The sequence below is a fragment of the Bordetella genomosp. 9 genome, from assembly GCF_002119725.1.
Taxonomy (GTDB): Bacteria; Pseudomonadota; Gammaproteobacteria; order Burkholderiales; family Burkholderiaceae_B; genus Bordetella_C.
Window position 1 is genome coordinate 2,661,082 of the sequence record NZ_CP021109.1, and the last position, 230,686, is coordinate 2,891,767.

At 66.4% G+C, this 230,686-nt stretch carries 195 protein-coding genes, 1 tRNA gene and 3 pseudogenes (2 of these 199 running past the window's edge); 87 read left to right on the forward strand and 112 right to left on the reverse strand.

From position 1 onward, the window contains the following. On the reverse strand, positions 1-1,859 hold the 5' portion of the coding sequence (gene ppsA / locus CAL13_RS12245) for a phosphoenolpyruvate synthase (RefSeq protein WP_086057637.1). 505 nt of this gene lie to the left of the window's left edge; 1,859 of the gene's 2,364 nt are visible here — the first part of the coding sequence; its start codon is at positions 1,857-1,859; its stop codon lies off the left edge, out of view. Between the two features lie 158 nt (positions 1,860-2,017). Between ppsA and ppsR the strand changes: the two genes are divergently transcribed. Next, complete coding sequence (gene ppsR / locus CAL13_RS12250) at positions 2,018-2,851, forward strand: posphoenolpyruvate synthetase regulatory kinase/phosphorylase PpsR (RefSeq protein WP_086057638.1); 834 nt, start codon at positions 2,018-2,020, stop codon at positions 2,849-2,851. Between the two features lie 41 nt (positions 2,852-2,892). On the opposite strand, the gene CAL13_RS12255 is transcribed toward ppsR, so the two are convergent. Further along, on the reverse strand, positions 2,893-3,282 hold the full coding sequence (locus CAL13_RS12255; RefSeq protein WP_086057639.1) for an ArsR/SmtB family transcription factor: 390 nt from the start codon (positions 3,280-3,282) through the stop codon (positions 2,893-2,895). A 144-nt stretch (positions 3,283-3,426) separates the two neighbouring features. On the opposite strand from CAL13_RS12255, the gene CAL13_RS12260 reads away from it, so the two are divergent. The 3 genes and pseudogenes from CAL13_RS12260 to CAL13_RS21660 form a co-directional block, all read left to right on the forward strand. Further along, positions 3,427-3,831 carry an NAD(P)H-dependent oxidoreductase gene (locus CAL13_RS12260; RefSeq protein WP_086072545.1) on the forward strand — a complete coding sequence of 135 codons (405 nt, stop codon included), beginning with the start codon at positions 3,427-3,429 and terminating at the stop codon, positions 3,829-3,831. Then, positions 3,828-5,000: an MFS transporter gene (locus tag CAL13_RS12265; RefSeq protein ID WP_086072546.1), complete on the forward strand. Its 1,173-nt coding sequence runs from the start codon at positions 3,828-3,830 to the stop codon at positions 4,998-5,000. Before CAL13_RS12260 ends, CAL13_RS12265 begins: the two co-directional genes overlap by 4 nt. Further along, positions 4,997-5,137 (forward strand): annotated as a pseudogene (locus tag CAL13_RS21660) (LysR family transcriptional regulator); the annotation flags it as partial. The gene CAL13_RS12265 and the pseudogene CAL13_RS21660, both read left to right, overlap by 4 nt. A gap of 26 nt (positions 5,138-5,163) precedes the next feature. On the opposite strand, the gene CAL13_RS12270 reads toward CAL13_RS21660, so the two are convergent. The 16 genes from CAL13_RS12270 to rpsB form a co-directional block, all read right to left on the reverse strand. Further along, complete coding sequence (locus tag CAL13_RS12270; protein WP_086057642.1) at positions 5,164-5,955, reverse strand: TrmH family RNA methyltransferase; 792 nt, start codon at positions 5,953-5,955, stop codon at positions 5,164-5,166. Continuing rightward, entirely contained in the window at positions 5,952-6,563 is a 612-nt protein-coding gene (rnhB, locus tag CAL13_RS12275) for a ribonuclease HII (RefSeq protein ID WP_086057643.1), read from the reverse strand. The genes CAL13_RS12270 and rnhB overlap by 4 nt, the downstream gene beginning before the upstream one ends. Continuing rightward, the gene (gene lpxB / locus CAL13_RS12280; RefSeq protein ID WP_086057644.1) at positions 6,550-7,746 is read right to left on the reverse strand and encodes a lipid-A-disaccharide synthase; all 1,197 of its coding nucleotides are present in this window, start codon (positions 7,744-7,746) and stop codon (positions 6,550-6,552) included. Before lpxB ends, rnhB begins: the two co-directional genes overlap by 14 nt. Then, positions 7,743-8,537, reverse strand: a complete 795-nt coding sequence (gene lpxA, locus CAL13_RS12285) for an acyl-ACP--UDP-N-acetylglucosamine O-acyltransferase (RefSeq protein WP_086057645.1) — start codon at positions 8,535-8,537, stop codon at positions 7,743-7,745. Before lpxA ends, lpxB begins: the two co-directional genes overlap by 4 nt. Continuing rightward, entirely contained in the window at positions 8,538-8,996 is a 459-nt protein-coding gene (gene fabZ / locus CAL13_RS12290) for a 3-hydroxyacyl-ACP dehydratase FabZ (protein WP_086057646.1), read from the reverse strand. It abuts the gene before it with no gap. Positions 8,997-9,056: 60 nt separating this feature from the next. Further along, positions 9,057-10,151, reverse strand: a complete 1,095-nt coding sequence (gene lpxD / locus CAL13_RS12295; protein WP_086057647.1) for a UDP-3-O-(3-hydroxymyristoyl)glucosamine N-acyltransferase — start codon at positions 10,149-10,151, stop codon at positions 9,057-9,059. Positions 10,152-10,158: 7 nt separating this feature from the next. Next, positions 10,159-10,716: an OmpH family outer membrane protein gene (locus CAL13_RS12300; protein WP_086057648.1), complete on the reverse strand. Its 558-nt coding sequence runs from the start codon at positions 10,714-10,716 to the stop codon at positions 10,159-10,161. Between the two features lie 101 nt (positions 10,717-10,817). Further along, positions 10,818-13,151 carry an outer membrane protein assembly factor BamA gene (gene bamA / locus CAL13_RS12305; RefSeq protein ID WP_086057649.1) on the reverse strand — a complete coding sequence of 778 codons (2,334 nt, stop codon included), beginning with the start codon at positions 13,149-13,151 and terminating at the stop codon, positions 10,818-10,820. Between the two features lie 134 nt (positions 13,152-13,285). Next, positions 13,286-14,620 (reverse strand): RIP metalloprotease RseP, encoded by a 1,335-nt coding sequence (gene rseP / locus CAL13_RS12310; RefSeq protein WP_086072547.1) that lies wholly within the window; start codon positions 14,618-14,620, stop codon positions 13,286-13,288. Between the two features lie 79 nt (positions 14,621-14,699). Then, complete coding sequence (locus tag CAL13_RS12315; protein WP_086057651.1) at positions 14,700-15,908, reverse strand: 1-deoxy-D-xylulose-5-phosphate reductoisomerase; 1,209 nt, start codon at positions 15,906-15,908, stop codon at positions 14,700-14,702. Continuing rightward, positions 15,905-16,768 (reverse strand): phosphatidate cytidylyltransferase, encoded by an 864-nt coding sequence (locus tag CAL13_RS12320; RefSeq protein WP_086072548.1) that lies wholly within the window; start codon positions 16,766-16,768, stop codon positions 15,905-15,907. The genes CAL13_RS12315 and CAL13_RS12320 overlap by 4 nt, the downstream gene beginning before the upstream one ends. Before the next feature lie 199 nt (positions 16,769-16,967). Next, on the reverse strand, positions 16,968-17,723 hold the full coding sequence (gene uppS, locus CAL13_RS12325) for a polyprenyl diphosphate synthase (protein WP_086057653.1): 756 nt from the start codon (positions 17,721-17,723) through the stop codon (positions 16,968-16,970). A 45-nt stretch (positions 17,724-17,768) separates the two neighbouring features. After that, positions 17,769-18,329: a ribosome recycling factor gene (frr, locus tag CAL13_RS12330; RefSeq protein WP_086057654.1), complete on the reverse strand. Its 561-nt coding sequence runs from the start codon at positions 18,327-18,329 to the stop codon at positions 17,769-17,771. A 15-nt stretch (positions 18,330-18,344) separates the two neighbouring features. After that, entirely contained in the window at positions 18,345-19,061 is a 717-nt protein-coding gene (gene pyrH / locus CAL13_RS12335; RefSeq protein WP_086057655.1) for a UMP kinase, read from the reverse strand. A gap of 107 nt (positions 19,062-19,168) precedes the next feature. Further along, positions 19,169-20,047 carry a translation elongation factor Ts gene (tsf, locus tag CAL13_RS12340; RefSeq protein ID WP_086057656.1) on the reverse strand — a complete coding sequence of 293 codons (879 nt, stop codon included), beginning with the start codon at positions 20,045-20,047 and terminating at the stop codon, positions 19,169-19,171. 123 nt (positions 20,048-20,170) lie between these two features. Then, a complete protein-coding gene (rpsB, locus tag CAL13_RS12345) occupies positions 20,171-20,920 on the reverse strand; it encodes a 30S ribosomal protein S2 (protein ID WP_086057657.1) in 750 nt (249 codons plus the stop codon). A 377-nt stretch (positions 20,921-21,297) separates the two neighbouring features. Here rpsB and map point away from each other — a divergent pair, with 377 nt between their 5' ends. The 5 genes from map (at position 21,298) to CAL13_RS21240 (ending at position 26,936) form a co-directional block, all read left to right on the forward strand. Next, complete coding sequence (gene map / locus CAL13_RS12350) at positions 21,298-22,119, forward strand: type I methionyl aminopeptidase (RefSeq protein ID WP_086057658.1); 822 nt, start codon at positions 21,298-21,300, stop codon at positions 22,117-22,119. Positions 22,120-22,195: 76 nt separating this feature from the next. Continuing rightward, positions 22,196-24,802, forward strand: coding sequence for a [protein-PII] uridylyltransferase (locus CAL13_RS12355; RefSeq protein ID WP_086072549.1), 2,607 nt, complete (start codon positions 22,196-22,198; stop codon positions 24,800-24,802). A gap of 121 nt (positions 24,803-24,923) precedes the next feature. After that, positions 24,924-25,640 (forward strand): MarC family protein, encoded by a 717-nt coding sequence (locus tag CAL13_RS12360; protein ID WP_086073632.1) that lies wholly within the window; start codon positions 24,924-24,926, stop codon positions 25,638-25,640. Positions 25,641-25,657: 17 nt separating this feature from the next. Beyond that, entirely contained in the window at positions 25,658-26,131 is a 474-nt protein-coding gene (locus CAL13_RS12365; protein WP_086072550.1) for a disulfide bond formation protein B, read from the forward strand. 598 nt (positions 26,132-26,729) lie between these two features. Continuing rightward, the gene (locus tag CAL13_RS21240; protein ID WP_157664863.1) at positions 26,730-26,936 is read left to right on the forward strand and encodes a hypothetical protein; all 207 of its coding nucleotides are present in this window, start codon (positions 26,730-26,732) and stop codon (positions 26,934-26,936) included. A 456-nt stretch (positions 26,937-27,392) separates the two neighbouring features. Here the strand turns inward: CAL13_RS21240 and purF are convergent, their stop codons facing one another. The 4 genes from purF to folC form a co-directional block, all read right to left on the reverse strand. Beyond that, entirely contained in the window at positions 27,393-28,910 is a 1,518-nt protein-coding gene (gene purF, locus CAL13_RS12370; RefSeq protein WP_086059432.1) for an amidophosphoribosyltransferase, read from the reverse strand. A gap of 67 nt (positions 28,911-28,977) precedes the next feature. After that, positions 28,978-29,466 (reverse strand): CvpA family protein, encoded by a 489-nt coding sequence (locus CAL13_RS12375; protein ID WP_086057661.1) that lies wholly within the window; start codon positions 29,464-29,466, stop codon positions 28,978-28,980. Beyond that, a complete protein-coding gene (locus CAL13_RS12380) occupies positions 29,463-30,380 on the reverse strand; it encodes an SPOR domain-containing protein (protein ID WP_086072551.1) in 918 nt (305 codons plus the stop codon). Before CAL13_RS12380 ends, CAL13_RS12375 begins: the two co-directional genes overlap by 4 nt. 174 nt (positions 30,381-30,554) lie before the next feature. Next, positions 30,555-31,868 carry a bifunctional tetrahydrofolate synthase/dihydrofolate synthase gene (gene folC / locus CAL13_RS12385; RefSeq protein ID WP_086072552.1) on the reverse strand — a complete coding sequence of 438 codons (1,314 nt, stop codon included), beginning with the start codon at positions 31,866-31,868 and terminating at the stop codon, positions 30,555-30,557. Positions 31,869-32,041: 173 nt separating this feature from the next. Between folC and CAL13_RS12390 the strand changes: the two genes are divergently transcribed. From CAL13_RS12390 to CAL13_RS12420, 7 genes are all read left to right on the forward strand, one after another. After that, positions 32,042-32,437 (forward strand): flagellar protein FlaG, encoded by a 396-nt coding sequence (locus CAL13_RS12390; protein WP_086057664.1) that lies wholly within the window; start codon positions 32,042-32,044, stop codon positions 32,435-32,437. A gap of 113 nt (positions 32,438-32,550) precedes the next feature. Continuing rightward, positions 32,551-33,966 carry a flagellar filament capping protein FliD gene (fliD, locus tag CAL13_RS12395; protein WP_232462376.1) on the forward strand — a complete coding sequence of 472 codons (1,416 nt, stop codon included), beginning with the start codon at positions 32,551-32,553 and terminating at the stop codon, positions 33,964-33,966. Next, on the forward strand, positions 33,966-34,397 hold the full coding sequence (gene fliS / locus CAL13_RS12400; protein ID WP_086057665.1) for a flagellar export chaperone FliS: 432 nt from the start codon (positions 33,966-33,968) through the stop codon (positions 34,395-34,397). The genes fliD and fliS overlap by 1 nt, the downstream gene beginning before the upstream one ends. 45 nt (positions 34,398-34,442) lie before the next feature. Further along, positions 34,443-34,790, forward strand: a complete 348-nt coding sequence (locus CAL13_RS12405) for a flagellar protein FliT (protein ID WP_232462377.1) — start codon at positions 34,443-34,445, stop codon at positions 34,788-34,790. Positions 34,791-34,914: 124 nt separating this feature from the next. Next, complete coding sequence (gene fliK, locus CAL13_RS12410) at positions 34,915-36,348, forward strand: flagellar hook-length control protein FliK (protein WP_086072553.1); 1,434 nt, start codon at positions 34,915-34,917, stop codon at positions 36,346-36,348. Further along, entirely contained in the window at positions 36,345-36,668 is a 324-nt protein-coding gene (locus tag CAL13_RS12415; protein WP_086057667.1) for an EscU/YscU/HrcU family type III secretion system export apparatus switch protein, read from the forward strand. Before fliK ends, CAL13_RS12415 begins: the two co-directional genes overlap by 4 nt. A gap of 29 nt (positions 36,669-36,697) precedes the next feature. Next, entirely contained in the window at positions 36,698-37,543 is an 846-nt protein-coding gene (locus tag CAL13_RS12420) for a flagellar brake protein (protein WP_086072554.1), read from the forward strand. A gap of 34 nt (positions 37,544-37,577) precedes the next feature. On the opposite strand, the gene CAL13_RS12425 is transcribed toward CAL13_RS12420, so the two are convergent. After that, a complete protein-coding gene (locus CAL13_RS12425; RefSeq protein ID WP_086072555.1) occupies positions 37,578-38,744 on the reverse strand; it encodes a putative bifunctional diguanylate cyclase/phosphodiesterase in 1,167 nt (388 codons plus the stop codon). Positions 38,745-38,823: 79 nt separating this feature from the next. Next, positions 38,824-39,159 (reverse strand): flagellar hook-basal body complex protein FliE, encoded by a 336-nt coding sequence (fliE, locus tag CAL13_RS12430; RefSeq protein WP_086072556.1) that lies wholly within the window; start codon positions 39,157-39,159, stop codon positions 38,824-38,826. A gap of 401 nt (positions 39,160-39,560) precedes the next feature. Here fliE and fliF point away from each other — a divergent pair, with 401 nt between their 5' ends. The 14 genes from fliF (at position 39,561) to CAL13_RS12500 (ending at position 54,946) form a co-directional block, all read left to right on the forward strand. Continuing rightward, positions 39,561-41,243, forward strand: coding sequence for a flagellar basal-body MS-ring/collar protein FliF (gene fliF, locus CAL13_RS12435; RefSeq protein WP_086072557.1), 1,683 nt, complete (start codon positions 39,561-39,563; stop codon positions 41,241-41,243). Next, positions 41,233-42,240, forward strand: a complete 1,008-nt coding sequence (gene fliG / locus CAL13_RS12440; protein ID WP_086057672.1) for a flagellar motor switch protein FliG — start codon at positions 41,233-41,235, stop codon at positions 42,238-42,240. The genes fliF and fliG overlap by 11 nt, the downstream gene beginning before the upstream one ends. Beyond that, positions 42,233-42,970, forward strand: a complete 738-nt coding sequence (gene fliH / locus CAL13_RS12445; protein ID WP_086072558.1) for a flagellar assembly protein FliH — start codon at positions 42,233-42,235, stop codon at positions 42,968-42,970. Before fliG ends, fliH begins: the two co-directional genes overlap by 8 nt. Beyond that, positions 42,967-44,460 (forward strand): flagellar protein export ATPase FliI, encoded by a 1,494-nt coding sequence (fliI, locus tag CAL13_RS12450; RefSeq protein WP_086072559.1) that lies wholly within the window; start codon positions 42,967-42,969, stop codon positions 44,458-44,460. The genes fliH and fliI overlap by 4 nt, the downstream gene beginning before the upstream one ends. Continuing rightward, the gene (gene fliJ, locus CAL13_RS12455; protein ID WP_086057675.1) at positions 44,453-44,902 is read left to right on the forward strand and encodes a flagellar export protein FliJ; all 450 of its coding nucleotides are present in this window, start codon (positions 44,453-44,455) and stop codon (positions 44,900-44,902) included. The genes fliI and fliJ overlap by 8 nt, the downstream gene beginning before the upstream one ends. 14 nt (positions 44,903-44,916) lie before the next feature. Beyond that, positions 44,917-46,329: a flagellar hook-length control protein FliK gene (locus CAL13_RS21520; protein WP_086072560.1), complete on the forward strand. Its 1,413-nt coding sequence runs from the start codon at positions 44,917-44,919 to the stop codon at positions 46,327-46,329. A gap of 172 nt (positions 46,330-46,501) precedes the next feature. Beyond that, positions 46,502-47,098 (forward strand): flagellar basal body-associated FliL family protein, encoded by a 597-nt coding sequence (locus CAL13_RS12465; RefSeq protein WP_086057676.1) that lies wholly within the window; start codon positions 46,502-46,504, stop codon positions 47,096-47,098. Positions 47,099-47,100: 2 nt separating this feature from the next. Continuing rightward, positions 47,101-48,108 carry a flagellar motor switch protein FliM gene (gene fliM, locus CAL13_RS12470; protein ID WP_086057677.1) on the forward strand — a complete coding sequence of 336 codons (1,008 nt, stop codon included), beginning with the start codon at positions 47,101-47,103 and terminating at the stop codon, positions 48,106-48,108. Then, a complete protein-coding gene (fliN, locus tag CAL13_RS12475) occupies positions 48,101-48,640 on the forward strand; it encodes a flagellar motor switch protein FliN (protein WP_086057678.1) in 540 nt (179 codons plus the stop codon). Before fliM ends, fliN begins: the two co-directional genes overlap by 8 nt. Before the next feature lie 4 nt (positions 48,641-48,644). Next, positions 48,645-48,974 carry a flagellar biosynthetic protein FliO gene (gene fliO, locus CAL13_RS12480; RefSeq protein WP_086057679.1) on the forward strand — a complete coding sequence of 110 codons (330 nt, stop codon included), beginning with the start codon at positions 48,645-48,647 and terminating at the stop codon, positions 48,972-48,974. Positions 48,975-49,038: 64 nt separating this feature from the next. Further along, a complete protein-coding gene (fliP, locus tag CAL13_RS12485) occupies positions 49,039-49,794 on the forward strand; it encodes a flagellar type III secretion system pore protein FliP (protein ID WP_086072561.1) in 756 nt (251 codons plus the stop codon). 13 nt (positions 49,795-49,807) lie between these two features. Continuing rightward, the gene (gene fliQ / locus CAL13_RS12490; RefSeq protein WP_086057681.1) at positions 49,808-50,077 is read left to right on the forward strand and encodes a flagellar biosynthesis protein FliQ; all 270 of its coding nucleotides are present in this window, start codon (positions 49,808-49,810) and stop codon (positions 50,075-50,077) included. Between the two features lie 50 nt (positions 50,078-50,127). Beyond that, on the forward strand, positions 50,128-50,916 hold the full coding sequence (fliR, locus tag CAL13_RS12495; protein WP_086057682.1) for a flagellar biosynthetic protein FliR: 789 nt from the start codon (positions 50,128-50,130) through the stop codon (positions 50,914-50,916). Between the two features lie 166 nt (positions 50,917-51,082). Next, complete coding sequence (locus CAL13_RS12500; RefSeq protein WP_157664864.1) at positions 51,083-54,946, forward strand: hypothetical protein; 3,864 nt, start codon at positions 51,083-51,085, stop codon at positions 54,944-54,946. 45 nt (positions 54,947-54,991) lie between these two features. On the opposite strand, the gene CAL13_RS12505 is transcribed toward CAL13_RS12500, so the two are convergent. From CAL13_RS12505 to flgB, 15 genes are all read right to left on the reverse strand, one after another. Further along, entirely contained in the window at positions 54,992-56,626 is a 1,635-nt protein-coding gene (locus tag CAL13_RS12505) for a sulfatase-like hydrolase/transferase (protein ID WP_086072563.1), read from the reverse strand. A 121-nt stretch (positions 56,627-56,747) separates the two neighbouring features. Beyond that, the gene (locus tag CAL13_RS12515; RefSeq protein ID WP_442857347.1) at positions 56,748-58,715 is read right to left on the reverse strand and encodes a methyl-accepting chemotaxis protein; all 1,968 of its coding nucleotides are present in this window, start codon (positions 58,713-58,715) and stop codon (positions 56,748-56,750) included. An 84-nt stretch (positions 58,716-58,799) separates the two neighbouring features. Continuing rightward, the gene (locus CAL13_RS12520; protein WP_086072564.1) at positions 58,800-59,288 is read right to left on the reverse strand and encodes a hypothetical protein; all 489 of its coding nucleotides are present in this window, start codon (positions 59,286-59,288) and stop codon (positions 58,800-58,802) included. Positions 59,289-59,295: 7 nt separating this feature from the next. Continuing rightward, positions 59,296-61,176 carry a methyl-accepting chemotaxis protein gene (locus CAL13_RS12525; RefSeq protein WP_086072565.1) on the reverse strand — a complete coding sequence of 627 codons (1,881 nt, stop codon included), beginning with the start codon at positions 61,174-61,176 and terminating at the stop codon, positions 59,296-59,298. A gap of 54 nt (positions 61,177-61,230) precedes the next feature. After that, the gene (gene flgL / locus CAL13_RS12530) at positions 61,231-62,466 is read right to left on the reverse strand and encodes a flagellar hook-associated protein FlgL (protein WP_232462379.1); all 1,236 of its coding nucleotides are present in this window, start codon (positions 62,464-62,466) and stop codon (positions 61,231-61,233) included. Between the two features lie 404 nt (positions 62,467-62,870). Beyond that, positions 62,871-64,550, reverse strand: a complete 1,680-nt coding sequence (flgK, locus tag CAL13_RS12535) for a flagellar hook-associated protein FlgK (protein WP_086072566.1) — start codon at positions 64,548-64,550, stop codon at positions 62,871-62,873. 107 nt (positions 64,551-64,657) lie between these two features. Then, positions 64,658-65,794 carry a flagellar assembly peptidoglycan hydrolase FlgJ gene (gene flgJ, locus CAL13_RS12540; RefSeq protein WP_086072567.1) on the reverse strand — a complete coding sequence of 379 codons (1,137 nt, stop codon included), beginning with the start codon at positions 65,792-65,794 and terminating at the stop codon, positions 64,658-64,660. 12 nt (positions 65,795-65,806) lie between these two features. Beyond that, a complete protein-coding gene (locus CAL13_RS12545) occupies positions 65,807-66,874 on the reverse strand; it encodes a flagellar basal body P-ring protein FlgI (RefSeq protein WP_086059437.1) in 1,068 nt (355 codons plus the stop codon). A gap of 280 nt (positions 66,875-67,154) precedes the next feature. Continuing rightward, positions 67,155-67,838, reverse strand: coding sequence for a flagellar basal body L-ring protein FlgH (locus tag CAL13_RS12550; protein ID WP_232467654.1), 684 nt, complete (start codon positions 67,836-67,838; stop codon positions 67,155-67,157). 11 nt (positions 67,839-67,849) lie between these two features. Beyond that, positions 67,850-68,635 carry a flagellar basal-body rod protein FlgG gene (gene flgG / locus CAL13_RS12555; RefSeq protein WP_086057692.1) on the reverse strand — a complete coding sequence of 262 codons (786 nt, stop codon included), beginning with the start codon at positions 68,633-68,635 and terminating at the stop codon, positions 67,850-67,852. Positions 68,636-68,683: 48 nt separating this feature from the next. Next, positions 68,684-69,445, reverse strand: a complete 762-nt coding sequence (locus CAL13_RS12560; protein ID WP_086057693.1) for a flagellar basal body rod protein FlgF — start codon at positions 69,443-69,445, stop codon at positions 68,684-68,686. Positions 69,446-69,477: 32 nt separating this feature from the next. Further along, positions 69,478-70,686, reverse strand: coding sequence for a flagellar hook protein FlgE (gene flgE / locus CAL13_RS12565; RefSeq protein ID WP_086072568.1), 1,209 nt, complete (start codon positions 70,684-70,686; stop codon positions 69,478-69,480). A gap of 84 nt (positions 70,687-70,770) precedes the next feature. After that, positions 70,771-71,466 (reverse strand): flagellar hook capping FlgD N-terminal domain-containing protein, encoded by a 696-nt coding sequence (locus CAL13_RS12570; RefSeq protein WP_086057695.1) that lies wholly within the window; start codon positions 71,464-71,466, stop codon positions 70,771-70,773. A gap of 40 nt (positions 71,467-71,506) precedes the next feature. Beyond that, positions 71,507-71,923, reverse strand: coding sequence for a flagellar basal body rod protein FlgC (gene flgC / locus CAL13_RS12575; protein ID WP_086057696.1), 417 nt, complete (start codon positions 71,921-71,923; stop codon positions 71,507-71,509). A gap of 19 nt (positions 71,924-71,942) precedes the next feature. Next, positions 71,943-72,350 carry a flagellar basal body rod protein FlgB gene (flgB, locus tag CAL13_RS12580; protein WP_086059438.1) on the reverse strand — a complete coding sequence of 136 codons (408 nt, stop codon included), beginning with the start codon at positions 72,348-72,350 and terminating at the stop codon, positions 71,943-71,945. A 184-nt stretch (positions 72,351-72,534) separates the two neighbouring features. On the opposite strand from flgB, the gene flgA reads away from it, so the two are divergent. From flgA to CAL13_RS12595, 3 genes are all read left to right on the forward strand, one after another. Then, positions 72,535-73,245, forward strand: coding sequence for a flagellar basal body P-ring formation chaperone FlgA (gene flgA / locus CAL13_RS12585; protein WP_420042449.1), 711 nt, complete (start codon positions 72,535-72,537; stop codon positions 73,243-73,245). A 559-nt stretch (positions 73,246-73,804) separates the two neighbouring features. Then, the gene (gene flgM / locus CAL13_RS12590) at positions 73,805-74,095 is read left to right on the forward strand and encodes a flagellar biosynthesis anti-sigma factor FlgM (RefSeq protein ID WP_086057698.1); all 291 of its coding nucleotides are present in this window, start codon (positions 73,805-73,807) and stop codon (positions 74,093-74,095) included. Between the two features lie 58 nt (positions 74,096-74,153). Beyond that, on the forward strand, positions 74,154-74,624 hold the full coding sequence (locus tag CAL13_RS12595; protein ID WP_086057699.1) for a flagella synthesis protein FlgN: 471 nt from the start codon (positions 74,154-74,156) through the stop codon (positions 74,622-74,624). A 305-nt stretch (positions 74,625-74,929) separates the two neighbouring features. Here CAL13_RS12595 and flhF read toward each other — a convergent pair whose 3' ends face one another. From flhF to flhD, 15 genes are all read right to left on the reverse strand, one after another. Then, positions 74,930-77,488 carry a flagellar biosynthesis protein FlhF gene (gene flhF / locus CAL13_RS12600; RefSeq protein ID WP_420042450.1) on the reverse strand — a complete coding sequence of 853 codons (2,559 nt, stop codon included), beginning with the start codon at positions 77,486-77,488 and terminating at the stop codon, positions 74,930-74,932. Positions 77,489-77,526: 38 nt separating this feature from the next. Beyond that, the gene (flhA, locus tag CAL13_RS12605) at positions 77,527-79,641 is read right to left on the reverse strand and encodes a flagellar biosynthesis protein FlhA (protein WP_086057701.1); all 2,115 of its coding nucleotides are present in this window, start codon (positions 79,639-79,641) and stop codon (positions 77,527-77,529) included. 3 nt (positions 79,642-79,644) lie between these two features. Beyond that, on the reverse strand, positions 79,645-80,817 hold the full coding sequence (gene flhB, locus CAL13_RS12610; protein ID WP_086072571.1) for a flagellar biosynthesis protein FlhB: 1,173 nt from the start codon (positions 80,815-80,817) through the stop codon (positions 79,645-79,647). Between the two features lie 323 nt (positions 80,818-81,140). Beyond that, positions 81,141-81,770: a protein phosphatase CheZ gene (cheZ, locus tag CAL13_RS12615; RefSeq protein WP_086057703.1), complete on the reverse strand. Its 630-nt coding sequence runs from the start codon at positions 81,768-81,770 to the stop codon at positions 81,141-81,143. Between the two features lie 10 nt (positions 81,771-81,780). Beyond that, on the reverse strand, positions 81,781-82,170 hold the full coding sequence (cheY, locus tag CAL13_RS12620; RefSeq protein ID WP_066348945.1) for a chemotaxis response regulator CheY: 390 nt from the start codon (positions 82,168-82,170) through the stop codon (positions 81,781-81,783). 110 nt (positions 82,171-82,280) lie between these two features. Further along, positions 82,281-83,333, reverse strand: coding sequence for a protein-glutamate methylesterase/protein-glutamine glutaminase (locus CAL13_RS12625; RefSeq protein WP_086057704.1), 1,053 nt, complete (start codon positions 83,331-83,333; stop codon positions 82,281-82,283). 24 nt (positions 83,334-83,357) lie between these two features. Beyond that, positions 83,358-84,128, reverse strand: coding sequence for a CheR family methyltransferase (locus CAL13_RS12630; RefSeq protein WP_232462617.1), 771 nt, complete (start codon positions 84,126-84,128; stop codon positions 83,358-83,360). Positions 84,129-84,230: 102 nt separating this feature from the next. Next, complete coding sequence (locus CAL13_RS12635; RefSeq protein ID WP_086073634.1) at positions 84,231-85,928, reverse strand: methyl-accepting chemotaxis protein; 1,698 nt, start codon at positions 85,926-85,928, stop codon at positions 84,231-84,233. A 58-nt stretch (positions 85,929-85,986) separates the two neighbouring features. Then, positions 85,987-86,487 (reverse strand): chemotaxis protein CheW, encoded by a 501-nt coding sequence (cheW, locus tag CAL13_RS12640; protein ID WP_086057706.1) that lies wholly within the window; start codon positions 86,485-86,487, stop codon positions 85,987-85,989. A 12-nt stretch (positions 86,488-86,499) separates the two neighbouring features. After that, positions 86,500-88,662: a chemotaxis protein CheA gene (gene cheA, locus CAL13_RS12645; RefSeq protein ID WP_086072572.1), complete on the reverse strand. Its 2,163-nt coding sequence runs from the start codon at positions 88,660-88,662 to the stop codon at positions 86,500-86,502. Between the two features lie 16 nt (positions 88,663-88,678). Further along, on the reverse strand, positions 88,679-89,071 hold the full coding sequence (locus CAL13_RS12650; RefSeq protein WP_086057708.1) for a response regulator: 393 nt from the start codon (positions 89,069-89,071) through the stop codon (positions 88,679-88,681). A 14-nt stretch (positions 89,072-89,085) separates the two neighbouring features. Further along, positions 89,086-90,081 (reverse strand): flagellar motor protein MotB, encoded by a 996-nt coding sequence (motB, locus tag CAL13_RS12655; RefSeq protein WP_086057709.1) that lies wholly within the window; start codon positions 90,079-90,081, stop codon positions 89,086-89,088. Positions 90,082-90,096: 15 nt separating this feature from the next. After that, the gene (gene motA / locus CAL13_RS12660) at positions 90,097-90,969 is read right to left on the reverse strand and encodes a flagellar motor stator protein MotA (protein ID WP_086057710.1); all 873 of its coding nucleotides are present in this window, start codon (positions 90,967-90,969) and stop codon (positions 90,097-90,099) included. Between the two features lie 120 nt (positions 90,970-91,089). After that, entirely contained in the window at positions 91,090-91,734 is a 645-nt protein-coding gene (gene flhC / locus CAL13_RS12665; RefSeq protein ID WP_086072573.1) for a flagellar transcriptional regulator FlhC, read from the reverse strand. Between the two features lie 21 nt (positions 91,735-91,755). After that, positions 91,756-92,079, reverse strand: a complete 324-nt coding sequence (gene flhD / locus CAL13_RS12670; RefSeq protein ID WP_086057712.1) for a flagellar transcriptional regulator FlhD — start codon at positions 92,077-92,079, stop codon at positions 91,756-91,758. A 414-nt stretch (positions 92,080-92,493) separates the two neighbouring features. On the opposite strand from flhD, the gene CAL13_RS12675 reads away from it, so the two are divergent. From CAL13_RS12675 to CAL13_RS12690, 4 genes are all read left to right on the forward strand, one after another. Further along, entirely contained in the window at positions 92,494-93,249 is a 756-nt protein-coding gene (locus CAL13_RS12675) for an RNA polymerase sigma factor FliA (protein WP_086057713.1), read from the forward strand. Positions 93,250-93,459: 210 nt separating this feature from the next. Continuing rightward, on the forward strand, positions 93,460-95,145 hold the full coding sequence (locus tag CAL13_RS12680) for a FliC/FljB family flagellin (RefSeq protein WP_086072574.1): 1,686 nt from the start codon (positions 93,460-93,462) through the stop codon (positions 95,143-95,145). Positions 95,146-95,307: 162 nt separating this feature from the next. Continuing rightward, on the forward strand, positions 95,308-96,480 hold the full coding sequence (locus CAL13_RS12685) for a hypothetical protein (protein WP_157664865.1): 1,173 nt from the start codon (positions 95,308-95,310) through the stop codon (positions 96,478-96,480). Then, positions 96,477-97,244 (forward strand): hypothetical protein, encoded by a 768-nt coding sequence (locus CAL13_RS12690; RefSeq protein WP_086072576.1) that lies wholly within the window; start codon positions 96,477-96,479, stop codon positions 97,242-97,244. The genes CAL13_RS12685 and CAL13_RS12690 overlap by 4 nt, the downstream gene beginning before the upstream one ends. Positions 97,245-97,294: 50 nt before the next feature. Here CAL13_RS12690 and CAL13_RS12695 read toward each other — a convergent pair whose 3' ends face one another. The 5 genes from CAL13_RS12695 to aceE form a co-directional block, all read right to left on the reverse strand. Beyond that, positions 97,295-98,446, reverse strand: a complete 1,152-nt coding sequence (locus CAL13_RS12695; protein WP_086072577.1) for a DegT/DnrJ/EryC1/StrS family aminotransferase — start codon at positions 98,444-98,446, stop codon at positions 97,295-97,297. Beyond that, on the reverse strand, positions 98,439-101,927 hold the full coding sequence (locus CAL13_RS12700) for an O-linked N-acetylglucosamine transferase family protein (protein ID WP_198297844.1): 3,489 nt from the start codon (positions 101,925-101,927) through the stop codon (positions 98,439-98,441). The genes CAL13_RS12695 and CAL13_RS12700 overlap by 8 nt, the downstream gene beginning before the upstream one ends. Positions 101,928-102,184: 257 nt before the next feature. Then, a complete protein-coding gene (lpdA, locus tag CAL13_RS12705) occupies positions 102,185-104,002 on the reverse strand; it encodes a dihydrolipoyl dehydrogenase (RefSeq protein WP_086072579.1) in 1,818 nt (605 codons plus the stop codon). 12 nt (positions 104,003-104,014) lie between these two features. Next, a complete protein-coding gene (gene aceF, locus CAL13_RS12710; RefSeq protein ID WP_086072580.1) occupies positions 104,015-105,658 on the reverse strand; it encodes a dihydrolipoyllysine-residue acetyltransferase in 1,644 nt (547 codons plus the stop codon). 15 nt (positions 105,659-105,673) lie between these two features. Then, entirely contained in the window at positions 105,674-108,382 is a 2,709-nt protein-coding gene (aceE, locus tag CAL13_RS12715) for a pyruvate dehydrogenase (acetyl-transferring), homodimeric type (protein ID WP_086059440.1), read from the reverse strand. A 256-nt stretch (positions 108,383-108,638) separates the two neighbouring features. Here aceE and CAL13_RS12720 point away from each other — a divergent pair, with 256 nt between their 5' ends. The 6 genes from CAL13_RS12720 (at position 108,639) to CAL13_RS12745 (ending at position 115,455) form a co-directional block, all read left to right on the forward strand. Next, entirely contained in the window at positions 108,639-110,393 is a 1,755-nt protein-coding gene (locus CAL13_RS12720) for a PAS domain-containing sensor histidine kinase (RefSeq protein ID WP_086057718.1), read from the forward strand. After that, positions 110,390-111,016, forward strand: a complete 627-nt coding sequence (locus CAL13_RS12725) for a response regulator transcription factor (RefSeq protein WP_086057719.1) — start codon at positions 110,390-110,392, stop codon at positions 111,014-111,016. The genes CAL13_RS12720 and CAL13_RS12725 overlap by 4 nt, the downstream gene beginning before the upstream one ends. Then, positions 111,013-111,861: a bifunctional methylenetetrahydrofolate dehydrogenase/methenyltetrahydrofolate cyclohydrolase FolD gene (folD, locus tag CAL13_RS12730; RefSeq protein WP_086057720.1), complete on the forward strand. Its 849-nt coding sequence runs from the start codon at positions 111,013-111,015 to the stop codon at positions 111,859-111,861. Before CAL13_RS12725 ends, folD begins: the two co-directional genes overlap by 4 nt. Positions 111,862-112,336: 475 nt before the next feature. Continuing rightward, a complete protein-coding gene (locus CAL13_RS12735; protein ID WP_086057721.1) occupies positions 112,337-114,406 on the forward strand; it encodes a M3 family metallopeptidase in 2,070 nt (689 codons plus the stop codon). Positions 114,407-114,410: 4 nt separating this feature from the next. After that, complete coding sequence (locus CAL13_RS12740; protein WP_086072581.1) at positions 114,411-115,088, forward strand: SCO family protein; 678 nt, start codon at positions 114,411-114,413, stop codon at positions 115,086-115,088. Positions 115,089-115,200: 112 nt separating this feature from the next. After that, positions 115,201-115,455, forward strand: a complete 255-nt coding sequence (locus CAL13_RS12745) for a GlsB/YeaQ/YmgE family stress response membrane protein (protein WP_086072582.1) — start codon at positions 115,201-115,203, stop codon at positions 115,453-115,455. A gap of 101 nt (positions 115,456-115,556) precedes the next feature. Here CAL13_RS12745 and CAL13_RS12750 read toward each other — a convergent pair whose 3' ends face one another. The 3 genes from CAL13_RS12750 to CAL13_RS12760 form a co-directional block, all read right to left on the reverse strand. Then, the gene (locus tag CAL13_RS12750) at positions 115,557-116,975 is read right to left on the reverse strand and encodes a dihydrolipoyl dehydrogenase (protein WP_086072583.1); all 1,419 of its coding nucleotides are present in this window, start codon (positions 116,973-116,975) and stop codon (positions 115,557-115,559) included. 96 nt (positions 116,976-117,071) lie between these two features. Continuing rightward, positions 117,072-117,800 carry a glutathione peroxidase gene (locus CAL13_RS12755; protein WP_086057725.1) on the reverse strand — a complete coding sequence of 243 codons (729 nt, stop codon included), beginning with the start codon at positions 117,798-117,800 and terminating at the stop codon, positions 117,072-117,074. A 252-nt stretch (positions 117,801-118,052) separates the two neighbouring features. Further along, a complete protein-coding gene (locus CAL13_RS12760; RefSeq protein WP_086059441.1) occupies positions 118,053-118,247 on the reverse strand; it encodes a heavy-metal-associated domain-containing protein in 195 nt (64 codons plus the stop codon). Positions 118,248-118,468: 221 nt separating this feature from the next. On the opposite strand from CAL13_RS12760, the gene CAL13_RS12765 reads away from it, so the two are divergent. Continuing rightward, positions 118,469-120,769, forward strand: a complete 2,301-nt coding sequence (locus CAL13_RS12765) for a heavy metal translocating P-type ATPase (RefSeq protein WP_086073635.1) — start codon at positions 118,469-118,471, stop codon at positions 120,767-120,769. Next, on the forward strand, positions 120,766-121,176 hold the full coding sequence (gene cueR, locus CAL13_RS12770; RefSeq protein ID WP_086072584.1) for a Cu(I)-responsive transcriptional regulator: 411 nt from the start codon (positions 120,766-120,768) through the stop codon (positions 121,174-121,176). Before CAL13_RS12765 ends, cueR begins: the two co-directional genes overlap by 4 nt. A gap of 2 nt (positions 121,177-121,178) precedes the next feature. Here the strand turns inward: cueR and CAL13_RS12775 are convergent, their stop codons facing one another. Further along, positions 121,179-121,775 carry a nitroreductase family protein gene (locus tag CAL13_RS12775; protein WP_086057727.1) on the reverse strand — a complete coding sequence of 199 codons (597 nt, stop codon included), beginning with the start codon at positions 121,773-121,775 and terminating at the stop codon, positions 121,179-121,181. A gap of 52 nt (positions 121,776-121,827) precedes the next feature. Continuing rightward, on the reverse strand, positions 121,828-122,262 hold the full coding sequence (cadR, locus tag CAL13_RS12780) for a Cd(II)/Pb(II)-responsive transcriptional regulator (RefSeq protein WP_086057728.1): 435 nt from the start codon (positions 122,260-122,262) through the stop codon (positions 121,828-121,830). Between the two features lie 63 nt (positions 122,263-122,325). Between cadR and CAL13_RS12785 the strand changes: the two genes are divergently transcribed. From CAL13_RS12785 to bla, 3 genes are all read left to right on the forward strand, one after another. Beyond that, positions 122,326-124,779 (forward strand): heavy metal translocating P-type ATPase, encoded by a 2,454-nt coding sequence (locus CAL13_RS12785; RefSeq protein WP_086072585.1) that lies wholly within the window; start codon positions 122,326-122,328, stop codon positions 124,777-124,779. A gap of 491 nt (positions 124,780-125,270) precedes the next feature. Beyond that, positions 125,271-127,160 carry a hypothetical protein gene (locus CAL13_RS12790; RefSeq protein WP_157664866.1) on the forward strand — a complete coding sequence of 630 codons (1,890 nt, stop codon included), beginning with the start codon at positions 125,271-125,273 and terminating at the stop codon, positions 127,158-127,160. A gap of 130 nt (positions 127,161-127,290) precedes the next feature. After that, the gene (gene bla, locus CAL13_RS12795; protein ID WP_086073636.1) at positions 127,291-128,148 is read left to right on the forward strand and encodes a class A beta-lactamase; all 858 of its coding nucleotides are present in this window, start codon (positions 127,291-127,293) and stop codon (positions 128,146-128,148) included. A 19-nt stretch (positions 128,149-128,167) separates the two neighbouring features. Here bla and CAL13_RS12800 read toward each other — a convergent pair whose 3' ends face one another. The 9 genes from CAL13_RS12800 to CAL13_RS12840 form a co-directional block, all read right to left on the reverse strand. Further along, positions 128,168-128,434: a hypothetical protein gene (locus tag CAL13_RS12800; protein ID WP_086057732.1), complete on the reverse strand. Its 267-nt coding sequence runs from the start codon at positions 128,432-128,434 to the stop codon at positions 128,168-128,170. A gap of 173 nt (positions 128,435-128,607) precedes the next feature. After that, positions 128,608-130,644, reverse strand: a complete 2,037-nt coding sequence (locus tag CAL13_RS12805; RefSeq protein WP_086072587.1) for a bifunctional diguanylate cyclase/phosphodiesterase — start codon at positions 130,642-130,644, stop codon at positions 128,608-128,610. A 17-nt stretch (positions 130,645-130,661) separates the two neighbouring features. Further along, the gene (locus tag CAL13_RS12810; protein ID WP_086072588.1) at positions 130,662-131,333 is read right to left on the reverse strand and encodes a transglutaminase-like cysteine peptidase; all 672 of its coding nucleotides are present in this window, start codon (positions 131,331-131,333) and stop codon (positions 130,662-130,664) included. Positions 131,334-131,421: 88 nt separating this feature from the next. Continuing rightward, positions 131,422-139,524 carry a retention module-containing protein gene (locus CAL13_RS12815; RefSeq protein WP_086072589.1) on the reverse strand — a complete coding sequence of 2,701 codons (8,103 nt, stop codon included), beginning with the start codon at positions 139,522-139,524 and terminating at the stop codon, positions 131,422-131,424. A 129-nt stretch (positions 139,525-139,653) separates the two neighbouring features. After that, positions 139,654-140,280 carry a response regulator transcription factor gene (locus CAL13_RS12820; RefSeq protein WP_086072590.1) on the reverse strand — a complete coding sequence of 209 codons (627 nt, stop codon included), beginning with the start codon at positions 140,278-140,280 and terminating at the stop codon, positions 139,654-139,656. A 106-nt stretch (positions 140,281-140,386) separates the two neighbouring features. Further along, positions 140,387-141,808: an HlyD family type I secretion periplasmic adaptor subunit gene (locus CAL13_RS12825; RefSeq protein WP_086057737.1), complete on the reverse strand. Its 1,422-nt coding sequence runs from the start codon at positions 141,806-141,808 to the stop codon at positions 140,387-140,389. A 2-nt stretch (positions 141,809-141,810) separates the two neighbouring features. Then, the gene (locus CAL13_RS12830; protein ID WP_086072591.1) at positions 141,811-143,982 is read right to left on the reverse strand and encodes a type I secretion system permease/ATPase; all 2,172 of its coding nucleotides are present in this window, start codon (positions 143,980-143,982) and stop codon (positions 141,811-141,813) included. Continuing rightward, positions 143,960-144,187: a hypothetical protein gene (locus tag CAL13_RS12835; protein ID WP_086057739.1), complete on the reverse strand. Its 228-nt coding sequence runs from the start codon at positions 144,185-144,187 to the stop codon at positions 143,960-143,962. The genes CAL13_RS12830 and CAL13_RS12835 overlap by 23 nt, the downstream gene beginning before the upstream one ends. Positions 144,188-144,193: 6 nt before the next feature. Beyond that, on the reverse strand, positions 144,194-145,765 hold the full coding sequence (locus tag CAL13_RS12840) for a TolC family outer membrane protein (protein ID WP_086072592.1): 1,572 nt from the start codon (positions 145,763-145,765) through the stop codon (positions 144,194-144,196). 536 nt (positions 145,766-146,301) lie between these two features. Here CAL13_RS12840 and CAL13_RS12845 point away from each other — a divergent pair. Then, positions 146,302-146,377 (forward strand) — tRNA-Ala (locus CAL13_RS12845). 72 nt (positions 146,378-146,449) lie between these two features. Here CAL13_RS12845 and ppc read toward each other — a convergent pair. The 3 genes from ppc to CAL13_RS12860 form a co-directional block, all read right to left on the reverse strand. Beyond that, on the reverse strand, positions 146,450-149,278 hold the full coding sequence (gene ppc / locus CAL13_RS12850) for a phosphoenolpyruvate carboxylase (protein WP_086072593.1): 2,829 nt from the start codon (positions 149,276-149,278) through the stop codon (positions 146,450-146,452). 363 nt (positions 149,279-149,641) lie between these two features. Beyond that, a complete protein-coding gene (locus CAL13_RS12855) occupies positions 149,642-150,604 on the reverse strand; it encodes a Bug family tripartite tricarboxylate transporter substrate binding protein (protein WP_086057745.1) in 963 nt (320 codons plus the stop codon). A gap of 268 nt (positions 150,605-150,872) precedes the next feature. Then, on the reverse strand, positions 150,873-151,589 hold the full coding sequence (locus CAL13_RS12860; RefSeq protein WP_157664867.1) for a lipopolysaccharide kinase InaA family protein: 717 nt from the start codon (positions 151,587-151,589) through the stop codon (positions 150,873-150,875). A gap of 609 nt (positions 151,590-152,198) precedes the next feature. Between CAL13_RS12860 and oxlT the strand changes: the two genes are divergently transcribed. Together oxlT and CAL13_RS12870 are read left to right on the forward strand one after the other, a co-directional pair. Then, positions 152,199-153,464, forward strand: coding sequence for an oxalate/formate MFS antiporter (oxlT, locus tag CAL13_RS12865; protein WP_086073637.1), 1,266 nt, complete (start codon positions 152,199-152,201; stop codon positions 153,462-153,464). 153 nt (positions 153,465-153,617) lie between these two features. After that, the gene (locus tag CAL13_RS12870) at positions 153,618-153,935 is read left to right on the forward strand and encodes a DUF2513 domain-containing protein (protein ID WP_086057747.1); all 318 of its coding nucleotides are present in this window, start codon (positions 153,618-153,620) and stop codon (positions 153,933-153,935) included. Between the two features lie 105 nt (positions 153,936-154,040). Here the strand turns inward: CAL13_RS12870 and CAL13_RS12875 are convergent, their stop codons facing one another. Beyond that, complete coding sequence (locus CAL13_RS12875; protein ID WP_086057748.1) at positions 154,041-155,897, reverse strand: phosphoenolpyruvate carboxykinase (GTP); 1,857 nt, start codon at positions 155,895-155,897, stop codon at positions 154,041-154,043. Between the two features lie 436 nt (positions 155,898-156,333). On the opposite strand from CAL13_RS12875, the gene CAL13_RS12880 reads away from it, so the two are divergent. The 6 genes from CAL13_RS12880 (at position 156,334) to CAL13_RS12905 (ending at position 162,018) form a co-directional block, all read left to right on the forward strand. Further along, complete coding sequence (locus CAL13_RS12880) at positions 156,334-157,122, forward strand: DeoR/GlpR family DNA-binding transcription regulator (RefSeq protein WP_086057749.1); 789 nt, start codon at positions 156,334-156,336, stop codon at positions 157,120-157,122. Continuing rightward, positions 157,119-158,720 carry a glycerol-3-phosphate dehydrogenase/oxidase gene (locus CAL13_RS12885; RefSeq protein ID WP_086072595.1) on the forward strand — a complete coding sequence of 534 codons (1,602 nt, stop codon included), beginning with the start codon at positions 157,119-157,121 and terminating at the stop codon, positions 158,718-158,720. Before CAL13_RS12880 ends, CAL13_RS12885 begins: the two co-directional genes overlap by 4 nt. Positions 158,721-158,896: 176 nt before the next feature. Then, on the forward strand, positions 158,897-159,895 hold the full coding sequence (locus CAL13_RS12890) for an aldo/keto reductase (protein ID WP_086072596.1): 999 nt from the start codon (positions 158,897-158,899) through the stop codon (positions 159,893-159,895). Between the two features lie 120 nt (positions 159,896-160,015). Beyond that, entirely contained in the window at positions 160,016-160,576 is a 561-nt protein-coding gene (locus CAL13_RS12895) for a YbaK/prolyl-tRNA synthetase associated domain-containing protein (RefSeq protein ID WP_420042451.1), read from the forward strand. 15 nt (positions 160,577-160,591) lie between these two features. Beyond that, entirely contained in the window at positions 160,592-161,398 is an 807-nt protein-coding gene (locus CAL13_RS12900) for an NRDE family protein (RefSeq protein WP_086072597.1), read from the forward strand. Between the two features lie 188 nt (positions 161,399-161,586). Then, positions 161,587-162,018, forward strand: coding sequence for a carboxypeptidase-like regulatory domain-containing protein (locus CAL13_RS12905; protein ID WP_232462382.1), 432 nt, complete (start codon positions 161,587-161,589; stop codon positions 162,016-162,018). A gap of 111 nt (positions 162,019-162,129) precedes the next feature. Here the strand turns inward: CAL13_RS12905 and arfB are convergent, their stop codons facing one another. Continuing rightward, a complete protein-coding gene (gene arfB, locus CAL13_RS12910) occupies positions 162,130-162,549 on the reverse strand; it encodes an alternative ribosome rescue aminoacyl-tRNA hydrolase ArfB (protein WP_086072598.1) in 420 nt (139 codons plus the stop codon). 127 nt (positions 162,550-162,676) lie between these two features. On the opposite strand from arfB, the gene CAL13_RS12915 reads away from it, so the two are divergent. Next, positions 162,677-163,714: an LLM class flavin-dependent oxidoreductase gene (locus CAL13_RS12915; protein WP_086072599.1), complete on the forward strand. Its 1,038-nt coding sequence runs from the start codon at positions 162,677-162,679 to the stop codon at positions 163,712-163,714. A 123-nt stretch (positions 163,715-163,837) separates the two neighbouring features. Beyond that, on the forward strand, positions 163,838-164,227 hold the full coding sequence (gene trxA, locus CAL13_RS12920; RefSeq protein WP_086057755.1) for a thioredoxin: 390 nt from the start codon (positions 163,838-163,840) through the stop codon (positions 164,225-164,227). A 16-nt stretch (positions 164,228-164,243) separates the two neighbouring features. Here trxA and CAL13_RS12925 read toward each other — a convergent pair whose 3' ends face one another. Next, on the reverse strand, positions 164,244-164,828 hold the full coding sequence (locus CAL13_RS12925) for an IMPACT family protein (RefSeq protein ID WP_086072600.1): 585 nt from the start codon (positions 164,826-164,828) through the stop codon (positions 164,244-164,246). Between the two features lie 75 nt (positions 164,829-164,903). Next, positions 164,904-166,508: an ABC-F family ATPase gene (locus CAL13_RS12930; RefSeq protein ID WP_157664475.1), complete on the reverse strand. Its 1,605-nt coding sequence runs from the start codon at positions 166,506-166,508 to the stop codon at positions 164,904-164,906. A 231-nt stretch (positions 166,509-166,739) separates the two neighbouring features. Here CAL13_RS12930 and CAL13_RS12935 point away from each other — a divergent pair, with 231 nt between their 5' ends. Then, positions 166,740-167,489: an enoyl-CoA hydratase-related protein gene (locus CAL13_RS12935; RefSeq protein ID WP_157664868.1), complete on the forward strand. Its 750-nt coding sequence runs from the start codon at positions 166,740-166,742 to the stop codon at positions 167,487-167,489. 90 nt (positions 167,490-167,579) lie between these two features. Here the strand turns inward: CAL13_RS12935 and CAL13_RS12940 are convergent, their stop codons facing one another. The 9 genes and pseudogenes from CAL13_RS12940 to mdtD form a co-directional block, all read right to left on the reverse strand. Next, positions 167,580-168,812 carry a cation:proton antiporter domain-containing protein gene (locus tag CAL13_RS12940; RefSeq protein ID WP_086072602.1) on the reverse strand — a complete coding sequence of 411 codons (1,233 nt, stop codon included), beginning with the start codon at positions 168,810-168,812 and terminating at the stop codon, positions 167,580-167,582. Between the two features lie 183 nt (positions 168,813-168,995). Continuing rightward, the gene (locus tag CAL13_RS12945; protein ID WP_086072603.1) at positions 168,996-169,931 is read right to left on the reverse strand and encodes an LD-carboxypeptidase; all 936 of its coding nucleotides are present in this window, start codon (positions 169,929-169,931) and stop codon (positions 168,996-168,998) included. Further along, positions 169,928-170,425 (reverse strand): tRNA adenosine(34) deaminase TadA, encoded by a 498-nt coding sequence (gene tadA / locus CAL13_RS12950; RefSeq protein WP_086073639.1) that lies wholly within the window; start codon positions 170,423-170,425, stop codon positions 169,928-169,930. The genes CAL13_RS12945 and tadA overlap by 4 nt, the downstream gene beginning before the upstream one ends. 31 nt (positions 170,426-170,456) lie before the next feature. Continuing rightward, positions 170,457-171,305, reverse strand: coding sequence for an HAD family hydrolase (locus tag CAL13_RS12955; RefSeq protein ID WP_086072604.1), 849 nt, complete (start codon positions 171,303-171,305; stop codon positions 170,457-170,459). Positions 171,306-171,345: 40 nt separating this feature from the next. Beyond that, entirely contained in the window at positions 171,346-172,590 is a 1,245-nt protein-coding gene (locus CAL13_RS12960) for an extracellular catalytic domain type 1 short-chain-length polyhydroxyalkanoate depolymerase (protein ID WP_157664869.1), read from the reverse strand. A gap of 177 nt (positions 172,591-172,767) precedes the next feature. Next, positions 172,768-173,010, reverse strand: a pseudogene (locus CAL13_RS12965) (DeoR family transcriptional regulator); the annotation flags it as partial. Between the two features lie 330 nt (positions 173,011-173,340). Then, complete coding sequence (locus CAL13_RS12970) at positions 173,341-173,883, reverse strand: hypothetical protein (protein WP_086072606.1); 543 nt, start codon at positions 173,881-173,883, stop codon at positions 173,341-173,343. Between the two features lie 145 nt (positions 173,884-174,028). Further along, positions 174,029-174,793 carry an SDR family NAD(P)-dependent oxidoreductase gene (locus CAL13_RS12975; protein WP_086059447.1) on the reverse strand — a complete coding sequence of 255 codons (765 nt, stop codon included), beginning with the start codon at positions 174,791-174,793 and terminating at the stop codon, positions 174,029-174,031. Between the two features lie 92 nt (positions 174,794-174,885). After that, positions 174,886-176,256: a multidrug transporter subunit MdtD gene (gene mdtD, locus CAL13_RS12980; protein WP_086072607.1), complete on the reverse strand. Its 1,371-nt coding sequence runs from the start codon at positions 176,254-176,256 to the stop codon at positions 174,886-174,888. Positions 176,257-176,500: 244 nt separating this feature from the next. Between mdtD and CAL13_RS12985 the strand changes: the two genes are divergently transcribed. Beyond that, complete coding sequence (locus CAL13_RS12985; protein WP_086073640.1) at positions 176,501-177,607, forward strand: hypothetical protein; 1,107 nt, start codon at positions 176,501-176,503, stop codon at positions 177,605-177,607. Here the strand turns inward: CAL13_RS12985 and CAL13_RS12990 are convergent. The 4 genes from CAL13_RS12990 to CAL13_RS13005 form a co-directional block, all read right to left on the reverse strand. Further along, a complete protein-coding gene (locus tag CAL13_RS12990) occupies positions 177,585-178,934 on the reverse strand; it encodes a lytic murein transglycosylase (protein ID WP_086057767.1) in 1,350 nt (449 codons plus the stop codon). The two genes, CAL13_RS12985 and CAL13_RS12990, sit on opposite strands and share 23 nt — an antisense overlap. Positions 178,935-178,986: 52 nt before the next feature. Further along, positions 178,987-179,706, reverse strand: coding sequence for a GNAT family N-acetyltransferase (locus CAL13_RS12995; protein ID WP_086072608.1), 720 nt, complete (start codon positions 179,704-179,706; stop codon positions 178,987-178,989). A 96-nt stretch (positions 179,707-179,802) separates the two neighbouring features. Next, positions 179,803-180,609 (reverse strand): DUF72 domain-containing protein, encoded by an 807-nt coding sequence (locus CAL13_RS13000; protein WP_086072609.1) that lies wholly within the window; start codon positions 180,607-180,609, stop codon positions 179,803-179,805. A 71-nt stretch (positions 180,610-180,680) separates the two neighbouring features. Next, positions 180,681-180,974, reverse strand: a complete 294-nt coding sequence (locus tag CAL13_RS13005; RefSeq protein ID WP_086057770.1) for a hypothetical protein — start codon at positions 180,972-180,974, stop codon at positions 180,681-180,683. Positions 180,975-181,140: 166 nt separating this feature from the next. On the opposite strand from CAL13_RS13005, the gene CAL13_RS13010 reads away from it, so the two are divergent. Beyond that, a complete protein-coding gene (locus tag CAL13_RS13010; protein WP_086072610.1) occupies positions 181,141-181,476 on the forward strand; it encodes a thioredoxin family protein in 336 nt (111 codons plus the stop codon). Positions 181,477-181,558: 82 nt separating this feature from the next. Here CAL13_RS13010 and CAL13_RS13015 read toward each other — a convergent pair whose 3' ends face one another. The 3 genes from CAL13_RS13015 to CAL13_RS21245 form a co-directional block, all read right to left on the reverse strand. Next, the gene (locus tag CAL13_RS13015) at positions 181,559-182,539 is read right to left on the reverse strand and encodes a tripartite tricarboxylate transporter substrate binding protein (RefSeq protein WP_157664870.1); all 981 of its coding nucleotides are present in this window, start codon (positions 182,537-182,539) and stop codon (positions 181,559-181,561) included. Positions 182,540-182,605: 66 nt separating this feature from the next. Further along, entirely contained in the window at positions 182,606-183,568 is a 963-nt protein-coding gene (locus CAL13_RS13020; RefSeq protein WP_086072612.1) for an alpha/beta hydrolase, read from the reverse strand. 111 nt (positions 183,569-183,679) lie between these two features. Further along, positions 183,680-184,594 carry a LysR family transcriptional regulator gene (locus tag CAL13_RS21245; protein WP_198297845.1) on the reverse strand — a complete coding sequence of 305 codons (915 nt, stop codon included), beginning with the start codon at positions 184,592-184,594 and terminating at the stop codon, positions 183,680-183,682. 100 nt (positions 184,595-184,694) lie between these two features. Here CAL13_RS21245 and CAL13_RS13035 point away from each other — a divergent pair, with 100 nt between their 5' ends. From CAL13_RS13035 to CAL13_RS13045, 3 genes are all read left to right on the forward strand, one after another. Continuing rightward, on the forward strand, positions 184,695-186,155 hold the full coding sequence (locus tag CAL13_RS13035) for an MFS transporter (protein WP_086057774.1): 1,461 nt from the start codon (positions 184,695-184,697) through the stop codon (positions 186,153-186,155). Positions 186,156-186,218: 63 nt separating this feature from the next. Continuing rightward, positions 186,219-186,593 (forward strand): I78 family peptidase inhibitor, encoded by a 375-nt coding sequence (locus tag CAL13_RS13040; protein WP_086072613.1) that lies wholly within the window; start codon positions 186,219-186,221, stop codon positions 186,591-186,593. Between the two features lie 105 nt (positions 186,594-186,698). Beyond that, positions 186,699-187,541 (forward strand): aldo/keto reductase, encoded by an 843-nt coding sequence (locus CAL13_RS13045; RefSeq protein WP_086072614.1) that lies wholly within the window; start codon positions 186,699-186,701, stop codon positions 187,539-187,541. A 99-nt stretch (positions 187,542-187,640) separates the two neighbouring features. Here the strand turns inward: CAL13_RS13045 and yddG are convergent, their stop codons facing one another. From yddG to CAL13_RS13080, 7 genes are all read right to left on the reverse strand, one after another. Continuing rightward, the gene (gene yddG, locus CAL13_RS13050; protein ID WP_086072615.1) at positions 187,641-188,540 is read right to left on the reverse strand and encodes an aromatic amino acid exporter YddG; all 900 of its coding nucleotides are present in this window, start codon (positions 188,538-188,540) and stop codon (positions 187,641-187,643) included. A 155-nt stretch (positions 188,541-188,695) separates the two neighbouring features. Then, a complete protein-coding gene (locus CAL13_RS13055; RefSeq protein ID WP_086072616.1) occupies positions 188,696-189,427 on the reverse strand; it encodes a helix-turn-helix domain-containing protein in 732 nt (243 codons plus the stop codon). 74 nt (positions 189,428-189,501) lie between these two features. Then, complete coding sequence (locus CAL13_RS13060; RefSeq protein WP_086072617.1) at positions 189,502-192,501, reverse strand: autotransporter domain-containing protein; 3,000 nt, start codon at positions 192,499-192,501, stop codon at positions 189,502-189,504. A gap of 141 nt (positions 192,502-192,642) precedes the next feature. Further along, positions 192,643-193,443 carry a transporter substrate-binding domain-containing protein gene (locus CAL13_RS13065; protein ID WP_086072618.1) on the reverse strand — a complete coding sequence of 267 codons (801 nt, stop codon included), beginning with the start codon at positions 193,441-193,443 and terminating at the stop codon, positions 192,643-192,645. A 79-nt stretch (positions 193,444-193,522) separates the two neighbouring features. Continuing rightward, a complete protein-coding gene (locus CAL13_RS13070) occupies positions 193,523-194,251 on the reverse strand; it encodes an amino acid ABC transporter ATP-binding protein (RefSeq protein ID WP_086072619.1) in 729 nt (242 codons plus the stop codon). After that, positions 194,235-194,888 carry an amino acid ABC transporter permease gene (locus CAL13_RS13075; RefSeq protein WP_086057782.1) on the reverse strand — a complete coding sequence of 218 codons (654 nt, stop codon included), beginning with the start codon at positions 194,886-194,888 and terminating at the stop codon, positions 194,235-194,237. Before CAL13_RS13075 ends, CAL13_RS13070 begins: the two co-directional genes overlap by 17 nt. Then, positions 194,885-195,634, reverse strand: a complete 750-nt coding sequence (locus CAL13_RS13080) for an amino acid ABC transporter permease (RefSeq protein ID WP_086057783.1) — start codon at positions 195,632-195,634, stop codon at positions 194,885-194,887. The genes CAL13_RS13075 and CAL13_RS13080 overlap by 4 nt, the downstream gene beginning before the upstream one ends. Before the next feature lie 185 nt (positions 195,635-195,819). Here CAL13_RS13080 and CAL13_RS13085 point away from each other — a divergent pair, with 185 nt between their 5' ends. From CAL13_RS13085 to CAL13_RS13095, 3 genes are all read left to right on the forward strand, one after another. Then, entirely contained in the window at positions 195,820-196,200 is a 381-nt protein-coding gene (locus CAL13_RS13085) for a nuclear transport factor 2 family protein (RefSeq protein ID WP_086072620.1), read from the forward strand. A 131-nt stretch (positions 196,201-196,331) separates the two neighbouring features. Beyond that, positions 196,332-197,057 (forward strand): 2OG-Fe(II) oxygenase, encoded by a 726-nt coding sequence (locus CAL13_RS13090; RefSeq protein WP_086072621.1) that lies wholly within the window; start codon positions 196,332-196,334, stop codon positions 197,055-197,057. A gap of 349 nt (positions 197,058-197,406) precedes the next feature. After that, positions 197,407-197,769, forward strand: a complete 363-nt coding sequence (locus CAL13_RS13095) for a lysozyme inhibitor LprI family protein (protein WP_157664872.1) — start codon at positions 197,407-197,409, stop codon at positions 197,767-197,769. A 15-nt stretch (positions 197,770-197,784) separates the two neighbouring features. Here the strand turns inward: CAL13_RS13095 and CAL13_RS13100 are convergent, their stop codons facing one another. Continuing rightward, positions 197,785-198,681, reverse strand: a complete 897-nt coding sequence (locus CAL13_RS13100) for a LysR family transcriptional regulator (protein ID WP_086059450.1) — start codon at positions 198,679-198,681, stop codon at positions 197,785-197,787. 198 nt (positions 198,682-198,879) lie between these two features. Between CAL13_RS13100 and CAL13_RS13105 the strand changes: the two genes are divergently transcribed. The 6 genes and pseudogenes from CAL13_RS13105 to CAL13_RS13130 form a co-directional block, all read left to right on the forward strand. Continuing rightward, positions 198,880-199,494, forward strand: a complete 615-nt coding sequence (locus CAL13_RS13105; RefSeq protein WP_086057787.1) for a LysE family translocator — start codon at positions 198,880-198,882, stop codon at positions 199,492-199,494. A gap of 165 nt (positions 199,495-199,659) precedes the next feature. Continuing rightward, positions 199,660-204,192: a DEAD/DEAH box helicase gene (locus tag CAL13_RS13110; protein ID WP_086072623.1), complete on the forward strand. Its 4,533-nt coding sequence runs from the start codon at positions 199,660-199,662 to the stop codon at positions 204,190-204,192. Positions 204,193-204,278: 86 nt separating this feature from the next. After that, positions 204,279-205,541: an ABC transporter substrate-binding protein gene (locus tag CAL13_RS13115; protein WP_086072624.1), complete on the forward strand. Its 1,263-nt coding sequence runs from the start codon at positions 204,279-204,281 to the stop codon at positions 205,539-205,541. Between the two features lie 58 nt (positions 205,542-205,599). Next, positions 205,600-207,513 (forward strand): ABC transporter permease, encoded by a 1,914-nt coding sequence (locus CAL13_RS13120; protein WP_086072625.1) that lies wholly within the window; start codon positions 205,600-205,602, stop codon positions 207,511-207,513. Next, on the forward strand, positions 207,510-208,274 hold the full coding sequence (locus tag CAL13_RS13125; protein ID WP_086072626.1) for an ABC transporter ATP-binding protein: 765 nt from the start codon (positions 207,510-207,512) through the stop codon (positions 208,272-208,274). Before CAL13_RS13120 ends, CAL13_RS13125 begins: the two co-directional genes overlap by 4 nt. Further along, a pseudogene (locus CAL13_RS13130) lies at positions 208,271-208,948 on the forward strand (ABC transporter ATP-binding protein); the annotation flags it as partial. The gene CAL13_RS13125 and the pseudogene CAL13_RS13130, both read left to right, overlap by 4 nt. 109 nt (positions 208,949-209,057) lie before the next feature. Here the strand turns inward: CAL13_RS13130 and CAL13_RS13135 are convergent. The 4 genes from CAL13_RS13135 to CAL13_RS13150 all read right to left on the reverse strand — a co-directional run bounded on the left by CAL13_RS13135 (position 209,058) and on the right by CAL13_RS13150 (position 213,318). Further along, the gene (locus CAL13_RS13135; RefSeq protein ID WP_086057793.1) at positions 209,058-209,306 is read right to left on the reverse strand and encodes a CsbD family protein; all 249 of its coding nucleotides are present in this window, start codon (positions 209,304-209,306) and stop codon (positions 209,058-209,060) included. 121 nt (positions 209,307-209,427) lie between these two features. Continuing rightward, positions 209,428-211,557, reverse strand: a complete 2,130-nt coding sequence (locus CAL13_RS13140) for a TonB-dependent siderophore receptor (protein WP_420042452.1) — start codon at positions 211,555-211,557, stop codon at positions 209,428-209,430. 224 nt (positions 211,558-211,781) lie between these two features. Further along, positions 211,782-212,597: a siderophore-interacting protein gene (locus tag CAL13_RS13145; protein ID WP_086072628.1), complete on the reverse strand. Its 816-nt coding sequence runs from the start codon at positions 212,595-212,597 to the stop codon at positions 211,782-211,784. Between the two features lie 19 nt (positions 212,598-212,616). Beyond that, a complete protein-coding gene (locus CAL13_RS13150) occupies positions 212,617-213,318 on the reverse strand; it encodes a PadR family transcriptional regulator (RefSeq protein WP_086072629.1) in 702 nt (233 codons plus the stop codon). Positions 213,319-213,546: 228 nt separating this feature from the next. On the opposite strand from CAL13_RS13150, the gene imuA reads away from it, so the two are divergent. From imuA to CAL13_RS13165, 3 genes are read left to right on the forward strand one after another with little or no spacing between them, the layout of a single operon-like run. Then, positions 213,547-214,353 (forward strand): translesion DNA synthesis-associated protein ImuA, encoded by an 807-nt coding sequence (gene imuA, locus CAL13_RS13155; protein WP_086072630.1) that lies wholly within the window; start codon positions 213,547-213,549, stop codon positions 214,351-214,353. Then, on the forward strand, positions 214,283-215,743 hold the full coding sequence (locus CAL13_RS13160; RefSeq protein ID WP_086072631.1) for a Y-family DNA polymerase: 1,461 nt from the start codon (positions 214,283-214,285) through the stop codon (positions 215,741-215,743). Before imuA ends, CAL13_RS13160 begins: the two co-directional genes overlap by 71 nt. A gap of 44 nt (positions 215,744-215,787) precedes the next feature. After that, positions 215,788-218,967, forward strand: coding sequence for an error-prone DNA polymerase (locus CAL13_RS13165; RefSeq protein ID WP_086073643.1), 3,180 nt, complete (start codon positions 215,788-215,790; stop codon positions 218,965-218,967). Positions 218,968-219,031: 64 nt separating this feature from the next. On the opposite strand, the gene CAL13_RS13170 is transcribed toward CAL13_RS13165, so the two are convergent. The 3 genes from CAL13_RS13170 to CAL13_RS13180 all read right to left on the reverse strand — a co-directional run bounded on the left by CAL13_RS13170 (position 219,032) and on the right by CAL13_RS13180 (position 222,463). Continuing rightward, positions 219,032-220,354: a tetratricopeptide repeat protein gene (locus tag CAL13_RS13170; RefSeq protein ID WP_086072632.1), complete on the reverse strand. Its 1,323-nt coding sequence runs from the start codon at positions 220,352-220,354 to the stop codon at positions 219,032-219,034. A gap of 242 nt (positions 220,355-220,596) precedes the next feature. Further along, positions 220,597-221,106, reverse strand: a complete 510-nt coding sequence (locus CAL13_RS21250) for a hypothetical protein (protein WP_157664873.1) — start codon at positions 221,104-221,106, stop codon at positions 220,597-220,599. Positions 221,107-221,215: 109 nt separating this feature from the next. Beyond that, positions 221,216-222,463: a D-amino acid dehydrogenase gene (locus CAL13_RS13180; protein ID WP_086057801.1), complete on the reverse strand. Its 1,248-nt coding sequence runs from the start codon at positions 222,461-222,463 to the stop codon at positions 221,216-221,218. A 197-nt stretch (positions 222,464-222,660) separates the two neighbouring features. Between CAL13_RS13180 and CAL13_RS13185 the strand changes: the two genes are divergently transcribed. After that, entirely contained in the window at positions 222,661-223,551 is an 891-nt protein-coding gene (locus tag CAL13_RS13185; protein WP_086057802.1) for a LysR family transcriptional regulator, read from the forward strand. A gap of 20 nt (positions 223,552-223,571) precedes the next feature. Here the strand turns inward: CAL13_RS13185 and CAL13_RS13190 are convergent, their stop codons facing one another. Then, a complete protein-coding gene (locus CAL13_RS13190; protein ID WP_198297847.1) occupies positions 223,572-224,354 on the reverse strand; it encodes a 4'-phosphopantetheinyl transferase family protein in 783 nt (260 codons plus the stop codon). Positions 224,355-224,487: 133 nt separating this feature from the next. Between CAL13_RS13190 and CAL13_RS13195 the strand changes: the two genes are divergently transcribed. The 9 genes in view from CAL13_RS13195 to CAL13_RS13235 are tightly spaced (at most 18 nt apart) and all read left to right on the forward strand, a layout consistent with a single transcriptional unit that may run on beyond the window. Then, positions 224,488-225,210, forward strand: a complete 723-nt coding sequence (locus CAL13_RS13195; protein ID WP_086072633.1) for a beta-ketoacyl synthase chain length factor — start codon at positions 224,488-224,490, stop codon at positions 225,208-225,210. A gap of 10 nt (positions 225,211-225,220) precedes the next feature. Then, on the forward strand, positions 225,221-226,030 hold the full coding sequence (locus CAL13_RS13200; RefSeq protein ID WP_086072634.1) for a lysophospholipid acyltransferase family protein: 810 nt from the start codon (positions 225,221-225,223) through the stop codon (positions 226,028-226,030). Continuing rightward, positions 226,011-226,271 (forward strand): phosphopantetheine-binding protein, encoded by a 261-nt coding sequence (locus CAL13_RS13205; RefSeq protein ID WP_086057805.1) that lies wholly within the window; start codon positions 226,011-226,013, stop codon positions 226,269-226,271. The genes CAL13_RS13200 and CAL13_RS13205 overlap by 20 nt, the downstream gene beginning before the upstream one ends. Positions 226,272-226,289: 18 nt before the next feature. Further along, positions 226,290-226,562 (forward strand): acyl carrier protein, encoded by a 273-nt coding sequence (locus tag CAL13_RS13210; protein ID WP_086072635.1) that lies wholly within the window; start codon positions 226,290-226,292, stop codon positions 226,560-226,562. After that, positions 226,559-227,119: a hypothetical protein gene (locus CAL13_RS13215; protein ID WP_086057807.1), complete on the forward strand. Its 561-nt coding sequence runs from the start codon at positions 226,559-226,561 to the stop codon at positions 227,117-227,119. The genes CAL13_RS13210 and CAL13_RS13215 overlap by 4 nt, the downstream gene beginning before the upstream one ends. Further along, entirely contained in the window at positions 227,116-228,879 is a 1,764-nt protein-coding gene (locus CAL13_RS13220) for an AMP-binding protein (RefSeq protein ID WP_086072636.1), read from the forward strand. Before CAL13_RS13215 ends, CAL13_RS13220 begins: the two co-directional genes overlap by 4 nt. Then, complete coding sequence (locus CAL13_RS13225) at positions 228,876-229,625, forward strand: glycosyltransferase family 2 protein (RefSeq protein WP_086072637.1); 750 nt, start codon at positions 228,876-228,878, stop codon at positions 229,623-229,625. Before CAL13_RS13220 ends, CAL13_RS13225 begins: the two co-directional genes overlap by 4 nt. Next, positions 229,622-230,551 (forward strand): LpxL/LpxP family acyltransferase, encoded by a 930-nt coding sequence (locus CAL13_RS13230; RefSeq protein ID WP_086072638.1) that lies wholly within the window; start codon positions 229,622-229,624, stop codon positions 230,549-230,551. Before CAL13_RS13225 ends, CAL13_RS13230 begins: the two co-directional genes overlap by 4 nt. Further along, positions 230,544-230,686: the beginning of an acyl-CoA thioesterase gene (locus CAL13_RS13235; RefSeq protein WP_086072639.1), read on the forward strand. 283 nt of this gene lie beyond the right edge of the window; 143 of the gene's 426 nt are visible here — the first part of the coding sequence; it begins with the start codon at positions 230,544-230,546; its stop codon lies beyond the right edge, outside the window. Before CAL13_RS13230 ends, CAL13_RS13235 begins: the two co-directional genes overlap by 8 nt.

Genomic DNA, 230,686 nt, shown 5'->3' on the forward strand with positions numbered 1-230,686 from the left:
ATACGGAAGCACTCGGCGAACTCCTCGGCGATATAGCGCGACGCGCCACGGAAGCCGAGCATGGGGTTCTCTTCCTCGGGCTCATAGCGCGAACCGCCCACCAGCTTGCGGTATTCGTTGGACTTGAAGTCCGACAGGCGCACGATGACCGGCTTCGGCCAGAAGGCCGCCGCGATCGTGCCGATGCCTTCGGCCAGCTTTTCCACGAAGAAGGCCCGGGGGCTGGCGTAGCCGCGCGCCGCGGATTCCACGGCCTTTTTCAGCTCGGGATCCACATTGGGATAGTCGAGCACGGCCTTCGGATGGATGCCGATGTTGTTGTTGATGATGAACTCGAGCCGCGCCAGGCCCACGCCTTCGTTCGGGATCTGCGCGAAGTCGAAGGCCAGCTGCGGATTGCCGACGTTCATCATGATCTTCACGTCGATGGGCGGCATCTCGCCACGGCGCACTTCCTCGACCTCGGTTTCGATCAGGCCGTCGTAAATGCGGCCCTCGTCGCCCTCGGCGCACGACACCGTCACCTTCTGGCCTTCCTTCAGGTCGTCCGTGGCGGTGGCGCAACCCACGACCGCGGGAATGCCCAGCTCGCGCGCGATGATGGCCGCGTGGCAGGTACGTCCGCCGCGGTTGGTCACGATGGCCGAAGCGCGCTTCATCACCGGCTCCCAATTGGGATCCGTCATGTCCGTCACGAGCACGTCGCCCGGCTGCACCTTGTCCATCTCGGACACGTCGGCCACGATGCGCACGGGGCCGGAACCAATCTTCTGACCGATGGCGCGGCCCGTCACCAGCACCTTGCCGGTGGCTTTCAGGCGATAGCGCTGCTGCACGTCGTTGGCGCTTTGCTGCGACTTCACGGTCTCGGGGCGCGCCTGCAGAATGTAAAGCTTGCCGTCCACGCCGTCGCGGCCCCACTCGATATCCATGGGGCGGCCATAGTGCTTCTCGATGATGACCGCATAGCGCGCCAGTTCGGTCACTTCGTCATCGGTCAGCGAATAGCGATTGCGCTCGGAAACCGGCACGTCGACGGTGCGCACGGCGCGGCCCTGCGGACGCTCGGGGTCGAACTCCATCTTGATCAGCTTGGAGCCGATGCGGCGGCCGACGATGGGATACAGGCCCTTCTCCAGCGTGGGCTTGAAGACATAGAACTCGTCCGGGTTGACGGCGCCCTGGACGACGGTCTCGCCCAGGCCGTACGAGGACGTAATGAACACCACGTCCTTGAAGCCGGATTCGGTGTCGATGGTGAACATCACGCCCGCGCTGCCTTTGTCCGAGCGCACCATGCGCTGCACGCCCGCGGACAGCGCCACGTCCGCGTGGGCGTAGCCCTTGTGCACGCGGTAGGAAATGGCGCGGTCGTTGTACAGCGAGGCGAAAACGTGACGGATCTTGTCGAGCACGTCGTCGATGCCGACGACGTTCAGAAAGGTTTCCTGCTGACCCGCGAAGGATGCATCCGGCAGATCTTCAGCGGTCGCGGAAGAACGCACGGCGAACGAGCCCTTTCCGTCCGCGTCCAGCGCGGCGAAGGCGGTACGGATCTCCTTTTCGAATTCGGGCGAGAAAGGCGCGTCGATGATCCACTGGCGGATTTCCGCGCCGGCGGTCGCCAGTTCACGCACATCTTCGGGATTGAGGGAGGCGAGACGATCGGCAATGCGCTTGTCCAGCCCGGACGATCTGAGAAAATCGCGGAATGCCTGGGCCGTGGTCGCGAAACCGCCGGGCACGCGCACACCGGCGCCCGACAGCTGGCTGATCATTTCACCTAACGATGCGTTCTTGCCTCCTACCGAGTCCACATCCGCCATGCGGAGCTGCTCGAACGAAACGACGTACGACATTGAAGTCACCTTTTACAATGGAATGAAAGCGAGTTTGGTCAAGGCGCGAAAGCGCGCTGGCCAAACTGGCCTTGGGACCGCATTGGGGTGACTTATCGGGGGCTGATTGTACCCGGTCGGGTCCGCCTTCCCTCCTGCCTCGTTGGAATTTTTTACATATGACCACCCCCCCTATCGAACGCACCGTCTATATCGTGTCGGACAGCACCGGCATCACGGCCGAGACGTTCAGCCACTCGGTATTGGCGCAGTTCGAGAACGTCAATTTCCGCCAGATCCGCCTGCCTTTTGTCGACACTTTGCAAAAGGCCGAGGAAGCCGCCCTGCGCATCGACCGCAACGCGGCCGAGACCGGCATGCAACCCATCGTCTTCAGTACCTTGGTGCATCCGGAAATCATGGCGCGTGTCCGACAGGCAAATGGTATCTTCCTGGATCTATTTGGAACCTTTGTCAGCCATATCGAGCAGGAACTCGGGCTGAAGTCCAGCCATTCGATCGGCCGCTCTCATATGGCGGCCAACAGCGAGAAATACCGCAACCGCATCGACGCCATCAATTTCAGTCTGTCGCACGACGACGGACAGTTCGTTACAAACCTCGGACAGGCGGATGTGATCCTGGTCGGGGTATCGCGATGCGGCAAAACCCCCACCAGCCTCTACCTGGCCATGCAATATGCGGTGAAAGCCGCGAACTTCCCCCTGGTGCCGGACGATTTCGAACGGGGCGCCCTTCCCTCCACCCTGGTGCCTTACCGCGACAAGCTGTTCGGCCTTTCGATCCAGCCCGAGCGCCTGGCCGAGGTCCGCAACGAACGCCGCCCGAACAGCAAGTATGCGTCGCTGGAACAGTGCCGCTACGAGGTCGCCGAAGCCGAGCGGCTGATGCGGCGCGAAGGCATCGAGTGGCTGTCCACCACCACCAAATCCATCGAGGAAATCTCCACGACCGTGCTTCAGGAAGTGGGTCTGGATCGCGGGACCTATTGAGGCCACAGCTTGCCCGCCTTCCGAAGGCGCGCAGCGAGGTGCTACCGCTGATTCTTGCCAGGCGGCGGTTGCCAGTTGGCCACCAGTGCGAGCAGTCCGGGAAAGCGCGCTTCGAGGTCTTCGCTGCGCAGCCGGCTGCGCCGCTCCAGCCCATATTGCCGCTGGCGAATGACCCCCGCCTCGCGCAGCGCCTTGAAGTGGTGAGTCAGCGACGACTTGGGTCGGTCGAATCCGAACCAGCCGCATGGATGGTCGTACGCTTGCGCCTCCAGCATCAGCTTGCGCACGATGGTCAGGCGCAGGGGATCGGCCAGCGCCCCGAGGATGGTCTCGAGCCGCAGGTCCGCGATAGCGGGTTCCGGCAGCGGATCGGGCAAGTCGGCGGGTTCGCCACCTGCTTCGACCGATTCGATTTTTCTGGGAGTGCGCATGGACCGATTGTAGCAACTGTACGAGATTTATCGAACAGGTTTGTTCCGCAGCCGGTCAGTGAACCCGTGTGCGCGCAAGCCTTGTCCTGTACGAGTTTTATCGAACTGCGCTATAGTACGAAAAAACTCGTATAGGAGCCTGTCGTGTCCGACCCGTTGGTCATCGTTGCCCACCCAGACCTATCCCAGTCGCGCATCAATACTGCGTGGATTGCCGCCTTGCAGCAGGCGCCGGCCATCGCCGTGCATGATCTGTACGGTCGCTACCGGGACGAGGCGATTGACGTGCAGGCCGAACAGCAACTGCTGCTGGCCCATGACCGTATCGTTCTGCAATTCCCCTTCCATTGGTACAACTGCCCGCCGCTGTTGAAGAAATGGCTGGATGTCGTCCTTGAACATGGCTGGGCCTGTGGCCCCGGCGCGGATGCGCTCAAAGGCAGGCAACTGGGTATCGCCGTGTCCACCTGGTCGAAGCCGGAGGACTACCGAAAGCACGGGCGCTACGGGCGTACCCATGTGCAGCACGGTGGGAGGGCTTTCCGATGAAAGCCGCGCCAGCCGCAACTTCGCTGTGGAGCGCAGCCTGGGTCGTGACGGCCGTCTTCATGCTGTCCAACTCGCCCACGCCGCTGTATGTGCACTGGCAACAGCAGCTCGGTTTCTCGTCGGGCACACTCACCGTCATCTTCGCGCTCTATATCGCGGGCCTGCTCGGGACGCTGCTGATCGCCGGTCAGCTTTCCGACCGTCATGGACGCAAGCTGGTCCTCATTCCGGGACTGCTGGCGGCCTTGGCGGCCTGCCTGCTGTTCGCAGGCGCGGCCTCAGTCATGATGCTGACCGTCGGCAGGCTGTTGGCCGGTATCGCGGTCGGCGTGATCGTCTCGGCGGGCATGGCCGCAGTGGTCGATGTCGGCGGCGTTGACCACAAGCGGCAGGCGGCCCTGTTGGCATCGGTGGCGATGGTCCTTGGAGCGGGACTTGGGCCGCTGCTGGCCGGCGGGCTGGCGCAGGCACTGGCGCAGCCGGTGATCCCGATCTTTGGCATCGAGGCGCTGGTGTTGCTCAGCGCGCTGGCCATCGTCTGGCGGCTGCCGTTGCAGCGCCCAATCGCGTCCGAGCCCAAGCGGCTGCGCCTGCCTACGGTGCCACAGGCCAATCGGCGCCAGGTCGCGTGCGGCATCGCCACCTTCGGTCCTGGCATCACCGCCACGTCTTTCGTATTGGCGTTGGGGCCTTCGCTGTTGTCGAACCTGCTCGACGTGCGCAGTCCGCTGCTGGCCGGCGGCATGGCGTGCATCATGTTCCTGACAGCCACCAGCGTGCAGTTCGCGGTGCGGCGTTGGCCGATACGCCGCATCTTCGCCGCCAGCGCGGCGGCCACGGTTCTGTCGATGGCGGGATTGGCACTGGCAATCCACGCTTCCCTTGTGCTCGCGTTGATCGTGTCCGCGCTGCTTGCCGGTGCGGGCCAGGGGTTGGGCCAACTGGGGGGATTGACCCTCATCGGCCTGCACGTCCCGGACAGTCATCGCGCCCAGGCCAATGCGGTGCTCAACATCGGCGGCTACATTCCGGCGGGCATTCTGCCGGTGGCAACTGGATATCTGGTGGATGCCGTGGGCTTGGCGGCCGGCGCGACATCGTTTGCGGTGGTGCTGACTCTCGCTGCGCTGGCCGGGGGTATTTGGGCTGCGCGACAGGCAAACGGCTGAACCATCGCGAAGGGCAGGCGCATGGAGCTTGCCATCTTCGTCGCTGCTTTCTGGCCGTCTCTGAGGAACTGCATTTCGCTCGCGTGGCGGAGAAACTGCATATCGAACAGCCGCCATTGGCACGCGCCACCAAGGAGCCCATCAGGGCGACACGGGTCTGGGGCTACTCGCCGCCGGCCACGCCGGGGAACCGCCGGCGCTGTTCGAACAGGCAGATGGCGGCAGCGGCGGCGACGTTCAGCGATTCCACCGCCGAAGTATCGTGCGGGATGCGCACGCGCAGGGAGGCCGCGCGCAGCAGTGCCGGCGCGATGCCCTGCCCTTCATGGCCGAATACCCAGGCGCACACCGGCGGCAGGTTGGCGTCGTAGAGCGAAATCGATTCCTGCAGCGCCGTGGCGACCACCGGAACGGCCAGCCGCGGCAAGGCCTGCTCCAACGCCACCTTTTCATGCAAGGCCACGGCAAAGTGCGCCCCTTGCGCGCTGCGCAGCACCTTGGGCGACCAGGCTGAAGCGCAGCCTTCGGACAACAGCACGCGCCGTATGCCGGCGGCCGCGCAGGTGCGTATCAGCGTCCCGACATTGCCGGGATCCTGCACGCGGTCGAGCAATAGACACGATTCTTCGATGCGTTCCGGCAGCGGCGGCTGTGGCGGGTGCACCAGAAAAGCCACGCCCTGGCCGCTTTCCACGCTGGCCAGACCCTGCAGCAGCCGCGATTCCAGGCTGACGCATACGTTGTCGGGCAGCGCCGCGGCCAGGTCCGCCAGCTCGGGGCGATCCAGGCGCGCCGCGTCGAACAATGCCCTGGCCGGCGGGCCGTAATGCCTGAGCCACGCCTGGCACAGATGCACGCCATCGAGCAGAACCTGCGACTCGCGCCGGCCCGACGCGGATGCCACGCGGTAGAGCGATTTGACCAGCGGGTTCTCGCGCGAGGCGATGTGTTTCATAGGCGGATCAGCAAGTCCTTGACCGGCGAGAAGCTGCGCCGATGCTCGGGACATGGTCCGTGCTCGCGCAAGCGCTCCAGATGCATGACGGTACCGTATCCCTTGTGCTGGTCGAAGCCGTAATGGGGATAGAGTCCGTGCAGGCGCACCAGGTCCGCATCGCGGGCAGTCTTGGCAAGAATGGAGGCGGCCGAAATCGACGGCACCAGAGCATCGCCCTGGATCACGGTCTTCACGCCGCATCCCGGCAGGCGCGGCGCCTGGTTGCCGTCCACCAGGGCCAGGCCGGGTTTCATGCCCAGCCCGCTTACCGCGCGCTGCATTGCAAGCATGGTGGCGCGCAGGATATTCAAGCTGTCGATTTCCTGAACGCTGGCGCTGGCGACGCACCAGGCCAGCGCGCATTCGCGAATTTCCAGGGCAAGTTCCTCGCGCCTGGCGGCCGGCAGCACCTTGGAGTCGGCGAGTCCGTCGATCGGCCGGCCCGGATCGAGAATGACTGCGGCGGCGTACACGGCGCCCGCCAGAGGCCCGCGCCCGGCCTCATCGACGCCCGCGACCACGACGTCGATCAGCCCCTCGTCGCCAAACATGTCAGCTTGATCCACGGCCTACCTCGCTGATGACCTGCGCGGCCAGCGCCGGCGTGTCGCGCAGCAGATCCGCATGCAGGGCCGTGAAGCGCTCGCGCACGCGCGCTGCATGCGCGGCGTCGGTCAACGCTTGCCACGTGGCCTCGGCCAGCTTCTCCGGCGTGGCGTCGTCCTGCAGCAGTTCGGGAACGGCGAAGTCGCGCAGCAGCACGTTGGGCAGCCCCACCCATGGCAGGTACGGTCGCTCCTGCCCCGACTTCCACGCCATGATACGCCGCATCCACGGAGACAAAACATAGGAAATAACCATGGGCCGCTTGTACAGGGCGGCCTCCAGGGTGGCGGTACCGCTGGCGACGAGCACCGCGTCGGCGGCTTCCATTACCGACCAGGCCACCGGGGTCCCGCTTGGGGCGCCGTCGTGGATTACGTCGGCCGCGGTTACGACCCGCAGGTTATCGACGGGATACTGCCTGAGGAAGCTCTCGAACTCCGCCCGCCGGGTCGCATTGACCATCGGTACGACGCACAGGACGCCGCGGTCGCGCGCCTGGATGCGTTGCACCGCCTGCAGGAAACGCGGAGCAAGGATGCGGATCTCCGACGACCGGCTGCCCGGCAGCATCGCCAGCACGCGCGCCCCCGGGTCGATACCCAGCCGCGCCCGCGCGGCAGCCCGGTCGGGCTCCATGGGAATCGCGCCCGCAAGCGGATGGCCGACGTAGGTCACCGGGATGCCTTCCTTGCGATAGATATCCACCTCGAAAGGAAACAGCACGAGCATGTGGGAGACCGCCTGCCGGATCCTGTGAATGCGGTCGTAGCGCCATGCCCAGATGGAAGGTCCGACGAAATGCACGGTGGGAATACCGGCCTGCCGCAGCTGCAATTCCAGCTTCAGGTTGAAATCCGGCGCATCGATGCCCACGAATACCGAGGGCGGCCGCGCCAGCATGCGCTGCTTGACGTCCCGGTAGATCGCCAGCAGCCCCGGAATGCGCTTGAGGGCGTCGACGTAGCCGAACACCGTCAGGGCGTGCATGGGATGCCAGCTATCGAAACCGCGCGCCTGCATCTGGGGGCCGCCGATGCCTTCGCAAATGACGGACGACTGCCGTTGCCGCAGTCCATCGATAATGCGGCCGGCCAGCAGATCCCCGGAGGGTTCGCCGGCCACCATGCCGATACGCGTGTTCACGGCCGGATGATGCCGCGGCGCGATTTGTCCAGGAAGTCCAGCATCACTTGCAGGACCTCGTGCGTCTCCGGCTCGGTGCGCTGGCGTTCGCGCAGCTCGGCGCGCGCTTCGTCCAGCGTCAGGCCGCGCCGGTAGATCGCCTTGTACGCATCGCGCAGCGCCGAAATGACGGCCGCAGAAAAGCCGCGGCGGCGCAGGCCTTCCACGTTGATGCCCACCGGCCGGCAGGGATTGCCCGCCGCCAGCACATAGGGCGGCGTATCCTGCATCAGCGAACTGTTGCCGCCAGTCATGCTGTGCGCGCCGATGGTGCTGAATTGATGCACCCCCGTCAGGCCGCCCAGAATGGCCCAGTCTCCCACCGAGACATGGCCGCCCAGCTGCACGCCGTTGGCCAGGATCGTGTTGCTGCCGACATGGCAATCGTGCGCGATATGCACATAGGCCATGATCCAGTTATCGCTGCCGATGGTGGTCACCCCAGCGTCCTGCACGGTGCCGGTATTGAAGGTGGTGAACTCGCGCACGGTATTGCGATCGCCGATCTCCAGCCGCGTCGGCTCGCCGGCGTACTTCTTGTCCTGCGGCATGCCGCCGATGGAACAATACCGGTAGAAGCGGTTATCCCGGCCGATGGTAGTGATGCCGTCGATGACGCAATGCGGTCCAATCTCGGTCCCCGCGCCGATGCGGACCTGCGGTCCGATGATGCTGTACGGGCCGATGACGACGGAACTGTCGATCTCTGCGGCCGGATCGACCACGGCGGTGGGATGGATGTGACCGGTCATTTATGCTTCCAGGCTGCGGATGGCACACATGAGTTTCGCCTCGGCGACCAGTTGGCCGTCCACGAGGGCACGTCCCGAGTACTTGCAGATGCTGCGGCTGAGCCGCTCGGCATCCACTTCGATGCGAAGCTGGTCGCCAGGAACGACGGGGCGGCGGAAACGCGCGCCATCGATGCCGACGAAGTAATACACCGTCGATGCCGCGGCATCGTCGTTCTTCAGCGCGGCCTCGTCCGAGAACGAGAACAAGGCGGCGGCTTGGGCCATGGCTTCCAGAATCAGCACGCCCGGCATGACGGGATGGTGCGGGAAATGCCCCGTGAAGAAAGGTTCGTTGATCGAGACGTTTTTCAGGGCGACGATGGACTTGCCCGGCTGGATATCGATCACTCGGTCGATCAGCAGCATCGGATAGCGATGCGGCAAGCGATCCAGGATCCCCTTAATGTCGAGTTCCATGAGTATGTTCCTGCATTGCGAAACTTCTTGGCGCGCGCCGGGCCTGCCCGGCACGTCATCTTATCCTTGTTCCAGCGCCCTTACACGGCGGCGCAGCTGCCCCAATTGCTGGATGACAGCCGCGTTACGCTGCCAGTCGCCATGCTCGGCGTACGGATACACGCCCGAGTAACGGCCCGGCTTGGAGATGTTCGAGGTGATCGCGGTGCCGCCCGAGATATGGACGTCATCGGCCAGCGTCAGATGGCCGGACAGCATGGCCGCGCCGCCGATGGTGCACCGCTGCCCGATCGTGGTGGATCCCGCGATCCCCACGCAGGCTGCGACGGCGGTGTGCGCGCCGATGCGCACGTTGTGCGCCACCATGATCTGGTTGTCGAGCTTCACGCCGTCACCAATCTGGGTGTCTTCCAGCGCGCCCCGGTCGATGGTCGTATTGGCGCCGATTTCCACATCGTCCCCGACGCTTACGCCGCCGAACTGCGGAATCTTGCCCCATGCGCCCCTGCCCCGGGCCGGGTCCGGCGCGAACCCGAAACCATCCGCCCCGAGCACAGCGCCCGAATGAATGATGACGCGCGCTCCGACCGTTACGCCCGCATACAAGGTAACGCGGGCGTGCAACAAGCCGTCGGCCCCGATCGATGACCCTGCACCCACGATACATCCCGGCCCCAACACCGTATTTGGCCCAATGCGCACGCCGGATTCCACCACGCAGTGCGGCCCGACGCGCACGCCCGGTTCAAGGACGGCATCATCGGCCACCACAGCGGTAGGGTGGACACCCGCCGGCAACGACGGCCGCCGCGCCCTGTCGAACCATTGCGCGATGCGGGCGTACAGCAGATAAGGATTGGAGGCAACGACGCGGACGAAGCCAGGCGCGGGCGTCGAGGCGGCCAGCGCCTGCTCCACGTCGGGCGACACGATGACAGCGCCCGCTCCCGTGGACTGCAACTGGCCTTGGTAGCGAGGGTTGGACAGGAAGCTGATTTCGGTGGGACCAGACGTGGCGAGTGTGCCAAGCCCTTGTATCCGGGGCAGCGTCCCGCTTGGCGGGACGCTGATCTGCCACGTCAAACCCTGGGTGTCGGTGTCCGCTAAGAGCTCGTCCAGCAACGGCGCGCGGGCGGAATCCAGCAGAACCGGCATGGGCGACTTACTTGCCCAGGGCCTGGATCACTTTGTCAGTGATATCCACGCGCGGGCTGACGGTCACCGCATCCTGAACGATCAGATCGTAGTTCTCTTTTTCGGCGATATTCTTGATGGCCGCGTTGGCCTTCTGCACGATGGCCGAGAACTCTTCGTTGCGGCGACGGTTGAAGTCTTCCTGGAATTCACGGCGCTTGCGCTGCAGGTCCGTGTCCATATTGCTCAGCTCGCGCTGACGCTTGGCGCGGTCCGACTCGGACAGCACAGGGGCGTCCTTGTCGAACTTTTCGGCTTGGGCGCGCAGGTTGGTCGCCATGCGCTGCAGCTCGGCATCGCGCGATTTGAATTCGGATTCGATCTTGGACTGGGCGGCTCGCGCCGGCCCCGATTCGCGCAGGATGCGTTCCGTATTGACGAAGCCGATTTTCGTCCCTTGCGCGGCCGCCGGCGCCGCGTACGACGCGCCCAGCAGCAGCGCGCCCGCCAGCGCCAGCACGCTCGTCAGCTTGACGGAGGCCTTGCGCGATGAACGGGACAGATTGCGTACGAAAATAGACATCATGAAAATTTCACCTTCCGATAAGGTCAAGCAAATCGCTATTGTGCCACTAAACCAGCGGCCCAAAAGGCGGCCGGAAACATCCCGCCACCTTTGGCTTGCGTTTAGAAACCGGTGCCGATCTGGAACTGGAAGCTTTGCGTGTCGTCACCCGACTTCGCATTGAGCGGACGTCCGTAGGACAACTGCAGCGGCCCCAGCGGCGACTGCCAGGACAGGCCGATACCGGCCGAATAGCGCCATCCGCAAGGATCATCGACCTCGTCGTTGTTCTTGCCGGCCGTGCAGGTCAGGCCGTTGCCGGGCTGCACGCGGCCGGCGTCCGCGAACAGGAACCAGCGCAGCGTCTTATCCTTGCTGGCGCCAGGGAACGGCAGATACAGCTGCGCGTTGGCCACGATACGGCGGGCGCCGCCCAGGTAGTCGCCCGTAACGGCATCGCGCGGACCCAGCGACGCGCCGGAGTAGCCACGCACCGAACCGATGCCGCCGGCGTACACGTCCTTGATCACCGGGAAGTCCTTGCCGCCATAGCTCTGGCCCCAGTCCATCATGCCGTTCAGCGCCAGCGTATAGCTGCGGCCCAGCGGCAGGTAGTACTGCTGCTGCGCAGACAGCATGGTGTACTTCAGATCCATCGTCGAGACGTTGGCCTGCAGCTTGGTGAAGTAGCCCTTGGTCGGCGCCAGCGCGCTGTCGCGGGTGTCCTTGTTCCAGCCGGCGGTGAAGATGAACGCGTTGGTGCCGTCGCCATACTCGCTTACGTAATCCTTGTAGGCTTGCGGCGAACTGTTGTCCAAGTCCACCACGTTGCGCTCGAAGGCGCCGCCCAGGATGATCCGGTCGTACTCCGAGATGGGCACGCCGAAGTTCATCCCCAGACCCATCGTCTTGACCTTGTACTCGCCATCGTTGTCGATGAACGGTTCGGTCTGGCGGTAGTACAGGGACGTGGTGCGGCTGATGCCGTCCTTGGTCCAATACGGATCGGTGTGCGAGAGAACCGCCGCGCGGTTGCGCTTGCTGGTATTCAGCTGCAGGGTCAGGTTGGTGCCGCTGCCGAACACGTTGTCTTCGCTGATGCCGGCGCTGAGGATCGCGCGGTCGGTGGACCCGTAGCCTACGCCCAGGTTCAGCATGCCGGTGGGCTTTTCCTTGACGTCCACGTTGACATCGACCTGGTCGGGCGAACCCGGCACCGGATCGGTCTTCACGTTCACGTCATTGAAGTAGCCCAGACGGTCGACACGGTCGCGCGACATCTTGATGTCACCGGCGTCGTACCACGCGGCTTCCTGCTGGCGCATTTCGCGCCGGATGACTTCGTCGCGGGTGCGCGTATTGCCGCCGATCTGGATGCGGCGAACGTAAACGCGCCGGCTCGGATCGATGTAGAACGTCAGGTCGGCTTCGTGCTTGGCGCGATCCAGCTGGGGATTGGGATTGACGTTGGCGAACGCATACCCCAGTTCGCCCAGGTAGTCCGTGATCGCCTTGGCGCTATCGTTGGTCTTGGCCGCGGAGAACGTTTCGCCGGCCTTGATCTGCACCATCGATTCGATCTGCTTGTCCAGGCCCAGCAGGTTCCCGGCCAGCTTGACGCTGCGCACCTTATAGGGCTCGCCTTCGTGCAGCGTGAAGGTGATGTAGATATTCTTGCGATCCGGCGAAATCGTGACCTGCGGCGGCTCGATCACCGCCTCGAGGTAGCCGCGATCCAGGTAGAAGGAACGGATGCGCTCGACGTCGCCTTCCAGCTTCTCGCGGGAATACTTGTCCGTGTCGGTGTACCACGTGAGCCAGCCCGGCGTGGTCGATTGGATCTGGTCCAGCAGCTCGCTTTCCGAGAAGGCCTTGTTGCCCACGAAATGGATTTCGCGAATGCGGGCAACCTCGCCTTCGAAAATATCGAAGCTGATGCCGACCCGGTTGCGCGGCAGCGGCGTGACGGTGGAAGTGACTTCCACGCCGTACTTGCCCTTGGACATGTACTGCTGCTTGAGTTCGAGCTCCGCGCGTTCCAGCATGGAACGGTCGAAGATGCGGCCTTCGGCGAAACCGACATTGCGCAGCGAATCCAGGATCGCCTTGCTGTCGAACTCCCTCATGCCATTGAAGGTGATGGAGGCAATGGTGGCGCGCTCCTGCACCACGACGACCACGACGTCGTTATTGGTCTCGATGCGCACGTCGCTGAAGAAGCCGCTGCCGTACAGCCGCCGCACGGCATCGGTGGCGGTTTCGTCGGTGAACGTGTCGCCCACCTTGAAGGGCAGATAACCGAAAACCGTGCCGGCATCGATGCGCTGGATGCCTTCTACGCGAATGTCCTTGACGACGAAGGGATCGAAGGCATGAGCCAGCGCCGGCAACAACAGCATGGCGATAAGGCCCGCCCACATACCCTTCTTGGGCTTAAACATCCAGCGAAAAAACATCCTGGGCGATCCTTGGTGGTCCAAATGGCGGAGTTGATGGTGCAAATGGCGGTGGATTTTAAGGCAGAACCCGCCTAAGGGAAAGGCGACCCGGCACGGGCCGCCGCCAGCGCGGATATGGCGCCGGCGGGGAGTCAGGTGAACAGGCGGGCGAAATCGTTGAAAAGCGCGAGCCCCATCAGGCCCGCAAGCAGTCCCAGGCCGGCGCGCTGGCCGATGTCCAGCCACCGGGACGGCGGCGGGCTGCCACGCACGATTTCGATCAGGTAGTACAGCAGATGGCCGCCATCGAGCATCGGAATGGGCAGCAGGTTCAGCACGCCCAGGCTGATGCTGATAAGCGCGAGATACGCGATATAGGCCGCCAGCCCGACCCGGGCCGTCTGTCCCGCGTAATCGGCGATGGTGACCGGCCCGCTGATATTGCGCCACGAAACCGCGCCGGTGATCATGCGGCCCATCATCCGCAGCGAGAACCAGGCCGTGTCGGCGGTGCGCGTGACGCCGCGCCAGAGGCTTTCCCCCAGCCCATAGCGCACCGTGGCCATGGGCACTTCGCCGCCCAGCTGCACACCGATGCGGCCGACCGTTTCGCCGGTGGCGATGCGCTCGGCGCGAGGCACCACGCCCAGCGTAACCTGCGCGCCCTCGCGGCTGACCTCCACGGGCAGACGCTGCCCCGCATGCTGCTGCACGATGCGCACCACGCCGCTGACATCGGCCACGGGCTGTCCGGCTACGGACAGGATGACGTCGCCCGCGCGCAGGCCCGCCTCTTCGCCCGCGCTGCCCGGCACGACGCCGCGCACGACGGGCTTGGGTTCCTGCAGGCGCAGGCCGGCCGCCGCCAGCGGGTCGCCCTGCGACGGGTCGAGCGTGCTCTGGCCCAGCGTCAACACGCGTTCATGGGGCTGGCCCTGAGCCGACTGGACGTCGATGTTGACGCGTCCGCCGCTGGATATGTGGTCCATGAGCAGCCAGCGCGCGTCGTTCCAGGACGATACGGGCTCGCCGTCGATCGCAACGATGCGGTCGCCGCCCTGGAAGCCGGCCTGCGCCGCCGCCGTGGCCGGGGCGGGTTGCGCGACCAGGGCGACCGGTTCTTCCACGCCGGCCAGATTCAGGCAGGCATACAGGAAAACCGCCAGGATGAGGTTGAACACCGGCCCGGCCGCCACGATGAGAATGCGTTTGCCCACCGGCTGCGGATGGAAGGCTTCCGCGGCTTGCGCAGGCGTGGCGCCGGCAGGCGGATCGTCGAGCATCTTCACATAGCCGCCCAGCGGGATCGCGGAAACGGCCCACTCCGTGCCGTGGCGATCGACGCGGCGCAGCAGCACCTTGCCGAACCCTACGGAAAAACGCAGCACCCGCACGCCGCACAGACGCGCCGCCCAGTAATGGCCGAGCTCGTGGAAGGTGATCAGAATGCCCAGCGCGACGGCGAAGGCCAGCAGGGTAAAAAGCATGGAACGAATACCGTATTGGATGAGGCGTGCCGTGTCGCCTTGCGGCAGGCGTCCTGACGGACGGGAGAGAGCCGGCCGCTCAAGACGCGACGGCGGGGACGGAACCGGCGGCGTGCGCGCGGGCCGCGGCGTCCTCCGCCAGGACGTCGTCGAGGTGGTTCAGGGTAACAGATGGCCGACCGGCGTGCCACTCCAGCGTCTCGGCAATGACCTGCGGGATCCGCGTATAGGGCAAACGGTCGTGAAGGAATGCGTCGACCGCGATTTCGTTCGCGGCATTCAGGGCGATGCAGGCGCCCTGCCCGGCCGATAGCGCATCGAAGGCAAGCCCCAGACAGGGAAACCGGCGCAGATCGGGCTTTTCGAAGTCCAGACGCCCCCAGCGCGCCAGATCCAACAGCCCCACCCCGCTTGCGAGCCGCTCCGGGAACCCCAGTCCGTAGGCGATCGGTGTGCGCATGTCGGGTTGTCCCAATTGCGCCAGGACGGAACCGTCCTCGTACTCGACCATGGAATGGACCACGCTCTGCGGATGGATCAAGACTTCGATGCGCTCCCGCGGCATGGCGAACAGCCAATGGGCCTCGATGACTTCCAGGCCCTTGTTCGCCATGGTGGCGGAGTCCACGGAAATCTTGCGGCCCATGCTCCAGTTCGGATGGGCGCAGGCCTGCGCCGGCGTAATGCCATGAAGCTCTGCGGGATCGCGATCCCGGAACGGGCCGCCGGAAGCGGTCAGTATCAGCCGGCGCACGCCGGCTGCCGGCCGCGTCGGCGCGGCAGCGCGGTCGCCGTGCGGCAGGCACTGGAAGATGGCGTTGTGTTCGCTGTCGATGGGAAGCAGTTCGGCGCCATGGTCGCGTACGGCCGCCATGAACAGCGAGCCCGCGGCCACCAGGGCTTCCTTGTTGGCGAGCAGGACGCGCTTGCCGGCGCGTGCGGCAGCCAGGGCGGAAGGCAGCCCGGCCGCGCCCACGATGGCGGCCATTACGGTATCGCAGTCCGGATCGGCGGCGGTGTCGGCCAGGGCGCTGGCGCCGACCCGCACTTCGGGCAGCGGTGTCCGGTCCGGCCAGGCCTGGAAGAATCGTTGCCGTGCCGCGTCATCGGGCACGACGACGACGCGGGCGCCGCTGGCCCGCGCCTGCTGCGCGAGCTTTTCCATCCTGCTGTGGGCCGACAGCGCGTACACCGCCAGCCGGTCCGGATGGCGCGCAATCACGTCGAGCGTACTCTCCCCGATGGAGCCCGTGGAGCCGAGGACCGCGATACGCTGAAACCCGCTCAAAACAGTACTCCGCTCAAAATCAATGCCACCGGCGCTACCGGCAGAATGGCGTCGATACGATCGTAAACCCCGCCGTGCCCGGGCAGCAGCTGGCTGGAATCCTTGCGTCCTGCGCGGCGCTTGAGCAACGATTCGAACAGGTCTCCGACGATGGACAGCGCGGCCAGAAGCGCCGCTATGGGCAAGGCGCCCCAGATCGTCCAGCGCTGCGCCAGCGCGTGACCAAACGTACCTTCCCACATGCTGCTCACGCCGATCCATGCCACGGCGGCCGCGACGCCGCTGATGGCGCCTTCCACCGTTTTCCCGGGACTGACCCGCGGCGCCAGCTTGCGCCGGCCGAAAGCGCGCCCGCCAAAATAGGCCGCGATATCCGCGGCCCACACCAAGGCAAGCAGGGACAGCACGAAAATGGGTCCGCGCGCCATGAACAGTACCGCCAGCACCGCCCATGCCGCCAACAACGCCGGAATGGCGAAAATCGTCAGCGCCGGGCTGACCGGCGCCGCATCGGCGCGGCCGCGCACCACCGCGGCCGTGGCGCCGACAATCCACAACACCGCGGACAGCGGCATCACCACCTTGAACATGATCTCGCGCGACAAGGCCGCCAAGCCCGGATCGCCCAGGCCGAGCCACCACGCGGTCAGCAACAGCGAAACGCCCGCCAGCACGATTCCAATGACAGCCGCCCCCGACGCGCCACTGCCGGCGGGCAACGTCAAGCGCGTCCATTCCCAGCCGGCACACCCGATGGCAACGGCCATCAGGATCATGAAAGGCCAGGCGCCAGGCGCCGCCATCGCGGCGGCCAGCACGGCGAGAAGGACAACGGCGGTGACGATACGCTGTCGGAGCATAAACCCTCTTCTCAGTTATTCATGACGGCAAACCCAAGCTTCCCAAAGAACGCTGTCACGCCCACTCACATCTGCCCCGACCCGGGACGCCGCGGATCCGGCTCCGCCGGTCCGCCAGCGTCGCCCCCTTGAGGGGGAAGCGCGACAGCGCTTCGGGGGTGGGTCATCGGGGGTGGGTCATCGGGCGTGGGTCATCCCCTCATCCTTTTCCCAACTGCGCGCTCGTGCGGCCGAAGCGCCGTTCCCGGGTCCGATACCATTCGAAGGCGGCTTCCAGTTCGGGGGCGCCGAAATCAGGCCAATAGCGGTCGGTGAAGTACAGCTCGGTATACGCGAGCTGCCAGATCAGGTAATTGGAAATGCGCTGTTCCCCGCCGGTGCGGATGAACAGGTCCGGCTCCGGCGCCCAGGCCATGGAAAGATATCGGCTGAGCGTGGGCTCGTCGATGCGCTCCGGCGTCTGGGCCAGCGCCGGATTCTCGGCCAGCATCCTGCGTGTCGCCTGGAGAATGTCCCAGCGGCCGCCGTAGTTGGCGCAAACCGACAGATGCAGCCGGTCGTTATGCGCGGTACGCGCCTGGGCCTGCTCTATCAGTTCCCGCAGCCGTGGCTCGAAAGGCGTCAGGTCGCCCACCACCCGCAGGCGCACGCCCTGGCCTTGCAGCTTGTCGACCTCGCGCTCCAGCGCCTGCACGAACAGCCGCATGAGCAGAGATACCTCTTCCGCCGGACGACGCCAGTTTTCGGAACTGAAAGCGAACAAGGTCAGATAGCGGACGCCGCGGCGCCCGCAGGCCTCCACGACCCGCCGCACCGCCTGTACGCCCTTGGCGTGACCGGCGGTGCGAGGCAGATGCCGCTGCGTGGCCCAGCGGCCGTTCCCATCCATGATGATGGCAACGTGCTGGGGGATTTCAGACGTTTGCGGTATCGCCTGGGTAGAACTGATAGTCATGAGTTGGCTTGGATGACCAGCGCTGCCGCGCATGGCCGGTTCGCTCTAGACGGTCATGATTTCCGCTTCTTTCTGGGCGATCATCTTGTCGATCTCGCCCACGCAGCGGTCGGTCAGCTTCTGCACTTCGTCCTGCGCGCGGCGTTCCTCGTCTTCGGAAATCGACTTGTCCTTGACCAGCTTCTTCAGGCCTTCATTGGCCTCCCGGCGAAGATTGCGCACCGCGATCTTCGCTTCCTCGCCCTCGTTCTTCACGACCTTGGTCAGATCGCGGCGCCGCTCTTCGGTCAGGGCCGGCATCGGCACGCGTATGGTTTCGCCCATGGACACCGGGTTCAGACCCAGGTCCGACTCGCGGATGGCCTTTTCGACCGGTCCCGCCATGCTCTTCTCATAGGGCTGGACGCTGATGGTGCGCGCGTCCACGAGGTTGACGTTGGCGACCTGGCTGATCGGCACCGGCGAACCGTAGTACTCGACGTGCACATGGTCCAGGATGCCGGTATGCGCCCGCCCGGTACGGATCTTGGACAGGTTGACCTTGAGCGTTTCGATGGACTTGGCCATCCGGGACTCGGCCGATTTCTTGATGTCTGCGACGCTCATTGCGACTCCTTCGATTCAAACGTGTACCAGGGTGCCTTCATCTTCACCGGTGACCGCACGCTTCAGGGCACCCGACTTATTGATGGAAAAGACCTTGATGGGCAGTTTCTGGTCCCGGCACAACGCAAAAGCGGTGGCATCCATGACTTCGAGTCGGCGCACGATGACTTCGTCGAAGCTGATGCGCGCATAACGCGTCGCGTCCGGATCCTTGTTGGGATCGGCGCTGTAGATGCCGTCCACCTTGGTCGCCTTCAACACGATCTCCGCGCCGATTTCGGCGCCGCGCAAGGCGGCTGCCGTGTCGGTAGTGAAAAACGGGTTGCCCGTGCCGGCGGCAAAAATCACGACTTTGCCTTCCTCGAGGTAGCGCAGGGCCTTGGGCCGTATATAGGGTTCGACAACCTGCTCGATATTCAGGGCGGATTGCACCCGCGCGTCCACGCTGCGATGCTTGAGCGCATCCTGCAGGGCCAGGGCGTTCATGACGGTGGCCATCATGCCCATGTAGTCGGCGGTGGCCCGGTCCATGCCCTGGGCCCCCGGCGCGACGCCGCGGAAGATGTTGCCCCCGCCGATGACGATGGCCAACTCGACGCCCAGGTTGACGATCTCGGCGATTTCCTCGGTCATCCGGGCAATAGTGCCGCGGTTGATGCCGAAGGCATCGTCGCCCATCAGGGCTTCGCCGGACAGTTTGAGAAGAACCCGCTTATACGATCTGCTGGCCATAGGCGATATCCCCGAGAAACGATCCGACGGAAGTGTAAGACAAGAAATAGGCCGGTCACGCGCCGGCCTGTAATAAAAAAACGGTAATGCGGACGGACGACTTGCGCTCAGGCGCGGCCGGCGGCGGCAGCGGCGACTTCAGCCGCGAAGTCCGTGGTCTTCTTTTCGATGCCTTCGCCGACGATGAACAGGGCGAAGCGCGCGATGGAAGCGCCCTCTGCCTTGAGCATCTGCTCGACCGATTGCTTGTCATTCTTGACGAAGGGCTGCGACAGCAGCGTGACTTCCTTCAAGAATTTCTGCACCGAGCCTTCGACCATCTTGGCGACGATTTCGGCGGGCTTGCCGGATTCGGCGGCCTTCTGCTCGGCAACCGAGCGCTCGGCGGCGATGTCCGCGGCCGACACGCCTTCGGCATTCAGGGCCTTGGGCTTGGTCGCGGCGATGTGCATTGCCAGGTCCTTGCCGACGGTGTCGGCGCCGCTGAAGTCAACCAGCACGCCGATCTTGCCGCCGTGAACATAGCTGGCCAGTTTGTTGGCGGTTTCCATGCGCTGGAAACGGCGCACCGAAATGTTTTCGCCAATCTTGCCGACCAGGGCAGTACGCGTGGTTTCCACGGTGCCGCCATCCAGCGGCAGCTCGGACAGCGCCGCGACATCGGCCGGATTCTGAACGGCGACCAGTTCGGCCAGCTTGTTCACGAAGGCGACGAAGTCGTCGTTCTTCGCGACGAAGTCGGTTTCGCAATTGACTTCGATCACGGCGCCCTGCTTGGCGTCGGCGGAGATGTAAAGGCCGATCAGGCCTTCGGCCGTGACGCGGGCAGCAGCCTTGCTGGCCTTGTTGCCCAGCTTCACGCGCAGGATTTCCTCGGCGCGAGCCAGGTCGCCCTGGGCTTCGGTCAGCGCCTTCTTGCACTCCATCATGGGCGCGTCGGTCTTCTCGCGCAATTCCTTGACCATCGAGGCGGTAATTTCAGCCATGTTCGCTCCATTTCTTGCTAAAGCACGCCCCGGCGAGCCGGGGCATGTCGTTTCGATACGGGAAAGCGCGCGCGGCCCGGCGGGCCGCGGCGGTCGGGCGACTGTCCGCCCGGGCGCAGCCGATCAGGCCTGGCCGTCCTGCACTTCCACGAATTCTTCCTGGCCTTCGCCGCCTTCCTCGACCAGACCGTTCAGGTTCTGCTCGCGGCCTTCGACCACGGCGTCGGCGATGCCCTTGGCGTACAGCGCGATGGCCTTGGCCGAGTCATCGTTGCCGGGAATGACGTAATCGATGCCGTCGGGGGAGTGGTTGGTGTCGACCACGGCCACGACCGGGATACCCAGCTTGCGGGCTTCGGCGATGGCAATCTTGTGATAGCCGACGTCGATGACGAACAGCGCGTCGGGCAGGCCGTTCATGTCCTTGATACCGCCCATGGACTTGTTCAGCTTTTCCAGTTCGCGCTGGAACAGCAGACCTTCCTTCTTGATCATGCGCTCGGCCCCGCCTTCGGCGACCACCGCTTCCATGTCCTTCAGGCGCTTGATGGAGGTCTTGACCGTCTTGAAGTTGGTCAGCATGCCGCCGAGCCAGCGGGCGTCGACGTAAGGCATGCCGGCACGGGAGGCTTCGGCGGCGATCAGTTCGCGCGCGGCGCGCTTGGTGCCGACGAACAGGATGGTGCCTCCGCGGGCGGCCAGCTGTTTCACGAACTTGGTGGCCTCGAGATACTTGGCAACGGTCTGCTCGAGGTTGACGATGTGGATCTTGTTACGCTGGCCGAAGATGAAGGGCGCCATCTTCGGATTCCAGTAACGGGTCTGGTGGCCGAAATGGACGCCGGCTTCCAGCATTTCACGCATGAGGGACATAATGATCTCCAAGGGTTGGGACTTGCGCCAGGCCCGTATCGACGACGCTTCGCCTGCTAAAGTAGAAGTACAGCAGCGTTGCGGCGTCCACACCCTGGTTGGCTTGGCGCGCGATTTGAAAGCGTTGATTCGAGGGCGGTGTCCTGTGCGGCCTATGCGGTCCTGGGCCTATACGGTCCTATGCGGTCCTATACGACCCTATACAGCTCGCTTCCGCGAGCGGGGCCGATCCGGCCTCTCCCGCACAAGACAGTTCGGTACAAGACAGTTCCGTACAACACAGCTCCGTACAAGCCGAACACCGCGCCTGCGCACCCCCGCTTTCGGGGAAAGCCTATAATTCTACTATTTTTCCAAGACAATCCTCAAGCTGATACATGGGCATAGTCACCGACCCCGCCGATCTGGACAAGATGCGCCTGGCCTGCCAGGACGCCGCACGCGTGCTGGACTACCTGGCGCCTTTCGTCAAACCCGGCGTCACGACCGGCGAGCTCGACCGCCTGGCCCTGACCTATCTGACCGAAGAGCTGAAGGTCAAATCCGCCACCGTCGGATATGCGCCTCCCGGCTATCCGCCCTTCCCCGGCGCCATCTGCACCTCGGTGAACCATCAGGTGTGCCATGGCATTCCGGGCGACAAGGTGCTGAAAAACGGGGACGTGCTGAATATCGACGTCACGATCATCAAGGACGGCTGGTTCGGCGATACCAGCCGGATGTTCTATGTCGGCGAGCCGTCCATCCTGGCCCGGCGCCTGACGGACGTCACCTATGAATGCATGTGGCTCGGCATCCGCCAGGTGCGCGCCGGCGCCACGCTGGGCGACATCGGGCATGCCATCCAGAAGCACGCCGAGGGCGCCGGATTCTCCGTCGTGCGCGAATTCTGCGGCCACGGCGTCGGCCGCCGTTTCCACGAAGACCCGCAGGTGCTGCACTATGGCAAGCCGGGCAGCGGCGTCAGGCTGGTGCCGGGCATGATTTTCACCATCGAGCCGATGATCAACGCCGGCCGGCGCGAAATCCGCCAGCTTTCGGACGGCTGGACAGTGGTCACGCGCGACCACAGCCTGTCTGCGCAATGGGAGCATACGGTGCTCGTGACGGAAACCGGTTATGAAGTGCTGACGGTTTCTCCCGGCATGCCCGCCCCGCCCGCCTTCGTGACCGAGCACATCGCCGTCCCGGCCGGGTAGCCACGGCCACCCGAACGGGGGCCGGCGGCATCGCCCGGACGCCAAGTCCCTATCGACACGGAAAGAAGCCAACGCCATGACCGCCATGGACCTGCCGTCGCTGCGCGCCCGCATGCGCGAGAAACGCGAGGCCGCCATCGCCGCCTTTCGCGAGCACGAGCGTCCGGACCCGCTGCTGCACGAATTGCGGCGCATCACCGACCAGACCCTGCGCGATCTGGTCAAGCAGTGCCCCCTGCCGCCCGGCGCCGTCCTGGCCGCCGTGGGCGGCTACGGGCGCGGCGAGCTGTACCCGCATTCCGACGTCGATCTGCTGATCCTGCTTCCCCACGCGCCCTCGCCCGATGAAGAAGGCGCCATCGAACGCCTGGTCGCCGCGCTGTGGGACCTGGGCCTGGAGCCCGGCCATAGCGTCCGCACGATCGCCGACTGCGAACGCGAGGCCGACGCCGACATCACGGTGGAAACCGCCTTGCTGGAATCGCGCTGGCTGGCGGGCAATCGCGCGTTGATGAAGTCCTTCGACGCGGCGATGCGCGCAAGGCTGGACCCCGCCCTGTTCTTCCGCGCCAAGCGCGTTGAAATGCAGCAGCGGCACGCGCGCCATCAGGACACGCCTTACGCGCTCGAACCGAACTGCAAGGAATCGCCCGGCGGACTGCGGGATCTGCAGGTCATCATGTGGATGGCGCGCGCCGCGGGCTTTGGCGAAAGCTGGCGCGAGATCGCCCGCGCCGGCCTGCTGACGGCATCGGAAGCGCGCGGCCTGCGGCGCGCGGAACAGGCATTCAAGCGGCTGCGCATCGAGCTGCACCTGATGGCCAAGCGGCGGGAAGACCGCGTGCTGTTCGACCTGCAGCCCGCGCTGGCGGAGGTCTACGGCATCAAGGCGACCGCCACGCGGCGCGCCAGCGAACTGATGATGCAGCGCTATTACTGGGCCGCGCGGCTGGTCACGCAGCTGAACGCCATCCTGGTGCAGAACATCGAGGAACGGCTGTTTCCCCGCCCCGCCTGCGACGCGCGCGAGATCGACGACGACTTCCGCAGTCTGCACGATCGCCTGGACATCATCCGGGACGACGCCTTCGAGCGCAATCCCACCTTGCTGCTGCGCGCCTTCCTGACCATGCAGCAGCACCCGCATCTGAGCGGCATGTCGGCGCGCACCCTGCGCGCCATGTGGCATGCCCGCCATCGTATCGACGCGCAGTTCCGCCGCAACCCGGTGAACCGCCATCTGTTCCTGCAGATACTGCAGCAGCCGGCCGGTATCGTGCACGCATTGCGCCGTATGACCATGCTGAACATCCTGCCCCGCTACCTGCCGGTGTTTCGCCGCATCGTGGGCCAGATGCAGCACGACCTGTTCCACGTATACACGGTGGATCAGCACACGCTCACGGTCATCCGCAACCTGCGGCGTTTCACCATGCCCGAGCACGCGCAGGAGTATCCGCTGGCCAGCCAGCTGATCTCTGAATTCGACCGCCATTGGCTGCTTTACGTGGCCGCGCTTTTTCACGACATCGCCAAGGGCCGAGGCGGCGACCACTCGGAGCTGGGCGCGCGCGACGTGCGCAAGTTCGCGCAGGACCACAACATGGCGCCGGAAGACGCTGAACTGGTCGAGTTCCTGGTGCGCCAGCACCTGCTCATGTCCACCGTTGCGCAGAAGCGTGACCTGTCCGATCCCGACGTCGTGCGCGACTTCGCCGCTGCGGTCAAGGACGAACGTCATCTGACCGCGCTGTACCTGCTGACGGTGGCAGACATCCGCGGCACCAGTCCCAAGGTCTGGAACGCCTGGAAAGGCAAGCTGCTGGAAGACTTGTACCGCCTTACCCTGGCGGCGCTGGGCGGCGCGCACCATGATGCCGACACCGTGCTCAATCACCGGCGGGCCGAAGCCGCCCGCTTGACGCGTCTGGCTGGCCTGCGCGACGACGCGCGCGAGGCGTTCTGGCGCCAGCTCGATGTGGCGTACTTCCTCCGTCACGACGCCTCGGACATCGCCTGGCACACGCGCCACCTTTACCACCGGCCGGCGCCCGAGCAGCCTGTGGTAAAGGCGCGGCCCACGGAACAAAGCGAAGGGCTGCAGGTGATGGTCTACACGCGCGACGTGCCGGACCTGTTCGCCGCCATATGCGGCTACTTCGACGCCAAGTCCCTGAGCATCCAGGACGCGCGCATTCATACGACCCGGCACGGGTGGGCGCTGGACAGCTTCATCGTCCTGCTGCCCGACGGCGCCAGCGACCTGCGCGCCCAGGCCGCGCTGGTCGAGCACGAACTGGCCGAGCGCCTGAAGGATCCCGCCACGTTCTCGCACGCGGCTGCCGCGGGCGCCGCACCCTATGGCCGCAACCGCCAGTCGCGCATGTCGCGCGTGTTCCCTGTGCCGCCCCAGGCCGAATTGCAGCCCGACGAACGCAGCCAGTCCTGGCGCCTGTCGGTCACAGCCACCGACCGCCCCGGGCTGTTGCACGCGCTCGCGCGCGTGTTCGCCAGCCATGGCGTCAATCTGCAGATGGCGAAGGTGATGACGCTGGGCGACCGCGTCGAGGACGTCTTCATCATCGAAGGCGCGGCACTGGAGCGGCCGCGCAGCCAGATGCAATTCGAAGAGGCCATCCTGGACGCATTGGCCGGCGACGGCGCACGGCGCGCGGCGGCCTGACCGCATCTTGCAAGCACGCGCGGGATCGGATCTGGCGCGATTTGGGAAAACGGTCCACGGCGCGCACGGCGGGCCGCTTACAATCGGCTTTTTTCATCAGCCGGCCAGGCCGCATCCGTCCATGCCCTTGCACGACTACCTGCTGGTTTTCGGTCGCAGTTTTCTTTTTGCGCTCGCCACGCTTTTGCCGATTCTCAATCCACCCGCGGTGGCGCCGATTTTCTGGACGCTGACAGAGGGCGCGTCGTCCAGCACGCGTCTGGCCCTGGCAAAACGGGTCACCATCAACGTCGGCCTGATGCTGACTGTGGCCATGGTGGCCGGCAACGTACTGCTCGCATTCTTCGGTCTGTCGCTGGCCATCGTGCGTATCGGCGGTGGCCTGCTGGTCATCGGCAGCGCCTGGCGTTTGGTGAATTCGCCGGATGCCGGCGTGGAGCGGGCGGCGCGCATGGCGGATTCGTTCACGCCCGAGATGGCAAAGGCCCGGGCGTTCTATCCGCTGACCTTCCCGATCAGTTGCGGACCCGGTTCGATCGCCGCGGCGATCACCGTGGGCGCATCGCTGCGCGAGCCCGATCATATCGTCAGCCTCGTCAAGTTGGCCGGTTCGCTGCCGGGCATTCTGGTTACGTCGCTGACGCTTTATGTCTGCCTGCGCTTCGCGGCGCAATTCCTCTACCGGCTTGGCGAAAGCGGCACGTCGGTGTTCATGCGTTTGTCCGCCTTCGTGCTGCTTTGCCTGGGCGTACAGATTGTGTGGGACGGCGTGCACGAACTTCTGCTTGGGGTGATGATCGAAGCGGGCGCCCATATCGCAACGCCGCCTGCGCAATGAAGGAAAACACCACTGTCATGACGTCAACGACGCAACGCATCCTGATATTCACAGCCATCCTGTCGTTCGGCGCCGTGGCGGCCGCGCTGATTTCCCAGTACGCCTTCGGCATGCAGCCTTGCGCGTGGTGCGTGCTGCAGCGCCTGATCTATATCGCGATCGGCGTCGTATGCCTGGCCACGGCATGGTTGCCGGCTGCGATACGTAAGGCCGGCGCGCTGCTGACGTTCATTCTGGCGTTGTGCGGAATAGCCGCCGCCTGGTACCAGATCACGGTGGCGTCGCAATTGCTGTCGTGCGCGCAGACCTTTGCCGATAAGTTCATCGCGGGAAGCGGGCTGGATGCCGCGCTGCCGTCGGTGTTCGGGATTTACGCGACCTGCATGGATGCGATGGTGAAGGTGTTCGGCGTCGAGTATGCGGTGTGGAGTCTGGGGCTGTTCGTGATCGTGGCGCTGTTGGGCTTGCTGGGATTGCGTCGGCGCGTGTGAAGGGTCGAGTTGGTACGGTTGGGGGGCAATCGCGGGTGAATGCTTGGTCCGTCCGGCGGGGTTGTCGTTTGCCGCGTCCGGCCCGATCGACCGGTCCGGCGCCCTGCGCGCCGGACACCACTTCGCTCACCTCGTCCGGCGGCCGCTGGGCGGTTGGGTCTGTCTGGATACCCGTGCGGCTCGCCTCCCTACGGTATCCGCTCGTTCGGTCTCAACGTGCCGGGCGCGGCAAACGCCAACCCCGCCGGACTCCGGGATGTCCTAACCACTGGCGTCTGGGACGAGCTGGGTTCTTGAACTTCGTGGGGCGGCCTGCCGGTGGTGGAAGAGTGTCCAGTGCCCGACTGATTCGGCCGCCCAGCGCGGCCGAATCAGTCATACGCCTCGTGCCTGGTGTAGGGCCGTTGGTCCTTGATTCTCTGCCCAGGAGGGCGTCAGAAGTCCTGTGCGCGGGCCGTTGCCCTGAAGAGGGTGTCGGAAATTCTGTGCGTGGGCCGTTACCCTGGAGAGGGTGTCGGAAATTTCGTGTGTGGGCCGTTACCTTGATAGCCCCGGACAAACTGCGGGAGTGTCCTGAATCTTGTGTTCAAGGCTCAACATGGCTGCTCAAGAGGAGCACATCAGGGCTACCAAGCAGAAGGCGCCTCCAAGGGAATTGCCATTGATTCCAGCAAATTCGATGGATGAGGCGGTCAAAGGTCCGATGACACCAAAGCCGGTGCAGAATCTATCGATGGCGTTCAAGAAAGCCCTGATCGAGCGGGCCAACGCCGATCACCGCCCTCTGCAAACCTCCGCGGCGTAAGCCCATTGCGCCCGCGCTGGGCGGGCGCAATGGGCGGGCACTCCACTCTCTTCCCGCCTCGGCAGGCCCCCACGAAGCGCAAGAACCCCACCCGTCCCAGACGCCGGTCGTTGAGACATCCCGGAGTCCGCCGCGGTTGGCCGTTGCCTCCGCCGGCCCGTTGAGCCCGAACGAGCGGACACCGTAGGGAGGCGAGCCGCACGGGTCTCCAGACAAACCCAACCGCCGAGCGGCCGCCGGACGAGGTGAGCGAAGTGGTGTCCGGCGCGCAGGGCGCCGGACCGGGCGATCGGGCCGGCGGGGGCAACGGCCAACCGCGGCGGACGGCCTTATGCAACGCCCCCCTTATGCACCCCCCCCCAGGCACAGCCCGACCCAAAAAACGAACGCCGGTCAGCCCTACGGCCTCCGGCGTCCGCGATACCCCAACGGCAATCGATCCGAGACAAACGCCCGTCAGGCGTCGTTCGCCGCGTACCCCATGTTGAACATCAACCCACCCCGCGACTCCTCGTCCGTCTGGCCCCGGCTCTTGTCCAGCCGCTCCAGATACTCGGGCGTGATATCGCCGGTGACGTAGTTGCCATCGAAGCACGATGCCTCGAACCGCGACATCGTCGGATTCAAATCCCGCACCGCCTGCTGCATGTCGCTCAGGTCCTGGTACACCAGAGCATCGGCCCCGATCGTCCGGGCGATCTCGGCGTCCGAACGCCCCGTGGCGATAAGCTCGCGCTGGGTCGGCATATCGATGCCGTACACGTTGGGGAAGCGTACCGGAGGCGCCGCCGAGGCGAAGAACACCTTGTTGGCGCCGGCCGCTCGCGCCATGTCGACGATCTCGCGGCTGGTCGTGCCGCGCACGATGGAGTCGTCCACCAGCAGCACGTTCTTGCCTTTGAATTCGCGGCCGATGGCGTTCAGCTTCTGGCGCACCGACTTCTTGCGCACCGCCTGGCCGGGCATGATGAAGGTGCGGCCCACGTAGCGATTCTTGATCAAACCTTCCCGGTAATCCAGGTTCAGCCGCGCCGCCAGCTGCATGGCCGCGGGACGGGAAGAATCGGGAATCGGCATGACGACATCGATGTCGCCCAGGCGCAGGCTGCGCGCCACCTTGTCGGCCAGGTATTCACCCATGCGCAGCCGCGCGTCGTAGACCGATACGCCGTCCATCAGCGAATCGGGACGCGCGAAATACACGTATTCGAAGATGCAGGGCACCAGCTGCGCGTTGTCCGCGCACTGGCGGCTGACCAGGCGGCCATCCAGATCGACAAAGATCGCCTCGCCCGGCGCGACGTCGCGCACGAAATCGAAGCCGCTGCCTTCCAGGGCCACGGATTCCGACGCCACCATCCATTCCACGCCCTGCTCGGTCTCCTGCCGCCCGATGCACAGCGGCCGGATGCCGTACGGGTCGCGGAAGGCCAGCAAGCCGTAGCCGGCGATTTGCGCAACCACGGCGTACGCGCCCTTGACGCGGCGGTGCACTGCCGCGACCGCGCGGAAAATCGCCTCGTCGTCCAGCGACACGCCGTTGGCGGCGGACTGCAGCTCGTGCGCCAGCACATTGAGCAGGACTTCCGAGTCGGAGTTCGTATTGATGTGACGGCGGTCGACGCGGAACAAGGATTCGCGCAGTTCGCGCCAATTGGTCAGGTTGCCGTTGTGCGCCATCATGATGCCGAACGGCGCGTTGACGTAGAACGGCTGGGCTTCTTCCTCGCTGGCGCTGGACCCCGCCGTGGGGTAACGCACCTGCGCGACGCCGCTGGTGCCCGGCAGCGCGCGCATGTTGCGCGTGCGGAAGACGTCCCGCACCAGGCCGTGGGCCTTGTACAGGTTGAACTGGCTGCCCTGCGCGGTGGCGATACCGGCCGCATCCTGGCCCCGATGCTGCAGCAGCAGCAGACTGTCATAGAGCAGCTGGTTGACCGGCCCGCGCCCCACGACCCCTACGATTCCACACATGGCAATTTCCTGTTGATCCGACAGATTCGAGCCGGATGCCTTCAATATGGCGGCACCGGCTTCACATTCAATATGGCAGCATCGACGCCAGCGACGGCGGCAGCCACACCTTGGTATGTTTCACGGCCTCCGTTGCCGTATGGGAGAACATGGCATCGCGCCACCAGGTTTCCTGGGGCAGCGGCGTGTAGCCGGCAATGGTCACCAGCACCAGGACGATGAGCGTGCCGCGCACCAGGCCGAACAGGCCGCCCAGGCCATGGTCGGCGGGCGAAAGACCCGTGGTACGGATGAGCGCCGACAGCGTCATGTTGACCAGCCCCACGCCCAACAGCACCGCCAGGAATACGGCCGCATAGGACACGCCCATGCGCAGCACCGGGGTTTCGATCCAGGACGCCAGCCAGCCATGGACCGTCGGACCCCACCAGATCGCCGCGACGAAGGCCAGCACATAGGCGAGCAGCGAAAGCACTTCCTTCAACAAGCCGCGCACCAGGCCGAGCAGGCCGGAGACGGCGATGATCGCCAGCACGACGAAATCGAACCCAGTCACTGCGCGGCGATGAAACCGTTGTCATAGCCCAGCGTGCGCAAGCGCGCCTGGGCCGCCTGGGCCGCTTCGCGTGATGGGAACGGGCCCACGCGCAGCCGGTACTGTTGCTTGCCGCCCACACTGGCCTCCTGCACGAATGCGTTGGTGACCCCGGCGGCATGGAGCTTGTCGCGCCGCGCCTGCGCGTCGGCCTGGGTGGTATAGGCGGCGATCTGCAAAACGAAATTGCCCTTGGCGTCGGCGCGCGATTCGCCCGCCGGTTTGCCGGACGACGCGGCGGCGCCGCGGCCTTCGAGCAGCGCCAGGGCGCGGCTGCCGTCGTCCGTACGGGACGCCGGCTCCGGCCGCTGGGCGGGCTTGGCGTCCGCGCGGCTTTCCGGCTTGGACGTTTCGGCGCGAGCGGCTTCGGGCCGGGACTCCGGACGCGTCTCGGGGCGGCTTTCCGGCCGGGCGCCGGCAGCCGGAGCGCGGCCGGCGTCGGCATGCGCCGGGTCGGTGCCGGGCCGGGCGGCATCGGTCTTGCCCGGAGCCGGCTTGCCGGCATCGGCCACGGCGGACTGGCCGGCATCCGGGGCGGGCGGAGACGCCGGCGCCGGGGCTGCCACGCCGGCGGTGGCGGGCGCGGCGGAGGAAGCGGCGTCGGCGGGCGCCGACTGCGGTTCCGACACTTGCGGCTGATAAGGCGAATTGCGGTCCGGAATACGGATGGGAATGTCGTCGCTGACGTGCGCCGGTTCGGAATCCAGAACCATGGGCAGGATGATCACCGCCGCGAGCACCAGGGCGACGGCGCCTGCCAGCCGGCGCCTGGCCCGCGCACGCAGTTCGGCCGCCTGGGCCTCGCTGGATACGGATGGACGGGGCCGGCCCGTCGGCGTATCGGAGCCGGAATCTTTCCGATTAAACAAACCCATGAAGCACGAATTCCTTGCAGCCGGCGCACCGATGCGCCTTTGAAATCAAGGTGAACTGCCAGCACAGCATTGCGACCGACCGGCTCGCCGCGTACGCGATGGCCTTGGTCATCGCGCGCATACGCATACGGGTGAGACGGGATCCGGCCGCGGTCACGATCGAGCCCCCCGGTGTCACGACCCGGAGCGGCCCAATGACTGCAGCACCGCGGCGACGGTGAGGAACGAGCCGAACACGACGATTCTATCACCCTCACCTGCCCGGGCGCGCGCCGCGGCATACGCCTGGACCGGGTCGTCGAATGCCTCGATGACCGGCGCTTCGTCCCCGGCCGATGGCGGCGGCAAGGCGTTTCCGACCTGTTCGGCCAGCGCCTGGCCCGGGCCGCCCCTGGGCCCCGGCAGACCGGCGCAATACCAGCGGTCGATCCGTTTCCCCAGCTTGGCCACCACGCCGGCGACGTCCTTGTCGGTGAGCATGCCGAACACCGCGAACGTGTAGGGATGAAAACCCATGTTGTCCAGGTTCTGCGCCAGGACCGCGGCGGCGTGCGGGTTGTGTCCGACGTCCAGAATGACGGTCGGCTGGCCGGGCAGAATCTGGAAACGCCCGGGCAAGGTGGCCTGCAGCAAGCCTTGCCGCACCGCCTGTTGCGGCACCGGCAGGCGGTCCCGCAGGGCCTCCAGCGCGGCCAGCGCGGCCGAGGCGTTCAGCAGCTGGTTGGCGCCGCGCAGGGCCGGATAGGCCAGTGCCCCGCGCCGTTGCGAGCGGCCGCCATAGGCCCATTGTTGGCGGTCGCCCGAATAGTTGTAATCGCGGCCGAACAGCCACAGGTCGGCGCCGATGGCCGTTGCGTGGTCGATCAGCGTCTGCGGCGGCACGGGGTCGGCGCAAATGGCGGGCTTGCCGGCCCGGTAAATGTGCGCTTTTTCGTAGCCGATCTTTTCCCGGGTATCCCCCAGCCATTCCATGTGGTCCAGGTCGACGCTGGTCACGATGGCGCAATCCGCATCGACGATATTCACCGCGTCCAGCCGTCCGCCCAGCCCCACTTCCAGCACCACGGCGTCCAGGCGCGACTGCGAGAACAGCCGCAGCGCGGCCAGGGTGGTGAACTCGAAATACGTCAGGGACGTGTCGCCGCGGGCCGCTTCCACGGCCTGGAACTGGGCCGTCAGATCGGCGTCCGAGGCCAGCTCGCCATTGACGCGCACACGTTCGTTGAAGTGGATGAGATGGGGCGACGTATACAGGCCGGTGCGAAAACCCGCGGCCAGCAGCATGGCTTCGAGCATCGCGCAGGTGGAGCCTTTGCCGTTGGTGCCGCCCACGACGATTTTTACGCAGTCCAGATCGATGTCCAGGCGCCCGGCAACCTGGCGGACGCGGTCCAGGCCCAGATCGATGGTTTTCGGATGCAGGGATTCCAGGTACGCCAGCCATTGGGCAAGCGTGGCGCCGGCGTCCGGCGGGGTAATGAGAGACATGGCAGGCGGCGAAACTGAAGCAAACGCAATTTTAACAGCGGGGCCCGGCCCGCCCAGGCAATTGCCCTGCCCATCCGATGGGGTTACCGCCCCTAAAGTTTCGCCGGCGGATGCCGTTACGAGGTTGTCAACCCAGGAACCTGCGTCGCCGACGCACTGAAAGTGGAGTCCATATGGCTGTCAGCCCTATCGCCCCCGCGGCCCTTCCGGTCCAGCCGCCTGAAGTCCAGCCGGTGCCGGTGCCAGACGCCGCCGTTCAGGTTACGCCCGCCGCGGATTCCCAGAAGGGCGCCGGCACGGGCGGCGCGACAGCGGACGGCGGCGGTTCCGACCAGCCGTCCAGCCAGGACCTGCCGCTGGATCGGGCGCTGAAAAAAATCAATGAACAGATGGAGGCGTGGTCGACCCAGGTCCAGTTCGATATCGACCCGGATACGAAGCGGGTGGTGATTTCCATCAAGGACGCCAGGACCGGCGACGTCATCAAGAAGATTCCCAGCGAAACCGTCCTCAACATTGCCAAGATGATCACCCGGCTCCAGGGCGGCGGCGTGGAAACCAGCGCCTGAGCGCTCGCGCGCCGCGCAATGGAAAGCCGAGAACAAACCCGCCTTATGCCGCTTGCCCGACGGATCGGGCGCACGGCATGTTTGACAGAATACCTGCCATAAGGAACAGCACGATGGCCACCTCTTCCCTGCCCCCCGTTACCTCGCTCGGCTCCGGATCGAACCTGGACCTGCAGGGCATTCTGGACAGTCTCCAGGCCAATCAGGAACAGCAGCTCACCCTGATCAAGAATCAGCAGACCAGGGTTTCGACGCAGATCTCCGCGTACGGCACGCTGCAGCAGGCCGTGGAAACGCTGCAGACAGCGGCGCAGAAACTGGCCGATGCTTCGACCTACAGCGTGACGAAGGCGAGCATCGGGGGCGGCAGCACCGCCTTCACCGCGAAGACCTCCGCAGGCGCCACGCCGGCCACCTACAACATCAAGGTGAAGACGCTGGCGGTGGCCGAACAGCTGAAGTCCGGCGCGATCGCGGACCGCACCACGGCGCTGGGCAGCGGCGGCAGCATCACGGTGACGCTGGCCGACGGCACCAGCAAGACGGTGGACATCAGCAAGGACACGTCGCTGAACGGCATCGCCAAGGCGATCAACGCCGACGACGGCATCGGGGTCACGGCCACCATCCTGAACGACGGCAGCGGCAAGAGCTATCTGCTCCTGACGTCCAAGGAAACCGGCGAAGAAGCGGCCGTCACCAAGGTGACCTCCACCAACGCCACGGTGCAACGCGTGTTCGGCTACGACAGCGCCGCGCCGTCCGCGACCGAAGGCATGCAGCAGATGCAGGCCGCCGCGGACGCCACGCTGGAGATCAACGGCATCGCGGTGACCAGCGGCTCGAACACCGTGGACGACATCATCGACGGCGTCACGCTGACGCTGAATACGGTGACCACCGACCCGGTCACCATGACGATTTCCAGCGATACCTCGGGCGTCGTCACCGCGACACAGAGCTTCGTCACGGCGTACAACACGCTGAAGAACGTCATTGCATCGATGACCAAGTACGATGCAAGCACGGAGACCGCGTCGGTCCTGACGGGGGACAGCACGACCCGCACCATCTCGTCCAGCATCGCGGGCGCGCTGCGCGTACTGAGCGCCAGCGGCGATACGCTGCGGACGATCCAGGACCTGGGCATCACGACCGACCCGACCGATGGCACCCTGGACCTGAACCTGGATACGCTGGACAGCACGCACCTGCACTCGCTGAACGACTCGCTGGCGAAGAATCCCAAGGACGTCGCGACGATTCTGCAGGCGCTGGGCACCAACATGAGCAAGGCCGTGGATGGCATCCTCGGCGACGACGGCCTGATCGCCACCCGCACGGAAGGATTGAGCGAGACGCTCGATACGCTGCAGGACACGTATGACCGTACGTCCGCCCGTATCGATGCCGATATCGCCAACATCCGCGCGCAGTTCGTCCAGCTGGATGCCTTCGTGGCGCAGATGAACAGCACCAGTTCCTATCTGACGCAGCAATTCGCCGCGCTCTCGAACCAGAACAAATAATGGCTGCCTACGCATCACGCCGTCCGGACAACGCTTATTCCGTGCGTTCCTACGCCGACGTGGGCGTGGAAACGCAGGTCATGAGCGCCAGCGCGGAACGGCTCATCACCCTGCTCTATACGGCCGCCCGCGCGGCCATCGGCCAGGCGCGCATTCATATCGAACAGGGCAACGTCGCCAAGCGCGGCGCGGCCATCGCCAAGGCGGCCCGCCTGATCGACGAAGGCCTGAAGAGCGCGCTGGATCTGGAAGCCGGCGGCGAAGTGGCCGCCAACCTGAACAACCTGTACGACTACATACTGCGCACCCTCGTCAACGCCAATCTGAAATCGGATGCCGCGCTGCTGGAAACGGCGGACGCACTGCTGGCCCAGCTGCAGGAAGCATGGCAGACATCCGTGGACCGGCCGGGCGAGGCCGCCAGGAACTAGTATCGCGGACCTATCAACACTTATCGCCGCCGCCAAGGCTTCTCTATGCCGTCCCAGTCCTCGCAAATCATCCTCGAGCTTTACCGCGAAATCGTCGCGGTCACCGCGGCCATGCTCAATTGCGCCCGCGCCCAGGACTGGTCGGGGGTGCTGCAGTTCGGACAAACCTATTGCGAGATCGTCGAGCGGCTTCGAACGATAGGCGTGACAGAACCGCTGGACGACGCCGAACGGCGCGAGAAGCACGACATGCTGGTCCAGATTCTGGAAAACGACGCCAATACCCGCGATCTGGCGATTCCCGAACTGGCGCGCATGAGCGAATTGCTCGGCCGCATGAAGCGCCAGCAGGCCCTGGTCAACGCCTATGGATTCAAGGCGCCGGCGATATGAGCCTGGTTTCCCGCTCGTCGCCGGCGCGCGCCCGCTCCAGCGCCGTCCCGGCGGCGAAACGCCGGCAGGCCGCCCGCGCGGCAACTGCCGGCGGCGTCACTGCGCATAGCCACCGGAGCGTGCGGTGAGCGTCGGCCCTACCGCGCTCAGTTCGCTGCTGGTGCAGCGGCTGGATGCCGTGCTCGGCACCCAGCTGGCGCAACAAGGCCCTCAGACCGCCACGCGGCAGGATGCCGTCATTCCGCCGGGCGGGGCCGATGCCCTGCGCCGGGATCCGCAAGGCCGCGGGGGCGACCAGCTTGAGGGCCTGAGCGGACGCGAACGCGCCGCCCTGCGCGAAGCGGCCGAACAGGCCGAACTGGCGGCTGCCCTGCGCAGCCGCTTCGTCAGCACAAGCACCACCCCGTCGGCGCCCACGACGCTGGGCCAGACCGCGCGCGTCATCCTTACCCTGTTGGCGCAATATCCGCAGACCGCCCCTGCCCTCGCCGGCAAGGCGCCGCTGTGGCAAGGCGCCACGGACGGCGATACCGCGGGCGGCGCACAAGCGGCGATGCCTCGTGCGACCCACGGCGGCACGCCGCCCGGCCAGGCCGGCGCGCCCGCAGGCCACGGCGCCGGCGATGACGCGGCGCAGGATGCCGCGGGCCGGCAAGGCGCCGCCGGCACAGCGGCCGGAGCGGGACGCGGCGCCGGTGCTGGCGCGCCAGCACCCTCCACGGCGCCGGGCGGCGCTGCCGCCGAAGCCCCCGACACCGCGCGCACGGGCGCGCCGGCGGCGGGCGACGGCGGCATGCAGGGCGCCCGGCATGCCGAGGCCGCCCGCGTCACGGCGCTTGGTACACCGGGCCCGCAGCCCGGTCCGCTGGCGCAGGCGCTTCGGCAGGCCATCGAAACGAGCGGCGTCTTCTATGAATCGCACCTGGGCGACGTGGCGTTCGGCAAGCGCGCCGCCGACCAGGTCCGTGGCGAACCGCAGGCCGCGCTCGATGCCGAGCAGGCTCCGCCCATCAGCACGCCGGTGCCGAAGCAATCCATTCTGGCCGAGAACGCGCGCTTCAATCTGCCCACGCATGCCGCTCCGACAATGCCGCAGGCCGACGGCATGCCGTCCACCGGCACCGCGCCGACATGGTCGGCATCGACGCCGGCACATCCGCCCGCGCCCCCTCCAGGCATCCATCCGGATGCCGCGTTGCTGGTCCGCCAGCAACTGGAAGTGCTGGCGAACCAGACGCTGGCCTGGGAAGGCACGGCATGGCCGGGCACCGAAATGTGGTGGGAAATCCGCCGCGACGCGGGCGACGAGCAGCCGACGGCGGCTGAGCAGGCGGCCTGGGCAACCCGGCTCGTCCTGACCATGCCGCGCCTGGGGACCGTGGAAGCGCGCATTTCCCTCTCGGGCCAGCGCCTGGGACTGCACATCGTCGCGCCCGAAAGCGATGGCGAAATCGCGGCCGCCGGCCACGCGCTTCGCAAGCGCCTGGAGTCCGCGGGGCTCGAGCTCGCCCAGATGACCGTCAGCGCGCACGCCCCCGCGCCGGAGCCGCTGCCATGATGCCGCCTTCTCCCGCGAACGAACGCGACGCCGCGCGCCCCGCGGCCGTCGCGCTGTCGTACCAGGAAGGCGAAACCGCCCCCCGGGTGGTGGCCAAGGGTTACGGCACGCTGGCGGACACCATCATCCGTACCGCGCGCGAGAACGGCTTGTATGTGCATCAGTCGCCCGAACTGGTCGGCCTGCTGATGCAGGTCGATCTGGATGCCCATATCCCGCCCCAGCTGTACCTGGCCGTGGCCGAGCTATTGGCGTGGCTGTACCGGCTGGAATCGCGTCCGGAACCGGCTCCCGTCCCGGCAGCCGCCGACAACCCCTGACCCTTGCTGCATCCACTGCTGGAATCGCCATGCCGTTGATAGAGCCCGATTCGGACTTCCTGCTCACGCGGCCGGAGGAAATCCGTTCCGCCATTTTCGAACTGACGCATCAGGAGTCGCACGTCCTCGTACGCGACGCGGGAGACCGGGAGACAGCGGTGCTGGTGCTCGGCATCGACCGGCAGACGGGTCATTTCTTCTGGCGCCCGCGCGACTACGCCGGCTCGGATTTCGCGTCGAACGACAGCCGCGGCTTGCGCGTTGGCACGGTGCTGCAATTCCATGGCAACGGCTACGGCGGCGTGCAGATTCATTTCCGCGTACCCCGCCCCGAGCTGGTGCGCTTCGACGATGGCAGCGCGGCGTTCGTCTCGCCGCTGCCCGAACGGGTGTCGCGGATCCAGCGGCGCAAACTGTTCCGCGCTTCCATCGTCGGCACTTCCATGCGCTGCGCGGCCCAATGGCGTCCCACCCCGGCGCTGAAACCCATCCTGTTCACTATTCGCGATATCTCGGTGGAAGGCATCGGGTTGCGCGCCGAACGGCCGGTCGCGGAACTGCCGGAGCGCGGCTCCATCATGGAAGACGTGTACCTGGACTTCGGCGATTTCGGGAACATCACGACCGACCTGGAAGTGCGCAATGTGATTCCCCTGGGCGGACAAGCGCCGGCGGACGGGGCGGCGGGCCCGCATGAGGGGACGCCTGCCGACGCTGCCGGCCCAGCCGCCCCACCCGCGCAGCCGCGCCGCATCCTGGGCGCCGACAAGCCCTTGTCCCACATCGGGGCGGTTTTCGTGGCGCTGAGCGGACGCCAGGAGGCGTGGCTGCAGCAGGTGGTGTGGCGGCTGGAGAAGGCCCGCACTGCGGGGTAAACGCACCGCTGACGGTGTTGCGCGGTCGCGCCGGTCAGGGCGCTTCGGCTGCCGTGCCCATCCAGGCGATTTCGCGGGGCTTGGCTTCGGCCTTGGCCGATGGGAAATAATGGACGGCGATCTCCTCGGGCGGCATGGGCTTGCCAAGCAGCCACCCTTGCACCCGATGGCATTGCAGCGCGTTCAGGATGGCGTACTGGCCTTCCGTTTCCACGCCCTCGGCCACGATTTCGCGATTCAGCCGGCGTGACAGTTCGACGATGGTGCCGACGATGGCCTGGGCGCTCGAGTCGCTTTCCAGATTGCGGACGAAGGACCGGTCGATCTTGATGGTGTCGAACGGCAGCTGGCGCAGATAGCCCAGGCTGGAATAGCCGGTTCCGAAATCGTCGATGGCGATGCGCACGCCGGCGCGCCGCAATTCCGCCAGGCGCGATATTTCCCCGCCCTCGGCCGCCACCAGCACGCCTTCGGTGATTTCCAGTTCCAGGCGTTCGGCCGCCAGGCCGGTGCGTTCCAGCACCGCGCGCACATCCCGCACCAGCTGGATCTTTTCGAGCTGGACCGGCGACAGGTTGACCGACAGATACCAGGGCTCGGGCCACGTGGCGGCCTCGGCGCAGGCGGTTTCCAGAACCCACGCGCCCAGCGGCACGATCAGTTCGGTCTGTTCGGCCAGCGGGATGAATTGCATCGGCGCGACCAGCCCGCGGTGCGGATGGTTCCAGCGCAGCAAGGCTTCGAAGCCGACGAGCGTACGGGTGCCGGCGCTGTAGATCGGCTGGTAGTGCACATAGAGCTGGCCATTTTCCTGCATCGCCTGGCGCAGGTCTTCTTCCAAAGCCTCGGAATCGGCCACCTGCGACAGGCCCAGGACGCTCTGGCCGCTGCGCGTGATCCGGACGGCGCGCAGGATGGCTTCCGAGCGCACCAGGTGCAAGGCAAGAAACAGCAATAGCGCGCTGGGCACCGCCACCAGCAACGCGAGCAGGATCCAATGGAATCCCGCGATGCGGGCGATTCCAGCGTCCCATAGATACCAAACGGGCAATAGCCCCATCGCCGCGACCAGTGCCGTGGCTCCGCCGCCGCCCAGCGCACCGCGGGCGCGCCGGGAGATGAACCACGTTGTCAGCAGCACGACGCCGATGACCTCAAACTGGATTACGGCTACGACAAGCAATGTAAGAGTGTCAAGCATCGCACACCGTCGACGGCGATAACGGAATTAGTCCGAAGCGTGCCGCACGGGCAGGATTCTTGCACAAAACCGGCAAGTCTCACACCGAAAGGGACGAGATTTCCCTGTAAGCCGCAACCAGGCGATTGCGCACCTGTACCGCCGTTTGGAAAGCGACGCTCGCTTTCTGCATATCGACGATCACATTGTTGAGCGAAACGTCGGGCACGCCGAGCTCGAAGGCCTTGGCCTGCGCCGTTGCGGCATTCTGGGCGCCGGACACCCTTTTGAGCGAGCGCTGCAGCTCCGCCGCGAACCCTTCGCCGGCCGCCGCCGGCGCCCCCACGTCCTCCGGCCCGCTGCCTTGCGCGGTGCGCACCACGGCGCGCATCTGCTCCAGCATGTTTTCGATACCAGCCAGTCCGGCTATTGCCATAGCAAGTCGTTCCTTTTTTGCCGCCGACCCTGCCAGGCCGCCACGCCGCATGCGGATACCGCAAGCCGGGCTTCCCGTCGGGGTCCATATTCTGAATCGCGATTTTTCGCTTGCGAGAGACTACCGCCATGCCGACGGCCCCATACGGGATAAATAGCGGCAAAAAACCCGACATTTCGTCTGCTTGCCGGACATCGCGCCTGCCCGGGCGCGCAAGAAGGCGGAGCCTCGCATACATAAAAGGCAAATGACGCCAAAAACCCGGGTTTTTCGTCGCTTGGGATGGCGTCCCCCCCGTCCATAATCCACGCTCCGCTACCTGAAGCACGTTGCATGTGTAACTTGCCTATCCCGACCGTATATCCCCGGCACTCGCGCCGTCCGGCGAGCGGGGGCCGCCGATGAATCAGCAGGCCACCCTGACGTCCACCCTGCTGGCCCGGTTTCCCGTGCTGGAGAAGCTGCGCACCGTTCCGAAGCCGCTGTTGATCGGCGCGGCCGCGGCGGTCGTCGCGCTCGTCGTGGCGGCCGTCATGTGGGGACGCGATCCCGACTACAAGGTGCTGTTTTCCAATCTGGATGATCGGGATGGCGGCGCCATCGTGGCCGCCCTGAACCAGATGAACGTGCCGTACCGCTTCAACAATACCGGTACGGCCATCCTGGTGCCGGCGGAGAAGGTCTATGACGCCCGCCTGCAGCTGGCCGGCCAGGGGCTGCCGCGCGGCGGCTCGGTAGGCTTCGAACTGCTGGACAACACCCGCTTCGGCGCGAGCCAGTTCACCGAGCAGATCAACTACCAGCGTGGCCTGGAAGGCGAATTGGCCCGCTCGATCGAATCCATGAATTCCGTCCAGCATGCGCGCGTGCATCTGGCGCTGCCGCGCCAGACCCTGTTCGTGCGCGACCGCCGTCCGCCCACGGCGTCGGTGGTCCTGACGCTGTATCCCGGCCGCAGCATCGGCGATTCGCAAGTGGCGGCGATCTCCTGGCTGGTCGCCTCCAGCGTCCCGGACCTGACGGTGAGCAACGTATCCATCGTCGACCAGAACGGCCGCCTGCTGTCCTCGCCCACCGGCGAAGGACGCGGCATGGACGCCGACCAGATGCGCTTCGTGCGGGAAACCGAACAACGCACCGTCGAGCGCATCCTGGCCATCCTGAATCCGCTGGTCGGACCCGGCAATGTCCACGCGCAGGCCAGTGCAGACGTGGACTTTTCGCGCCGCGAAGAAACGTCGGAAGTCTACCGGCCCAATCAGGAGCCCGGTCAGGCCGCGATCCGCAGCCAGCAGACCAACGATTCCCAGCAGATCGGCGTCAATCCCGCGCAGGGCGTGCCGGGGGCATTGAGCAACCAGCCGCCCGCGGCCGCGCAGGCGCCCATCGTCAATCCGCCCGCGCAGCAGCCGGGTGCGCAAGGCGCCGCGCAGGCCGCCGGCCAGCCCGGGCAGCAAGGCCAGCAGACGACCGGCACGGCGCCCGCCCAGCCGCAGGGCCCGGCCACGACGCGCCGCGAAGCCACGACCAATTACGAAGTCGACCGGACGATCAGCCACGTCAAGCAGCCGGTGGGCACGGTCAAGCGCCTGTCCGTCGCCGTGGTGGTCAATTACCTGCCCGACAAGGATGGCGAGCCGAAGGCCCTGCCCGAGGAACAGCTCAACAAGCTGACCACCCTGGTCAAGGAAGCGATGGGCTATTCCGAGACGCGCGGCGATTCGCTGAACGTGGTCAACAGCCAGTTCAACGACGTCGAGCCGGAAACGCCGTGGTGGAAGGATCCCGAGAACATCGCGCTGGCCAAGTCCGCGCTGGGTTGGATCGTCCTGGCACTGCTGGCCGTGTGGGTGTGGCGCGCCCTGGTGCGTCCGATCTACGAACGCTACATGAACCCGCCGGTGGATCCGGAGCTGGAAGAACTGGAACGCCAGGAGGCCTTGCGCGAGGCACAGGAACAGGCCCGCGCCAAGGAAATGGACCGGTTCGACGACAACATGAAGCGTGCCCGCGATATGGCCACCAAGGACCCGCGCGCGGTCGCCATGGTGCTGCGTACCTGGATGAACAAAGATGGCAAGTGATAAATCCATCGATGGCATGACCCGCGCGGCCATCCTGATGATGTCCCTGGGCGAGGACGCGGCGGCCGAGGTCTTCAAGTACCTGTCCGCCCGCGAAGTGCAGCAGGTCGGCGCCGCGATGGCGCAGCTGAAGCAGGTTACCCGCGAGGACGTGGCCGAAGTGCTGGAGGAATTCCGCCAGGAATCCGACCAGTTCATCGCCGTCACGCTGGGCTCGGACGACTACATCCGCAGCGTGCTGACCAAGGCGCTGGGCAGCGATCGCGCGGCCGGCCTGATCGAGGACATCCTGGAAGCCGGCGACAGCGGCAGCGGCATCGACGCGCTGAACTGGCTGGATCCGCATATCGTGGCGGAGCTGATCGGCGACGAGCATCCCCAGATCATCGCCACCATCCTGGTGCACCTGGAGCGCGACCGCGCGGCGGCGGTGCTGACGCGGCTCACCGAGCGGCTGCGTAACGACGTAATGCTGCGCATCGCGACGTTCGGCGGCGTCCAGCCCGCGGCCCTGTCGGAGCTGACCGAAACGCTGAATGCGGTGCTCGCGGGCCAGGGCGCCAAGCGCAGCAAGATGGGCGGCGTGCGCACGGCCGCCGAGATCCTGAACATGATGAACTCGGCCGACGAAGAGAACGTCGTGGCGAGCCTGCGCGAACGCGATGCGGATCTGGCGCAGAAGATCGTGGACGAGATGTTCGTGTTCGAGAACCTGCTCGACGTGGAAGACCGCGGCATCCAGCTCATACTCAAGGAAGTGGACAACGACACCCTCATGGTCGCGCTCAAGGGGGCGCCCGAGGAATTGCGCGACAAGTTTCTGCGCAACATGTCCAGCCGCGCCGCCGAGATGCTGCGCGAGGACCTGGAGGCCCAGGGCCCGATCCGCATGTCGAAGGTCGAAGCCGAGCAGAAGAAGATTCTGCTGGTCGCGCGCCGCCTGGCCGAAAGCGGCCAGATCGTCCTGGGCGGCCAGGGGGACGACGCCTATGTCTGATCGCCACGCCGTGCCAGCCTCGTTCGCCAATGCCGCGGCATGGCGCCGCTGGCGCATGGCGTCGTTCGAGGAGCAGGACGCGGCGCTGGTGCAGGAAGCGCCCCCCGAACCCGGACCGGACCCGCGCGAGGCGCTGGAAGAGGCGCGCCGCGCCGGCCATGCGCAGGGCCTGGCCGAAGGCCGCGCAGAAGGCTACGACCTGGGCGTGGCCGAAGGCCGGGCACGCGGCTATGAAGAAGGGCTGGAACAGGGCCGGCAGGCCGGCCATGCGGAAGGCCTGGCGCTGGCGCGCCAGCAAGGCGCCGAAGAGGCCGCCCGCCTGCGCGCCCTGGCCGACGCCACGGCCGCCTCGCTCACCCAGCTGGAAGAAAAGACCGGCCAGGCGCTGCTGACCCTGGCGCTGGACATCGCACGCCAGGTGGTGAGGACCGCCATCGCGACGCAGCCCGACAGCCTGATCACCGCCGTGCGCGAAGTGCTGCATATGAATCCGGGCGCCGGCGCGCCGCTGCGCCTGTGGCTGCACCCGCTGGATATCGAGATCGTGCGCCTGCATCTGGCGGACGAACTCAAAAGCGGCGCCTGGCGTGTACTGGCCGACGAATCGATAGCCCGTGGCGGTTGCCGCGCGGAAACCTCGTTCGGCGAAATCGACGCCACGCTGCAGACGCGCTGGCGCCGCGTGGCCGCGTCGCTGGGACGCGATATGCCGCTGGAGGACCCGCAATGAGCGAGCCGGGCGTGGCGATCGAGGCCGGCGCACCGCCGGCGCCCGCCGCCCCGGCGGTGCCCGTCGTCGACCGCTGGGTCACGCAGCTGCAGATCGGCTCCATCCGCGCCAGTTCGACCGATCCCTGGCTCGCTACGGGCCGCATCACGCGCGCGACCGGCCTGGTGCTGCATGCCACCGGGCTGCGGCTGCCCGTCGGCGCCGTCTGCCGCATCGAAATCGCCCCCGGTCACGATCACTGGGCCGACGCCGAAGTGGTCGGCTTCGACGGCCATACGCTTTACCTGATGCCGCAGTCCGATATCTCGGGTCTGCCGCCCGGCGCGCGCGTGGTGCCCGGCGAGCCGCCGCTGCAACGCCAGATTCCCCTGCCCCGCAAGGCCATCCTGAACGGCAACGCCAAGCCCGCCCTGGGCCGCCACCTGCCGGTCGGCAATGCCTTGCTGGGCCGCGTGCTGGATGGCGGCGGAAGACCCCTGGACGACCTGGGTCCTCTGGAAGGCGCGGACCAGGCGCCGCTGTCGGCCTTGCCCATCAACCCTCTCTCGCGCGCGCCGATCGACACGGTGCTGGACGTGGGCGTGCGGGCCATCAACGGCCTGCTGACGGTGGGCCGCGGCCAGCGCATGGGTCTGTTCGCCGGATCGGGCGTCGGCAAGAGCGTGCTGCTCGGCATGATGGCCCGCTATACGAAAGCGGATGTCATCGTGGTGGGCCTGATCGGCGAACGAGGCCGCGAAGTCAAGGAATTCATCGAACACAACCTGGGGCCGGAAGGGCTGGCACGGTCGGTGGTGGTCGCAGCCCCGGCCGACGTCTCGCCCCTGCTGCGCCTGCAGGGTGCGGCGTATGCGACGCGGATCGCCGAACATTTCCGCGATCAGGGGCTGGACGTGCTGCTGATCATGGATTCGCTCACGCGCTACGCCATGGCGCAGCGCGAAATCGCCCTGGCGATCGGCGAACCGCCCGCCACCAAGGGATATCCGCCCTCGGTCTTCGCGAAGCTGCCGGCGCTGGTCGAACGGGCCGGCAACGGCGCGCCGGGGCTGAACGGCAAGGCCGGGTCGATCACCGGGTTCTACACGGTGCTGGCCGAAGGCGACGACCAGCAGGATCCCATCGCCGATTCCGCCCGCGCCATTTTGGACGGCCACGTCGTGCTGTCGCGGCAGCTGGCCGAAGCCGGCCACTACCCCGCCATCGATATCGAAGCGTCGATTTCGCGCGCCATGACGTCGCTGATCTCGCCGGAGCAGTTCGCCGTGGTGCGCCGCTTCAAGCAGGTGGTGTCGCGCTACCAGCGCAACCGCGATCTGATCGCCGTCGGCGCATATGCGCCCGGCCATGATCTCGCCCTGGACGATGCCATCGCACGCTATCCGCGGCTTGAAGCATTCCTGCAACAGAACATCGGCGAAAAGGTGGACTACGCCACCGCCGTCGCGCAATTGCAAGCCACGCTCCAGACAGGTGAAAAGCATGCCTAGCCAACTGCCCCTGGATACGCTGATCGGGCTGGCGAAAGACCAGACCGACGAAGCCGCGCGCCGCCTGGGCGGCCTGCACACCGCGCGCGCGAACGCGGAACGCCAGCTCAGCATGCTGCACGATTACCGCGCCGATTACCTGCAGCGCATGCAGCAGGCCATGATGAGCGGGATGTCGGCGGCGGATTGCCACAACTACCAGCGCTTCATCGCCACCCTGGACGACGCCATCGAGCAGCAGCGCGCCGTGCTGCAGCAGGCGGACACCCATCTCGAGGAAGGCAAGCTGCGCTGGCGCGAGGAGCGCCGCAAGCTGAACTCCTTCGACGCCCTGGCGCAGCGCCAGCAGCGCATCGAGGCGCGCGAGGACGCCCGCCGCGAGCAGCGATTGAATGACGAATATGCCGCGCGCCTGGGCCGCGGCGGCCCGGGACTGCATTGAATAGGAAGCCGATCATGAACTCGCCTCTGGCCATGCTGGCCGTCGCATCGCCCTCGCCCTCTGCTCCGGCCTCCGCCCCGGAAGGCCGCGGCGCGCGCGATGCCGATCCCGCCACCCGCTTCTCCGACATCATGTCGCGCCAGCGTGCGGAACAGGATGCCGCGCCGCAAACCACCCCGGCGGGACAGGCCGCCGGCCGCGGCCAGGCGGCGGGGCCCGGCGCGGCGGCCGGCAGCCAAGCCGCGCAGGCGGCTGACGGCGCCACGGGACAGGCTGGACAAAAGGATGATGGCAAGACGGCGCAAAAGGACACGGACGACGCCGCTGCGCCGGCACTGGTGCAGCAAGCCCTGGCGATCGCCGTGATGTCTGCGGAGATCCAGGGCCAGCCGTCGGCGGCCGGCAGCGGCACGCAGGCCGCGCCGCAGACCGCCGCCCAGGGGCTGCTGGCCGGAACGGCGGGCGCCGCCACTGCCAACGGCGCTTCCGCGGACGCCTTGCCTGCGACGAACGACACCGCGCTTGCCGCCGCGACGGCAAGCGCCTCGGGCGTACCGCTGGGCGGCACCGAGGCCGCCCGCGGCGCGTCGCCGTCGGCCGGCGCCACGCCCGCCGGCGAGGCGCCGGCCCATGGCACCCATGACGCCCCTGACGCCCAATCCCCCGCGCATGCCGCGCCAAGCGCGGTGGCCGGGGCGGACGATCGGGCGGCCGACCGCCGCGCCAGCCAGACGGCCTTCACGCACGCCAACCCAACGCAAGCGAGCCATGCCGCGGCGGGCGTCCCTGCCGATCGCGCGGACATCGCGCCCGCGGGCGCCGCACGCACGCACGCCGGCAAGGACTTCGCCGATGCCGCGCCTGCCTCGCGCGACGCCGCACCGGGATTCCACACCGACATGACGCAGGCGCTTGCCGCCGCGTGGCAGGCGCCGGTCGCGGCCGGCGGCGCCGATGGCGGCTCGCCCACCCTGCGCACGCCGGTCGGCCAGCCGCAGTGGGGCGAAGAGCTTGGCAGCCAGGTGCTGGTGCTGACGCGCCGCGCGGGCGAGGACGCCCACACGGCTGAGTTGCGCCTGGACCCGCCCGATTTGGGACCGCTGCGCGTCACGATCAAGGTGTCCGACGGCGTTGCGCAGGCCAGCTTCGTGTCCGCGCACGCCTCGGTGCGGCAGGCGGTGGAATCTGCCCTGCCGCAGCTGCAGCAAACGCTTGCGCAGGCCGGCATCTCGCTGGGCCAGACCAACGTCAGCGATCAGGGTGCGCAGGCCGGCTTCGGGGGCATGCATCAGGGCAACGACCGTCCGGCTTCGCACGGCGGCACACACGCGCAGACGCAAACGCAAGCCGACGCCGCGGGCGACAGCATCCAGATTGCGGTGCCGGCGCGCCGGCTCGATGCCGGCCGCGTCGACACCTTTGCCTGATCCGGCGAGGCCGGCCGGCGCGGGCGCGCGCCCAGCCGGCCGCCCGCGCCGCAATAAGAGGAGATACGCAGGTTTCGCCCTGTTTTTCCCTACCTCGGGTCCGCCCAAGTCAGGCGAAAATCTCTTCGAACAATCGATAACCGTTTCCTGGTAAATCAAACCTCCATCCGAGATGGCGACCACCAAAACCCCCACCTTGCCGTCGCGCAGCACCTTGCCGATGCGAACCGGCGGCTCGTCGCGCTTTCTTCGTCCGATCATCGGCCTGCTGGTTCTCCTGATCGTGGCGGCGGCCAGCGTCGCGACGACGTGGATGATCACGACGCGTTCACAGCGCAATGCGGCCAACTCGGCGGTACAGATCAACGTCGGCCAGGCCCAGCAGGCGCAGCCCCAGGTGGGCGCCACGCCCACCACCTTCGTGGCGCCGCCCGCGACGCCGCAGGCCGTGCCCGCGCCGATCTTCATCCCCATCACGCCGTTCACCGTGACACTGCAAAGCGCCGACCGCGAGCGCATCGTGCACATCGCGATGACGCTGCGCGTGGCGGACGAACAGTCGCGCCAGCGTCTGGAAAAGTACATGCCGGAAGTGCGCAGCCGCATCCTGATGCTGCTGTCGGCGCAGACGCCTGAGAGCGTGCAGACGCCGCAAGGCAAGGTCGATCTGGGCACGGCGATCATGAAAGCCGTGAACCGGCCCTTCACGCCCCTGCCCGACGGGCAGTACGTCACGGACGTCCTCTTCACCGAATTCGTGGTGCAATAAGCATGGCTTACGAGGCGTTCCTATCGCAGGACGAAGTCGATGCCCTGCTGGCGGGCGTCACCGGCGAAAGCGAAGGCGAACGCGCGGTTCCGGACAACCAGGAAGGCGTACGCGCCTACGACCTGAGCTCGCCGGACCGGGTCGTGCGCCGGCGCATGCAGACGCTGGAACTGATCAACGAGCGGTTCGCGCGCCACATGCGCAACGTGCTGTTGAATTTCATGCGCCGCAACGCCGACATCACCGTCGGTTCGATCCGGATCCTGAAGTACTCGGATTTCGAGCGCAACCTGCCCGTGCCGAGCAATCTGAACATGGTGCAGATGAAGCCGCTGCGCGGCACGGCCCTGTTCAGCTACGACCCGAATCTGGTGTTCCTGGTCATCGATAGCCTGTTCGGCGGCGATGGGCGCTACCACACGCGCGTGGAAGGCCGGGATTTCACCACCACCGAACAACGCATCATCCGCCGTTTGCTGAATCTGACGCTGGAAAGCTACGGCAAGTCCTGGGAGGCGGTGTACCCGATCGAGTTCGAGTACGTGCGTTCCGAAATGCACACGAAGTTCGCCAGCATCACCGGGTCGAACGAGATCGTGGTGGTGACGCCTTTCCATATCGAATTCGGCGCCACGGGCGGCGATCTGAACATCTGCCTGCCCTATTCGATGATCGAGCCGGTGCGCGATCTGCTGACGCGTCCGCTGCAGGAGACCACGCTGGAAGCCGTCGACCAGCGCTGGGCCCGCCAGCTGTCGCGCCAGATCCGCAGCGCCGACGTCGAGCTGGTGTGCGAATTCGCCCGCATCCCCTCCAGCATCCGCGAACTGATGCAGATGAAGGTCGGCGACGTGCTGCCGGTGGAAATCCCGCAGACCGTCGTCGCCCAGATCGACGCCGTGCCCGTCATGGAATGCAGCTACGGCGTCTTCAACAACCAGTACGCCCTGCGCGTACAGAAACTGCTTACCCCTATCGATCCCGAGAACGAGGCCCCCGACCATGACTGATCAGAACGCCGAGCGGCCCGATCAAAACAAGCCCGCGTCCGGCGCCGCCGACGATTGGGCCGACGCGCTGGCCGAGCAGTCCCGCGCCGCGCCGCCCACGCAGGCCGACGGCCTGAAGCCGGCCGACGACTGGGCCGATGCGCTGGCCGAACAGACCGCGGCGTCCGCGTCGCCCGCGGCCGCCCCCGCGCCGGCCGCTTCCGCCGCCAAGCCGGCGGCCGCCAGCGTCTTCAAGCCGCTGTCCGGCTCGAGCGAGAAATCGACCGCGGATATCGACCTGATCATGGACGTGCCGGTCCAGCTGACGGTGGAACTGGGACGCACGCGCCTGACCATCAAGAACCTGCTGCAGCTGGGCCAGGGTTCGGTGGTCGAACTCGACGGCCTGGCTGGCGAGCCCATGGATATCTTCGTCAACGGCTATTTGATCGCCCAGGGCGAGGTCGTGGTGGTGGACGACAAGTACGGCATCCGCCTGACCGACATCATCACGCCGGCCGAACGCATCAACAGGCTCAACGGCCGCCGCTGACCCTATGGCCGACGCCGCCCCTTTCCGCGTATTCATCGGCCTGATCGTCGTCATCGCCGCGATCCTGCTTTGCGGCTGGATCGCGCGGCGCGCCGGCCTGGCGGGGCGCACACATGGCGGCGCCCTGCGTATCGTCGATAGCCTGAACCTGGGCCCGCGGCAGCGCATCGTCCTGGTGCAGGTGGAAGATGCGCGATTGGTCGTCGGCATCGCGGCCAACCAGATGAACCTGCTGCATACGCTGCCGCCCGGGTCGGCGGCGCCGGAGGAACCCGGCCTGCCGGCCAGCCGTGCGTTCGCCCACAAGCTGGGACAGGCGCTGCGCCGCAACTGAACGCGGCGCGTTGGATGATCTCATGACACGTTCCCTTGGCACGCGGCGCGGCGACGCAGGTCCGATGCGCACCGCCGCCATCACTCTGGCGGGACTGGCCCTGCTGGCGCTGGCCTGCATTCCGTTGTCCGCTTCGGCGCAGGCCACGCTGCCAGCCCTGACCGCCACGCCGGGCCCCAACGGATCGGAAACCTATTCCCTCAGCGTGCAGACGCTGCTGATGCTGACGTCGCTGACGTTCCTGCCGGCCGCCCTGCTGATGATGACGGGCTTCACGCGCATCATCATCGTCCTGGGCCTGATGCGCAGCGCGCTTGGCACGCAGACGACGCCGCCCAACCTGGTTCTGATCGGCCTGGCCCTGTTCCTGACGGCCTACACCATGTCGCCGGTGTTCGACCAGATCTACAAGGATGCCTACCAGCCGTTCTCGGAGGGCGCGATTTCGTTCGAAACCGCCATCGAACGGGGCTCGCAGCCGCTGCGCACGTTCATGCTGCACCAGACCCGCGAAACCGATCTATCGCTGTTCGCCAACCTGACCAACCAGCCCGCCATGGAAACGCCGGCCGAGGTGCCGATGAAGGTGCTCGTGCCCGCCTTCGTCACCAGCGAACTGAAGACCGCTTTCCAGATCGGCTTTACCATCTTCATTCCCTTCCTGATCATCGACATGGTCGTCGCCAGCGTCCTCATGGGCCTGGGCATGATGATGGTGCCGCCCATTTCGGTGTCGCTGCCCTTCAAGCTGATGCTTTTCGTGCTGGCCGACGGCTGGCACATGCTGCTGGGCTCGCTGGCCCGCAGCTTCTACCAGTAGACCGGAGCGCCGCATGGACGCCGAAACCGTAATGACAATGACCTACCAGGCCATGAGGATGGTGCTGATCGTGGCCGGCCCGCTGCTGGGCGTCACGCTGGCGGTGGGCCTGCTGGTGAGCGTCTTCCAGGCCGCCACGCAGATCAACGAAATGACGCTGTCCTTCATTCCCAAGCTGCTGGCGGTGGCCGCCACGCTGGTGCTGCTGGGTCCCTGGCTGATCGGCATGATGACCGACTACATCCGCCAGATCATGGACCAGATTCCCACCCTGGTTTCCTAGCCAGCGCCGAGCCCGGGCCGCCAGCCCTGCCCCGTCCGCGGAACGCCGTCATGATTTCCTTCACGCTCGATCAGTGGCATGGGTGGATCAATGCCTTCCTGTGGCCGTTCGCCCGGTTGCTTGCCCTGATCGGCGTGGCCCCGGTATTCGGCGAATCCTCGGCCCCGCCGCTGGTCAAGATCGGGCTGGCCGCCATCCTCGCCGTGGTCATCGCGCCATCGCTGCCGCCCATGCCGGCCGTATCGCCGGCGTCCTATCAGGGCCTGTGGATCCTCGCGCAGCAGGTCTTCATCGGCATCGCCACCGGCTTCTGCATGCGCGTGTGCTTCGCGGCCGTGCAGACCGCGGGCGACTTCGTCGGCCTGCAGATGGGCCTGTCGCTGGCGACGATCTTCGATCCGACCACGCAGTCGAACACCGAGGTGCTGGCGCGCCTGTTCAACATCCTGGCGATGCTGGTGTTCCTGAGCGTGAACGGCCATCTGCTGATGCTCGGCATGCTGGTGAAGACGTTCACCGTGCTGCCGATCGGCACGCCGGTATTGAACCCGGAAGGCTGGGCGGCCGTGGCGCAGCTCGGCAGCAAAATCTTCTCCACCGGTCTGCTGCTGGCCCTGCCGCTGATCGCCGCACTGCTGACGATCCAGCTCGCCCTGGGCATCCTGAACCGGGCCGCGCCGCAGCTGTCGGTCTTCGCGGTCGGCTTTCCAATCACCCTCACCGCCGGCGTCATTCTGCTCGCCGTCGCCCTGCCTCAAAGCACCGGCTTTCTCGCGGCGTTTTTCGAGGAAAGCGTGAACGCGATGGAACGGGTGGCGAGTCTGCTGGCCGGAATCTGACGGCCCTGCCTGCCAGCCCGCGTGGATTGAGGCAACCCGCCGGATCACCGCGCCGCGCTTATCTTATCCCTCGTAAAGGCAAAACCGCGGCCAAAGGAACTTGGCTCAGGACGCACGTACTTACTGCCCCCGCTCACATGTCGAGCCGATCGTTGGGAGTATCGTCATGCCTACCGCCGTCAGTCCTCTTGCTCCAGCCGCCGGACAACCGCTGCACAATCGCGCAGACCAGCCACTCAGCACGCGCGCGCCGGACGACCTTGTCCAGCTCCTGCCGGCGCAACGCCAGCCCCGGTCAACCGTCGCATCGGGCGACGCGGCCATGCCGCGGCACGGCCACGCGATCTACGAAAATCGGCGCTGGCGCCGCGACGCACCCGATGCAAGACCGGCCGCGCCGCCGGATTCGCTGCCGTCCGGACAGCCGCGCGCGGAAGACGCATGGATAGCGGCCTGTAGGGCCGGGCCCGTCGACACCGCGTACTGGAATGGCCGGCTGGAAGATGACGACGCCCTGATGGTGAGACTGGCAACCGCCAGCGGCGGGTACGCCGGTACGCCGACGGCCGCAGATTTGACGCCTGCCAAGCGCCGCGAACTGGCCGTGTCGCTCATACGCGCCCTGACCGCCGGCATCGACTGGCAGGTCAGCCTGGGGCAGGCTCCCAATGCAACGGCGGGAATCTATTTCGATGGGCTGACGTTGCGCAACGCCAGCGGCAAACCCATGGCCGGCATCGTCCAGGAACTGGAGGCGCGCATCGCAAGCGTGCTGCAGGCGTGCGGGACAGCGCAGCTTGCGGGCTTGACCGATTGCGCCGGACTGGCGCGCCAGGTCAGGCGCATGATGACTTCGGACCCCACGCTGTCGCTGCAGCCGCCGCCCGACGTCTCCTATGGCAGCCCCCGCTGGGTCACCCTTTGGACGGGCATGCAGACGCTGGCCGACCAGGGGTTGTCCCCGCACAAGGTAAGTACGGACGATCTGCTGGCCGTGGGCCGCGCCGCCATCGCCGTACAGACCAGGAAATCGCCGCGCCCGGCAGGCGGCGCAACGCCGCCCGGCATCGATATCGGCGCCCTGCTGCTGATGGCGCACGCCGCCGGCAGGATCGACCTGCGCCGCATCGCACAAGAGGCACCAGACAGCGCGGCAGGCGGCGAGGCGGCGGCATTGGCGCCCGAGGACCTGGACCGCCTGACGAGCTTCCTGAAGGAAATCATGGCGGACGAACTTCGCATCCTGGATGCGATCGCCGGCCTGAAGCCGCCCACCGGCAGAGAGCTGGCCGCCGACAACCTGCGCGCCGCAGGGCTGGACCCGGAGCACCGCGTCGACGTCAGGTCGGTCGTCATTCCCGCCGCATTCGGGCCGGTGCGATTCAAGATCCCCCTGCCCTTCGCGTTCGACCAGCAGGCCCTCGCCGATGTCTATGTGTCGCATGAAACGCTGGACCTGAGCGAGGACGCCGGCGATCCCGCCTTGTCGGCCCCTGTCTCGCCGGAGGTTTCGAGGGCAAGAACCAAGCTCGGCCGCTCGCTGAAGGACGAGTTCGATGCCGCCTTCGACCGCTACAAGACGACGGCCGCCGGCCATATCGCCACGTTGATCGACGCCTCCGTTGCACGTTATGGCAGCGACCACGGCATCGACTTCGAAGGAGCCACGATCACCGTCACGCGGGCCCAGCGGGTTGATTCGCTGCATCTGCCAGTGGTGCCCGGGCCGGGACAAGCGCTTCTCGCCCAAGCGACCGCAAGCACGAAACGCACGGACGCCAACGGCTATTTCGTGTCCATCGATACATCGGCGGGCAGGCACCGCTATTTCGTCGCGTTGGCCGATGGCGCGGAGTATCCGCTGCCGCCGGAGCGATCCATCGAAGACTGGGCGGCCAGTCACGGTGAGATCGTCTTCGGCACGGCCGTGCACAAACCCGATTTTCCTGGCTCGCTGTTCAATGACTTGACGTATCCGCTGACGACGCTGGCGACGGGAAAGCGCGAAGAGATCGGCGCGCAGTTGAAGGCATCGCTGCCCGGCACGCTCGAGCGCTCACGCGCGGCCTTGTATGGCGGCAGCGAAGTCGAAACCATCCGCGGCATCGAACGCGGCCTGATCCCTTTCTACTCCACCTATTCGGCCATCAAGGACGGGCGCACCGAGGATATCGCGTGGTCGCTCGCGCTGGACGTGCTGATATTCGTTCCGGCGCTGGGAGAAGGACTGTCGCTGGGTATGCGGGCCGGCGAAGCGCTGATGGCCGGGCTGAGCCGCGCGGTCTCGGAAACCGCCGGCGAAGGCCTCCTGCAGGCGATCAAGCTGGGCGTGGCGGAAAGCGGACGTTTCGCCCCGGCGCTGATGCGACAAGCCGGCAAGACGCTGGGCGCCGTCGCGCACAGCGCCGTCATCGATCCCCGGGACCTGCTCAAACTGCTGAGAGGCGGCGCGCTGCTCGGCAACAAGGGTTTGCGCGCCGTTGCGCGCAGCCTCAAAACAAGCCGGCCGGAGCTGGCGCAAGCGCTGATCGAGGCGGCAAGGAAGATGTCCGCCGGCGGCGCACGGTATCGCCCGCTGCCCGCCGGCATGCTGCGGCGCTACCGGATCTCGGACCCCGGCTTGATCGACACCCTGAGCAAGGCCGCCAGGTCGGATGACGGCACCATCATGCTCGGCGCGAAGCGCTACGCCGAGGTCGAGGGCAATTACCTTGCGCTCACAGCGGATCACGCGGCCTCCACCCAGGAACGGCCTGTCTGGCGCATTGCCGGCGCGGGCTTGCCCGGGACCCGGCAGGGCGGGGTCCGGCTGGTGTGGGACGCCGAACTCGGCAGATGGCAGGAAGCGAAGAATGTTCCACAACTCAAGGGGGGCGGATCCACTTCCGCGTCGGCCTCCACTTCCGCGTCCGGCTCGGCATCGGCCACGCCCGCGGGCACGCAGCTTACCCGCGTCAAAGTCGCCGACGACGCTGTCGCGGCCCTGGACCGCGATGTGCCGGCCGACGCGCCGAACCATAGGGGCGACTACGATAACTGGGACAATAGCGAGATTTACGAGTACAGCTACACGGGCCGCCTGGCCAACACCGAAACGGTCGAATTGGCCGTCGAAGTCCTGGAGGAGGCCAACGACATCACGCAGTACGCCTGGTGGGAAAGCGAGTTCGACGATTTCTTCGATATGGAGGTGGTCGGCCTGGAGACGTCCGCCTACGCCGAGATCGATCCGCGCTATGCCGATCCCGAGACCGTCAAGCACCTGAAGATCACGATGACGGACAGGATCCGCACCTTCCTGACGGACCTGTACGCCAGGTCGGAAACCTTCCGGGCCCTGGTCAACCGGGCAAGAAGCGAAGGCTATATCGCCAAGGACGACAAATGGACCATCCAGATCCAACCGCCTGACGCTTTGAGCGGTGGATTGTGCGAGTTCGCAGAAGAACACGGAGCCGAGTATGACGACCGGATCGTTCGCATACCGGACCTTCAGGCGCCGCCCCACGGCTTGCAGGACCAGATGCTCGCGGACGGATACACCTTTGAACCCTACCTCTCGCCCGCGACGATCATCCACGAGCTGATCCACGTGTTGACTCGCAGATCCGACCCCGCCGTGGACCTTTGGAAGGACGAGGCGAGCCATCTCGTTCACGGGTTCCCCGAGCGCGGCGTTGTGGAATACCTGACGCAGCGGGTGTTGAAGGAAAGCGGCATCCAGGCCCCACGGCGGCTGACCTACCTTTCCTTCACTTCCGAAGGTCAGGCGGACCTGGCCCGCGTTATCACGCCCGAGAAGATCGCCGCCTTGCAACGCTACGTCGATATGCAGGACGACTATCTGCTGAAGCGTTTCCCGCAGCACGACCCGAACCCCGCCACCCCATGGAATCCCTCCGCGGGCAACGAACGCTGGTTGACGGCCGATAGCGTGGGTTCCGGTTCTGAAAGCGGTTCCGATTCGGAAAGCGGTTCTGGTTCGGAAAGCGGTTCCGGTTCGGGCAGCCCCGAACCCATGGAAACCTGATTCCGAGGGGAAATGGCCGCCGCGATGGCGGCGGCCGGAATACCATCACCGGACCAGGACCCGGCATTCCGGCAACATGCCGAAGAACACCTTCGGCGACCCGTACAAGCCGCAAAATCCTGCCTGCGCCGGCCGCGCGTCAAAAATCGACCCCATGCCGGGAATCCGGTAGCCGAGCACCCGACGCACGGATTCCGAGAACTCCAGATGAGTCAGGCGCCCACGCTGCAGCGCGGCGGCTTGCTGCAATTGCTGAGCGGGGCCAGGGTTCGTGGCAAGGACCAGAAACGGCACCCGGAACTCCTGCGCGGTCGTCTCCGCACCCGTATTGCAGTGGGTCGCCCGCGTCGTCAGGCTCTGGCCGTGATCGGAAGTGTAGAAAACCATCGTATCCGCCGGCACAGCGTCCTGCAGGGCGAGCAGGAAATCCGCCGCGTTCACACGGACCGACGTCGTGTAATCGGCCACCCGGTCGCCCGTCGCCCGGTCCGGCGCAACGCTTGCCGGATACGGGAAATGCGCGCCATTCTTGTTCACGAAGATGAAGTTGCGCCCGGTGCGCGCGAGCACCGCGATCTGCTGCAGGGCGGTCGGGTCGCGCTCGTACGGGGGACCCTCGTTTTCCACGACCCGGTTGATATCGCCGAGTTCCTTGGCGTCGATATAGTTGCGCGTGGTCGGGTCGGACAATACGCCCTGATTATCGATATAGGTGACGACGTAGCCGGCGCGCCGGGCCAGCGCGAACAGGCTGTCGGTGCGCGCAATACCCAGACGGCCGCGATCGCTACGCGACCACAGCGCCTTGCGCAGAATGTAGTTGGAGGCAGCCGAGCAGTTGGCGCCGCTATAGGCCAGGCCGAAGTCGGCGTAGCGGCTTTTTCCGGCGTCCAGCACGCGCGAAAAATAGCCGTACTCCACCGATTCATCGACAACCACCACGACGTTCCGGATATCGGGGTATTCGGGCGCCGTCATGGGCTGGGCGGGCACCCGCCTCGGACGGCCGATCACGTCGTTGAGCTTCAGATAAACGCTGCCGAGGGCATAGGAGAAGCCCTTGGGAAAGCCGATCAACGCCGGCGGCCCGCGCTTGACCAGAATGGTGCCGTACATTGCGGTCAATGCGGCCGCCAACAGCAGTGGGCAAACGATCGACCAGCGGCGCTCGTGACCGATCCACGCCTTGACGACAAGCGGCGCGACGAGCAAAAGCGCCTTGCCGGCCGCTGCCGCGATAATCGACCCGTATTCCTGCAGCGCGGCGCCCAGCATGGTGGCCGAGGCATTCAGCGCACTGATGTTGCCAATGCCCGCAGGCCTCCCATAGATGGCATGGGCCGCCAGGTCCAGCGTCAGCAAGGGAACAAACAGCGCCAGCACACCCGTGCTTCGCCAGCGCCCCAGCCGTGTGGCAGCGTACAACATGACCACGGCGAAGGCGTATTCCAGGATGAAGACCGCCTGCCGCAAGACTTCCGCCGGCCCCAAATGGCCTTGCACGTTCACGCCGATGGCGCGGAAGCGGTCGATGGCGTAGAAACCGTCCAGCGCCGGAAACACGACGGCCACATAGGCGAAGGCCAGGCATTCGATCAGCGCGCAAGCCGAAACCGATGAGACGGCACGCGCGCGCCAGCCGGGTATGCCGGAGGCGCCATGGGAGGAAGAGTCGGACACGGGGAGCACATCCGCGCCGGCATCGGTGCATGCCGGGGCAATGGGAAATGCCGTTAGTCCGTGAAATGGCGCTTCGGCTCCACTGACGAGCCACTGTCTTCAAAGCGGCATCAGCGATTATTCAATGCAATAAAAAGACGGCCAGCCTGCCGCGACACGCTCGCGGAGAAACTGGCCGTCGATGTCGCGGGCCCGGATCGGGCCCGCCGGCTTCGCTTACTGCGCCACCAGCGGCGGCGTGAAAACCTGGCCCGACAACTGCTGCGCCGGCACGTCGATGACCTGGCCTTCGTTGATCTTGAACACGGCCACCGCCTCGGCCAGGCGCTGGGCCTGTTCCTGCAGCGAGCCGGCCGCCGCGGCCGCCTCTTCCACCAGCGCCGCGTTCTGCTGCGTCACCTCGTCCATCTGCGACACCGCGCGATTGACCTGGTCGATGCCGCTGGACTGCTCTTCCGGCCTGTTCCTGCAGCGAGCCGGCCGCCGCGGCCGCCTCTTCCACCAGCGCCGCGTTCTGCTGCGTCACCTCGTCCATCTGCGACACCGCGCGATTGACCTGGTCGATGCCGCTGGACTGCTCTTCCGACGCCGCCGAAATCTCGCCCATGATGTCGGTCACCCGCTTCACCGACGCCACGATCTCCTGCATCGTCGCCCCGGCCCGCTCGACCTGCTGCGAACCCGCGCCCACCTTGGACACCGAGTCCTCGATCAGCGCCTTGATCTCCTTGGCCGCCTGCGCGCTGCGCTGCGCCAGCGAACGCACCTCGCCCGCCACCACCGCAAAGCCCTTGCCCTGCTCGCCCGCGCGCGCCGCTTCCACCGCCGCGTTCAGCGCCAGGATGTTGGTCTGGAACGCAATGCCGTCGATCACGCTCACAATCTCGGAAATCTTGCGCGAGCTGCCCGAGATCTCCTGCATCGTGTTCACCACCTCGGCCACCGCCGAGCCGCCGCGCTCGGCCACGTCCGAGGCGCTGGCCGCAAGCTGATTGGCCTGGCGCGCGTTCTCCGCGTTCTGCTTCACCGTGGACGCCAGTTCCTCCATCGAGGCCGCCGTCTCTTCCAGCGATGCCGCCTGCTGCTCGGTGCGGCTGGACAGGTCCGTGTTGCCGGCCGAAATCTCGCGCGAACCGACATTGATCTCGTCCACGCCGCGGCGTACCGCCGACACCGTGCGCGTCAGGCTTTCCTGCATGCGCTTGAGCGCCGCGTACAGCGTCCCGATCTCGTTATGCGAACGTACCTCGACGCGTTGAGTCAGGTCGCCGTTGGCGATCTTGTCGAAGTGCTGGCCGGCTTCGACCAGCGGACGCACCACCATGCGGCCGAACACCACGCGCGCCAGGATCATCAGAATGACCGCCAGGCCCACGGCCGCGGCCACGGCGATCAGAGCCAGATCCAGGTTGTGCTTGGCCTGGGCCGCCGTCTCGGTCTGCGAGGTCTTGATGTACTTGGAGAAGTCTTCGATGGCGTCGATGAATGCGGCGCTGCGCGGGGTGCCGTATTCCGTGTTCACCATGTAGAACGTGCTGTAGTCCTGGCTGCGCAGGGCTTCGACCATCGTGTCCACGCCGTCGTCGATATAAGAGCGGTAGCGGCGCACCAGGTTCATCGACAATTGCCGGCCCGTGTCGTCTTCCAGCATGTTCTTCTGGAAATCCCCGAAGCTGTTGCGCACGGCGGTCAGGAGGTCGTTGGCGCTCTTGAGGGAATCCGCCGCGTCTTTCTTGGCGTTTGCCGCCGCATCCGGCGAAACGCCTTCGGCGCTGGCTTCCTGCAGGTCGCGCGCGGACACCAGCAAGGCGACCCGCGCGCGCAGCATGTTGGCGTTGATCACCTGCACCTGCGTCGCACGATCGGTCAACTGGCCCAATTCGACGACCGCCCTGTAGTTCTGATTCAGGAAGTAGGCCGCCATGCCGCCCACCGCCACGATAAGCAGGGCGAAGATGCCCAGCACGAACATCAGCAGCGTGCCGACCCGCGTATCCCGCAACGAGAACTTGCGCTTGACCTTGGGCTGGCGAGCGGCCTTGCGCTTGCTGGCCTTGGCCTTGCGGCTGGTCTCTGTGATGGCTTCCATGGGGCCCTCCAAAACTTGTGTCTTATAGAAAGAATGGCAGTACATGCGCGCGATGCCAGCGCATTCCGGCCAACGGTTGCTGCGTTATTGCACCCTTACCGGTATCGCGGTTGCTCCCGGACCCGGCCCGGGCGCGCCCGTCTCCGGTTGGGAATTTGCCGCCGCGACCGGCGTAGCCGGGCCTTCCTGCGGAATCGACGTGGCGCCCAGCAGCCGCTGCCGCGTGGCGTCCGGCAGCGGAACATTCGTCGTATTGAGCACGCGGGCAAGGCGGCCGTCCGCGCCGAACTGCAACATCGCTTCGCGCCGGAAATACAGTGCGTCGGCGACGACGGACATCTTGTAGGCCCAGATCGCGACGGTCGAGCCGTCCGACTGCGGCATCACCTGCTGCGGCATGGCGCGCAGCGTCTGGATGGCATCGGTCATCGTGGTGCGGCCCGGCTGCAGGCTGGCCAACGACTCGGCCGAAAAATTCTGACCCGTCGCGCAGCCGCCCAGCAGGACGAGCCCCGCCAGGCTGGCCAGAAGGCGGGGCCGCCACGTCGCGATCAGGCGCAATGTCAAGGCCATGGCGGTCCTAGAAGGATTCCCAGTCGTCTTCGTTCAGGGCCGCGGCCGTACCGCCCGCGGCGCGGGCCTTGGGCGCGGGGCGCGGGGCCACGCCGTCATTGGCGGCCGCCGGCGCGCGTCTGGCCGGCGCCGCCGCCCTGGCGGGCGCCTTGGCCGCCGCCGGCGATGCCGGCGCTTGCGATGCGGGAGCGGGTCTGGCACTGCGGGCGGCGGCCGGCGCATGGCTCAGGCGCGGCGCTTCGGCGGACGTCGCGGCCGGCGCGGACTCGGATGGCGGAGCCGGCATGCGGGGCGCGGCCGCGGCCGGGATTTCACGCGCCGGCATATCGATGACCCGCGCTTCGTTGATCTTGAACACGGCCACCGCCTCGGCCAGGCGCTGCGCCTGTTCCTGCAGCGAGCCGGCCGCCGCGGCCGCCTCTTCCACCAGCGCCGCGTTCTGCTGCGTCACCTCGTCCATCTGCGACACCGCGCGATTGACCTGGTCGATGCCGCTGGACTGCTCTTCCGACGCCGCCGAAATCTCGCCCATGATGTCGGTCACCCGCTTCACCGACGCCACGATCTCCTGCATCGTCGCCCCGGCCCGCTCGACCTGCTGCGAACCCGCGCCCACCTTGGACACCGAGTCCTCGATCAGCGCCTTGATCTCCTTGGCCGCCTGCGCGCTGCGCTGCGCCAGCGAACGCACCTCGCCCGCCACCACCGCAAAGCCCTTGCCCTGCTCGCCCGCGCGCGCCGCTTCCACCGCCGCGTTCAGCGCCAGGATGTTGGTCTGGAACGCAATGCCGTCGATCACGCTCACAATCTCGGAAATCTTGCGCGAGCTGCCCGAGATCTCCTGCATCGTGTTCACCACCTCGGCCACCGCCGAGCCGCCGCGCTCGGCCACGTCCGAGGCGCTGGCCGCAAGCTGATTGGCCTGGCGCGCGTTCTCCGCGTTCTGCTTCACCGTGGACGCCAGTTCCTCCATCGAGGCCGCCGTCTCTTCCAGCGATGCCGCCTGCTGCTCGGTGCGGCTGGACAGGTCCGTGTTGCCCGCGGATATCTCGCGCGCGCCCACGTTGATCTCGTCCACGCCCCGGCGCACCGCCGCCACCGTGCGCGTCAGGCTTTCCTGCATCCTGCGCACGGCCCCGAACAGCACGCCGATCTCGTTGGTCGAACGGACTTCGATGTGCTGGCTCAGGTCGCCAGCCGCGATGCGATCGAAATGGCTGCCTGCCTCGCGCAGCGGGCGCAGCACCATGCGGTTCAGCACCAGCCAGCACGCCGCCGTCAGGATGATCGCGAAGACGATCATCGCCACGGTGACGATTCGCGCGAGCGTGAAGTCGTCATGGCCTTGCGCAACCATGTTGTCCGTCGTCTTGTCCAGGTAATCCAGCATCGTCTTCATGGCCCGGTCCAGCCCCTGATTGGCGCTGGATGACGTCTTGCTGGATGCGGCGAACGCGTCCAGCGAGCGAGAGCGCAGCGCGGACAGTTGTCCGTCCACCATGTCCGAGTAAGTCTTGTAGGCCGAGACGATGCCTTGCGCCATCTCGACCGTCTCGGGCAGCTTCGGCGCCTGCGCGAACAGCGCCATGCGTTTGTCGGCCTCGGACTTGAAGCCGGCCGCGCGCGACAGGTCGCTCATGCCCTCGTCCACGCGGTTGTTCTGGATTTTGTCGTAGGCGTTGTTCAGCACCTGCCGGGCGCGCAGTACCTGACTGTAGCCGGCATACAGGTTGGTGACCTGATCCGTATAAATCGTATTGACGCCATCGAGCTTGTTGTTGCTCGACTGCAACCCCAGCCAGGCGACGCCATTGGACAGCAGCATCGCCAGCAGATACAGCGACAGCAGCAGGATGATGGAGGTGCGTACCTTCAAATTGGCAAACATCGTATTGATCCAGGAGCGGCCGCTGACTTGAAGACCGCTCGGTAAGTTGTCCGGTTACTTGTTCATGCTGAACAGGCTTGTGCCCTTGACGGCGCTGAACGCCGCCATGGACGCCTGCAGGGCGAGCTGGTGCATGCTCATGGCCGAAACGGCCTCGTAGTAGTCGATCTTGGTCAGGTCCGTCAGTGTTTTGTTGTCGGTCAGGGCGCGCTGGCTGCCCATGGTATCCAGGGCGTCCAGCTCGTTCTGCCGGGCGCCGACGGACGCCTGCACGGTGGAAACGTTGTCCAGGTTGATGGACAGCTTCTTGTTGGCGGTCGCCAGCATATTGGTGAGCTGGGCCTGCGCCGCGGCATTCCCGTCAGACGGCGCGCGCAGCGTCGTGATCAGGGAATTCAAGGTGTGGAACATATCCAGGCCGGTCGACTGCGCGGTGGTGACGGTGAGGGTATCGCCGTCGGCGGGATCGCCCTTCAGCGCCAGCTTGGCGGCGCCCAGGTCGATTTCCGCGCCGCTTTCGTAGGGCACGTCGGACTGCACGACGGTGTTGGTCGTGGTGTCTTCGACGCTGTACGTCATCGCCCCGGTTGTGGCATCGGTCTTGAACGTGATCTGGAAATTGTGGCCCGCGCTGGCGTTGCCGGGCACGATGCTGGGGGACGAGAAGGTCACCGTCCCCTTGTTCGTCGGCTGCGCGGTCGCGATGTATTCGGTGGTGCCCGGCGTGGCGCGCGCGAAGATGTCGGTGCCGATGTCGGAAACCGCCATCTGGCGGGCCTGTTCGACCTGCACCAGGCGCTGGCCGGCGCTGCCGTTGTAGCTGATGATGCCGGAATTGGGATCCTGCACGTAGGCGGCCGCGTCCCCGGTGGTGCCGGAGAACAGGTACTGGCCGTTGCCGTCCGTGCTGTTCGCCAGGGCCAGCAGCGCGTCGCGCGACTGTTCCAACACGGTGGCCAGCGAGTTGCGGTCTTCGTCGGCCATGGTGCCGTTGCCGGCCTGCACGACGCGGGTCAGCACGTCGGTCAAGGTCGTCACGATGGAACCCAGCGCGTTGGACTCCAGGCCGAGCGACCGGTTGGCCGCTTCCCGGTTGCTGGCATAGGTCTGGGTAATGTTCAGATTCTGGTAGGCCGTGATGGCCTTGCCGGCGGCCAACGGATCGTCCGACGGCGTGACCACGCGGCGGCCGGAACTGATCTGCTGCTGCAGCGCCAGAACGTCGGATTCGTTCCTCAGGATCCCATTCAGGCCGCTCTGGTAGATGGTGGAGGTGCTCAGGCGGATCATGCTGTGTTGCTCCGGGATGATTCGTGATTTTGAGTTGAACTGGAACCCGTTTACTTTCAGTGCCCTACGCCGCGCCGAACACACCGGCGCCCGCTGACCCGGGACGCCGCGGACCCGGCCCCGCCGGTCCGCCAGCGTCGCCCCCTTGACGGGCACAGGTGCCCCACGATCGGGACGCCGCGGATCCGCCTCCGCTGGTCCGCCAGCGTCGCCCCCTTGACGGGCACAGGTGCCCCACGATCGGGGACGCCGCGGATCCGGCTCCGCCGGTCCGCCGGCGTCGCCCCCTCGAGGGGGAAGCGCGCCAGCGCTTCGGGGGTGGGCTCTCCCCGCCGGTCCGCTGGCGTCGCCCCCTTGAGGGGGAAGCGCGCCAGCGCTTCGGGGGTGGGCCTCATTCATCGGCCTCACCTCAACCCCAGGATGGCGTCGAGCATCGTGCCGGCCACCTCGATGATCTTGGCGGCCGCCTGGTACTGCTCCTGGTACTGCGAAAGGTTCACGTACTCTTCGTTCAAGTTCACGCCGGACACCGACGAGTTGTTCGCCAGGCGCTGATTCACGACGGCGGTCTGCGCCTTGTCGTTGGCCTTGGCGGCGGCGGTCTGCTGACCCACGTTGTTCACGATCTGCGCGTACAGGTCCGTCACGCTGAGCGTGTTGCCCGCCAGGTTGCGCGTGGTCTGCAGCTTGGCCAGGGCAAGCGCGTTGTCGCCGTTGGCCGTGCCGGGGTTCGTCGTGCTGGACGCGGCGATCTTGCCCGGGTCCGTGATCGCCATGCCCAGGTCGCGCGCGGCGTTGCGCGTCGGCTGCAGGGTCCAGGTATCGCCGTCGGCCGGCGTCCCGGACAGGTTCAGCGTCAGGCCGTCGAAGGTGATCGTCGGCGGCGTTCCGGTGGGGGTGTAGGTGTTGGTCGTGTTGTCCGACAGGCGCGTCACCACATACTGGCCGGTCGTGGGGTCGGCGGGATCGGACTGCACGTACTTGATCGAATAATCGCTGGCCGTGATCTGGCTGGCGTCCGTGTAGTCGGCCGTGATCCCACCCGTGCCGGCGTTGGCGGCGCCCGAGATGGCCGCGGGCGAGATCATCGAAAAGAAATCGCCGCCGGGCAGCCCCTGCCGGTCCACGCCCTGCTGGTGCACCGCGTTGAACGTCATGGCCAGGCCGACGGCCATCTGCCCCAGCCGGTTCTGCAACGTATCGAGCGCGGTCGACCGGAACTGCATCAGCCCGCCCAGGGTGCCGTTCTTGAACTTGGAATCGTCCAGCTGCACCGGGGTGGTGGCGCCGCCCGGCCCCGAGGGCAGGTTGTAGGCGACCACGGTGCGCGACGGGTCGGTCGACGAGGCCACCGCCTGCAGCGAATAAACCGTCGTGCCGGACAGCAGCGCCTGGCCGGACTCGAGCGAAATGCTGACCATGTCGCCCTGCGTCGTGTAGCGGATCCCCACCGTCTGCGACAGCTCCGACAGCAACTGATCGCGCTGGTCCAGCAGGTCGTTGGGCGCGTTGCCGTTGCCCTGCGCGCGCGCGATGACGATTTCCTGGTTCAGCTTGTTGATCTGGTTCAGATAGCTGTTGACCTGATTGACCGCCGAGGCGATCTGGGTGTTCAGCCCTTCGCGCTGCGTCTGCAGATCCTGGTACGCCGAATTGATCTGCGACACCAGCGCCTGCGCCGTCCCGATCATGTCCGCGCGGGCCGCGGCGTCCGCCGGACCGCTGGCCACGGCGTTGACGCTGGCGAAGAACTCCGCCAGCGCCGGCGAGATCCCGACGGTTTCATCGCCCAGCCGGTTATCGATCTGGGAAATCTGGTCCAGGTACGTCGAGTAGGACGAGGCGCTGCTCTGCGAGCCGACCAGCTGCTTGTACAGGAAGCTGTCGTACTGGCGCTGGACGGTATCCACCTGGACGCCGCGGCCGTAGAAGCCGGCGGAGGTCGCGGTCGCGCCGGCCGTGGACGTCAACACCCGTTGACGGGTATAGCCTTCCGTCGCGGCGTTGTCGATGTTGTGGCCGGTGGTGGTCAACCCCGCTTGCGCCGCATTCAGACCGCTCAGGCCCAGGCTGTACAAACTCATGGTCGGGATGCCTCTTGATTAACCGTGATTCAAAGGTCGGGATATTGGCTTAACGGCAGCTTCGCGGCGAAATTTAGTGAAATCGAACATCACCGTGCGCAATCCGCTCAGCGGACGCCGCCGGCGATCGGCTCCGCGGCGGAAAGCGCCGCCACGGCTTCGGCCCGCGCGCTTTCCGCGCTGTCCTGTCCGTCCCAGCCGGGTGCGGACCGGCCCTCGAACGCCGTCGCGCCGGGGCCGGGGCGCCCCGCCGCGACGCCGGCGTCCGGGCCTTGGCCCGCCCCCGCCGTACCCGCCAATTGGCCCATGATGCCGATCAGCTTGTCGGCGTAGCGCGGATCGGTGGCGTAGCCGGCAGCCTGGATGCGGCGGGCGGCATCGTATTCGTCGCGGGCCTGCGTCACGGCTTCGTAGCGCGGGTTGTCGCTGATCAGCCGGGCGTAATCGGCGAACGATTCCTCGTAGGAGTTGTAGGCGCGGAACGGCTGCATGACCTTGCGCGGGACGCCATCTTCGTATTCCGTGGTCATGACGTTGACCACCTTGCCCTTCCAGCTGTCGCCCGCCTTGATGCCGAAAAGGTTGTAGCTGGTGCGGCCGTCCGGATAGCGGATCTCCCGCTGGCCCCAGCCGGACTCCAGCGCCGCCTGTCCCAGTATGAGACGTGCCGGCACGCCGCTCTGGCGCTCGGCCGCCTTGGCGGCGGACGCCATCTGGGAGACGAAGTCCACCACGTGGTCCGGCGCGCCTTCGGCGGCGGCCAGGGCGCGGTCGGATGCCCGGTTACGATTCAGCAGGCGCAGCAACGCGGCGACTTCCCCGTCGGGCGCGGCCCGCGCCACGGTCCGCGCGGCCAGGTCCAGCGGCTGCTGCGGCGCCTGCGCGCCCGTGCCGCCGTCCTGCCCCTGCCCCGCCTCGCCGGGCTGATTGGCCCGCATCTGTTTCAACAGCGACTGCGCCAAACCGATTCCAGGATTCGCCAACTGCAGCGCCAGCTGCTCGTCGGCCATGGAACGGACCATGCGCGACTCATTGGAGTCGAACATGCCGCTCTGCATGGTTGCCTGGCGCATCTGCTTCAAAAGCATCTGGATATAGACGGCCTCGAACTGGCGCGCAACCTCGGCCTGCTTTTCGGCGGAGTTCGGCTGCGTCGTAACGTCGCGGTGCAGGCTGGCCAGCGCGCCGAAATCGAAAATCGACGACTGCGAGGCGCCGGCGTTGGAGGATGGACCCAGGGCCATGGCCGCGGCGCGTCAGATGATTTCCAGCTCGGCGCGCAGCGCGCCGGCCGACTGCATGGCCTGCAGTATCGCCAGCAGGTCCTGCGGCGTCGCGCCCAGCGCATTGAGCGCCCGCACCACGTCCGCCAGATTGGCGCTGGTGCGCACGTGCTGCAAGGAACCGTTTTCCTGCCGCACGTCGATCGTCGTGTTCGGCACCACCACCGTCTGGCCGCCGCCGAAAGGCGTGTTGGGCTGCGACACGGCGTTGGTCTGGTTCACGACCACCGAAAGATTGCCGTGAGCCACTGCGGACTCTTCCAACATGACCGTGCGGTTCATCACCACCGACCCCGTACGGGCATTGATGATGACCTTGGCCGACGCCGGCGCGCGCGTGACCTGCAGGTTTTCCAGCTGCGAGAGGAAAGCCGCCTGCGCCGACGGCTCCACCGGCGCCTGCACCCGGATGGTGCGGCCGTCGATCACCTGCGACACCCCGCCGCCGAAGTGCCGGTTGAGGGCGGCTGCCACGTTCTGCGCGGTGCCGAAGTCCAGCTCGTTGAGCTCCAGGAACACATTGCCGTCGCGCGCGAAAGTGGTCGGCACGCCGCGTTCCACGACGGCGCCGTTGCTGATGCGCCCGCCGTTCAATTGGTTGATCTGCACGCTGGAGCCGCCGGCCGATGCGCCCGCGCCGCCCACCAGGATATTGCCCTGCGCCAGAGCATAGACCTGGCCGTCGGCGCCCTTGAGCGGCGTGAGCAGCAGCGTGCCGCCGCGCAGGCTCTTGGCGTTGCCCATGGACGACACCACCACGTCGAAGGTCTGGCCGGGGCGGGCAAAGGCCGGCAGGTTCATTGTGACCATCACGGCCGCGACGTTCTTCAGCTGCATATTGCTGTTGGCCGGCACGGTCACGCCCAGCTGCGACAGCATGTTCGTGACACTCTGCTGCGTGAAAGGCGCCTGGCGCACCTGGTCCCCGGTGCCATCCAGGCCCACCACCAGCCCGTAGCCGATCAACTGATTGCCTCGCACCCCCTGAATGGACGCCAGATCCTTCAGCCGCTCCGCATGCGCGCCCATCCCCGCCGCCATCGAGACGATGGCCGCCACCCCAATGGCCCAGCGGCGCAACCGCAAGCGCCCCGCCGCGGCGCCAACGGCCACGGCGCACCAACGACACGAGACACGTCGGCGCAAAGAAGTCAGCAGGACAATGGAATACGTCATATCAGCAATAACAGGTCTGCCCGATCGGGGACGCCGAGGATCCGGCTCCGCCGGTCCTCCAGCGTCGCGCCCTGGAGGGGGAAGCGCGCAAGCGCTTCGGGTTGAGTCTTACCTCGGGGGTGGATCTTCCCCCTGGGGTAGTTCTTCAGAACGGATTCGCGATCAGGAAAAAGCGCTGCAGCCAGCCCATCGTCTGCACCTCGTCCATCACGCCCTTGCTGCGGTACTCGATGCGCGCGTCCGCCACCTGGGTGGACGACACGGTGTTCAGGCCGGACACCGAGCGCGGGTCGACCACGCCGGAGAAGCGGATGTACTCGCTGCCGCGGTTGATCGCAATCTGCTTTTCCCCGGCCACCTGCAGATTGCCGTTGGGCAGCACGCCGACGACCGTGGTCGTGAGCGTGCCGGTGAACGTGTTGTTGGCGCTGCTGTCGCCGGCGCCCTTGTTCGTATTGGCGCCTTCCGTCTCCGTGTTCAGCTTGGAATTGAACCAGCTGCTCATGAAGCCCGGCGATGCGGCGACCGTGTTCTGCGTCGTGGACGTGCGGCTGGTATTGGTCGCCACGTTCTTCGCGGCGGCGGTCCTTTCCTCCAGCACCACCGTCACGATGTCGCCCACGTTGCGCGGACGGCGGTCCTCGAACAGCGGATAGTTTCCGTACACGGTCGGCTGATAGATCGAGCCGTTGGGCGTGGGCACGGGCACCGGCTGCGGCGGAGGCATGGCGGTGGTCGGCCCAAGCACCACGGGCTCGGGCGGGATCAGCGCGCAACCGCCCAGGCCGGCGGCCAGGACAATGGAGCAGAGGAAGCGCACGGCGCGCATGGCTGGACTCATCAAAGCTGGGTCAGGCGGGCGAGCATCTGATCCGACGTTTCGACCGCCTTGCTGTTCATTTCGTAGGCGCGCTGGGTGGTGATCATGTTCACCAGCTCCTCGGCCACGTTGACGTTGGACGTTTCCACGTAGTTCTGCAGGATGCTGCCCAGGCCGTCGACCGTCGGCTGGCCCACGTTGGGCGCGCCGGACGCGTCGGTTTCCAGGTACAGGTTATCGCCGATCGCCTGCAGGCCGTTGGGGTTAATGAAATTGGCCAGCTGCAACTGGCCGATCTGCACGTTTGTGCCGGGCGCGGCAGGCTGCGTCACGGACACCGTGCCGTCCTTGCCGATCGTCAGCGACAGGGCGTTGTTCGGCACGTTGATGGGCGGCTGTATCACCAGGCCGCCGGCCGTGGTCAGCTGGCCGTTCTGGTCGACCTGCAGCGATCCGTCGCGGGTGTAGGCGTCGGTGCCGTCGGGCAGTTGCACCTGCAGGAAGCCCTGCCCCTGGATGGCGATGTCCATGGGGTCGCCCGTGCTGGTCAGGTTGCCCTCGCTGTGCAGGCGCTCGGTGGCGGCCACGCGCGTGCCGGTGCCCAGCTGCAGGCCCGACGGCAGCTGGTTGGCGTCGCCGACCTGGGCGCCCGGCTGGCGCAGCGTCTGGTACATCAGGTCCTGGAACACCGCGCGGCCGCGCTTGAAGCCGTTGGTGTTGACGTTGGCCAGGTTGTTGGAAATCACGTCCAGCGAGGTCTGCTGGCCCTCCAGGCCGGTCTTGGCGATCCAGAGCGAACGTAGCATGGTGATAAGGCTCCTGCGCGAGGCCGTCCGGCCGCGCGGTCAATTCAATTAGGAAACGGTCGAGAGGATGGTGTTGGCCTTTTCCTCGTTCGCCTGGGCGTCGCGGATGACCTGCATCTGCATTTCGAAGCGGCGCGCGTTCTCGATCATGCCGACCATGGACGACGCGGCGTTGGCGTTGCTGCCTTCCAGCACGCCGGGCATCACGCGCAAGGTGGGATCGGCCGGCATGGGCGGCGCCGGCTGCCCATTGGCGGCGACGCGCCGGAAGACGCCATCGTCGCCATGCACCAGCGATTCGGTTGGCGGGCTGACCAGCTTGAGCTGCCCCAGGTTGAGGATGGTATTGGGCGGATCGCCGGCTCCGATCGCTGTGATCGTGCCATCCACCGCGATCGTCAGCGACGCGTCCGGCGGCACGTCGATGGGTCCGTTCTGGTTCGACAGCACGGGCATGCCCTGCGCCGTCTGCAACAGGCCGTTGACGCCAACCTGCAGATCGCCTGCCCGGGTATAGGCCTCGCCCTGCGGCGTCTGCACCGCCAGCCAGCCGTTGTCGGTGATGGCCACGTCCAGATTGCGCCCCGTCGTCTGCATCACGCCCGCCTGGAAATCGTTGCGCGGTGTGGAAGCGACCGTCGATACCCGGGTGGGCAGGCTGGTGCCGTCGTTGATCGGCACCGAGCGATAGAGCGCGATCTGCGCCCGGAACCCGGGCGTGTTCACGTTCGCCATGTTGTTGCTCAGGACGGCCTGCTCTTCGCTGATGCGGGCCGCGCCGTTCATGGCGGTGTAGATGACTCGATCCATGCGTCCTTATCCTGCCTGACGGGTAGCGCCGGTTACTGGATGGCCAGCAGCGACTGCAGCACCTGGTCCTGGGTCTTGATGGTCTGCGTGTTGGCCTGATAGGTGCGCTGCGCGACGATCATGTTGACCAGTTCGGTGCTCAGGTTCACGTTGGACGCTTCCACCGCCTGCCCTTGCAGGGTCGCCAGACCGTTGGTGCCCGGCTGGCCCAGCACCGCCTGCCCCGACTCCGAGGTCTCGCTCCAGGCGTTGTCGCCCACCGGCTGCAGACCGTTGACATTGTTGAAGTTGGCCAGCGCGACCACGCCCACCACCTGGGTTTTGCCGTTGGTGTAGTTGGCGACGATGCTGCCGTCCTTGCCGAAGCTGATGTTGGTGAACTCGCCCGACGTGTTGCCGTTCGGGGTGAAGTCCGCCTTGAAGTCGGAGCCGAACTGCGTGGTGCCGGTGTAGTCCAGAGTGATCGCCAGATCGGCGGCCGGCGAGCCCGTCCCGCCGGGGTTGGCGAAGCCCACCGGCACGGTCGGCGCCGACGTCATGCGGCCGGCCTTGTCGAAGGTCAGCGTCGCGCTGGTGGGCGTCATGGCGGCGCCGTCCAACGTGTAATAGACGTCGTAGACGCTTTCCCCGGCAGCATTGGCTTCGCGCTTGACGAAGTACTGGGTCAGCTGATGCGAGTTGCCCAGCGAGTCGTACACCGTCATCGGCTGCGAGTCGGTATACGTGGCGGCGTTCGTCGGGTCGAAGGTGGTGGCCGGGTCGATCGCGTTCGCATTGGCGTTCAGGTTGGCAACGAAACCCGAGCTGTTGGTCGCCTCCGGCGCGATATTCGCCGTCGGAAGGCTGAGCGGAACCGGGGCCGTACCCACGCCGGCCGGACCGTAGCCGGTCAGCTGCTGTCCCGCCGCGTTCACGAGGTTCAGGTCCTTGTCGATACGGAACTGGCCGTTGCGGGTGTAGGTCACCGCGCCGCTGGCATCGACCAGGCGGAAAAAGCCGTTCGCACCATCGATGGCAATGTCGTACTGGCCGCCGGTGGAGGTGACGTTGCCGACGGTGAAACGCTGGTCGATGGACGCCACTTTCACGCCCAGGCCGACGCGCGACGTTGCGTAGATGTCCGCAAACGTGGCCGTCGCGGACTTGAAGCCCACGGTGTTGGCGTTGGCAATGTTGTTGCCGATAACGTCCAGATTCTGCGACGCGGCGTCCAGGCCGCTCAGTCCTTGTCCGAAACCCATTCGTTCTCTCGCTTATTCAGAAAGTTCATAGAAGCCGTTCAAGCCGGCTGCAGGGCGGGCAATCGCGCCGCGTCGATAAAAACCCTAGCTACCCAAAACCTTGCGCACGTCGAGCATGCTGACCTGGCCCGCCAGGCCCAGATCCAGCCGCACGCCCTGCGTCGTGTAAGAGATGCCGCCGACCTGGCCGTAGGTCAGCGCCTCGGCGGTCACGGCGCTGCCATCGGCGTTCGTGGCGTTGACCGAAATCGTGTAGGCGCCGTCGGGCATCACGTTGCCGCTGTCGTCCTTGCCATCCCAGGCGGGGGTGATGATGCCGGCATCCTGGGCGCCGAGATCGATGGTGCGCACCACCCGGCCCGTGTTGTCGCTGATCTTCAGCACGACGTCGCCGGCATCGGCCTGGACGTCGATGCCGATCGGCGTCATGACCTTGGCGCCGCTGGCGTCGGTATCCACCTTCAGCGAATTGCCCGGGATCAGCACCTGCTTGCCGATCATCGACACCGCATTCATGGACTGCGACAGGTCCACCTGGCCGCTGATGGCCTGCACCACGGTCTTCAGGTCCTGCACGCCCTGCACCGTGGAAATCTGCGCCAGCTGCGATGTCAACTGGTAGTTGTCCATCGGATTGAGCGGATCCTGGTTGTTCATCTGGGCGACGAGCAGCGTCAGGAACTGGTCCTGCAGCGACTGGGCGCTGGAGGCGCTCGATGACGATGACGACGACGCGCCGCCCGTGGTGGTGGTGTTGTTGACGTTGCTGGTGGTGGTCATCCCGGACTCCGGTATCTGTTCGGTGGCGGATCGGCCGCGCTTACTGGCCGATGGTCAGCGTCTTCTGCATCAGCGCCTTGGCGGTGTTCAGCACCTCCACGTTGGCCTGATAGGAGCGGGACGCGGAAATCATGTTCACGGTTTCCGCCACCGGATCGACGTTGGGCATGGTGACGTAGCCCTGGGCGTCTGCCAGCGGATTGGTGGGGTCGTACTGCCGCCGCATGGGCGCGTTGTCCTGGACAATGCCGGCCACGCGTACGCCGCCGATCTCCGCGCCGGTCATCTGGCCCTGCCCCGGATTCACCTGGAATACCACCTGGCGGGCGCGGTACGGCTGGCCGTCGGGTCCGACGGCGCTGTCGGCGTTGGCCAGGTTGGAGGCCGCCACGTTCATGCGCTGGGACTGCGCCGTCAGCGCGGAACCGGAGATATCGAAAATGCTCAACAAGCCCATGGTCTTACCCTGTCTGGCGTTATTCGGAGATGGCCGTCAACATCGACTTGATCTTGGCGCTCAGGATCGTGGACGTGCTCTGGTAGTGCAGCGTGTTGTCGGCGAACTGCACGCGCTCGGCATCCATGTCCACCGTGTTGCCGTCCAGGCTCGCCTGGTAGGGTTCCCGGTACAGCAGGTCGACGGTGGGGAAGCTCTGGCCCTGGGCCGCGATGTGGCGGGGCGAGGTCAGCGCCAGGTTGACTGGCGGCAGGTTCATGCCGGCGCCCATGGCGCTTTCCAGCGCCGACCGGAAATCGAAGTCGCGCGCCTTGTAGTTCGGCGTGTCGGCATTGGCGATGTTGGCCGACAGGATTTCCTGGCGCTGCGCGCGCAAATCGAGCGATTGCTGGAAGAAGCCAAGGTCCTGGCTTAGGCGGTCTATCATCCGGTCGCGTCCTGTTCTCGGGGCGTTGGGGCCTTTTTCATTGACGGGAATCATAGGTGCGGGGCGGCCGGGACAATCATCCAAATAACCGGTCATTCCTCCGCCAATTCGCGTATTGCTGCCGGATGCGGACTTCTACAATGCTCTCCATCCAGTCTTTCCCCCGCCAGGGGATTTCCCCATGATGCGACGTCTTCTGCTCCCGGCTCTTGCCCTGGCCATGGCCGTCCCGGCCGCCCTGCCCCGCCCCGCGCGCGCGCAGGCCGCCGCCGGTACGCAGAATCCGGGCGCCGTCCAGCAAGTGGTGCGGGAGTACCTGCAGCAGCAACTGGCCTGGATGCCGGGCCAGGCCAACATCCAGGTGGACGAGGTCAATGCCGAACGCCTGCCGGCTTGCGACGCGCTTACCGCTTTCACCAACGGCGCCCTGCGCCCGCGGTCGCGCATGAGCGTCGGCGTCCGGTGCGGCGGCCCGAAAACATGGAATATCTACGTGCAGGCCTCGGTCAGCATGCCGGGGCAGTACTACGTCGCCGCGCGCCCGATCAATGCGGGCGAGACGCTGCGGCCGGACGATCTGGCGCCCCGCGACGGCGATCTCATCAACCTGCCGCCGGGCGCCGTCACGGATCCTCAAAGCGTCATCGGCATGACCGCCGGCAACCGCATCGGGATGGGACAGCCCTTGCGCATGTCGAGCCTGCGCAGCGCCGGCTCGGTGCAGCGGGGCCAGGTGGTGCGGATCACGGCGCGCGGCGCCGGCTTCGTCGTGAGCAGCGAGGGCCAGGTGATGCAGAACGCCTCGCCCGGCGCCACTGTGGAAGTGAAGACGGCGTCCGGACAGATCGTGAGCGGCGTGTTGCAGCCCCAGGGCAATGTGGAAGTCCCGCTGTGAGTGTACCCACCCCTGAATGGGCCCACCCCCGAAGCGCTGCGCGCTTCCCCCTCAAGGGGGCGACGCTAGCGGACCGGCGGAGCCGGATCCGCGGCGTCCCCGCTTGGGCTGCGCCGGCGGAAGGGGGGGGGAAGCCCACCCCCGAAGCGCTGTCGCGCTTCCCCGGCAAGGGGGCGACGCTGGCGGACCGGCGGAGCCGGATCCGCGGCGTCCCGGCTTGGGCTGCGCCGGCGGAAGGGGGGAAGCCCACCCCCGAAGCGCTGTCGCGCTTCCCCCTCAAAGGGGGCGACGCTGGCGGACCGGCGGAGCCGGATCCGCGGCGTCCCCGCCGGGGCGGCGCCAGCGGACGGGGGGCGGATTCGCGGCGTCCTTGCTTGGAAGAAACCGTTTGCTGGTGGGGGCGGCGCGATTGCGCGACAATCGTCGCTTTCTCAGGATTGTTACAAGTGTGTAAACGTGGCGCGGTTCGTCTAAAGTTCACCGCAATGCTGCCGTTACGCAGGCATCAGCGGACGCGCACGTCTGCCCACCCAGGAGCCCGCCCTGCGGGATTTCGAACGTGAAAATCAATACTTCGACGACCCGGCCCTCCACGGCGTCCAACGACACCGTGACTCCCCGCAACGCGGTCAGCCAGGCCTATGGCGGCGGCGGCGGGACGTCGAGCAGCGCGCAGGTGGACCTGAGCCCTCTGTCGCGCAAATTGCTGGATATGCAGAACGGCGCCTCGGATATCGATACCGCCAAGGTGGCGGCGATCCGCGACGCCATCGCGTCGGGGCAGATCAAGATCGACGCCAGCAAGATCGCCGATGGCCTGATCGCCAGCGCCAGGGAATTGTTGAAGTAACCGAGGTCTTCCATTCGGCCCGCCAGACCGTCTGCCGCTCCTATTCACCCGGACCGCCATGAACGCCATAGAAAAACTGCAGGAATGTCTGCTGGAAGAAGATGCGCTCGTCGTCGAATTCACCGAGCTGCTCGGCTCGGAAACCGTCGCCCTGACCGAGCGCCAGTCGTTCCATGCCCTGAACGCGATCACCGAGTCCAAGAACGGCATTGCCGCCCGCCTGCACGCGCTGAGCGAGCGGCGTGACGGCATCCTGGCCGAACTGGGGCTGCCCGGCGGCCATGCCGGCACCACGCAGGCCGCGGAACGCCATCCGGAAATCGCGCCGATCTGGCGCCAGCTGCTGGATCGCTGCGCGGCGGCCGCTGGCATCAACGACCGCAACGGTGCGCTGATCGATATGCATCTGCGCTACACCGAGGAAGCGCTGGACGCGTTGCAGTCCCTGGCCAAGCGGTCCAACCTGTACGACGCCAACGGCCGCGCGCGCCAGGGCGGCGGTTCTGGCAAGACCATCGTCGCGACCTGAAGGGGATAGCTTGGGGAGCAGCAAAAAGCCGGCAGCATTGCCGGCTTTTTCGTTGGCCGGCGTCCCGGCTGATATGCGCGCCGCGCCCGTCGCGCCGTGGGGCCGTAGGGCCGTAGGGCCGTAGGGCCGTAGGGCCGTAGGGCCGTAGGGCCGTAGGGCCGTAGGGCCGTAGGGCCGTAGGGCCGTGGGGCCGTGGGGCCGTGGGGCCGTGGGGCCGTGGGGCCGTGGGGGCCGCAGTCCTGTGTGCGCGTTTGCGGCGATGGCGCCGCAGCCCTTTGTGCGCGTTCGCGCCGCAACGCCGCAAGTTAGACGCGCCCGCCCTCTCCCGCCATTTCCACCATGGCGAAGAAGCGCAGCAAGGCCGGCGGCACCAGCCGTGCCGGCAGTTTCCGCTCCGGGCCCATCAGAGTCTGCAGCAGGCGGCGCATGACGGCAGCGGAAGGAGCGTGCGCCAGCTGCCAGCACGCCGCGCCGAGCTGGCCCGCCATCAAGGTCTGGCGCAGCATGGCGTCGTCGCCTGAGCAGCTGCCGGACAGCGGCTGCCAGGCATGGGCCATGTAGCGGAAGGCGCTCTTGGCGTGATCGTGCAGCACCAGCCAGCGCGCCACCGTGGCGGCGTCGGCCTGCGCCACGCCGACATTGGTCAGCCCGTATACCTGTTGCGTCACGCGGCCCGACGGGCCGATCAGCTTGGCGCAGACCAGCCGCACCGGCATGGGATCGGCGCCGCGGCCGGCCAGTTGCACTTCCGTTCCCGCGGCCCACAGGCGCAGCGGCACGGCGGCGTCGCCCTGCACCTGGGTCAGGCCGACCATGTCTCCCGCCTCGCCCACCGGCACGTAGCCCAGGGTTTTGCCGATGGCCTGCAATGTGGTCGGCGTCTCGTCCTGGATGACGCGGAATGCGCCAACCGAACGGGACAGCCAGTCCAGGCCTTGCGCCGAAAGCGATTGCCACAAGGCCGCCGTGCCCGCTGCCAGCAGATGCACCACGGGCAGCGGCTTCAGTTCGGCCTGCAGCCATGCCGCCCGCCCGGCCAGCGCATCGGCGGCGTTCAGCCTGGCCGGCGGCGTCGCGTCGATGCTGGACACCACGCCATGGTCCAGCGACAGTTGCTGCGCCGGCGCGCCCAGCGCCGCGCCTCGGTCGCTCAAGAGCAAGGTCGTCATGAGCGTGCCGCCCGGCATGCCCTGCCCCACCATGCCGATCTGGCCGTGCAGCGCCAGCAAATGGCGCGAGCAGGTCGCGGGAAACTCCGCGCGGGCCGTATCGAGGGGGCGGCGCACCAGATCGCCCGTGGCCACCGGACGCTCGCCGCTCAGGCCCCGCCACATTTCGCGGGCCTGGACGCAGGCGGGATCGGTATTGATCCATGCCAGCGCGGCTTCCATCTCGCCTTCCACGTCGGCAGCCGCGCCCTGCGGCCGCAGCATCGCGGACGCCAGGAGCTGACGCCGGCGAACCGGGTCCATGCCGATCTGGCCACCCGCCTGATCTCGCGACGCCGACCACAGCGCGGCCAGATCCGCTTCGCTGGGTGTATACAACGCCGGCCGCCGCAGGCAGGCGAAAGCGCCGTCGACGAGTTCGGCGGCCGTGGGAACGTCCAGGTGTTCCGGCACGCGCTGACCGCGCGACACATAATGAATCGGCAGGCGATGGCGTATCGCCGTATCCAGCGCCGCGGCATAGCGCGACGCCTCGTCGACCTTGGTGATGATGCAGCCGCGCACGTCTTCGTCGGCGCCATTGCGATAGGCGTGTGCGACTTCGTCCAGGGTGTCGCCCTGGCTTGCGGCATTCAACACGACCAGCCGCTGGACGGGACGCCCCGCCCCGCACAGCATCGCAGCCTGTTCGGCGACGTGCCGGTCGCGCTGGCTGATCCCAGTGGTATCGATCAGTATGATCTTGCGTGCGCCCAGCTCGGCCAGGGTCTGCCGCAATTGCTCCACGTCTCGCACGGAGCGCGTCGGCACGCCCATCAAACGGCCGTAGATCTGCAGCTGTTCATGGGCGCCGATGCGGAAGTTGTCGGTGGTCAGCATGGCCACCTGCTCGCGTCCCACCCGCGCCACGCAGCGGGCGGCCAGCTTGGCCAGCGTGGTGGTCTTGCCCACGCCGGTCGGACCGACCAGCGCAAACACGCCGCCGTTGCCGAACAACTCCTCTTCCTGCCCCATCACGGGCAGATGACTGATCAATTCGCTGCGGGCCCAGCTGAGCGCGGCGGCAAAACTCATGCGCGGCGGCAGGCGCGACAGCATCGCGCGGATCAGCCCCGCGCTGAAGCCCGCTTCCATCAAGGTGCGGAACAGCGTCGTGGGCACCGGCTCGCGGCTCAAGCCCTTGCCCCACATCAGGCCGTCGATGCGGGTTTCCAATGCGCCGCGCAAGGCGTTCAGGGCCTCGGTCACCTGTGCCATATCGGCCGCGCCGTCAGGCGTGTGTCCGGCGTCCTCGTCCACCAGCGCGTACGTGGCGTCGTCGTTCGCATAGGCGGGGGCGGCGGCGGAGATGCGCGCAGCGGGAACGGCGCGGGGCTCCGGATCGGGCGCAGGCGCGGCTGCCGCAACGGCGGGCCGGATCATCGGCTGCGATGCGTGAACGGCAGGCGCCGCATGGACCGGGCGCGGCGGCTGCGGCGCATATCCCGGCTGCGGCGCGAAGGCCGGCGCGGGCGCGCGCGCCGGCGCGGCGTCCGCAGGCTGCGCCGCGGGCGACGGCCCCGGCTCGGCGACGCGGATGTTGCCGTCGTCGTCGATGGCGGAGGGATCGGTGGCCATGATCTCGACGCCGCCGTCGATGCTGCGGCTGGAGATGATCAGCGCATCCGGCCCCAGCGCCTGGCGCACCTCGCGCATCACTTCCCGGTGCGTTGCCGCGAAAAAGCGGATGATCTTCACGCGTTGCCCCCGATCAGCGCGGTCACGCGCACGATGCGTTCATCTGGGATCTCGGTATTCGCCAGCACGCCGAGTTGCGGCACGTGGTGGCGCAGGAAACGGGACAGCGACGGCCGCAGCGGCGGCGACACCACGAGCACCGGCGCGTTGCCCATGGACTCTTGGCGCGTCACCGCGGCGCGCGTTTCGCGCAGCAGCGTATCGGCCAGGCCCGGCTCCAGCACGCCGCTGGTGCTGATCGCCTGCGACAGCACGCGTTCCAGCTTCACGTCCAGGCCGATGACGCGCACCTCCCCGTCGCCGGGGAACCACTGCTGGGTGATGGCGCGGCCCAGCGCGCGCCGCACCAGGGCAATCAGTTCGTTGACGTCCGGCTGTCCGCCCGCGGCGGCGTTCAATGCGGCAAGGCGCGGGGCGTGTTCCGACAGCGTATCGATGATGGACCGCATATCGCGGATCGGCACTTCCTCTGCCAGCAGCCCCTGCAGCACCTTCTGCAGAATGGTGAGCGACACGGTCTTGGGCACCAGGTCCTCGACCAGCTTGGGCGACTCGCGGCTGATCCGGTCGAGCAGCTGCTGCACTTCCTGGCGTCCCAGCAGCTGCGAGCCATGGCGATGCATCAGGTGGTTCAGATGAGTGGCCACAACCGTGCTGGCGTCCACCACGGTGTAACCGGCCACCTGGGCCTGGTCGCGCAGCGACGCGTCGATCCACACCGCCGGCAGGCCGAATGCCGGATCCGTCGTCGGCGTGCCCTTGAGCTTGATGGTGACGCCACCCGGATCGATGGCGAGCCATTGTCCCGGCATCGCCACGCCACGCCCCACTTCCACGCCGGACAGGAGGATGACGTAGTCGTTCGGTTTCAGCTCCAGGTTGTCGCGGATATGGACGACGGGCGGCAGGAACCCGACATCCTGCGCAAACTTCTTGCGCAGGCTGCGCACGCGATGCAGCAGCTCGCCATTCTGCGAATGGTCCACCAGGGGGATCAGGCGATAGCCCACTTCCAGGCCCAGCTGGTCCACCATCGAAACGTCTTCCCAGCTGGCTTCCGCAGCCGCGATCTTGGCCTGCTCCTGCGCTGGCGAGGGTTGCCGTGCCTGCTCGCTGGCGGCGCGGCTTTGTTTCTTGTGCAGCATCCAGCCGCCCACCCCGAAAATCGCGGCCAGGGCCAGAAACGCCACATGCGGCATGTTCGGGATCAATCCCATCACGCCGATGATGGCCGCCGTCAGGAAGAGCACGCTGGGATTGGAGAACAGCTGTCCCAGCATCTGCTGGCCGATATCCTGGTCGTTGGAGACCCGCGACACGACCACGCCGGCGGCGGTGGAAATCACCAGCGCCGGAATCTGCGCGACCAGGCCGTCGCCAATCGTCAGCAGCGTATAGACCCTGGCGGACTGGCCGATGGACAGATCATGCTGCGCCACGCCGACGATCAGGCCGCCGATGACGTTGATCGCCATGATCAGCAGGCCGGCCACCGCGTCGCCGCGCACGAACTTGCTGGCGCCGTCCATGGAGCCGTAAAAGTCGGCTTCCTGCGCCACCTCGCCGCGCCGGCGGCGCGCCTCGTCCTCGCGTATCAGCCCCGCGTTCAGGTCGGCGTCGATCGCCATCTGCTTGCCGGGCATGGCGTCCAGCGTAAAGCGCGCGCCGACTTCCGCGATGCGGCCCGCGCCCTTCGTGATGACGATGAAGTTGATGATCGTCAGGATGATGAACAGAATGATCCCGATGGCGAAATTGCCGCCGACCAGGAAGTGCCCGAACGCCTCGATGACCTTGCCCGCCGCGTCCGGGCCGGTGTGGCCATGCAGCAGCACGACCCGGGTGGAGGCGACGTTCAGCGACAGACGCAGCAGCGTGGCGAACAGCAGCACCGACGGGAAGGCGGCGAAATCCAGCGGCTTGCGGGTGAACATGGCGACCAGAAGGATCATGATCGCCAGCGAAATATTGAAGGTGAACAGCAGGTCCAGGATGAACGCCGGCAACGGCAGGATCATCATTCCCAGGACCAGCACGATCAGCAACGGCCCGGCAAGCAGGCGCGCCTGCGCCCCGCCGTTGTTCTTGAACATGGCGATCAACGCGCCCATTCCTTAAGCTCCTTCGGCGGCGCGCGCGGCGGGGGCCGCGGCGCCCGCTTGCTGCGGGTCCAGTCCAGGCGGGACCGGTAGATTCGATGGCGGCAGCGGCTGGGCCCAGCCCGGGCGCCAGGCGCGCAGCTGGAAGACCCAGGCCAGCACCTCCGCCACGGCGGTGTACAGCGTCGCCGGAATTTCCTGGCCCAGATCGACATGGCGATACAGTGCGCGCGCCAGCGGCGGCGCCTCCAGCATCGGCACGCGATTCTCCCGGGCCAGCTCGCGGATGCGCGCGGCGATCTCGCCCATGCCCTTGGCCACCACGCGAGGCGCCGCCATTTCGCCTTCGCTATAGCGCAGGGCCACGGCATAGTGGGTGGGGTTGGTGACGACCACGTCCGCCTTGGGCACTTCGGCCATCATCCGGCGCCGCGCCATCTGGCGCTGCTGCTGGCGGATGCGGGCCTTGACCATCGGGTCGCCTTCGCTTTCCTTGAATTCCTGGCGCACGTCTTCCTTGCTCATGCGCAGCTTCTTGCCATGGCTGAAGATCTGCCAGGGCACATCCATCGCCGCCACCAGCAGCAAGGCGCCGACGACAAAGGCGCAGCACATGGCGACGATGTTCAACATGGAGGCAAGCGCCGCCGCGGGCGCCGCATGCATGATGCCGATCATCTCGTCGTGGTAATGCCAGATCGCCATGGCGGCGACCGTGCCGACGACGATCGCCTTCGAAATCGCCTTGAGCAGTTCGATCAGCGCCTGCCAGGAAAACATTCGCTTCACGCCGGCCAGCGGGTCCAGCTTCTGCAGATTGAACTCGAGCGGCTTGCCGGACCAGACCAGGCCGCCCAGCGCCAGGCCGGCGAATATCCCGGCCACGGCCAGCACGCCCAGCACGGGCAGCACGACCAGCAGGGCATGCCATCCGCTCGCAGCGGCGCCGGCCAGCATCAGGTTCGTGTCGCGCGCGATATGCGGGTCGAAACCCAGGGCGTGCCGCATGATGCCGTCCAGCCGGTCGTACAGATAAGCGCCGCCGCCCCAGAGCAGCGCCACGCCGGTGGCCAGCACCAGGAACGTGCTCAACTCCCGGGAACGGGGAACCTGCCCTTCCTCGCGCGCCTTCTCCAGGCGCCTGGGTGAGGCGGCTTCGGTTTTTTCGAGATCGCTTTCTTCGGCCATGCTGAACGCTTAGGGCCTGCCTGCAGGCCGTAGGAGACGTGGCCAGGCCCGTGGGCGCCCCTGCGGGAGCCTCCTTGCGGATGAAACGGGTCCTGGCAGCGAAATTTTAGGAAAAGCGTCAGAAAGCGAATGCGCGATCAAGCCGGGGAAAGCGGCGCTTTTCCAGCGGTGGCGCGGGCACGGTGGGGCCGGCCGGCTTGAACCGGCGCGCGAGATGAGCGGATGCGGCATGCGGCCGGGCCGCCGCCCGGTAGGGGATGGCCTCGATGCCGGCCGTTGCGTGGACGCGGGCAGGCGACGCCTGGGGGCGCCCGCCCGGCGACTCAAAAGCCCAGGCTTGCCAGCAGGTCGTCGACCTGGTCCTGGCTGGTCACCACGTCGGCCTTGCCGGCGGGGTTCACCTGCGGGCCGTTCAACAGGGAAGCGGCCTCTTCGCGGCGCTCGCTGGGAACGTTGTCGATCAGGACCTGCAGCAGCTCCTTCTCGATCGCGCCCACCACGTCCATCATCTTCATGATGACCTGGCCCGTCAGGTCCTGGAAATCCTGGGCCATCATGATGTCCAGCAGCTTGGACTGGGTCGCCTGCGTCTGCTTCGGCACGTCCTGCAGGTAGGTGCGGGTGTCCTTGACCAGTTCGCGCGCCTGCGCCAGCTCCAGCGGCTGGTCGAACCATTCCTGCCAGCGCGTGTCCAGCGCCTGCGCGCGCTTGGCCATATCTTCCTGGATCGGCTGGGTCTGGTCGATGGCGTTCAGCACCTTGTGCGCGGCCTGCTCCGTCATCTGGGCGACGTAGCGCAAGCGGTCGCGGGCGTCGGGAATGGCCTGCGCCGCATCCTTGATGGCCTGGTCCAGGCCGAGCTCCCGCATGCTGTCGCGCAGCATCCGGGTCAACTGCGCGATACGGTGGATCAGCTCGCCGGGATCGCCGTTGGGGTTTTGCGTGGTGTCCATGGACCTACCCTCAGCCGCCGAGTTTTTCGAAGATCTTGTTCAGCTTTTCCTCGAGCGTCGCGGCGGTGAAAGGCTTGACCACATAGCCGTTGGCGCCAGCCTGGGCCGCCGCGACAATGTTTTCCTTCTTGGCCTCGGCCGTCACCATCAGCACCGGCAGCTTGGACAGGTTTGCATCGGCGCGGATCTGCTGCAGCATCGACAGGCCGTCCAGGTTCGGCATGTTCCAGTCCGAAACCACGAACTGGAAACCTCCCGTACGCAGCTTGTCCAGCGCCATCTGGCCGTCCTCGGCCTCGTCGACGTTCTCGAACCCCAGCTCCTTCAGCAGGTTGCGGACGATCCGACGCATGGTCGGGAAGTCGTCCACCACCAGAATCTTCAAATTTTTGTCAACCATCTCTTGACTCCATAAAAGCCTGCACGCCGCAGCCCCGGCGGGCTCCGCGCCGGCGCCTTCGCCAGGCGGCACAGCGGCAAAAAGTTATTCCCGGATCACCACGCGCGGCATCATACGCGGTGTCCCCTGTCCCCCGCGTTGGCGAGAATGCGTTCGCTCATCGCCTCCAGGGACACGACTTCGTCTGCGGCGCCCAGCGCGATCGCTTCGCGCGGCATGCCGAACACCACGCAGCTCGCCTCGTCCTGCGCCAGCGTACGCGCGCCCGCGCGTTTCATTTCCAGCAAACCGGCCGCGCCATCCTTGCCCATGCCGGTCAGGATCACGCCCACCGCATTGCGGCCGGCCGACACGGCCACCGAGTGGAACAGCACGTCCACCGAGGGCCGGTGCCGATTCACCGGCTCCGACGGATCGAGCTCCACCACATAGTTGGCCCCGCTGCGGCCCAGCCGCATGTGGTATTCGCCGCCCGGCGCCAGATATACGTGACCGGGCAGCACGCGCTCGCCATGCGTGGCTTCGCGCACCGTCAGGCTGCAAAGCGAATTCAGGCGCTGCGCGAAGGACCGCGTGAACCCGGCGGGCATGTGCTGCGTGATCAGGATCGCCGGGCTGTCGGGCGGCAGGGGCTGCAGCACGTGGCGGATCGCTTCCGTGCCGCCGGTGGAAGCGCCGATGATGACCAGCTTCTCCGAGCTGGACAGCGGCGAGCGCAGCACCTGTTTGGGCGCGGCCGCCGCCGGCAGCGCGCGCAGGCGGGCGCGCGCCGCGCCGCGCAGCTTGTCGGCGATCAGCTCGGTGTATTCGAGCAGGCCGTCGCGGATGCCGAGCTTGGGCTTGGTGACGAAATCCACCGCGCCCAGCTCCAGCGCCCGCAGGGTGATCTCCGACCCGCGCTCGGTCAGGGACGAGACCATGACCACCGGCATCGGACGCAGCCGCATCAGCTTTTCCAGGAAATCCAGCCCGTCCATGCGGGGCATTTCCACGTCCAGCGTCAGCACGTCCGGATTGTGTTTTTTGATCAGCTCGCGCGCCACCAGCGGGTCCGGCGCCGTGGCGACCACTTCCATGTCGGGCTGGCTGTTGATGATTTCCGTCATCAGGCCGCGCACCAGCGCCGAATCATCGACGCACAAAACCGATATCTTCTTCTGCATGTCGTTCGCCGTGGGAGCTGGCCCTTACGGTCTCCCCAAGCACTCGTAAACGGTCTGCCCGCGCAGGCGGAAATCGCGGCTGATATAGCTGAAGTTCTCGGAATGGCCGGCGAACAGCAGCCCGCCCGGTTTCAGCAGGGGAACGAAGCGCTCCAGGATGCGGGCCTGCGTGGGCTTGTCGAAATAGATCATGACGTTGCGGCAGAAGATGGCGTCGAACTTCTCCTGGATCGGCCACTGCGGCGCCAACAGGTTCAGCGTGTCGAAGCGCACCATCGCGGCCACTTCGGGGCGCACCCGCGCCTGCCCCGCGGCGGCGCCCTTGCCTTTCAGGAAAAAGCGCTTCAGGCGCGCCTCTTCTATCTTGGCGACGCGCTCGAAAGGATAGATGCCGGTGCGCGCGCGCTGCAGCACGTTGGTATCGATATCGGTAGCCAGCACGCTGGCGTTGGCGGCCGCACGCGCGCCCAGCGCTTCCATCAGCGTGATCGCAATGGAATACGGTTCTTCGCCCGTGGAGGCCGCGCAGCACCAGACCGACACCGGCTGCGGCCGCTGGGCGGCGAACTTCGCGAGAATGGGGAAATGGTGCGATTCCCGAAAGAAGGCGGTCAGGTTCGTCGTCAGCGCGTTGACGAACTCTTCCCATTCGGGGTCGTCGGGCGAGCTCTCCAACTGGTCCAGATAACTGCCGAAGTCCACGCGGCCAAGACTGCGCAGCCGCCGCGCCAGCCGGCTGTACACCATTTCGCGTTTGTGCGTCCCCAGCGAAATGCCGGCGCGCGCATGGATCATGCGGCGCACGCGCGAAAAATCGGCCTCGCGGAAATCGAATTGCCGCTCGACCGGATTCGTAGCCGTCGCTGTCGCCGTCGTCACTTCATCCTCTCAGGGCCGTCAAGCCGCGGCGGCGGGCTGTGCGCCGCCCAGCAGCGGCGCAGCCGGCCCGTCCGGCCGGGCGATCTGCTGCGCCGGCACGTCGATGACCTGGCCTTCGTTGATCTTGAACACGGCCACCGCCTCGGCCAGGCGCTGCGCCTGTTCCTGCAGCGAGCCGGCCGCCGCGGCCGCCTCTTCCACCAGCGCCGCGTTCTGCTGCGTCACCTCGTCCATCTGCGACACCGCGCGATTGACCTGGTCGATGCCGCTGGACTGCTCTTCCGACGCCGCCGAAATCTCGCCCATGATGTCGGTCACCCGCTTCACCGACGCCACGATCTCCTGCATCGTCGCCCCGGCCCGCTCGACCTGCTGCGAACCCGCGCCCACCTTGGACACCGAGTCCTCGATCAGCGCCTTGATCTCCTTGGCCGCCTGCGCGCTGCGCTGCGCCAGCGAACGCACCTCGCCCGCCACCACCGCAAAGCCCTTGCCCTGCTCGCCCGCGCGCGCCGCTTCCACCGCCGCGTTCAGCGCCAGGATGTTGGTCTGGAACGCAATGCCGTCGATCACGCTCACAATCTCGGAAATCTTGCGCGAGCTGCCCGAGATCTCCTGCATCGTGTTCACCACCTCGGCCACCGCCGAGCCGCCGCGCTCGGCCACGTCCGAGGCGCTGGCCGCAAGCTGATTGGCCTGGCGCGCGTTCTCCGCGTTCTGCTTCACCGTGGACGCCAGTTCCTCCATCGAGGCCGCCGTCTCTTCCAGCGATGCCGCCTGCTGCTCGGTGCGGCTGGACAGGTCCGTGTTGCCCGCGGATATCTCGCGCGCGCCCACGTTGATCTCGTCCACGCCCCGGCGCACCGCCGCCACCGTGCGCGTCAGGCTTTCCTGCATGCGCTTCATCGCCGCGTAGAGCTTACCGATCTCATTGGTCGACCGGACCTGCACCGGTTCGGTCAGGTCGCCGGACGCGATGCGGTCGAAATGCCGCGCGGCCTCGGCCAACGGGCGCACCACGCGGCCGCGCAGGAACAGGTAGGTGGAGACGATCAGCAGCAAGGCGATGATCCCGCCCGCGGCCACGGCATTCAGCACCATCGCGTAGCGCCGCTCCGCCACGTCGAAGCTTTCTTCATTGGTGCGCGCGCGCCAGGCCATGTACTGGCCAATGGCCAGCGCCAGGCGGTCGTCCATCACGTCGGACACCATCTGCGCATGGGTCTGGTAAGAAGGCAGGTCGGCCTTCTGCAGATCGTCGAACATCGCCTGCAGCCCCTGCTGCATCAGCGCGGTGAAGGCCTCATCGATTTCCTTGAACTCGTTTTCAAGGCCCGGGGGCTTGGGCAGCGCCTGGTACTTCTTGAAATCCGCCAGCGCCTTGTCATAGGAGAGCCGGGCGAAGTCGACCAGCGGCTTGGCGGGCTCGGCCAGGCCGGTTTCCAGGATCGCCGGCTGTCCGATCTGCTTGATGACCTCGTTCAGATGCAAGGCGGCCGCGCGCCCCAGGCCGATCATGGCGTTCTTGTAGTCGGCCACCATCTCCTGCAGCGCGTTGCCGATGGCCTGGCTGCGGCGCATGTCCTGCATGGTGTTGTTGCCGACATGCAGGGAGACGACGCCGAGCGCCGCACCCAGAACCAGCATGAACGTGAAAAAGACCAGAACCCACAGCAGGCTCGCCCGTATCGTCATGTTCGCAATGAATCGGCGCATCGGCATCCCCTTGTTCGGATAGGTTGGTCTCCGCCCGCATCCTCCTCGCGGCGGCCGCTCAGGTGGCGGCCTTCTCCACCAGCGCCATCTCGTCGCTGGTCATCAGCTTCTCGATATCCACCAGAATCAGCATGCGGTCTTCGACCGTGCCCAGGCCGGTCAGGTATTCCGTCGACAGCGTCGCGCCGAACTCGGGCGCGGGGCGTACCTGGGCGGCGCCGAGCATCAGCACGTCCGAGACGCCATCGACCACGATGCCCACGACGCGGCGATCCAGGTTCAGGATGATCACCACGGTCTGCTCGTTGTATTCGACCTTGCCCAGGTTGAACTTGATGCGCAGATCGACGATGGGGACGATGATGCCGCGCAGATTCGTGACGCCCTTGATGAAAGGCGGCACGTTGGCGATGCGGGTGACCGCGCCGGCGTCATAGCCGCGGATTTCCTGCACCTTGAGGATGTCGATGCCGTATTCCTCTTCGCCCAGAGTGAAGACCAGGAATTCGCGGCCCACATCCTCGACGCGGGCGCCTTGCGATTGGGGTTTGGCTGCCATAAGTATTCTCCGTCAGTTCAGGACCGCTTCGGCCTGCGTCCATTTTTCCCGGTTGGCCCGCGCCAGCGCGAACACGTCGACGATCAGCGCGACGCTGCCGTCGCCCATGATGGTGGCCGCCGATACGCCGGGGACCTTGCGGTAATTCGATTCCAGATTCTTCACCACCACCTGGTGCTGTCCGACCAAGTGATCGACCAGCAGCGCGAAGCGCCTGTCTTCCGCCTGCATGATCACCGCGATGGCCTGCGTGGGGTCGGTCTGCGCGTTCGCCACCGAGAACACGCGATGCATCTCCACCAGCGGCAGATACTCGCCGCGCACGTGCATCACGCGCTCGTTGCCCGCCACCGAATAGATCTGCTCGTTGGTCGGCTGCAGCGATTCCGTGACGTGGTTCAGCGGCAGGATGAAGGTCTCTTCGCCCACGCGCACCGACATGCCATCCAGGATGGCCAGGGTCAGCGGCAGCACGATGCGGGTCGTGGTGCCCTGCCCCGGGATGGACGACAACTGCACGTGGCCGCCCATGTCCTGGATATTGCGCCGCACGACGTCCATGCCGACGCCCCGGCCCGATATATCCGTGATCTGCTCGGCGGTGGAGAAGCCCGGCGCGAAGATCAGCTGCCAGACCTCGTCGTCGCTGGCGTTCTCGCTGACGGGGATGCCCTGCTGCATGGCCTTCTTCAGGATGCGCTCGCGATTCAGGCCGCCGCCGTCGTCGCTGACCTCGATGACGATGTTGCCGCCGCTGTGCTGCGCCGACAGCACCAGCTGCCCGACCGGGTCCTTGCCCGCGGCGATGCGCTTTTCGGGCGTCTCGATGCCATGGTCCAGGCTGTTGCGCACCAGGTGCGTCAGGGGATCGATGATGCGCTCGATCAGGCTCTTGTCCAGTTCGGTCGCGCGGCCGTAGGTCTGCAGCTCGATCTGCTTGCCCATCTTGCTGGCAAGGTCGCGCACCACGCGCGGGAAGCGGCTGAACACGTAGTCCATCGGCATCATGCGGATGGACATCACCGCTTCCTGCAGGTCGCGCGCATTGCGTTCCAACTGCTCCATCCCGTTCAGGAGACGGTCGTGCAGCACCGGATCCAGCGTGGAAGCCGTCTGCGCCAGCATCGCCTGCGTGATCACCAGTTCGCCGACCAGATTGATGATCTGGTCGACCTTTTCGACGCCGACGCGGATGGAGGTCGACTCCTTGTCGGCAGCGGCGTTGCCCGGCGTGCCGCGCGCGGCACGGGCTGCGGCCGGGGTCTCGCCGGCTTTGCCGGACGCGGGCGAAGCCGGCGCCGCCGGCGCTGCCGCAGCCGCGGGAGCGGCCGGCGCCGCCTGGGCCGCCGCGGGCGCGGGCGCGCCAGGGGCGGGAACCTGCGCCTGGACCTGGGCCTGGGCTTGGGCCGCGAAGCCGGCGGCGGCTTCGGCGAAATCATCGACCGCATCGTCCGCAGCCGGGGGCGCCTCGCGAGCGATCGAAATCTGGTCCGCATCCACGATGAAGCAGCAGACCGCTTCGATGTCGTCGGCGGAACAGCTGCTTTCCAGCCACACCGTCAGGCCGCCGCCCGCGCGGTCGCTGGCCAGCACCTGGCCCAGGTTGTTCATCTCTTCCAGCAAGGACTGCGCGTCCTTTTCCGACACGCGGTTGATCCGCACGCGCAGCGGCGCGTCGCCGGCCGGGGCCGGAGCCGCTTCGGCTGCGGGCGCGGCTTGCGGCGCCGGCGCGGACGTCACGGGAACGGCGGCGGCCGCCGCGCCGCCCTGCTCGCCCTTGTGCTCCAGCGCCAATTGCCGCAACACCGCGCAGATGCGTTCATAGGCCGCGGCGTCGGGCTCCTCGGAAGCGCGGTAGGCGTCCAACTGGCTTTTCAGCACGTCCTTGGTTTCCAGAAAAATGTCGATCATGTCCGTGCGCAACGTCATCTCGCCACGGCGGATGGCGTCGAGCAGGTTTTCGAGTAAGTGGGTGGTTTCGGCCAGTTGCGTGAAGCAGCCGAAGGTGGCGGCGCCGCCCTTGATGGAGTGCGCCGCCCGGAAGATCGCGTTCAGCTGTTCGATGTCCGGCTGGCCCGCGTTCAGCTCGAGCAGAAGCTGCTCCATCTGGGCGAGCAGTTCGTCCGCCTCATCGAAGAACGTCTCGTAAAACTGGCTCAGGTCAAGACCGCTCATGACGCCCTTTTTCTTCTCAATGCGAAGGCTCGCCGGGCTGCCCCAGGAGCTCCGACGCCATTTCAATCAACAGATCCGGGTCAACCGGCTTCTGCAGCCATCCGCACACGCCCAGGTCGCGCGCCGCCGTTTTGCTTTCGACGTCGTCCTCCGTCGTCAGCACGAGCACGGGCACGTCCTGGTACTGGCCGGCCTGCCGCAGGCCCCGTATCAGGTCCAGCCCGCCCATGACGGGCATGTTCCAGTCGCTCACCACCAGGTCCACCGGGCGGTCCTGCTCCAGGGCGAGCGCCAGCGCATCCTTGCCATTGCTCGCGGCCAGCACCTGCCAGCCGGCGCCCGTCAGGGTCGCCTGCACAATCATGCGCATCGTCGCGGAATCGTCCGCGACCAGTATCGTCGCCGTCATGGTCGAAACTGCTCCTATGGTGCGGTGTGAACCGGCGCCGCGGGGGCTTTCGCCGCCGCGGGAGTGGTTGGGACGGCGGGCGCCTGGGGCGCCGGCGCGCGCGTCAGCCCGGCGCCGATCTGCCTGGCGTCGCGGCCGGTTATGTCGGCCGCCGCCGCGTTCTCGCGCTCCAGCCTTTCCTGCGTGGCCCGGTTCAACACCACGAGACTGATGCGTCTGTTAACGGCAGCATATGGGTCATCCTTAACCAGGCTGACACTCGAAGAAAGCCCGACCACGCGAGCCACCTTGGTTTCGGCCATGCCGCCGGCCACCAATTCCTGGCGCGAGGCGTTGGCGCGGTCGGCCGACAGCTCCCAGTTGCTGTAGGCGCGCTCGCCGCGCGCGTACTGCGTGGCGTCCGTATGGCCCGAAATACTGATCTTGTTGGGAATCTCGTTCAGCACCGGACCCAGCTCGCGCAGGATGTCGCGCATATAGGGCTGGACCTCGGCCGACCCGGTCGCGAACATGGGCCGGTTCTGGTTGTCGATGATCTGGATCCGCAACCCCTCGGTGGTCATGTCGATCAGCAGCTGCGGGCGAAAATTCTTCAGGACGGGGCTGCTCTCGATCAGGTTGTTCAGGCGCTTTTGCAGATCTTCCAGACGCCGCTGGTCGCGGCGCTGCGCCTCGTCGCCCTGCACCTGCGACTCCACGCGGTTGCCGTCGGCGCGCCGGATGTCGCCTTCGTTGCGCAGCGGATCCCTGCCGCCGCCCGGGATGGCGCTGGTCTCGGCCGAATTGTTCGGACCGCCGGTCAGGGCGACCCGCAGCGGCATGCGGAAGAACTCGGCAATGCCTTTCAGCTCCTCGCGCGGCACCACGCTGATCAGCCACATCACCAGGAAGAACGCCATCATGGCGGTGATGAAGTCCGCGTAGGCGATCTTCCAACTGCCGCCGTGGTGCCCGCTGTGCGGCGACTTCTTGCGGCGGATTACGACCCGATGGTTATTGACGGGAGCCATCCCTGCGCTCCCCGATCAGGCCCGGCCGCCCTGGGTCTTGGCCTGGCGCACGTGTTCTTCCAGCTCGGCGAACGACGGGCGCACGCCCGAGAACAGCACCTTGCGGCCGAACTCGACGGCCAGCTGGGGCGGATAGCCGTTCATGCTGGCCAGCAGGGTCGTCTTGACGCATTCCAGGATCTTCACTTCCTCGGCGGTCTGGCGATCGACGCGGGAAGCCAGCGGCCCGACGAAGCCGTAGGCCAGCAGAATGCCCAGGAAAGTGCCGACCATCGCCTTGGAGATCAGGTCGCCCAGCACCGCCGGCGGTTGGTCGACGGCGGCCAGCGCCTTGATCACGCCCAGCACCGCCGCCACGATGCCGAAGGCCGGCATGGCGTCGGCCACGTTCTGCAAGGCGTGCACCGGGATCTGCCGCTCATGGCGAAAGGTCTCGATCTCCTCGTCCATCAGCGTTTCGATTTCGAAGGAGCTCATGTTGCCGCTGATCATGATCCGCAGGTAGTCCGTGATGAACTCCATCAGCTTCGGATCCTTCATGATGCGCGGGCATTCCGTGAAGATCGGGCTGGAGGCCGGATCCTCGATGTGCGATTCGATCGCCATCAGACCCTCGCGGCGCGCCTTGTTCAGGATCACGTACATCAAGGACATGAGTTCCATGTACACGTCCTTGTTGTAGCGGGCGCCGCGCAGGGCGTTCGGGATCGCGGACTTGATCAGATTCAGCGATTTGCGGCTGTTGCCGGCCAGGAAGGCGCCCGCGGCCGCGCCGGCGATCAGCGTAAATTCAAACGGCTGGTACAACGCGCCCATATGGCCGCCCAAGGCAACGAAGCTGCCGACGACCGACGCGATAACCACCAGATAACCAATAACAATCAGCACATCAGGCCCCTGCCAAGCGTAGACGTATTACGAACGCCCATGATCCCCCCGAACCGCACCGACGAAAGCGTGGTTTACGGGGGGTTTTCAGGGGCATTTGGCGTTATTGAGACCGGTTTGCTACAACCGGCCGGCGTCCGCGGTCTCGGCGGGCAGGCCCGCCGCCGCGGTGGCGGTGCGGGGCGCCGAGGCCACGGCCGGCGCGCCTTCCGCGGCGCGGCGGCCCGCCCGCTCCCGGGCGGCGGCGCGCGTCTTGCCGGCACGCGGGGGCGGACGGCAGATCGCGCAGACGAAGTCCGCGCGCGGGTCGTGCGCGTGCGCGATGAAGTGCCCGCCGCACTGTCTGCATTCGGACAGCTGCAGCATCTTGCCGTCGAAAAAGCGCACGAGCATCCAGGCGCGGGTGAAGCTCAGCACCGGCTCGCCCTGGTCCAGGTCGGTCACGCCGGCGTGCTCGAGATACAGGCGATACGCGTCGATGATCGCACGCACGCCCTTGCTGCCGGTGTTCTCGTTCAGGAACTTGTAGACGTTGTAGAACAGCGAGGAATGGATGTTCGGCAGCCAGGTCATGAACCAGTCCACCGAGAACGGCAGCATGCCCTTCGGGGGCGAGCAGCCGCGGATCTCGCGATACAGCCGCGCCAGCCGGTCATGGCTCAGGCTGGTCTCCGACTCCAGCACCTGCAGCCGCGCGCCAAGACCGATCATGGCGCTGGCCAACAGAATCTCGTCGGCCTCTTGGGAAACGCTTTTGATAGCCATGAGCCTATGCAGTCGTAAGGATCAGGCCAACTGCTCGACCGGCTGCTTGGCCAGCAGAATCGTGGCATGGGCCTGCTGCAGCGCGCCGCCCAGCACATCATGGGTCAACGCGGAAAGCAGGCTGTAGTCGTCGAAGCGGAAGCGGCACAACAGCGAGCTGGAGCTGGCCAGCTTCACCAACTGCGCCGGCGACAGCCGCATCAGGATGTCGGCGACCTGTTCACTGAATCCCAGGCGGAACATCGAGGTTGCGTAGTCGTCGCGCAGCATCCGCTGGGCGAGCAACAGGTAGGACAGGTTCACTTCGCGGATGTCAGCGAGCAGAGTGTTCTCAGACTGGTTCATGGGATATCCCTAGTTCACTATCGATCTCTATCGGGCTGTCCTGCCAGCGGGCCGAGCCGCGCTGGATGCTGCACAATGTCAAAAGTTTACGCAGTGTATCTTTTGTTCCCGTAATTCAAACAATTTACCATGTGCAATGTCATTTTGTATGTCAAACATGACATTTCTTTTGTTTCCGGTAAAGAACGCCGCCGTGAGACACATACGGCAACATTCCAGCTTTTGAGTTTAAGCCAATTAAGTAAACAAGCATTAGAAACGTTGTGTCTTTGTGCCAATGAAATGACGCGAAATACCCACAATGCCAGGATGTGATGCGGCGCCTGCGGCCAGATGGCTGACAGCGCGCTGTCGCGAATTGGCAACAGTCCGCCTATGGCTGAGCAAGGCGCCTAATAGAGATTCGTCTACCGCATGCCCCTTTCCGAAGACCGCCTGGCCGAATACGCCCCGCTGGTGCGCAAGCTCGCCCTGCAGCTGCTCGCGCGGCTGCCCGCGAGCGTGGAACTGGACGACCTGATCCAGGCCGGCATGATGGGCCTGCTCGATGCCGCCCGGCGCTACCAGGAAGTGGCCGACGCCCAGTTCGAAACCTATGCGACAGCCCGCATCCGCGGCGCGATGCTGGACGAACTGCGCAACCAGGACTGGCTGCCCCGCAGCGTGCGCAGCAAGGCAAAGCGGATCGATCAGGCCATCGCCCACCTGGCGCAGCAGCTGATGCGCCCGCCCACAGAGGCCGAAGTCGCCGCGCATCTGGACATCCCGCTGCCGGAATACCACCAGCTGCTCTATGACGCTCAGGGCGCGCAGATCGTGCATTACGAAGACTTCGGCGCCGAGAACGGCGGCGACAGCCGCGATGGCGACTGGGCGAACGCGGCCGCCGACCCGGGCGCCTCGGGCGACCCCCTGGACCGGCTGCTGGCCGCCGACTTCCGGCAGGCGCTGATCGAAGCCATCGACGCCCTTCCCGACCGGGAAAAACTGCTGCTCTCGCTCTGCTACGAGCAAGGCTTGAATCTGAAAGAGGTCGGCGCCGTCATGGGCGTCACCGAGGCCCGCGTCTGCCAACTGAGATCCCAAGCCATGGCGCGCCTGCGCGGCAAACTGCGCGAAGGCGCCTGGCAGAGCCTGCCGGAAGACCTGCGGATGGCTTACGTCGCCTGAGCTACGCCAGCGTGGCGGCGGTCTCGGGCAAGGCGCGCCCGACGCATCCACGCGGCTGAGATTTTTTGCATTGTCTCCCCCTAAAGGTTTACCGAACCTTGCCGTTACCCAGGACAGCGGCGCGGCAAGCGGCCATCACGGTGCGCAAACCGCACGCAGGGCGGCCTAGCTGCCCGGTTTGAAGAAGCCTTTCTCTCTTGGGAGCTATTCATGGCTGCAGTCATCAATACCAACTACCTCTCTCTGGTTGCCCAAAACAACCTGAACAACTCGCAGTCCGCCCTGGGCTCCGCGATCGAGCGTCTGTCCTCGGGCCTGCGCATCAACAGCGCCAAGGACGATGCCGCCGGCCAGGCCATCGCCAACCGCTTCACCGCCAACGTCAACGGTCTGACCCAGGCTGCTCGCAATGCCAATGACGGCATCTCGATCGCCCAGACGACGGAAGGCGCGCTGAACGAAATCAACAACAACCTGCAGCGCATCCGCGAACTGACGGTTCAGGCCCAGAACGGCACGAACTCGCAGTCCGACCTGGATTCGATCCAGGCTGAAATCCAGCAGCGCCTGGACGAAATCGACCGCGTGTCGGCCCAGACCCAGTTCAACGGCGTGAACGTCCTGGCCAAGGACCAAAGCCTGAGCATCCAGGTCGGCGCCAACGACGGCCAGACCATCAACATCAACCTGAAGGGCATCACCGCCAAGTCGCTGGGCCTGGACGGCTTCAATGTCAACGGCAAGGGCACCACGCAGAACCGTACGGCTACGGTCAGCGATCTGGTTGCCGCCAAGGGCCTGGACAACGGCGACAACACGTACACCGTCAAGACGACCTTCGACGCTGTCACGACCGACCAGGCGTTCGCCAAGCTGAAGGACGGCGACACCGTTAGCGTCGCGGGCGGCACGGCCGTCGAATACACCTACGACGCCGCGAAGGGCAACTTCACCTTCACGAACACGCTGAGCACCGCCTCGGCCGCCGACGTGTCGGCCGCCGCTGAGAAGTACCTGCCGAGCACGGGTACGGTGACGGGAACCTACGACGCCACCAACGGCGCCGTCGCCACGTTCGAGGTGGACTCGAGCGGCAAGCTGACGATCAACGGCCAGAAGGCGTACTTGACCGACGATGGCCTGCTGACCACGAACAGCACCGCCGCGTCGCCCTCCCAGGCCAGCCTGGAAGACCTGTTCGCCAAGGGCGTCGGTTCGGTCGCCGGCTCCTCGCTGACCATCGGCGGCACCAAGTACACGAACGACGGCACCAAGGTTACGTTCCAAGACACGGCCACCAAGGACACCGTCCTGAACGCCGTGAAGAGCAACACGGTCGCCGGGTCGAAGATCACGTTGAAGGACGGGCTGCTGACCGCCCAGATCACGTTCGGTAGCGACGGCAAGTCCAGCGACACGTACGTCGATAACGACGGCGAATTCACCACGACCAAGACCTTCGACACCACCTACGCGGTGGATGTGGATACCGGCACGGTGACCGTCAAGTCCACGGCTTCGAGCGTGGCTGGCACCAAGTACGAAGAAACGGTCGGCGCCACGGTTTACGTGGGATCGAACGGCAAGCTGACGACCGAAACGACCAGCAAGGGCGACCTGACCGCCGATCCGCTGGCTGCTCTGGACAAGGCCCTGTCGAGCGTGGATTCGCTGCGTAGCGACCTGGGTGCGATCCAGAACCGCTTTGAATCGACCATCGCCAACCTGAACAACACCGTCAACAACCTGTCCGACGCCCGTTCGCGTATCCAAGACGCGGACTACGCGACCGAAGTGTCGAACATGACGCGTGCTCAGATCCTGCAACAAGCCGGCACCGCCGTGCTTGCACAGGCGAACCAAGTGCCGCAGACCGTGCTGTCCCTGCTGCGCTGATCGCGACAGTGAGAGCGTGGGCCGGCATTTCCGGCTTACGCTCTCAATCGTGATCCGGTACGTTACGCCCCGTCGCTCGAAAGAGCGCGGGGCGTAACTCACTGGAAATCCGGCCATATGCGGCTTTTAATCCCCTGATCCTGCGACGCCCGGGTCGATAGAATGACGACCATCCAGCGGCAAGGCTATCGGGGAGTCGGCGCAATGACACAGGGGCTAATCGCGTTCAGCGGCTACAACACGCGTGCCGTCGTTGCCTTTTGCCGTCATCTGCACGGCTCGGGCCTGAAGGCCCACCTCATTGCGCGAGATCCCCAGGATCCGATATTCCTCACCCGGTACGCTGAATGGGTCGCTACCACTCGTGATAGCGCGGCGCTGGACCTTGAAGCAATCCTCGCGTTGGTACAGCCCATTCGGCGGCGTCACGGTTATGACTCCGTCCTCATCATTCCCACGACGGAGTTCGTCAACCGGCAGCTGATTGCGCATCGGGAGACATTGAACGGCCATAGCGTGCATTTTCCGCTGGTGCCGAAGCCGCTGTACGAAACCCTGTCCGACAAATTCGCTTTTCGGCGGCGGTGCGAACAGTACGATATTTCCGTGCCGCCCGAACTGGATCAGCGCACGCCATCGTTTCCGATGGTGGCCAAGAAGCGCCACTATTGGGCAGGCTCCGGCTCGCGCGCAAAACCTTACCTGATATTCAACGAAACAGACTACGCGGCCTTCCTGAAGGCCGAACGGCCCGAAGACTTTTATTTTGAACGCTTCGTCCGCGGGCGCAGCCTCTATCTGCTTGCCTGCGTCAAGCGCGACGGCGAAATGGTGGCGCACTGGCAGGAAAACCTGATTCAGCAGGCGGATGGGAAATCCATCATCGCCGCCAAGACGTGCGACCCCGGGCTGCACGATCTCGAAAAGAAGTTCCAGCAGGTCTTTGGTGACATTGGTTTCTACGGGCTGGTCATGGTTGAAGTTCGCCAAGATGGCGATATTTCGTACATGATCGAGGCGAATCCCCGTCTCTGGGGCCCTTTGCAACTCGTGGCGGATCATTACCCGGACATCCTCGACGCCTTTCTCCAGATTTGCGGGGTTGCCCCCCGTGCCGGCCTTGTGTCGCCGAAAGCCGAACAAGGGGCCGACAAACTTTACTTTTGGTACGGCGGACTGGCTTCGGACTGGGCCGCCGGGCGCCAGCCGGTTTTCCACGATCGAACAATAGACATCACCACTGGCCTGCCGCAGCTCCTCAACCAAGACGTTTTCCTGAGGCCCGACACGTTTGCGCTTTTTCGCGCCGAAGTCGCGGGCCAGACCACGACATGATCTCCGACACTGCCCACGAATTGCGTCATCTTTACGCTCGCACCAGTAAGCACTCGGGCTACCAGCTCGTTCACCCCATCGTCGCACCGATACTTGGCGCGGTTGAGCCGCCGTCCATCCAGCGATATGAAGACGCACGCGAGCGCTACTTCCTAAACAAGGTTTCCTTCGTTGGCAAGGCCGTCGCCGATGTCGGGGGCAACACAGGTTATTTCTCTTTCATGGCCCTCGCCAATGGCGCGGCAAGAGTGGACTACGTCGAAGGCAACAGGGATCACGCGACTTTCGTGCAGTCGGCGGCGCGAGCCACGGGGCACCTTCCAGCCTTGAAGGTTCACGACCGCTATGTGAACCTCGAGAGAGAATCGCTACCCTCGCACGTGGACGTTCTTCTTCTTCTGAACGTATTGCATCACATTGGCGACGACTATGGAGGCGACGTCTTCGATGCCGTCGCGGCCCGATCGCACATCGGTGCTGCGCTAAGACGCCTTCAGGGCCAATGCGCCCAGATCATTTTCCAGCTCGGATTCAACTGGCAGGGAGACCGCCGCAAACCGCTATTCGACACGGGAACGAAGGCCGAAATGATCGACTTCATTCGCAAGGAGTGCGGGAATACATGGAAAATCCAGCACGTCGGTATCGCTGAGCGCCTTCCGGAAGGCATCGTCTACCGCGATGCCGATCAGCGCAATATCGTGCGCGACGACCGTCTAGGCGAATTTTTGAACCGCCCTATCTTCATTCTGGGAGCGGATTGATCGAGATATCACCGTGCTAGCCTGCCGCCATGACGCGACCTTGACTTCGATCAGGCAGCCATGGCGGGCACGGCCGACGGAACCTCGGCGACCGTTGCACCCTCGGCGATTATTGCCGCGATTCGAATTACGTCTGAGTCATTCAGCGCCGGGTACAAGGGCAGGCAAATCACCCGATTGGCGATTCCACGTGCCACCGGCAGATTTGCAGGCTGAGCGGAAGGCAATCCGCGATACATCGGCATATCGCTGATCAATGGGTAAAAATAGCGGCGAGCGTAAACGTCCTGGTCTTTCAGGCGCTGGTATAGCGCGTCGCGCTGGAGAGGATATTCGTCCTCCACCAGAATGGGGAAGTAAGCGTAGTTCTTCGCCGTCTGCGCGAACTCCACACATTTGATGCCGGGCACAGCGGCCAGCGTTTCGCGATAAAGTCCGTCCAGATGCGCGCGCTTGGAGATAGCCTCTTCAACGTGCCGCAACTGCAGCAATCCGAACGCCGCCTGCACTTCATTCATCTTGCCGTTGATGCCAGGTGCGACAACAGTGGTTTCGTTGGCGAAGCCGAAATTCTTCAGGTAGTCGATCCGTTCCTTGATCTTCGCTGTGGGGCAGACAATGGCACCGCCCTCGAACGTGTTGAACACCTTCGTTGCATGAAAGCTGACGACGCTGAGATCTCCGTAGCGCAATATGCTCCCGCCCTCGTCACGCACACCGAAGCAATGCGCCGCATCGTAAATGACTTTCAACCCGTATCGGTCGGCGATCGTCTGTATTGCCTCGACGTCACAAGGTTGGCCATAGCAATGCACCGGAAGAATCGCTGTGGTTGCAGGCGTAATCGCCGCCTCGACAGCCTGCGGATCCAAGTTGAACGTCTCGGGGTCAACATCCACGAATACCGGGGTCAGTCGGTTCCAAAGAATGGAGTGTGCCGTCGCTACGAACGAGTATGGAGTCGTGATCACTTCGCCGGTAATCCGCATGGCTTGCAGGGCCGTTACGAGGGCCAGCGTACCGTTGGAAAACAGTGCGAGGTGCTCCACCCCGAGATACTCGCATAGCGCGCGCTCGAGTTCCTGATGAAAAGGACCGCCGTTCGTCAAAGTACGGTTGTCCCATATCTGCTCGAGATAAGGGATGAATTCCTCCAGCGGCGGCATGAAGGGCTGGGTGACGAACACTTTTGAGTTATTCATGATCCACCGTGAAAGAGCGAGGCGCCTCACCGTTGCACCATATGCGCCACATTTCCCTCATCGCCCGTTCGAGGCCGCGGGTAACATTGCGCGGATCCCGGTCGGGAGCGTTCAACAACTTCTCCCTCATGCCCGCGCGCAGGCTGGCAAGCGCCTCGATATTCTCTGCCCACTCAACAGCCTTGCGGACGAACTGATCTTGGTTGTCGCAGACCCATTCGCCCAGCCCGGCCCGCCCCAACGCCCCCGCGGTCTGACATTCGACTCGCGTGCGTCCGCGCATACTAAGCACCGGCACACCCATCCATAGCGAATGGTGAGTCGTGGTGCCACCCGTGTATGGAAACGTGTCCAGCGCAATATCGACATCATGGTGAAAGCCTAGGTATTCCGCCATCGCGGCACGGGGCCGGAATATCAGCCTGTCGGCGGCGACACCATACTTGCCCAGCCTGCGCGTAAGATCGCTGCGAAGCGCGAAGTCCGTGATGCCGCCCAATAGCATGCGAGCGTCCGGGACGGCGGCGAGAACCTGGCTCCACAGGGCCAACACCTGGTCACTCAGCTTGTTATATCGGTTGAAGCTGCCGAAGGTGATATAGCCGTTGCGCTCGGCAGGCAAGCCGTTCACGGCTGGACTTCCCTCGAAGGGTTGGAAAGTGCCCGCCGACGGCAAATACACCAACTTTTCGGTGAATTGGGCATCGAGGAATCCCGGTGGCGCAACGTGACGATCGACCAGGTAGTAGTCCATCTCCGCCAGGCCAGTGGTGCCCGGATAGCCGATCCAGCTCAATTGCACGGGAGCCGGCTTGAGTGCAAACATGGGCAGGCGGTTCAGGGCTGTATGCCCGGATAGATCGAAAAGAATATCGACACGGTCGGAATTGATCGCCTTCGCCAGTTCGGTGTCCTTCTGGCGGCTCACCTGTCTCCACTCGGCGGTCAGCTTGCGGGCGCGCCTGCTGACCGCATCCTCGGTGGGGCTGTTATGGTATGCGTAGATTTCGAACGAATCGGTGTTCAAGGCGCGCCAAATCGGCTCCAGGAAGTTCATGACCGCATGGTTGCGCAGGTCGCCCGAAACGAAGCCAATGCGCAAACGCCGTTCAGGATCCTTGTCGTTGGCGTGGCGCAGTTTCATCATCGAATTGCCGCGCTTCGTCACGAGTTCCCCGAACTTCCGATGATGCTCGAAAACCTCCATTGGTTCCATGTCGACGCGATGCGTCAGCAAGAACAGCAAATTGCTATGCGCCAGGTGGTAATGGGGGTCGATGTCCAATGCGCGCAGATAGTTCTTTTCGGCATCTGCGTGCAAGCCCAACTCACTCAGAACCAGTCCGAGATTCGTGCACGTATGCCGGTGGCCATCCGCCAACGGCAAAGCGCTTTCCAGGCAGAGTCGCGCGTCAGTCAGCCGCCCTGCCCGCCGCAGCACATTCCCGAGATTATTGCGGTGCTGGTATGCCTTCGGGTCGAACCGCGCTGCCCGCGCGAAGCAGATTTCCGCGCGCTGCAACTCCCCATTTTCGTGGAATAAATAGCCGAGCTGAGCATACGCGGTGTCCAGGGATGGATTCAGAGCGATGGCTCGCAATAGCGGCGGAATGGCGTCATCCTCTCGATGCTGCACCGCGTATACGTGGCCAAGGGCATTCCACCCGTCCGGCGAGAAAGGGAAGCGGTCCGCTAGCGCCTTTGCGGAAGATTCCGCAGCCCCGAAATCGCCGTCGCGACGAAGCTTGTAAACCCGTTCGATATCCTGCTTGGGCGGATGCGCCACCGTGCGAACGATCCCGGCGCCAGCGGCCAATGCTCGGTCATACTGGACGAGAAGCATGTCCGTATGCGCAATCCATTCCCGGCCCTTGCCTTGATGCGACAACATGCGCAGGCGCGCGAGTTGCGCCCAGGCCGCGGGCGACCCCGAGATCAGGCCCGCGCGGCGCAGCCTCTCCAGCAGGGTCAACGTCTTTGCACGCAGCCCTTCCGTGGCAAATTCGAAAACGTCCTTTCCGTCCCAGTGCCAACGACCATCCGCGTCGAGCGCGTGAGGGTCGGTGAGCATACGAAGATCCTCTTCATCGAGGTTCAACACTACCGGCTCATGCCAAAATGAGTACGTATTGACCGCAGTTTTTCGATCCGCCTGCGACGCGGCTCCTTTCAACGCCGCAGCGGCGTTGCGGGTCAGCGTCAGGGCGCGCTCGGCCGCGGTGTCATAAGGAGTTGCATCCAGGCAATAGCGCAACATCCCGGCGCGGAACAACGGCTCCAGCGCCTGGAGCAGCTGCTTGCGCGATTGCTTTTCATCGAGATAAGCGTGCCCGGGCATGAGGGCGGCCAGTTCCCCGAAGGATAGCGAGCACGGCCACACGGAAGTCAGGACTCCCATGATCCGGCGGACATTCTCGTCATCGGTTACGTAACTGCGACCCAGCTGATTGAGGAACCGGCCTTCGACGCCGCCGCGCTGCAGATCCGCGGCGTTGCGGCTGAAGTGGCCTGCGTAGCGCAGATCAGCCAGACGACTCAGATCGAGAAGCCCATCCCGCGCAGATTCTCCATCATCGCGTGCCAACAGGCTCTTCCTGCCTTGCCGCCCGACGGCGAAGTCCAGATACTGCTGACGCATGACCGGAGTCTGCCCCAGCGAATTGAGGCTGTGGAACAACGAAACGTTGTTCCCGTAGGTCAGCGGAATTTCTTGTTCGGGCTGCGCGTCCCCAATGTATGACAGGCCTGCCTGCCGCGCTCGATCCGCGAACTCGACGAAGTAGCAGGGCGCCGTATCACCGCGAAGGTATTCAGCCAGCTCCTCGTCCGAGAGAGCGGACGCCTGATGAAGCATCGGTATCAGCCCATCCGCAAGTGGATTGGAGGCTGCCATGCCTTCGGACAGAAAACTCAGCATCGCCCTGCCTGCTGCCAGATTTTCCTGAAGGTTGGTGGCGGAGTGCCCCCGCAACAACATTGCGTCGCGGACGATCTCGCTGACCTTCCAGCCGGGCAGGGTGTTGTAACTGACATACGCGATGCCTTTGGGCGACAGGTAATTTCGGCATGCCGCGAGCAAGGTCTGACCCACTGCCGTCGGGACCTTGCTATAGAGTTCGTGCATGACGATGTAGTCAAACTCGCCCAACGCCGAGGACTCCAGTGCCGATGTCAAGTGGAACTGGAGGTTCGTCGCGCCTACGGCCAACGCCGCCTCATTGGCGCGGGCAACCTTGTCGGGTGAAGACTCGAGCCCCACGATCTCGGCGTCGGGGTAACCGAGCGCCAGGGGCATCAGGTTTTCGCCGATGCCGCAACCTATCTCCAGGATGCGCGCTTTCGACACCGGCACGGTTTCGATGCCGTACAGATGTGCCACGGCGCGCAACTGGACGGGGGAACTATAGAAGAAGCATCCCGGCGTAGCACTTTGAGCAGGTGCATGCGATTGCGGGGATGCCAGCAGCTCGGGCGAATTCAAGCCGAAACTCCTGCAGAAAGCAATAATGTGCCCAGCGTAGCAGGAGGGTCGTACGGCCAAAACGCCGAACTACAGGCAAAAATTCGTCTGCAAAAGCGCTTGCCGGAGTGCCGGGATCGCGGCCCTTGTTGGAAAGAGCGGCCCGCAAATGCGCACCGGATTGGCGTAGTCGTTGGACGATGACCGCCATCCAGAGGCATTGAAAAAGAAAAGGCGGCCGCAGGCCGCCTTCGGAGTACGGGGCATCAGCCGCGCTGTTACTTCTTCTTCACCGGCGGCAAATCCGTGCAAACGCCTTCGGCCACCTCCGCGGCCATCCCGACCGACTCACCCAGCGTCGGATGCGGGTGGATCGTCTTGGCGATGTCGACCACGTCGGCGCCCATTTCCACGGCCAGGGCCAATTCGCTGATCAGATCCCCGGCATGGGTGCCGACGATGCCGCCGCCCAGGATCCGGTGGTTCTCCGCATCGAAGATCAGTTTGGTGAAGCCCTCGTCCCGGCCGTTGGCGATGGCGCGGCCCGAAGCGGCCCAGGGAAAGACGCCCTTCTCGATCTTGATGCCCTGCTTCTTGGCCTCGTCCTCGGTCAGCCCGACCCAGGCGACTTCCGGATCCGTGTAGGCCACGGCCGGGATCACGCGCGCGTCGAAGAAGGACTTCTCGCCGGCGGCGGCTTCCGCGGCCACATGGCCCTCATGCACGGCCTTGTGCGCCAGCATCGGGTTGCCGACGATGTCGCCGATGGCGAAGATGTGCGGCACGTTGGTGCGCATCTGCGTGTCCACGGGGATGTAACCGCGGTCGGTCACGGAAATGCCGGCCTTCTCGGCGCCGATCTTCTTGCCGTTGGGCGAACGGCCCACCGCTTGCAGCACCAAGTCGTAGCGCTGGGGCTCCTTGGGCGCGCCCTCGCCTTCGAAGGTCACGTAGATGCCGTCCGGCTTGGCCTCGGCCGCCACCGTCTTGGTCTTCAACATGATGTTGTCGAAGCGCGGGGCGTTCATCTTCTGCCAGACCTTGACCATGTCGCGGTCCGCGCCCTGCATCAGGCCGTCGAGCATTTCCACCACGTCCAGGCGTGCGCCCAGCGTGGAATAGACCGTGCCCATTTCCAGGCCGATGATGCCGCCGCCGACGATCAGCATCTTCTTGGGGATGCTGCGCAGCAGAAGCGCGCCCGTGGAATCGACCACACGCTCGTCGTCGGGCATGAAAGGCAGACGCACCGCCTGGCTGCCGGCCGCGATAATGGCCTGCTTGAAGCGCACCGTCTGCGTCTTGCCGTCGGCGCCCTTCACCGTCATGTGGTGCGGATCGGCGAATTCGCCGACGCCCGTCACCACGGTGACCTTGCGCATCTTGGCCATGCCGGCCAGGCCGCCGGTCAGCTTGCCGACGACGCTGTCCTTGAAGCTGCGCAGCTTGTCCAGGTCGATCTTCGGTTCGCCAAACGTGATGCCGTGATCGGCCAGGGCCTTGGCTTCTTCCATGACGGCGGCCACGTGCAGCAGCGCCTTGGACGGAATGCAGCCCACGTTCAGGCAGACGCCGCCCAGGGTCGAATAGCGCTCGACCAGAACGGTCTTCATGCCCAGGTCCGCGGAACGGAAGGCGGCGGAATAGCCGCCGGGGCCGGCGCCCAGCACCAGCATGTCGCATTCGATGTCGACGTTGCCGGAATAGGACGCCGCGGCCGGCGCGGCGGCGCCCGCCGCGGGAGGCGGCGCAGGCGATTTCCCAGCCGGCTGGGCTTGCTGCGCGGGCGCGGGGGCCGGCGCCGGAGCGGGCGCGGCGGCGGGCTGGGAAGCCGAGCCCTGCGCCGCGCCGCCTTCGGCGGGCTCCACTTCCAGAATGGGCGTGCCCATGGACACCTTGTCGCCCACCTTCACTTTCAGGGCCTTGACCACCCCGCCCTGGGAGGCCGGGATTTCCATCGACGCCTTGTCCGACTCGACCGTGATCAGGCTTTGCTCGGCCTGGATCGTATCGCCTTCGGACACCAGCACTTCGATGACTTCGACTTCCTTGAAGTCGCCGATATCGGGTACCTTGATTTCCACCGTATTGCTCATATCGCTCCCCGATTACAGCGCGATGCGGCGGAAGTCGGCCAGCAAGGCGCCCAGATAGGCGTTGAAGCGGGCCGCGGCCGCGCCATCGATGACTCGATGGTCATAGGACAGCGACAGCGGCAGCTTCAGGCGCGGCACGAACTGCTTGCCGTCCCATACCGGCTTGTGCTCGGATCGCGACACACCCAGGATGGCGACTTCGGGCGCGTTGATGATCGGCGTGAAATGCGTGCCGCCGATGCCGCCCAGCGAGGAAATCGAGAAGCAGCCGCCCTGCATTTCGGCGGGCGAAAGCTTGCCGTCGCGCGCCTTCTTGGCCAGTTCCGACGTTTCCTTGGCGATTTCCAGGATGCCTTTCTTGTCCGCGTCGCGGATGACGGGCACGACCAGGCCGTTCGGCGTATCGGCGGCGAAACCGATGTGGTAGTACTGCTTGAGCACCAGGTTGTCGCCGTCCAGCGACGCATTGAACTCCGGATACTTCTTCAGGGCCGCGACGACGGCCTTGATGAGGAAGGCAAGCATGGTGACCTTGATGCCGGCCTTCTCGTTTTCCTTGTTCAGCGTGACGCGCAGCGCTTCCAGGTCGGTGATATCCGCTTCGTCGTTGTTGGTGACGTGCGGGATCATGACCCAGTTGCGATGCAGGTTCGCGCCCGAGATCTTCTTGATGCGCGACAGCGGCTTGGCTTCGACCGGACCGAACTTGGAGAAATCGACCTGCGGCCAGGGCAGCACGTTCAGGCCGCCCGCGCCGGCAGCCGCCGGTGCGCCAGCGGCGGCAGGCGTACCGCCAGCCAGGGCCTGCTTGACGAAATTGCGAACGTCGTCCTGCGTGATGCGGCCCTTGGGACCGCTGCCCTGCACACGCTGCAGATCCACGCCCAGTTCGCGCGCGAACTTGCGCACGGACGGCGAGGCATGCGGCAGTTGTCCCGGCTTGAGCTCCGCTTGGGGCAGCGCGGCAGCGGGCGCGGCGGCGGGTGCCGGGGCTGACTGTGCGGCGGGCGCCTGCGCAGCCGGCGCGGGCGCGGCGGCCTGGCCGGCGGCCCCGCCGCCTTCCACCACCACCAGCGGCGTGCCCTTGGACACCTTATCGCCGACCTTGACCTTCAATTCCTTGACCACGCCGCCTTGCGAGGCGGGAATCTCCATGGAGGCCTTGTCGGACTCCACGGTGATCAGGCTTTGTTCGGCCTGGATGGTGTCGCCCACGGCGACCATCACTTCGATGACTTCAACCTCCTTGAAGTCGCCGATGTCCGGCACCTCGATGACCGTTTCGCCGCCGGCCTGGGGCGCCGGCGAGGAAGCCGCGGCCTGCGGCTGGGCGGCGGCCGGCTGCGCCTGCGCCGCCTCCTTCACCGTGGGCTTTTCTTCCTGCTTCGGCGCGGCCGCAGGCGCCGCGGCGCCCTCGCCTGCTTCCACTTCCAGGATGGTCGAACCCATCGAAACCTTATCGCCCACCTTCACTTTCAGCGCCTTGACCACCCCGCCCTGCGAGGCCGGGATTTCCATCGACGCCTTGTCCGACTCGACCGTGATCAGGCTTTGCTCGGCCTGGATCGTATCGCCTTCGGACACCAGCACTTCGATGACTTCAACCTCCTTGAAGTCGCCGATATCGGGTACCTTGATTTCCACCGTATTGCTCATGTCGTTCGGGCCTCGTCAGGCGTATTGCGGGTTGGCTTTTTCGGGATTGATGCCGTACTTCTTGATGGCCTCGGCCACCTTGGCAGCCGGCAGCGTGCCTTCGTCCGCAAGCGCCTTCAGGGCCGCGACGACCACGAAGTGGCGGTCGACCTCGAAATGCTCGCGCAGTTTGTAGCGGAAGTCCGAGCGGCCGAAGCCGTCCGTGCCCAGGACGCGGTATTCGCGGCCCTTGGGGATGTACGGACGGATCTGGTCCGCGAACAGCTTCATGTAGTCCGTCGACGCGATGATGGGGCCTTCGGTCTTTTCCAGCAGTTGCGTCACATACGGCACCTGGGGCTTCTTGTCCGTGGGGTGCAGCATGTTGTGGCGGTCGGCGTCCTGGCCGTCGCGGCGCAGCAGCGTGAAGCTGGTGGCGCTCCAGACATCCGACGAAATGCCCCAGTCCGAATCCAGCAGCGCGGCGGCCGCTTCGACCTCGCGCAGGATGGTGCCCGAACCGAGCAGCTGCACGCGCTGCTTGCCCTTGCCCACCGTCTTCAGCTTGTACATGCCGCGAACGATGCCTTCCTCGTCGCCCGGCTTCAGGCCGGGGTGCGGGTAGTTCTCGTTCATCACGGTCAGGTAGTAATAGACGTTCTCCTGGTTCTCGACCATGCGGCGCAGGCCGTCCTGGATGATCACCGCCACTTCGTGCGCATAGGTCGGGTCGTACGGCACGCAGTTGGGGATGGTGGCCGCCATCAGGTGGCTGTGGCCGTCTTCGTGCTGCAAGCCTTCGCCGTTCAGCGTGGTGCGGCCCGCCGTGCCCCCGATCAGGAAGCCGCGCGCCTGCATGTCGCCCGCCAGCCAGGCCAGGTCGCCGATGCGCTGGAAGCCGAACATCGAGTAGTACACGTAGAACGGGATCATGATGCGGTTGTTCGTGGAATACGACGTCGCCGCCGCGATCCACGAGCTCATGGCGCCCGCCTCGTTGATGCCTTCCTGCAGGAGCTGGCCGTTGGCCGCTTCCTTGTAGTACATCACCTGGTCCTTATCGACCGGCACGTACTTCTGTCCTTCGGGGGCATAGATGCCGATCTGGCGGAACAGGCCTTCCATACCGAAGGTGCGCGACTCGTCGGCCAGAATCGGCACGACCCGCGGACCCAACTGCTTGTCGCGCAGAAGCTGGTTCAGCGAACGCACGAAAGCCTGTGTAGTGGAGATTTCGCGGCCCTCGGCCGTCGGCTCCAGCACGGGCTTGAAGGCTTCCAGCGCCGGCGCCTTGAACTGCTCGTCCGCCTTGGTGCGGCGCTTGGGCAGATAGCCGCCGAGCGCCTTGCGGCGTTCGTGCAGATACTTCATTTCCGGCGAATCCTCGGCCGGCTTGAAGAACGGCAGTTCTTCCAACTTGTCGTCCGGGATGGGGATGCCGAAACGGTCGCGGAATTCGCGCACCGCCTGCACGTCCAGCTTCTTCTGCTGGTGCGTGGGGTTCTTGGCCTGGCCGACCTGGCCCATGCCGTAGCCCTTGATCGTCTTGGCCAGGATGACGGTGGGCTGGCCCTTGTGCTTGCTGGCGGCGTCGAAGGCGGCGTAGACCTTGTGCGGATCGTGGCCGCCGCGATTCAGGCGCCACACGTCCTCATCGCTCATGCGGGCGACCATCTCAAGCAGCTTCGGATGCTTGCCGAAAAAGTTCTCGCGCACGAACTTGCCGTCGTTGGCCTTGTACGCCTGGTATTCGCCGTCGACGGTTTCTTCCATCACGCGGCGCAGGATGCCTTCCTTGTCGTGGGCCAGCAGCGGATCCCAGTAGCCGCCCCAGATCAGCTTGATGACGTTCCAGCCGCTGCCGCGGAAATCGCCTTCCAGTTCCTGGATGATCTTGCCGTTGCCGCGCACCGGGCCGTCCAGCCGCTGCAGGTTGCAGTTGATGACGAAGATCAGGTTGTCCAGCTTTTCACGCGCGGCCAGGGCGATGGCGCCCAGCGATTCCGGCTCGTCCATTTCGCCGTCGCCGCAGAACACCCACACCTTGCGGTTGGAGGTATCGGCGATGCCGCGCGCGTGCAGGTACTTCAGGAAGCGGGCCTGATAGATGGCGGTGATGGGGCCCAGGCCCATCGACACGGTGGGGAACTGCCAGAATTCCGGCATCAGCTTGGGATGCGGATAGGATGACAGGCCCTTGCCGTCTACTTCCTGGCGGAAGTGATTCAGCTGTTCCTCGGTCAGGCGGCCTTCCAGGAAGGCGCGCGCGTAGACGCCGGGCGAGGAGTGGCCCTGGAAGTACACCAGGTCGCCGCCGTGGCCTTCGCTTTCCGCATGCCAGAAATGGTTCTGGCCGGTACCGATCATGGTGGCCAGCGAAGCGAAAGAAGCGATATGGCCGCCCAGGTCGCCGCCGTCGGGCGGCGAATGGCGGTTGGCCCGCACCACCATGGCCATGGCGTTCCAGCGCACGTAGGCGCGGATGCGCGATTCCAGTTCCAGATTGCCGGGATGCGCCGGCTCCAGGCCGGGCGGAATCGTGTTTACATATGCGGTGTTGGGCGAATACGGAATGTGCGCGCCGGACCGCCGGGCTTCGTCGATCAGACGCTCCAGCAGATAATGGGCGCGCTCCGGGCCTTCGCGATCGAGCACCGCCGCCAGCGCTTCGAGCCACTCCTGGGTTTCCAGGGTGTCTTCGTCATTGGCAGCCGTATAGGCGCCAGCCAGGGCGTTAGAGGACATCGTGTGTCTCCAGAAAGGGTTGTAGCCTTGCGCCGGCATGGGCGCGGCGGGCATGAAAAAACGCCCGCGAAAACCGCGATTTCCCTGCGATCCCAGGGACGTCGGTTTGGCCAGGGCAGCTTGTGGTCAGCATTCTAGGAAACAAGATTAACGCGTCGCAAGCAAAATTTCATGTTGCGGTACGGCATTTCATAATGCGGGAATCTCGCCATACGAAACATAGGACTAAAATGCGCGCAGAATCCGCGACAAAGCCATGGCCAGCGTACCCAAGTCGAATATCCCCACGCCGTTTCACGACCATGCCCGGCTGCGGCGGCGGGGCCTGTATTGGCTGACGCCCGTCGTCGTACTCATACTCTATATATGTGTGATGGGGGTCTTCTTCTGGCTGCAGCGCATCCACGACGATAGCGTCATGTTCGTGACGATCGATCAGGAGATGCGGCAGCAGCGGCTCATCTGGATCGTGCTGGCGCTGTCGTGCGTGATCGTCATCAGTCTGTTGATGCTGTGGCGGTACACAAGGTTCCGTTCGCACGCCGAAGCCGCCCTGATCGCCGAAACCGGCTTCCGCCGCGCCATGGAAAACTCCATGTCCACCGGCATGCGCGTACTGGACATGGAAGGCCGCATCGCCTACGTGAATCCCGCCTTCTGCAGGATGATCGGCTGGAACGAAGCGGACCTGTTGGGCCGCAGCCCGCCCTTCCCTTATTGGGTGCCGGGCCGGCACGAGCAACACCAGCACACGCTCGACATCCTGCTTTCCGGCAAAACACCCAGCAGCGGGCTGGAGGTCGAAGCCCAGCGCCGCGACGGCTCGCGCTTCACCGCGCGCATGTATGTGTCCCCGCTGCTCGATCCCAACGGCAACCAGATTGGCTGGATGACGTCCATGACGGACATCACCGAGCCCAAGCGCATCCGCGAAGCGCTGACGGCGGCGCACGAACGCTTCATGACGGTGCTGGAAGGCCTGGACGACGCGATCTCGGTGACGGCCGATACGCACGACGGACTGGAACTGCTGTTCGCCAACCGCACCTACCGCCGGGTGTTCGGCGCACAGACTGGCGGGCACGACGAACTGCTGGCCGGCCGGCGCGGGCGCTTCACCGACGAATCGGTGGAGGTCTTCGCGCCATCGGTGCAGCGCTGGTTCGAAGTGCACCATCGCATGCTGGCGTGGACCGACGGCCGCCGCGTGCGCCTGCAGGTGGCCCGCGACATCACCGAGCGCCGCCAGCACGAAGAGGCTTCCCGCATCCAGCAGGAAAAAATCCAGATCACCAGCCGCCTGACCACCATGGGCGAGATGGCGTCCTCGCTGGCGCACGAGCTGAACCAGCCGCTGACGGCGATCGCGAACTACAGCATGGGCGCGGTGGCCCTGGTCAAGGCGGGGCACACCAACCCGCGCATGCTGCTGCCAGCGCTGGAAAAGGCCGCGGCGCAGGCCGAACGCGCCGGCAAGATCATCAGCCGGATCCGCGAATTCGTGAAGCGCAGCGAGCCGCGCCGCCAGCGCGTGGCCATCGCCGGCATCGTCGATAACGCCATCGGTTTCGCGGAACTGGACGCCCGCAAGCGGCGGATCCGCATCGAGCGCTTCGTGCCGTCGAACGCGCCCGACGTGCTGGCCGATCCCATCCTGATCGAACAGGTGCTGCTGAATCTGCTGAAGAACGGCCTGGAGGCCATGGAAAACAGCGATTCCGACGAGCTGAAGGTTGCCGTGATCGTGCACGAGCAGCATATCGAAGTGGCCGTGGTCGATCGCGGCCACGGACTGGCCGATCCCGAGCGGCTGTTCGAACCGTTTTTCAGCACCAAGGCCCAGGGTCTGGGCATGGGGCTGAACATCTGCCGTACCATTATCGAGTCGCACCATGGCCGCCTATGGGCCGATCCCAATCCCGCGGGCGGCACGATCTTCCGCTTCACCCTGCCCTGCGCGGCGCCGCAGGCGCAACCGCAGACTGACCAGTCCGAGGAGCTCCACGCATGAACACCCCCAATCCGTCGAGTACGGTATACATAGTCGATGACGACGAAGCGGTGCGCGATTCGTTGCGCTGGCTGCTGGAAGCCAATGGCTATCGCGTTCGCGCCTACTCCAGCGCGGAAAGCTTCCTCGAAGACTACGACCCGAACCTGGTGGGCGTGCTGATCGCCGACGTGCGCATGCCCGGCATGACCGGCCTGGAGCTGCAGGAACAGCTGCTCGCGCGCAAGGCGCCGCTGCCCATCGTCTTCATCACTGGTCACGGCGACGTGCCGATGGCGGTGACCACCATGAAGAAAGGGGCGATCGATTTCCTGGAGAAACCCTTCAATGAATCCGATCTGCGCGAGATCGTCGCGCGCATGATCGAGCAGGCCACGCAACGTGTGTCCAAATTCCAGGCGCAGCGCGATCACGAAGCCATGCTGGCGCGCCTGACCGCGCGCGAGCAGCAGGTGCTGGAACGCATCGTCGCGGGCCGCCTGAACAAACAGATCGCCGACGATCTGGGCATCAGCATCAAAACTGTGGAAGCGCATCGCGCGAACATTATGGAAAAACTGGAAGTCACGACCGTGGCCGACCTGATGAAGGTGGCCCTGGCCAAACCCGAGGCGCACGCATGACCGCACGCATCATCGATGGTTCGGCGCTGTCCCAGCGCATTCGCGACGACGTCGCGCAGCGCGTGGCCGAGCTGGCGAAACAAGGGATCCGTCCCGGGCTGGCCGTCGTCCTGGTGGGCGACAACCCGGCCTCGCAGGTCTACGTGCGCAACAAGGTCATGGCCTGCGAAAAGGCCGGCCTGCACTCGGTGAAGGAGCAGTATCCCGCCACCATGAGCGAGGCGGAGCTGCTGCAGCGCATTGCCGTATTGAATGGCGATCCCACCATCCATGGCATTCTGGTGCAGCTGCCGCTGCCCCCGCACATGGATCCGCACAAGGTCATCGAAGCCATCGCGCCGGAAAAGGACGTGGACGGCTTTCATATCAGCAACGCCGGCCTGCTGATGACGGGCCAGCCCCTGTTCCGGCCGTGCACGCCCTATGGCGTGATGAAGATGCTGGAATCCGAAGGCGTGGCGCTGCGCGGCGCCGAAGCGGTGATCGTCGGCGCCAGCAATATCGTCGGCAAGCCCATGGCCATGCTGCTGCTGGCCGCCGGCGCGACCGTCACGCTGTGCAATTCCAAAACCCGCGACCTGGGGTCGCATACGCGCCGCGCCGACATCCTGGTCGTGGCCACGGGCAAGCCCGGCATCGTCAACGGCGACATGATCAAACCCGGCGCGGTCGTCATCGACGTGGGCATCAACCGCGGCGAAGACGGCAAACTGCGCGGCGACGTGGATTTCGAATCCGCCCAGAAAGTCGCCGGCGCGATCACCCCCGTGCCTGGCGGCGTCGGCCCCATGACGATCGCCATGCTGCTGGTCAATACGGTCGAGGCGGCCGAACGGCTGGGGTAGGGAAGGCCCGGAAGGCCCACCCCCCGAAGCGCTATCGCGCTTCCCCCCTCAAGGGGGGCGACGCAGCGGACCGGCGGAGCCGGATCCGCGGTGGGATGAAGACCACCCCCGAAGCGCTATCGCGCTTCCCCCTCAAGGGGGCGACGCAGCGGACCGGCGGAGCCGGATCCGCGCGTCCCCGAATCGGGGAGACCGGCTTTATGCGGCGGGCGTTTGCAGTGGGAAGCAAGGCTACGGGAGGGCGGATGCGCGCGGCTGTGCGCGTTCTTGGGCGCCAGCGTCTTGCAAGGGACCGATCCGGCCTAATATATAGGCTACGTTCAAGCCGCCTACGCGCCCATTAATTCATCTACCCACCCCACGCACTGGTGTAGCCAAGCAGATCGGGGACGCCGCGGATCCGGCTCCGCCGGTCCGCTGGCGTCGCCCCCCTCGAGGGGGGAAGCGCGCCAGCGCTTCGGGGGGTGTGCACCCCATGTCATTGAATCCGTTACTCGCTTCCGTCGAAGACCTTATTGACTATGCCGCCATCAAGCCCGAGCACATCGTGCCGGCGATGGACGAACTGCTGGACAAGGCGCGCCAGGCCGTGGATCGCGCCGCCGATCCTGCGCTGCCGGCCACATGGGAGGCCGTCATCGAGCCGCTGGATTCGGCATCCGAGCAATTGTGGCGCGCCTGGTCGGTGGCGGGTCACCTGAATGCCGTGGTCAATACGCCGGCGCTGCGCGAAGCCTATAACGCCGCCCTGCCCAAGGTGACCGAGTTTTCCACCTGGGTGGGCTTGCATGAGGGCCTGTACAAGCAATACCAGCGGCTGCACGCGGCGCCCGGCTTCGCCGGCTGGAGCCCCGTGCGCCAGCGTGTCATCGAACTGGCGCTGCGCGATTTCCGCCTGAGCGGCGTCGAGCTGCAGGGCGAAGCGCGCGAACGCTATGCCGAGATTTCGGACCGCGAAGCGCAGACGTCGCAGAAGTTCTCCGAGAACGTCCTGGATGCGGTCGATGCCTGGTCCCTGCTGGTCCAGGACGAGGCCAAGCTGGATGGCATCCCGGCCGATGTGAAGCAGGCCGCCCGCCAGGCCGCCGAGGCCGACGGCAAAACGGGCTGGAAGCTCACGCTGAAGATGCCCTGCTATCTGCCGGTCATGCAATACGCGCGCGACCGCTCTCTGCGCGAAACGCTGTATCGCGCCTACGGCACGGTGGCATCCGAACAGGGCGATGCGCGCTACGACAATTCGCCGCTGATCGAAGAACTGCTGGCCTTGCGGGCGGAAGAATCGCGATTGCTCGGGTTCCGCAACTTCGCGGAATTGCGCCTGCAGACCCGCATGGCGCGCAACGCGGATGAAGTCATTACCTTCCTGCGCGACCTCGCTTCGCGCGCCCGGCCGTATGCCGAACGCGACCTGGCGCAATTGCGCGATTACGCGCGCCAGGAACTGGGCCTGCAGGATCTGCAGCCCTGGGACGTGCCGTTTGCCTCCGAACGCCTGCGCGAGGCCCGCTACGCCTACTCCGAAGACGAGATCAAGCAATACTTCACCGAGCCGCGCGTACTCGCCGGCCTGTTCGAGGTCATTGAAACGCTGTTCAGCGTTCGCCTGCGCGAATTCCCGGTATCGGCGTGGCATGCCGACGTGCGCGGCATCCGGGTGGAACGACCCGATGGCGAGCTGGTCGGGTATCTGTACCTGGATTTGTACGCACGCGCCGGCAAGCAGGGCGGCGCCTGGGTCGACAGCGAGCGCAGCCGGCGTCTGGCGTCGGGCACGCTGCATACTCCCGTCGCCTACCTGACGTGCAACTTCTCCCGACCCAATGGCGGCAAGGCGGCGCTGCTGACGCACGACGACGTGGTGACGCTGTTCCACGAAACGGGTCACGCGCTGCACGCGCTGCTGTCGGAAGTGGATGAACCCGGCGCCGCTGCCTTCGCCAGCGTTGAATGGGACGCTATCGAACTGCCTTCGCAGTTCATGGAAAACTTCTGCTGGGAATGGCCGGTAGTGCAACGGCTGTCGGCGCATGTGGACACCGGCGAGCCGCTGCCGCGCGCGCTTTACGACAAGCTGAAGGCGGCGCGTAATTTCCAGAGCGGCATGCAAACCGTGCGCCAGATCGAGTTCGCGCTGTTCGACATGCTGCTGCACGATCGCGCCGAGGGCGCCGACATCAAGGGCGTACTTGCGCTGCTGGACGAGGTCCGGCGCGAGGTGGCGGTGCTGACGCCGCCGGCCTGGCACCGCATGCCGCACAGCTTCTCGCACCTGTTCGCCGGCGGCTACGGCGCTGGCTACTACAGCTACAAATGGGCGGAAGTGCTGTCCGCCGACGCCTACGAGGCCTTCGAGGAAGCCGCCGCTCGCGGGACCGATGGCCATGGCACGCTGGACCCGGAAACCGGCGCCCGCTTCCGTCGGGAGATCCTCGCGGTGGGCGGGGCCCGTCCGGCGGCCGATTCCTTCAAGGCCTTCCGCGGCCGCGAGCCGCGCATCGACGCCCTGCTGCGCCATAGCGGCATGACGGCACTGCAGGACTGACGCCATGGCCGGTCTTGCGTCCGCACTCGCCCGGCGGCTTCGCCGCATCGGCGTCCAGGGTCCGGCGCGGCCGGCCGCGACCGGCCGCCGGCGGTGGTTGCGCGTGGCGGCCGCCTCGGCGCTGCTGGCAACCGCCGGCGCGCAAGCCGCCGCGCCCGCCCTGTACGACATCACGGGCCATCTGCCCGACCTGCGTTTCAGTCTGGCGGGCGCCGAGGGACGCACCGTCACGCAGGCGGACGTGAAGGGCAAAATCGCGCTGCTGTTTTTCGGTTATGCCAGTTGCCCGGATGTGTGCCCCACCACCATGGCGCAACTGAGCGACGTCGTGAACCGGCTGGGAAGCCAGGGCGCCGACGTACGCATCCTGTTCGTCAGCGTCGATCCGCACCGCGATACGCCTGACGCATTGCAAGCCTACGTCAACGCCTTCAACCGGGAAGCGATCGGGCTGACAGGCACGGAGCGCCAGATCGCGGACCTTGCGCGCCGCTACCGGGTCTCCTACCAGATCGATAAACCGCGGCCCGGCGCGGACCCCGAGGTCTACAACGTGACCCACAGCCGGGGGGTCTATGTGTTCGATCGCCGGGGCGCGGCCCGCCTCTTGCTATCGGACAGCAGCTCGAGCGAACGGATCGTCGAGGCCTTGCAGCGCCTGATCCGCGAGCCGCAGCGTTAAAACAACAGGGCAATCACTTGTTACACCGGACGGAGTTCCCTTCCGTCCCCCGGCGCTTATGATGCCCGTGTTGTTCTCCCCTTGACGCGTTCACAAACGAAAGGAGCACGATATGGACATCATCATCATGATCATCGTGGGTTTCATCGTCGGCTTGATCGCACGCGCGCTCATGCCGGGCGATCAGTCCATGGGCATTATCCTCACCACCATCCTGGGCATCGTCGGCGCCGTTGTGGCGGGTTTCCTCGGCCGGACGCTGGGATGGTATGGGCCGGGAGAGCCAGCGGGGTGGATTGCCTCGGTCATCGGCGCCATCATCGTGCTCTTCGTGGTCGGTATGTTCACGCGACGCCGCGGCGCCTAGCCGCGTCCGGCACCCGGACCAGCCGGGGGGGTGCCGAGCGTGAAAAAAGCCGCGCTGTTCGCAAGACAGCGCGGCTTTTTCGTTTGGCTGCCGCGACAGCTTCAAGCGGCCGCGGCAAGGGCGGCGCCGGCCTTGCGGACCTGGGCGTCGGCATCGCGCAAGGCGGTGCGCAACCCCTCTTCCACCACGGGGTGGTAGAAAGGCATTTCCAGCATCCGGGCTACGGTCAGCTCCTGCTGCAACGACCACGCCAGCAGGTGCGCCAGGTGCTCCACGCTTGGTCCCGCCATTTCGGCGCCCAGGAACCGTCCGGTGGACCGGTCGGCATAGACGTGCAGGCGGCCCTTGTTCTTCAACATGACGCGGGACCGTCCCTGGTTTCCGAAATCGACCTCGCCCACCACATAGCTGCCTTCGGGCAGCCGGTTGTAAGGCGTGCCGACCACCGCGATCTGCGGATCGGAGAAGACCACCGCCATGGGTGCGCGGCGCCGGCCCGGCTTCACGTCGGGAAAATTGGCGGCGTTTTCGCCGGCGATGCGGCCTTCGTCGGCGGCTTCATGCAGAAGCGGCAGGTCGTTGTTGGCGTCGCCCGCCACGAAAATGGGCGCATCGCCGGCCTGCATGGTGGTCCGGTCGTACTCCGGCACGCCGGCGGCGTTCAGCTTCAGACTGGTGTTCTGCAGCGCCAGCCCGCCCAGGTTGGGACGCCGGCCGGTCGCCACCAGGGCGTAGTCGAAGTGCTCCGTACGCTCGGTGTTGTCCAGGGCCACATATCGCACGCGGACCTGGTCGCCGTCACGCACCGTTTCCAGAACGCGGGCATCCGGGTCCAGATAGAACTCTTCCTGGAACGCCTTCTTGGCGCTTTGCCGCACGGCGGGGTCCGTGATGCCCCCCAGGCTGCCGCTGACGCCGAAGACGCGCACCCGCACGCCCAGCCGCGCCAGCGCCTGGCCCAGCTCCAGCCCGATGACGCCCGGCCCGAAGACCGCCACGCTGGAAGGGAGATCGTCCCAGTAGAACACGTCGTCGTTCACGACCATGCGGTCGCCCAGGGCCAGGAAAGGCGGCGGCACGGACGGCGTGGAACCCGTGGCGATGACCACGCTGGAGGCATGCACTTCGGTATGGTCGTCCACGCGCAGGACGGTATCGGAAACGAAACGGGCATGGCCGCGCAGCTTGTCCTGGGCGGGGATGTTTTCCACGCCTTCCAAGACGAAACCGACGAAACGGTCGCGCTCGCGCTTGACGCGGTCCATCACTTCGCGCCCGTCCACGCGGACCTTGCCGTCCAGATGCACGCCGAACGGCGCGCCGTGTCCGGCCGCGTGAGCGGCTTCGGCCGCCGCGATCAACAGCTTGGACGGCATGCAGCCGACCCGCGCGCAGGTCGTGCCGTATTGTCCGCCCTCGATGATGAGCGCGCGTTTGCCCGCGGCGACGGCGGCGCGGTAAGCGCCCAGGCCGGCGGTGCCGGCGCCGATAACAGCGACATCGGTATGCAAGGTTTTCATGCGTGTTTCCTGGCTATGGTCCTCGGTGTGCGCCCGGTATGGGCGGTCTGGCAAAGCGCGCCGCGCGGGCTCGGGGCCGCCGGCGCGCCCAGCCGGTCAGGCGAAGTACGCCTTCAGCTCTTCCAGGCCGCCGATCAGCGTGCCGTTGATGAACACCTGCGGGGCGGTCGCCTTGCCCGAAACGGCGCCGATGACGCGGCCGCGCACCTTGTTTTCCAGCGGGATGTCGATGGGCGCGTAGCCCTTGCTTTCGAGCAGACCCTTGGCTTCGATGCAGAACGGGCAGCCCGGCTTGGAGAACACGACCACCTGGTCGGGTTTGCGCGCCTCGGGGGCGATGTAGTTGAGCATCGTGTCGGCGTCGGAGACTTCGAAGGGATCGCCTTCCTTCTCCGGTTCGATGAACATCTTTTCGATTACGCCGTCGCGCACGAGCATCGAATAGCGCCAGCTGCGCTTGCCGAAGCCCAGGTCGCGCTTGTCCACCAGCATGCCCATGCCTTCGGTGAAGTCGCCATTGCCATCGGGCAGCAGCGTGATGTTGGACGATTCCTGGTCCTTGGCCCATTCGTTCATCACGAACGTATCGTTGACGGACACGCACACGATGCTGTCCACGCCGTTGGCGAAGAATGCGGGGGCCAGTTCGTTGTAGCGCGGCAAATGGGTGGACGAGCAGGTCGGCGTAAAGGCGCCGGGCAGCGAGAACACCACCACCGTCTTGTTCTTGAAGATGTCGTCGGTGGAAACCTGCTTCCAGGTGTTGTTCTCGCGAACGGGGAAAGTCACGTTCGGGACGCGTTGTCCTTCGCGGGCTTGCAGCATGAGGGAATCTCCGGTGTGGGTTTGGGCGTTGACGCCATGGAGAAATAATAAATATTCACTATCGACATATCCAATTTAATTATTCTTATCAATCAATAGCTTTTGACAATCAAGCCCTTCCGGCCGATAAGTCGATGATTATCGGCGGGCGACCGATCTCCATATATTGCGCCTTTCAGCGGCCAACCGCATGCGAGGGGCAGCGGGGCCGCGAGCGGCCTTTGCTCGCGACCCAAGAACGCCGGACGCCGCTCACGCCGCTGTCGGCGAATACCCAGCTTGCCGGATGGCCTGTTCCACCGTCACTTTATCGTCCGTGCCGGTCACCGTTACGCGATGGTTGGGCAGGTCTGCCTGCACCGCCGCGCCGGGAACCGCTTCCGTGATCGCGCGGGTGATCGTCTTGACGCAATGGTCGCATGACATGTCCGGAACTTGATACTGCATCACCGTGATGACTCCTTTCAAAGCGGATGGCGGGCCCGATGCCCAACCGACACCAACAGGCTACACCTTCCCATGATGGCAAGGTCAACGGCTGGCTCTCTTGAAAGCGCCTGGCTTGACCTTACCATCATGGGAAGGATGACACTGGCGACATTCCCGGTTCGCCGGCCCGTCTCTTTCCGCGCAGCGTGCTGCGCCCCTTTTCGATTCCGGACTTCATCATGACCGCCGCCCTCGCCGCTTCCGATCGCATCGAACTCTCCATTGAAGGGATGAGCTGCGCGTCCTGCGTCAAACGCGTGGAGAACGCGCTGGCGGGCGTTCCGGGCGTCCAGCGTGCCGCCGTCAACCTGGCCACTGAGCGCGCTCAAGTGGAATTGCAGCGGGCCGGCGCCGATACGGTGGGGGCCCTGGTCGCCGCGGTCGCCAAAGCCGGCTACGAGGCCCATCCCGTCGACGCAGGCGGCGGCGAAGCGGCGCGCCAGGCGGCCGCGCGGGAAAACGAGGCACGCGCGCTGCGTGGCCGCTTCACCCTCGCCCTCGTGCTGACCTTGCCCGTGTTCCTGCTCGAGATGGGCGGCCATCTGGTACCGGCCCTGCATCATTGGCTGCAGGCGCGCGTGGGCGAGACGGCGCTTTGGGCGCTGCAGTTCGTCCTGACCACGCTGGTGCTCGCCGTGCCCGGACGCAGCTTCTTTGCGAAAGGCGCCGCCGCGTTGCGGCATGCCGCTCCCGATATGAATTCCCTGGTGGCGGTGGGCGCGGGCAGCGCCTGGCTGTACTCGACGGTGGCGACATTCGCGCCCGGATGGCTGCCGCCCGATGCGCGGCACGTGTACTTCGAGGCGGCGGCGGTCATCGTGACGCTGATCCTGCTCGGCCGCATGCTGGAGGCGCGCGCCAAGGGCAAGACGGGCGCTGCCATCGCCCGGCTCGCCTCGCTGCAGCCGCGCACCGCCCGCGTGCTGCGCGGCGCCGACGCGGTGGACGTGCCGATCGAATCCGTGCGGCCCGGCGACGTGGTGCGCGTGCGCCCAGGGGAAAACCTGCCGGTCGATGGTTTGGTCATCGACGGCAGTTCTTACGTGGACGAATCCATGATCACCGGCGAACCGGTGCCCGTGCAAAAGCTGCCCGGGGTCAGCGTGACCGGCGGCACCCGCAATACACAGGGATCGCTTACCGTGCAGGTGACGCGCACGGGGGCCGATACGACGCTCGCCCGCATCGCGGAAATGGTGCAAACCGCACAGGGCGCGAAGCTGCCCATCCAGGGACTCGTCGACCGCATTACGTACCGCTTCGTGCCCGCCATCATGGCGCTGGCAGCCCTGACCTTCTTCGCGTGGCTGGCGGCGGCGCCGGCGCCGGCCCTGCCGGCGGCGCTGGTGCACGCCGTATCCGTCCTGATCGTGGCATGCCCGTGCGCAATGGGGCTGGCCACGCCCATGTCCATCATGGTGGGCACCGGGCGGGCCGCGGAAATGGGCGTGCTGTTCCGGCAGGGCGAAGCCTTGCAGACGCTGCGCGAGGTCGGCATCGTCGCGTTCGACAAAACGGGTACGCTGACGGAGGGCAAGCCGACGCTGACCGGCGTCGGCCTTGCGCCCGGCTACCGCCGCGAGGACGTGCTCGGATGGGTCGCCTCGATGCAGGAAGCTTCCGAACATCCGATCGCTTCGGCCATCGTTGCCGCGGCCCGGGCCGAGGGGCTGGTCTTGACGCCGGTGCGCGATTTCGCGGCGGCGGCCGGCGCAGGCGTCCAGGGCACGGTGAACGGCCATGCCATCCTGGCCGGCACGCCGCGGCTGATGGAGGCGCACGGCGTAGACGCCGGTCCCCTGCGGGAGCAGGCGCAAATTTGGGCGCGCGAAGGTAAGACCGTCATCCATGTGGCGGTGGATGGCGCCCTCGCAGCCGTGATGGCGGTCGCCGACCCCGTCCGTCCCAGCGCGGCGCAGGCCGTGGCCGCGCTGCGCGCGGCCGGCATCCGCACCGCCATGATCACGGGCGACAATCGCCATACCGCGCAGGCCGTCGCCCAAACGCTTGGCATCGACGAGGTACACGCGGAAATGCTGCCCGAGGGCAAGGTCGAGGCGGTGCGCAAGTTGCGCGGCGATGCGGCGGATGGCGCCGGGCGCGGCGCTCCGAACCGCCCCCGGCTGGCCTTCGTCGGCGACGGCATCAACGATGCGCCGGCGCTTGCCGCGGCGGACGTGGGGATCGCGATCGGCACAGGCACCGATGTCGCGCGCGATACGGCGTCGGTGGTGCTGATGTCGGCCGACCCGCGCGGCGTGCCGCGCGCGATTGCGGTCAGCCGGGCGACATTGACCAACATCCGGCAGAACCTGTTCTGGGCGTTCGTCTATAACGTTGCGTTGATTCCTCTGGCGGCCGGCGTGCTGATCCCCTTCGGGGGGCCGGCGCTGTCGCCCATATTCGCGGCGGCGGCCATGGCGCTTTCGAGCCTGTTCGTCGTCGGCAATGCCTTGCGGCTCAGGAGGTTCGCATCATGAATATCGGCCAGGCTGCCGCGGCGTCCGGCGTCAGCGCCAAGATGATCCGCTATTACGAAAGCATCGGCCTGATGCGCGCGCCCCAGCGTACGGAAGCGGGGTACCGCATCTACGGCGACGCCGACGTCCACACGCTGCGTTTCATCCGCCGCGCCCGCGACCTGGGGTTTTCCGTGGAGCAGATGCGCGATCTGCTGGCCTTGTGGCGCGATCGCGGCCGTGCGAGCGGGGACGTCAAGCGCATTGCCATGGAACATGTCCGGGAACTGGAACGCAAGGCGCAGGCGCTGCAGCAGATGGCGGACACGCTGCATCACCTGGCCGAGCACTGCCACGGCGATGACCGGCCGGAGTGTCCGATCATCGACGAATTGAGCGCGGACCGACCCGAGCCGCGCATTGCCTGAAATCAGGCCGGCACGCCCGTCCATTCCGAAACGAATTCACGGAAATCCGGCCGCTGCGCCGGCGGTACGGCGCAGGCCGGCGTGCCGATGGCCAGATACCCCAGGAAACGGTAATCCAGCGGGTCGAAACCCAGCGCCTCCTGCACTTCCTCGACATAGGTTCCCAAGCCCGTGCTCCAGAAGGCGCCGTAACCCAGCATGTGCGCGGCGTTCAGGATGTTCATCACCGACGCGCCGGTGGCGAGCAATTGTTCCTGCTCCGGGATCTTGGTGTTGTCGTGCGCGATCTTCTGGGCGACCGCGACGAAGACCGGGACGCCTGCCATCCATTCGCGCACGGACTTTTCCTTTTCCGGCGTCATGCGCTTATCGCCGCTGCGCTTGACCGCGTCGATCGCCATGTCGGCCAGCAGGCCGATCGCTTGTCCGCGGATGATCTTGAAGCGCCACGGCCGCAGCGCGCCGTGGTCGGGGGCAGCCATGGCCGCCTGGAACATCTGTTCCAGCTCTTCCGGGCGTGGCGCCGGCGCGCGCAGGAATTTCATGGAACGCCGGGTGTGAAGGGCATGGATCGGGGGGAATTCGGCTACGGAAGTCATTCGTATAAAGGGCGTGGAAGATTAGGGATGACTGTGGGCGTGAATCGCCGCATCAGCCGAGGTGGGTATGGCGTTCGGGGCGCTCCTCGACCTGCATTTCGGCCAGGCCGTGGAGGATCCCACAGTCCTCCGCGTGAGGCCGCGCCGACAGGCAGCGCTGCCGCAGCGCGGAAAGCTGCGCCTTCAGATGGCTCAACTCGGCGATCCGCTCGTCCACGTGCCGGATGTGTTCGTCGAATATGTCGTTGATGGGGCCGCAATTCGCTTCCTGGCTGTCGGCCAGGGCCAGAATGCCGCGGATCTCATCCTGCGCCATGTCAAGCGCCCTGCAATTGCGTATCAGCCGCAGGCGCTCCAGGTGCGCCGGGCCATAGCTGCGGTAATTGTTGGCGCCGCGCGTCGGCGCGTCCAACAGGCCTTCCTTTTCGTAATAGCGGACGGTTTCCACCGTCGTGCCGGCCGCCTTGGCCAGTTCGCCGATCTTCATCGGGAATTCTCCGGGGTCGAATGGGCTTGACCCTATAGTAACCCCAGGGTGTGGAATGCCGCCATGAGCAAAAAAACCGCTACCCCACGCCGAGGATTGCCGGCTCGCGCCCACTTGGACGCCGGCTCGGTGCGCCACGATCATGGCCACCCTCACGATCACAGTCCTTGTCAGGACCAGGATCACGGTCCTGATCACGATCATGGTCACGATCATGGTCACGATCATGGTCACGATCATGGTCACGATCATCGCCACGGGCACGCCGGCGAACATGGTCGTGCTCGCCCCGGCGATCACCGCCACGGTCAATGCTGTGTGCATGACCACGGCCACGAACACACGCGCGGCCATGCCCACGCCGGCAGCGCGGCGGAGCCCGCCATGACGGTCCCCCACGGCATGGTGCTCACCGAAATCCGCATCGGCGAAATGGACTGCCCCACCGAGGAAGCGCTGCTGCGCAAGAAACTGGCGGGCATGCCCGCCGTGGGCGACATGCGCTTCAACCTGATGCGCCGGGTGCTCACGGTCGTGCACCGCGAAGGCGGCCTGGATGACGTGCTGGCCGGCATCCGCGCGGTGGGCATGACGCCGGAGGTCCAGACCGGCGCGGCTGCTCCTGCAACGGCCACCGGAAGCCCCCGCTGGCGCTGGCTGGCGGCAGCAGGCGTGCTGGCGGGCCTGGCCGAAGCCGCGCATTTCGCCGGCCTGCCGGACCTTGCCACGGCCGCGCTGGCCATCGCCTCGGTGTTCGCCTGCGGTCTGAACACCTACCGGAAGGGATGGATCGCCGTGCGTCACGGCAATCTGAACATCAACGCGCTCATGAGCATCGCCGTCACGGGCGCCGCCATCATCGGCCAGTGGCCCGAAGCGGCCATGGTGATGTTCCTGTTCAACGTAGCGGAACAGATCGAGGCCCGCTCGCTGGACCGCGCGCGCAACGCCGTTCGCGGACTGGTGGATCTGGCGCCGCCCACGGCGATGCGGAAAGAAGCCGACGGCGGTTGGCGCGAGACGCCCGCCGCCGAACTGCGGGTCGACGACATCGTTCGCGTGCGGCCAGGCGAGCGCATCGCCGCCGACGGTGTCGTCATCGCCGGCCGGTCCGCCGTCGATCAATCCGCCATCACCGGCGAAAGCCTGCCAGCGGACAAAACGGTGGGCGACACGGTATACGCCGGCACCGTCAATGCCGAAGGCGCCTTCGAATACCGGGTGTCGGCTGCCGCGCGCGACACGACGCTCGCCCGCATCATCCACGCCGTGGAACAGGCCGCCGCCGCGCGTGCGCCCATGCAGCGCTTCATCGATCGCTTCTCGCGCGTCTATACCCCCGTGGTGGTGGGCATCGCCGTTATCGCGGCATGCCTGCCGCCCCTGGCGTGGGGTGAACCGTGGACGCAGGCCGTTTACCGCGCCCTGGCGCTTCTGATCATTGCCTGCCCTTGTGCGCTGGTCATCTCCACGCCGGTCAGTATCGTCAGTGGTCTGACGGCGGCATCGCGGCGCGGCATTCTGGTCAAAGGCGGCGTGTATCTGGAGAACGGGCGCAAGCTGCGCTGGCTGGCACTGGACAAGACCGGTACGCTGACGCATGGTCAGCCGGTGCTCACCGATTTGCACGTTGTCGGCGCCGCAGGCGCCACGAGCCGGCAGGATGCGGCGCGCGTGCTGGCCAGCCTGGCGTCCCGATCCGACCATCCGGTTTCGCGGGCAATCGCGACAGGCGCCGATGCCGTCGACCTGCATGACGTCGATGACTTCGGCGCCCTGCCCGGCCGCGGCGTGACGGGTCGTATCGCTGGGCGCCAATACCACCTGGGCAACCGCCGCCTGATGCGCGAGCGCGGCGTCGAAAGCGCCACGCTCGCGCAGCTCCTGGACGCGCTGGAGGCCCAAGGCAAGACCGGGGTAGCGCTGTGCGACGACAACGGCATCCTGGCCGTGGCGGCGGTTGCGGATACGGTGCGGCCCAGCAGCCGCGCCGCCATCGAAGGCTTGCATCGCCTCGGCGTGCGCACGATCGTCCTGAGCGGCGACAACGCCGCCGCGGTGCGGACCGTGGCATCTCAACTGGGCATCGACGAGGCGCGCGGGGAGCAGTTGCCCGAAGACAAGCTGCGGCAACTCGAGTCGAGAGGCGGCGATGGGCTGGTCGGCATGGTCGGCGACGGCATCAACGACGCGCCGGCGCTGGCCCGCGCCGACATCGGCTTCGCCATGGGCGCGGCAGGCACGGGGACAGCCATCGAAACGGCCGACGTGGCCCTGATGGACGACGATCTGCGCAAGGTCGGCGAATTCATACGATTGTCTCGCGCAACGCATCGGGTCCTGGTGCAGAACATCGCGCTGGCCCTGGGCATCAAGGCGGTATTCCTGGTCCTGGCCTTGAGCGGTATGGCGACGATGTGGATGGCCGTGTTCGCCGACGTCGGCACGAGCCTGATGGTCGTCGCCAACGGCATGCGTTTGCTGAAGCTGGGCGATGGACGTTTGGCGACGGGATGAACGGATAGTCGCCGTCGGTTACTGAGAGGGCCGGGCACGCGATGCGTGCCCAGTTTTTTTGGCCTGGCCGCCAAGGGCCGACTTCCCGAACAATTCCAAACGGCCGCAAAGCCGTCCCTATCATGCCGCCCTCGCTCTACGCGCCACGCGCCACCTTCCCATGTTCCCCGCCGCTTCCAGCGGCATCGGCAGACGCTGTAGGCTTCCCGCCCGATTTGCCGGCATGTCCCACGGCATTCACACCGATCATCAGCGCGGCCGAGGCATTCGGCCGATGGAGCGGGATGCCCGCTCCCGTGCCGGCTCCGGCTCAGGCCCCCTCCCTTCCCACGCCGTCCATACGCCGCCCGCGTGACGCAGCGCCGGCGCGCGACGGCTCAGACGCTTCCGCTCCGGCACCTCCGCGCCGAGATGGCAGCTCGCTGCTGTACGCGCGCATCGCCGGGGCGCGCGCCGTTTTGGGCGACGCAAGCGCGCACGACGACGCGCTTTTGCTCGCAGCCAATGCCGTGCATTTGCGGGCGAACGCCAATCCCTCGGACGAAGAGGCACAGGCCGCCTCTGCTGCCTTGTGGCGCGCCGAGGCCGATGCCTGGGCTGCGGCCAACGGCGCAAGTCCGCGATTGACCGAAGAGGACGTGCTGGCCGCTTATCTGGACCTGTGGTCGCTTGTACTGGATCCGCCCGCCACGCCAGATTTCATGGACCGGCGTGAAATCACCAAGCGGTACCTGCTGGAACGCACGGCTGCGGGGCTGTCGATCGCCATCCAGGAAACGCCGTCGCGACAACCGGTGCCCGTGGACACACTGCTCGACCACTACATGGACGACGCGGAGGTCCTTTCCCGGTACTACCTGCAATTCGCCGGCTATGCCGCCACCCAGCTGAACCGGTTCAGCCGGCTGGGCGTCATCGGGGAAGCGGCGCGGCAGGGCCTGAACCGCCTGCGCCTGGCCGAAACGCCAAAACGCATGTGGCACATCTCTTCGCTGGCGAAAATTCCGCCCGGCGCGTTGAACCTGCCTTCGGGCATGCTGCTATCGACGGTAATGCGCCGCATGGGGGATTCACATGTTGCGCAAATGGATGACGGCGCTTTCTATCATATCGATGCGAATGGGACCATCGAGCGCCTGAGCGGGCCGATTCTCGATGGCGAAGGACGGCTGGATGTGCGCCAGGTGCTGAAAAGCCGCGGCATCATTGCCGCCCCGGCACGTGACCGGTCGGCGGGACCTGTCGATTACGGCCTTCAGGAAGCGCCGGCCTACATCGCCAATTGGTCGGCCTGCGATCCCGTACCGCTGTTCGACCATGCGGTCGCACGCCGCCAGGATGCCTTGCGCAGCGCCATCGATGAATGGAAGAAAGAAAAATACCTGCCCTCGCGCATGGAATCGGTGATGCGGCTGCTGATTCCGTTCTACGAGCTGTATCACAACAAACGCTGGGATCCCGGCTACCACGTCAAGGCGCAAGACGTGGCCTGGGACGCCGGCCTGCTGGCGTTCACGGTTGCGTCGATCGCCATCGGCGGATTGGGAGGCTCGGCGGGGATGGCAGCCGCCCGGCAGTCCATGCGCGCCGTCGCTTCGCAAGGCTTGAAGGCAATGATCCAGGCCGGGCTTGCGTCCACGGTGCGGCAATTCAGCCTGCGCGCCTTTCTCATACTTGGGGTACGGGAGACGGCCGATTTCGTTCTGCCTCTGACGCCGGTCGTGCACTTGATGAAAGGCGTCACGCGCTCCACAGCAATCGCGGCGCGCGCCTTGCGGCCCGCCCTGCGCGATGCAAGCATCCTGCTGCGGGCGGCCAGCCCGAAGGACCTCTTGAACGTGGTCTACGACGCCATTGCGAAGACGGGCGGCCTGGCCCGCTCAATCAGCGCACAGACGCTGCGCGACGCCATCGAAGTCGCCGCCCGCCGCCCGGTCCCGGATCGCGTCTATCGCGAGCAAAGCCACGCTCCGCTTTCAACCCTGGAATTCTCCTCGGGCGACGCCGCTTCCGAGGACGACATCCTTGTCGAATGCATCCGCGCCGCCGCTTCCACGATGGACCGCGCTCCGGCGCGCCTGCTCAGCGCGGACCGCGGCGCGGCGCTATCGGGCGCCGCGCCGCAGCCGCGCGCGTCCACGATCACAGCTATCGATACGACGCAGGCGCCCGGCAGATTCCGTACCATCCAGGATGTCCTGATCAACGAAGGACCCCGGCTGGTCGGGGACGGCAAGCTGCGCGCCGAAACCCTGCGGGCCGCTATTTTCCAGGCGTATACGCGAGATGACAAAAGAATCGTGTACCTGGGCGGCTCCATCCCGCAAGGATGGATCGTGCCGGTCGAACCAGCGCTGCGAGAGCCTGCCCCCCAACCGTGAACCCCTTCGTGGAGACCAGATGTTCGAAGCACCAGAACCAGCCAAGCCCGCACTTTGCCGGCGCCGGACCCTGCGATGGGCGGCGGCGCTCCCCCTGTTTCTGCCGGCGGCGTCGCGGGCCGCACGCGGCATGGGAGCGGGGGCCGGAACCGCTGGCCCGCCGGCAGGCAATCACGCGACGCCGCGACCGCTCGACACAGCCGGTTTCCACGCCGCATGCGCGCGCCTCGAACGCGCGCACGATCGCCGCCTCGGCCTGTACGCCATCGATACCGGCAACGGACGCACTGTCGGTTATCGCGCCGGAGAACGCTTTGCCTTCTGCAGCACCTTCAAAGCCTTGCTTGCCGGCGCCATCCTGGCGCGGCTAAAGGCCGATGCCGGCATACTCGATCGGCGCATTCTTTACACCCGCCACGATCTGGTTCCCTACTCCCCCATCACCGAAAAACACGCGGGCGGCAGCATGACGGTCGCGGATCTGTGCGCCGCCGCGCTGCAATACAGCGACAACACCGCCGCCAACCTGCTGTTGCATGCGGTGGGCGGCCCCGCGGCCCTTACCGGGTACGCCCGCGCGCTCGGCAACCGCAGCTTCCGCCTGGACCGCTACGAACCCGCTTTGAACAGCGCGATCCCGGGCGATCCCCGCGACACGGTCACACCGGCGGATATGGCAGCCAGCCTGCGTAGCCTTGCCGTTGGAAACGCCTTGACGGCGGGCGGCCGTGAACGGCTGCCGGAATGGCTGCTGGGCAACACTACGGGCGCCAATCGCATCCAGGCCGGCGCCCCGGCGGGATGGCGGGTCGGCGACAAGACCGGCACGGGAGACTACGGCGCGGCCAACGACATCGCCATTGTCTGGGCGCCGGACCGCCCGCCCATCGTCCTGGCGGTCTATACGGCCGCCTCCGCCACGGCCGCGGCGGCGGACGAACCGCTGATCGCCGCAGCGACGCAGCTGGCGATCGGCGCGCTGGGCTAGCCCAGCAAAGGCGGTCCGCTCAGCTGTTGTCAGGCATGGCGGGCAAGGGGCCCGGCGTATCCAGTTTTTCGTCGGGGCGCTCGGAACCCGGCGGATAGGGGTCGGCAGGCCGGATCGTATGAGGCGCGGCGGGTGGCTGCGGCGATGGCGTGACCGACGGCGCGGCCGGCGGATTCTCCGGGTCGCCCGGGTCCCGCGATCCGGCTGGCGGCGCCGAAGGCGGCGAAGGCGGCGGATTCTCCATATCGCGGGGATCGCGGTTCTGTTCGGGTGCGTTGCTGATCATGGATTCAACCCTTCAACATCGGATGACGGCGCGCGTCCTTGCGTAGCGTCAGCGCGATGGCCAGGAACGCCGGCCACCGCAGGACGGCCATGCTTTCTGTGTCCGTTGGACAAGAGCGCGCCTACCAGCAATCCGCATGCCCCCGCGATACGCGGCATACGGACCGATCACATCTATGCCGCGCCGGCTGCAGGCGCAGACACGCCGGGCCCGCGCATGATCCGGATGCCGAGCCGCGCCAGCAGCGCGCGCGTGGCCTCGTCCGGCACATCCTCGGCGTAAACGTCGATATCCAGCGATCGCGCCGTCTCCACCACAGACGTGGCCAATTGCTGGCTGCCGAGGCTTTGCGACATGCCGCTGACGAATCCGCCGCCCAGCTTCACGTATGCCAGCCGCAGGCTGTGCAGCTGGCTGACGGCGCTCAATTGCTGCGCGAGCCGCCGTACGCCGACATGCGCGCCGCAATCGCGCGCGATGCGGCACAGCTCCGCCACCGCCTGGCGCCGCTCGGCCACCGCGTGGGCATCCACCTCCAGGTAGAGCCGAGCCGCAAGCGCCTTGCGTTCGGCCAGCATGCGCTCGACCTGCAGCAGGAAGTTGGGGTGCGAGAGCGACGGCATGGCGATGCGCACGGTCAAATCGCCTTCGTTCATCATGAGCCAGCTGACGGCAAGGCGGACAGCCTGGATATCGCATTCTGCCGTCAGGTCCAGCCGCGTCGCGGCCGGAATGAACAGCTTGGCGGGAATCGGCTCCGGCGAACCCTGGCTGTGCAGCATCAGGGACGCTTCCTGCCGGATCACGGAACCGTCCTGCGCGCGCAAGGGTTCCAGCGCCAGGGTGAACCGCTGGCGCTCGATGCCGTCGGCAATGGCATGGCGCCATGCCGACTCCCCATGCGCCGACAAAGCGTGCTCTTCATCCGTCGCCAGCTGGACGTGGTCGTCGCCCGCGCTTTCGCCCCGCATCAGCGCAAAGTCGAGCCGGCCCAGCAGCTCCCCAACCTTGCCGCCGGCCGCATAGTCGCTCATCGCGAGGGCCCAGCGGCACAAACCGCCCTCGCCCACCGGAATGCGCGACTCACGCAGCTCGTTTCGCAAACGTTCGGCCACCAGCATGGCGGTGGGCGCCGGACATTGCGGCATCAGCAGCGCGAAGTCCGATCCGTTCAACCGCGCGATCAAGGTGTGGTTCAGCTGCATCTGCTCCACCAGGGCGGCCACGCGCTGCCCCAGTCCGGCCAGCCACTGGTCCACGAACTCCCGCGGCATATGGCGGTTGATGGCCGCCAGATCGCGTTGCCGGAACACCAGTACATGGCCGCGATCGGCGTCCGCTTCGGCGGAAGCATCGGCGCTGGCTCCGGCAGACCCGTTGGAACCCCTCGACGGGGCCGCCTGGCCGGTACGCTGCGGCATGCGTGCGCCGGCCTCCAGCGCGCGCAGGAATTCGTTGATGAAGTACTTGCGGTTCGCCAGACCGGTGACCGGGTCCTGATTGACCTCGATTTCCAGGGACTCGATGCGCGCGGTCTGCTCCTCGGTGGTCGCGCGCAGTTGTTCGCGCGTCTGGTTCAGCGCGTCCGTGATGCCGGACAACTCCGGTACGCGCGCGGTCAGCGCTTGCCCGAACTGGCCGCGGCCAATGGCGCGCATGTGCTCGCCGACCTCGGCCAGAAGCCGCTTCTCGATCCAGCGCACCAGCGCAAAGGCGAACAGGGCCCAGGCGACGCCCGCGGCCACCACCAGGCCGACCATCTTCACGCTGCTTTGCCACAGCGTTTCCCAGGCGTAGGTGTCGGTGGCCGTCAGCGTGACCTCGCCGATCTGCCGCCACCCGTCGGTGACCACGTGACTGGCCGACTTCGCCGTCAGCGGCACCAGCCGCTGGAACCATTGCGGCACGACCCGCGACGCGTTGTCGGAACTGCGCTCGATGATCACCTGTCCCTGCGGGTCCGTCAGCCGCACCAGGGAAAAGTGACCGCCGTCGTACAGCGCCGACACCAGCAATTCCTGCGTGACGCGTGCGCTGTTGGCGGGCTGCGAGAGCGACAGCGCCAGGGACACCGCCGCATCGCTGCTTTGGACCTGCAACTGCCCGGCCAGATAGTCGCGCGCCGCGCTCACGCTCAAGGCCAGCGTGCCGAGCAGAATGATCGCGATGGCGATGGTGATACTGAGCAGTAGTTGTCGGAGTATGGACATGGTGTTTCCTGCAAAGCCTATTGCCGCATCCCTTCGCGCTCCATGCGCTGCAGCAGGTTGCGCCAGCGGCCGATGCGATCGACCGGGGCGGCGTTTTTGCCGTCGACGTATACGCCTTCGGCGTTGAAACTGAATACCGGCGTCAGGTCGCGCCGTTGCGACGCTGGCAGGATATTGGAGACCAGGCTGTCAAGGACCAGCGGTTCCGCGTTGGCCGACGGGTAATAGGCCAGCACCATGTGCGCGATCTGCTCGGTGCTTTCGGGACCGCCGATGCGCGCGCGCACGTAAACGAAGCGCAGTTTGCTGGTGGGCACACCCAGCCGGATCAACGAAAAATACTTGCCGATGACGAAGTCCTCGCAGTCTCCCGCGCCCTTGCCCAGCGACTCCACCGGCGTGGCCCAGTAGTCCGCCTGGCCCCATACGCTGCGGTCTTCGGCCTGTATCAGCCGCTGATTCCAGAAGGCATTGACGCTGGCCAGCTTGTCGGCTTCGGCAAGCGCGGCATCCTCCTGTAGCAGTTGCAGCCAGGCATGTACGACCCTGGCGCCCTTCGCACCGTAGCGGGTGGCCGCTGCCTGCTCCACCCGCGCCGCGTCGAGCTCCAGCGCGCCGCTCCACCCCCACCCGAAAACCAGGCAGAAGAAAGCCGCCCTGGCCAAGGCCAGGACGGCACGCGAAGGCATCGGGCTACCCATGAAACATATTGTAAAGCCAAGCCTGGGCGACCCCAGAAGGGGCCGCCCGGGGCCGGCAGCGCGGGTCAGTTGCGGATCAGTTGTTATGCCCCTGCAACTTGCCCTTCTGCAACAGGTCGTTGATGATGGCCTGGTCGGTCTGCAGGGCGCCACCGTTGGTCAGGTCCACATTCTGCAGCACGATCTTCTGGTCGAAGGCGTTGGCAGCCGCATGGCCCGTGGTGCTGACGTTGATGACGGTGTCGTTGCCCTGCTTGCTGAAATGCAGGTACTTCGACAGGTCGCCGTCAGCCGGGTTCTGCAGCAGTTCATGCAGATCGAGAACGTCGCCGCCATCCGCCTTGCTGGCAGTGGAGAAGTCCTTGATCGTATCGACCGCTGGCGCGTCGACCGTACCCTGGTCGTTCAGCTCCCACTTGAAGGTGTCGCTACCGGCGCCGCCGTACAGGGTGTCGTTGCCTTGCCCGCCGATCAGCGTGTCATTGCCGTTGCCGCCGTACAAGGTGTCGTTGCCCGCGCCGCCGTGCAGCAGGTCGTTGCCTTCGCCGCCATAGATGATGTCGTTGCCGGCATCGCCATACAGCTGGTCGTCGCCGCCCTGGCCGTAGATGATGTCATCGCCGTTGCCGCCATGGATGACGTCATTGCCGCCGCGGGTATCGCCGTCCACATTGAACTGGCCGTGGTTGGCGCTGATGAACCCGTACAGCTCCGACGTCGTTGGCGTATGCCCGTTGGTGGCGGTCAGGTAATCGACCAGCGCCTGCCATCCCTGGCCGTCGTGCGTTCCGGCTCCGTGACCTGCCCAGGACAAGCCATCGGTGTTGATCGTGTCGCCGAAGATGATGTCGTGGCCATCGCCTCCGTTGATCGTATCGCTGCCGACGGCCACCGGATCGGAATGCGATCCGCCGCCCTGGAGCACCGTGTCCAGATCCGAGCCCTGGTGCACGATGTCGACGTTGCCGGCGGGACCCGACACCGTGTCGCTGTAGGTGTGCGTCGCGATGTTGTCGATATTCACCTGGGCGTTGCCGTTGCCGCTGGTGTTGTCCGTGACGGAGAACACCAGATGGTACGTGCCGCTGGCCAGGATGTTCGATTCCAGCGTGACCATGTTCGAGATGGCGGTGGAGGACGTACCGCTTTGCACCGTCACCCACTGGCCATCCACGAGCTTCTCGATCGCCCATTTGAAGGAATCGCCCGTGCCGAAGTTGGTGGTCGATACGTCGAAGCTGACGCTGGTCTTGCTGCCGCTGATGTTGAAGCTTTGGCTGGTGACCTTGGTCTCGCCGGAGCCGGCAACATCCATGATATGCAATTGACCATTGCTGCGGGTCAGGCTGCTGCCGCTTCCGCCCAGGACCTGCGCCCAGTTCGAGACGCTGCTCATTCCGCTGTTGCTGGTGAAGTTCGCCAACGTCGTATCGGAATGGTAGCCCACGCCCACCGTCACGTTGCCCGTGCCGTTGGTGTTGTCGAAGAACTGCAGGAACTGGCTGCTCACGCCATCGCCCACGCCAATGGCGTGCACGTTGCTGACGTTGCTCAGGTCCTTGAAGGCGTCGATGGACTCCTTCAGCACCGTGTCGTCGGTGGTCGAGCCGTCGCCACCCCGGCCGCCGCGACTGTTCACGTAGTACGTGGGGTCGCCATCCGTCAGGAAGTAGCTGATGTTCTCGTAGTTGGCGCCGGTCTTGCCCGCGGCCGCCTGCGCATTGAACCAGCTTACGGCGCTGTCGAACGCGTCCTCGTAGTTCGTGCCGCCGGTGGCCGTCATCCGGTTGATGGCGGCGATCAGCGTGTCCACGTTGTTGGCGGTCAGCCCTTGCACCTGGATGACGCGATCCGCATCGGAGCCGAAGCCGATCAGGGCCACGTTGACCACCCCGCCCGTATGCGTGTCCAGGGTGTTCAGGAGGTTGATGAGCGCGGCCTTCACCACGGACATGCGGTCCTCGCCGCGCCCGGGGTTTCTGCTGCCGTCCAGGCCCCAGGCCATACTGCCCGAGTGGTCGACGATCAGCGCGATGTTGTAGTTCTTGCCGGGTTCGACGACCACTTTCGTACCGCCCTCGTCGCCGACGATGATGTCGTCGCCCGACCCGCCATTCAGCGGGGTCGATCCGCCCGAACCGGTGTTGCCGCCCACGATCAGGTTGTTGGTGACCAGGTCGAACGTGTACTCCCCGGACGTATCGTGCCCGCCGTTCAGGTCGCCGCCGTTGTCGCGCACCTGGAAGCCGAAGGATGCATCCTTGCCATCGGCGCCCGGGGTGTACACCAGTTTGCCGGCTGCAATGTCGGACGCCAGGATTTCCTGGCCCGCCGTTACGGTCTGGCCGTTCAAGGTCAGGGTGCCGCTGTCCGGCGTGCGGGTGATGATGACGCTCTGCAGGCTGTCGTGCTCGCCGTTGCTGTCCTGGAAGGCGAATTCGTCCAGCGAGAACGTGTGCTTTCCGCCAGCGTCCACGGTTGCGGCGTTGTCGGCCGACGTCGGAGCATCATTGGCGCCGTTCACCACAACGGTCACGGTGCTGGTCGTGCCGTCGGCGGTGGTGACCGTGAAGGTCTCCGTCACCTTGTCGGCGCCGCCCAGCGCCTGCACCGCGGCGCTGTCGTTGTTGAGCCGGTAGGTCCAGTTGCCGTTGGCGTCGATAGTGAACGAACCGTATTGACCCTGGTGGTTGGTTTGCGGAACGAACACGGCCTGGCCGGCATCGGGATCCAATACGTTGAGCTTGCCGCCGGTTTGCAGCGTGCTGTCTTCGGTTACCGAGCCGGTGCCGCTGCCGGTGATGACCGCGCGGTCGTCCGTGCCCTTGACCGTGACGGTGATCACCTGATCGTCGAAGCCGCCATGGCCGTCGCTGACCTTGACCGTGAAGGTCTCGGTGATGGTGTCCTTGGACGTGAGCGACTGAGCCTTGTCGTTATCCAGCGTGTAGGTCCACTTGCCGGTGCTGTCCAACGTGAGCTTGCCGTAGGCGCCGTTGCCGTCGCCGTCGATCGACCAGGTGTGCTGATCGCCGATGTCAGCGTCCTGCACGGCGAGCTGGCCGCCGGTCGTCTGCGTGCCGTCTTCCTGCACCGACCCCGTGGACGGGCCGCTGATTTGCGGCTGGTCGTTCGTGCCGTTGATCGTGATCGTCACTTCGCTGGTGGTGCCATCGGCCGTGGTGACGGTGAACTTCTCGCTCACTTGCTGGCCAGCCTGAAGACCCTGCACCTTCTCGGACGTGTTGTCCAGCTTGTAGGTCCAGTTGCCGTTGGCGTCGATGGTGAACGAGCCGTACTGGCCCTGCTTGTTGGTCTGCGGCACGAACACGGCCTGCCCGGCGTCCGGGTCCGTCACGTCCAGCTTGCCGCCGGCCGTCAGGACCTTGTCTTCCGTGACCGTGCCCGCGTCATCGCCCGGCTTGGACGGCTGGATCACCGCGCCATCGTCCGTGCCCTTGACCGTGACGGTGATCACCTGATCGTCGAAACCGCCATGGCCGTCGCTGACCTTGACCGTGAAGGTCTCGGTGACGGTGTCCTTGGACGTGAGCGACTGAGCCTTGTCGTTATCCAGCGTGTAGGTCCACTTGCCCGTGCTGTCCAGCGTGAGCTTGCCGTAGGCGCCGTTGCCATCGCCGTCGATCGACCAGGTGTGCTGATCGCCGATGTCAGCGTCCTGCACGGCGAGCTGGCCGCCGGTCGTCTGCGTGCCGTCTTCCTGCACCGACCCCGTGGACGGGCCGCTGATTTGCGGCTGGTCGTTCGTGCCGTTGATCGTGATCGTCACTTCGCTGGTGGTGCCATCGGCCGTGGTGACGGTGAACTTCTCGCTCACTTGCTGGCCAGCCTGAAGACCCTGCACCTTCTCGGACGTGTTGTCCAGCTTGTAGGTCCAGTTGCCGTTGGCGTCGATGGTGAACGAGCCGTACTGGCCCTGCTTGTTGGTCTGCGGCACGAACACGGCCTGCCCGGCGTCCGGATCCGTCACGTCCAGCTTGCCGCCGGCCGTCAGGACCTTGTCTTCCGTGACCGTACCCGCGTCATCGCCCGGCTTGGACGGCTGGATCACCGCGCCGTCGTCCGTGCCCTTGACCGTGACGGTGATCACCTGATCGTCGAAGCCGCCATGGCCGTCGCTGACCTTGACCGTGAAGGTCTCGGTGATGGTGTCCTTGGACGTGAGCGACTGCGCCTTGTCGTTATCCAGCGTGTAGGTCCACTTGCCCGTGCTGTCCAGCGTGAGCTTGCCGTAGGCGCCGTTGCCGTCGCCGTCGATGGACCAGGTGTGCTGATCGCCGATGTCAGCGTCCTGCACGGCGAGCTGGCCGCCGGTCGTCTGCGTGCCGTCTTCCTGCACCGACCCCGTGGACGGGCCGCTGATTTGCGGCTGGTCGTTCGTGCCGTTGATCGTGATCGTCACTTCGCTGGTGGTGCCATCGGCCGTGGTGACGGTGAACTTCTCGCTCACTTGCTGGCCAGCCTGCAGACCCTGCACCTTCTCGGACGTGTTGTCCAGCTTGTAGGTCCAGTTGCCGTTGGCGTCGATGGTGAACGAGCCGTACTGGCCCTGCTTGTTGGTCTGCGGCACGAACACGGCCTGGCCGGCGTCCGGGTCCGTCACGTCCAGCTTGCCGCCGGCCGTCAGGACCTTGTCTTCCGTGACCGTGCCCGCGTCATCGCCCGGCTTGGACGGCTGGATCACTGCGCCATCGTCCGTGCCCTTGACCGTGACCGTGATCACCTGATCGTCGAAGCCGCCATGGCCGTCGCTGACCTTGACCGTGAAGGTCTCGGTGACGGTGTCCTTGGACGTGAGCGACTGCGCCTTCTCGTTATCCAGCGTGTAGGTCCACTTGCCGGTGCTGTCCAGCGTGAGCTTGCCGTAGGCGCCGTTGCCGTCACCGTCAATCGACCAGGTGTGGTGGTCATTCACGTCAACATCGGCGACAGTGAGTTGACCGGACGTGACTTGATCGCCGTCTTCCTGCACAGACCCGGTCGACGGGCCGCTGATCTCGGGCTTGTCGTTCGTGCCGTCGATGGTGACGGTAATCTTCGTCTCCGTGCCGTCAGCGGTCTTGACGGTGAACTCTTCGGTCAGGTGCTCGCCCACCGCCAACTGCTGCACTTCGGCGGCGCTGTTGTTGAGCTGATACGTCCACTTGCCGTTGGCATCGATCGTGAACGTGCCGTACTTGCCGGCGGTGCCGTCCTGCGGTTGGAACGACGATTCGCCGCGGTCGGCGTCGCTGATGTCCAGCTTGCCTTCCACCGACAATTTCTCGTCTTCCACCACCGTGCCGTGGTCGCCGGCAATCTGGTCGTCCGGACCCGTGGGCACGTGCGGGGTGATGATGGGGGCATCGTTGGTGCCGGTCAGCGTGATCATGATGACCTGCGTGTCTTTGCCGCCGTTGCCGTCATCGACCAGCACGGTGAACGTCTCATTGACCGTTTCGCCCGCCTTCAGGGCCTGTACCGCGTTTTGATCGACGGTGTAGGTCCACTGGCCCTTCTCGTCCACAGCGATGGCGCCGTACGCACCCTTGTTACTGCCGTCGATGCTCCAGGTGTGGGTGTCGCTCTTGTCGGTATCGGCAACCGCAAGCTGACCGGAAACCGACGTGTCGGCGTCTTCCGTGATCGCGCCGGTGCTCTCGCCGCTGATCTCCGGCACATCGTTCGTGCCGTCAATGGTGACGATGATCTTCGTCTCCGTACCGTCGGCCGTCTTGACCGTGAATTCCTCGGTGAGGTGCTCGCCCACCGCCAACTGCTGCACTTCGGCGGCGCTGTTGTTGAGCTGATACGTCCACTTGCCGTTGGCGTCGATGGTGAACGTGCCGTACTTGCCGGCGGTGCCGTCCTGCGGTTGGAACGACGATTCGCCGCGGTCGGCATCGCTGATATCCAGCTTGCCTTCCACCGACAATTTCTCGTCTTCCACCACCGTGCCGTGGTCGCCGGCAATCTGGTCGTCCGGACCCGTGGGCACGTGCGGGGTGATGATGGGGGCATCGTTGGTGCCGGTCAGCGTGATCGTGATGACCTGCGTGTCTTTGCCGCCGTTGCCGTCATCGACCAGCACGGTGAACGTCTCATTGACCGTTTCGCCCGCCTTCAGGGCCTGTACCGCGTTTTGATCGACGGTGTAGGTCCACTGGCCCTTCTCGTCCACAGCGATGGCGCCGTACGCACCCTTGTTACTGCCGTCGATGCTCCAGGTGTGGGTGTCGCTCTTGTCGGTATCGGCAACAGCAAGCTGACCGGAAACCGACGTGTCGGCGTCTTCCGTGATCGCGCCGGTGCTCTCGCCGCTGATCTCCGGCACATCGTTCGTGCCGTCGATGGTGACGGTGATCTTCGTCTCCGTGCCGTCAGCGGTCTTGACGGTGAACTCTTCGGTGAGGTGCTCGCCCACCGCCAACTGCTGCACTTCGGCGGCGCTGTTGTTGAGCTGATACGTCCACTTGCCGTTGGCGTCGATGGTGAACGTGCCGTACTTGCCGGCCGTGCCTTCCTGGGCCTGGAAGAAAGACTGATCGTGGTCGGCATCGGAGATATCCAGCTTGCCTTCCACCGACAATTTCTCGTCTTCCACCACCGTGCCGTGGTCGCCGGCGATCTGGTCGTCAGGCCCGGTCGGTACGTGAGGCGTAATCACCGGCACATCGTTGGTGCCCGTCACGGTGACTTCCAGCGTGGCGGTGGAAGTACCGCCTTCGCCGTCGGAAACCGTGTAGGTGATGGTCGTCGTCTTGGTCTCGCCCTCGGCCAGGCCCTGGAAGTCCTCGCCCGGCTCGAAGGTGTAGCTGCCGTCCGGATGGATGGTGAACGTGCCGCCGTCCGTGCCGGTGACCTTGACGCCTTCCGCCGGCACATCCCTGTCGCCCGCGCGCACGACCTGCAGCGTATCGCCGTCCGGGTCCACATCACGGCCGGCGCCCTGCTCGTTGCCCGTCAGCACGTTGCCGGTAACGGCAGCGTCTTCGTGCGTGACCGCGGTGTCATTGGCCGCCACCGGCGCCGGGTTGCTGACGTTCCATGTGAACGTTTCGGAAACCGAAGCGCCGCTCGTGTCGGTCGCCGTGATGACGACCTGATAAGCGCCCTGATTGCCGCCCTGTGAAGCCGAGTGGTCGATCGTGCCGGTGATGACGCCCGTGTTCGGGTCGATTTGCAGGCCCGGCGGCAGACCGATGGCGCTGTAGGTCAGCTTGTCGCCGTTATCGACGTCGGCGAAGTGGCCCGACACGTCCACATTGATGTTCTGCTGCGCATCGACGCCGTTGATGTTGTCGAGCGAGGTCGTCACGGTGGGCGCATCGTTCACGCCGTTCACCGTCACAGTGATGGTCGCGGTGGACGTATTGCCGGCCGGATCCGTAATCGTGTAAGTAAGGCTGCTGGTCGCCGTCTGGCCGGCGCCCAGGTTCTGGAAGGCCTGGCCCGGTTCGAACACATAGCTGCCGTCGGGGAACACCGTGAAGGCGCCGCCATTCGAACCCGGAACCGTCACGCCGCCCGTGACCATGGGACGATCGCCCACCGTTACGATGGCCAGCGCGTCGCCGTCCGGATCGCTGTCATTGGTCAGGATGTTGCCGCTGATCGCCAGCTTCTCGCTGGTCGTATTGGCGTCGTCGGCCGCGAGCGGCGCGTTGTTGGCAACCGCGCCATCGTCTGCGCCCGTCGCCAGGCCAGCGGACGGAACGAGGTTGATCCCCGGCGTGCCCGGGTTCGGATAGGCCAGGTCCAGCGGCGTGGTGGCTTCGACGACACGCGCCAAACGCACGAAGCTGCTGCCGCCGCCATCGCCGCCGCCGGACACCAGCGCGGCCGTCGGCTCCAGGTTGTCGAACGGATCCTGCCCGCTCTGCAGGGCGGCGAGCAGACGATCCGAATCGGTGCCCGTGGGCGGCGCCACGGCTGCTTCGGAGCGGTCCACCGGCTGGCCCGCCATGTCGGCATTGAAAGCCACGTCGCGATTCTCGCCGATCGTCAGCGGCATGCCGCCTTCGGTCTGCAGCGCGACGGTCGCCCCCGATGCGGTCACGATTTCGGTGTCGGGCGGGATGCGGCTGCCGGCATGCAGCTCGGTCAGCGATCCATCGCTATTGCGGATCCAGGCGCGTCCGGTGACTTGGGTGACAACGGCGGGGGTCGAAAAGGCCATCTTTTAGCTCCGGTTTTAGATGGCGTAATCCTATAGACGGCTCCCAACGGCCGATATTGTCCTGGAGGACAGGTATCGCAAGAAATAAATCTCGCTCTATTGCGATTTGTTCATCCGGACCGCGCGATGTCAGCGGCTGATGCCGTGAACCCGAAGCGCCAACTGCAGGCGGTCGCTCACGCCCAGCTTCTCGAATACCGAAGAAAGATGCGCCTTCACGGTGCGCTCCGTGATGCCCAGCGCGGCAGCGATCTCGCCGTTGGCCTCGCCCACGGCGGCCCGGCGCGCCACCATGTCCTCGCGTTCCGTCAGCATGTTGTTGTGCCAGTCTTCGCTACGGCCCGCACGGCTGTCCACGAGCTTCAGCAGCCGCGTCACCAGCGAGCGGCCCATCCAGATTTCCCCGGAATCCACCACTTCCAGAATCTGCGATAGCGAGGCAGGCGGCGCATAGGTGTGGCAATACCCCACCGCGCCAGACGCCAGCACCTTGGTGCCCTGCTCGTCGTGTGGGCGCGCGCTGGCGACGACGACGCGCAAACCCTGCAAAGCGCGGGTCCATGGCTCGGACGCCCATTCCGGCAGCCGCGGCAGGTCGGCATCCACCACGACCAGCGACCGCCCCTGCTCGCGCCAGCGGGCCAGGTCCGTCAGACTGCGGCCGCGCGCCGGCAGCCACCGGCGCGCATCCAGCCCCGACCAGTGCTTCCACAGCAGATCGTCGTGCGTGACGAACAGAACCGGTACCACGTGCATCAATACCTCTTCTAGCGGGTGGCCCGCCGCGGCGGCGCCAAGGCGCCCGGGCGGGATGGACGATTCAGACGGTCCGGAGACGTCCGGACCCTGCGCAGCGCGCGCCTTACCGCTCGGTGAACGCGTTCTCCTTGGCGCGCAGGATCGGCTTCAGCAGATACTGCAGCACCGTGCGCTTGCCCGTCAGGATATGCACCTCCGCCACCATCCCGGGAATGATGGGCAGATGCTTGTCCCCCACGGTGGACCTTGCGGTACGCACGCGCACGATATAGAACGAATTGCCCCGTTCATCCGTGATGGTGTCGGCGCCTATCTGCTCCACGACGCCTTCGAGTCCGCCATAGATGGCGAAGTCATAAGCCGTGAACTTGACCTCCGCCTTCTGTTGCGCGTGCAGGAACCCGATGTCGCGCGGCAGGATGCGCACTTCAAGCAGCAGCGTGTCGTCGGAGGGAACGATTTCAATGATGTCCTTGCCCGGCTGCACCACCCCGCCCACCGTATTGGCCAGCAGCGTCTTGACCGTCCCGCGCACCGGCGAACGAATTTCCGACAGCTTCACCTTATCCGCCAGCGCCAGCTTGCCCTCGCGCAGCGTGCGCAGCTTGGTATTGGTATCGGAGAGCTCGCTGCGCGCCTGGTTGCGGATGTTCAGTTCGGCTTCCTGCGTTTTGCTCTGGGCTTCCTTGATCGAGGCCTCGATACGGTCGATCTGCGCCTCCGCCGCCTTCTGGTCGCCGCAGCTCTTGGCCACGTCCCGCTGCAGGCGCAGCAGGTCGACTTCCGACACCGCGCCGCTGGCCAGCAGCGGGCGGGTCACGGACAATTCCTTGGACGTCAGCGCGCACGTGGTCGCGGCCTGGTCCCGCTTGGCCTGCGTCTCGCGCAGTTCTTCCTGGCGCTGGCGCACCTGTTCCTTCGCGACATTGACGGTGGCGTTCAGCTCATTGGTGCGCTGGATCCAGGCATTGCGCTCGGCCTCCACGGCCGCGGGCAGCTTCTGCAGCACCTCCTCCGGCGCCTGAAAGGGTTCGCCCGTGGCAAGCGCATGCAGGCGCGCGGCCTTGGCAAGCAGCGACAGGTATTCCGCCTCATTCTCGCCCAGAGAGGAATTGAAGCGCGTGGGATCGATTTTCAGCAGCACCTGGCCTGCTTCCACCGTCTGGCCGGGCTGGACCAGGATTTCCTTCACCACGCCGCCGTCCAGGCTTTGCACCACCTGGACCTGGCGCGACGGCACCACTTTCCCTTCGCCACGCACGACTTCGTCGATGGGGCTGAAGCCCGCCCAGAGCAGCAGAATGAAAACCACCAGCAGCGACGTCCACAGCAGGACACGCGCGCCGCGGGCGTCGGATTGATGGATGGCCCATTCCGCGTCGCCCGCGTAGCCGGTCGCCACCTTGGGCTTGCCGCGCGACTCCCCATCGAGCAGCCAATCGAAGAACCTGACGAAAAGATCCCGCGGCCGGCGCACCAGCGCGCCGAGAAAAGAGCCGCCTTCGCTCGCGATCTGCGTGCTCATGCTCAGCCTCCCCGCCCGACCCGGCCGTTGCGCAGGGCTTCGACCACCTGTTCCTTGGGACCGTCGGCCACGATGCGGCCGGCGTCGATGACGATCAGACGTGTCACGAGCTCCAGCAAAGCCGTGCGATGGGTGACCAGCAGCATGGTCTTATTGGCGCTGGCCGCCGCCAACTGGCGGCGCAGCCGCGATTCGCTCTGGTGGTCCATGTTGCTGCTGGGTTCGTCCAGCAGCAGTACCGGCGGGTCGTTGATCAGCGCACGCGCCACGGCGACCGACTGCCGCTGGCCGCCCGACAACGACTCGCCTCGCTCGCCGATCAGCATGTCGAACCCGTCCGGGTGTACGTTGGCGAACTCGCTCACGCCCGCCACGTCGGCCGCGGCAAGGATGGTCGCGTCGTCGGCGTAAGGCGCGCCCATTGCAATGTTGTGTTTGAGGCTGCCGTAGAAAAGCACGGGATCCTGCGGCACGTACCCGATGGCGCGCCGCAAGTCGGCCGGATCGATCTGGCGCACGTCCACGCCGTCCAGCAGCACCGTGCCCTCGCTCGGCTGGTACAGGCCCAGGATGAGTTTTTCCAGGGTGGTCTTGCCAGATCCGATTCGACCGATGATGCCGATCTTCTCGCCGGGCGCCAGCTTGAACGAAACGTTCTGCAGCACGGGCTGGGCCGCGCCGGGATAGGAGAAGGTGACGTTGCGGAACTCGATGGCCCCGTGGAAAACCGGGCGATGCAGGAATTCCGAGGTTTCCGGGCGCTCGACGGGCAGGTTCATATAGTTATCGATGGACCCGAGCGACGTGCGCGCGTTCTGGTATTGCATCAACAGGCCGGCCACCTGCCCCAGCGGCATCAGACAGCGCCCGGCGATCATCGAGGCCGCGATGATGCCGCCCATCGAAACCGACGAATCGTGCGCCAGATAGACGCCGATGGTAACCACGGACACCGAGACAAGCTGCGACATGGCCGAAACGAAGCCCACCGTCGTGCTCGAAATCAGCTTCAACTTGCTGCCGATCTCGGCGATGTACTCTGTGGACCGCTCCCAGTTGCGCTGCATCGCGCCCTGGGCATTGAGGGTCTTCACCGTTTCGAATCCGGTCAGCGCTTCGACAAGCGTCGCGTTGCGCTGCGACGCGGCCTGATACGAGGCCATGGTCAGCGTCTCCATGCGGAACTGCGCCGCCAGCGACACCAGCACGATGAGGACGATGGCCACGATCGGCGGAATCAGCATGAAAGGCGATATCCAGGCCAGCACCAGCAGGAACAGCAGCACGAATGGCAGGTCCACCAGCGTGGTGATGCTGGCCGACGCGATGAAATCCCGGATGGATTCGAAAGAGCGCAGATTGGCCGCGAACGACCCGACGGACACCGGCCGGCCTTCCATGCGCAAGTCCAGCACGCGCTCCATGATGAGCGCGGAAAGCCGTACATCGACCCGCTTGCTGGCGCTATCGATGACATGCGCCCGCGCCGTGGACAACACCGTATTGAAGATCACCACGATGGCGATGCCGACCACCAGCACCCAGAGCGTTTCGAGCGCATTGTTGGGCACCACGCGGTCGTACACGTTCATCGTGAACAACGGCATGGCCATCGCGAAGATATTGATCAAAAGCGCCGCCACGATGGCATCGCGATACAGCCGGCGGTTCTCGAAGATGGCAGACCAGAACCAATGGCGGCCGCGCACCTTGTTGACCTCGGGCGAGCGGGCATCGAACCGGAACTGCGGCCGCACGAAGCACGCCATGCCGGTGTAGTCGCGCGCCAGCTCTTCGGCGCCGATCTCTACGGCCCCCGCACCCAGTTCGGGGTGGCTGATCAGATACTTGCCCTCGCGCACCTCCAGCAGCAGGCAGGCCCGTTCGCCATGCAGCAGCAGGATGGCGGGCAGGATGTCCGCGGGAATCTCGGCCAGCGAGCGCTTCACCAGCCGGGCGGACAGCCGTGCGCGGGCTGCCGCGCGCGGCAGCAAAGCGGGCGTGAGCCGTTGATCGATCAGCGGCAGCCCGGCCGACAGCGCCTGCGCGGTGGCAGGCACGCCGTGGACGCGGGTCAGTTCGACCAGGCAATCGAGCAGTGGATCGTCATGCGTGGCGCGCGGGTCGACGCGCCAGGAATCCACCGAGCGGTCAAAGAATTTGTCCGTCTTCATCGTCCAGCAAGTCCAGATGTTCGGATAACCGCGCCCGGTGACGCTTGCGCTCGGTGAGCTTGCGCTGCGCATCCGGCGGCAGATCCGTCAGGCGCAGCGTGCCATTGGCGATCAAGACGTCGATCAGGTCTTCGAGGACGCGAACGAAGTCCAGGTCAAGCTTGGAAAACCCGTCGTCCCGATCGTTGCTGTCTTGAGTCGCCATGGCATATCACCATTTGGGTGCGGCGCCCGGCGCGGCCGGGCTGGGCTGGACCGGCTTGCCGGCCGGCACCAGGTCGGGCGGCATGGTGCCGTCGTTGTAGATCACCTTCACGGGCTGCAGCCGCGTGGCGTCCGGCACGGAGGAATTGCACAGCTTGATCACGTCGTCGCTGACTTCCAGCTTGCCGTTTTCCTCCGGCGTTTCATCCTTGGCGGGGCGCAGGCCCAGCGCGGGCAGCAGCTTGTGCGACAGCGTCAGCCAGCGATACTGGGCCACCTGAAGGTCGTACAGCGCATTCGTCAGCGCGCGGCGCGATTCGAAAAGTTCGTTTTCGGTGTCCAGCAGGTCCAGCAGCGTCCGTTGACCGATCTGGAACTGTTGACGGTAGGCATCGCGCACCTTGGTCGTCGCCACTTCGTGATCGCGCAGGAAGGGCAGCGCCTGGCGCAGGTGGACGATGTTGTTCCAGGCGATCGCCAGGTCCTGCTGGATGTTGCGGCAGGTGTAGTTGCGGACGTCGCGGGCCGCATAGCTCTGCGAGGCCGTTTGACGGATACGCGCGGAATCGCTGCCGCCGCGGTACAGGTTGTACGACATGACGACCTGCACATTGGTGCTGCGCGTGTTCTTGTACTCGGGCCCGGGCTGCGAGGTGTCGGTGCCTGTGGACGCCACGAATTCGAACTTCGGCGAAAGCGCGCCCTTGGCCGATTGCACGCCCGCGTCAGCCGCCTGCAGCAGCGCCTGCTTGGACAGGAAGGCCGGGTTGCTGCGCAGGGAGTCGTTGAAGTTCGTCGGATCCTTGGGCAGCTTCTCGTCGATACGCGGCGTCGGCGAGAGCGCAGCCGGCACATCCAGGCCCGTTACGCGGCGAAAGCGCTGCGTAACGTCGTTCAGGTTTGCGCTTTCCGTCATCAGGTTGGTCTGCGCGAGCGCCAAACGGCCGCCCGCCTGTTCCATGTCCACGCGGCGGCCCACGCCGGATTCCGCCCGTTCTCGGATCTGCTTCAGCGTTTCCTCGTGCAGCCCATAGTTCTGCCGCGCCAGCCTTTCCAGGTCGCGATAGCGCTGCACATCCAGGTAGGCCTGCGTCGCGTTGAAGGCCATCTCGTCGCTGGCGGCCAGCAGATCGTAGAACCGGGACAACTTCTCGAATCCGGCCTGCTTCACATCGTTGGACGTGCGGAAGCCGTCAAACAGCAGCTGACGCAGCTCCAGCGTGTACCCCGGCCGGTTCCAACTGGCCGAATCGCGGTTCGGCAGATTGCTTTGCCATTCATGGCCGAGCCAGCCCTGTGCATTCACCTGCGGCAGGAAGCCGCCGCGAGCCACGTTCTGGCCCTCCAGCGAGGCACGGAAATCGTTGTAGCGCGCCTGTATTTCCGGGTTGGTCAGCAGCGTCTGTTCGACGACCTGATGCAAGGTGGCGCCCCCGTTTACGTCAGTGGCCTGAGCGACCGGCGCGGCCGGCGCCGCGGCGGGCGGGGTCGCACTTTTGGGGGAGGTTTGGGCGACGGCGGCGGTAGTAACGGCGGTTGCCAGGGCAGCAACAAGATGCTTCAAACGAAACGAGGACATGACCTTCCCGTATGGCTTAATCGAAGTTGAGTAACAGCTGCTTTCCCGGCTGCAATACATCGCGCTCAGCACGCGCCCGCTCCGCATGAAGTTGTTTTTCGAGGGGGGAACGGTCCTTGAAACAGCTATGAAGAACCTGCGGCCGGGATTGTCTGTGACAGGACAAGCTCGATCAACGCCATAAAAACGCGGTTTATTTCACACCCTTGCACGAATTGTAAGAGTATGCGGCAAAGTGGCGGAGAAGCGCCCGGCGTTACGTAATAAAACATGACCGATCTGGCTGCTCATCCGCTAACTTTCACAAAGCCGCCTTCTACTGGTGCGTACATCGGGCTTCTTGATCAGCCTTTGTTACGGCAGCGGCGTAACAATGGATCGCTTTGGCAACATTCGTGGTCCGAAAGCAACGCCTGCGGATGTAACAGGCGTCCGCGCGCACCATCGCCGGCGCTTCCCACTTTCGGGCTACGCCGCGCCCGGATCGTTTACCGCAGTGCAGAGTTTTCTGGTATAGTTACGGACTTACTTGATGTGGGGCGGTAGCTCAGCTGGGAGAGCGTCGCGTTCGCAATGCGAAGGTCGGGAGTTCGATCCTCCTCCGCTCCACCACCGGATTGCAGTACAAAAAAGCCTTGGACGCGCGCCGCGCCTCAAGGCTTTTTTGTTACCCGCGCGTCTGGCTTACCCGCTATTGCGCAAGCCCGCAGCGATTCCGTTGATGGTGATATGTATCCCGGTCTTCAGTACGGGATCGTGGCCGCCGGCGCGATAGCGGCGCATCAATTCCAGCTGCACATGATGCAAGGGATCCAAGTAGGGATAGCGGTGGCTGATCGACCTGGCCAGCGCGGGATTGCGCGCCAGCCTTTCCGCGTCGCCCGTGATCCGGGACAGCGCTTGCGCGGTGCGCCGCCATTCCGCTTCGATTTCGGAAAACACGGTGCCGCGAAGCTGCCGGTCTTCGACCAGTTCGGCATAGCGCGACGCCAGCGCAAGATCGCTTTTCGCCAGCACCATATCCAGATTGGACAGCAGCGTCCGGAAGAACGGCCAGTCGCGGTACATCGCACGCAGCCATTCCCAGGGCTCGTCGCCCTGCCCATGCGCCGGATCCTCCACGAACGCCTGCACCGCCGAGCCGAACCCATACCAGCCCGGCAAGGTGACGCGGCACTGCCCCCAACTGAAGCCCCAGGGGATGGCCCGCAGGTCCTCGATCTTCTGGCTGCCGGTGCGCGAGGCCGGACGCGAACCGATATTCAGCCCGGCGATTTCGCGTATGGGCGTAGAGCCGAAGAAATACTCACGGAACCCGGGCGTTTCGTACACCAGCCGCCGATAGGCTTTCATGCTGGCGTCCGACAGCGCCGCGGCCGCCGCCAGAAAGCGCGCGGGCGCCGGCGCATCGGATTGCAGCAACGTGGCCTCCAGCGTCGCGGCGACCAGCGTTTCCAGGTTGCGCCGGCCGATATCGGCATTGGTGTACTTGGAGGCGATCACCTCGCCCTGCTCCGTCAGGCGCAACTGGCCCCGCACCGTGCCTGGCGGCTGCGCCAGGATGGCCTGATAGCTCGGGCCGCCGCCCCGGCCCACCGTGCCGCCGCGGCCGTGGAACATCCTCAGCTTGATTGCTCCCCTGCCCTCGTATTCCTCGAATAGCCGGGCCAGCGCGATTTCCGCGCGATACAGCTCCCAATTGCTGGTGAAGATGCCGCCGTCCTTGTTGCTGTCGGAGTAGCCCAGCATGATGTCCTGTTCCCCGCCGCTGCGCCGGACCATCTCGAAGATGCCCGGCAAGGCGTAGAAACGCCGCATGATGTCGGTGGCGTTGCGCAGATCCTCGATGGTCTCGAACAGCGGAACCACGATCAGGTCCGCACGGGCCTCTTCGTTCAGGAGCCCTTGCAGAAGGCCGACTTCCTTTTGCAGCAGCAGAACTTCCAGCAGATCGCTCACCGTCTCGGTGTGGCTGATGATGTAGTGGCGAATGGCATGGCGGCCGTAGCGTTCGAGCATGGCCCGCGCCGTTTCGAAGATGGCCAGCTCGCTGCGCGCCAGTTCCGAGTAGTCCGCGCCGGGAATGCGCAGCGGGCGCGGGTCGTTCAGCTGCCGCAGCAACGCCGCCACCCGGGCGTCCTCGTCCAGCTTCGCATACGCGGGCTCGACGCGGGCAGCCGCGAACAATTCGGCGACCACAGCTTCGTGCTTGTCCGAACTCTGGCGCAAGTCCACCGTCGCCAGATGAAAACCGAAGACGCTTGCCGCGCGTATCAAGGGATGGAGGCGTTCCACCGCCAGCTCGCCGGCGCGATGGCTTTCGAGCGATTGCGCCACCACGTTCAAATCGTCGAGAAAATCCTCCGCGCAGGCATAAGGCGCTAGCGGCGCCACCGGGTGCGGCGCCGCTTCCGCACCGGTCAGCGCCTGCAAGGTCGCGGCAAGCCTTGCGTAGATGCCGGACAACGCCTTGCGATACGGTTCGTCGCGCCGGTGCAGGCTCTCGTCCGGCGAACGGTCGGCAAGCGCTCGCAGGGCGGGCGATACGTCGATCAGGTAGTCCGACATGGACAACTCGCCGCCCAACTGGTGCGTCTCCGACAAGTAGTGGCGCAGCGCGGTTTCGGACTGGCGCCGCAAGGCATACCGCAAGGTATCGGCCGTCACGTTGGGGTTGCCGTCCCGGTCCCCGCCTATCCACTGGCCCATGCGGAAAAACGTGGCAACGGACTGCCCCGGCAGCTCGCGCTCCAGACTTGCGTAGAGCCGCGGAATTTCTCGCAAAAACGTCGTCTGGTAATAGCTCAGGGCGTTTTCGATCTCGTCCACCACCGTCAGCCGCGACATGCGCAGCAGACGCGTGGTCCACAGCTGGATGATGCGGCCGCGCAGGCGTGCCGCATTGGCGTCCAGCGCGCGGGCCAGCACGCCGCCGGCAGCATCCGCCTCGCCCGCACGAATGGCGTCCCGTTCCGCGAGCAGCTGGGCGATGGCGCGCTGCGCGTCCAGGATGCTTTTGCGCTGGACTTCGGTGGGATGCGCCGTCAGTACGGGCGATACATGGCTTTCGCGCAGCGTCGCCGCGATACGGTCGGCCGCGATACCGGCGCCGCGCAGACGGGCCATCATTGCGTCCAGACTGCCTTCCCGGACGTCTCCGGCGCGCTCGTGCGCCAGGCGGCGGCGGATGTAGTGCCGGTCTTCAGCGAGGTTCGCCAGCAAGCTGAAATAGGTAAACGCGCGCACGATGCAAACGAGCATCAGCGCGGACTGGCCGTGAAGCAGGGCTTTCAAGTCCTGGTCCGCCTGCGTGTCGTCGTCACGCCGGAAGGCGACCGCAAGTTGCCGGACCTGCTCCACCAGCTTGTAGGCGTCTTCGCCTTCCTGCTCGCGTATGACGTCGCCCAAAAGACGGCCGAGCAGGCGGATGTCCTCGACGAGGGGCTGCGCGGAGGCCGGCGCGGCGTGGTCGTGGTCGCGGTCGTGGTCGTAACCGTCATGGACAAACTTCATGCTGCCAGCTCCGAAATTTCGATGGGTTCAGACCGCGGCCGCGCGAGTAAACGGACCGGATGCGCAAGATGGCTCCCGGCTTCCGCAGTTCGGCCGGGCGTCCTGATCGGACGACCGAGCCCCCCGGTGCCGGACGACAGCATGAATGTATGAGATTCAGCTCCGCTTGGGAATTCGCGACTGACGCCGGCGCCATCGCGATCCGCCACGGCGCACGCCATGGCAAAAAAAAACCGGCACGCCTGCCGCTCGTCTCCGTGGGCAGCCATGCCCATGGGATCGGCGGTTCAGCGTGCCGGCGATGTCGCGGTCGATGTCGCGGCGCCATGACGGCATCCCGGCCGGGATGCCGCCCGGTCAGGCTTACTGCTGGCCCTTCAAAATCTCATGCCACTTCTGGGTCTGGTCGGCGATGAACTTCTTGAACTCTTCGGGCTTGTTGCCGCCGGCATCGGCGCCAATGGTTTCCAGGGCCTTCACCATCATGGGGTCCTTGAGCGCATCCACAGTGGCCGCGTAGAGCTTGGCCTGAACGTCGGCCGGCACCTTGGCGGGGACCACCAGGCCGTACCACGTGGAGAACGTGTAGCCCGGCACGGTTTCGGCGATGGCCGGGATGCCCGGGAAGTAGGGGCTCGGTTTCTCGCTGCTCACGCCCAGCGCGCGCACGGTGTCGGCCTTGATCTGGGCCATCGCCGAACCGCTGGTCTCGATAGCCATCTGGATCTGGCCTCCCATCAGGTCGGTCATCATCGGCGCACCGCCCTTATAGGGAACGTGGGCGATGTCGATCTTCGCCATGCGCTTGAAAAGTTCGCCGGCCAGATGCTCGGTGCTGCCGACACCGGCCGAACCGTAGTTCAGCTTGCCGGGGTTCTTCTTGGCGTAATCGATCAGTTCGGCCACCGACTTCACCGGCAGGTCCTTATTGACGATCAGCAGGTTCGGCGAAGACGCCACCACGGTGATGGGCGCGAAATCCTTCTGGAAGTCGTAGGTCAGCTTGTCGTAGGTCGAGGGCGCGATCGAGTGCGCGATGGTCGACAGGAACAAGGTGTAGCCATCCGGCGCCTGGCGCGCAACATAGCCGGCCCCGATGGTGCCGCCCGCGCCCGCGCGGTTGTCCACGATCACGGGCTGGCCCAGCCGCTTGGACAGGGCCTCGGCCAGGGGGCGCCCGACCATGTCGGTCGTGCCGCCGGGCGGGAACGGGATCACCAGCGTGATCGGACGGCTGGGCCAGTCCGCGGCATGGGCGGCCAGTGCGGTGGCGCACAGCACGGTGCCGGCCAGCAGGCGACCGAGCAGGGATTTGCCAAATTGCATAGGTATCTCCTTTATGTATGTATGGCGATCCGGTGTCGCGGCGAACGCACCATCGCAGCACAGGGACGATGGATGCGGGCATGTGCCGCGCATAGGCAGACCGAGATTGTATACCTTAGTGTACAAGTGGCGACGGCGCGTCCGGCCATGCGTGCTGCCACCCAAGACGTGTGAAGTACGGGTAGGCGAGACGGCCTGAAGCCGCCCGGCAGTGCGGCGATCCGGCAGGCGCTGCGCAGGCCTCGCGCCCCGCACGGCGCCGGATCGATCATTGGCGAGGAATCGGGACGCCGCTGCGCGAGGCCACTTGCGCCAGGCCGGCCGGCAGCCGCAAGGCGATCCCCCTGGCCCGGTATTCGGCCAGCAGGATTTCGATCTCCTCCGTCGTCGCCCCCAGCGCGCACAGGGATTTCAGCAGGCGCCGCACGTCTGAGCCGGCCGCCTGCGCCGGGGTCAGGCACTTCCGGCTCATTTCCCAATCCACGAACGCCACGGCTGGAGGGGACGTCGAAAGGTCAACGAATATCTCTTTGGGGTAAAGATGGCCGTGCTTGCGGCGGGCCAGGTGCAGCGACACCAACGCCTGGGCTACGGCGCGCAGCGCCTCGATTCGTTGGGCGGCGGTCCAGCCGCGATCCCCGAACCCCTCTTTCAAACTGACATAACCCTGCAATCCCCGCGTGACCAGAACGGCGTGCCAGCCGTCCTTGGCCTTGTGCATATCGAAAAACTCCACCGGCGGCGTGGGGACACCGATGCGGGCACAGGCACGCAGGCTCAGCCATTCGCGCAGCAGGGTCGGGCGCCCGCTCGGGTAACGCAAACTGCGGAAAACATGGTTGCGCTGCTTCTTCACGTAAAAGCAGTCGCCGGACTCGCGCAGCACGACACGTTGCACGCCGCTGAAACCGCCTCGACGCGCGTTTGGCGCCTCGGCCCACTCGCCCTGCACAGACCACCAATCGCTTGCCGCTTGCGAACGCATCGCGCCGGATCCTCGTCGATCTGCAAAAAGCGGGACGCGAAACAGGCGGCACGCCGCCCGATACCTTCCCGACTGAAAAGCAACCGGCGCGCAACACCCCCACCGGCCGACCGCTTCGTGCTCATAAAAGTGGGGCCGCATCAGGGTACAAGCTCTACCGTGACTGGTAAACAAACCGTCATACTTCGGACGTATTTCCGCAACATCGTGCGTGCAGTCAGGACATTGACAGCTTTTTCCCCGCCGAACCCCGCCCCACGCAGCGTTGCATCCCCCGGCGGCGCATAAAGCGGGCAAGACAGGGAAACCGCAAGCCGCGCAAAACGCCGGTGTTCAAGGAAGACGGCGGCGTTCAAGTCGGGCCCCATGCATGGCTCCGCAGGGTCGGGGCAAGCTGGATCGCGTAGCGGCGTTGCTACGCCGGAACTCGCGGGGCGGAGGATGCACCATGGCGGGGCCCGGTCCAGGCACCATGCTGCTGCGAGCACGCCACCGCCTGGCCGCTTGGGACAGTTTGTTCCGGTGCCGCCCCAGGAAAACGACTGCTGCAAAAATGGCATGGCCTTTGCATCGGGTTCCATCCAGACCAACACCGGCCTGGAGCCCGACATGACCGTATCGACCGAAGCCGCGCTGAGCGGCCCCAAAGAGATTTTGAGCAGTCGTTGGATTCAACTGTTGCTCGGCCTGGTCTGCATGATGGCCATCTCGAGTCCGCAGTACGTCTGGACCCTTTTCACCAAACCGTTATCCGCCAAGCTCGGCGTGCCGCTCTCGGAATTGCAGGTCACGTTTTCCCTGCTGATCGTCCTGCAGACCTTCTTCTCGCCGTTCCAGGGCAGCCTGATCGACCGTTTCGGCCCGCGGCGCCTGATTGCGCTGGGCACGCTGATGTCGGGCTGCAGCTGGATCCTGGCGTCGATGGCGACGAATATCGGGCTGTTGTACCTGACCTATGGCGTGGTCGGAGGTCTGGGCACCGGTATCGTGTATGTCGGCGTGGTCGGCCTCATGGTGCGCTGGTTTCCGGACCGCCGCGGTTTTGCCGCCGGCATGGTCGCAGCCGGCTACGGAATGGGCGCCATCCTGACGACCTTTCCCATCTCCAATGCCCTGCTCGGTTCCGGACTTGAACAAACGCTGTGGCAGTTCGGGACGCTGTTCGCCGTGATCGGCGTCATCGCCGCACAGGGCTTGCGCACGCCCGCAGCCCCGGCCGCCGCGGGTGCCGCCGCCGTCGTTCCCGGTTTGGCCCCGCGCGACCTGGCGCCGCGCGCAATGCTCAGACAGCCGCTGTTCTGGCTGATGTTCGCCATGATGACCATGATGTCCACATCGGGCCTGATGGTGACTTCCCAGATGGCGAGTTTCGCGCGCGACTTCGGCGTGGCGGACCTGATGGTGTTCGGCATGGCGGCGCTGCCGCTGGCCTTGACCGTGGACCGGCTGACCAATGGCTTGACCCGGCCCTTCTTCGGCTGGGTATCCGACCGCTGCGGCCGCGAGAACACCATGTTCATCGCTTTCGCGCTGGAAGGACTGGCGATGGCGGTCTGGCTTGCCACGCGCGAGCACCCCTTGCTGTTCGTGCTGCTGTCTGGGGTGGTTTTCTTCGGCTGGGGCGAAATCTTTTCACTCTTCCCTTCCACCCTGACCGACACGTTCGGCACCCGGCACGCAACCGCCAATTACGGCTGGTTGTACATATCGCAGGGGATCGGGTCGATTCTGGGCGGACCGCTGGCCGCCCTGCTGCACGAAAGAACTGCCAGCTGGCACCCGGTGTTCTATTCGGCGATCGCCCTGGACATCGCCGCCGCCGGGCTGGCCATCGCGGTGCTCAAGCCGGCGCGCCGGCGCTACCTGGCGCAGTGAAGAGGCGCCCCGCGTCGCCCCATGTGCGCCGCGAGCAGCCGTCCGACGGCAGGCCTAGGGCTTGCGAAGGAGCCCGCCGTCATCCGCGGGCCGTCGCGCATCTGTTAACTTTGCAGATGCGCCGGCCCCGGCGCCAACGTGAGAGGTGTCGCCATGCAACGCAATTTCGATCTGATCGTCACCATCCTCGGCGCATTCCGCGATGCCGACGCGCCCGCGCTCAGCGGACGGGACATTACGGCCGCCGTGCAGGAGCTGGATATGGAGGGCGCCACCCCGGAGGCCGTCAGCCACCATTTGGAACTGCTGGCCGACGCCGGCCTGGCGCGCAAGCTGACAGAGGGCACGACCGGGCAGGACGCCATGTGGCGCATCACCTGGAAAGGCTATGACGCCCTGGAACAGGATGAGGACGACGAAGAAGAAGACGAGGAAGACGAAGACGAGGAGGACGTTGACCTGGACGATTGACACCACGCCCCGATCAGCCGTTGCCGCGGCCTCGCAGCGGCGGCGATACAGGGACAAAAAACAAGGGGCGCCGCGGCGCCCCTTGTGCTTGCCGTCGCGGGCGGATTACGCGGCCAGACGGCTTTCGATACGCTGCTTGGTCGCCGGCAATGCCTTGGGCAGCCGTTCGGCGAGCTGTTTGAACAGCTCTTCGTGCAACGCCAGCTCATCGCGCCAGGCGGCGGCGTCGATCGACGAAACCAGCTCGTACCGGTCCGCGGTGAAATCCAGGCCGCGCCAGTCAATGTCCTCGTAGCGCGGCGTGACGCCGAACACGTGCTCTTCACCTTGCGCCTTGCCGTCGATACGCTCCAGCATCCACTTGAGCACGCGCATGTTCTCGCCGAAGCCCGGCCAGACGAATTTGCCGTCCGGACCCTTGCGGAACCAGTTGACGCAGTAGAAGCGCGGCAGCGTCGCCCCGGACTTGGCGAGCTTTTCGCCCAGGGTCAGCCAGTGCTGGAAGTAGTCGCTCATGTTGTAGCCGCAGAAGGGCAGCATGGCGAACGGATCGCGCCGGACCACGCCCTGCTGGCCGGCGGCCGCCGCGGTGGTTTCCGAACCCATGGTGGCGGCCATGTAGACGCCCTCCTCCCAATTGCGGGCCTCGGTGACCAGCGGCACGGTGGTGGACCGGCGCCCGCCGAAAATGAAGGCGTCGATGACCACGCCCTGCGGGTTTTCCCATTCAGGGTCGATGGACGGGCACTGCGACGCCGGCGCGGTGAAACGGGCGTTGGGATGCGCTGCCTTGCGGCCCGTTTCCTTGGCGATCTGCGGCGTCCAGTCCTGGCCTTGCCAATCGATCAGGTGATCGGGCGGCGTGTCCGTCATGCCCTCCCACCAGACGTCGCCGTCGTCGGTCAGCGCCACATTGGTGAAGATGACGTTCGCGCGCAGCGTCGCCATGGCGTTGTAGTTGGTTTGCTCGCTGGTGCCCGGCGCGACGCCGAAATAGCCGGCTTCCGGATTGATGGCGTGCAGGCGCCCGTCGGCGCCCGGCTTGATCCACGCGATGTCGTCGCCGATGGTGCTGACTTTCCAGCCGTCCAGACCCGCGGGCGGGATCAGCATCGCGAAATTGGTTTTGCCGCATGCCGATGGGAAAGCGGCGGCGACATGGTATTTGCGGCCCTCCGGCGAAGTCACGCCCAGGATCAGCATGTGCTCGGCCAGCCAGCCCTCGTCGCGGCCCATGGTGGACGCGATGCGCAGGGCGAAGCATTTTTTGCCGAGCAGCGCGTTGCCGCCGTAGCCGGATCCGTAGCTCCAGATTTCGCGCGTTTCGGGATAGTGGACGATGTACTTGGTGGGATTGCAGGGCCAGGGCACGTCGGCCTCGCCGGCGGCCAGCGGCTTGCCGACGCTGTGCACGCAGGGCACGAACTCGCCATCCTCGCCCAGGATGTCGTACACGGCGCGGCCCATGCGGGTCATGATGCGCATGCTGACGACCACGTAGGGGCTGTCGGTCAGCTCGACCCCGATGTGGGAGATCGGCGAACCCAGCGGCCCCATCGAGAACGGCACAACGTACAGCGTGCGGCCGCGCATGGCGCCGTCGAACAGCTTATTGAGCGTGGCGCGCATCTCCGCCGGGGCAGCCCAGTTGTTGTTGGGACCGGCGTCGGCCTTGTCTTCGGTACAGATGAAGGTACGGTCTTCCACGCGGGCGACGTCGCCGGGATCGGACCAGGCCAGATACGAGTTCGGGCGCTTTTCGGGATTCAGGCGGCGCAGCGTGCCGGCCTTGACCATCTGGTCGCACAAGCGGTCGTATTCTTCCTGCGAGCCATCGCACCAGACGACGCGATCGGGCTTGGCGAGCGCGACGAACTCTCCGACCCAGTCCACCAGTCTGCGGTGCCGTACATAGGCCGGCACATCGAGCGCGGCAACGAGTCCATCGAGAGGTCGGTTCATTGGCTTATCTCCTGATCTGGTCATAAAAATCTGTCGCGGCGCCATGGCACCGATAATCCGCGCGGACACCACCGCTTTTTTTCTGTTTCATCGGCCTGTCATGAATCTCCTGCATGCCGGGGTGTATCGGGCGATCATACCCGGGGGGATGACAACCCCGTCAACCCGACCACATGGCGGATCGCAGCCGCCGGTGAGCATAGACGGGCCGGACGCCGCCTGATCGTGTCAGAGTGAGGCGAAGCGTCACAGTTTTCGCCAACCCCGCAGCAAAACCGGGGCGAATGGGCCCTGCGTCGCGAAGCTGCCTCAGCCCGCCTTGGCATCGCCACGGGGCCCCCTGCTGCTCCATCCCCTTTCGTTCTCGCTCGGCCGGCAAGCAAATAGCTTCGGAATTGAACTTCTATTTTCGTTTGTGTTGTTTTATGATCGAAATATGGATCTGAACCCCCGCCAGCTGGCCTTGCTGGACGCCGTCCGCCAGCAACAAGCCGTCTCCATCGACGCGCTTGCCCAGCGTTTCGGCGTCACGCTGCAAACCGTGCGGCGCGACGTGGGCCTGCTGGCCCGCGCGGGCCTGCTGGCGCGCTTTCACGGGGGTGTGCGCGCGCCGGGCGCTTCCACCACGGAAAACATTGCCCACGCCCAGCGGCAGGCCGTAAACGCGGAAGGCAAGCGCCGCATTGCCGAAGCCGTCGCCAGGCAGGTTCCGGACGGCTGTTCGCTCATCCTGAACATCGGCACCACGACCGAAGCCATCGCGCGGGCGCTGTTGCGCCATCGCGGCCTGCGAGTCATTACCAACAATCTGCACGTCGCCGATATCCTTGGCGCGAACCCGGACTGCGAGGTCATCGTGGCCGGCGGCTTGCTGCGCCCGGGCGACCGCGCCATCGTCGGCGAGGCCGCCACCGAGTTCATTCGCCAGTTCAGGGTAGATATCGGCCTGATCGGCATTTCCGGCATCGAGCCCGACGGCACCCTGCGCGACTACGACCTGCGCGAAGTCAGCGTGGCGCGCGCCATCATCCAGCAGTCCCGTGAAGTCTGGCTCGCGGCGGATCACGGCAAGTTCCAGCGCCAGGCCATGGTTGAAGTCGCCCATGTCTCGCGCATCGACCGGCTGTTCACCGACGCCCCCCTTCCCGACCCGCTGGCAGCCGTACTGCGCGATGCCGGCGTGCAATGCGAAATCGCCTCCCCATTCTCCACGGCAGCGCCATGACCACCGCTACGAAGTCCACCACCCCGCCCGCGCGCGACCGCCTGCTGGCGCAACTCGATACCGCCCAGACCTGGGACGTCGTCGTCATCGGCGGGGGCGCCACCGGCCTGGGGACCGCGGTGGACGCTGCCGCTCGCGGCTATCGGACGCTGTTGATCGAGGCTGCCGACTTCGCCAAGGGCACATCCAGCCGCGCGACCAAGCTGGTGCACGGCGGAGTGCGGTACCTGGCGCAGGGCAATATCAGCCTGGTGCGCGAAGCGCTGCACGAGCGGGGTCTGCTGGGCCGCAATGCGCCCCATGTGGTGTGGCCGCTGGGCTTCGTCGTGCCGGCCTACAACCTGCTCGACCAGCCCTTCTACGGCATCGGCCTGAAGATGTACGACATGCTCGCCGGCCGCCTGAACCTGGCGCCGAGCCGTTCGCTTTCGCGCGCGCAGGCGCTTGCCGACGCCCCCACCCTTGCGCCTGAAGTGGGCGGCCACCGCCTGCGCGGCGGCATCCTCTATTACGACGGGCAGTTCGACGACGCGCGGCTGGCGGTCACGTTGGCCCGCACGCTATTCGACCTGGGCGGCGTCGCGGTCAACTACATGGCCGTCACGGGGCTGAACCAAAGCAATGGCCGCATCGACGGCGTCACGGCGCGCGACGTCCTGAGCGGGACGTCCTTCGTGCTGCGCGCCCGCTGCGTGGTCAACGCCACCGGCGTGTGGGTGGACGAGGTGCGGCGAATGGAAGACCGCGCCGCCCGGCCGATCGTGGCGCCCAGCCAGGGCGTGCACCTGACGCTGCCGCGCGATTTCCTGCCGGGCGACAAGGCGATCCTGATTCCCAAGACGGATGACGGGCGCGTGCTGTTCGTGGTGCCATGGAACGGGCACACCATCGTCGGGACCACCGATGGCCCGCGCGCCGACCTGCCGCTGGAGCCGGATGCCAGCCGGGAAGACGTCGACTTCATCCTGCGCACAGCGGGCCGCTACCTGAGCCGCAAGCCTTCCCGATCCGACGTCACCAGCGTGTGGGCGGGCCTGCGGCCACTCGTCAAGGCGGCCGGAGAAGGCGCCACCAAGACGCTGTCGCGCGAGCACACCATCCTGGTTTCCAATGCCGGCCTGGTCACCGTCACCGGGGGCAAGTGGACGACTTACCGGCGCATGGCGCAGGACGTCATGGACACCATCCTGCGCGAACACCGGCTGCCTCACGCCCCGTGCCGTACCGAAAGCCTGGCGCTGCACGGCGCGGGCGCCGCGCCGGACCCGCGCGCCCCCGCCGGGACGCCGGACGCCTACTATGGCAGCGATCTGCCCGCGCTGCGGGCGCTGCCGGGCGCGGAAAACATGCTGGTCCCCGCCAGCGGACTGAGCGAAGCCCACGTGCGCTTCGCGGCACGCTATGAACTGGCGCGCACGGCCGAGGATGTGCTGGCCCGGCGCAACCGCGCCCTTTTCCTGGACAGCGCAGCCGCGGTGCGTGCCGCGCCCGCCGTCGCCCGCATCCTGGCCGAGGAGCTCGGGCATGACGGCGCATGGCAGCGCCAGACAGTGTCGGACTTCGAACGCACCGCCCGGCAGTACCGCCTGGACGACTGAACGGCGCGCCCCGCGGCCGGACCGCTCGCATGCCGACACCGCGTCAGGGTCACGGCGGCGGCCGCAGCACATCGGGCGTAGAATCGGCCGGATTCCCGGCGTTCCGGCGGCACACGCGGGCGCCCTGGCTTGCACGATTCTGAACCGCGGCGCGCCCGCCACCCGGAGAACGCACGATGTCCATCCCCCAGATCCAATTCGGCCGCACCGGCCTGAAGGTGTCCCGCCTGGCGTTGGGCACGATGACGTTCGGTCTGCAGACCGAGGAAAGCGTGGCGGACCGCATCCTGGACAAGGCCAGCGAGGCCGGCATCAACTTCCTGGACACCGCCAACGTCTATCCCCTGGGCGGCACGCCCGATACCGTGGGCCGCACGGAAGAAATCCTGGGGCGCTGGCTCACCGGCCGGCGCTCCCGGTTCATCCTGGCGACCAAGGCGGTAGGCGTGATGGGGCCGCAGGAATGGGAACGCGGCGCGTCGCGCAAGCACCTGCTGGACGCGATCGACGCATCGCTGAAGCGGCTGCAGACCGACTATGTCGACCTGTACCAGCTGCATTCCGACGACACCGGCACGCCGCTGGACGAAACGCTGGAAGCCCTGGATACCATCGTCAGGTCCGGACGCGCGCGCTACGTCGGCGTGTCGAACTTCCTGGCATGGAGGCTGGCCACGGCGCTTGGACGGTCCGACTTGCGGCGGCTGACGCGCTTCGTCTCGGTGCAGCCGCGCTATAGCCTGCTGTTCCGCGAGATCGAACGTGAACTGCTGCCGCTGTGCGAGGCCGAGGGGCTGGCGGTGATTCCCTACAACCCGCTGGCGGGCGGTCTGCTCACGGGCAAGCACCGGCCCGACAGCCCCCCGGCTCCCGGCACCCGCTTCACGCTTGGCACGGCCGCCGGCCGCTATCAGGACCGCTACTGGAACGAACGGTCTTTCCAGACGGTGGAAGCGCTGCGCGAAGTGGCGGCGCAAGCCGGCGTGCCGCTCACCACGCTTGCCATGGCGTGGGTGCTTGCCAATCCAATCATCACCGCGCCCCTGCTTGGCGCAAGCAAACCCGAACAATTGGACGACACCCTGGCGGCGGTCGGCTACAGGCTCGACCCATCGCTGAAGGAGCGGCTGGACACGCTCACTCACGAATACCGTTTTGGGGATGCCGTCCGCTGAATGCCCATGCCGCCGACCGATCGTTCCGAATCCATGCCGTCCGACTTGATCGGCACCGACATCCCACCGGCTTTCGAGCCGGAATGCGCACCAGCGACCCCGGGGCAACAGCCAGCCCCGCTGGTATCGGCACAGGAGGCCCCCGTCCCGGACTGGAATCCGCCCGTGCACGAAAGGCTGACGGCCCTGCTCGACCAAAACGGCATCGCGTACCGGTTGCTGCATCATGCCGCCGAGGGCCGGTCCGAAGCCGTTGCAGCGTTGCGCGGCACGGCCGTGGGCCAAGGCGCCAAGGCCCTGGTATGCCGCGTCAAACTCTCGTCCACGCAGCGCACGCACGTTCTGGCCGTCTTTCCCGCCGACCGGCGGGCGGACCTGGACGCCATCGCCCGGGCCAGCGGCGGCAAGAAAGCATCGCTGGCCTCGCGCGACCTGGCGCGCGCGCTGACCGGATGCGAGATCGGCGCGATTCCGCCCTTCGTATTCAACCCCGCGCTGACGCTGCTCGTCGACGAAACCCTTGGCAGCCGTTTTGAAGAAATCGTCTTCAATGCGGGGCGGCTCGATGCATCGATTGTCATGCGGGCGAGCGACTATCTGACGCTCGTCCGGCCGCGTACCGCTGCATTCACGCGGGAGGCAGAGCGGGATACCGCCGATGCCGTCCGTGCCGGCGATTGAGGAACAAGGACAGCCATGTGCCTGGCCGTGCTCGCCATCCGGACCCTGCCGGACATTCCAGCCGTCATCGCCGCCAACCGCGACGAGTACCATGCCCGCCCATCGGCCGCTGCGGCGCCGTGGCAGGACGATCCGCGCATCGTCGCCGGCCGCGACCTGCAATCAGGAGGCACCTGGATGGGGATGACGCGCGGCGGCCGCTATGCGCTGGTGACGAACTACCGTGACCCGATGACCATCCTGCCTGGCGCGCCATCGCGCGGCAAGCTGGTGGAAGACTTTTTGCGCGGCGACGCCGCGCCGGCCGACTACGCAGCGCATGTGCAGCGTATTGGCGAGGCCTACAACGGCTTCAACCTGATCGTCGGAGACCGCGACGAGACCTGGTACTACAGCAACCGAGGCGGACCGGCCCACGCCCTTCCTCCAGGCATATACGCGCTGTCCAACCATCTGCTCGATACGCCATGGCCCAAGTTGGAACGCGTCAAGGCGGCATTCACGGCGATCCTGCGCACGCAATCCCGGCCTGACGTCGAGGCCTTGTTCGATGCGCTTGCCGACCGGTCGCCGGCGCCAGACGCCGAGTTGCCCGATACCGGCGTCGGCCTGGAACGGGAGCGATTCCTCAGCAGCCCTTTCATCGTCGGCCTGACCTACGGTACGCGCTGTTCGACCGTGATGGTCGTCGGGCGGGACCATGGGGAACTGTATGAAAGGCGCTTCGCGCCAAACGGCTCGCCGGCAGGCCGGTCCAACTGGAACCTGGCGTCCGGCCGTCCGCCACGGTCTACGACCGAAATCGCCGACCCATTCCCGTAATGCGGTCCGCGCGCTGGACGGAAATCAAAAATTTCGCAAGCGGCCGCCATGGTTCCGCACTGCCGCAGAACTTTCACCGCGCGGCGCCGTCCAACCGGATACGTGACGGGCACGGGCGTTGCGCCCGGCGCTTGTTGCACTGTTGTCGAGACTCAAGAAGCATCCTGTTCAACCATGGGAGAAAAACGATGAAAACGCTTCGTTTCGATCGGACCAAGATGACCGCCCTTGCCGCCCTACTGGTGCTGGGCGCAGCGATGGCGCCCGCCTATGCCGACCTGCCGCCGGTGCAGACGCAGGGCAATGTGCAATACGTGACGGGCGGAGTCGGGTTGGACGAGTCCACCGCCATGAAGGCCGCGGAAAAGGACTATCCGCTCACGCTCGTGTTTGCCCAGAAACAGGGCGACCAGAACGTATACACCGCCGACGTGCCGGTGACGATTACCGACAACAAGGGCGCGACGGTGCTGCAGGCCACCACCAACGGGCCTTACATGCTCGTCAAACTTCCGCCGGGGCAATACACCATCCGCTCCACCTACAACGGCACGGAAAAAGTGCAGCGCGCGACGGTAGCTCCCGGCTCGCACGCCCGGTCGGTCTTCGAATGGCAGTGACGCGCGCCGGCTTCCGCGCGCTGAACGTGACATAGCAACACAAAGGATCGCGGATACAGCGCCCAGACCCGGCCATCGGTGGGCGTCACGGCGGCAGCAGTCGCACCCCTGCTAGCCTTCGCTGGCAATCTTTCCGCGCAACTGTTTGATCTGGCCGTGCCGCACCTTGCGCTGCACCCGGCGCTGCTGTGAAGCCCGCGTCGGCTTCGTGGCCTTGCGGGCTTTGACCGGGCGGATGGCGTCCTCGATCATCTCCGCCAGACGTTCGATGGCCGCCGCGCGGTTCTTGTCCTGGCTGCGATAGGCCTGCGACTTGATCACTACCACGCCATCCTTCGTAATGCGTCGATCGCCGCTGCCCAGCAAGGCGGCTTTCACCGCATCGGGCAGCGAAGAGGCTCGGATGTCGAAGCGCAGATGCACCGCGCTCGAGACCTTGTTGACGTTCTGTCCGCCCGCGCCCTGCGCGCGGATCATGCCGAACGCAATATCGCGTTCGTCCAGGAGTACATTGCCGGAAAGGGGAATCATGGCAACGAGTCTACGCGCTTCACGTGGATAAGGCCGTTTCCTGACAACCTACCCGCCGGCAAGGTTGCTCGGGCTCATGGTTGAAATCGCCGATACACTGCCCCAAATAGTAGGCGTGAGGAACACCATGAAGCCTTTGTCTGAAATCCCGTTTTCGGTCCTCGACCTTGCACCCATCGCGCAAGGCCGCACGGCCGCGGACGCTTTCCGCAATACCGTTGAGCTGGCGCGGCATGTCGAGTCCCTGGGCTACAACCGCTTCTGGCTGGCGGAACACCACAACATCAACGGCATCGCCAGCAGCGCCACCGCGGTGCTGATCGGCCACGTCGCCGCACATACGAAGACCATTCGCGTCGGCTCCGGCGGCGTGATGCTGCCCAACCATGCGCCGCTGATCATCGCCGAGCAGTTCGGCACGCTGGAATCGCTGTTCCCGGGCCGCATCGACCTGGGGCTGGGACGCGCGCCCGGCAGCGACGGCCTGACGCAGCGCGCGCTGCGCCGGGACCCCCGCAGCGGACTGGAGTTTCCAACGCTGCTGGACGAGTTGCGCGCTTTCTTCCGCCCGGCCCACGCCACGCAAGCGGTCCGCGCCATCCCTGGCGAAGGACTGAACGTGCCGATTTGGCTGCTTGGGTCCAGCGATTTCAGCGCGCGGCTGGCGGCGGAACTCGGCCTGCCCTTCTCCTTCGCGGGACATTTCTCTCCGGAAGGCATGGCCGCCATGCAGCTGTACCGCCATCTGTTCAAGCCCTCGGAGGTCCTGGACAAGCCCTATGCCATGATCGGCGTGCCCATCATCGCGGCCGATACGGACGAGGAAGCGCGTTTTCAGGCCACCACGCAGGAACAGAAGTTCCTGTCCCTGGTCCGCGGCCATCGCCTGCAGCTGCAACCCCCGGTGCGCGACATGTCGGCGGTATGGAACGACTGGGAAAAAGCGGCAGTGCAGCAACGCCTCGGTGCGGCCATCGTCGGCGGCCCGGACACGGTGCGCCGCGAGCTGGAGGCGCTGATCGCCCGTACGCAGGCCGATGAGGTGATGATCGTTTCCGACTTTTACGAGCCCGCCGACCGGCTGCGCTCCTATGAGATCCTGGCGGCCATCAAGCAGGCGGAGCCCGCGCAAGCGCCTCAAACCGGTGTGCCGGTTGCGCAATGACACCGTCCGGCCACGGCACCCCGGTACCATGAATCTTTCTCCCGTGCCAAAGGGTGCGGCATTTTTCAACCAGGGCCCCGCGGGCCCGCATGCGCCGCGCAAGTCACGGCAAGGACGTTTCGAATGAGCATCGTCGAACTCACCAAGGATTCCTTCCAGGAAGCCATTCAACCGGACGGCACGCTGATTGTCGATTTCTGGGCGCCGTGGTGCGGCCCGTGCCGCGGCTTCGCGCCGGTGTTCGAGAAAGCGGCCGAAGAGCATCCCGACGTTACGTTCGCGAAGGTGAATACCGACGTCGAACAGGAACTGGCTGGCGCGCTGGGCATCCGGTCGATCCCCACCCTGATGGTTTTTCGTGAACAGGTGCTGCTGTTTTCGCAGCCGGGCGCGCTTTCGGCCGGCCAGCTGAACGAGCTGCTGACCAAGGTCAAGGAGCTCGATATGGAGAAAGTGCACCAGGAAATCGCCGCTGCGCAGGAAAAGCACGACGCCGGCAACGGCGAGGTCTGATCTCAGCAGGGGGGCCCTAGCCGGTCCGCAGCCTGGATCGTCCCCGGGTCAGGTTGACGATCCAGGCATCGACCTGCGCGGCCGCCTGCCGCGGCACCGCGAGGGTCAGTACGACGCCCTCGGCGTTGAAGTCTTCCTCCATGATCGTCGCGCCGGCCTGGGCCAGATGCGATTTCACGTGCTGCAGCTCGCCATACAGGCAGGCGCAGGTCGCCAGGACGGTTTCGATGATCGCCTGCTTGGGCGCCAGCCGCAGGCACGTCGCGGCCGTGCCGCCGTAGGCGCGCACCAGTCCCCCCGTACCCAGATTGATCCCGCCATACCAGCGCGTGACCACCACGGCGACGCGGTCGCAGTCCTGTCCTTCTATTGCCTGCAGGATAGGTCTGCCGGCCGTGCCGCCGGGCTCGCCGTCGTCGCTGAAACGGTAGGCCGCCCCGATGCGATAGGCCCAGCAGTTGTGCGTGGCCCCCGGGTCGGCATGCGAGGCGATGAAGGCCAGGGCAGCCTCGACGTCGGACGCGGGCCCGGCATGGGCCAGGAAGACGCTTTTCTTGATCGTCTCGCGGTGCGAGTGGCGACCGGCCAGCGTACTGGCCACGTCATTGCTCCTGCCGGGAAAAGGACAATGCGCACATACGTACCCCGGGAACCGCCGCGCGGCGGCTGAGGAAAATCAGCTTTCGATGCCGCGCGACGCCAGGTAGTCCTCGTAGCCGCCGCGGTAGTCGATGATCTGGCCGTCCGGCAGGATTTCTATGATGCGGCTGGCCAGCCCGGACACGAATTGCCGGTCGTGGGAGACGAAAAACAGCGTTCCTTCGTACTTTTCCAGGGCGAACTGGAGCGACTCGATCGATTCCATATCCAGGTGGTTGGTCGGCTCGTCCAGCAACAGGACGTTGTGGCGACCCAGCATCAGGCGGCCGAACGTCATGCGGTTCTTCTCGCCGCCGGAAAGCACCTTGGGCGCCTTGGGCAGGTCGTCGGCCGAGAACAGCAGGCGGCCCAGGACGGAACGGATGGACTGATCGTCATCGCCGGGCTGGCGATACTGGCTCATCCAGTCGAACAGATTGATGTCCGACTGCAGGAATTGGTCGGAAACGTCCTGCGCCATGTAGCCCAGATCGGCGTTGTCCGACCATTTGATCGTGCCGGAATCCGGCGCAAGGTCGCCCGCCAGCATGCGCAGCAGCGTCGTTTTGCCCACGCCGTTCGCCCCCACGATGGCGACCTTCTCGCCGGCGTCCACCATGGCTGAGAAATCCCGGATCACCGGCAAGTCGTAGGACTTGGACAGCTTTTCCACCGTCACCGCCAGGCGGTGCATGACCTTGTTCTGTTCGAAGCGGATATAGGGGTTTTGCCGCGATGAAGGCTTGACCTCGACCTGCTCGGCCTTGATGCGGTCGATCTGCTTCAGGCGCGACGTAGCCTGGCGCGACTTGGACTTGTTGGCCGCGAAACGGCGCACGAAATCCTGCAGCTCGGCAATGCGCTCCTTCGCCTTGGCGTTGTTCGCCGTCAGACGTTCACGCGCCTGCGTGGCCGCCAGCATGTAATCGTCGTAGTTGCCCGGATACACGCGGATCTCGCGATAGTCCAGATCCGCCATGTGGGTGCAGACCTGGTTCAGGAAGTGACGATCGTGGCTGATGATGATCATCGTGCTCTGGTAGCCGTTGAGCACGTCCTCCAGCCAGCGGATGGTATTGATGTCCAGGTTGTTGGTGGGCTCGTCCAGCAGCAGCACGTCGGGATTGGAGAAAAGCGCCTGCGCCAGCAGAACGCGCAGCTTCCACCCCGGCGCGACCTCGCGCATGGGAAGCTGATGCTGCTCCACGCCGATTCCCAGTCCCAGCAGCAGCTCGCCCGCGCGTGCCTCGGCCGTATAGCCGTCATATTCGGCGAACTTGGCTTCCAGGTCGGCGGCGCGCATGTAGTCCTCTTCGGACGCATCCGGGTTGGCGTAGATGGCGTCCCGTTCGGACATGGCGGCCCACATTTCGGTGTGCCCCATCATCACCACATCCAGCACCCGATGGTCTTCGAAGGCGAACTGGTCCTGCCGCAGCTTGCCCAGCCGCATGCCGGGCTCCAGGATCACGCTGCCGGACGTGGGCTCCAGGTCGCCGCCGATGATTTTCATGAAGGTGGACTTGCCGGATCCGTTGGCCCCGATCAGGCCGTACCGGTTGCCTTCGCCGAACTTGACGTTGACGTTCTCGAATAGCGGCTTGGGGCCGAACTGGATGGTGAGATTGGCGGTGGATATCACGTTGATCTTGAGTAAAGCGGGAACGGGCGCCGGGGCGCCGCAAGGAACCTGTCAGTGTACCTTGTGAGGGCAAGACATGCCGGGCGGATGGCTCCATCCGGGCTAATCCCGCTATTGCGCGGATTGTCAAGGCAGGGAGACAAGGATGTAATGAAGCGGGAGGTGCCGTGTCACAAAGGCACTCGGCCGGTGCAGCCGCGCGGGGCGGGAAGATTCGACGAGGGAACCATTATGTTTCAAACGCTGGAAGTCGAGTACAAGCCCCAGGCGGCGCAGGTCTGGCTTTCTCGTCCGGACATGCGCAATGCGGTCGACGCGCTGATGGCGGCAGAGCTGACGGAGACCTATCGCGCGCTCGCGGACGACAGCCAGGTGCGCGCGATCGTGCTGGCCGCGCGCGGGATCGCGTTCTGCGCCGGCGCCGACGAAAACTGGGCCGGGCGGGATGCCCGGCACGGCCTCGAGCCCGCGCAGGTGGACCGAGCCGCCTGCGGGGACATGCTTGAAGCCATCTTCCGCTGCCCCAAACCGACCATCGTCCGCCTGCACGGCGCCTGCATGGGACTGGGCATGGGGCTGGCCGCCGCCTGCGATATCGCCATCGCCTCCTCGCAAGCGACTTTCGCGCTGCCCGACACCCGGCTGGGGCAGGTACCGGAGATCATCGCACCCTATGTTTTGCGCGCCATGAACCCGCGCGACGCCAGCCGCTGGCTGCTGACCGGCGAAACCTTCAGCGCCGCGGAGGCGTGGCGGATGGGGTTCGTACACGGTCTTTCCGAACCCGAGTCACTGGATATGCGCATCGCGGCGCTGGTCGATACCTTCATGCTGACCGCGCCCGACGCGGTGGCGGCTACCAAGGTCCTCGTGCAGGCCTTGCCGGGCCGGTGCCCGCCCGCCAACGAAGCGCGCGGATTGCCCGATGCGGGGGAAAGCAACGCGCGCGGCATGCCGGGCGGCGCGGGCATTATCCACTAGCGCCTGCCCGGGCTCGCAGCTGCGGATGTCCGCGTGCGAAGGCGAGGCGCCCTCGCAGATCGACAGGCCGTGCCCGGCGCGCAGACCCGCTCAGACGCCGGGATCGGGAACCTCGGGACGCAGGTGCTCGCGCTCCCATCGGACCCGATAGCGGTCGAGCGCGTTGAACAGCAGCGGGTTGATCAGGATGCTAAGGATGGAGCCCGCCAGCAGCAGGTCCTGGCCTTGTTTCGGCAGGATCTCCTGGGCCACGGCCAGGCCGGCCAGGATGAATGAGAATTCACCGATCTGCGCCAGGCTCACGGAAATCGTGGCCGCGGTCAGCTTGGAGCGGCGAAAGGCACGCACGATCAGGTATGCGGCAATGGACTTGCCGATGACGATGATGAGAAAGGTCGCCAGCACGCCCCAGGGGTCGCGCACCAGCACCACCGGCTCGAACAGCATGCCGACGGAGACGAAAAACAGCACCGAAAACGCATCGCGCAGCGGTAGCGATTCATCGGCCGCGCGCTGGCTGAATTCCGATTCCGCCATCACCATGCCGGCGAAGAACGCGCCCAGCGCGAAGGACACATCGAACAGCGTCGTGGCGCCATAGGCGATCCCCAGCGCACAGGCGAGCACGCCGAGGCGGAAGAGTTCACGGTTGCCGGTGTAGACGACCCGTTCCAGCAGCCACGGGATCACCCGGCGGCCGATGACCAGCATGACCGCGACGAAGGCCGCCACCTTGATCGCCGTCAGGCCCAGGATGGGCCATATCGAGGCCCCTTCCCCGCCGGCCTGCCGGCCGCCCAGCACGCCCGACAGCGCGGGAATAAGCACCAGGGCCGCCACCATGGCAAGGTCTTCGACGATCAGCCAGCCCACGGCGATGCGGCCCTGGTCGCTTTCGACCAGGCCGCGTTCTTCCAACGCCTTGATCAGGACCACGGTGCTGGCCACCGAAAGCGCCAGGCCGAAAAGCAGCCCCGCGCCGGTGTTCCAACCCATCAGATGGGCCAGCCCCAGTCCCAGCAACGTCGCCACGGCAATCTGCACGATGGCGCCCGGCACGGCGATGTTCTTGACCGACAGAAGGTCCTTCAAGGAGAAATGCAGACCCACGCCGAACATCAGGAGGATCACGCCGAGTTCGGCCAGTTCGTTGGCCAGGTGGCTATCGGCGGTAAAGCCGGGGGTATGCGGTCCACATAAAATGCCCGCGCACAAGTATCCGATCAACGGCGGCAGTTTCAGGCGGACAGCGATGGCGGCCAGAATGAAGGCCAACACCAGCCCGCCCACGATCGTCGTAATGAGCGGCGTGGAATGAGGCATGCATACTCCGAGGGAAGAATGCCCCAGGCGGGGCATTCTGAATGAGAACTGAACGAGTCAGTCCCCCGAGAATATCACGGCTGAGCGGCGCAGCAGCCACAGTGCCGGTCGTCGATACCGCGCAGCCCTGATCGCGGCCGCCGGGATCCTCCCGGTGCTTCGGTTCCGGATCGACGCCCGGCATCAATGCCCGTGATCGCCGCCCTCGTCATGCGCGTCGCCGTGGTCGTGCTCATCCAAGACCAGGTGCACCATGCCGGGCTCCGTCGCCAGCCCGACCTTCTTGCCGACGGGTAGCGTCGCCTTCGAAACGATGTGGCCATAGGGAAGACCGGTGAGCACGGGCGTTTTCACGGTCTTGCGCAGCCACGCCACCACATCCGGCATGTCGAAGCCGTTGTCGTGCGGCGCCAGCCGGTAGTTGGTGAAATGGCCCAGCAGGATCGCCTTCTGCTTCTGCAGGATGCCGGCCTGCCACAGCTGGGTCAGCATGCGCTCCACGCGATACGGGTGCTCACCGACGTCCTCCAGGAACAGGATGCCGCCCTTGATGCGCGGCATGTACGGCGTACCGACGAGCGATGCCACCATCGCCAGCGTGCCGCCCCACAGGATGCCGCGGCAGTCCACCGGGTCCGCGTCGGCGGTTTCGAAGCTCAGAATTTCGAGTTCGCCGCGCATCAGTTCGCCGAACAGCGCGGTGGTGAGCTCGTCGGTCTTTTCGCCGCCGAAGTCGGCGACCGCGGTCGCGCCGGTATAGCTGACCGCCCCGGTCTGGGCCAGCAAGGCCAGATTGAAGGCCGTAAAGTCGCTATGCCCGACGAAGCGCTTGCCGCTGTCGGCGACCGCTTTCCAGTCGATCATGGGCAGCAGCCGGCCCAGGCCATACCCGCCTCGGGTCGCCATGACGATGGGCTGCTTCTGCTTCAAGGCGCGCGACAGGGCGGCCAGGCGCTGCGAATCCGTGCCGGCGAAGCGCTGATGCGTGGACAGCGCCGCGCGGTCGACCACGGTCTTGAAGCCTTCGGCCTGCAGGCGCTCGCGGGCCCGCGCCACCGATTCCGGATCCTTGACCGCCGACGACGGTGAAAACAGATAGATGCCTAGCTTGCTGCTCATAAAGGACTTTCCTTGGCGCGGCGAGCCCGGAAGAACTGCCGCAGGATATCCCCGCAGGGTTCGGCCAGGACGCCGCCATGAAACGAAGTATGGTGATTGAGACGGGCCACGGCCCCGATGTCCAGGACGCTGCCGCAGGCGCCGGTCTTCGGATCTGTCGCGCCATAGCAGACGCGGGCCAGCCGGGCATGCAGCATGGCCCCCATGCACATGACGCAGGGTTCCAGCGTCACGTAAAGGCTCAGCCCCGGCAGCCGGTAGTTCGACATCCGGCGCGCCGCCGCGCGCAAGGCGACGATCTCCGCGTGGGCGGTGGGATCGGCATCGACGATGGTGCGGTTGTAGCCTTCGCCCAGGACCTGGCCCTGCGAATCGACGACCACCGCGCCCACCGGCACCTCGCCCGCCTGCCGGGCGGCCTCGGCCTGCCGCAGGGCCAGCTGCATCATGGCTTCGTCGAATCTGGCCTGCTCGCCGGCCGTCATGGCCGCCATGGTCGCCGCTGCCGACATGTCCGTTCCGGCTTCACCCACGGTACACCCGCGACTTGAGCGCGATCCGATGCGCCAGGCTGGTCACGGCCTCTTCCAGCCATTGATAGAGTTCGGCGTCTTCGTCGTACCGCGCCTGGTTCAGATTGGACACGCGGCCTTCCTCGATGAAACCCCAGGCGCGGCTGCGCTTGTCGCGATGACGCGGATCCCATACCCCGAACGCAAAGCCGCCCGCGCGCCGGATCAGGGAAAAGCACGGAATGTCGGTATAGCCGTCGCCCACGAAAACCATTTGCTCGAAAGGCACGCGCAGACGATCCTCCGGCACTTTACGGTTGACCTCGAAGGGCTTGTTGCGGAAGTCCTTGCCGATGATGCCTTTCTGGATATGGAACAGGTATCGCGTCTTGTCGGTGAAGCTGACGATGCGGCGCGGGAAGGCGATGCCGCCATCTTCGCCATAGACGAATTCGGATGCCCAGATTTCGGTGAACACATCGGCGATCGGCGTGGCGCGCACCACATCCCCGATGCCGCTGGAGATCAGGTAGAACTCCAACGACACCTGCGGCTGGACTTCGCGCACGGCGTCGCGCAAGCGCTGGAACACGGTGGTCACGCCATCGTGCAAAGGCAGGCGCGCGCCCCATTCGCGCAGCCGCTCCCGTGTGATCAACCCGTGCGTACCGGCGCGGGACAGTTCGATCATCCGGTACAGATAGGCGGGCACGGGATCCCAATCCTGCTGAAACAAAAGCGGGTCTACCTGCTCTTTCCAGAAACTGGCGGTGTCCACGCCGATGCTCGCCAGAAAGCCGGAGGTGCTGTCGGGCGCGAGCGTATCGTCGAAATCGAATACCAGGGCGATGACGTCGGACATGGGAAAGCGCGGGCGGTGAACAGGCGCCATTTTGCCTGATTCAGGGCTCGAACGCGGGCGCGGGCAGGCGGCGGCGGTTCCGGAAAAACCGCCATAGCAGCTGGGAAGCGTCGGGCCCCTGGCGCGCGTGGAAACGCACCCGGCCGTCGCCGCCGCTCCAGGCGTGCCCCAGTCCGGGCACCAGGCACAGCGCAACCACCGCGTCCCGGCCCGCCAGCGCTTCGGTGCGGGTGTAGGCGCCTGGCGTGCCGGCGCCGTATTCACGCGGCGGCATGCGCTTTTCAAGGCCGATGCCGTTCGCCCAGGCCAGTTGCTCCAGCAACTGCCGTCCGCTGCGCGGATCCACCACGGCATCGCGGCCGCCCTGCACGATGATGGCCGGCATGCCGGGAAAGGCGCTGTCGGCCGCAAGCAGCGGCGGCATGGTTTGCTCTGGAGATCGCCGCGTGCCGTGCCGCATGACCCGCAGTCCCTCGGCTGCGCTGTGCGCAGCGCCGAGAACAGCCCCCGAATGCATGCCCAGGGCCGCGATCCAGCGCGGATGGCGCAATGCCACCAGGGCGGCCATGCTGGCGCCAGCGGACAGGCCGGCGATATAGATGCGGGACGTATCCACGCCGTACTCGGCCGCGACGCCGCGCAGAATTCCGGCAATGGCGTCGGCCTCCGCATAACCGTGAGCGGCGTCGGGCTGATACCAGTGCCAGCAGCGGTGTCGCTGCGCCTGCCGAGACTGCTGGGGATAAACCAGCAGCACGCCTTCCCGATCCGCCTCGCGGTGCATGCGCGTGCCCCACGCGAAGTCCAATGCGCTCTGCTCGCACCCATGCAGCATCACCAGCATGGGGCCGCCTTTTGCCAACCGCGGCGGCACGTAGACGAAGTAGGAAAGCCGTACGGGCCAGGCGCCGGGCACCGGTGGCGTGCGGTAGATATGCGCCCGCCAGGCCCCGGCGAAGGCCTGCGGGTCGGGCGTGAACGGCGCGTCCGCCGGATGGCGCGCCGCTGGCGCGGCCCGCTTTGCGGTGCGCGCAGGAGACGTCGCGCGCGGCTCGGCCTTCAACGCCGGCTTGGATGGAAAAGCCTTGGGCGTTGTCTTCGCCTTTGTCTTCGTCTTCGTCTTCAGTACGGGCTTCGGTACGGGCTTAGGTCTGGGCTTGGGCTTCGCTCGTTTGGGCGCGAGCGGATCCATCCACGGCGGCAATCCCGCACGCAACGCATTGCGTTGCAGTCGTGCCACCTTGCGCGCGGTCGAGAAAAACAGCCGGGTGAGCTTGCTTTGCATGGCGGCCTGCGGAGTCAAACCTCGATGGGGATTCCGGGGCGCAGCCAATGCCACGCCCACGTCCGTGCAAGACGACCGGACGAAACCCATTGTGCCGCCGATGGTGCATTGCAGCAACCGGGCTCACCAGGCTGAGCAGGAACACCGTTTGCGCCGCAGTGAGGTGTGGCGTACGAGTCAATCGGCCAGATCGTAACTGGTGCTGCGCCCGCCGGCTTGCGAACGACGCAATACGCCGAGCCGCACCAGTTCGTTGATGTCCCGCAACGCCGTATCCGGCGAGCATTTCGTCAGCGCCGCCCATTTGCCGCTCGTCAGCTTCCCCTGAAAACCACCGAGCAGGCGATTGAGCACCTTGACCTGCCGCTCGTTCAGTTTTCCGCCTGGCACACGCTGCCAGAAACCCGCCTTGCGAAGTACGCGCCAAAGGGATGCTGCTGGGCAGGCCGCAGACGGCAAATATTCACCGCGTTTTATGCGGGGAATAGGGCTTGATTCTCCGCAAAGGTACACAGAGTGCAGGGCCGCGTTGCGGCCACGCTGTCTCGCCGGGCCGTGCCCGCGGCGGCGGCGGTTGCGCGGACCGCTCGGCACCGTGCCACCGCATCGGACAGCCGCTACGCGGGACGAGAAAGATGCTCCTCGAATGGCGTACCGGTTCCGGCTGGTCCGGTGATCCCTTCGGTCCGGCGCCAGGCATGGCCCGGCGGCATTCCTGAGGATCACCGGATCGGCCGCCCGCCTATCCGGTCACTGGCGCGGCATCGTGCCGTACGGAGCGGGCGCCGTGGTGCCCGAGGGCGCGTAGCCGGCGGGCGGCACGGCGGGGGGCGGCGCGAGCGGCGCGGCCGGCTGGGTGTATCCGCCCGGGGCGGTGGTGTAGCCGGAAGCCGGCGTGCTGCCCGGCGTGCCGGCAGGCACCTGGATGACGGTTTCGCGCAGCACGCCGCCGCCCGTGACACTGCCGCGCACGGTGGTGTCGCCCTGCCCCGTCATCTGGATCATGCAGTCCTGGCGCTGCGCCGCGGGAAGCGCGTTGCAGCGCGCCGTGGCGTTGGTTTGCGGATCCGTCGGCGTGGTGAGGCCGTTGCGCCGGCGCTCCACCAGCGAGGCGCCCGCTTCGCGCATGCAGGCCTCGCGGTCCTGTCCGGTCGCGCCGCTCTTGCAGCGCGCCACGTCCTCGCGATATTGGGCATCCCCGCCCGACGCCGACCAGGCGGGCGCTGCGGTTCCCAGCATGCCGGCCGCGCAGACCGCAAACCCGATTGCCGACAGTTTCATTCGATGCGTCATGCTTGACCTCCAAAGTCCGTGGCCACCTCTTTGGTGGCGCGTTCATCAAAGCCAAGGATCAGCAAGCAACGTGCCCATCCATGGGAAGCCCGACGTGTGGACGGCAAGCACGCGGTGTGCCGCGCGACCGTAGCGGCGGCGTGCATTACCCTTGCGGGGGCTGTCCGTTCGATGCGGTCAGACCGCCGTCCACCGGCAGGTTCACTCCGGTCACGAAGCGGGCATCGTCGCTGGCAAGGAAGGCAATCACCGAGGCGATTTCTTCCGGCTCGGCGCCGCGCCCCATGGGGATGCGCTCCGCAAACTTCTCCATCAGCGCGCGATCCGAGAACATGTCCGCGGTCAGCTCGCTGCGCGTCAGGCTGGGGCAGACGGCGTTGATCCGTATGCCGTCGCGCGCGTAGTCCATGGCCAGGGCCCGCGTGAAGTTGGTGACCGCGCCCTTGGCGGCGTTATAGAAGCTCATCTTCCAATCGCCGCCCAGCCCGGATACCGAGGAAACGTTCACGATGGACCCGCCGGTCTTGATCAGCTCCGGAATGGCCGCCGCGCAGCCATTGAATACCCCGTCCACGTCCACCGACATGACGTTGCGCCAGTCCTGCGGCGAGGCTTCCGTGATGCGGCCGCCGGGCGCGATACCCGCATTGTTCACCATGACGTGCAATGCGCCGAAGCGTTCGACCGCCGTTTTCACCAGACGCTGAACCTGGTCCATCTGCGCGACGTCCGTCACGCAGACCAGGGCGCGATCCTGCGGCAGGGTGTCGGCGACCTTGCGCAACTTCTCTTCGGTGCGGCCGGCAAGAACCACGCTTGCCCCCTCTTGCGCGAAACGGCGCGCCGTGGCGGCGCCGATGCCGGAGCCAGCGCCGGTGACGATGACAACTTTGTTCGTGAAACGGGTCATGACGTCCTCCTGATGGAAGGCGACGCGCCGCAGAGGGCGCGCGTCGCGACGGGAGGAACTCGCAAGCGTCATACCGGCAGCGCCGGCACAGGTCAGGCGCTGCCGCGTGCGGGGCGCAACGCCAGTCGCCTGAAAATGAGCGTGGAAAGCAGCGTGATGCCACCCACGCACAGGAAAGTCAGGCGAAAGCCTGCGCCGTCCGCATGCGGGCCGTGCGAGAAGAGCCCGACCATGCCGCCGCCCAGGCTCACACCCAGGCTGAGCGCCAGCATCTGGACCATGGAGAACAGGCTGTTGCCGCTGCCGGCGTCCTCCACGCTCAGGCCCTTCAACGTGACGCTGTTCATGGCGGCGAACTGCATGGAGTTGGCGCCGCCGAACACGGACAGCTGAAGAATCTGTAGCGCCAGGGGCCATCCCGGCGCGATCAGGGCAAAGGACATGATCGACACGCCCACCACCACGGTATTCACCGACAGGAAGGCCTCATAGCCGAAGCGCCGCACCAAGGGCGTGACCCAGCGCTTGGTGATCAGGGCCGCCAGCGCGATGGGAAACATCATCATGCCGGCGTGAAGCGGCGTATAGCCCATCTGCAGCTGCAGCAGCAGCGGCACCAGAAAGGCCACGCCGCTGCTGCCGATGCGGGAAACCAGGTTGCCCAGCAGCCCGACGCTGAATGTGGTGTCCCGAAACAACGCCAGACGGAACAAGGGGCGCGGGCGATGCCGGGCGTGCGCCACATATGCCGCCACGGCAAGCGCGCTGAGCGCGATCAGCCCTGCGCCGTAGCCGGCGCGGTCAGGCCCGTCCGTGCCTTCCATCGCCAGCGAGAACGCCACCATACAGGTGGACAGCAACGCGAAGCCGACGAAGTCGAAGCCCGGCGCAGCGGCCAGGGACCCGCGCGCAATGTATCGCCGCACCGCCGCCAGTCCCAGGATGCCGATCGGCAGGTTGATCAGGAAAATCCAGTGCCAGCTCAGCGCTTGCACCAGCCATCCGCCGGTCATCGGCCCGATCATGGGGCCGACTTGCCCGGCCACGGAAATCAAGGCCAACGCGGCGATGTAATCGTCGCCGCGTATCGACCGCAATATGCTGAGCCGCCCGATCGGCAGCAGCATGGAGCCGCCCACGCCCTGCACCACGCGCGCCACGATCAATTGCGGCAAGGTGGACGACATGGCGCAGAACAGGGATCCGAGCACGAAGATCAGGATGGAAACGAAGTAGACGCGGCGGGTGCCGAACCGGTCCGCCAGCCAGCCCGAAGCCGGGGTCAGCATGGCCATGGCCAGCGAGTACGCCACGACGACGGGCCGCATCGCCAGGGGCGCCTCGTGCAGGCTGGCCGCCATGGCCGGCAAGGCCGTGTTGACGATGGTCGTATCCAGGGACTGCATGAAAAAACCCGCGGCCACTACCCACAACATGCCGCGCTGCGACGAACTTTCCTTCATTTCCCCTCTCTATGCGCCGCGGCTCCCGATGCGAAGAGCCGGCCGCGCGAATGCGGGCAATGATAGGCCGATCGCCTATGATCGCGAAATCCGGCATGGGATTGCGGCTGACGCCATTTTTTGCGGCCTCGCGTTCAGTTTTTCGTCAGCGCATTTCCCCATCCTTGTCGCCCGCATGGAGGGCTTATTCGTGAATCGCGCCACCCCGTTTTCCGCCCCATCCCGCACCGTCGGCGTGCATCTGATGTCCGGGCGCGCGCGCAGCGATGAGGCGGCCCGCATGGCGGATTACCTTGCCGGACTGGGCCTGCGGGAATGGACAGAGCATGTGCCTATCACGGACGACGGCGAGGCCGCGATGGCGTTCCGGTTGACAGGCGATGCGGCCGCGCACTGGACGCCGGCGTTCGATACGACGGGGCTTGCTGCGGCGCTGGACGATCGCTTTCCGGACCGGGAGCGCAACCGCGAGCGCGAGATCGTGCTCGCCATGCTGGCGTCGCCCGTTCCTTTCCGCTACCCCAGCCACGACGAATTCGTGTCCGCCGTGCGCATCAAGCTGAACATCGTGCATGCCGCAAGCCGTACCGAACTGGCTTTCGATACGGAGCATGCCGAGCGTCCCGAAGACTACTGGACCTACGATGAGGCGCGCGGCTTTACCATCCTGCCCGGCAAGTCGCTGATCGAAGGACTGATCAAGGCGACCCAGCCGGAAGCCTCGGGCAAGCTCTACGCCTTTTCCTGCTACCGGGCGACGGAGTACGTGACGCTGCTGGGTATCGCCCAGGAGCTTGCCATCTGCAACCCGCCACTGCTGGCGCAGCTGCAGCGTCAGTGGGAGACCCGGGCCATTATGTCGGGCCTGTTCCATGATGTATTCCTGCGCGAGTACGGGTCCATGGACGATCCCTTGCCGCCCAAATTCTACGTGCCGGGCGACCGCCTGTGGTTTCGCAATCCCGACGAACATTCGTCGAACGTGGAAGGCTTCGAGGGATCGTGGGTGTTCTACCTTGGCGGCGGCCTGTTCAACAACTTCTGGCAGCACCAGCGCCCTTTCAGCCTGACGGCGAAATGCGTCGAAATCTACCACTGGCGGCACGGGGTCTATACCGACGACAAAGGCGTTCTGCGGCTGGATGAATCGCGCGTGGAGGCACGCGTGCGCGCGACCATGGAAGACCCGGACGAGGTCGCGCGCATCCTGCGCCAAATGGTGCGTTTGCGCGAACCGCGCGGGGTCTATGTGGACGGAGGCTGCATCGACACCACGCGCGAATGCGTGCGCTGGGTAAGGCCCGGAACGGCGGACCTGGCGCTGCCGCCTATTGACGCTGCAGGGCGCTGAAAATCCGGTACCCGACGCGGCCGTCCTGCGGCAGCCCGAGCCGCTGCTGCTCCGCCGCCACGGCCTGCCGGGTCTTGCTGCCCGGAATCCCGTCCGGCACGCCAATGTCGTAGCCCCGTTCGGCGAGCATGGTTTGCAAGGCCTTTATCTGGGCGCGCGACAAGCCCGGGTCGTCGGTGGGCCACGCTGCCACCAGGCCCTGGTCGCCCTTCAGGCGGTTGGTCAGCAGGCTTACCGCCAGCGCGTACTTGTGCGATTGGTTGTAATGCAGGATCGCGTCGAAATTGCGCGTAGCAAGGAAAGCGGGCCCCTGCGATCCCGTGGGCGCGAACAGATAGGCCTGCACGCCGTCCCAGGGTTGCGATAGCGACAGCGTACGCAGCGGCGATCCGTCCGCGCGGGTCACGCCGGCCTCGGCCCATTGCGCCAGCGAGCGGCGATCGTCGCGGTTCATGATCTCCGCATCCGGCGCGGCCGGCAGCGTTGCCGCGATGGCGGGCGGCAGGCGCACTTCGATCACCGCCGGCATGCCGCGCGACCACGTTGCGCGGCGCTTGAGCAGGTGATTGGCCGTGGACGCCAGCGCGTCGGGCAAGGAGTTGTAAAGATCGATACGGCCATCGCCGTCGCCGTCCGCCGCCAGCTCGTAGAAGGACGTCGGGATGAACTGCGTCATGCCGAAGGCGCCGCTCCAGGAACCGATGAAGCGATCGCGATCCACCGTGCCGTCGCGCAACAGCCGGACCGAAGCATATACGTTCTTCACCCAGAGCGGCTTCTGCTCCGTGCACGCACGCGTCAGCCAGGCGTTGAGCACGTCCACCTTGCCGAGCTGCGTCCCGTAATTGGTTTCGATACCGAAAATGGCGACCAGGGGTTCGCTGTCGATCTGGTATTTGTCATCGATGGCGCCCAGGGCGGCGCGCGACTTGTCCAGCACGGCCATGCCTTCCTGGACGCGCTGGTCGTCCACCGTCTTGGCGATGTAATCCCACCAGGTTTCCTTGCCTTCCGGCTGCGCCTTTGCCGCGGCCACGGTCACGGCCAGCAGTTTGCTGCCCTGGGTATAGCGGTCGAAATCCGCCACGCTGATGCCGTTGGCCGGCGCGGTGGCCCGCAAAGAGGCCAGGCACTGGGCGGGATCGCGGTCCTGGTCCTGCGGGATCGATGCGACCGGACCGGCGCTCGCGTTGGCTGCCTGTTCCGGCGCGCCGGTGGCCGGCGCCGCGCATCCGGCGATGCCGGTCGCGGCGAGCGCCAGGACGGGCGCCCAGCGGCGCAAGGAAGGAGTCAAGCCATGCAAACGGGTAAATCGCGAAAAGGCCATGTATCTCGATTCGGTGGAAACGGGAAAGACGGCCTATGGTAACCCGTGCCCTTCATTCGCCCTGGCCCCGCCCCATGCATTGCGCCAGCGTGCGGCGCTGCCGGCCTTGCGCATCGAAATTGCCGGGCGCGAGCCAGGCCTCGTAACCGGGACGCAGGGCCGGCCATTCGCGATCGAGCATGGAGAACCACGCGGTATCCCGCGTGCGTCCCTTGTACACGATGGCCTGCCTGAAGATCCCTTCGAAAGTGAAGCCGTAGCGCAGGGCCGCCTTGCGCGATGGCTCGTTCAGGCTGTCGCACTTCCATTCGAAGCGGCGGTAACCCAGTTCGTCGAATACGCGCTTCATGAACAGGTATTGCGTCTCGGTGGCGTGCGGCGTGCGCTGCAAGCGCGGCGAATAACAGACGTGCCCCACTTCGATGACGCCGTTGGCGCAATCGATGCGCATCAAGGCCGCCGTCCCGATGGCCCTGCCCGAATCCAGATCGACGATGGCATGGTGCATGGGATCGGCGCTGGCGGCGGCCTTTTCGATGAAGGCGTCGAACGCGGCGGCATCGTGGAACGGGCCGGTGGAAAGATAGGTCCAGAGCCGGTCGTCCGGCGCCTGCCGGTATGCGTCGAACAGATCGGCCGCATGGCGAGCCGGATCGAGCGGTTCGATCCGGCAGTAGCGCCCCTGCATGGGCGTGGCCGGCGGCCTGGCGCGTGGCGTCCAGTCAGGCAGGGCATCGCCGATGGCTTGCCCGTATTCGTTCAGGCGGGTCATGATGAAGCGAAGGGATCGAGGGATTGAAGGGCTGGCGCCCGCTTGGGCGGCACGCCAGCATACCGGCAATCCGGCCGCCGCGCAGCCCTGCCAGCGTCACTGCGCCAGCCGGCTCAACAAGGCCTGCGCCGCGGCGGGCGCCTTTTCCTTGTCGCCATCGATGAAGTAGATGAACACGTCCCGCGCTTTCGCGGCGCGCCGCGCGCCAACCGGCTCGACCCGCGGCAGGTCGTCCGGCTCGCCGCCGCCCGCCCAGACCCGGGCGCGCTCGCTCCAGGCCTGCAAGCCTTTGGGCGGATAGCCCGCGCGATTGCCGGCGCTGGAACGCATCAGCCGGGCATAGACGAAATCGCCCGTCAGATCGGCGAAGGACGGGAACTTGTCGGAATCGGTGAAAACCGTCGCCACCTTGTATTTGCGCGCCAGCTTCAGGTATCGCCCGTCCATGAAGCTCTCGTGGCGAACGTCCATGACGTGGCGCAGCCTGCGGCCATCCGCCTCCCCGGGCAGCAACGCCAGAAAGGCCTCGAAATCCTCGGGGTCGAAGGCCTTGGTCGGCGCGAATTGCCACACGATGGGCCCCAGCTTGTCGCGCAGTTCCGCCACGCCGCTGCCGATGAAGCGCTGCACGGATTCGCCCGCTTCGGCCAATACGCGCCGGTTGGTCGCATAGCGCGACGCCTTGAGCGAGAAAACGAAGTCGTCCGGCGTTTCGTCGCGCCAGCGGGCGAACGATGCCGGCTTCTGGGTGCTGTAGTACGTGCCGTTGATTTCGATCGCCGTCACTTGCCGGCTGGCGTATTCCAGTTCGCGGCTGTGCGGCAGATCCTCGGGATAAAACGTCTTGCGCCAGGGTTCGTAGGTCCAGCCCCCGATCCCGACGCGTATGCGCCCTTCCGCCATATCCGTCCTCCCAGAGTTCGCAAAGCCGGCGGATCGCCCCGCCGGCCACCATGGCCGGGTTCGGATCGCGCCTAACCGATCAGCGCGCCCAGCACCAGCACGGCAAGTATTGCCCAGAACAGGAATCCCACAATCGAACGCCGCAGCAAGGCGCGCACCGCCGCGATCAGCAGCAGCACGCCCAGCAAAAGCACGGCGAAGTTGAAAAGATTGGGGCTCATGCCCATGGCATGCGCCAGGCCGGCGGAGAAGTCGCCGATCGCGCGGCCGATGCCGCCCAGGAGATAACGCAGCGCGCTGACGATGGTCCGTATGACTTCGCCCAGGACATTGCCCAGGGATTCGAAAAAACCGTTCGATTGCATGGAGCCTCGACGAGATGCCTATGGGATGCGGCCGCCCGGACGCGGGGACCGGGCGCCGGCCTATATTACCCGCGGCTGATGACCTCGCGCCGCGCCTTTGAACACCCGAAGGCGCTGGCGCGGCATGGCGCTAATATGAGGCGTGTCCGGAAACGATATCGCTTGGATGGAACAGATCGATTTGAACGACGGCACGGCGGACCGCTTCCTGCTGGATGCGCCCGGCCTGTCGCTGGTGGTATTTCACAGCCGCACCTGCCCCAATTGCCGCCTGGCGCGGGAACGCCTGCCGGACATGGCGCTGTCCGTGCACCGGCTTTGCTGGGTGGATGCGGGCGACAATGGCGGCCTGGTGCAACGCTATGAGGTGTTTCACCTGCCGGCCATGTTCCTCGTTCGCGACGGGGCCTTCTACGGTCCCGTCCAGGCATCCCTGCAGGAATGGGATATCCGCCAGCAGATCCGCCTGGCGCTCGATAGCTATCCCGCCGCTCTGCCCTGACGCCGGACGCCGGCAATCCCGGGGGCCGGCTCGCACAGCGGGCCCGTGCCGCCGCGGGCGCGGCGACGGAACTCCCACACCGTCAATTCACCGTGGCGCCAGTCTGTTGAACGACTTTGCCCCACTTCGCGGATTCGGATTTGAGCAGCTCCGCAAATTCGTTTTCACTGCTCAGGCTCAACGTCAGGCCGGCGGCTGCCAGGGCCTTGCGCGCCTCCGGGTCCTGCATGACCGCGGCGGTCGCATCGTGCAGCGTGTCGATCACCGGCTTGGGCGTGCCCGCCGGCGCCAGCAAGCCGAGCCAGATGGTGGCTTCGTAGCCCTGCACGCCCGCCTCGTCCAGGGTCGGGACGCCGGGCAGATCCGGCGAACGCTGCCGCGTGGTCACGCCCAGCGGGCGCAGCCGGCCCGCGGCGATCTGCGGCAGCGCCGCCGTCACGCCCAGAAACCCCATCGACACCTGGCCGCCGATGATGTCGTTCAGCGCCTGGCCGCTGCCGCGATACGGGACGTGGTTGATTTTGATGCCGGCCATCGTCGCGAAAAGCGCGGCGGCCAGATGCTGGCTGCTGCCGTTGCCCGACGAGGCATAGTCCAAACGGCCGGGCCTGGCCTTGGCCAGGGCAATGAGTTCGCCGACGGTTTTGGCTGGCAAGGACGGATTCACGACCAGCACATAAGGGCTGTCCACCAGCTTGATGATCGGCGTGAAGCTGCCGATGGCGTCGTACGGCAGCTTCTTGTACAGCCAGGGACCGATCACATGCGTGGTGGACACCAGCGCCAGGGTGTAGCCATCGGGCGCCGACTTGGCTACGTAGTCCGCGCCGATCGTCGACCCCGCCCCAACGCGGTTTTCCACGACCACCGGCTGGCCCAGGCGTGCGCCGAGTTTCTCCGCCAGCAGACGCGCGACGACGTCTGTGAAGCCGCCGGGGGCGAATGGCACGATAAGCCGCACAGGCGCATTGGGATAGCGCTCCGGCGTTGCGGTTTGCGCCTGGGCGGCCAGGCACGCGCAAAGCGCGAACAGCGACAGCACACCTGCAAAACGGTATCGCATGGTTGTCCTCCTGTTCGGATATCGCGGCCCGGTGGTCCGGGCTCGTTCGCCGGGGCCGGGCTTCATTCAGCGATAGACCGGCTCCGGCTGCGTGAAGAAGGCATGCAGGATGTGGTAGACCATCTTGTAGTTTTTCTGCTGGAAACTGGCGTGCGAGATGCCTTGCATAACGGTGAACTGCTTGAAGCTGTTGGGCAACCGCCGGAAAAATGCCAGTAGATCGTCCAGCGACGCGATCCCGTCGTATTCGCCGCGCATGACCAGGGCCGGCACGGTCAGTCTGTCCGGGTCGATCAAGGGCAGCTTGCTGCACATGTCGACATACGTGCCGGTCGGCATGGAGCTGTCCAGGGAAAGAATGGCATCGGCGAAAGCCGCGACGGTGGCTTCATCGGCGCAGCCCGGGTGGTCGCGCGAGAAGATGCTTTCGACGAAGGCCCGGTCGATCGGGCGGCGATTCCTGGCCAGGAATTCCGGCAGCCTTTGCTTGCGCTGAGCCAGCGTGGGGCTGCCTTCGCCGGTCCAAACGAAGGCATCCAGCGCGACGCGGGCCACCCGTTCCGGATGCCGTTGCGCGAACAGCGCGGCCTTCAGTGCTCCCGAGGAAATCCCGTAGATCATCAGCCGGTCATCACTGGCGCGTTCAAGGATGTAAGCGCTGCCGGCTGCCAGATCCTGCGCGCCGTTGTCGATATCGGAATTGATGGGCCGATGCTTGCTGGAACGGCCGTAGCCCTCGTTATCCATGCACCAGGTATCGAACCCGCGCGCGGCGAACCAGTCCATGACCGAAGAGTCCGGCCGCCCCGGCACGTGCAGGTCGAAGGTGGGCTGGGACGCCATGGACGAGCCATGCACGAAGAGCACCGTACCCGCATGCGGCACGCCGGGCGCCGCCGGCTTGTGCCAAAGGAACAGCGTGACGCCGGGATCGCGCCGGACCCAGTGTTCCTGGCCTCCCTGCCACGTTACGGCGCCCGTGCCGGATAAGGCGCTGTCCTGCTGCAACGGCTGTTCTGCCTGCGTCATGCGGTCTTCCTGTCGGTAGAGGCGGAGCAGGCATGGTGGACGGGCGGCAGCGGCGATTCAATAGGAACCGGTGAACAGACTGTTCACGGGCCGGCCTTCGTTTGCGCCTCTTCAGGGCAGATCGCGATCCCAATACGGCGTTTCGCCGAAGCATTCGCTGAGGAAACCCACGAAAAGCCGGGTGCTGTGCGCCATCGTGGGGTTGGGCAGGTAGGCGGCGTACAGCCCGCGTTCGGGCAGCCGGTATCCCGCCAGTACCTGGACCAGCGCGCCGCTGCGCAGCGCGTCGCCCGCGGCAAAGGTCGGCACCACGCCGATACCCAGGTCGCCCAGGGCTGCATGCAGCACGGCGTCGGCGCTGTTGGCCTTGAAGTTGCCGCGCGGCCGCACCGTATGGACGCGGCAGGCGGCATCGGTGAAGGTCCACTCCCCCCTGCTGTTGACGTAATACACCAGGCAATTGTGCCCGGCCAGTTCGGCCGGCGTGCTGGGCGCCGCATGGCGCGCCAGGTACCCGGGACTGGCGCACGCCACCCAGCGCACCGGCGCCAGGCGCCGGGCCACCAGGGCCACCAGCAGCGGCTCGTCGGCCTGGCGGATGACCACATCCGCCCCCGCGGTCACCAGGTCGGGAAAGGACTGGGTCAGGTCAAGGTCGATCGAGACATCCGGATAGCGGGCCAGGAACCGGGATATTGCCGGCACCAGGTGGCGGCGGCCGAACGCCATGGCGGAACTGACCCGGATCAGGCCGCCCGGCGCGCTGCGGAACTGTTCGATTTCGTGACGGGCTTCCTCCGCGTGGGCGATGAGTTGCCGGCAGCGCTCATGGAACAGCGCCCCGGCGGTGGTCAGCCCGATCTTGCGCGTGGTGCGATGCAACAAACGGACACCCAGCGCGTGCTCCAAGTCGGCAACGTGCTTGCTCGCCAACGCTTTGGATATGCCCAGCTTTTCGGCGGCGCGGGAAAAGCTTTTTTCCTCCGCCACCGCCGAGAAGGTCAGAAACTCGTTCAGGTCGAGCATGGTGCGGCTGGCGCCTCCCGAGCGGCGTGTCTTTATTGGTATCCGTCGCAAGGATTTTGACACGCCGCGCCCGCGTCCGGCCTGGGCACACTGACGCATCATGAGCGCCGTGCAAAGCGACATCCCAGCCCGTCTCGACCGCTTGCCGTGGTCGTCATGGCACACCCGTGTGGTGACTGCCCTCGGCGTGGCGTGGGTGCTGGACGGCCTGGAGGTAACCCTGGTCGGGTCGCTGGGCAGCGTGCTGGAACGGCCCGATACGCTGGGGCTGGATGCCGCGCAAGTGGGCTGGTCGGGTTCCCTTTATATCGCGGGCGCCGTGGCGGGCGCGCTGATATTCGGGCGCTTGGCCGACCGGCTCGGACGCAAGCGCCTGTTTCTGATGACGCTGGCGATCTACATGGCCGCGACGCTGGTGACGGCCCTATCGACGGATTTCATCTTCTTCGCCGTCTGCCGCTTTGCCACAGGACTGGGCATTGGCGGCGAGTATGCCGCGATCAATTCCGCCATAGACGAACTGGTGCCGGCGCGGGTGCGCGGCCGGGTCAGCCTGGCCATCAACGGCAGTTTCTGGGTGGGCGCCGCCCTGGGCGCCGCGCTCTCCCTGGTTCTGCTGGATGCGCGCGTGCTGGGCCCGGAAAACGGCTGGCGCGCCGGCTTCGCGTTGGGCGCCGTGCTGGCCCTGGCCATACTGCTCGTGCGGCGCCATGTCCCGGAGAGCCCCCGCTGGCTGCTTTCGCACGGACGCGCCGACGAGGCCGACCGCATTATCGAAGCGATCGAAACAGAGGTGGCCGCCCGCCACGGTCGGCTGGCGCCGGTGTCGGATTTCGTCACCTTCGGCCGGCGCGCGGCGCCCACGCTGCGGGAAGTGGCCGACGTGCTCACGCGCCGGTACCGCCGGCGCAGCGTCGTCGCGCTGGCGATGATGATTTCGCAGGCGTTCTTCTACAACGCCATCTTCTTCACCTACTCGCTGGTGCTGACCCGCTTCATGGGCGTGTCGGAAAGCGGCGTCGCCTTGTACATCTTCCCGTTCGCGCTGGGCAATGTGCTCGGTCCGCTCATATTGGGACCGCTGTTCGATCGCGTGGGCCGGCGCCGCATGATTGCCGCGACCTATGTGTCGGCCGGCGCGACGCTGGCGCTGACCGGCTGGGCATTCATGGCGGGCCTGCTGGACGCCCGCAGTCAGGCCCTATGCTGGTCGGCGGTGTTTTTCCTTGCGTCGGCGGCGGCCAGTTCGGCGTACCTGACCGTGAGCGAGGTCTTTCCCCTGGAAACCCGCGCTCTGGCGATTTCGGCCTTCTATGCGGTGGGCACCGGCGCCGGCGGATTCGCCGGCCCGGCGCTGTTCGGCCTGCTCATCGAAAGCGGCAGCCGGCAAGCCGTGGCCGCGGGCTACGCGCTCGCGGCGGCGCTGGTCATCGTCGCCGGACTGCTGGCCTTGCGCTACGGGGTCGACGCGGAACGCAAGTCGCTGGAAGCCATCGCCGCGCCACTGGGCGGCGAAGCGCCGCCTTCAAGCGGGACGCAAGGCGCACGGGCTGAACTATGATGTAAGAGCCCTGTCGCCGGGGCACTTCGGTACGAAACATTCAACGAAGCAATAGGGGTTCGCATGATCCGTAAGCTCATCCCTGTCATCCTCCTTGCCGGTCTGGCCGCTTGCACGACCACCGGCCGACAGGCCGCCAATTCGCCCGACGCCGAAAGCCCGACCGCGGGCACGACGCCCGACTCGGGTTCTTATGGCGGCTCCGCCTACAACACGCCTTTTGCCGGCGGCAGACAGATGTGCGATGCGCAGCCCGTCCAGAACCTGATCGGCACGCGGCTGACCGGCTCGGTCGAAAACGAGATCAAGCAGAAATCGTCGTCCCGGAAAACCCGGATCCTGAAGCCGGGCGAGGTCATGACGATGGAGTACGACCCCGAACGCATCAACCTGATCCTGGACCAGCAAGGCGCGCTGACCGCGCTGCGTTGCGGCTGAGGGAACCGGGGACGCGGGCCGCCACGGCGGACCGCCAGTCCCGCACGCAAGCCGGTTCCTGCCGTCCGCACTTCATGCCGGGCGGGACCGGTGCAGGAGGCAGCCATGAGCACACGCCGCACCGTCGCGTTTCCCGATGGATCCACGGTGCCCGCCCTTGGACAGGGCACCTGGTTCATGGGTGAATCGGCGCACCGCGCCGCCGCGGAAATCCGCGCCCTGCAGGCCGGCATCGACGCCGGGCTGACGCTGATCGATACGGCCGAGATGTACGCCAACGGCGGGGCCGAAGAAATCGTCGGCCGCGCCATCCAGGGCCGGCGCGATGCGGTCTTTCTGGTGAGCAAGGTACTGCCGGGCAATGCGTCCCGGCGCGGGGTGCCGCGCGCCTGCGAAGCCAGCCTGCGGCGGCTTGGCGTGGACCGCATCGACTTATACCTGTTGCACTGGCGCGGCCCGCATCCGCTGGCGGAAACCGTCGAAGCCATGGAGCGGCTCGTCCAGGAAGGCAAGATCGCCCGCTGGGGCGTCAGCAATCTGGACACGGACGATATGGAGGAACTGACCGCCGTGCCGCAGGGGCAGCGCTGCCAGACCGACCAGGTGCTGTACAACCTTGGCCGCCGCGGCATCGAGCACGATCTTCTGCCCTGGTGCCGCGCCCGCAACATCCCCGTCATGGCCTATTCGCCGATCGAGCAGGGACGTCTGCTGCTCGATCCGGCCTTGCGGCGTATCGGCGGACGGCATGGGGTGACGGCGGCCGCCATCGCGCTGGCGTGGGTGCTGCGCGAACCCAACGTCATCGCGATCCCTAAGACGGGATCCCTGGAACACCTGAAACAGAACCAGGCGTCCCTGGAGGTCAGGCTGACGGAGCAGGACATCGCCGAACTGGACGACGCCTTTCCACCCCCGCGCCGCAAGCGGCCGCTGGAAATGCTTTGAAGCGGCGCAAAGCCGGTTGCGGGCACGCTTCCGTCTCTGCGGAGCGCTGAGCTGGTGCCGGATCTGCGCCGGTGCCAGCGACGCACTTGGCATCCTGTATCAGCGCCGGCGTCCGGCGAACGTCGCGACGGCCGAGCCCGCGATGATCAAAAGCGCCGCCAATAGCAGCGTGAGCCGGGCCGGCGTGGCGCCGGTGACCACCAGCAGAACGGTGGACAGCAAGGGCGCCAGGTACGACAAGGGGCCGAGCAAAGCCAGATGCCCGTGCTTGGTCGCGTAATCCCACGCCAGGAACGCCAGCCCCGTGGGGCCAAGCCCGAGCAGTACGATCGCGGCCCATTGGCCCCCGCTGACGGGCGCCGTCGTTTCCAGCAATCCATGGCACACGGCACCCGCCACCGCCACCAGGCCGCACACGCCGACCATCATGCTGCTCGGGGCGCTGGCGTAGCGGCGGTTCAGGACCGAATACCCCGACCAGATCAGAGCGCACCCGAACGCCGCGGCGATACCGGCCAGAGGCCATGCCGAGCCGGCGCCGCCGTCTCGCTCCAGCGCGATGAGCGCGGTCCCGGCCAGACCCAGCACCGCGCCCGCAAGATGGCGGGCCTGCAGGCGTTCGCCGGGCGCGAGCGCCGAGAATAGGACGATGAACAGCGGCCAGAGGTAGGCGATCAGGCTCGCCTGCGCGGCGGGGGCGTGCGACAACGCGAAAAAGTACAGCGCGTGGTAGCTGAAAATGCCGCCGAAACTCAGCAGCCAGGCACCGGCCGGCTGGCGCATCTCCGCCAGCGCGGCCCGGCCGCGCGGCAGCAGCACGCACACTCCGCCTATGAAGGCCACGCCGAAACTCAGGGCCAGGAGTTGAAACGGCGGCACGCCGCCGGCCCGCACGGTCAGCAGCGCCAGCGCCGCCCACAAAAGAATGGCGACCACGCCTATCCCAGTAGCTCGCCCCGCACCGGCGTTATCGACGCCCGTCCCGGTCATCGCCCGCATTGTCATCGTCTCGGTCAGTCTCGTGATAAAGCCGCGGCGCACGGCGGCACATCAGCGCCATCCGCCGCGGTTCAAAGTCGCACAGCATAGCCGGGCGGGGCGGAAACCGGTTGTCCGTGCTTCCACGATTCTGTGCCATTCCTTTGGAGTTGCGCCTATTTCGCGGCGCGGCGGTATGCCCCGGGCGTGACACCGCGCGACCGGCGCAACCGTCGCGTCAGGGTGCTCTGGTCCGCATGCCCGGTACGCCGCGCGACTTCGGCGATGGGCAGGGTCGTGGAGGCGAGCAGGCGCTGCGCGGCATCCAGCCGCATATCGACGAGCGCCTCGTGGGGCGTTTTGCCGATGCGGTCGCGGAACAACTGGTAGATCCTGGCGGTGCTTGCGCCCGCGCCACGCGCGATGTCGGCGACCGAGAGGTCGCGGTCCAGATGGCGACGCATCATTCCAAGCGCCCGTTCGATGACCCGCGCGCCTGGATCATCGGCAGGTTTTCCGTTCGCGCCAAGCGCCTGCAGCATCAACGCCGACCAGGGCCCGTGAAGCGAAGCCGGGACATCGTTCTGCATGGGCAGGGCCTCGAGATAATCGAGCAGGTGCTGCAGCGCCGGCGTAAAGGTGAAGAAAGGCGGGCGATCCACATCCGGCGGATCGCCGTGCGCGTTGCCCACGTCCAGCACGACAAAGGCGTTGCGGCCGTGCGCCCGGAACGCATGGTCGCAGCCCGCCGCAATGAACGCGCCCCGGCCTTGCGCCACCATCCCGCCCCGGCCTTCGATGTCCAGATGCAGCACGCCGGCGCGCGGCAGCACGATCTGATGAAAATCGTGCCGGTGCAGACGCACCTCTTCCTGGTATTGTCTGATGCTGAGCTGCCGTCCCGTCATACCGGATACCGAGGGATGCCTTGAAGCGGGACAGCATAACGAAAAACGCCGCCGCGCGGCTGCGCCCGTCGAGGTCAGAACGCCCAGCTGGCCCTGGCCTGGATGGCGTGCGACTGAGCGCTGCGCGCGAGTTCCCCGCTGTAGCCCAGCGTAAACCGCATGCCGGCGGGGGACTCGACGCCCACGCCGCCTTCCAGCAGCAAGGCATCGCGAGCGACTGGCAGGCCGGCAACGTGGAACGCCTCGCCATCGGCAAAGCGCATCCGCGCGGCCGGCTCGATGCTGCCATAGGCGTGCCGCCAGCCCGTGCCGCCGTGCAAGGACCAGCGCGACCCGTCGTGCGCCTCCCAGCGGCTGGCCCCACGCAGGCCGAGCGTCGAAAAACTGAGGTGCTGGCTCGCCTTGTCCGCCCGCAAACCCGCCGTGCCCGATTCCGAGAAGCGGCCGCGGCGTGTGTCCAGATACGAAAGGCCGGCGTACGGCTCCAGCGTCGCGGCGCCCGATTCGAACGGCATGCCGGCTTCTCCGAACAGCTGCCAGGTACGCGCCTTGTAGCGGCCGTCGGCGCTGCCGAACGCTCCCGTATCCCGCCGGGAGGACACGCCATGCCAACCATAGGCGCTGCCATACCTGAGGTTCAGCCCGCCTGCGCGGGTGGCGCCATAGGCACCCATGGTGTAGGTATCCAGCTTCGCATTGCTGCGCCGGTCCCGCACCTTCACGCCGCCGTGCGAAAACCCCGCCATCGCACCGAGTCTGGTGTGCGGCGCAACCTGCGAATCGGCGCCGATCAGGATTCCCGAGCTGGCTGTCTCCAGCCCAGCGGCATGGCCCACGCCGGACAGTTTGTCGCGCGACCCGGTATAGCGCGCCCATGCCGCCTTATCGTTGCCCTGCCCGGCCACGGCTGCGGGCGCGGATGCCGATCCATCGGCGGCGTTGCCGCCTTGCATGCCGCGCGCACGGCCCAGGGCCGCCTGCCCGATCCGCCATGACTGAAGATTGAGCGCGGTCAGCATGCTGGCATGCGATTCGCCCGACCACAAGTCGAACTGGCGCGGCAGCCCTTGCGTACGGGTCGCCATGACGGTAGCGTCGTACGGCCCCAGCCCGGCCGTGGCGCTGTCAAGGGCGCGCGCTACCGCCCGCTGGTTCCGCGTGCGGGCCGCCACGCCGAAGGGCCTGGCATTGCGTGAAACCGCGAAGCGGTAGCGCCCGCGATCCTGCCCCTGCGTGCCCTGCGCGAAGTCGAGGAACAAATAAGGATTCTCGACCGGCGCGAAGTCGCCGCTCACGCCGCCGCCGGCCTCCAGGATGGTGAAGGTCCGGCCAATGGCGGCCGGCTTGATGCCGATGACCTGCAGCCGGCCTTGGTCGATACGCGCGGCGCCGGCGACCGAGATGCGGTCCGCCGTGGCGCCATCGCCGGCAATGCTGACGCGGTACACCCCTTCGCGGCGCTGAACGTAGTCTCCCGCCACATGCAGCGCTTTGCCGGGATTGCCCGGCGCTACGATGCCCGCAACGTCGGCCGGCCCGACCGTGCCGGCTCCGGAGAGCGTTCCGCCACGCTCGACTGTCAGCCGGGATGATGCGATAGAGCCCTCCACCGCGAGCGTGCCGCCCCGGACGACGGTGGGGCCCGTGTACCGGTTCGCGCCGGTCAGCAACAAGGTTCCCGCGCCCCGCTTGGTCAGCCCGCCACGACCCGTGATGTCGTTGCGCCACCAGGAATCATGGCCCTTGGTGTCCACGTCGAAGATCGGGTCGAAACCTTCCGCCCCGAATTCCACCGGCCCGCGCACCGCGCGGCCGAGGTCCAACAATCCACGGCCATACAAGGCCCGATCGGCGAGATGACCGGAGCGGTCTGCCGAAGTCAGCAGCACTTCGGCGACTTGCCGCGCCGTCATGTAGGGGAAGGCCTGACGCAGCACTGCCGCCGAGCCCGCGACAAGAGGAGCGGCGAATGATGTTCCGGCCATGCCGCGAACTTTGTAGCGGCCATTTACCCAGGTCGTATAGAGGAACGACGACGCGGCATCTTCCCCGGCGTCAGGACCGTCGCCGCCCGGAGCAGCGATGCACCACCGCCACGCCACACCGCAGCCGTTGCTGTAGCTGGCGATTGTCCTGTCGCGGCGCACTGCGACGGCAGCAATCAATGTCCCTTCCAGATCGCGGAAATCGAAGGCGCGCAGCCGCGGGTCCTGAAGGTCTATCTTCGGATAATTCTCGGGAGAATAAGCGGACATTTCCCACTCCTGTCCCCCATCGACAATCTGGTATATCCCCGCCGCATGGTTGCCCGGATGAATGAAGGGCAACAGACCGAACCCCCCGGGATGCCGTGCGGCCACGGGATGAACCCCTGCTTCGTTCCCGGCGGCGTAAACAGTAAGGACATCGTTTGCGGCCGCGTAGCGCAGCGCCTCGGCCTCGTCGCTGAAATTCTGCAGCCGTCCATCGGATCCAAGGAGCAGCGTCTGGATCGATTGCGGCGTGTACGTGGGATTCGCGTCTTCCGCATCCATTTCCGGCAACGGATACACCTGTGGCGCATAGCTGCCGTTGATGACGCGTACGCCATTGTCCACCGCCTCGCGAATCGCCTCGTCGGAAAACATTGGGCCGCCATCGTAGAAGCCCTGCACCGGGAAGAGCGTGGCGTCGTACGCCACTCCATGCATGCCGATGCCATCCCGGGCTGCGGCGAGGAGCCCCGCCACCGCGGTGCTGTGAACACCCGGCTCGATAACGTCACCTGTGGCGGCATCGATCTGCGTGCCCCAAGGCCATGCGCGTCCCGCGAATTCCGGGTGGCCGTAGGCGCCGCCATCGTCCACGACGCCGACGCGCACGCCCTTGCCCGTATAGCCCATGGCATACGCCGGGGCCGCATTGATCATTCCCAGGCCCCAGGAAGCCTGGTACTCGGCCGTGCGAAAGCTCTCCTCTGGCGCGGCGTACAGCGAGACGGGCATGAATAGGCTGCCCATCACCGTACGGCGCATCAGATGAGACAAAGCCGCGCGGCGGGCATGCGGGCCGGCCGCCCTTTTGGATATCGCCATGATGGATTCGGAACCATGAGAGGAAAAAACGAGAGCCTCTAGTGGTCCCCGTTTCCCTTTGGTTCCGCCGTACCGCCGATGGCGATGGCGATGGCGGTGGCGGTGGCGATGGCGCGCGATGCGCGCCGGCTCAAATGCCGATCAGCTCTGCACCTGCGTAATGCGGGCCGGCAGATCGCGGCCGTGATACTTCTTGTAGATGGCATTCAGCCTGCCGTTCTTCAGGTTCTCGCGAACCCAGTTGTCCACCCAGTTCTTCAATGCGGGCTGGTCCTTCTGCAAGGCGATGCCCAGGTCGAAGTCCTTCTGCTCGAATTTCATCTCCAGATTGCGCTGGGGCGCGCGCTTCTGCATTTCGGCAAGATTGGACGGCGTGCTGGAAAAGATGTCTATCTGTCCTGTCACCATGGACGTGATAAGCGTGGCATCGTCCTCGTAGCGCTTGATGTCGGCGCCCTTGGCTTTTTCCGTCGTGATGCTGTCGTTGACCGTCGCGCGGGTCAGGCCGATCGTCTTGCCGCTGAGGTCGGCATAGTCCTTGATCCTGATGTCCTTCGGCGCGCCGACGATCAGGGAAATGACCGCGTATGGCACCGAGAAATCGACCACCTTCGCGCGCTCCGGCGTGATCGAAAGATCGGCGATCACCAGGTCGGCGCGCCTGGCCTGCAATGTCGGCACACGGGCGGCATTGGTGACCTGGACGATTTCCAGCTTGACGCCCAGATCCTTGGCGAGCAAGGCCGCCGTATCGACGTCCGAGCCCGTGGGCTTCAGGTTCTCATCGACGTAGCTGAACAGCGGGGTGCCCATGGCGATGGCCACGCGGATCTTGCCGGCCTTCTTGATGTCCGCCAGTTCGTCCGCCGCGGCAAGGTGGGCCGTGCCGGCCAGCAGGAACGCGGCGGCGCAGCCGCGCAGGAAAAGATGTTTGAATTTCAAGTGTGTCTCCTGGTGGATGAACGGTCGATCGATTCGTTGATGAATCGCCGCGCAGACCGGCCGGGCGGCCGGCGCGGCGCTATAACCCGTTGCTGAGAAACGCGCGCAGCTCCGGCGTTTTCGGGGCGTCGAGCATGCTGCCGTCGCCGACTTCCCAGACCTTGCCCTGGTGCATGTAGATGATGCGGTCGGCCACGCGCTTGGCGAACGCCATTTCGTGCGTGACGAGCAGCATGGTCATGCCATCGGCGGCCAGGTTCTCCATCACGCGCAAAACTTCGCCCGTCAGCTGCGGATCCAGCGCGGAAGTCACCTCGTCGAACAGCATGACCTTGGGGGCCATCGCCAGCGACCGCGCAATGGCGACGCGCTGCTGCTGGCCGCCCGACAGTTGCTCGGGATAGGCGTCGGCCTTCTGCGCCAGGCCCACCTGCTCGAGCACCGACAGGGCGATGCGGCGCGCCTCGTCCCGGCTTTTCTTCTTGACGTGGCGCAGGGCCAGCATGATGTTTTCCTGCGCCGTCAGGTGGGCGAACAGGTTGTAGCTTTGGAACACGATGCCGACTTCCAGGCGCAGCTGGCGCAAATCCACGTCTGGCGCATCGACACGGATGCCGCACACTTCGATGCGGCCCTGGTCGATGGTCTCCAGCCGATCGATGCAGCGCAGCGCCGTGCTTTTGCCGGAGCCGCTGGCGCCGATGACCGCGATCATCTCGCCTTTGGCAACCTCGAAGGACACGCCCTGCAGCACCTGGTTGGAACCAAAGCGCTTATAGACGTCATCGAGCTTAACGATTGCCGACATTCAGCTTGTTCTCCATCGATTGGCTCCAGCGGGACAGCGGGTAGCACAGCGCGAAATAGAACGCGGCCACCAGACCGAACACGAGGAAGGGTTCGAAAATCGAGTTGTTGATGATCTGGCCGGCGCGGGTCAGCTCGATGAACCCGATCACCGACGCCAGCGAGGTCATCTTGATCAGCTGCACCAAAAAACCCACCGTCGATGGCAGGGCCAGGCGCACGGCCTGCGGAATAATGACCAGCCGCAGTGTCTGCCAGCGCGTCATGGCCAGGCATTCCGATGCCTCCCACTGCGGCTTGGGCATGGCTTGCACGCAGCCGCGCCAGATGTCGCCCAGATAAGCGCTGGTATAGATCATCAATGCCAGCCCCGCCGCCACCAGCGACGGCACTTCGTAGCCATAGACCGAGAGGCCGAAGTACACGATGAACAGCAGGATCAGCAGCGGAATGCCCTGGATGATTTCGATATAGACGAAGCCGGCCGTGCGCAGCCAGCGGCGCGGCGAAATGCGCGCCAGCATGACGCCGAAGCCGCCGATGCTGCCCAGCACGAACGCCAGGGCCGACAGGGCCAGCGTCCATCCGATCGCCTGCACCAGGTACCACAGGTGCGCCATTGAGAAGCCATTCATCATGCCGCCCCCCGCTTGATGGCCGTGGTCACGTTCGCGCGCTTGGGCGGCGCCTTGCCGGCCAGGGCGGCGGCGCGGCGGACGGCGCGCCGCCGCTTGAACGCGTACTCGCCCACCACCCAGGCGATGAGCTTGATCAGAAACGACAGGGCCAGATAGAGGGCAGCGACCACAAGGTACGTTTCCAGCGACCGGAACGTGTCGGACTGGACGGTATTGGCCACGGCGGTCAGCTCTTCGGCGGAGATCTGCGAGGCCACGGCAGAAGCCTGCATCATCAGCAGGAACTGTCCGGTCAACGCGGGATAGACCTTTTCGATGGACGGCTGCAGCATGACGTGCCAGCCGATGCGCCAACGCGACAGCCCCAGGCATTCCGCCGCCTCGATCTGGCCGCGCGGCACGGCCTCCAGGCCGCCGCGGATGATTTCGGCGGCATAGGCGCCGATGTTGACGATCATGGCCAGCACGGCGGCGGCGAACGTGGGCAGACGCACACCCACGCTGGCCAGCCCGAAGAACAGGATGAAAATCTGGACCAGGAACGGCGTGTTGCGGACCACTTCGATATAGGCCGCGCAGGCGCGCGACAGCAGACGGAACCGGCTGCGTTTGGCGAAGGCCACCAGCGTGCCAAGGATGACGCCGAAGAAGATCGCCACGGCCGTCATCTTCAGGGTCAGCCAGGCGCCCTTGAGGAACACCGGCCAATAGGGCCAGAGGCTGCTGAAATCCAGGGAAAAGCTCATCGCGCGTTCTGTCTCGTCTTATGGAGGCCCATGGCAGGGCCGGCTTTTGCGTATGGCCGCCGGCGCGATGCATGAGGTCCGGCAGACGCGGCGACTATAGCATTGATGTACGACAACGTACATGGTAAAAATCCCTATCCGCCGAACTCCCGGCTTTCGCTGCGCTGAAAAGCGTCTCTTGTTATATGACGACTGATGATGCTCGAATAGAAGTCGCCGAATGCGTCGAAGCGCTGAGGCGGCAGATGCTCGACCCGGATGGCGGCAGCCTGGCCGCCCTGACCGCCGATGCCCTGTCGTACGGCCATTCCAATGGCACGGTGGAAGACAAGGCCGCGTTCATCGACGCCCTGGTTTCGCGCCGCTCGGACTTCCGGCGCATCGAACTGAGCGAGCAGAACATCATTGTGGTCGGCGACGTCGCGCTGGTGCGCCATCTGATGGACGCGGACACCAATGACGGCGGCAAGCCCGGCCATGTGAGTCTGAGGATCCTGCTGGTCTGGCACAGGCAGGCGGACGGGTGGAAATTGCTGGCGCGCCAGGCGGTTCGCGCCCCCACATGATCTCGCAGGCCCGCGAACCGGCGGGCCGGCCGGATCGCGCACTGGCACCATTGGCCTACGGCGCAACAAGCGGAGTGCGCCACAGCGCCATGCCGCTAGACTGAAAGGCCCCCTCTTTTTTCGTGCCCGCCATGTCGCCGCCGCCCTTGCAAGAGCCGCCACAAGGTCTGAAAGACCAGGATTGGACCTCGGCCGAACGATTGCTCGACGCCAGCGGCTGCGCGGTGCTGCCGCGGCTGCTTTCGGACGCCCAATGCGACGCCGTGGCGGCCTGTTACGACGAAGCGGCAAGATTCCGCAGCCGTATCGTCATGAGCCGCCACGGCTTCGGGCAAGGCGAGTACCAGTACTTCGACTATCCGTTGCCTGAACTGATCCAGGCGCTTCGCGACCAGGCTTATGCGAAGCTGGCGCCCATCGCGAACCGTTGGAACGCCGCCATGGGCCATGCGGTGCGTTATCCCCCCACCCTTACGGGCTTTCTGCGGCGCTGCCATCAGGCGGGGCAAAGCCGCCCGACGCCGCTTCTGTTGCGCTACGGCGCGGGGGACTACAACTGCCTGCACCAGGACCTGTATGGTGAACACGTGTTTCCCTTGCAGATCGCGATACTGCTGTCCGCGCCAGGCACGGACTACAGCGGCGGCGAGTTCGTGCTGACCGAGCAGCGCCCGCGCATGCAGTCGCGCGTCCACGTCGTGCCCTTGAACAAGGGCGACGGCGTGGTGTTTGCGGTAAACGAACGGCCGGTGCAGGGCGTTCGCGGCACTTACCGGGTCAAGCTGCGCCACGGCGTGAGCCAGGTTCGCGCCGGCCGTCGGCACGTGCTGGGCGTGATCTTTCATGACGCCGCATGAGGGCCGTCCAGGCCGAAATTCTGAAACTCCGGCGCCGCCGTCCGGTATTTTTTGAATTCGCGATCTCGCGCGCCGTTTCAACGTCGCCCGCCATGCCGGACCGGCGCCCGCGCCCTACAATCGCCGCAGCCATTTTCCCGGCGCACCAAGGGACAACGAGCGTAGACAACGAGCGTAGACAACGAGCGTAGGAGCAAGAAACGGCATGAATCCGGCATCGACGATCACACGAGCCCTTGCAGGGTTGACCTTTGCCGCCGCGGCCGCCATCGCCGCGGCCGGGCCCGCGGTGCCGGCCTCGCCGCCAGGTACGGCAGCATCACAAGGTACCGGGTCATCGCAAGACTTGTTGTCACTGCAAGGCACGCCATCCGCCGCGGCAAACGAACTGAACGCCTGTGCGAAAGACATCGGCGGCCAGCCGCGCACGGCGCTGAAAGCCTGCCTGCAGAACCGCATCGACGTGGCGCGCAAGGCGATGCGGCAGGCCTACGCAACGACGGCGGCGCAACTTAAGCAGATCGATTCCGCCGCCACGCCCCATGCCATGCACGCGCTCGAGGCGTCTCAGAAAGGTTTCGACAGGTTCATGCAGAAGGAATGCAGGCGGCAGGGCGCTGCCCTGCTTGGCGGATCCGGCGCCGGCGATGTGGAGCAGGCTTGCCAGGCGGCGCTCATGCGGTGGCGCGCCGCCGCCTTGCGCCAGAACTGATCGGCGCGGCTACCCCTAGGCCCGAGCCGGCTGCATGCGCTCGGCCACGTAGTCGAGAAAACAGGCGATGCGCGACGCCAGCTGGGTGTTCCGGTAATACACGGCATGCACCGGCTGCCGCACATCGACGGTGTGGCGGGTCAGCACCTGCACCAGGTCGCCGCGCCGGCGGTCCTCGACGGTCATGAAGTCGGCCAGGCACACCAGCCCCTGTCCCGCCAGCGCCAATTGGCGCAAGGTTTCGCCGCTGGACGCCGCGAGCGTGGGCTGGATGGCCATCGACTCCCCGGACGCATGGCGCAACGGCCATTGGTTCAGGCTGTCCGGCTGGGTAAATCCCAGCAGGCTGTGGCGCGCCAAGTCGGCGGGCGTGCGGGGCTTGCCGCGTTCGGCCAGATAAGCGGGGCTGGCCAGGATACGCAAGGCGTTGCTGCCCAGGGGCCGCGCATGCAGCGTGGAATCGCGCAGGGGGCCGATGCGGATGGCGATGTCCGTGCGCTGTTCGAGCAAATCGATGATCTGGTCGCTCGTGTGCAGTTCGAGCGAGATTTCCGGATAGCGCGCCCGGAAGTCGCCCACCAGCGGCACGATCACATGCAGCATGAAGGGCGACGCCGCATTCACCCGCAGCAGACCGGCCGGACGCTGGCGCCGCACCGCCATCTGTTCTTCCATTGCATCGACCGACTCCACGATGCGGCGGGCCTCGGCCAGGAACACCTTGCCTTCCTCGGTAAGGGCGAGCCGGCGCGTCGTGCGTTGCAGCAGCGTCGTCTCCAGCTTGCGTTCCAGGCGGCCGAGCGCCCGGCTGATGGCCGATACCGTCTGGCCCAACTGGGCCGATGCGGCCGTGATGGAACCGGTGTCCACCACGGCAATGAAGGTCTGCATTTCGTCCAGTGTCGTCTTCATGCCCACATCTTAGACGCCCCTCTTCCCGCCATCCCGGATTCGTGGGCACAATGCCGGGATTCTTCGTGACGGCCGCCGGCCGCCCGGAGGCGGGCGCGACGCAACCGCGATGCGCCGCCATGCGAGCAAGCCGCGGCCACGCCGGTTCCCGTGCACACCACCGGGGACGCGGTTGCTACCCCCATCCGGAGACCACGCATGAGCATCGAATTCCTGATCACGTCGCTGATCGTCGTGGCCTCGCCGGGAACGGGCGTGGTCATCACCGTGGCCGCCGGCCTGACGCGCGGCACGCGCGCCAGCATCATTGCGGCCTTCGGCTGCACCCTGGGCATCGTGCCCCACATGCTGGCCGCCATGACTGGACTGGCAGCCGTGCTCCATGCCAGCGCGCTGGCCTTTCGCACGGTGCAATACCTGGGCGTCGCCTATCTCCTTTACCTGGCGTGGCAAAGCCTGAAGGACAATGGCGCGCTGTCCGTGGACGGCGATGCCGCCGCGCCCCGCTCCGCGCTGCGCGTCATCGGCTCGGCGATATTGACCAACCTGCTCAACCCCAAGCTGTCGCTGTTTTTCTTCGCCTTCCTGCCGCAGTTTCTCGCGCCCGGCGAGCCGGCGCCGCTGCATCGCATGCTCGAGATGAGCGGCGTCTTCATGCTGATGACCTTCCTGGTTTTCGCGCTTTACGGGGCGTGCGCCGCAAGGGTGAAGGACCGCGTCATCGGCCGCCCGGCGGTACTGGCCTGGCTGCGGCGCGGATTTGCCGCGGCGTTCGTGGCGCTGGCCGCCAAGCTCGCCATCGTGCGGCCCTGAAGACGGCTCGAAGGGCGCCAAAGCGGCCCGCAGCGGCATTCTGCCAGGCAGGCCTTGAAGCGGCTTGCGGCCCTTGCAGGGGCATTCGAGCGGCCGCGACACGGTCGCCAATGGCCCGCCGGCGGCGCGGTTGACTTCGGCCGCGGCGCCCCGATATAAGAAACCATGACCGCCCTTCCCGCCGGCGCCGAGGCGCTGGACGACTTCCACCCCGCCGTCGCCGCCTGGTTTCGCCGCGCCTTCCCGTCCCCCACCCCGGCGCAGCAGGCGGCGTGGCCGCTCATCCGGCAGCGCCGCCCCACCCTGATCGCCGCGCCCACCGGCTCGGGCAAAACGCTTACCGCTTTCCTCGCCGCCATCGACGAACTGGTGTGCGAAAGCGCCGCGGCGGGCGGCGCATTGCCCGACGAAACCACGGTCGTCTACGTGTCTCCGCTGAAGGCGCTGTCCAACGATATCCGCGTCAATCTGGAAGCGCCGCTGGCGGGCATCAACGACGCGCTGCGCAAGCTGGGTTTGCCCGATCACGGCATCCGCACCGCGGTGCGGACGGGGGACACGACGCAGCAGGACCGCAGCGCGATGCGCAAGCGGCCGCCGCACGTCATCGTCACGACGCCGGAATCGCTGTACGTGCTGCTGACGTCCAAGAGCGGCCGCGCGATGCTCGCCACCACCCGCACGGTGATCGTGGACGAAATCCATGCGGTTGCCGGCACCAAGCGCGGCAGCCACCTGGCCCTGAGCCTGGCGCGGCTGGACGCGCTTTGCCCGACGCCGCCGGCGCGCATCGGCCTGTCGGCCACGCAAAAGCCGCTGGACGCCGTGGCGCGCTTTCTGGCGGGCGCCCGGCACGGCAAGGATTGCGCCATCGTCGACATCGGCCACGGCCGCGCACGCGACCTGGGCATCGAGCTTCCCCCTGTGCCGCTGGAAGCCGTCATGGCGAACGACGTCTGGGAGCTCGTCTACGACCGTATGGCGGCGCTGGCCGTGCAGCACCGCACCACGCTGGTCTTCGTCAACACGCGCCGCATGGCCGAACGCGCTGCCCGCCATCTTGCCCAGCGGCTCGGCGAGGACGCAGTGGCCGCCCACCACGGCAGTCTGGCGAAGGAGCATCGCCTGCATGCGGAACAACGGCTGAAGCGGGGAGATCTGCAGGTGCTGGTGGCAACCGCATCGCTGGAACTCGGCATCGACATCGGCGATGTGGATTTGGTATGCCAGGTGGGTTCGCCCCGCGGCATATCGGCCCTGCTGCAGCGCGTCGGCCGCGCCGGCCATCATGTGGGCGGCATTCCCAAGGGCCGGCTGTTTCCCGTTTCCCGTGACGATCTGGTCGAATGCGCGGCGCTGCTCGATTGCGTGCGGCGCGGCGAACTGGATTTGCTGCGGATTCCGCGCGCGCCGCTGGATGTGCTGGCGCAGCAGATCGTGGCCGACGTTTCGTGCCGCGAGTGGCGCGAGGACGAGCTGTATGCGTTGGTGCGCCAGGCCGAACCCTACGCGGAGCTGCCGCGCGAACGATTCGATGCGGTGCTGCGCATGCTTGCGTCGGGCCACGTGGGCCGCCACGGACAGCGCGCTTCATACCTGCATCGGGATACGGTCAGCGGCACGGTGCGCGGCAAGCGGGGCAGCCGGCTCACTGCCATGACCTCTGGCGGCACGATTCCCGACAACGCGGACTACACCGTCGTGCTCGAACCGCAGGGGTTGAACATCGGCACGGTCAACGAGGACTTCGCCGTTGAAAGCCTGGCCGGCGACGTCTTTCAATTGGGCAATACCTCTTATCGCATCCTGCGCGTGGAGACGGGGCGCGTGCGGGTGGAAGACGCGCAGGGAATGGCGCCGAACATTCCGTTCTGGCTGGGCGAGGCTCCCGGGCGCAGCGATGAGCTTTCCATCGGCGTGTCGCGGCTGCGGCAGCGCGTGAACGACCTGCTGGCCCAGGGCGCCGCGCAGGAAAGGCTGGACCACGCGGCGCGCACGCTGTCCGGCGAAATCGGCATCGCCGAAGCCGCCGCGGCGCAGATCGTCGATTACCTGGCCGGGGCCAGGGCGGCGCTGGGCGAACTGCCGACGCGGGATACCCTGATCCTGGAGCGCTTTTTCGACGAGGCGGGCGGCATGCAGCTGGTGCTGCACGCGCCCTTCGGCAGCCGCGTCAACCGTGCCTGGGGCCTGGCATTGCGCAAGCGCTTTTGCCGCAGCTTCAATTTCGAGCTGCAGGCGGCCGCGACGGAAGACGCGATCGTGCTGTCCCTGTCCACCGCGCACAGCTTTGCGCTGGACGAAGTCTGGCGTTATCTGCGTTCGGGCAACGCCGAGCATGTGCTGGTCCAGGCGCTGCTCGATGCGCCGCTGTTCAATGTGCGCTGGCGCTGGACCGCGGGCGTGGCGCTGGCGCTGCCGCGCTTTTCGGGCGGGCGCAAGGTCGCGCCGCCCCTGCAGCGCATGAAGAGCGACGACCTGCTTGCCGCGGTCTTTCCGGACCAGGCGGCCTGCTTGGAGAACATTCAGGGCGAACGCGAAGTGCCCGACCATCCGCTGGTGGCGCAGACCATCGACGATTGCCTGCACGAAGCCATGGATAGCGAAGGCTGGCTGGCCGTGCTGCGCCGTATCGAGCAGGGCCGGGTCCGGCTCATCGCGCGCGACCTGCCCGCGCCGTCGCCGCTGGCGATGGAGATCCTGAGCGCGCAGCCCTACGCCTATCTGGACGATGCGCCGTTGGAAGAACGCCGCACGCGGGCTGTCATGGCCCGCAGATGGACCGACCCGGCCGCGGGCGGCGACCTGAGCGCGCTGGACCCGGACGCCGTCCAACGCGTGCGCGACGAAGCCTGGCCGCAGCCGCGCGATGCGGACGAAATGCACGAAGCCCTGAACGAGCTGGCTTGCGTCACGGTGGAAGAAGCCGATGCCCACGAGGGCTGGAACGCCTGGCTTGGCGCCTTGCTGCAAAGCGGGCGCGCCTGCCGCCTGCGCATCGCCGGCGGACACGTGTTCTGGATTGCCAGGGAACGGCTGGGCTGCGTCAAGGCGGCGGTGGCCGACCTCGCCGACACGCATGTCGACCCCGCGTTGCCGCCCGTGCCCGATGAGGCGGAATGGGACGTGGACACCGCGCGCCTGGACGTACTGCGCGCCCGCCTGAGCGCCAGCGGGCCGGTCACCGTGCAGACGCTCGAACGGCTGCTGCACTGGCCCGCCGGCGCCGTCGCGATGGCGCTGGCCCGTCTGGAAAGCGAAGGCAGCGCCATGCGGGGCCGCTTCACCCCCGGCGCGCGGGAAGAGGAATGGTGCGAACGTCACCTGCTCGCGCGCATACACCGCTACACCATCAAGCGCCTGCGCAGCGAGATCGAGCCGGTCTCCCGCCAGGACTTCATGCGTTTCCTGTTCGACTGGCAGCATCTGTCGGCCGATACCCGCTTGCGCGGTCCGCAGGCGCTGCCAGGGATCCTGGATCAGCTGGAAGGCTACGAGGCCCCGGCCGGGGCATGGGAAAGCGAACTGCTCGCCGCGCGCATCGCCGACTACGATCCCGCCTGGCTGGATGAACTGTCACGGGCGGGCAAGATCGCCTGGATGCGGCTGGCCGGCCCCTCTCGCACCAGCGGCAGCAGCCGGCCTGGCGCCGGTCCGGTGCGCGCCACGCCGATGGTCATCCTGCCGCGCCGCCAGCTGCGCATGTGGCAGGCCCTGCCCGCGGCCGATGGGGCCTTCGACGTATCGCCCCGGGCCCGCCAGGTGTATGACGCCATGCTCGAGGACGGCGCACTGTTCTATGACGAACTGCTGGCTGCAACCCGCGTGCTGCCCGGCCAGTTGGAAGACGCCCTGGGCGAACTCGTCGCCGCCGGGCTGATCGCGGCGGACAGCTTCGCCGGCCTGAGAGCGCTGCTGATGCCGGCATCGCGCCGCACCGCGCACGCCGCGCGCCGGCGCCGGGGGGCGATGCCGCAGCCGCTTGAGCTGGCCGGCCGCTGGGCGCCGGTGCGCCGCCCGGCGGATGCCGGCGCGACGGCGTTGGCGGACAGCCGCGGCGGCCGCGCGGCGGCATCCCCCCTTGCGGGCAGCCGCGGCCCCGCGCGGCGCCCGTCCGTCCCGCCGGATACCCTGGAACACATCGCCAGGGTCCTGCTGCGGCGCTACGGCGTCGTCTTCTGGCGGCTGCTTGACCGCGAACCGGACTGGCTGCCGCCGTGGCGCGAGTGGCTGCCCGTCCTGCACCGCATGGAGGCGCGCGGGGAGCTGCGGGGGGGCCGCTTCGTCGCAGGCCTGGCGGGCGAACAATTTGCCCTGCCCGAAGCCATCCCGGTCCTGCGCGAGGTGCGGCGGCGCCCGCCTGACGGCAGCCTGGTGCGGATATCGGCCGTGGATCCGTTGAACCTGTGCGGCACCCTCCTGCCCGGCGAGCGCGTGCCGGCCGTCGCCGGCAATCGCATCCTGTTCCGTGACGGGGTCCCCGTGGCCGCCTGGATTGCCCAAAAGGCCAGCACCGATCCGGCGCTGCCGGCCCACGAGCGCGAGGCCATACTGCGTGTGCTGATCGCCGGGAACGCCCACGGGGAGCCGGACGAAGCGATGGCGCCCGCCGCGCAGCCGGAATCCGGCGTGGACGCGCAGGCCCGCGACCCTGGTGTCCCAGGCCGTGCGAGGCGCGCCGCCGCCACACCGCGTTGAATCCGCGCCGAGGCGGCAAACGCCCCTCGGTCGCCAAAGGCCTTTATAGTCTCGGCTATCGCTACACGGGTACCCGAGGGGAAGTCATGAATCACGACACACCGGCGCGCGGCCGCAGCGCCGCTGTCCGGCTGGCCCGCGCCGCCGCCATCGCCGGTTCCGGCATCGCGCTCGCGCTGGCGGGCATCGCCTTTTGCGCCGATGCGGCCGCGGAAAGCACCACGATCCGCATCGGTGAGATCAACAGCTACAAGGCGCAGCCAGCCTTTCTGGAGCCCTACCGGAAAGGGATGGAACTGGCCGTCGAACAGGTCAACGCGGCAGGCGGCATCGCCGGCAAGAAGCTTGAACTGATCACACGGGACGACAATGCCAACCCTGGCGACGCCGTGCGCGCCGCGGAAGAACTGCTGGCGCGCGAGCGTGCCGACGTTCTGATGGGATCCTTTCTGTCGAATGTCGGCCTGGCGCTGACCGACTTCGCCCGCCAGAAAAAGGTCTTTTTCCTGGCCAGCGAGCCGCTGACCGACAAGATCGTCTGGCAGGACGGCAACCGTTATACCTTCCGGCTGCGCGTCTCCACGTATATGCAGACGGCCATGCTGGTGCCGGAAGCGGTAAAACTGAAGAAAAAGCGCTGGGCGGTGGTTTATCCGAACTACGAGTATGGCCAGTCCGCGGTCGCCACCTTCAAGGAATTGCTGAAGAAGGCGCAGCCGGACGTCGAATTCGTCAATGAGCAGGCAGTACCGCTGGGCAAGGTGGACGCGGGCAGCGTGGTGCAGGCGCTGGCCGACGCAAAGCCCGATGCGATCTTCAACGTGCTGTTCGCCACCGATGTGGCCAAACTGGTGCGCGAGGGCAATACGCGGGGTCTGTTTCCCGCAACGCCGGTGGTCAGCCTGCTGACCGGCGAACCCGAATACCTTGACCCGCTGAAGGACGAGACGCCCACCGGCTGGATCGTCACCGGCTATCCGTGGTCGTCCATCGAGACGAAGGAACACACCGCTTTCCGCAATGCGTACCGCGCCCGCTTCAAGGACTATCCGCGCCTGGGTTCCGTCATCGGCTACAGCGCCGTGATGTCCATGGCCGCGGGCATGCGCAAGGCGGGCGGCGCGGACACCGAAAGGCTGATTTCCGCGTTCGAAGGGCTGAAAGTGGAGACGCCGTTCGGCCACATCCAATATCGCGCCATCGACCACCAGTCCACCATGGGCGCGTATGTGGGCAAGCTGGCGCAGCAGGATGGCAAAGGCGTCATGATCGATTACCAGTACATGGACGGCGCCAATTTCCTGCCCTCGGACGAAGAGGTCAGGAAACTGCGACCGGCAGCGCGTTGAGCCGCCGGCGCCAGGCGAGGGCGGCGCGCCGCCCCCGCACCGCTATGGGCAGGCCGGCATGGACCTGAGCGCATTGCTGGTCCAGCTGCTGAACGGGCTGGCCGAGGCTTCCACGCTATTCCTGGTGGCCTGCGGCCTGTCGCTGATCTTCGGCGTGACGCGCATCGTCAACTTCGCCCACGGCTCGCTCTACATGGCGGGGCTTTACGTGGCCTACAGCCTGACCGAGCGCTACGGCGCGACGCCGCTGGGATTCTGGGGCAGCACGCTGCTCGCCGCGGCGGCGATCGGCCTGCTCGGCGCGATCGTCGAACTGGCGCTGTTGCGGCGCATCTACCGCGCACCGGAACTGCTGCAACTGCTCGCGACCTTCGCCCTGGTGCTCTTGATCAATGACGCGGCGCTGGCGATCTGGGGTCCCGAGGACCTGCTGGGACGGCGCGCGCCCGGCCTGGGCGGCTCGGTGACCGTGCTGCAGCGCCAGTTTCCCGCGTACAGCCTGGTGCTGATCGCCGTCGGCCCTATCGTGCTCTGCCTGCTGTGGCTGCTGCTCACGCGTACGCGGTGGGGCCTGCTGGTGCGCGCCGCCACCCAGGACCGCGAAATGCTCGGTGCGCTGGGCGTGAACCAGGGCTGGCTCTTCACCAGCGTTTTCGCGCTTGGCGCCGCGCTCGCCGGCCTGGCCGGCGCGGTGCAGGTGCCGCGCGAGCCGGCCAGCCTGGGACTGGACCTGCGGACGATCGGCGACGCCTTCGTCGTGGTCGTGGTGGGCGGCATGGGCTCGATACCGGGGGCCTACATCGCGGCGCTGCTCATCGCCGAAATAAAGGCGCTGTGCATCGCCATCGGCACGGTCAGGCTGGGCGGCGTGGCCTTCTCGCTGGCGCCCCTGACGCTGGCGGCCGAGTTCCTGGTGATGGCCGTGGTGCTGGCGGTGCGGCCCTGGGGCCTGCTGGGCCGCCCCGCGCCCCCGGCGCGCGCGACGGCGCCCGTCGAAGCGCCGCTGCGCCCGGCCTCCCGCGGCATGCGTCTGCTGGCGGGTGCGCTGCTCGTTGTGCTGATCGCGCTGCCCCTGGCCAGCGATCGCTTTCCCTATGCCGTCATCCTGGCCACGGACATCCTCATCGCCGTGCTGTTCGCCGCCAGCCTCCACTTCATCATGGGTCCCGGGGGGATACATTCCTTCGGTCACGCAGCGTATTTCGGCCTGGGCGCCTACGGCGCCGCCCTGCTGCTGAAAAGCCTGACACTGCCCATGGAAGCGGCTCTGGCCCTGGCGCCGCTGGCGGCCGCGGCCGGCGCGCTGGTCTTCGGCTGGTTCTGCGTGCGGCTGTCGGGCGTCTACCTGGCAATGCTGACCCTGGCCTTCGCGCAGATCGTATGGTCCGTGGTTTTCCAATGGGACGGGGTGACCGGCGGGTCCAACGGTGTTACGGGCGTCTGGCCCTCGGATCTGCTGACAACGGGCTACGCCTATTACTACCTGACCCTGGCATCGAGCGCCGGGGGCGTCTGGCTGTTGCGGCGCATTCTGTTTTCTCCGTTCGGCTACGCCATGCGGGCCGGCCGCGATTCGCCGCTGCGCAGCGACGCCATCGGACTGGATGTGGCGCGCGTGCAGTGGCTGGCCTTCGTCATCGCGGGCGGATTCGCCGGGCTGGCCGGCGCCCTGTACGCGTTTTCCAAAGGCAGCATTGCCCCCGACGTGATGGCGGTCGGCAAATCCGTGGATGGCCTGGTCATGGTGCTGCTTGGCGGCATCCAGGCCCTGGCAGGACCGGTGGCCGGGGCGGCCGTCTACACCTGGCTGCAGGACAGCATCATGCGCGCGACCGAATACTGGCGCGCGCTGCTTGGCGGCGTGATCCTGCTGCTCGTGCTGGCCTTCCCGCAGGGCATCGCGGGATTCGCCCGGCAGTTGGCGGACCGCTGGCGCGCGGGCGGCACGCCCGCGCGGGAGACGCCGCAATGAGCCTGCTTCAGGTGCGCAGGCTGACCAAGCGCTTCGGCGGCGTGACCGCCGTGGATGGTATCGATTTCGACGTCGCGGGCGGCGAGTTCCTGGCGCTGATCGGCCCCAACGGCGCGGGCAAGTCGACGACCTTCAACATGGTGGGCGGGCAGATCAAGCCCAGCGCCGGCACGGTCACGCTGGACGGCCGCGAGCTGACGGGGCTGCATCCGCGCGACATATGGCGGCTGGGCGTGGGACGCACCTTCCAGATTGCCGAAACCTTCGCGTCGCTGACCGTCGTCGAGAACGTCCAGATGGCCTTGTTGTCGCATCGACGGCGCATCTTTTCCCTGTGGCGTCCGGCCGCAACGCATGCGCGCACGCGCGCATTGGAACTGCTGGCGCAGGTCGGCATGGCCGACCAGGCGGACCGCCCGTGCAGCGAACTCGCCTATGGCGACGTCAAGCGGGTCGAATTGGCCATGGCGCTTGCGAACGAGCCCAAGCTGCTGCTGATGGACGAGCCCACGGCCGGCATGGCCGCGGAAGAGCGCAACGCCCTGATGGCTTTGACCCGGCAGCTGGTGGCGGAGCGCGGCATGGCGGTCCTGTTCACCGAGCACAGCATGGACGTGGTGTTCGCGCATGCAGACCGCGTGATCGTGCTGGCGCGCGGCAAATGTATCGCGCAAGGCAGCGTGCAGGCGGTGCGCGACGACCCCGAGGTGCGCGAAGTCTATCTCGGCGCCGTCGTGCCTTCCGAAGGCGGCCCGGCATGACGGCCCCGGATACGGACGGCGTGCTGTTGCAGGTGCGCAAGCTGAACGCCTGGTACGGCGCCGCCCACATCCTGTTCGACATCGACCTGGACGTCCGGCGCGGGGAGATCGTCGCCCTGACCGGCCGCAACGGCGCCGGCAAGTCGACCACGCTGAAGGCGATCATGGGGATGCTGGAAAAGCGCCGCGGCCAGGTCGCCTTCATGGGCCAGGACATCTCCCGCAAGGCCCCATACGAGATCGCCCGCGCGGGCGTCGGCTTCGTGCCGGAAGACCGGCGCATCTTCACCGACCTGACCGTCAGCGAGAATCTGAAGATCGCCGCACAGCCGCCACGGCGCTGGCCCGACGGCAGCGCGGCGCCGCACTGGACGCCGGAGCAGCTCTATGCCCTCTTCCCCAACCTGGCCGACATGCGCGGCCGCCGCGGCGGGCAGATGAGCGGCGGCGAGCAGCAAATGTTGACGGTCGCGCGCACACTGATGGGCAATCCTTATCTGGTCCTGCTGGACGAGCCCTCGGAAGGCGTGGCGCCCATCATCGTGCAGCAGATGGCGCGCGCCATCCTGGCCTTGAAGGCGCAAGGCGCCAGCGTGCTGCTTTCCGAGCAGAACCAGGCATTCGTCGATCAGGTTGCCGACCGGGCGTACCGGCTGGAGAAAGGGGAAATCCGATAGGCGCGCGATTGCGTAAGGCAACAGAAACGCCCGGATGCCCGGCGCCTTCGCTGGAAACAGCGGGGCGCTGGCGATCCGGGCGTCAGCCGCCTGGCGGCTCAGGGTTCTAGCGACGCGACATCAGAGCCCCAAGCAGGAAGCCCGCGCCGACGGCCACCGCCACGGTGGCAAAGGGCCTCTCGGAAGCGCAGTCGCGCACCATATTCAACAGCTCGCCATACGACTGCTGAGTACGGCCGGCCAGTTCGCGCGCCTTGCCCTCCAGCTGCGTGCCGGCATCGCCGGTCATCTCGCCCACCGCGTCCTGCGCCTTGCCCGCCCATTTCTGCACGGTGCCTTCTGTCTTTTCCATCATCGGATGCTCCTTCTGCGTAAAGGTTCAACGAAACCCGCGGCAGCGCCGGATTGCGCGGCGCGCGGGCGGACCCGGACGGTGCAGCAAAGCCCGTGCCGCGGCGCGCAGTGACGCGGCACGTTCAGAACCTGACGCTCGCATTCACCATGAAGGTGCGCGGATCGCCCGCCTTGATGTAATCCGAAGATTGGTACAGCCAGTACTTCTTGTTCGCCACGTTGTTGATGCCCGCCCGGAAGGTGGCGTCATACCCGGCGATGCGGGTGTCGTAGATGGCGCCGATGTTGACGATGGTGTAGTCGTCCACCTGGATGTCGTTGGACGCGCCCAGCATCGTGGCGCCGGTGTATTTGGCATCCGCGCGCAGGCGCAGGCCGGGAAGGTAAGGCACGCTGTAGGTAATCTGCGCGGCGGCGACGAATTTCGGCGCGCCGGCAACGCGGTTGCCGATGTAGGCGGAACCTTTGCGGTATTCGGAATCGAGGAACATCAGGCTCGTTCCCACATTCCAGTCGCGCGCCACGCGCACCGAACCCGCCAGCTCCACGCCATGGAAGATCGACTTTCCGTCCTGGACCAGCTCGTTGCTCGCGTTGGTGTATTCCGCCTTCTTCTCGATGCGGAACACCGCCGCGGTGGCCGCCCAGTTTTCCTGCTGCGTTTTGACGCCCATCTCGTACTGCTTGCTTTTCAGCGGATCGAGCAACGCCCCGAAGTTGGCATAGTTGGCGCCTGCCGTCGATCCGGGCTCCAGCGACTCCATGTAGCTCGCATACGCCATGGTCTGCGGCGCGAAGTTGTACATCAAAGCCAAGGTAGGCGTCGGCACGCCGTTCTTGTCGTAGGTCGAATCGCGGCTGCCGTCGGGATTGAAACCCACCTGGCTGTAGTCGGTATAGCGGATGCCGCCCAGCACCGACCAGCCGCGCGTCAGATCCACCGTATCGCTGACGAATACCGCCTTCTGCGTGATCTCGGCCGCGCGATACAGGTCGAGCGAACCCTCGCTGTAATAGGTATTGGTGTTCTGGCGGTAGATGTTGCCCGGCCCGATCAGGCCGCTGAAATACGTGGAGCTGAAGTCGCTCTTCTGCTTCTGCCAGGACGCGCCGATGACAACCTGGTGCTGCAAAGGGCCGGTGTGGAACTTGCCCTGCACCATGCCTTGCCACTGGTTGTACGCATAGGCCTCGCCGTAGTCGGAATGGTTGTCCATGTAATCGCCGGCGGCGTCCTGCAGGTACAGCACGGACTCATTGCGACGCGTGCGCGTGCTGCTGTAGCTGTAGTTGGTGCTGAACGTCCAGTCGGAATTCAAGCGGTAGGTCAGCCCCGTCGAATAGAACCGGAACTTGTTGTCGGCATAGGTGCCGTTCCCCACCAGGTTGTCGTTGTCGTTGCGTACCGGGCTGGGCAGGCGGGTGCCCGTCATCATGCCGGTGTAGATGCTGGGTTCCTGCTCGTTCGCGTTGCGGTTCTGGACGATGGACTGGAAATCCCAGGTCAGCCTGTCGGTAAGCCTGGCGTCCAGCGCCAGCGAGAAGGAATTGCGATTCAGGTAGCCATCGTTGTACGTCGTGCCGCCCTGATGCGTCGCGTTCAGGCGGTAGCCGAAGGCGCCGCTGGACCCGGCGCGCCCGCCGATATCCACGTGTTCGCTCAACAGGCCTGGCGAGATATAGCCCAGGTCGATCTGGCGCAGGGGCTCGTCCGTGGGCCGCTTGGTGACGTAGTTGATAAGCCCGCCGGGAGTGCCGAATCCGTACATGAAGCCGGAGGCGCCTTTCAGGAGCTCGACGCGTTCGAACTGCTCGTAAGGGAGCACGGTGACGTAGCTCAGGAAAGGCTTGCCGTCGATGCGGTAGGAATTCTGCCAATCCAGGGGCAAGCCGCGCACGGACAGGTAGCTGGCCCAACCGCCATAGGACGCGCTGTTGTCGGATACGGACGCATCCAGGGCGAAGAGATCCCCCAGCTTGTTGACCTGGCGGTCCTCGATGTCCTGCGCGGTGACGACCGTGCTGGAGAACGGCGTTTCGAGCTGGGTGCGGGTGCCCAGGGCGCCCGTGTTGACGGGCGTCTCCAGGTGCACGAGCGTGTCGTCGTCGACGGCTGTTGCCTGGGTGGTCACGGTGGGAAGCTGCGTGACGGGCGCGTCGGCGCTGAAGCTTCCTGCGGCGGCCCCGTCAGCGGGCGGCGGGAAAGAATCCTGGGCCGGCCCCTGCGCCCGAACGGGACTGGCGGCGCACAAGGCGGCCGCCGCCGCGGTAAGCACGAATGCGAAAGAATGCTGACGCGAGGGGCGCTGCCGCCCTGCTGCCTGAGAGACCACTTTTCCCTTCTCCACCGGAACGTTGACCGACGCAAATGAGACGCGATATTAATTGTTATTGATATTTATTCGCAATACGTTTCGACGGCGGTCCAGGGAGTGCGAGGGTGAGGGAGACGGCGGACGGGCCCCGCCGGGGACATTCAATCTTCGTGCGTTTCGTGCACCGCCGCGGCGCCGCGCTTCCAATAGCTGGAGGCGCGGATGCGCGTTTTGTCGATGCCGCGCTCCTGCACCATGACCTGCCGCACCGCCTTGGCCGCCGCCGATTCCGCGGCCGCCCAGACATAGCCTTCGCCGGCGGGCAGCGGCACATCGCGGGCCGCCTGTTCCAGCCTGGCGGGATCGCCGGCCGGCGCATCATGGCGATGCAGCCAGCGCACCGTCAGCCCCTCGCGCGAGGGCAGCGCGATCCGGGCCCGTTCGTCGGCCACTTCGATGATGGCGATGGCGCGCCTGTCCGCCGGCAATTCCTCCAGCCGACGCGCGATGGCGGGCAAGGCCGTCTCGTCGCCGATCAAAAGATGCCAATCGAAGGCGGTGGGAATCACGAAGGAACCGCGCGGTCCGCCCACGCCCAGGTACTGGCCGGGACGGGCCTGCGCGGCCCAGGTGCAGGCAGGGCCGTCGCCGTGCAGCACGAAATCGATATCCAGCTCGTTCGATGCGGCGTCGTAGCGGCGCGGCGTGTAGTCGCGCGCCTCCGGACGCGGCACGCCTTCGGGCATGGAGATGCCGTTGGGACCGATGGACGGCAGCGCCGGCTTGTCCTGGCCCGGCGCCGGAAAGAACAGCTTGACGTGATCGTCGAACGAGGCGGAGACGAAGCCGCGCAGGTCGTCGCCGGTGAGCGTGACGCGCAGCAGTTGCGGCGATACGCGGGTCGTGCGGACAACCTGAAGAAGCCGCATCTTGAGTTCATGGCGTACGCGCTGGACGGTGAGATCGGGTCCGGTCATGAGTCATCCTCGAAAAAGTTCAGCCTTGGTCTTGGGCATTGCCTTCGATTTCGGCAATCGCCCGGGCCAGGATCGCGGCGATGCGCCGCTGTTCCGCGGGATCCGCGTCTTCCCGCCGCAGCAAGGCGTTGCGCAGGGCCTGGCGGGCCTGCACGTATTCCGGCAGCCAGCCCGTCGCGCGGTCCTCGCCTTCGCGGCCCGTTTCGGCCGGCTGGCCGGTCCAGGCGCGGCGCATCCATTCCATCTTGCGCGAGACATGCTTCAAGCGGCCGAACAGCAGCGTGAGCCGGTCCCGGTTGGCCTGGACGTGCGCGCGGCCTTCGTCGGACAGGTGATAGCGCTTCTTGGCGCCTTCGAGTTCGACCGTGGCGTAGCCCAGTTCTTCCAGGTAAGTCAGCGCGGGATACACCATGCCCGGACTGGGCGTGTAAAAGCCGCTGCTCATATCGCCCAGGGCCTTGATCAATTGATAGCCGTGGCTGGGGTTCTGTTCCAGGATGCCGAGCAGCATCAATTGCAAGTCGTCCGCGCCGAATTTGCGGCCGCGCATCCAGCCCTGGTCGTCATTCGCGCCATCATCGCCATGGCCGCCATGTCCATGACGGCCGCCGCGGCCGGGAAAGCCGCCGTGCCCGCCGCCATGCCGGCCGCCCATGGCGTGGAAGACGGCGCCCGGGTTCCAGCGCCGGCCGGCGGTGAAGAAGGGGTGAAAGAAGTGCATGGGAGCTCCTATATCTTAAGATATATATCGTACGATATAGAGGCGATGCCCCGCCGTCAAGCGTGAAGACGTCGATACCGCTGGGTTGCGGGCCTGCCGGCGCCCTGCTCTACCTTGATGCAGGACAAGAATCGAGACCGCCTTCGTCTTCTTTTTTACTGTATATTCGTACAGTAAATTCCTCGCCCCGCCTTTGCCCGCGGGGCGTTTCTCCCTTATCGCAGTGTCATGTCGACGACCGTCGCGCCGCCTCCCGAACAGATCCATCCCGCCCTGTGGCGGGGGACGCAGCTCGCCCAGGCTTCGCGGGCGGCAGTCCCCACAGGGCATTCCGCCTTGGGCAAGGAATTGCCGGGCGGCGGCTGGTCCACGGGGGTGCTGAACGAACTGCTGTTGCCGCGTCCCGGCATAGGCGAAATGCGTCTGCTGCAGCCCGCCCTGCGGGCCCTGGATCCGCAGGGCTGCATCGTCCTGGTCCAGCCGCCCCGCATCCCGCATATCGCGGCGTGGACCAGCTGGGGGCTGGACCCTGCCCGGCTGCTCTGGGTGAATCCCGAGCGGCCCGCCGACGCGCTGTGGGCGGCGGAACAGGTTTTGAAGAACGCGGGCTGCGCCGCGCTGCTGTGCTGGCTGCCGCAGGCCCGTCCCGAATCCCTGCGCCGCCTGCATCTGGCCGCCCAGGGCGGCCCCACACTGTTCTTCTGCCTGCGGCCGGCGCGCGCCGCCGCGCAGGCCTCGCCCGCGCCCTTGCGGCTGGCCCTGACGCCAGCCCGCAACGGGGTCATGGTGGATATCGTCAAACGCCGCGGCCCGGTCTGCGGCCAATCGTTGTATATCGCGCTGGAAACGCCGCGTCCCGCTACGGCCGATGCGCCGCCGGCCGTGCCGTCCGAAACGCAACGGCCGGCGACGGCCGCGCCGTCCGGGACGCCGGCATCCTCGCCTTCTCCTATTCCCCTTTCCCATGCAACTCTGGATCGCCGTCAACCTGCCGAGGCTGGCGCTGGACGCGCTGCACCCGCCGTGGCCGCTTGACGCCACGGCATGCGCCGTGGTCGAACACGAGTGCGTCATGGCTTTGACCCCCGCCGCGGCCAGCCATGGCATCGTCCTGGGCATGCGCCGCGCCGGCGCCACCGCGCTGGCGCCGCACGCCATCCTGCTGGATCGCGATGTCGCGGCAGAAGGCGCCGCCATGGAAGGCGCGGCGCTGGCGCTCTTGCAGTACACGCCCGAGGTCGCCCTGGGCGAAGCCGACAGCCTGCTGCTGAATGTGGGCGCGAGCCTGCGCATCTTCGGCGGCCCGCGCGCGCTGGCGCGGCGCATCGCCGCCACGCTGGCGGAACTGGGGCTGCAGGCGCGCCTGGGAATGGCGCCCACCGCCGGCGGCGCCTGGCTGCTGGCGCGCCGCACCGATGCGGGCCCGCGTCACGCCCTGGCCCTGCCGCGCCTGGCGCGCCGGCTGGACGCGCTGCCCTGCGCCCTGCTCCCGCAGGCGCAACCGCATCTGGAATGGCTGCACGGCATCGGCTGCCGCCAGTTCGGCTTCCTGCGCCGCCTGCCCCGCGCCGGCTTGCAGCGGCGTTGCGGTCCCGCCCTGCTGAAAGCGTTGGACGCCGCTTATGGACAGGCGCCGGAAGTCCACGCCTGGATTTCGCCGCCGGCGCAGTTCAAGCGCCGTTTCGAATTGATCGAGCGTATCGAGCATGCCGATGCCGTACTTGCGGTGGCCCGCAAGCTGATCGAACAGATGAGCGGCTGGCTGACCGCCCGCCAGCGCGCCGTGCCCGCGCTGGCGCTGGAAATGGAACACGAACGCGGCCGTCATGCCCGTCCGCCCAGCCGGCTGGAATTGACCCTGGCCGAACCCGCGTGGCAGCCCGCCCATTTGCTTGGCCTGCTGCGCGAACGGCTGGGCCGCATGACCCTGGAAGCGCCGGTCATCGCCGTCGTGCTGGAAGCGCCGCGGACCGTCCCGCAGCCCGCCGCCAATGCCACCCTGTTTCCAGAGCCGGCGCAGGCGGCCAGCGAACAGGCGCGTCTGCTGGACCTGCTGACGTCCCGCCTGGGCGAAACGCGGGTGCTGCGCCCTTGCCCCGCCGCCGACCATCGGCCCGAAGTCGCCAATCGCTGGACCGGCGTGCACGACACGGCCGGCCCCGGCGTCCGCGCACCCGTCCTGGATCGCCCCTTCTGGCTGCTCGATCCGCCGCAGCCGCTGCAGGTGCGCCGCAACAGGCCGGTGCATGGCACGCCCCTGACCCTGGTGCGCGGCCCCGAACGCATCGAAAGCGGCTGGTGGGACGAGGCCCCGGCGGTGCGGGATTACTTCGTGGCGGAGGACGCGGACGCGGCCCGTTACTGGATTTACCGGGAACGCGGGGCGGACGATGGCCGCTGGTTCCTGCACGGGCTGTTTGGCTGAATGCGATGAACGCCATGAATGCGCACGACGACGATCCGGCCGGCATGGGCGATCTGCCCGAAACGACGGGAGACTTGCAAGCGGCCTCCGGCGCCCTGCCCGCCTACGCCGAACTGGGCTGCATGACCAACTTCACCTTCCTGCGCGGGGCTTCGCATGCGGAAGAACTGGTCGAACGCGCGGCCGCGCTGGGCTACACCGCCCTGGCGATCACCGACGAGTGTTCGGTGGCAGGGGTGGTGCGCGCGCACATCGAGGCCAAGAGCCACAAGCTGCCGCTGTTGATCGGCAGCTACTTCGAACTGTCTTGCGACGGCGGCGAGCCGTGGCGCCTGATCCTGCTTGCGCAAACCCGCGAAGGCTACGGCAACCTTTCCGAACTCATCACGCTGGGGCGGACCGGCGCGGCGAAGAAAGGCAGCTACCGCCTGGCCGTATCCGACCTGGAACGGCCACCCGCGGACTACGCGCATCTGGCCGGCATGCCGGAATGCCTGGCCATCCTCGCGCCCGCGCCGGGCATTGCCGCGGCCGACCTGGCCGAACAGGCGCGCTGGCTGGCGCGGGTCTTTGCCGGGCGCGCCTGGCTGGGACTGACGCTGCGGCACCAGTCCCGCGACGACCTGCATCGGAGCGTCGTGGAAGCGGCCGCGCAAGCCTGCGCGCTGCCCGTCACGGCGCTGGGGCTGGCGGAAATGCATGTGCGTTCCCGCAAGCCGCTGCATGACACGCTGACCGCCATCCGCCTGGGCACGCCGGTGCGCGAATGCGGCTATGCCCTGGCCGCCAATGCCGAACGCCATTTGCGGTCGCGCCTGCAACTGGCCCGGCTCTACCCCGCCGAGGCCCTGCGCCAGACCGTGGAAATCGCCCGCCGCTGCACCTTCAACCTGGATGAACTGCGCTACGAATACCCGGATGAAATCGTGCCGCCCGGCGCCACGCCCGCCTCCTATCTGCGCGCCGAAACCTATGCCGGCGCACGCCGCCGTTTCGGGGAACACACGCCGCCCCCGGTAGCCGAGCAGATCGAAAAAGAACTGGCGCTGATCCAGGAGCTGCGCTACGAAGCCTATTTTCTGACGGTCTACGACATCGTGCGCTTTGCCCGTTCCCAGGGCATCCTGTGCCAGGGCCGGGGATCGGCCGCCAATTCCGCCGTGTGCTATTGCCTGGGCATCACGGAAGTCGACCCCGTGCGCGGCAACACCCTGTTCGAACGCTTCATCAGCAAGGAGCGCAATGAACCGCCGGATATCGACGTCGATTTCGAGCATCAGCGGCGCGAAGAAGTCATCCAGTACATCTACGAAAAATACGGCCGCGCGCGCGCCGCGCTGACAGGCGTCGTCATCACCTACCGGCCGCGCAGCGTGCTGCGCGATACGGGCAAGGCGCTGGGCGTGGATCCGGCCATCGTCGATGCCGTGGCCAAGGCGCATCAATGGTGGGACGACAGCGGCGGGCTGCTGCGCGGCCTGCAGAACTGCGGGCTGGACCCGCAATCCAGCGTGGCGCGCCAGTGGGCCGTGCTGGCCACCCTGCTGATGGGATTTCCGCGCCACCTGTCTCAGCATCCGGGCGGCTTCGTCATGTCGCGCGGCAAGCTGTCGCGCCTGGTGCCCATCGAGAACGCCGCGATGCCGGGCCGCAGCGTGGTGCAGTGGGACAAGGACGACCTGGACGCCATGCATCTGCTGAAGGTCGACGTGCTGGCGCTGGGCATGCTGTCGGTGATCCGGCGCGCGCTCGATATGGTAGCCCTGCGGCGCGGCCGGCCTTTCCCCATGCAGGACATCCCGAAGGAAGACGATGCCACCTACAAAATGATCAGCGAGGCCGATACGGTGGGCGTGTTCCAGATCGAATCGCGCGCCCAGATGACCATGCTGCCCCGGTTGAAACCCAAGGAGTTCTACGACCTCGTGGTGGAAGTGGCCATCGTGCGTCCAGGCCCCATCCAGGGCGGCATGGTCCATCCCTATCTGCGGCGGCGCCAGGGGCTGGAACCCGTGACCTATCCCAGCGGCAAGGTGCGCACGGTGCTCGAACGCACGCTGGGCGTGCCCATCTTCCAGGAGCAGGTCATGCAGATCGCCATGGTGGCCGCGGGATTCACGGGCGGCGAGGCCGACGAATTGCGCCGATCCATGGCGGCCTGGCGGCGCAAGGGCGGCGTGGACAAATTCCGGGTGCGGCTGATCGGCGGCATGCTGGCGCACGGCTACACGAAGGAATTCGCCGAAGCCATCTTCCGGCAGGTCGAAGGATTCGGCGAATACGGTTTCCCGGAAAGCCATGCGGCCAGCTTCGCCCTGCTGGCCTATGCCAGTTCATGGCTCAAGCGCCATGAGCCGGAAGCCTTTCTCGCGGCGCTGCTGAATTCCCAGCCCATGGGGTTCTACGCGCCCGCGCAACTGATCCAGGACGCGCGCCGCCACGGCGTGCGCGTGCTGCCGGTGGACGTGTGCGCCAGCGAATGGGACAGCACGCTGGACTTCGGCTACGCGCCGCGCCCGGCGGTGCGGCTGGGCATGAGCCTGGTCAAGGGGATGTCCGAAGCGGCCGCCCATCGCATCGTTGCCGCGCGGCAGCGGAAGCCCTACGCCGATACCGCCGACCTGGCGCGGCGCGCCGATCTCGGCCGCCACGATCTGGACGCGCTGGCCGCGGCCGATGCCCTGCTCGCCCTGGCCGGCCACCGGCGCCAGGCGCGCTGGGAAGCCGCCGCGGGCGCGCCGGCCAAAGGCCTGCTGCGCGAGGCCGCCATCGTGGAAGACCGTGCGCCCGAATTGCCCATGCCCACCGAAGGCCAGACCATCGCCGACGACTACCGGTCCTTGCGCTTCACGCTGCATCGCCATCCCCTGGCCTTGCTGCGCGACAAGTTGAAGGCGCGGCGCTTCGAAACCGCCGAGACCCTGAACGGATATCCGGACAAGCGCCTGGCGCGCGCCTGCGGCCTGGTCACCGTGCGCCAGCGGCCCGGCACGGCCAACGGCACCATCTTCGTTTCGATCGAAGACGAAACCGGCCCGGTCAATGTGGTCGTGCGGCCCGAGCTGATCGAACGACAGCGCAAGGAACTGCTGACGTCAACGCTGATGGGCGTGTACGGCGTCTGGCAGAACGTCAATAACGTACGGCACCTGATCGCCCATCGGCTGGTGGACCTGACGCCGCTGCTGGGCAATCTGGCGGCCGGCAGCCGGGATTTTCACTGACGGTTCGACGGCGTTGCCGCCCCCCCCCATCGATCGCCAGCCCCTGGCCGCCGCCGCTTGCGGCCTACAGCGCCGCCGCCCGCGCCGCCAGCTGGCGGTTGCCTTCGCTGGCGGGCTTGAGCGCCAGCCGCTCCGCCGTCAGCGCCTTCGCCAGATTGCGCGCGCCGTCGCGCAAGGCTGCCTCCACCAGCGTCAGGGCAAGCACGTCGCGCTGCGCATGGCTGCCGCCGAACCGGTGCGCGACCAGTCGCAGATCGCGCAGCAGCTCCACCGTGCGGCCGTAGTCTTCCCGGGCGAAGGCGGTCAACGCCTCGGCCACGGGCAAGCCGATGTCGCGCGTCATCATGGCATTGGTCCCCTCGCCTTCGGCGGCTGCCATCATGGCCTCCATCAGCGCCCGCGCGGCCGCCCGGTCTTCGGCGCCCAGATAGGCCATCAGCGCATGCACGTCGTTGAAGGCGTAGTACCCCGCGCCGCCGTGCGCCTGCCAGAGCGCCGCCAGTTCCCGCCAGCGTTCCGATACGTCCACGCCGCGCAGCATCAGGCGCCACAGCATGGCCGATGCGTCGATCAGGTCCAGCACCTGCCCGGTAGGCGATTCTCGCAGCCGCAGGTCGTACAGCGCCAGCACGTTCGCCGTTTCGTCCCGGTCCAGATGGAAAAGCGCCTGATGCCACCAGTTGTGCACCGCCAGCATGTTGTCGCCCGCCCAATCGTCGCGCCGCGACGTCAGCCAGGCGATGCCTTCCTCGGCGCGGCCCTGCATCTCCATCACGTGCGCCACGGCATGGATGGCCCAGGGGTCGCGCGGATTCAAGTCCAGCGCCCGGCGGCCCTGCGCCTCCGCGTCGGCGTACAGATTGGTTTCCTCCAGGCCGAAGGCATGCATGCCGAGCACATAGCCGAATTCCGGCATGCCCGCGTTCCAGGCGGGCAGCACGCCAGCCACGCGATCGCGCAGCATGGCCGATCGCCCCGTCAGGAAATCGCCGATATGGCCCACCTGCAACGCCAGCGTGTCGTGCGGATAGTCGACCAGGATGTCGGCATAGGCGCGCAGCGATCGTTCGAAGTTGCCGTCCAGCCAGGCCCGCGCCGCCGCCGCATGCCGGCGTTCGCGTTCGTTGGCGATGTCGTACAGGGACTCCGCGGCTTGCACGCTTTCGCGCAGCATCGGTTCCACGCATTGATCGCTGGCGGTGATCATCATGCCGGCGCGCATCACGTGCCCCATGACGAATACCGGGTCTTGGGCCAGGGCGTCGTCGATCACCGCGAGCGGGTCGGCGTAATAGCCGTGGAACAGGGATTGGGCGGCTTCGTAGCGATCGAGCGAATCCGCGCTGCGGGTAGACACGGGGTTGCCCCGTGCGTCGGTCATGGCCATGGCGATCCCCCTTGATGGCCGGTGCGCCATCGGGCGACGGCGCCTGCTTTTTCGGGCCGATCTGATCACGATTGCGGCGTCATGGCAATGCGCATAAAACTTAGCCGCGCGCTGTGCGGATCGCGGACCGGGGCGGTTTGCGAGACGCGCCGGCGGGGCACAGCGTTTGCTGCGGACCCCGGGCGGACGCGATCCGCGTCTGCATCCGCCTTCGCTCGACGGATATGTCATATGCAGAGGAGTCAGCGATGAACCAGCAATCCAACCAGCGCCAGCAGAACCAGCAGAACCAGCAAGGTCATCAGCAAAACCAGGGTCAGCAGCGCTCGCAACAACAACAGCAGCAAAACCGTTCGGGCCAGCAGCAGGGCCAGCGCTCCGGCGGTTCCGGATCCGGCCAGAAGCGCTGATCCATCTTCCGCGCCGTCCAGCAGGCGCGGCCGGCAGGCGGCAGCGCACGAGCCGCCTGCATCGAGGATGCCGCCCGCCGGGGCCGCGTCCCCTCCCAGCGCCCCATGGCGCCTTCCCGTCCTCTTGAAGGCGGGATAGCCTGGAAGGACCCGCCGCTCGACGGGTCCTTTTTCATTGGGAATCGCAGCGGAATCGCACCCGGAATCCGCACCCGGAATCCGCACCCGGAATCCGCACCCGGAATCCGCACCCGGAATCCGCACCGGAAGCGCACCCGGAAGCGCATCGGGAATCGCGTTGGGGATCGCATCGGCACTCGCCATGCCGGCCTTGCCCGGCATGGCCGAACCATGACGCATCCCGCCCGGCCATATCCGCGCGCCGGCGGCCGCCCTCCGGCGGAATTACACCCGCTGTAATTTTTCTTCCGGCGCTTCAGGCAGGCACGCTTCAGGCAGGCAGGAAGGGACGCGGCTCGATGGGCGGCTGGATGCCCGCCATCTGCGCGGTCAGAAGCGCGGCGCTGCCGCAGGCCAGCGTGAACCCAAGCGCGCCATGACCCACGTTCATCCAAAGATTGCAGGCCGCGCGGCTCGGGCCGATCCAGGGCTTGCCCGTGGGCGTCGCCGGCCGCAGTCCGGCCCAGGGCGTTGCCGCCGCCAGGCGCAGCGCCGGGAAGGTTTCGCCGGCCTGACGCTTGAGCAGCGCGATGCGGCGTTCGTCCAGCCCCGGGCCGGCGCCGATGTCCACCATCGCGGCCATGCGCAGCACGGAGCCGATGCGCGCATAGACGATACGCCGCTCGTAGTCGGTCACGCTGATTGCCGGCCCGGCTTCATCGTCGTCCTTCAGCGGCACGCTCAGGCTATAGCCCTTCAGCCCATAGATTGGTACATCCTGCCCCAGCGGCCGCAGCAGCTTGCGGCTGCCCATGCCGGCCGCGACTACGTAGGCGTCGGCTTCGATATCGCCCTGGCTCGTACGCGCCGCAACGATGCGCGCGCCGTCGCGGCGCAGGCCGCCCACCGGCGCACCCATGCGCACCTGCACATTGGGCAGACGGGTCAGGCGCTCGAACAATCCCTCGGTGAAGCGCAGGCAGTCCCCGACTTCCTCGCCCGGCGTATAAATGGCGCCGGCCAGGTGCGTCCTGATGCCGGCCAGCGCCGGCTCCAGCTCCAAGGTCTGCGCGGCGTTCAGCACGCGCTGTTCGGCGCCGTGGCCGGCCTGGTATTCCACCAGCGCGCGCGCCTTGTCGAGCAGCGGCGCGCTGCGGTAGACGATCAACTTGCCGTTGCGCAGGTGGCCGAAGGACAGCGGCTCCTGTTCCAGCAAGGCGTTCAGCACGTCCCGGCTCAAGTACGACAGGGTCAGCATTTCCGCCGTCGAACGGCGCGCCACCGACGCACGGCAGGCCAGCGCGAAACGCAGGCACCAGGCCCATTGGTGAGGGTCCATCCGCGGACGGAAACGCAAGGGCGAGTCCTCGCGCAGCAGCCACCCCGGCACGCTCGGAAGCACGCCGGGGCCGGCCAGCGGCGCCACATAGCTGTAGCTCAGCTGCCCGCCGTTGGCATAGCTGGTTTCCTCGCCGGGGCGCTCCCGCCCATCGACGAGCGTTACGTCATACCCCTGGCGCGCCAGGAAATACGCGGAGGTCACGCCGACCACGCCCGCGCCGATCACGCACACGCGCATCGCACTGTCCCGAAGTAAGAATCGATGGCGCGATTCTCGACCGCCGGGATGCGGGCGGGCAAATGCCAAAGACGGCATGATGTATAACCTTGGGCTATGGGATGTCCCCAATCGCGTCTTGCGCCAATCGAAAAATCCCGCGCATCCCGGGCGGCACCCATATAACCTGTGGCTATCTTCCCCCCCGATCCCGCCCCATGCGTCTGCGCCATATCGAATTGTTCGAAGCCATCCGCGCGACCGGATCCCTCAGCCGTGCCGCCCAGGCGCTGCATATTTCGCAACCGGCCGCCAGCAAAATGCTGGCGCATGCCGAGGCGCAGGTGGGCTTCAAGCTGTTCGAGCGCGTGAAAGGCCGCTTGCGCGCCACGCGCGAGGCGGAAATCCTGGCGCCCGACATCGCCCGCCTGTCGCGCGATCTGGAAAGCGTGCGCAAGCTGGCGTCCAACCTGCGGCATCACCCGCGCGGCCATCTGCGCATCGGCTGCGCCCCGAGCCTGGGTCTGGGCATCGTGCCGCGCGCCACGGCGATCAGCCGGGAGCGGCAGCCGGACATTACCTTCAGCCTGCAGACGCATCACACCGGAGAGCTGATCGCGGGATTGCTGGCCCGCGAGATCGATATGGCAATCACGTACGAACCGCCGCCGCACCCCGGCGTTGCCCGCATCGATCTGGACCGCTCCGAAATGGTCTATGTGAGCCGCGAACCGAACCATGGCCCCGTGCCGCTGTCGAGCGTGCGGTCCGCCCGCCTGATCGCCATGGACCCGCGCGATCCGCTGGGCAGCCTGCTGCAGACCGCGCTGGCGGAACACGGGGTGGGGATGGAATCCCCCTTGCAGGTGCAAACCCATTACATGGCTTGCGCCATGGTGGAGGCCGGCTGCGGCGACGCTATCGTGGACGCCTACAGCGCGCACGGAATCGCGCGGCCCGGCCTCTCGGTCCGGCGCCTGGAGCCGCCCGTACATTTCCGCATCGGCGCGCTGGTTCACGCGGATGATCCCATGTCCGCCCTGCATCACGGCTTCGTGCAATGCCTGCGGCTGGCCTGCGAGGAAGTCGCGCAGGCGCTGGACGGCTGAAAACGCGCGGCCGCGTCCAGCTAGGACCAGTACAGCTCGGAAGTGATATGCGGCACGGACGTACCGGGGGGAAAGCGCCATGACGGACGCGCCGCGCCCCCAGCCGCTCGCGGCGGCGCCCACCATACGGCGCTGACACGCCAAACGCCGTCCAACAGGGCCGAGTAAGCGCGCCATCCCGCGTCCGGCGCGCGCAAGCGCCAGCGAAGGCGCCGATCGGGGCCGGCAGCGGCCGCCGCGAAGGGATCTGCGCCGACGCCGGCGACCTCATCTCCGGCCGCTGCGGCAAAGGCGCCGGCGCCTTCTTCGGAATCCGCGCCGGCGTCGGCCGTCAGGCCGACCAGGCGGAGATGCGCCGGAAAATCCAGCCCCGCCGCCTTTACGAAGCCTTCCTTCAACGTCCATAGGACATAGAAGAACGACAGCGCCCGCGCAGGATCCAGCCGCTCCAGGGTCTGGCGCTCATCGTCGCTGCAGCACCAGCTCGCCAGCCGCTGCACGTCGCGCGGCCGGGCCGCTTCCATATCGACGCCGACGCGCCATGCGGCCGGCGCGGTCGCCACCACGGCATGGCCGCGGGTATGCGAAAGAGATACCGAAGGCGCTGGCGCGGCGTGCGGTCCGCCCGCTCCGCTGCCCATGCCCGCCGCATGCAGCAGCGCCCGGCTGACCCGCCAGTCCCGCTCGGCGCGCGGTGCGCGGCCCTTTCCAGACCGCGCCATGTCGGCAGGCCGCAACATTTCCGGCCGGTAATCCCGGCCGATATCCGGGCCGGCCCACCACAGGTTCAACGCAGGACCCACTCGGACTCCCGCTCGAATATGCTGACAAGGCGCTGAAAAACCGTGGGAAAGCGGTGCAGAGATAGAAATCGCATGGGCAGAACGATAGCAAGAAAGGCCTGCCCGGCATGCCGCCAACGGTACACTTCCGCGCATGTTGAACTTTGCGATCTCCGCATGGCAGGCCTGGGCGCCGGGCATCGAAACCGCGTCCCAGTGGGAAGATTGGGCGCGACAACCCTACTGTCCCGCCGGCCCTGCCACGCCGCCGTCCGTCAGCTTCCTGCCGCCGATGCAGCGCCGTCGCCTCGGTCCCTTGGCCCGCATGGCGGTCGCTTGCGCCTGGCCGTTGGCCGAGGCCAGGCCGCCCATGCCGCTGGTCTATGCATCGCATCACGGCGAAACGACCCGCAATTTCGAACTGCTGCAACGCCTTGCGCAGCAGGAGACGCTGTCGCCGGCCTCGTTCAGCTTGTCCGTGCACAATGCCACCGCAGGCATGTGGTCCATCCTGCGCAAGGAAACGGTGGAAACCGTGGCGCTATCCGTGGATGGCGACGGACTGGAAAGCGCCATCGCCGAAGCCTGTCTGCTGCTTGCAGCCGGCCATGCGGAAACCCTCGTCGTATTGGCCGAGGAAGCGCCGCCCGCCGCCTACCGGCCCTGGATCGACGACGTGCCCTTTCCCTATGCCGTCGCGCTGCGGCTGTCCGGCGGCGATGAATTCCAGCTGTCTGTCGACGAGGATGCCGGAGCGATCGCGCCCGCGTGGCCGCACCCCCTCGGCCTGCTGCGCCACCTGCTGTTGCGCACTCCGCAGTGGCGTCACGCGCGCCGGCGCGGCGCGTGGCAATGGCGCCGCACACGCCTTTCGTGAGCCGCCGATCGTGAAGACCGACGCCCTGCGAGCCGCGACGCCGCGGCAGGACGCCTGGATTCTGCGTCTGCTCGCCACCGCGCTGGCGTTCGGCATATTCGGCCTGGGCGCGGTCCTGCTACGGCTGGTGGTTTTTCCGGCGCAGCGTCTGTTCACCCGTGACCGAACGCACCGCCGCGACCGCGCGCGCGCCGCAATCACCTGGACCTTCCATCGTTTCGTGCGTCTGCTTGTGCGCATGGGCGTGCTCACCTACGAATTCCGCGGCGTTGAAGCGCTTGGCCGGCCGCATCAGATGATTGTGGCCAACCACCCTTCTTTGCTGGACGTCGTATTTCTGATCGCACACGTCCGCAACGCCAACTGCGTGGTCAAGCACACCCTGGCGCGCAACCCCTTCACCGCGGGGCCGGTGCGCCACGCGGGCTACATCACCAATGACGAAAGCCTGGACATGCTGGAGCGCGCGGCGCAGGTGCTGCGCGATGGCGAAACGCTGATCGTGTTTCCGGAAGGCACGCGCACGCCTGCCGGCGGCGCGCCGCGCTTCCATCGCGGCGCCTGCGCGATCGCGCTGCGCGGCGCGCGCGTAGTGACGCCGGTGGTCATACGCATGAATACGCGCAGCCTGACCAAAGGCGAACCGTGGTACCGCATTCCGCACCGCCGCATGCACTACGTCCTGCAGGCAGGCCCCGACATCGACCCGCGCCAGTGGAACGACCGGTATCCGGCGCCCATCGCCGGCCGGCGCATGAATGACTATCTACACGACTATTTCAGAACGGAGCTCGAGCCCGATGGAACAATTGGAAAGTGAGATCAAGCACCTGATCGTCGAGGCGCTTGGGCTGGAAGACATCGAGCCCGACGACATCGCCAGCGACGCCGATTTGTTCGGCGACGGCCTGGGCCTGGACTCGGTCGATGCGCTGGAGCTCGGGCTGGCCCTGCAGAAGCGCTTCGGCATCGCCATCGACCCGGAAACCCGCAATATGCGCGACCATTTCGCCACGGTCGCCAATCTCAGCAAATTCGTGTCCGCTCAGCGCGGCGTTTGAGCTACTGGAGCAAGTGTTATGCAAACCCGGGAAGACATCTTCGGCGCGCTGCGCGAAGCCCTGGTGGAGCTTTTCGAGATTCCGCAAGAACGTGTCGTGCCTTCCGCGCACCTTTATACCGACCTGGAAATCGACAGCATCGACGCCATCGATTTGCTGGATCACATCAAGCGCCAGACGGGATACAAGCTGGCCGCCGAGAATTTCCGCACCGTGCGCACCGTACAGGACGTGGTGGACGCGGTCTGGGCGCAGCAGCAGGCGTTGCAGCAGCGGGAACCCGCGGAATGACCCGTGCGGTCATCGCCGTTGCCCTGGGTGCGGCCGGCATCGCGTATCCATTCGCGGTGCACGCCGGACTGCAACACGGCGCCGCGCGGTGGATCGCCCTGCCGCTGGCCGTCCTGTGGCTCGCGCGGGCCATGTCGGATGAGGGGCGCGGCATGGGCGGACGCCTGGTGCCGGCGGCGGCGGTTGCCTTCTGTGCAGCCATCGCGTTTCTGGACGACAGCCGTTTGCTGCGATGGTACCCGGTGCTGATCAACGCGGGCATGGCCGCCGTGTTCGCGCGCAGTCTGCTGCACGGCATGCCGGTTATCGAACGGCTGGCGCGGCTCAGGCGCCCCGATCTGCCTGCGGCTGGCGTCGCCTACACCCGGCGCGTCACACAGGTGTGGACGGCCTTTTTCGTTTGCAACGGGTCCGTCGCGGCGGCGCTGGCCCTGTGGGCGCCTTGGATCTGGTGGACCTGGTACAACGGCGCCATCAGCTATGCGCTGATCGGGTTGTTGATCGTCGGCGAATGGATATGCCGGCCGGGCAGGCACACCGGCGAAGTGATGCGATGACCTGGACCGCGCTTGCCGATCTGCTGGTTTGCCGCCGCGACGGCGTTTGCTATGCCCGCGACCCGGCCTTGGCGCACGAGGCGTTCGTGCGGCAGGTCGTCTCCGTCGCGGGGGCGCTTCGCGCCCGTGGCGTGCGGCATGCGGCCTTGTGGTTCGAGGATGCGGCGCAGCTGGCCGTGGCGCTGTTTGCCTGCTGGCGCGCCGGGGCGGTCGCCGTGCTGGCCGCCGACGCACGTGCGGGGTCGTGCGCGGCCATCGACCCGGACGCCGACGTTTGGCTGACCGACGACGCCCGCCTGCCCGTGGCGCCGGCGCGCCGGCTTTCGCTGGCCGATCTGGACGGCGCCGCCGCGCCGCTGGATGCATGCCGGCTAGATGCGTCGCAAGGCGGAATCGTGCTTTGGACCTCCGGATCCAGCGGCCGGCCGAAGCGCATCCGCAAGCGCTGGGCGCAGCTCGACGCCGAAATCAGGGCGCTGGAAGCATGCTGGCGCTGGGCCGACGCGCCGGCCTGCGTGCTCGGCAGCGTCAGCGGCCAGCATATGTATGGCCTGCCTTTCCGGGTCCTGTGGCCGCTGGCCGCCGGACGCACGATCGAACGCGTCCAGCTCGCTTTCCCGGAATCCTTGCAGCATGCCAGCCTGGCGCACCCGGCATTCGTGTGGATCGCCAGCCCCGCCCTGCTCAAGCGCCTGGGAGACCATTTGTCCTGGGACGCCCTGGCCGGCGGCATCCGCCAAATCTTCTCTGCCGGCGGGCCGCTGCCGGCGTCCGTATCGGATCTGCTCGCCCGCCGGCTCGGGTGCCGCCCCATCGAAATCTACGGCAGTTCGGAAACCGGCGCCGTGGCGTGGCGCGAGGGCGGCGCGGCCTGGCAGCCCCTGCCTGGCGTGCAAACCGGCATCCAGGAAGGCGCGTTGTGGGTACGGTCCCCCTGGCTCGATACGGAAGAGAAGTGGGTGACGGCCGACGCGGCCACGCCCGACGCCAGTGCGGGCAGCCGCTTCCGGCTGCATGGACGCCTGGACCGCATCGTCAAGATCGAGGAAAAACGGCTCGCGCTGCCGGCGCTGGAGCAGCGCCTGGCCGGTCATCCGCACGTGCGCGAGGCGCGGCTCGGCATCGCCGATACGCCGCGGCTCACCGCGCTGGTCGCCCTGACCCAATCGGGCATCCACGCCCTGCGCAACGGCGGCCGCAAGGCACTCATCGAGAGCCTGCGCACGCACATGGCGGCCGCCGTCGAGCCCCTGGGCGTCCCGCGCCACTGGCGCCTGATGCGCGAACTGCCGTGGAACACGCAGGGCAAACTTCCGCACGATGACTTCCTGGCGGCGGCGCGGCGGCCGCGCGCGCCTGTCGTGCGGGAAGCGCACACGAGCGCCTCGCCCGATGGCGCCTTCGTGGCGCAGCTGCGCCTGGAAGTGCCGCTGGACCTGACGCACTTCAACGGCCACTTTCCGGACACCCCCGTGGTGCCCGGCGTCGTGCAGGTGGATTGGGCCATGGCGCTGGCGCGCCGGCACATCGAGGCCCCCCCGGCTATCGGCTTCCATGGCATGGAAGCCCTGAAATTCCAGCAGCTGCTGCGTCCCGGCGACGTGGTGGACCTGACGCTGACCCGGCACCACGGCCGCGCCAAGCTGTATTTCGAGTACCGGCTGGGCGGCCGCCCGTGCTCCTCGGGGCGCATCCTGACCGCGCCGCAGGAAGACGCCCCGCGCGGTCCTGGCGTCCCAACCTTGCCCGCAACTTCATGAACGCTTACCGTCTGTGCGCCGTCATCCCCGTCTACGACCACGGCGATACCATCGCCGGCGTGGTGGATCGCGTGCGCGCGCAGGGCCTGCCGTGCATTCTGGTTGACGACGGTTCGAAGCCGGAGTGCGCCGCGCGGCTGGACGCGCTGGCCGCCGACGGCAAGGCGGTGCTGGTGCGTCGGGCGCGCAACGGCGGCAAGGGTCGGGCCGTTCAGGACGGCTTGCGGCACGCCGGGCGGCTGGGCTACACCCACGCGCTGCAGGTCGACGCCGACGGCCAGCACGCCCTCGAAGACATCCCCGCGATGGCCGTCGCCTCGCGCCGCCACCCGGACGCCTTGGTCGGCGGCGCTCCCGCCTATGGCCCCGACGCGCCCCGCAGCCGCCGCTACGGCCGCTGGCTGACGCGGGTATGGGTATGGATCAATACGGTGTCCACCGCCATCCCGGACGCCATGTGCGGGTTCCGCATCTACCCGCTGGCCGCCACGCTCGCGCTGCTCGAAAGCCGCGATCCGGGACACCGCATGGATTTCGACATCGCGATCCTGGTGCTGTTGTCCTGGCGCGGCGTTCGCATGATCTGGCTGCCCACACGGGTCGTCTATCCGGCCGGCGGCGTATCGCATTTTCACGCGCTGCGCGACAACGCCCGGATCAGCGCCATGCACGCCCGGCTGTTTTTTGGCATGCTGCCGCGTGCGCCGGGCCTGCTGGCCCGAAAGTTCCGAAGACATCACGCATGACACCCCCTACGTCCACCCGCCACTGGGCCCGCCAGCGCGAACGCGGCGCTCCCCTGTTGATGCGCCTGACCGCCTGGGCGGCGCGCGTCTTCGGCCGGCGCGCGATGCAGCCGGCGGTCGCCGCGATCGTTTTCTATTTCTATTGCTTCAGTCCGCGCGCGCGCCGCAGCGTCGTGGAGTATCAGCAGCGCCTGCGCGCGGCCGGCTGCGGTCAGGCCTTGCCGGCGCGCCGCCCGGTCTATGGGCAATTCCTGGCCTTCGCCGAAGCCATCCTCGACAAGCTTGACGTCTGGCAAGGCCGCCTGACCGTGCAGCATGTGACCCTGTCCGACCCGGACGGCCTGCACGCGCAGATGAGCCGCGGACGCGGACAGATCCTGGTGGGCAGCCATCTGGGCAACCTGGAAGTCTGCCGCGCGCTCATCGAACGGGACGGGCAGCTGAAGCTGAACGTCCTCGTCCACACGCGCCACGCCGCAGCCTTCAACCGGCTGCTGATGGAAGCGGGCGCCAGCCGCCTGCGACTGATACAGGTAACGGAGTTGGATGCCGCCATCATGCTGCAGCTGAGCGAACGCATCGAACGGGGCGAATGGCTTGCCATCGCGGGCGACCGCGTTCCGGTGCGCGGCGACCGTGTCGTCGAGGTCGATTTCCTTGGCGCGCCGGCGCCTTTTCCGCAAGGCCCGTGGTTGCTCGCAGGCCTGTTGAAGTGCCCCGCCAACTTGTTGTTCTGCACCAAAATCGAAGGGCGCTATCGCATCACGCTGGAACGCGTGGCCGACCGCGTCGATCTGCCGCGCGGGCGCCGCGAGGAAGGCGTGCGGCATTGGGCGCAACGCTATGCCGACCGGCTGGCCCGCGAATGCCGCGATGCGCCGCAGCAGTGGTTCAATTTCTATTCCTTCTGGAGCCGTCATGCGTAAACGAGGCGTTTTCGCCGTCGCATCCGCCGTGACGGTCCCCTTCTTCGACGTGGATCCGATGAACGTCGTGTGGCACGGCCATTACGTCAAATACCTGGAGCAGGCGCGCTGCGCGCTGCTCGACGCCCTGGGCTA

Bases quoted from the DNA above. Each gene is read 5' to 3' on its own strand.
- flhC (WP_086072573.1), bottom strand. From the start codon at position 91,734: ATGGCTATCAAAAGCGTTTCCCAAGAGGCCGACGAGATTCTGTTGGCC.
- flgC (WP_086057696.1), bottom strand. From the start codon at position 71,923: ATGGGCTTGTTGAGCATTTTCGATATCTCCGGTTCCGCGCTGACGGCG.
- pyrH (WP_086057655.1), bottom strand. From the start codon at position 19,061: ATGGCCAGCAGATCGTATAAGCGGGTTCTTCTCAAACTGTCCGGCGAA.
- CAL13_RS12810 (WP_086072588.1), bottom strand. From the start codon at position 131,333: ATGCCTTCGCGTGCCGTCCTGGCCTTGGCCAGGGCGGCTTTCTTCTGC.
- fliM (WP_086057677.1), top strand. From the start codon at position 47,101: ATGGCTTACGAGGCGTTCCTATCGCAGGACGAAGTCGATGCCCTGCTG.
- CAL13_RS13170 (WP_086072632.1), bottom strand. From the start codon at position 220,354: ATGGCCATGACCGACGCACGGGGCAACCCCGTGTCTACCCGCAGCGCG.
- CAL13_RS12725 (WP_086057719.1), top strand. From the start codon at position 110,390: ATGAACACCCCCAATCCGTCGAGTACGGTATACATAGTCGATGACGAC.
- uppS (WP_086057653.1), bottom strand. From the start codon at position 17,723: ATGACTATCAGTTCTACCCAGGCGATACCGCAAACGTCTGAAATCCCC.
- CAL13_RS12760 (WP_086059441.1), bottom strand. From the start codon at position 118,247: ATGCAGTATCAAGTTCCGGACATGTCATGCGACCATTGCGTCAAGACG.
- CAL13_RS12680 (WP_086072574.1), top strand. From the start codon at position 93,460: ATGGCTGCAGTCATCAATACCAACTACCTCTCTCTGGTTGCCCAAAAC.
- CAL13_RS12300 (WP_086057648.1), bottom strand. From the start codon at position 10,716: ATGATGTCTATTTTCGTACGCAATCTGTCCCGTTCATCGCGCAAGGCC.
- CAL13_RS13145 (WP_086072628.1), bottom strand. From the start codon at position 212,597: ATGACCGGACCCGATCTCACCGTCCAGCGCGTACGCCATGAACTCAAG.
- fliF (WP_086072557.1), top strand. From the start codon at position 39,561: ATGAATCAGCAGGCCACCCTGACGTCCACCCTGCTGGCCCGGTTTCCC.
- CAL13_RS12820 (WP_086072590.1), bottom strand. From the start codon at position 140,280: ATGCACGTGGTACCGGTTCTGTTCGTCACGCACGACGATCTGCTGTGG.
- CAL13_RS12940 (WP_086072602.1), bottom strand. From the start codon at position 168,812: ATGCCTCATTCCACGCCGCTCATTACGACGATCGTGGGCGGGCTGGTG.
- cheW (WP_086057706.1), bottom strand. From the start codon at position 86,487: ATGGCAGCCAAACCCCAATCGCAAGGCGCCCGCGTCGAGGATGTGGGC.
- CAL13_RS12735 (WP_086057721.1), top strand. From the start codon at position 112,337: ATGTCATTGAATCCGTTACTCGCTTCCGTCGAAGACCTTATTGACTAT.
- CAL13_RS12805 (WP_086072587.1), bottom strand. From the start codon at position 130,644: ATGTCCATACTCCGACAACTACTGCTCAGTATCACCATCGCCATCGCG.
- CAL13_RS13185 (WP_086057802.1), top strand. From the start codon at position 222,661: ATGCGTCTGCGCCATATCGAATTGTTCGAAGCCATCCGCGCGACCGGA.
- purF (WP_086059432.1), bottom strand. From the start codon at position 28,910: ATGTGTGGAATCGTAGGGGTCGTGGGGCGCGGGCCGGTCAACCAGCTG.
- CAL13_RS12425 (WP_086072555.1), bottom strand. From the start codon at position 38,744: ATGCTTGACACTCTTACATTGCTTGTCGTAGCCGTAATCCAGTTTGAG.
- cueR (WP_086072584.1), top strand. From the start codon at position 120,766: ATGAATATCGGCCAGGCTGCCGCGGCGTCCGGCGTCAGCGCCAAGATG.
- CAL13_RS12885 (WP_086072595.1), top strand. From the start codon at position 157,119: ATGACCACCGCTACGAAGTCCACCACCCCGCCCGCGCGCGACCGCCTG.
- CAL13_RS13040 (WP_086072613.1), top strand. From the start codon at position 186,219: ATGATCCGTAAGCTCATCCCTGTCATCCTCCTTGCCGGTCTGGCCGCT.
- CAL13_RS12520 (WP_086072564.1), bottom strand. From the start codon at position 59,288: ATGGCCTTGACATTGCGCCTGATCGCGACGTGGCGGCCCCGCCTTCTG.
- CAL13_RS13090 (WP_086072621.1), top strand. From the start codon at position 196,332: ATGTCGCCGCCGCCCTTGCAAGAGCCGCCACAAGGTCTGAAAGACCAG.
- CAL13_RS12960 (WP_157664869.1), bottom strand. From the start codon at position 172,590: ATGCAAAGCAAGCTCACCCGGCTGTTTTTCTCGACCGCGCGCAAGGTG.
- imuA (WP_086072630.1), top strand. From the start codon at position 213,547: ATGTCGACGACCGTCGCGCCGCCTCCCGAACAGATCCATCCCGCCCTG.
- CAL13_RS12355 (WP_086072549.1), top strand. From the start codon at position 22,196: ATGACCGCCATGGACCTGCCGTCGCTGCGCGCCCGCATGCGCGAGAAA.
- CAL13_RS12935 (WP_157664868.1), top strand. From the start codon at position 166,740: ATGTTTCAAACGCTGGAAGTCGAGTACAAGCCCCAGGCGGCGCAGGTC.
- fliR (WP_086057682.1), top strand. From the start codon at position 50,128: ATGATTTCCTTCACGCTCGATCAGTGGCATGGGTGGATCAATGCCTTC.
- CAL13_RS12985 (WP_086073640.1), top strand. From the start codon at position 176,501: ATGTCCGGGCGCGCGCGCAGCGATGAGGCGGCCCGCATGGCGGATTAC.
- CAL13_RS13160 (WP_086072631.1), top strand. From the start codon at position 214,283: ATGCAACTCTGGATCGCCGTCAACCTGCCGAGGCTGGCGCTGGACGCG.
- CAL13_RS12515 (WP_442857347.1), bottom strand. From the start codon at position 58,715: ATGGAAGCCATCACAGAGACCAGCCGCAAGGCCAAGGCCAGCAAGCGC.
- fliQ (WP_086057681.1), top strand. From the start codon at position 49,808: ATGGACGCCGAAACCGTAATGACAATGACCTACCAGGCCATGAGGATG.
- lpxA (WP_086057645.1), bottom strand. From the start codon at position 8,537: ATGACCGGTCACATCCATCCCACCGCCGTGGTCGATCCGGCCGCAGAG.
- fliG (WP_086057672.1), top strand. From the start codon at position 41,233: ATGGCAAGTGATAAATCCATCGATGGCATGACCCGCGCGGCCATCCTG.
- CAL13_RS13000 (WP_086072609.1), bottom strand. From the start codon at position 180,609: ATGGCGGAAGGGCGCATACGCGTCGGGATCGGGGGCTGGACCTACGAA.
- aceF (WP_086072580.1), bottom strand. From the start codon at position 105,658: ATGAGCAATACGGTGGAAATCAAGGTACCCGATATCGGCGACTTCAAG.
- CAL13_RS12265 (WP_086072546.1), top strand. From the start codon at position 3,828: ATGAAAGCCGCGCCAGCCGCAACTTCGCTGTGGAGCGCAGCCTGGGTC.
- fliP (WP_086072561.1), top strand. From the start codon at position 49,039: ATGCGCACCGCCGCCATCACTCTGGCGGGACTGGCCCTGCTGGCGCTG.
- CAL13_RS12635 (WP_086073634.1), bottom strand. From the start codon at position 85,928: ATGCGCCGATTCATTGCGAACATGACGATACGGGCGAGCCTGCTGTGG.
- CAL13_RS13055 (WP_086072616.1), bottom strand. From the start codon at position 189,427: ATGACGGGACGGCAGCTCAGCATCAGACAATACCAGGAAGAGGTGCGT.
- lpxD (WP_086057647.1), bottom strand. From the start codon at position 10,151: ATGCCGGTTCTGCTGGATTCCGCCCGCGCGCCGTTGCTGGACGAGCTC.
- fabZ (WP_086057646.1), bottom strand. From the start codon at position 8,996: ATGGAACTCGACATTAAGGGGATCCTGGATCGCTTGCCGCATCGCTAT.
- aceE (WP_086059440.1), bottom strand. From the start codon at position 108,382: ATGTCCTCTAACGCCCTGGCTGGCGCCTATACGGCTGCCAATGACGAA.
- fliD (WP_232462376.1), top strand. From the start codon at position 32,551: ATGGCCACCTCTTCCCTGCCCCCCGTTACCTCGCTCGGCTCCGGATCG.
- CAL13_RS21520 (WP_086072560.1), top strand. From the start codon at position 44,917: ATGAACTCGCCTCTGGCCATGCTGGCCGTCGCATCGCCCTCGCCCTCT.
- CAL13_RS13215 (WP_086057807.1), top strand. From the start codon at position 226,559: ATGACCCGTGCGGTCATCGCCGTTGCCCTGGGTGCGGCCGGCATCGCG.
- CAL13_RS12775 (WP_086057727.1), bottom strand. From the start codon at position 121,775: ATGACTTCCGTAGCCGAATTCCCCCCGATCCATGCCCTTCACACCCGG.
- fliH (WP_086072558.1), top strand. From the start codon at position 42,233: ATGTCTGATCGCCACGCCGTGCCAGCCTCGTTCGCCAATGCCGCGGCA.
- ppsR (WP_086057638.1), top strand. From the start codon at position 2,018: ATGACCACCCCCCCTATCGAACGCACCGTCTATATCGTGTCGGACAGC.
- CAL13_RS12255 (WP_086057639.1), bottom strand. From the start codon at position 3,282: ATGCGCACTCCCAGAAAAATCGAATCGGTCGAAGCAGGTGGCGAACCC.
- CAL13_RS13080 (WP_086057783.1), bottom strand. From the start codon at position 195,634: ATGAGCTTTTCCCTGGATTTCAGCAGCCTCTGGCCCTATTGGCCGGTG.
- CAL13_RS12420 (WP_086072554.1), top strand. From the start codon at position 36,698: ATGCCGTTGATAGAGCCCGATTCGGACTTCCTGCTCACGCGGCCGGAG.
- motB (WP_086057709.1), bottom strand. From the start codon at position 90,081: ATGGCTCCCGTCAATAACCATCGGGTCGTAATCCGCCGCAAGAAGTCG.
- CAL13_RS13165 (WP_086073643.1), top strand. From the start codon at position 215,788: ATGGGCGATCTGCCCGAAACGACGGGAGACTTGCAAGCGGCCTCCGGC.
- CAL13_RS12525 (WP_086072565.1), bottom strand. From the start codon at position 61,176: ATGTTTGCCAATTTGAAGGTACGCACCTCCATCATCCTGCTGCTGTCG.
- cheY (WP_066348945.1), bottom strand. From the start codon at position 82,170: ATGGTTGACAAAAATTTGAAGATTCTGGTGGTGGACGACTTCCCGACC.
- CAL13_RS12890 (WP_086072596.1), top strand. From the start codon at position 158,897: ATGTCCATCCCCCAGATCCAATTCGGCCGCACCGGCCTGAAGGTGTCC.
- CAL13_RS13195 (WP_086072633.1), top strand. From the start codon at position 224,488: ATGTTGAACTTTGCGATCTCCGCATGGCAGGCCTGGGCGCCGGGCATC.
- trxA (WP_086057755.1), top strand. From the start codon at position 163,838: ATGAGCATCGTCGAACTCACCAAGGATTCCTTCCAGGAAGCCATTCAA.
- CAL13_RS12465 (WP_086057676.1), top strand. From the start codon at position 46,502: ATGGCGACCACCAAAACCCCCACCTTGCCGTCGCGCAGCACCTTGCCG.
- flhD (WP_086057712.1), bottom strand. From the start codon at position 92,079: ATGAACCAGTCTGAGAACACTCTGCTCGCTGACATCCGCGAAGTGAAC.
- CAL13_RS12390 (WP_086057664.1), top strand. From the start codon at position 32,042: ATGGCTGTCAGCCCTATCGCCCCCGCGGCCCTTCCGGTCCAGCCGCCT.
- CAL13_RS12740 (WP_086072581.1), top strand. From the start codon at position 114,411: ATGGCCGGTCTTGCGTCCGCACTCGCCCGGCGGCTTCGCCGCATCGGC.
- tadA (WP_086073639.1), bottom strand. From the start codon at position 170,425: ATGGCGGCCATGACGGCCGGCGAGCAGGCCAGATTCGACGAAGCCATG.
- flhA (WP_086057701.1), bottom strand. From the start codon at position 79,641: ATGGGCGCGTTGATCGCCATGTTCAAGAACAACGGCGGGGCGCAGGCG.
- CAL13_RS13105 (WP_086057787.1), top strand. From the start codon at position 198,880: ATGAGCATCGAATTCCTGATCACGTCGCTGATCGTCGTGGCCTCGCCG.
- folC (WP_086072552.1), bottom strand. From the start codon at position 31,868: ATGTCTCTCATTACCCCGCCGGACGCCGGCGCCACGCTTGCCCAATGG.
- CAL13_RS13085 (WP_086072620.1), top strand. From the start codon at position 195,820: ATGACGACTGATGATGCTCGAATAGAAGTCGCCGAATGCGTCGAAGCG.
- CAL13_RS12860 (WP_157664867.1), bottom strand. From the start codon at position 151,589: ATGCGTTCGCAAGCGGCAAGCGATTGGTGGTCTGTGCAGGGCGAGTGG.
- flgB (WP_086059438.1), bottom strand. From the start codon at position 72,350: ATGATAGACCGCCTAAGCCAGGACCTTGGCTTCTTCCAGCAATCGCTC.
- fliN (WP_086057678.1), top strand. From the start codon at position 48,101: ATGACTGATCAGAACGCCGAGCGGCCCGATCAAAACAAGCCCGCGTCC.
- CAL13_RS13100 (WP_086059450.1), bottom strand. From the start codon at position 198,681: ATGAAGACGACACTGGACGAAATGCAGACCTTCATTGCCGTGGTGGAC.
- flgE (WP_086072568.1), bottom strand. From the start codon at position 70,686: ATGGGTTTCGGACAAGGACTGAGCGGCCTGGACGCCGCGTCGCAGAAT.
- CAL13_RS12270 (WP_086057642.1), bottom strand. From the start codon at position 5,955: ATGAAACACATCGCCTCGCGCGAGAACCCGCTGGTCAAATCGCTCTAC.
- CAL13_RS12570 (WP_086057695.1), bottom strand. From the start codon at position 71,466: ATGACCACCACCAGCAACGTCAACAACACCACCACCACGGGCGGCGCG.
- flgL (WP_232462379.1), bottom strand. From the start codon at position 62,466: ATGATCCGCCTGAGCACCTCCACCATCTACCAGAGCGGCCTGAATGGG.
- CAL13_RS12415 (WP_086057667.1), top strand. From the start codon at position 36,345: ATGATGCCGCCTTCTCCCGCGAACGAACGCGACGCCGCGCGCCCCGCG.
- CAL13_RS13125 (WP_086072626.1), top strand. From the start codon at position 207,510: ATGAGCCTGCTTCAGGTGCGCAGGCTGACCAAGCGCTTCGGCGGCGTG.
- CAL13_RS12690 (WP_086072576.1), top strand. From the start codon at position 96,477: ATGATCTCCGACACTGCCCACGAATTGCGTCATCTTTACGCTCGCACC.
- CAL13_RS12835 (WP_086057739.1), bottom strand. From the start codon at position 144,187: ATGGCGACTCAAGACAGCAACGATCGGGACGACGGGTTTTCCAAGCTT.
- CAL13_RS12320 (WP_086072548.1), bottom strand. From the start codon at position 16,768: ATGCTCCGACAGCGTATCGTCACCGCCGTTGTCCTTCTCGCCGTGCTG.
- CAL13_RS13075 (WP_086057782.1), bottom strand. From the start codon at position 194,888: ATGATGAATGGCTTCTCAATGGCGCACCTGTGGTACCTGGTGCAGGCG.
- CAL13_RS13115 (WP_086072624.1), top strand. From the start codon at position 204,279: ATGAATCACGACACACCGGCGCGCGGCCGCAGCGCCGCTGTCCGGCTG.
- CAL13_RS21245 (WP_198297845.1), bottom strand. From the start codon at position 184,594: ATGCTCGACCTGAACGAGTTTCTGACCTTCTCGGCGGTGGCGGAGGAA.
- CAL13_RS12995 (WP_086072608.1), bottom strand. From the start codon at position 179,706: ATGACCCGCCTGAACGAATACGGGCAAGCCATCGGCGATGCCCTGCCT.
- lpdA (WP_086072579.1), bottom strand. From the start codon at position 104,002: ATGAGCAATACGGTGGAAATCAAGGTACCCGATATCGGCGACTTCAAG.
- CAL13_RS13220 (WP_086072636.1), top strand. From the start codon at position 227,116: ATGACCTGGACCGCGCTTGCCGATCTGCTGGTTTGCCGCCGCGACGGC.
- CAL13_RS12750 (WP_086072583.1), bottom strand. From the start codon at position 116,975: ATGAAAACCTTGCATACCGATGTCGCTGTTATCGGCGCCGGCACCGCC.
- bamA (WP_086057649.1), bottom strand. From the start codon at position 13,151: ATGTTTTTTCGCTGGATGTTTAAGCCCAAGAAGGGTATGTGGGCGGGC.
- rpsB (WP_086057657.1), bottom strand. From the start codon at position 20,920: ATGTCCCTCATGCGTGAAATGCTGGAAGCCGGCGTCCATTTCGGCCAC.
- flgJ (WP_086072567.1), bottom strand. From the start codon at position 65,794: ATGGCCCTGGGTCCATCCTCCAACGCCGGCGCCTCGCAGTCGTCGATT.
- oxlT (WP_086073637.1), top strand. From the start codon at position 152,199: ATGACCGTATCGACCGAAGCCGCGCTGAGCGGCCCCAAAGAGATTTTG.
- fliO (WP_086057679.1), top strand. From the start codon at position 48,645: ATGGCCGACGCCGCCCCTTTCCGCGTATTCATCGGCCTGATCGTCGTC.
- bla (WP_086073636.1), top strand. From the start codon at position 127,291: ATGGGAGCGGGGGCCGGAACCGCTGGCCCGCCGGCAGGCAATCACGCG.
- CAL13_RS12815 (WP_086072589.1), bottom strand. From the start codon at position 139,524: ATGGCCTTTTCGACCCCCGCCGTTGTCACCCAAGTCACCGGACGCGCC.
- CAL13_RS13180 (WP_086057801.1), bottom strand. From the start codon at position 222,463: ATGCGCGTGTGCGTGATCGGCGCGGGCGTGGTCGGCGTGACCTCCGCG.
- yddG (WP_086072615.1), bottom strand. From the start codon at position 188,540: ATGCGGGCGATGACCGGGACGGGCGTCGATAACGCCGGTGCGGGGCGA.
- fliI (WP_086072559.1), top strand. From the start codon at position 42,967: ATGAGCGAGCCGGGCGTGGCGATCGAGGCCGGCGCACCGCCGGCGCCC.
- CAL13_RS12365 (WP_086072550.1), top strand. From the start codon at position 25,658: ATGACGTCAACGACGCAACGCATCCTGATATTCACAGCCATCCTGTCG.
- CAL13_RS12755 (WP_086057725.1), bottom strand. From the start codon at position 117,800: ATGCTGCAAGCCCGCGAAGGACAACGCGTCCCGAACGTGACTTTCCCC.
- arfB (WP_086072598.1), bottom strand. From the start codon at position 162,549: ATGATTCCCCTTTCCGGCAATGTACTCCTGGACGAACGCGATATTGCG.
- CAL13_RS12875 (WP_086057748.1), bottom strand. From the start codon at position 155,897: ATGAACCGACCTCTCGATGGACTCGTTGCCGCGCTCGATGTGCCGGCC.
- CAL13_RS12765 (WP_086073635.1), top strand. From the start codon at position 118,469: ATGACCGCCGCCCTCGCCGCTTCCGATCGCATCGAACTCTCCATTGAA.
- CAL13_RS12550 (WP_232467654.1), bottom strand. From the start codon at position 67,838: ATGCGCGCCGTGCGCTTCCTCTGCTCCATTGTCCTGGCCGCCGGCCTG.
- fliJ (WP_086057675.1), top strand. From the start codon at position 44,453: ATGCCTAGCCAACTGCCCCTGGATACGCTGATCGGGCTGGCGAAAGAC.
- CAL13_RS12800 (WP_086057732.1), bottom strand. From the start codon at position 128,434: ATGATCAGCAACGCACCCGAACAGAACCGCGATCCCCGCGATATGGAG.
- flhF (WP_420042450.1), bottom strand. From the start codon at position 77,488: ATGCGCGAGGTGCGCCAGGCGCTGGGGCCGGATGCGCTGATCATCTCC.
- CAL13_RS13225 (WP_086072637.1), top strand. From the start codon at position 228,876: ATGAACGCTTACCGTCTGTGCGCCGTCATCCCCGTCTACGACCACGGC.
- folD (WP_086057720.1), top strand. From the start codon at position 111,013: ATGACCGCACGCATCATCGATGGTTCGGCGCTGTCCCAGCGCATTCGC.
- CAL13_RS12745 (WP_086072582.1), top strand. From the start codon at position 115,201: ATGGACATCATCATCATGATCATCGTGGGTTTCATCGTCGGCTTGATC.
- CAL13_RS12840 (WP_086072592.1), bottom strand. From the start codon at position 145,765: ATGTCCTCGTTTCGTTTGAAGCATCTTGTTGCTGCCCTGGCAACCGCC.
- CAL13_RS12595 (WP_086057699.1), top strand. From the start codon at position 74,154: ATGAACGCCATAGAAAAACTGCAGGAATGTCTGCTGGAAGAAGATGCG.
- CAL13_RS12975 (WP_086059447.1), bottom strand. From the start codon at position 174,793: ATGACCCGTTTCACGAACAAAGTTGTCATCGTCACCGGCGCTGGCTCC.
- CAL13_RS13035 (WP_086057774.1), top strand. From the start codon at position 184,695: ATGAGCGCCGTGCAAAGCGACATCCCAGCCCGTCTCGACCGCTTGCCG.
- map (WP_086057658.1), top strand. From the start codon at position 21,298: ATGGGCATAGTCACCGACCCCGCCGATCTGGACAAGATGCGCCTGGCC.
- frr (WP_086057654.1), bottom strand. From the start codon at position 18,329: ATGAGCGTCGCAGACATCAAGAAATCGGCCGAGTCCCGGATGGCCAAG.
- CAL13_RS12685 (WP_157664865.1), top strand. From the start codon at position 95,308: ATGACGACCATCCAGCGGCAAGGCTATCGGGGAGTCGGCGCAATGACA.
- CAL13_RS12870 (WP_086057747.1), top strand. From the start codon at position 153,618: ATGCAACGCAATTTCGATCTGATCGTCACCATCCTCGGCGCATTCCGC.
- CAL13_RS12970 (WP_086072606.1), bottom strand. From the start codon at position 173,883: ATGACGCATCGAATGAAACTGTCGGCAATCGGGTTTGCGGTCTGCGCG.
- CAL13_RS12650 (WP_086057708.1), bottom strand. From the start codon at position 89,071: ATGACGGCGACGATACTGGTCGCGGACGATTCCGCGACGATGCGCATG.
- CAL13_RS12990 (WP_086057767.1), bottom strand. From the start codon at position 178,934: ATGGCCTTTTCGCGATTTACCCGTTTGCATGGCTTGACTCCTTCCTTG.
- flgA (WP_420042449.1), top strand. From the start codon at position 72,535: ATGCGACGTCTTCTGCTCCCGGCTCTTGCCCTGGCCATGGCCGTCCCG.
- CAL13_RS12630 (WP_232462617.1), bottom strand. From the start codon at position 84,128: ATGATCCATGCGCGCGCCGGCATTTCGCTGGGGACGCACAAACGCGAA.
- CAL13_RS21240 (WP_157664863.1), top strand. From the start codon at position 26,730: ATGGCTGCTCAAGAGGAGCACATCAGGGCTACCAAGCAGAAGGCGCCT.
- CAL13_RS13045 (WP_086072614.1), top strand. From the start codon at position 186,699: ATGAGCACACGCCGCACCGTCGCGTTTCCCGATGGATCCACGGTGCCC.
- CAL13_RS13110 (WP_086072623.1), top strand. From the start codon at position 199,660: ATGACCGCCCTTCCCGCCGGCGCCGAGGCGCTGGACGACTTCCACCCC.
- tsf (WP_086057656.1), bottom strand. From the start codon at position 20,047: ATGGCTGAAATTACCGCCTCGATGGTCAAGGAATTGCGCGAGAAGACC.
- flgK (WP_086072566.1), bottom strand. From the start codon at position 64,550: ATGAGTTTGTACAGCCTGGGCCTGAGCGGTCTGAATGCGGCGCAAGCG.
- cheZ (WP_086057703.1), bottom strand. From the start codon at position 81,770: ATGGACACCACGCAAAACCCCAACGGCGATCCCGGCGAGCTGATCCAC.
- CAL13_RS12695 (WP_086072577.1), bottom strand. From the start codon at position 98,446: ATGAATAACTCAAAAGTGTTCGTCACCCAGCCCTTCATGCCGCCGCTG.
- CAL13_RS13230 (WP_086072638.1), top strand. From the start codon at position 229,622: ATGACACCCCCTACGTCCACCCGCCACTGGGCCCGCCAGCGCGAACGC.
- mdtD (WP_086072607.1), bottom strand. From the start codon at position 176,256: ATGAAGGAAAGTTCGTCGCAGCGCGGCATGTTGTGGGTAGTGGCCGCG.
- CAL13_RS12855 (WP_086057745.1), bottom strand. From the start codon at position 150,604: ATGCAATTTGGCAAATCCCTGCTCGGTCGCCTGCTGGCCGGCACCGTG.
- CAL13_RS12825 (WP_086057737.1), bottom strand. From the start codon at position 141,808: ATGAGCACGCAGATCGCGAGCGAAGGCGGCTCTTTTCTCGGCGCGCTG.
- CAL13_RS13070 (WP_086072619.1), bottom strand. From the start codon at position 194,251: ATGTCGGCAATCGTTAAGCTCGATGACGTCTATAAGCGCTTTGGTTCC.
- rseP (WP_086072547.1), bottom strand. From the start codon at position 14,620: ATGCTTTTTACCCTGCTGGCCTTCGCCGTCGCGCTGGGCATTCTGATC.
- CAL13_RS12880 (WP_086057749.1), top strand. From the start codon at position 156,334: ATGGATCTGAACCCCCGCCAGCTGGCCTTGCTGGACGCCGTCCGCCAG.
- fliS (WP_086057665.1), top strand. From the start codon at position 33,966: ATGGCTGCCTACGCATCACGCCGTCCGGACAACGCTTATTCCGTGCGT.
- CAL13_RS12900 (WP_086072597.1), top strand. From the start codon at position 160,592: ATGTGCCTGGCCGTGCTCGCCATCCGGACCCTGCCGGACATTCCAGCC.
- CAL13_RS12675 (WP_086057713.1), top strand. From the start codon at position 92,494: ATGCCCCTTTCCGAAGACCGCCTGGCCGAATACGCCCCGCTGGTGCGC.
- CAL13_RS12625 (WP_086057704.1), bottom strand. From the start codon at position 83,333: ATGCAGAAGAAGATATCGGTTTTGTGCGTCGATGATTCGGCGCTGGTG.
- CAL13_RS21250 (WP_157664873.1), bottom strand. From the start codon at position 221,106: ATGCCGGGCAAGGCCGGCATGGCGAGTGCCGATGCGATCCCCAACGCG.
- CAL13_RS13150 (WP_086072629.1), bottom strand. From the start codon at position 213,318: ATGCACTTCTTTCACCCCTTCTTCACCGCCGGCCGGCGCTGGAACCCG.
- ppc (WP_086072593.1), bottom strand. From the start codon at position 149,278: ATGAAGTTTGTCCATGACGGTTACGACCACGACCGCGACCACGACCAC.
- flhB (WP_086072571.1), bottom strand. From the start codon at position 80,817: ATGGCCGAAGAAAGCGATCTCGAAAAAACCGAAGCCGCCTCACCCAGG.
- CAL13_RS12560 (WP_086057693.1), bottom strand. From the start codon at position 69,445: ATGGATCGAGTCATCTACACCGCCATGAACGGCGCGGCCCGCATCAGC.
- CAL13_RS12500 (WP_157664864.1), top strand. From the start codon at position 51,083: ATGCCTACCGCCGTCAGTCCTCTTGCTCCAGCCGCCGGACAACCGCTG.
- CAL13_RS12405 (WP_232462377.1), top strand. From the start codon at position 34,443: ATGCCGTCCCAGTCCTCGCAAATCATCCTCGAGCTTTACCGCGAAATC.
- CAL13_RS13210 (WP_086072635.1), top strand. From the start codon at position 226,290: ATGCAAACCCGGGAAGACATCTTCGGCGCGCTGCGCGAAGCCCTGGTG.
- CAL13_RS12905 (WP_232462382.1), top strand. From the start codon at position 161,587: ATGAAAACGCTTCGTTTCGATCGGACCAAGATGACCGCCCTTGCCGCC.
- CAL13_RS12545 (WP_086059437.1), bottom strand. From the start codon at position 66,874: ATGGCGGCGGGGATGGGCGCGCATGCGGAGCGGCTGAAGGATCTGGCG.
- fliE (WP_086072556.1), bottom strand. From the start codon at position 39,159: ATGGCAATAGCCGGACTGGCTGGTATCGAAAACATGCTGGAGCAGATG.
- CAL13_RS13135 (WP_086057793.1), bottom strand. From the start codon at position 209,306: ATGATGGAAAAGACAGAAGGCACCGTGCAGAAATGGGCGGGCAAGGCG.
- CAL13_RS12720 (WP_086057718.1), top strand. From the start codon at position 108,639: ATGGCCAGCGTACCCAAGTCGAATATCCCCACGCCGTTTCACGACCAT.
- CAL13_RS13205 (WP_086057805.1), top strand. From the start codon at position 226,011: ATGGAACAATTGGAAAGTGAGATCAAGCACCTGATCGTCGAGGCGCTT.
- CAL13_RS12955 (WP_086072604.1), bottom strand. From the start codon at position 171,305: ATGTCCGACGTCATCGCCCTGGTATTCGATTTCGACGATACGCTCGCG.
- CAL13_RS13120 (WP_086072625.1), top strand. From the start codon at position 205,600: ATGGACCTGAGCGCATTGCTGGTCCAGCTGCTGAACGGGCTGGCCGAG.
- CAL13_RS13020 (WP_086072612.1), bottom strand. From the start codon at position 183,568: ATGACGCAGGCAGAACAGCCGTTGCAGCAGGACAGCGCCTTATCCGGC.
- CAL13_RS12915 (WP_086072599.1), top strand. From the start codon at position 162,677: ATGAAGCCTTTGTCTGAAATCCCGTTTTCGGTCCTCGACCTTGCACCC.
- CAL13_RS13005 (WP_086057770.1), bottom strand. From the start codon at position 180,974: ATGCAATCGAACGGTTTTTTCGAATCCCTGGGCAATGTCCTGGGCGAA.
- CAL13_RS13010 (WP_086072610.1), top strand. From the start codon at position 181,141: ATGGAACAGATCGATTTGAACGACGGCACGGCGGACCGCTTCCTGCTG.
- cheA (WP_086072572.1), bottom strand. From the start codon at position 88,662: ATGAGCGGTCTTGACCTGAGCCAGTTTTACGAGACGTTCTTCGATGAG.
- CAL13_RS12380 (WP_086072551.1), bottom strand. From the start codon at position 30,380: ATGGGTTTGTTTAATCGGAAAGATTCCGGCTCCGATACGCCGACGGGC.
- flgG (WP_086057692.1), bottom strand. From the start codon at position 68,635: ATGCTACGTTCGCTCTGGATCGCCAAGACCGGCCTGGAGGGCCAGCAG.
- cadR (WP_086057728.1), bottom strand. From the start codon at position 122,262: ATGAAGATCGGCGAACTGGCCAAGGCGGCCGGCACGACGGTGGAAACC.
- CAL13_RS12785 (WP_086072585.1), top strand. From the start codon at position 122,326: ATGAGCAAAAAAACCGCTACCCCACGCCGAGGATTGCCGGCTCGCGCC.
- CAL13_RS13060 (WP_086072617.1), bottom strand. From the start codon at position 192,501: ATGGCGATATCCAAAAGGGCGGCCGGCCCGCATGCCCGCCGCGCGGCT.
- CAL13_RS12830 (WP_086072591.1), bottom strand. From the start codon at position 143,982: ATGAAGACGGACAAATTCTTTGACCGCTCGGTGGATTCCTGGCGCGTC.
- CAL13_RS12360 (WP_086073632.1), top strand. From the start codon at position 24,924: ATGCCCTTGCACGACTACCTGCTGGTTTTCGGTCGCAGTTTTCTTTTT.
- CAL13_RS13015 (WP_157664870.1), bottom strand. From the start codon at position 182,539: ATGCGATACCGTTTTGCAGGTGTGCTGTCGCTGTTCGCGCTTTGCGCG.
- CAL13_RS12945 (WP_086072603.1), bottom strand. From the start codon at position 169,931: ATGAGCAGCAAGCTAGGCATCTATCTGTTTTCACCGTCGTCGGCGGTC.